The 227,515-nt window shown below is 59.7% G+C and carries 210 protein-coding genes, 1 tRNA gene and 1 pseudogene (1 of these 212 only partly in view); 122 read left to right on the forward strand and 90 right to left on the reverse strand.

Translation table 11 applies throughout. The features are described 5' to 3' along the window. Positions 1–89: 89 nt before the first annotated feature. Positions 90–2,381, forward strand: a complete 2,292-nt coding sequence (locus AC4PS7_RS03895) for an autotransporter outer membrane beta-barrel domain-containing protein (protein WP_031290462.1) — start codon at positions 90–92, stop codon at positions 2,379–2,381. A gap of 525 nt (positions 2,382–2,906) precedes the next feature. Here AC4PS7_RS03895 and AC4PS7_RS03900 read toward each other — a convergent pair. The 6 genes from AC4PS7_RS03900 to AC4PS7_RS03925 form a co-directional block, all read right to left on the reverse strand. Then, positions 2,907–6,068, reverse strand: a complete 3,162-nt coding sequence (locus AC4PS7_RS03900) for a hypothetical protein (protein ID WP_045791213.1) — start codon at positions 6,066–6,068, stop codon at positions 2,907–2,909. A 169-nt stretch (positions 6,069–6,237) separates the two neighbouring features. Further along, positions 6,238–7,266, reverse strand: a complete 1,029-nt coding sequence (locus AC4PS7_RS03905; RefSeq protein ID WP_010212230.1) for an AbrB family transcriptional regulator — start codon at positions 7,264–7,266, stop codon at positions 6,238–6,240. After that, entirely contained in the window at positions 7,259–8,773 is a 1,515-nt protein-coding gene (locus tag AC4PS7_RS03910) for a tripartite tricarboxylate transporter permease (RefSeq protein WP_010212228.1), read from the reverse strand. The genes AC4PS7_RS03905 and AC4PS7_RS03910 overlap by 8 nt, the downstream gene beginning before the upstream one ends. Position 8,774: 1 nt before the next feature. After that, positions 8,775–9,233: a tripartite tricarboxylate transporter TctB family protein gene (locus tag AC4PS7_RS03915; protein WP_010212226.1), complete on the reverse strand. Its 459-nt coding sequence runs from the start codon at positions 9,231–9,233 to the stop codon at positions 8,775–8,777. 164 nt (positions 9,234–9,397) lie between these two features. Next, positions 9,398–10,381 (reverse strand): Bug family tripartite tricarboxylate transporter substrate binding protein, encoded by a 984-nt coding sequence (locus AC4PS7_RS03920; RefSeq protein ID WP_010212225.1) that lies wholly within the window; start codon positions 10,379–10,381, stop codon positions 9,398–9,400. 33 nt (positions 10,382–10,414) lie between these two features. After that, the gene (locus AC4PS7_RS03925) at positions 10,415–11,707 is read right to left on the reverse strand and encodes an OprD family porin (protein WP_010212222.1); all 1,293 of its coding nucleotides are present in this window, start codon (positions 11,705–11,707) and stop codon (positions 10,415–10,417) included. 234 nt (positions 11,708–11,941) lie between these two features. Between AC4PS7_RS03925 and AC4PS7_RS03930 the strand changes: the two genes are divergently transcribed. Beyond that, on the forward strand, positions 11,942–12,613 hold the full coding sequence (locus AC4PS7_RS03930) for a response regulator (RefSeq protein WP_010212220.1): 672 nt from the start codon (positions 11,942–11,944) through the stop codon (positions 12,611–12,613). Beyond that, on the forward strand, positions 12,606–13,991 hold the full coding sequence (locus AC4PS7_RS03935; protein WP_010212218.1) for a sensor histidine kinase: 1,386 nt from the start codon (positions 12,606–12,608) through the stop codon (positions 13,989–13,991). The genes AC4PS7_RS03930 and AC4PS7_RS03935 overlap by 8 nt, the downstream gene beginning before the upstream one ends. Here the strand turns inward: AC4PS7_RS03935 and AC4PS7_RS03940 are convergent, their stop codons facing one another. Together AC4PS7_RS03940 and ygfZ are read right to left on the reverse strand one after the other, a co-directional pair. Continuing rightward, positions 13,992–14,813, reverse strand: a complete 822-nt coding sequence (locus AC4PS7_RS03940) for an HDOD domain-containing protein (protein WP_021491036.1) — start codon at positions 14,811–14,813, stop codon at positions 13,992–13,994. A 36-nt stretch (positions 14,814–14,849) separates the two neighbouring features. Continuing rightward, on the reverse strand, positions 14,850–15,791 hold the full coding sequence (ygfZ, locus tag AC4PS7_RS03945; protein WP_042570709.1) for a CAF17-like 4Fe-4S cluster assembly/insertion protein YgfZ: 942 nt from the start codon (positions 15,789–15,791) through the stop codon (positions 14,850–14,852). Positions 15,792–15,931: 140 nt separating this feature from the next. Between ygfZ and AC4PS7_RS03950 the strand changes: the two genes are divergently transcribed. Together AC4PS7_RS03950 and AC4PS7_RS03955 are read left to right on the forward strand one after the other, a co-directional pair. After that, entirely contained in the window at positions 15,932–16,186 is a 255-nt protein-coding gene (locus AC4PS7_RS03950) for an FAD assembly factor SdhE (RefSeq protein WP_010212215.1), read from the forward strand. Next, a complete protein-coding gene (locus AC4PS7_RS03955) occupies positions 16,170–16,616 on the forward strand; it encodes a protein YgfX (protein WP_042570710.1) in 447 nt (148 codons plus the stop codon). The genes AC4PS7_RS03950 and AC4PS7_RS03955 overlap by 17 nt, the downstream gene beginning before the upstream one ends. On the opposite strand, the gene nadB is transcribed toward AC4PS7_RS03955, so the two are convergent. After that, on the reverse strand, positions 16,585–18,201 hold the full coding sequence (gene nadB / locus AC4PS7_RS03960) for an L-aspartate oxidase (protein WP_010212213.1): 1,617 nt from the start codon (positions 18,199–18,201) through the stop codon (positions 16,585–16,587). The two genes, AC4PS7_RS03955 and nadB, sit on opposite strands and share 32 nt — an antisense overlap. A 462-nt stretch (positions 18,202–18,663) precedes the next feature. Between nadB and rpoE the strand changes: the two genes are divergently transcribed. From rpoE to AC4PS7_RS03980, 4 genes are all read left to right on the forward strand, one after another. After that, complete coding sequence (gene rpoE, locus AC4PS7_RS03965; protein ID WP_003172477.1) at positions 18,664–19,245, forward strand: RNA polymerase sigma factor RpoE/AlgU; 582 nt, start codon at positions 18,664–18,666, stop codon at positions 19,243–19,245. 32 nt (positions 19,246–19,277) lie between these two features. Beyond that, positions 19,278–19,865, forward strand: coding sequence for a sigma-E factor negative regulatory protein (locus AC4PS7_RS03970; protein ID WP_003172479.1), 588 nt, complete (start codon positions 19,278–19,280; stop codon positions 19,863–19,865). A gap of 15 nt (positions 19,866–19,880) precedes the next feature. Beyond that, positions 19,881–20,843: a MucB/RseB C-terminal domain-containing protein gene (locus AC4PS7_RS03975; protein WP_010212204.1), complete on the forward strand. Its 963-nt coding sequence runs from the start codon at positions 19,881–19,883 to the stop codon at positions 20,841–20,843. Between the two features lie 234 nt (positions 20,844–21,077). After that, positions 21,078–22,517, forward strand: coding sequence for a DegQ family serine endoprotease (locus tag AC4PS7_RS03980; RefSeq protein WP_010212202.1), 1,440 nt, complete (start codon positions 21,078–21,080; stop codon positions 22,515–22,517). 65 nt (positions 22,518–22,582) lie between these two features. Here AC4PS7_RS03980 and AC4PS7_RS03985 read toward each other — a convergent pair whose 3' ends face one another. Next, positions 22,583–24,016: a M48 family metalloprotease gene (locus AC4PS7_RS03985; RefSeq protein WP_010212199.1), complete on the reverse strand. Its 1,434-nt coding sequence runs from the start codon at positions 24,014–24,016 to the stop codon at positions 22,583–22,585. Positions 24,017–24,110: 94 nt separating this feature from the next. Between AC4PS7_RS03985 and AC4PS7_RS03990 the strand changes: the two genes are divergently transcribed. Together AC4PS7_RS03990 and AC4PS7_RS03995 are read left to right on the forward strand one after the other, a co-directional pair. Continuing rightward, entirely contained in the window at positions 24,111–24,350 is a 240-nt protein-coding gene (locus AC4PS7_RS03990) for a sulfurtransferase TusA family protein (RefSeq protein WP_010212198.1), read from the forward strand. Positions 24,351–24,380: 30 nt separating this feature from the next. Next, positions 24,381–25,451, forward strand: a complete 1,071-nt coding sequence (locus tag AC4PS7_RS03995; RefSeq protein ID WP_010212197.1) for an AI-2E family transporter — start codon at positions 24,381–24,383, stop codon at positions 25,449–25,451. A 52-nt stretch (positions 25,452–25,503) separates the two neighbouring features. Here the strand turns inward: AC4PS7_RS03995 and AC4PS7_RS04000 are convergent, their stop codons facing one another. Then, positions 25,504–25,977 carry a peroxiredoxin gene (locus AC4PS7_RS04000; RefSeq protein ID WP_010212196.1) on the reverse strand — a complete coding sequence of 158 codons (474 nt, stop codon included), beginning with the start codon at positions 25,975–25,977 and terminating at the stop codon, positions 25,504–25,506. 10 nt (positions 25,978–25,987) lie between these two features. Beyond that, entirely contained in the window at positions 25,988–26,548 is a 561-nt protein-coding gene (locus AC4PS7_RS04005; RefSeq protein WP_003172487.1) for a glycine cleavage system transcriptional repressor, read from the reverse strand. A gap of 273 nt (positions 26,549–26,821) precedes the next feature. On the opposite strand from AC4PS7_RS04005, the gene dapA reads away from it, so the two are divergent. The 5 genes from dapA (at position 26,822) to AC4PS7_RS04030 (ending at position 30,510) form a co-directional block, all read left to right on the forward strand. Beyond that, a complete protein-coding gene (dapA, locus tag AC4PS7_RS04010) occupies positions 26,822–27,700 on the forward strand; it encodes a 4-hydroxy-tetrahydrodipicolinate synthase (protein WP_010212195.1) in 879 nt (292 codons plus the stop codon). Positions 27,701–27,717: 17 nt separating this feature from the next. Then, on the forward strand, positions 27,718–28,833 hold the full coding sequence (bamC, locus tag AC4PS7_RS04015; RefSeq protein ID WP_010212194.1) for an NlpB/DapX family lipoprotein: 1,116 nt from the start codon (positions 27,718–27,720) through the stop codon (positions 28,831–28,833). A gap of 4 nt (positions 28,834–28,837) precedes the next feature. Then, entirely contained in the window at positions 28,838–29,596 is a 759-nt protein-coding gene (locus AC4PS7_RS04020; protein ID WP_021491032.1) for an MBL fold metallo-hydrolase, read from the forward strand. A 27-nt stretch (positions 29,597–29,623) separates the two neighbouring features. Then, complete coding sequence (gene purC / locus AC4PS7_RS04025) at positions 29,624–30,337, forward strand: phosphoribosylaminoimidazolesuccinocarboxamide synthase (protein WP_010212191.1); 714 nt, start codon at positions 29,624–29,626, stop codon at positions 30,335–30,337. Between the two features lie 83 nt (positions 30,338–30,420). Further along, positions 30,421–30,510 (forward strand) — tRNA-Ser (locus tag AC4PS7_RS04030). 352 nt (positions 30,511–30,862) lie between these two features. On the opposite strand, the gene AC4PS7_RS04035 is transcribed toward AC4PS7_RS04030, so the two are convergent. Continuing rightward, a complete protein-coding gene (locus AC4PS7_RS04035; RefSeq protein ID WP_106118971.1) occupies positions 30,863–32,089 on the reverse strand; it encodes an MFS transporter in 1,227 nt (408 codons plus the stop codon). Positions 32,090–32,371: 282 nt separating this feature from the next. On the opposite strand from AC4PS7_RS04035, the gene AC4PS7_RS04040 reads away from it, so the two are divergent. Continuing rightward, the gene (locus AC4PS7_RS04040; protein WP_042570713.1) at positions 32,372–32,626 is read left to right on the forward strand and encodes a hypothetical protein; all 255 of its coding nucleotides are present in this window, start codon (positions 32,372–32,374) and stop codon (positions 32,624–32,626) included. Between the two features lie 50 nt (positions 32,627–32,676). Here AC4PS7_RS04040 and AC4PS7_RS04045 read toward each other — a convergent pair whose 3' ends face one another. After that, entirely contained in the window at positions 32,677–33,642 is a 966-nt protein-coding gene (locus AC4PS7_RS04045; RefSeq protein WP_010212188.1) for a LysR family transcriptional regulator, read from the reverse strand. 158 nt (positions 33,643–33,800) lie between these two features. On the opposite strand from AC4PS7_RS04045, the gene AC4PS7_RS04050 reads away from it, so the two are divergent. From AC4PS7_RS04050 to AC4PS7_RS04065, 4 genes are all read left to right on the forward strand, one after another. Beyond that, positions 33,801–35,120, forward strand: a complete 1,320-nt coding sequence (locus tag AC4PS7_RS04050) for an MFS transporter (protein WP_010212187.1) — start codon at positions 33,801–33,803, stop codon at positions 35,118–35,120. Between the two features lie 13 nt (positions 35,121–35,133). Then, on the forward strand, positions 35,134–36,363 hold the full coding sequence (locus tag AC4PS7_RS04055) for a Zn-dependent hydrolase (protein ID WP_492179098.1): 1,230 nt from the start codon (positions 35,134–35,136) through the stop codon (positions 36,361–36,363). Positions 36,364–36,374: 11 nt separating this feature from the next. Then, positions 36,375–37,403 (forward strand): histone deacetylase family protein, encoded by a 1,029-nt coding sequence (locus AC4PS7_RS04060; protein ID WP_492179099.1) that lies wholly within the window; start codon positions 36,375–36,377, stop codon positions 37,401–37,403. A gap of 155 nt (positions 37,404–37,558) precedes the next feature. After that, positions 37,559–38,461, forward strand: coding sequence for a LysR family transcriptional regulator (locus tag AC4PS7_RS04065; RefSeq protein ID WP_010212183.1), 903 nt, complete (start codon positions 37,559–37,561; stop codon positions 38,459–38,461). Here AC4PS7_RS04065 and AC4PS7_RS04070 read toward each other — a convergent pair. Together AC4PS7_RS04070 and AC4PS7_RS04075 are read right to left on the reverse strand one after the other, a co-directional pair. Further along, entirely contained in the window at positions 38,453–39,211 is a 759-nt protein-coding gene (locus tag AC4PS7_RS04070; protein ID WP_492179100.1) for a substrate-binding domain-containing protein, read from the reverse strand. The two genes, AC4PS7_RS04065 and AC4PS7_RS04070, sit on opposite strands and share 9 nt — an antisense overlap. Beyond that, complete coding sequence (locus AC4PS7_RS04075) at positions 39,211–40,515, reverse strand: MFS transporter (protein WP_021491026.1); 1,305 nt, start codon at positions 40,513–40,515, stop codon at positions 39,211–39,213. Before AC4PS7_RS04075 ends, AC4PS7_RS04070 begins: the two co-directional genes overlap by 1 nt. A 196-nt stretch (positions 40,516–40,711) precedes the next feature. Between AC4PS7_RS04075 and AC4PS7_RS04080 the strand changes: the two genes are divergently transcribed. The 9 genes from AC4PS7_RS04080 to AC4PS7_RS04120 all read left to right on the forward strand — a co-directional run bounded on the left by AC4PS7_RS04080 (position 40,712) and on the right by AC4PS7_RS04120 (position 48,676). Then, positions 40,712–40,855, forward strand: coding sequence for a hypothetical protein (locus AC4PS7_RS04080; protein WP_010212178.1), 144 nt, complete (start codon positions 40,712–40,714; stop codon positions 40,853–40,855). Positions 40,856–41,064: 209 nt separating this feature from the next. Beyond that, the gene (locus AC4PS7_RS04085; RefSeq protein ID WP_010212177.1) at positions 41,065–41,787 is read left to right on the forward strand and encodes a GntR family transcriptional regulator; all 723 of its coding nucleotides are present in this window, start codon (positions 41,065–41,067) and stop codon (positions 41,785–41,787) included. Further along, positions 41,784–42,572, forward strand: a complete 789-nt coding sequence (locus tag AC4PS7_RS04090) for an SDR family oxidoreductase (RefSeq protein WP_010212176.1) — start codon at positions 41,784–41,786, stop codon at positions 42,570–42,572. The genes AC4PS7_RS04085 and AC4PS7_RS04090 overlap by 4 nt, the downstream gene beginning before the upstream one ends. 67 nt (positions 42,573–42,639) lie before the next feature. Further along, positions 42,640–43,572, forward strand: a complete 933-nt coding sequence (gene kce, locus AC4PS7_RS04095) for a 3,5-dioxohexanoate:acetyl-CoA acetone transferase (RefSeq protein WP_010212174.1) — start codon at positions 42,640–42,642, stop codon at positions 43,570–43,572. A gap of 65 nt (positions 43,573–43,637) precedes the next feature. Continuing rightward, on the forward strand, positions 43,638–44,516 hold the full coding sequence (locus AC4PS7_RS04100; protein ID WP_042570717.1) for an SMP-30/gluconolactonase/LRE family protein: 879 nt from the start codon (positions 43,638–43,640) through the stop codon (positions 44,514–44,516). A 73-nt stretch (positions 44,517–44,589) separates the two neighbouring features. Then, entirely contained in the window at positions 44,590–45,912 is a 1,323-nt protein-coding gene (locus AC4PS7_RS04105; protein WP_021491022.1) for an MFS transporter, read from the forward strand. Between the two features lie 55 nt (positions 45,913–45,967). Beyond that, complete coding sequence (locus tag AC4PS7_RS04110) at positions 45,968–47,284, forward strand: MFS transporter (protein ID WP_010212170.1); 1,317 nt, start codon at positions 45,968–45,970, stop codon at positions 47,282–47,284. A 57-nt stretch (positions 47,285–47,341) separates the two neighbouring features. Continuing rightward, complete coding sequence (locus AC4PS7_RS04115) at positions 47,342–48,265, forward strand: LysR substrate-binding domain-containing protein (protein WP_010212169.1); 924 nt, start codon at positions 47,342–47,344, stop codon at positions 48,263–48,265. A gap of 48 nt (positions 48,266–48,313) precedes the next feature. Continuing rightward, positions 48,314–48,676: a 5-carboxymethyl-2-hydroxymuconate Delta-isomerase gene (locus tag AC4PS7_RS04120; RefSeq protein WP_010212167.1), complete on the forward strand. Its 363-nt coding sequence runs from the start codon at positions 48,314–48,316 to the stop codon at positions 48,674–48,676. A gap of 13 nt (positions 48,677–48,689) precedes the next feature. Here the strand turns inward: AC4PS7_RS04120 and AC4PS7_RS04125 are convergent, their stop codons facing one another. The 4 genes from AC4PS7_RS04125 to AC4PS7_RS04140 all read right to left on the reverse strand — a co-directional run bounded on the left by AC4PS7_RS04125 (position 48,690) and on the right by AC4PS7_RS04140 (position 54,228). After that, positions 48,690–49,625 carry a LysR family transcriptional regulator gene (locus tag AC4PS7_RS04125; RefSeq protein WP_021491021.1) on the reverse strand — a complete coding sequence of 312 codons (936 nt, stop codon included), beginning with the start codon at positions 49,623–49,625 and terminating at the stop codon, positions 48,690–48,692. A 137-nt stretch (positions 49,626–49,762) separates the two neighbouring features. Beyond that, positions 49,763–50,950 (reverse strand): cyanate transporter, encoded by a 1,188-nt coding sequence (locus AC4PS7_RS04130; RefSeq protein WP_042570718.1) that lies wholly within the window; start codon positions 50,948–50,950, stop codon positions 49,763–49,765. A gap of 213 nt (positions 50,951–51,163) precedes the next feature. Further along, positions 51,164–52,606 (reverse strand): aldehyde dehydrogenase family protein, encoded by a 1,443-nt coding sequence (locus tag AC4PS7_RS04135; RefSeq protein WP_492179103.1) that lies wholly within the window; start codon positions 52,604–52,606, stop codon positions 51,164–51,166. After that, entirely contained in the window at positions 52,603–54,228 is a 1,626-nt protein-coding gene (locus AC4PS7_RS04140; protein WP_021491018.1) for a 5-guanidino-2-oxopentanoate decarboxylase, read from the reverse strand. Before AC4PS7_RS04140 ends, AC4PS7_RS04135 begins: the two co-directional genes overlap by 4 nt. Positions 54,229–54,339: 111 nt before the next feature. On the opposite strand from AC4PS7_RS04140, the gene AC4PS7_RS04145 reads away from it, so the two are divergent. Then, positions 54,340–55,218 carry a LysR substrate-binding domain-containing protein gene (locus AC4PS7_RS04145; protein WP_042570720.1) on the forward strand — a complete coding sequence of 293 codons (879 nt, stop codon included), beginning with the start codon at positions 54,340–54,342 and terminating at the stop codon, positions 55,216–55,218. Between the two features lie 55 nt (positions 55,219–55,273). Here AC4PS7_RS04145 and AC4PS7_RS04150 read toward each other — a convergent pair whose 3' ends face one another. Further along, positions 55,274–55,888 (reverse strand): NAD(P)-dependent oxidoreductase, encoded by a 615-nt coding sequence (locus AC4PS7_RS04150; protein WP_106118974.1) that lies wholly within the window; start codon positions 55,886–55,888, stop codon positions 55,274–55,276. A gap of 34 nt (positions 55,889–55,922) precedes the next feature. Next, on the reverse strand, positions 55,923–56,789 hold the full coding sequence (locus AC4PS7_RS04155) for an MBL fold metallo-hydrolase (RefSeq protein ID WP_305375545.1): 867 nt from the start codon (positions 56,787–56,789) through the stop codon (positions 55,923–55,925). Between the two features lie 104 nt (positions 56,790–56,893). Here AC4PS7_RS04155 and AC4PS7_RS04160 point away from each other — a divergent pair, with 104 nt between their 5' ends. Next, positions 56,894–57,799 (forward strand): LysR family transcriptional regulator, encoded by a 906-nt coding sequence (locus AC4PS7_RS04160; RefSeq protein WP_305375546.1) that lies wholly within the window; start codon positions 56,894–56,896, stop codon positions 57,797–57,799. Between the two features lie 98 nt (positions 57,800–57,897). After that, positions 57,898–58,074, forward strand: coding sequence for a hypothetical protein (locus AC4PS7_RS04165; RefSeq protein WP_021491014.1), 177 nt, complete (start codon positions 57,898–57,900; stop codon positions 58,072–58,074). A 43-nt stretch (positions 58,075–58,117) separates the two neighbouring features. On the opposite strand, the gene AC4PS7_RS04170 is transcribed toward AC4PS7_RS04165, so the two are convergent. Then, positions 58,118–58,996 carry a helix-turn-helix domain-containing protein gene (locus tag AC4PS7_RS04170; protein WP_010212151.1) on the reverse strand — a complete coding sequence of 293 codons (879 nt, stop codon included), beginning with the start codon at positions 58,994–58,996 and terminating at the stop codon, positions 58,118–58,120. Positions 58,997–59,185: 189 nt separating this feature from the next. On the opposite strand from AC4PS7_RS04170, the gene pobA reads away from it, so the two are divergent. Both pobA and AC4PS7_RS04180 read left to right on the forward strand, forming a co-directional pair. After that, the gene (gene pobA, locus AC4PS7_RS04175) at positions 59,186–60,370 is read left to right on the forward strand and encodes a 4-hydroxybenzoate 3-monooxygenase (protein WP_175439680.1); all 1,185 of its coding nucleotides are present in this window, start codon (positions 59,186–59,188) and stop codon (positions 60,368–60,370) included. Positions 60,371–60,436: 66 nt separating this feature from the next. Next, entirely contained in the window at positions 60,437–61,954 is a 1,518-nt protein-coding gene (locus AC4PS7_RS04180; protein ID WP_044288111.1) for an MDR family MFS transporter, read from the forward strand. Positions 61,955–62,086: 132 nt separating this feature from the next. On the opposite strand, the gene AC4PS7_RS04185 is transcribed toward AC4PS7_RS04180, so the two are convergent. From AC4PS7_RS04185 to AC4PS7_RS04195, 3 genes are read right to left on the reverse strand one after another with little or no spacing between them, the layout of a single operon-like run. Then, positions 62,087–62,926 carry a cache domain-containing protein gene (locus AC4PS7_RS04185; protein WP_010212147.1) on the reverse strand — a complete coding sequence of 280 codons (840 nt, stop codon included), beginning with the start codon at positions 62,924–62,926 and terminating at the stop codon, positions 62,087–62,089. Between the two features lie 54 nt (positions 62,927–62,980). Beyond that, positions 62,981–63,451, reverse strand: a complete 471-nt coding sequence (gene cynS / locus AC4PS7_RS04190) for a cyanase (protein ID WP_010212145.1) — start codon at positions 63,449–63,451, stop codon at positions 62,981–62,983. A 30-nt stretch (positions 63,452–63,481) separates the two neighbouring features. After that, on the reverse strand, positions 63,482–64,114 hold the full coding sequence (locus AC4PS7_RS04195; protein ID WP_010212144.1) for a carbonic anhydrase: 633 nt from the start codon (positions 64,112–64,114) through the stop codon (positions 63,482–63,484). A 112-nt stretch (positions 64,115–64,226) separates the two neighbouring features. Here AC4PS7_RS04195 and cynR point away from each other — a divergent pair, with 112 nt between their 5' ends. Beyond that, the gene (cynR, locus tag AC4PS7_RS04200) at positions 64,227–65,093 is read left to right on the forward strand and encodes a transcriptional regulator CynR (RefSeq protein WP_010212142.1); all 867 of its coding nucleotides are present in this window, start codon (positions 64,227–64,229) and stop codon (positions 65,091–65,093) included. On the opposite strand, the gene AC4PS7_RS04205 is transcribed toward cynR, so the two are convergent. Beyond that, positions 65,068–65,841 (reverse strand): transporter substrate-binding domain-containing protein, encoded by a 774-nt coding sequence (locus tag AC4PS7_RS04205; protein ID WP_010212140.1) that lies wholly within the window; start codon positions 65,839–65,841, stop codon positions 65,068–65,070. The two genes, cynR and AC4PS7_RS04205, sit on opposite strands and share 26 nt — an antisense overlap. A gap of 343 nt (positions 65,842–66,184) precedes the next feature. Between AC4PS7_RS04205 and AC4PS7_RS04210 the strand changes: the two genes are divergently transcribed. The 6 genes from AC4PS7_RS04210 to AC4PS7_RS04235 all read left to right on the forward strand — a co-directional run bounded on the left by AC4PS7_RS04210 (position 66,185) and on the right by AC4PS7_RS04235 (position 74,515). Then, positions 66,185–67,555, forward strand: coding sequence for a glutamine synthetase family protein (locus AC4PS7_RS04210; protein ID WP_010212138.1), 1,371 nt, complete (start codon positions 66,185–66,187; stop codon positions 67,553–67,555). A gap of 100 nt (positions 67,556–67,655) precedes the next feature. Continuing rightward, positions 67,656–68,255 (forward strand): class I SAM-dependent methyltransferase, encoded by a 600-nt coding sequence (locus AC4PS7_RS04215; RefSeq protein WP_010212136.1) that lies wholly within the window; start codon positions 67,656–67,658, stop codon positions 68,253–68,255. 122 nt (positions 68,256–68,377) lie between these two features. After that, positions 68,378–69,511 carry a ribonuclease D gene (gene rnd, locus AC4PS7_RS04220; RefSeq protein ID WP_154973179.1) on the forward strand — a complete coding sequence of 378 codons (1,134 nt, stop codon included), beginning with the start codon at positions 68,378–68,380 and terminating at the stop codon, positions 69,509–69,511. Further along, positions 69,508–69,801 (forward strand): YcgL domain-containing protein, encoded by a 294-nt coding sequence (locus AC4PS7_RS04225; RefSeq protein WP_010212133.1) that lies wholly within the window; start codon positions 69,508–69,510, stop codon positions 69,799–69,801. The genes rnd and AC4PS7_RS04225 overlap by 4 nt, the downstream gene beginning before the upstream one ends. A 107-nt stretch (positions 69,802–69,908) precedes the next feature. Beyond that, positions 69,909–70,841 carry a D-2-hydroxyacid dehydrogenase gene (locus tag AC4PS7_RS04230; RefSeq protein ID WP_010212132.1) on the forward strand — a complete coding sequence of 311 codons (933 nt, stop codon included), beginning with the start codon at positions 69,909–69,911 and terminating at the stop codon, positions 70,839–70,841. A 164-nt stretch (positions 70,842–71,005) separates the two neighbouring features. Then, entirely contained in the window at positions 71,006–74,515 is a 3,510-nt protein-coding gene (locus tag AC4PS7_RS04235) for an OspG family effector kinase (RefSeq protein WP_492179108.1), read from the forward strand. A 68-nt stretch (positions 74,516–74,583) separates the two neighbouring features. Here AC4PS7_RS04235 and AC4PS7_RS04240 read toward each other — a convergent pair whose 3' ends face one another. After that, on the reverse strand, positions 74,584–75,168 hold the full coding sequence (locus AC4PS7_RS04240) for a nitroreductase family protein (protein ID WP_010212129.1): 585 nt from the start codon (positions 75,166–75,168) through the stop codon (positions 74,584–74,586). A 154-nt stretch (positions 75,169–75,322) separates the two neighbouring features. Here AC4PS7_RS04240 and AC4PS7_RS04245 point away from each other — a divergent pair, with 154 nt between their 5' ends. Then, entirely contained in the window at positions 75,323–75,772 is a 450-nt protein-coding gene (locus AC4PS7_RS04245; protein WP_003172524.1) for a YcgN family cysteine cluster protein, read from the forward strand. A gap of 12 nt (positions 75,773–75,784) precedes the next feature. Then, positions 75,785–77,005, forward strand: a complete 1,221-nt coding sequence (locus AC4PS7_RS04250) for a hypothetical protein (RefSeq protein WP_492179111.1) — start codon at positions 75,785–75,787, stop codon at positions 77,003–77,005. 43 nt (positions 77,006–77,048) lie between these two features. Here the strand turns inward: AC4PS7_RS04250 and AC4PS7_RS04255 are convergent, their stop codons facing one another. From AC4PS7_RS04255 to AC4PS7_RS04265, 3 genes are all read right to left on the reverse strand, one after another. Beyond that, positions 77,049–77,399 carry a YgaP family membrane protein gene (locus AC4PS7_RS04255; protein ID WP_021491006.1) on the reverse strand — a complete coding sequence of 117 codons (351 nt, stop codon included), beginning with the start codon at positions 77,397–77,399 and terminating at the stop codon, positions 77,049–77,051. A 68-nt stretch (positions 77,400–77,467) separates the two neighbouring features. Continuing rightward, entirely contained in the window at positions 77,468–77,935 is a 468-nt protein-coding gene (locus AC4PS7_RS04260) for an RNA methyltransferase (RefSeq protein ID WP_010212123.1), read from the reverse strand. A 169-nt stretch (positions 77,936–78,104) separates the two neighbouring features. Beyond that, positions 78,105–78,479: a YajD family HNH nuclease gene (locus tag AC4PS7_RS04265; protein ID WP_010212122.1), complete on the reverse strand. Its 375-nt coding sequence runs from the start codon at positions 78,477–78,479 to the stop codon at positions 78,105–78,107. A 98-nt stretch (positions 78,480–78,577) separates the two neighbouring features. On the opposite strand from AC4PS7_RS04265, the gene AC4PS7_RS04270 reads away from it, so the two are divergent. Next, the gene (locus tag AC4PS7_RS04270; RefSeq protein ID WP_010212121.1) at positions 78,578–79,498 is read left to right on the forward strand and encodes a ParB/Srx family N-terminal domain-containing protein; all 921 of its coding nucleotides are present in this window, start codon (positions 78,578–78,580) and stop codon (positions 79,496–79,498) included. Between the two features lie 119 nt (positions 79,499–79,617). On the opposite strand, the gene AC4PS7_RS04275 is transcribed toward AC4PS7_RS04270, so the two are convergent. After that, entirely contained in the window at positions 79,618–80,304 is a 687-nt protein-coding gene (locus AC4PS7_RS04275) for a spermine/spermidine synthase domain-containing protein (RefSeq protein WP_010212120.1), read from the reverse strand. A 78-nt stretch (positions 80,305–80,382) separates the two neighbouring features. Between AC4PS7_RS04275 and AC4PS7_RS04280 the strand changes: the two genes are divergently transcribed. Further along, entirely contained in the window at positions 80,383–80,658 is a 276-nt protein-coding gene (locus tag AC4PS7_RS04280; protein ID WP_010212119.1) for a hypothetical protein, read from the forward strand. On the opposite strand, the gene AC4PS7_RS04285 is transcribed toward AC4PS7_RS04280, so the two are convergent. Continuing rightward, on the reverse strand, positions 80,655–81,140 hold the full coding sequence (locus AC4PS7_RS04285) for a cyclic nucleotide-binding domain-containing protein (RefSeq protein ID WP_021491003.1): 486 nt from the start codon (positions 81,138–81,140) through the stop codon (positions 80,655–80,657). The genes AC4PS7_RS04280 and AC4PS7_RS04285 overlap by 4 nt on opposite strands. A 68-nt stretch (positions 81,141–81,208) precedes the next feature. Next, complete coding sequence (locus AC4PS7_RS04290; protein WP_021491002.1) at positions 81,209–83,251, reverse strand: S9 family peptidase; 2,043 nt, start codon at positions 83,249–83,251, stop codon at positions 81,209–81,211. 25 nt (positions 83,252–83,276) lie between these two features. Between AC4PS7_RS04290 and AC4PS7_RS04295 the strand changes: the two genes are divergently transcribed. Genes AC4PS7_RS04295 through AC4PS7_RS04305 form a run of 3 tightly spaced genes read left to right on the forward strand, consistent with a single transcriptional unit; the run spans position 83,277 to position 85,174 of the window. After that, positions 83,277–83,813, forward strand: coding sequence for a hypothetical protein (locus AC4PS7_RS04295; RefSeq protein ID WP_010212114.1), 537 nt, complete (start codon positions 83,277–83,279; stop codon positions 83,811–83,813). 30 nt (positions 83,814–83,843) lie between these two features. Then, positions 83,844–84,620, forward strand: coding sequence for a class II glutamine amidotransferase (locus tag AC4PS7_RS04300; RefSeq protein ID WP_010212112.1), 777 nt, complete (start codon positions 83,844–83,846; stop codon positions 84,618–84,620). Between the two features lie 11 nt (positions 84,621–84,631). Continuing rightward, complete coding sequence (locus AC4PS7_RS04305; protein WP_492179113.1) at positions 84,632–85,174, forward strand: DUF2937 family protein; 543 nt, start codon at positions 84,632–84,634, stop codon at positions 85,172–85,174. Between the two features lie 110 nt (positions 85,175–85,284). On the opposite strand, the gene AC4PS7_RS04310 is transcribed toward AC4PS7_RS04305, so the two are convergent. Beyond that, the gene (locus AC4PS7_RS04310) at positions 85,285–86,223 is read right to left on the reverse strand and encodes a LysR family transcriptional regulator (RefSeq protein WP_010212109.1); all 939 of its coding nucleotides are present in this window, start codon (positions 86,221–86,223) and stop codon (positions 85,285–85,287) included. 176 nt (positions 86,224–86,399) lie between these two features. On the opposite strand from AC4PS7_RS04310, the gene AC4PS7_RS04315 reads away from it, so the two are divergent. The 4 genes from AC4PS7_RS04315 to AC4PS7_RS04330 all read left to right on the forward strand — a co-directional run bounded on the left by AC4PS7_RS04315 (position 86,400) and on the right by AC4PS7_RS04330 (position 89,403). After that, positions 86,400–87,140 carry a 5-oxoprolinase subunit PxpA gene (locus AC4PS7_RS04315; protein ID WP_010212107.1) on the forward strand — a complete coding sequence of 247 codons (741 nt, stop codon included), beginning with the start codon at positions 86,400–86,402 and terminating at the stop codon, positions 87,138–87,140. After that, positions 87,137–87,841 carry a 5-oxoprolinase subunit PxpB gene (pxpB, locus tag AC4PS7_RS04320; protein ID WP_183701387.1) on the forward strand — a complete coding sequence of 235 codons (705 nt, stop codon included), beginning with the start codon at positions 87,137–87,139 and terminating at the stop codon, positions 87,839–87,841. The genes AC4PS7_RS04315 and pxpB overlap by 4 nt, the downstream gene beginning before the upstream one ends. Next, on the forward strand, positions 87,838–88,746 hold the full coding sequence (locus AC4PS7_RS04325) for a 5-oxoprolinase subunit C family protein (protein WP_492179114.1): 909 nt from the start codon (positions 87,838–87,840) through the stop codon (positions 88,744–88,746). The genes pxpB and AC4PS7_RS04325 overlap by 4 nt, the downstream gene beginning before the upstream one ends. Positions 88,747–88,863: 117 nt before the next feature. Next, positions 88,864–89,403 carry a hypothetical protein gene (locus AC4PS7_RS04330; protein ID WP_010212102.1) on the forward strand — a complete coding sequence of 180 codons (540 nt, stop codon included), beginning with the start codon at positions 88,864–88,866 and terminating at the stop codon, positions 89,401–89,403. Positions 89,404–89,444: 41 nt separating this feature from the next. On the opposite strand, the gene AC4PS7_RS04335 is transcribed toward AC4PS7_RS04330, so the two are convergent. The 3 genes from AC4PS7_RS04335 to AC4PS7_RS04345 form a co-directional block, all read right to left on the reverse strand. Next, positions 89,445–90,623 (reverse strand): vWA domain-containing protein, encoded by a 1,179-nt coding sequence (locus AC4PS7_RS04335; protein ID WP_010212101.1) that lies wholly within the window; start codon positions 90,621–90,623, stop codon positions 89,445–89,447. Beyond that, positions 90,623–91,468 (reverse strand): AAA family ATPase, encoded by an 846-nt coding sequence (locus AC4PS7_RS04340; RefSeq protein ID WP_003210690.1) that lies wholly within the window; start codon positions 91,466–91,468, stop codon positions 90,623–90,625. Before AC4PS7_RS04340 ends, AC4PS7_RS04335 begins: the two co-directional genes overlap by 1 nt. A gap of 99 nt (positions 91,469–91,567) precedes the next feature. Beyond that, on the reverse strand, positions 91,568–92,644 hold the full coding sequence (locus AC4PS7_RS04345) for a DUF748 domain-containing protein (protein ID WP_010212099.1): 1,077 nt from the start codon (positions 92,642–92,644) through the stop codon (positions 91,568–91,570). Between the two features lie 126 nt (positions 92,645–92,770). Here AC4PS7_RS04345 and cysK point away from each other — a divergent pair, with 126 nt between their 5' ends. Both cysK and AC4PS7_RS04355 read left to right on the forward strand, forming a co-directional pair. Then, positions 92,771–93,745: a cysteine synthase A gene (gene cysK / locus AC4PS7_RS04350; protein WP_010212098.1), complete on the forward strand. Its 975-nt coding sequence runs from the start codon at positions 92,771–92,773 to the stop codon at positions 93,743–93,745. A 109-nt stretch (positions 93,746–93,854) separates the two neighbouring features. Further along, positions 93,855–94,793 carry an aspartyl/asparaginyl beta-hydroxylase domain-containing protein gene (locus AC4PS7_RS04355; RefSeq protein ID WP_045791195.1) on the forward strand — a complete coding sequence of 313 codons (939 nt, stop codon included), beginning with the start codon at positions 93,855–93,857 and terminating at the stop codon, positions 94,791–94,793. Between the two features lie 188 nt (positions 94,794–94,981). On the opposite strand, the gene acnA is transcribed toward AC4PS7_RS04355, so the two are convergent. Then, complete coding sequence (acnA, locus tag AC4PS7_RS04360) at positions 94,982–97,723, reverse strand: aconitate hydratase AcnA (protein ID WP_492179117.1); 2,742 nt, start codon at positions 97,721–97,723, stop codon at positions 94,982–94,984. Positions 97,724–97,914: 191 nt separating this feature from the next. On the opposite strand from acnA, the gene rlmM reads away from it, so the two are divergent. Together rlmM and tusA are read left to right on the forward strand one after the other, a co-directional pair. Further along, the gene (rlmM, locus tag AC4PS7_RS04365) at positions 97,915–98,991 is read left to right on the forward strand and encodes a 23S rRNA (cytidine(2498)-2'-O)-methyltransferase RlmM (RefSeq protein WP_021490997.1); all 1,077 of its coding nucleotides are present in this window, start codon (positions 97,915–97,917) and stop codon (positions 98,989–98,991) included. A gap of 134 nt (positions 98,992–99,125) precedes the next feature. Continuing rightward, entirely contained in the window at positions 99,126–99,377 is a 252-nt protein-coding gene (gene tusA, locus AC4PS7_RS04370) for a sulfurtransferase TusA (RefSeq protein ID WP_010212093.1), read from the forward strand. Between the two features lie 13 nt (positions 99,378–99,390). Here tusA and AC4PS7_RS04375 read toward each other — a convergent pair whose 3' ends face one another. After that, positions 99,391–100,785: an MATE family efflux transporter gene (locus AC4PS7_RS04375; protein ID WP_492179119.1), complete on the reverse strand. Its 1,395-nt coding sequence runs from the start codon at positions 100,783–100,785 to the stop codon at positions 99,391–99,393. A 140-nt stretch (positions 100,786–100,925) separates the two neighbouring features. On the opposite strand from AC4PS7_RS04375, the gene pdxB reads away from it, so the two are divergent. Beyond that, entirely contained in the window at positions 100,926–102,068 is a 1,143-nt protein-coding gene (pdxB, locus tag AC4PS7_RS04380) for a 4-phosphoerythronate dehydrogenase PdxB (protein WP_021490995.1), read from the forward strand. Positions 102,069–102,121: 53 nt separating this feature from the next. Here the strand turns inward: pdxB and AC4PS7_RS04385 are convergent, their stop codons facing one another. Then, positions 102,122–102,295 carry a PA1571 family protein gene (locus tag AC4PS7_RS04385; RefSeq protein ID WP_010212086.1) on the reverse strand — a complete coding sequence of 58 codons (174 nt, stop codon included), beginning with the start codon at positions 102,293–102,295 and terminating at the stop codon, positions 102,122–102,124. Positions 102,296–102,552: 257 nt separating this feature from the next. Between AC4PS7_RS04385 and AC4PS7_RS04390 the strand changes: the two genes are divergently transcribed. Next, complete coding sequence (locus AC4PS7_RS04390) at positions 102,553–104,337, forward strand: ABC transporter transmembrane domain-containing protein (protein ID WP_183701395.1); 1,785 nt, start codon at positions 102,553–102,555, stop codon at positions 104,335–104,337. Positions 104,338–104,428: 91 nt separating this feature from the next. Here the strand turns inward: AC4PS7_RS04390 and AC4PS7_RS04395 are convergent, their stop codons facing one another. Continuing rightward, positions 104,429–106,357, reverse strand: a complete 1,929-nt coding sequence (locus tag AC4PS7_RS04395) for a transglycosylase SLT domain-containing protein (RefSeq protein WP_021490993.1) — start codon at positions 106,355–106,357, stop codon at positions 104,429–104,431. Positions 106,358–106,570: 213 nt separating this feature from the next. On the opposite strand from AC4PS7_RS04395, the gene AC4PS7_RS04400 reads away from it, so the two are divergent. Further along, positions 106,571–108,490, forward strand: a complete 1,920-nt coding sequence (locus tag AC4PS7_RS04400) for an ATP-binding cassette domain-containing protein (protein ID WP_010212078.1) — start codon at positions 106,571–106,573, stop codon at positions 108,488–108,490. 81 nt (positions 108,491–108,571) lie between these two features. Here AC4PS7_RS04400 and AC4PS7_RS04405 read toward each other — a convergent pair whose 3' ends face one another. Further along, complete coding sequence (locus AC4PS7_RS04405; protein WP_010212077.1) at positions 108,572–109,012, reverse strand: universal stress protein; 441 nt, start codon at positions 109,010–109,012, stop codon at positions 108,572–108,574. A 105-nt stretch (positions 109,013–109,117) separates the two neighbouring features. Here AC4PS7_RS04405 and AC4PS7_RS04410 point away from each other — a divergent pair, with 105 nt between their 5' ends. From AC4PS7_RS04410 to AC4PS7_RS04440, 7 genes are all read left to right on the forward strand, one after another. After that, positions 109,118–109,555 carry a hypothetical protein gene (locus tag AC4PS7_RS04410; RefSeq protein WP_010212076.1) on the forward strand — a complete coding sequence of 146 codons (438 nt, stop codon included), beginning with the start codon at positions 109,118–109,120 and terminating at the stop codon, positions 109,553–109,555. Between the two features lie 481 nt (positions 109,556–110,036). Further along, on the forward strand, positions 110,037–112,184 hold the full coding sequence (gene fadB, locus AC4PS7_RS04415; protein ID WP_005786151.1) for a fatty acid oxidation complex subunit alpha FadB: 2,148 nt from the start codon (positions 110,037–110,039) through the stop codon (positions 112,182–112,184). Positions 112,185–112,213: 29 nt separating this feature from the next. Next, positions 112,214–113,389, forward strand: a complete 1,176-nt coding sequence (gene fadA, locus AC4PS7_RS04420; protein WP_021490991.1) for an acetyl-CoA C-acyltransferase FadA — start codon at positions 112,214–112,216, stop codon at positions 113,387–113,389. A gap of 97 nt (positions 113,390–113,486) precedes the next feature. Next, on the forward strand, positions 113,487–113,723 hold the full coding sequence (locus AC4PS7_RS04425) for a DUF1653 domain-containing protein (protein WP_021490990.1): 237 nt from the start codon (positions 113,487–113,489) through the stop codon (positions 113,721–113,723). 114 nt (positions 113,724–113,837) lie between these two features. After that, positions 113,838–116,459, forward strand: coding sequence for a type I DNA topoisomerase (gene topA, locus AC4PS7_RS04430; RefSeq protein WP_010212072.1), 2,622 nt, complete (start codon positions 113,838–113,840; stop codon positions 116,457–116,459). Between the two features lie 249 nt (positions 116,460–116,708). Continuing rightward, positions 116,709–117,230 carry a DUF6586 family protein gene (locus tag AC4PS7_RS04435; RefSeq protein ID WP_010212070.1) on the forward strand — a complete coding sequence of 174 codons (522 nt, stop codon included), beginning with the start codon at positions 116,709–116,711 and terminating at the stop codon, positions 117,228–117,230. Positions 117,231–117,397: 167 nt separating this feature from the next. After that, a complete protein-coding gene (locus tag AC4PS7_RS04440) occupies positions 117,398–117,631 on the forward strand; it encodes a hypothetical protein (protein WP_010212068.1) in 234 nt (77 codons plus the stop codon). 119 nt (positions 117,632–117,750) lie between these two features. On the opposite strand, the gene sulA is transcribed toward AC4PS7_RS04440, so the two are convergent. Together sulA and lexA are read right to left on the reverse strand one after the other, a co-directional pair. Next, complete coding sequence (gene sulA / locus AC4PS7_RS04445; RefSeq protein ID WP_042570739.1) at positions 117,751–118,224, reverse strand: SOS-induced cell division inhibitor SulA; 474 nt, start codon at positions 118,222–118,224, stop codon at positions 117,751–117,753. Positions 118,225–118,234: 10 nt separating this feature from the next. Continuing rightward, the gene (lexA, locus tag AC4PS7_RS04450; RefSeq protein WP_003172575.1) at positions 118,235–118,843 is read right to left on the reverse strand and encodes a transcriptional repressor LexA; all 609 of its coding nucleotides are present in this window, start codon (positions 118,841–118,843) and stop codon (positions 118,235–118,237) included. Positions 118,844–119,106: 263 nt separating this feature from the next. On the opposite strand from lexA, the gene AC4PS7_RS04455 reads away from it, so the two are divergent. Further along, positions 119,107–119,814, forward strand: a complete 708-nt coding sequence (locus tag AC4PS7_RS04455) for a TetR/AcrR family transcriptional regulator (RefSeq protein ID WP_010212061.1) — start codon at positions 119,107–119,109, stop codon at positions 119,812–119,814. A gap of 136 nt (positions 119,815–119,950) precedes the next feature. Then, entirely contained in the window at positions 119,951–120,961 is a 1,011-nt protein-coding gene (nagZ, locus tag AC4PS7_RS04460; RefSeq protein ID WP_021490988.1) for a beta-N-acetylhexosaminidase, read from the forward strand. 49 nt (positions 120,962–121,010) lie between these two features. Here the strand turns inward: nagZ and AC4PS7_RS04465 are convergent, their stop codons facing one another. Genes AC4PS7_RS04465 through mfd form a run of 3 tightly spaced genes read right to left on the reverse strand, consistent with a single transcriptional unit; the run spans position 121,011 to position 127,741 of the window. Continuing rightward, a complete protein-coding gene (locus tag AC4PS7_RS04465) occupies positions 121,011–123,704 on the reverse strand; it encodes a DEAD/DEAH box helicase (protein WP_137206446.1) in 2,694 nt (897 codons plus the stop codon). A gap of 9 nt (positions 123,705–123,713) precedes the next feature. Continuing rightward, on the reverse strand, positions 123,714–124,280 hold the full coding sequence (locus AC4PS7_RS04470) for a CsiV family protein (protein WP_492179124.1): 567 nt from the start codon (positions 124,278–124,280) through the stop codon (positions 123,714–123,716). 11 nt (positions 124,281–124,291) lie between these two features. After that, positions 124,292–127,741, reverse strand: coding sequence for a transcription-repair coupling factor (gene mfd, locus AC4PS7_RS04475; RefSeq protein ID WP_021490986.1), 3,450 nt, complete (start codon positions 127,739–127,741; stop codon positions 124,292–124,294). A gap of 340 nt (positions 127,742–128,081) precedes the next feature. Between mfd and AC4PS7_RS04480 the strand changes: the two genes are divergently transcribed. After that, positions 128,082–129,545, forward strand: coding sequence for a glyceraldehyde-3-phosphate dehydrogenase (locus tag AC4PS7_RS04480; protein WP_021490985.1), 1,464 nt, complete (start codon positions 128,082–128,084; stop codon positions 129,543–129,545). A gap of 161 nt (positions 129,546–129,706) precedes the next feature. Here AC4PS7_RS04480 and AC4PS7_RS04485 read toward each other — a convergent pair whose 3' ends face one another. Next, positions 129,707–130,240 (reverse strand): chalcone isomerase family protein, encoded by a 534-nt coding sequence (locus AC4PS7_RS04485; RefSeq protein WP_492179126.1) that lies wholly within the window; start codon positions 130,238–130,240, stop codon positions 129,707–129,709. A 234-nt stretch (positions 130,241–130,474) separates the two neighbouring features. Between AC4PS7_RS04485 and sthA the strand changes: the two genes are divergently transcribed. Next, entirely contained in the window at positions 130,475–131,869 is a 1,395-nt protein-coding gene (sthA, locus tag AC4PS7_RS04490; RefSeq protein WP_010212052.1) for a Si-specific NAD(P)(+) transhydrogenase, read from the forward strand. Between the two features lie 42 nt (positions 131,870–131,911). Here the strand turns inward: sthA and AC4PS7_RS04495 are convergent, their stop codons facing one another. Together AC4PS7_RS04495 and AC4PS7_RS04500 are read right to left on the reverse strand one after the other, a co-directional pair. Beyond that, positions 131,912–132,634, reverse strand: a complete 723-nt coding sequence (locus tag AC4PS7_RS04495) for a glycerophosphodiester phosphodiesterase (RefSeq protein WP_010212050.1) — start codon at positions 132,632–132,634, stop codon at positions 131,912–131,914. A gap of 46 nt (positions 132,635–132,680) precedes the next feature. Next, the gene (locus tag AC4PS7_RS04500; RefSeq protein WP_010212049.1) at positions 132,681–133,265 is read right to left on the reverse strand and encodes a PilZ domain-containing protein; all 585 of its coding nucleotides are present in this window, start codon (positions 133,263–133,265) and stop codon (positions 132,681–132,683) included. A 94-nt stretch (positions 133,266–133,359) separates the two neighbouring features. Here AC4PS7_RS04500 and AC4PS7_RS04505 point away from each other — a divergent pair, with 94 nt between their 5' ends. From AC4PS7_RS04505 to AC4PS7_RS04515, 3 genes are all read left to right on the forward strand, one after another. Further along, positions 133,360–134,610 (forward strand): lipoprotein-releasing ABC transporter permease subunit, encoded by a 1,251-nt coding sequence (locus AC4PS7_RS04505; protein WP_010212047.1) that lies wholly within the window; start codon positions 133,360–133,362, stop codon positions 134,608–134,610. Between the two features lie 7 nt (positions 134,611–134,617). Further along, a complete protein-coding gene (gene lolD / locus AC4PS7_RS04510) occupies positions 134,618–135,301 on the forward strand; it encodes a lipoprotein-releasing ABC transporter ATP-binding protein LolD (protein WP_017477213.1) in 684 nt (227 codons plus the stop codon). A gap of 61 nt (positions 135,302–135,362) precedes the next feature. Next, positions 135,363–136,607, forward strand: coding sequence for a lipoprotein-releasing ABC transporter permease subunit (locus AC4PS7_RS04515; RefSeq protein WP_010212046.1), 1,245 nt, complete (start codon positions 135,363–135,365; stop codon positions 136,605–136,607). Positions 136,608–136,713: 106 nt separating this feature from the next. Here AC4PS7_RS04515 and AC4PS7_RS04520 read toward each other — a convergent pair whose 3' ends face one another. Both AC4PS7_RS04520 and AC4PS7_RS04525 read right to left on the reverse strand, forming a co-directional pair. Further along, a complete protein-coding gene (locus AC4PS7_RS04520) occupies positions 136,714–138,060 on the reverse strand; it encodes a heavy metal sensor histidine kinase (RefSeq protein WP_492179128.1) in 1,347 nt (448 codons plus the stop codon). After that, on the reverse strand, positions 138,057–138,737 hold the full coding sequence (locus AC4PS7_RS04525) for a heavy metal response regulator transcription factor (protein WP_010212042.1): 681 nt from the start codon (positions 138,735–138,737) through the stop codon (positions 138,057–138,059). Before AC4PS7_RS04525 ends, AC4PS7_RS04520 begins: the two co-directional genes overlap by 4 nt. Positions 138,738–138,892: 155 nt before the next feature. On the opposite strand from AC4PS7_RS04525, the gene copI reads away from it, so the two are divergent. Then, the gene (copI, locus tag AC4PS7_RS04530) at positions 138,893–139,405 is read left to right on the forward strand and encodes a copper-resistant cuproprotein CopI (RefSeq protein WP_010212040.1); all 513 of its coding nucleotides are present in this window, start codon (positions 138,893–138,895) and stop codon (positions 139,403–139,405) included. A 69-nt stretch (positions 139,406–139,474) separates the two neighbouring features. Then, positions 139,475–140,305, forward strand: coding sequence for an NADPH-dependent 7-cyano-7-deazaguanine reductase QueF (queF, locus tag AC4PS7_RS04535; protein WP_492179131.1), 831 nt, complete (start codon positions 139,475–139,477; stop codon positions 140,303–140,305). 136 nt (positions 140,306–140,441) lie between these two features. Here the strand turns inward: queF and AC4PS7_RS04540 are convergent, their stop codons facing one another. Both AC4PS7_RS04540 and pcrP read right to left on the reverse strand, forming a co-directional pair. Beyond that, complete coding sequence (locus AC4PS7_RS04540) at positions 140,442–140,708, reverse strand: DUF4404 family protein (RefSeq protein WP_010212034.1); 267 nt, start codon at positions 140,706–140,708, stop codon at positions 140,442–140,444. Between the two features lie 110 nt (positions 140,709–140,818). After that, positions 140,819–141,427: an HAD superfamily inactivated hydrolase PcrP gene (gene pcrP, locus AC4PS7_RS04545; RefSeq protein WP_010212032.1), complete on the reverse strand. Its 609-nt coding sequence runs from the start codon at positions 141,425–141,427 to the stop codon at positions 140,819–140,821. Positions 141,428–141,622: 195 nt separating this feature from the next. On the opposite strand from pcrP, the gene AC4PS7_RS04550 reads away from it, so the two are divergent. Then, positions 141,623–142,312: an MlaA family lipoprotein gene (locus tag AC4PS7_RS04550; RefSeq protein WP_010212030.1), complete on the forward strand. Its 690-nt coding sequence runs from the start codon at positions 141,623–141,625 to the stop codon at positions 142,310–142,312. A 60-nt stretch (positions 142,313–142,372) separates the two neighbouring features. Here AC4PS7_RS04550 and AC4PS7_RS04555 read toward each other — a convergent pair whose 3' ends face one another. Then, positions 142,373–142,669: a PilZ domain-containing protein gene (locus AC4PS7_RS04555; protein ID WP_137206452.1), complete on the reverse strand. Its 297-nt coding sequence runs from the start codon at positions 142,667–142,669 to the stop codon at positions 142,373–142,375. Positions 142,670–142,945: 276 nt separating this feature from the next. On the opposite strand from AC4PS7_RS04555, the gene rssB reads away from it, so the two are divergent. Continuing rightward, positions 142,946–144,127: a two-component system response regulator RssB gene (rssB, locus tag AC4PS7_RS04560; protein ID WP_010212027.1), complete on the forward strand. Its 1,182-nt coding sequence runs from the start codon at positions 142,946–142,948 to the stop codon at positions 144,125–144,127. Beyond that, positions 144,127–144,609, forward strand: coding sequence for an anti-sigma factor antagonist RssC (gene rssC / locus AC4PS7_RS04565; RefSeq protein ID WP_010212025.1), 483 nt, complete (start codon positions 144,127–144,129; stop codon positions 144,607–144,609). The genes rssB and rssC overlap by 1 nt, the downstream gene beginning before the upstream one ends. A 212-nt stretch (positions 144,610–144,821) precedes the next feature. On the opposite strand, the gene tal is transcribed toward rssC, so the two are convergent. Next, the gene (gene tal / locus AC4PS7_RS04570) at positions 144,822–145,748 is read right to left on the reverse strand and encodes a transaldolase (protein WP_183701411.1); all 927 of its coding nucleotides are present in this window, start codon (positions 145,746–145,748) and stop codon (positions 144,822–144,824) included. Between the two features lie 332 nt (positions 145,749–146,080). After that, positions 146,081–147,091, reverse strand: a complete 1,011-nt coding sequence (gene dusA / locus AC4PS7_RS04575) for a tRNA dihydrouridine(20/20a) synthase DusA (protein ID WP_183701414.1) — start codon at positions 147,089–147,091, stop codon at positions 146,081–146,083. Between the two features lie 101 nt (positions 147,092–147,192). Here dusA and AC4PS7_RS04580 point away from each other — a divergent pair. From AC4PS7_RS04580 to AC4PS7_RS04590, 3 genes and pseudogenes are all read left to right on the forward strand, one after another. Continuing rightward, positions 147,193–147,738: pseudogene (locus AC4PS7_RS04580) on the forward strand (site-specific integrase); the annotation flags it as partial. Positions 147,739–148,428: 690 nt separating this feature from the next. Next, the gene (locus tag AC4PS7_RS04585) at positions 148,429–149,973 is read left to right on the forward strand and encodes an S-type pyocin domain-containing protein (protein ID WP_492179221.1); all 1,545 of its coding nucleotides are present in this window, start codon (positions 148,429–148,431) and stop codon (positions 149,971–149,973) included. Position 149,974: 1 nt separating this feature from the next. Further along, positions 149,975–150,250, forward strand: coding sequence for a hypothetical protein (locus tag AC4PS7_RS04590; protein WP_010212016.1), 276 nt, complete (start codon positions 149,975–149,977; stop codon positions 150,248–150,250). Positions 150,251–150,814: 564 nt separating this feature from the next. Here AC4PS7_RS04590 and AC4PS7_RS04595 read toward each other — a convergent pair. Then, positions 150,815–151,027: a hypothetical protein gene (locus AC4PS7_RS04595; protein ID WP_021490976.1), complete on the reverse strand. Its 213-nt coding sequence runs from the start codon at positions 151,025–151,027 to the stop codon at positions 150,815–150,817. Between the two features lie 112 nt (positions 151,028–151,139). Here AC4PS7_RS04595 and AC4PS7_RS04600 point away from each other — a divergent pair, with 112 nt between their 5' ends. Then, positions 151,140–151,361, forward strand: a complete 222-nt coding sequence (locus AC4PS7_RS04600) for a hypothetical protein (RefSeq protein WP_021490975.1) — start codon at positions 151,140–151,142, stop codon at positions 151,359–151,361. 104 nt (positions 151,362–151,465) lie between these two features. On the opposite strand, the gene AC4PS7_RS04605 is transcribed toward AC4PS7_RS04600, so the two are convergent. Continuing rightward, a complete protein-coding gene (locus AC4PS7_RS04605) occupies positions 151,466–152,653 on the reverse strand; it encodes an MFS transporter (RefSeq protein ID WP_021490974.1) in 1,188 nt (395 codons plus the stop codon). Between the two features lie 483 nt (positions 152,654–153,136). On the opposite strand from AC4PS7_RS04605, the gene mqo reads away from it, so the two are divergent. Beyond that, the gene (mqo, locus tag AC4PS7_RS04610; RefSeq protein WP_010212011.1) at positions 153,137–154,783 is read left to right on the forward strand and encodes a malate dehydrogenase (quinone); all 1,647 of its coding nucleotides are present in this window, start codon (positions 153,137–153,139) and stop codon (positions 154,781–154,783) included. A 65-nt stretch (positions 154,784–154,848) separates the two neighbouring features. Here mqo and AC4PS7_RS04615 read toward each other — a convergent pair whose 3' ends face one another. Next, complete coding sequence (locus AC4PS7_RS04615; RefSeq protein WP_465822922.1) at positions 154,849–155,685, reverse strand: LysR substrate-binding domain-containing protein; 837 nt, start codon at positions 155,683–155,685, stop codon at positions 154,849–154,851. A 99-nt stretch (positions 155,686–155,784) separates the two neighbouring features. On the opposite strand from AC4PS7_RS04615, the gene AC4PS7_RS04620 reads away from it, so the two are divergent. Further along, complete coding sequence (locus AC4PS7_RS04620) at positions 155,785–156,684, forward strand: DMT family transporter (RefSeq protein WP_010212007.1); 900 nt, start codon at positions 155,785–155,787, stop codon at positions 156,682–156,684. A 130-nt stretch (positions 156,685–156,814) separates the two neighbouring features. After that, a complete protein-coding gene (locus AC4PS7_RS04625; protein ID WP_010212005.1) occupies positions 156,815–157,144 on the forward strand; it encodes a YXWGXW repeat-containing protein in 330 nt (109 codons plus the stop codon). 6 nt (positions 157,145–157,150) lie between these two features. Here the strand turns inward: AC4PS7_RS04625 and AC4PS7_RS04630 are convergent, their stop codons facing one another. From AC4PS7_RS04630 to AC4PS7_RS04640, 3 genes are all read right to left on the reverse strand, one after another. Further along, a complete protein-coding gene (locus AC4PS7_RS04630) occupies positions 157,151–157,525 on the reverse strand; it encodes a hypothetical protein (protein WP_010212004.1) in 375 nt (124 codons plus the stop codon). A gap of 71 nt (positions 157,526–157,596) precedes the next feature. Further along, positions 157,597–157,992, reverse strand: a complete 396-nt coding sequence (locus tag AC4PS7_RS04635) for a type II toxin-antitoxin system VapC family toxin (RefSeq protein WP_010212003.1) — start codon at positions 157,990–157,992, stop codon at positions 157,597–157,599. After that, a complete protein-coding gene (locus tag AC4PS7_RS04640) occupies positions 157,989–158,246 on the reverse strand; it encodes an AbrB/MazE/SpoVT family DNA-binding domain-containing protein (protein WP_021490968.1) in 258 nt (85 codons plus the stop codon). Before AC4PS7_RS04640 ends, AC4PS7_RS04635 begins: the two co-directional genes overlap by 4 nt. 154 nt (positions 158,247–158,400) lie before the next feature. Here AC4PS7_RS04640 and AC4PS7_RS04645 point away from each other — a divergent pair, with 154 nt between their 5' ends. After that, positions 158,401–158,793 (forward strand): RidA family protein, encoded by a 393-nt coding sequence (locus tag AC4PS7_RS04645; protein ID WP_187517177.1) that lies wholly within the window; start codon positions 158,401–158,403, stop codon positions 158,791–158,793. Between the two features lies 1 nt (position 158,794). Here the strand turns inward: AC4PS7_RS04645 and ppnN are convergent, their stop codons facing one another. Then, positions 158,795–160,168 carry a nucleotide 5'-monophosphate nucleosidase PpnN gene (ppnN, locus tag AC4PS7_RS04650; protein ID WP_010212000.1) on the reverse strand — a complete coding sequence of 458 codons (1,374 nt, stop codon included), beginning with the start codon at positions 160,166–160,168 and terminating at the stop codon, positions 158,795–158,797. Between the two features lie 150 nt (positions 160,169–160,318). Further along, positions 160,319–161,143: an aspartyl/asparaginyl beta-hydroxylase domain-containing protein gene (locus tag AC4PS7_RS04655; RefSeq protein WP_492179136.1), complete on the reverse strand. Its 825-nt coding sequence runs from the start codon at positions 161,141–161,143 to the stop codon at positions 160,319–160,321. A 309-nt stretch (positions 161,144–161,452) separates the two neighbouring features. On the opposite strand from AC4PS7_RS04655, the gene fabV reads away from it, so the two are divergent. Further along, a complete protein-coding gene (gene fabV / locus AC4PS7_RS04660) occupies positions 161,453–162,646 on the forward strand; it encodes an enoyl-ACP reductase FabV (RefSeq protein ID WP_492179138.1) in 1,194 nt (397 codons plus the stop codon). A 68-nt stretch (positions 162,647–162,714) separates the two neighbouring features. Here fabV and AC4PS7_RS04665 read toward each other — a convergent pair whose 3' ends face one another. Then, positions 162,715–163,950, reverse strand: coding sequence for an anthrax toxin-like adenylyl cyclase domain-containing protein (locus tag AC4PS7_RS04665; RefSeq protein WP_492179139.1), 1,236 nt, complete (start codon positions 163,948–163,950; stop codon positions 162,715–162,717). A 301-nt stretch (positions 163,951–164,251) separates the two neighbouring features. Between AC4PS7_RS04665 and AC4PS7_RS04670 the strand changes: the two genes are divergently transcribed. Continuing rightward, positions 164,252–164,875: an HAD family hydrolase gene (locus AC4PS7_RS04670; RefSeq protein ID WP_198730013.1), complete on the forward strand. Its 624-nt coding sequence runs from the start codon at positions 164,252–164,254 to the stop codon at positions 164,873–164,875. On the opposite strand, the gene AC4PS7_RS04675 is transcribed toward AC4PS7_RS04670, so the two are convergent. Beyond that, on the reverse strand, positions 164,872–165,777 hold the full coding sequence (locus AC4PS7_RS04675; RefSeq protein WP_021490962.1) for a LysR family transcriptional regulator: 906 nt from the start codon (positions 165,775–165,777) through the stop codon (positions 164,872–164,874). The two genes, AC4PS7_RS04670 and AC4PS7_RS04675, sit on opposite strands and share 4 nt — an antisense overlap. A 102-nt stretch (positions 165,778–165,879) precedes the next feature. Between AC4PS7_RS04675 and AC4PS7_RS04680 the strand changes: the two genes are divergently transcribed. Beyond that, complete coding sequence (locus AC4PS7_RS04680) at positions 165,880–167,049, forward strand: aspartate aminotransferase family protein (RefSeq protein ID WP_010211993.1); 1,170 nt, start codon at positions 165,880–165,882, stop codon at positions 167,047–167,049. Here AC4PS7_RS04680 and punR read toward each other — a convergent pair. Next, a complete protein-coding gene (punR, locus tag AC4PS7_RS04685) occupies positions 167,030–167,953 on the reverse strand; it encodes a DNA-binding transcriptional activator PunR (protein WP_010211992.1) in 924 nt (307 codons plus the stop codon). The genes AC4PS7_RS04680 and punR overlap by 20 nt on opposite strands. Before the next feature lie 122 nt (positions 167,954–168,075). Between punR and punC the strand changes: the two genes are divergently transcribed. Next, positions 168,076–169,266, forward strand: a complete 1,191-nt coding sequence (punC, locus tag AC4PS7_RS04690; protein ID WP_047541550.1) for a purine nucleoside transporter PunC — start codon at positions 168,076–168,078, stop codon at positions 169,264–169,266. A gap of 122 nt (positions 169,267–169,388) precedes the next feature. On the opposite strand, the gene AC4PS7_RS04695 is transcribed toward punC, so the two are convergent. Next, positions 169,389–170,222, reverse strand: coding sequence for a hypothetical protein (locus tag AC4PS7_RS04695; RefSeq protein WP_010211988.1), 834 nt, complete (start codon positions 170,220–170,222; stop codon positions 169,389–169,391). A gap of 158 nt (positions 170,223–170,380) precedes the next feature. On the opposite strand from AC4PS7_RS04695, the gene AC4PS7_RS04700 reads away from it, so the two are divergent. Beyond that, positions 170,381–171,883, forward strand: coding sequence for a nucleobase:cation symporter-2 family protein (locus AC4PS7_RS04700; RefSeq protein ID WP_492179140.1), 1,503 nt, complete (start codon positions 170,381–170,383; stop codon positions 171,881–171,883). Positions 171,884–171,980: 97 nt separating this feature from the next. On the opposite strand, the gene AC4PS7_RS04705 is transcribed toward AC4PS7_RS04700, so the two are convergent. Both AC4PS7_RS04705 and AC4PS7_RS04710 read right to left on the reverse strand, forming a co-directional pair. Next, positions 171,981–172,913, reverse strand: coding sequence for a proline iminopeptidase-family hydrolase (locus AC4PS7_RS04705; RefSeq protein WP_010211986.1), 933 nt, complete (start codon positions 172,911–172,913; stop codon positions 171,981–171,983). 91 nt (positions 172,914–173,004) lie between these two features. Next, a complete protein-coding gene (locus AC4PS7_RS04710) occupies positions 173,005–173,769 on the reverse strand; it encodes a LuxR family transcriptional regulator (protein ID WP_010211985.1) in 765 nt (254 codons plus the stop codon). A 183-nt stretch (positions 173,770–173,952) separates the two neighbouring features. On the opposite strand from AC4PS7_RS04710, the gene AC4PS7_RS04715 reads away from it, so the two are divergent. The 6 genes from AC4PS7_RS04715 to AC4PS7_RS04740 are packed head-to-tail and all read left to right on the forward strand — an operon-like array spanning position 173,953 to position 180,113. Beyond that, positions 173,953–174,840: a proline iminopeptidase-family hydrolase gene (locus AC4PS7_RS04715; protein WP_010211983.1), complete on the forward strand. Its 888-nt coding sequence runs from the start codon at positions 173,953–173,955 to the stop codon at positions 174,838–174,840. A 3-nt stretch (positions 174,841–174,843) separates the two neighbouring features. Continuing rightward, positions 174,844–175,791: an ABC transporter permease gene (locus AC4PS7_RS04720; RefSeq protein WP_010211982.1), complete on the forward strand. Its 948-nt coding sequence runs from the start codon at positions 174,844–174,846 to the stop codon at positions 175,789–175,791. Next, positions 175,788–176,645, forward strand: a complete 858-nt coding sequence (locus AC4PS7_RS04725; RefSeq protein ID WP_021490954.1) for an ABC transporter permease — start codon at positions 175,788–175,790, stop codon at positions 176,643–176,645. The genes AC4PS7_RS04720 and AC4PS7_RS04725 overlap by 4 nt, the downstream gene beginning before the upstream one ends. Continuing rightward, on the forward strand, positions 176,642–177,598 hold the full coding sequence (locus AC4PS7_RS04730) for an ABC transporter ATP-binding protein (protein WP_010211978.1): 957 nt from the start codon (positions 176,642–176,644) through the stop codon (positions 177,596–177,598). Before AC4PS7_RS04725 ends, AC4PS7_RS04730 begins: the two co-directional genes overlap by 4 nt. Next, positions 177,595–178,566 (forward strand): ABC transporter ATP-binding protein, encoded by a 972-nt coding sequence (locus AC4PS7_RS04735; RefSeq protein WP_492179143.1) that lies wholly within the window; start codon positions 177,595–177,597, stop codon positions 178,564–178,566. Before AC4PS7_RS04730 ends, AC4PS7_RS04735 begins: the two co-directional genes overlap by 4 nt. A gap of 32 nt (positions 178,567–178,598) precedes the next feature. Then, positions 178,599–180,113, forward strand: a complete 1,515-nt coding sequence (locus AC4PS7_RS04740) for an ABC transporter substrate-binding protein (protein WP_042570759.1) — start codon at positions 178,599–178,601, stop codon at positions 180,111–180,113. Between the two features lie 137 nt (positions 180,114–180,250). On the opposite strand, the gene AC4PS7_RS04745 is transcribed toward AC4PS7_RS04740, so the two are convergent. The 4 genes from AC4PS7_RS04745 to AC4PS7_RS04760 all read right to left on the reverse strand — a co-directional run bounded on the left by AC4PS7_RS04745 (position 180,251) and on the right by AC4PS7_RS04760 (position 183,939). Further along, positions 180,251–180,991 (reverse strand): YciK family oxidoreductase, encoded by a 741-nt coding sequence (locus tag AC4PS7_RS04745; protein ID WP_252958860.1) that lies wholly within the window; start codon positions 180,989–180,991, stop codon positions 180,251–180,253. Between the two features lie 177 nt (positions 180,992–181,168). Beyond that, positions 181,169–181,840, reverse strand: a complete 672-nt coding sequence (mupP, locus tag AC4PS7_RS04750) for an N-acetylmuramic acid 6-phosphate phosphatase MupP (protein ID WP_021490951.1) — start codon at positions 181,838–181,840, stop codon at positions 181,169–181,171. A 4-nt stretch (positions 181,841–181,844) separates the two neighbouring features. Beyond that, positions 181,845–182,543, reverse strand: a complete 699-nt coding sequence (ubiG, locus tag AC4PS7_RS04755) for a bifunctional 2-polyprenyl-6-hydroxyphenol methylase/3-demethylubiquinol 3-O-methyltransferase UbiG (RefSeq protein ID WP_010211967.1) — start codon at positions 182,541–182,543, stop codon at positions 181,845–181,847. Between the two features lie 64 nt (positions 182,544–182,607). Continuing rightward, positions 182,608–183,939, reverse strand: a complete 1,332-nt coding sequence (locus AC4PS7_RS04760) for a TRZ/ATZ family hydrolase (RefSeq protein WP_045791177.1) — start codon at positions 183,937–183,939, stop codon at positions 182,608–182,610. Between the two features lie 108 nt (positions 183,940–184,047). Here AC4PS7_RS04760 and mtnA point away from each other — a divergent pair, with 108 nt between their 5' ends. The 17 genes from mtnA to AC4PS7_RS04845 all read left to right on the forward strand — a co-directional run bounded on the left by mtnA (position 184,048) and on the right by AC4PS7_RS04845 (position 205,971). Continuing rightward, entirely contained in the window at positions 184,048–185,124 is a 1,077-nt protein-coding gene (gene mtnA, locus AC4PS7_RS04765; protein ID WP_021490949.1) for an S-methyl-5-thioribose-1-phosphate isomerase, read from the forward strand. Between the two features lie 424 nt (positions 185,125–185,548). Beyond that, on the forward strand, positions 185,549–188,203 hold the full coding sequence (gene gyrA / locus AC4PS7_RS04770; protein ID WP_010211963.1) for a DNA gyrase subunit A: 2,655 nt from the start codon (positions 185,549–185,551) through the stop codon (positions 188,201–188,203). A 243-nt stretch (positions 188,204–188,446) separates the two neighbouring features. Next, positions 188,447–189,532, forward strand: coding sequence for a 3-phosphoserine/phosphohydroxythreonine transaminase (serC, locus tag AC4PS7_RS04775; protein WP_021490948.1), 1,086 nt, complete (start codon positions 188,447–188,449; stop codon positions 189,530–189,532). After that, positions 189,532–190,626, forward strand: a complete 1,095-nt coding sequence (gene pheA / locus AC4PS7_RS04780; protein ID WP_003172650.1) for a prephenate dehydratase — start codon at positions 189,532–189,534, stop codon at positions 190,624–190,626. Before serC ends, pheA begins: the two co-directional genes overlap by 1 nt. A 9-nt stretch (positions 190,627–190,635) precedes the next feature. Then, entirely contained in the window at positions 190,636–191,748 is a 1,113-nt protein-coding gene (hisC, locus tag AC4PS7_RS04785) for a histidinol-phosphate transaminase (protein WP_021490947.1), read from the forward strand. Positions 191,749–191,776: 28 nt separating this feature from the next. Then, complete coding sequence (locus AC4PS7_RS04790) at positions 191,777–193,987, forward strand: bifunctional prephenate dehydrogenase/3-phosphoshikimate 1-carboxyvinyltransferase (protein ID WP_031290441.1); 2,211 nt, start codon at positions 191,777–191,779, stop codon at positions 193,985–193,987. Continuing rightward, complete coding sequence (gene cmk / locus AC4PS7_RS04795; protein WP_457244315.1) at positions 193,984–194,673, forward strand: (d)CMP kinase; 690 nt, start codon at positions 193,984–193,986, stop codon at positions 194,671–194,673. The genes AC4PS7_RS04790 and cmk overlap by 4 nt, the downstream gene beginning before the upstream one ends. A gap of 120 nt (positions 194,674–194,793) precedes the next feature. Then, positions 194,794–196,479, forward strand: a complete 1,686-nt coding sequence (gene rpsA, locus AC4PS7_RS04800) for a 30S ribosomal protein S1 (protein ID WP_010211953.1) — start codon at positions 194,794–194,796, stop codon at positions 196,477–196,479. A gap of 162 nt (positions 196,480–196,641) precedes the next feature. Continuing rightward, a complete protein-coding gene (locus AC4PS7_RS04805; RefSeq protein ID WP_042570764.1) occupies positions 196,642–196,926 on the forward strand; it encodes a lipoprotein in 285 nt (94 codons plus the stop codon). Positions 196,927–197,058: 132 nt separating this feature from the next. Continuing rightward, positions 197,059–197,355 (forward strand): integration host factor subunit beta, encoded by a 297-nt coding sequence (ihfB, locus tag AC4PS7_RS04810; RefSeq protein WP_003218804.1) that lies wholly within the window; start codon positions 197,059–197,061, stop codon positions 197,353–197,355. A 20-nt stretch (positions 197,356–197,375) separates the two neighbouring features. Next, positions 197,376–197,606 (forward strand): lipopolysaccharide assembly protein LapA domain-containing protein, encoded by a 231-nt coding sequence (locus AC4PS7_RS04815; protein ID WP_010211950.1) that lies wholly within the window; start codon positions 197,376–197,378, stop codon positions 197,604–197,606. 510 nt (positions 197,607–198,116) lie between these two features. Next, positions 198,117–199,151, forward strand: a complete 1,035-nt coding sequence (locus AC4PS7_RS04820) for a polysaccharide biosynthesis protein (protein WP_010211948.1) — start codon at positions 198,117–198,119, stop codon at positions 199,149–199,151. Positions 199,152–199,154: 3 nt separating this feature from the next. Next, complete coding sequence (gene wbjC / locus AC4PS7_RS04825) at positions 199,155–200,273, forward strand: UDP-2-acetamido-2,6-beta-L-arabino-hexul-4-ose reductase (protein ID WP_492179149.1); 1,119 nt, start codon at positions 199,155–199,157, stop codon at positions 200,271–200,273. A gap of 68 nt (positions 200,274–200,341) precedes the next feature. Further along, positions 200,342–201,472: a non-hydrolyzing UDP-N-acetylglucosamine 2-epimerase gene (wecB, locus tag AC4PS7_RS04830; RefSeq protein ID WP_042570765.1), complete on the forward strand. Its 1,131-nt coding sequence runs from the start codon at positions 200,342–200,344 to the stop codon at positions 201,470–201,472. Positions 201,473–201,478: 6 nt separating this feature from the next. Further along, positions 201,479–202,738, forward strand: coding sequence for a glycosyltransferase family 4 protein (locus tag AC4PS7_RS04835; RefSeq protein WP_031290440.1), 1,260 nt, complete (start codon positions 201,479–201,481; stop codon positions 202,736–202,738). Positions 202,739–202,866: 128 nt separating this feature from the next. Beyond that, positions 202,867–203,880 (forward strand): MraY family glycosyltransferase, encoded by a 1,014-nt coding sequence (locus AC4PS7_RS04840; RefSeq protein ID WP_042570766.1) that lies wholly within the window; start codon positions 202,867–202,869, stop codon positions 203,878–203,880. Between the two features lie 96 nt (positions 203,881–203,976). Continuing rightward, positions 203,977–205,971 carry a polysaccharide biosynthesis protein gene (locus tag AC4PS7_RS04845; protein WP_010211942.1) on the forward strand — a complete coding sequence of 665 codons (1,995 nt, stop codon included), beginning with the start codon at positions 203,977–203,979 and terminating at the stop codon, positions 205,969–205,971. 73 nt (positions 205,972–206,044) lie between these two features. Here the strand turns inward: AC4PS7_RS04845 and AC4PS7_RS04850 are convergent, their stop codons facing one another. From AC4PS7_RS04850 to AC4PS7_RS04900, 11 genes are read right to left on the reverse strand one after another with little or no spacing between them, the layout of a single operon-like run. Further along, positions 206,045–207,262: a glycosyltransferase family protein gene (locus tag AC4PS7_RS04850; protein ID WP_050513961.1), complete on the reverse strand. Its 1,218-nt coding sequence runs from the start codon at positions 207,260–207,262 to the stop codon at positions 206,045–206,047. Further along, complete coding sequence (locus AC4PS7_RS04855) at positions 207,255–208,052, reverse strand: glycosyltransferase (protein WP_010211940.1); 798 nt, start codon at positions 208,050–208,052, stop codon at positions 207,255–207,257. Before AC4PS7_RS04855 ends, AC4PS7_RS04850 begins: the two co-directional genes overlap by 8 nt. A gap of 42 nt (positions 208,053–208,094) precedes the next feature. Then, on the reverse strand, positions 208,095–208,739 hold the full coding sequence (locus AC4PS7_RS04860) for a DapH/DapD/GlmU-related protein (RefSeq protein WP_010211938.1): 645 nt from the start codon (positions 208,737–208,739) through the stop codon (positions 208,095–208,097). 43 nt (positions 208,740–208,782) lie between these two features. Continuing rightward, positions 208,783–209,763, reverse strand: coding sequence for a glycosyltransferase family 2 protein (locus AC4PS7_RS04865; RefSeq protein WP_465822452.1), 981 nt, complete (start codon positions 209,761–209,763; stop codon positions 208,783–208,785). Then, positions 209,760–211,085: a hypothetical protein gene (locus AC4PS7_RS04870; RefSeq protein ID WP_226994543.1), complete on the reverse strand. Its 1,326-nt coding sequence runs from the start codon at positions 211,083–211,085 to the stop codon at positions 209,760–209,762. Before AC4PS7_RS04870 ends, AC4PS7_RS04865 begins: the two co-directional genes overlap by 4 nt. After that, positions 211,067–211,999 carry an NAD-dependent epimerase/dehydratase family protein gene (locus AC4PS7_RS04875; RefSeq protein WP_492179153.1) on the reverse strand — a complete coding sequence of 311 codons (933 nt, stop codon included), beginning with the start codon at positions 211,997–211,999 and terminating at the stop codon, positions 211,067–211,069. The genes AC4PS7_RS04870 and AC4PS7_RS04875 overlap by 19 nt, the downstream gene beginning before the upstream one ends. Continuing rightward, entirely contained in the window at positions 211,999–213,714 is a 1,716-nt protein-coding gene (locus tag AC4PS7_RS04880) for a thiamine pyrophosphate-binding protein (protein WP_021490940.1), read from the reverse strand. The genes AC4PS7_RS04875 and AC4PS7_RS04880 overlap by 1 nt, the downstream gene beginning before the upstream one ends. 3 nt (positions 213,715–213,717) lie before the next feature. Next, positions 213,718–215,031, reverse strand: a complete 1,314-nt coding sequence (gene rfbH / locus AC4PS7_RS04885) for a lipopolysaccharide biosynthesis protein RfbH (RefSeq protein ID WP_021490939.1) — start codon at positions 215,029–215,031, stop codon at positions 213,718–213,720. 24 nt (positions 215,032–215,055) lie between these two features. After that, a complete protein-coding gene (gene rfbG, locus AC4PS7_RS04890) occupies positions 215,056–216,141 on the reverse strand; it encodes a CDP-glucose 4,6-dehydratase (protein WP_042570770.1) in 1,086 nt (361 codons plus the stop codon). Positions 216,142–216,143: 2 nt separating this feature from the next. Beyond that, positions 216,144–216,917: a glucose-1-phosphate cytidylyltransferase gene (gene rfbF / locus AC4PS7_RS04895; RefSeq protein WP_010211927.1), complete on the reverse strand. Its 774-nt coding sequence runs from the start codon at positions 216,915–216,917 to the stop codon at positions 216,144–216,146. Between the two features lie 12 nt (positions 216,918–216,929). After that, positions 216,930–217,919, reverse strand: a complete 990-nt coding sequence (locus AC4PS7_RS04900) for an FAD-binding oxidoreductase (RefSeq protein ID WP_010211926.1) — start codon at positions 217,917–217,919, stop codon at positions 216,930–216,932. A 559-nt stretch (positions 217,920–218,478) separates the two neighbouring features. On the opposite strand from AC4PS7_RS04900, the gene AC4PS7_RS04905 reads away from it, so the two are divergent. Then, positions 218,479–218,811: a ComEA family DNA-binding protein gene (locus AC4PS7_RS04905; RefSeq protein WP_010211925.1), complete on the forward strand. Its 333-nt coding sequence runs from the start codon at positions 218,479–218,481 to the stop codon at positions 218,809–218,811. 18 nt (positions 218,812–218,829) lie between these two features. On the opposite strand, the gene AC4PS7_RS04910 is transcribed toward AC4PS7_RS04905, so the two are convergent. Next, a complete protein-coding gene (locus AC4PS7_RS04910) occupies positions 218,830–219,408 on the reverse strand; it encodes a TetR/AcrR family transcriptional regulator (RefSeq protein ID WP_183701450.1) in 579 nt (192 codons plus the stop codon). 120 nt (positions 219,409–219,528) lie between these two features. On the opposite strand from AC4PS7_RS04910, the gene AC4PS7_RS04915 reads away from it, so the two are divergent. Continuing rightward, positions 219,529–220,173, forward strand: coding sequence for a GntR family transcriptional regulator (locus tag AC4PS7_RS04915; RefSeq protein WP_031290438.1), 645 nt, complete (start codon positions 219,529–219,531; stop codon positions 220,171–220,173). A gap of 15 nt (positions 220,174–220,188) precedes the next feature. Further along, positions 220,189–221,037: an urea carboxylase-associated family protein gene (locus AC4PS7_RS04920; RefSeq protein ID WP_010211920.1), complete on the forward strand. Its 849-nt coding sequence runs from the start codon at positions 220,189–220,191 to the stop codon at positions 221,035–221,037. Positions 221,038–221,045: 8 nt separating this feature from the next. On the opposite strand, the gene AC4PS7_RS04925 is transcribed toward AC4PS7_RS04920, so the two are convergent. Together AC4PS7_RS04925 and eat are read right to left on the reverse strand one after the other, a co-directional pair. After that, positions 221,046–221,213, reverse strand: a complete 168-nt coding sequence (locus tag AC4PS7_RS04925) for a DUF2897 family protein (protein WP_003172675.1) — start codon at positions 221,211–221,213, stop codon at positions 221,046–221,048. A gap of 112 nt (positions 221,214–221,325) precedes the next feature. Next, positions 221,326–222,690 carry an ethanolamine permease gene (gene eat, locus AC4PS7_RS04930; protein WP_492179155.1) on the reverse strand — a complete coding sequence of 455 codons (1,365 nt, stop codon included), beginning with the start codon at positions 222,688–222,690 and terminating at the stop codon, positions 221,326–221,328. A gap of 394 nt (positions 222,691–223,084) precedes the next feature. Between eat and kdpF the strand changes: the two genes are divergently transcribed. The 4 genes from kdpF to kdpC all read left to right on the forward strand — a co-directional run. Beyond that, on the forward strand, positions 223,085–223,174 hold the full coding sequence (gene kdpF, locus AC4PS7_RS04935; protein ID WP_010211917.1) for a K(+)-transporting ATPase subunit F: 90 nt from the start codon (positions 223,085–223,087) through the stop codon (positions 223,172–223,174). Positions 223,175–223,183: 9 nt separating this feature from the next. Then, a complete protein-coding gene (kdpA, locus tag AC4PS7_RS04940; RefSeq protein ID WP_044286849.1) occupies positions 223,184–224,878 on the forward strand; it encodes a potassium-transporting ATPase subunit KdpA in 1,695 nt (564 codons plus the stop codon). A 12-nt stretch (positions 224,879–224,890) separates the two neighbouring features. Continuing rightward, positions 224,891–226,948, forward strand: a complete 2,058-nt coding sequence (kdpB, locus tag AC4PS7_RS04945; RefSeq protein ID WP_010211913.1) for a potassium-transporting ATPase subunit KdpB — start codon at positions 224,891–224,893, stop codon at positions 226,946–226,948. A 64-nt stretch (positions 226,949–227,012) separates the two neighbouring features. After that, on the forward strand, positions 227,013–227,515 hold the 5' portion of the coding sequence (gene kdpC, locus AC4PS7_RS04950; RefSeq protein WP_010211912.1) for a potassium-transporting ATPase subunit KdpC. 43 nt of this gene lie beyond the right edge of the window; the window shows 503 of its 546 coding nt (coding positions 1–503); its start codon is at positions 227,013–227,015; its stop codon lies off the right edge, out of view.

Genomic DNA, 227,515 nt, shown 5'->3' on the forward strand with positions numbered 1-227,515 from the left:
GCTCTTTAGTCTCAGCGCCGTGGAAAACGGAGACCTATTCGATACGGGTTCCGGGTTCGAACTGGTATTTACTTCTGAGGCTACAAAGCATGAAATCTATTAATCCCCATCATTTTCGTTATTCGCGTTTATTCACAACTATAAAACTCATGGCTGTCGGGCCACTGTATCTTTTGAGTGAACATGCGCTATCGGCTGTCACCGTGGACGGCAATGTTGGCACCGGCCAACTTGACGTCTATCCCGGGTCAGGTGCGCTGGCCTATATCGCGCAGAATAATGCGGCCCTCAACATCCACGACAATGCCATCGTTCAAGAAATACAGGCGACCAACGGCTCTACACTGACCATTAAGTCGGCTACGGTGACCTCGACGCACAGATTCCAGGCAGCTGTCGCACTGAGTGAATCGAACGCCACGATCACCGACGCGAGTGTGACCAGCTACACCAGTGGCGGCTTGAACGTTGCTCACCAACCAGGCACCACCATCGGCTCTCACGCTCAAGTCAGCAGGAGTGAAATTACCGGTGCGACTTACGGCGCCAACGTTACTTCCCATAGTCTGTTGGAGTTGAATGACTCCAAGGTGACCGGCAGCAGCCAGCAGGGTCTGAGGCTGTTGGGGGGCGCAGCCATTGCCAGGAACAGTGAAATCACGGGGGCGACAACCGGTGTCGTCATGGCACGTGAGAGTTCGACGGCCATTGAGTCTCCTCACTTGACCCTGGACGGTTCACGCGTCGAGGGGCTTGGCGGCCCGGCAATCTCAGTGTTGAGCCCGATCATGGCCGAAATTGATGTAACCAATGGTTCATCCTTGAGCGGCAAGAACGGCAATATGCTGGAACTGAGCGGTGGTGGCTCGGCCAACATGCGCGTGAATAACAGTGCGCTCGACGGCAATATCCAGGTGGGCAAAGACAGCGCTCTGGACCTGAACCTGGATGTCGCCTTCATGAACGGCGACATCGTCAACAGCGGCGGCAGCGCCAACGTGGGTCTGAACAATGGCTCGGTACTGACCGGGCGCCTGGACAATGTCGACAAACTGTCGGTCAACAGCGACGCCACCTGGGTGATGGTGGATGGCCAACAGGCCCTCAACGCATTGTCGATGAATGGCGGTAACGTCAAGTTCGGCGAGTCCGGAGCCTTCTATAAGCTGGACGTGGCCAACCTGTCCGGCACCGGCGGTACGTTCATCATGAAGGCGGATTTCGGCTCGCTGACCGGCGACTTCCTGAATGTAACGGGCACGTCTGCCGGTCACCATCAGTTGCTGCTCGCGGCCACGGGGGCCGACCCGTTGAACGAGCGCCTGCACATGGTGCACACCGCCGACGGTGTGGCGAATTTCAGCCTGGTGGGTGGTCGGGTCGACCGCGGTACCTATTCTTACGACCTGACGGCGGATAACCAGAATCACGATTGGTACCTGGACCCGGATAGCAAGGTCATCAGCCCGAGCACCAACTCAGTGTTGGCGTTGTTCAATGCGGCGCCGAGTGTGCTGTTGGGGGAAATGACCAACCTGCGGACGCGCATGGGCGAACTGCGTTTCAACGGCGGCCAGACCGCGGGTTTGTGGACTCGTGCCTATGGCAACAAGTATGAAGTGTCCAACGACAAGACTGGTCTGGGTTACAACCAGAGTCAGCGCGGTTTCACCCTGGGAGCGGATGCACCGCTGGAGGCCGGCGATGGGCAGTGGCTGATCGGTGCAATGGCCGGCCACAGCCAATCGGACCTGGACCTGAACCTGGGCAGCAAGGCCACCATCAACAGTTACTATGTGGGCGGCTATGCAACGTGGCTGGACAGCGAAAGCGGCTTTTACTTCGACGGCGTGCTCAAGTTCAACCGCCTCCACAATGAGTCCAACGTGGCCATGAGCGACGGCAAGAAGAGCAAGGGCAACTACACGCAAAATGCCATGGGCGCTTCGGCCGAATTCGGTCGTCACATCACGCTGGATGATGGCTATTTCGTCGAGCCCTACGGCCAATTGGCGGCGGTGATCACCCAGGCCCAGAGTTACACACTGGATAACGGCCTGGAAGCCAAGGGGGACCGTTCGAGTTCGGTGATCGGTGAGTTGGGCGTCACTGCCGGCAATAACATCCAACTCGACAGCGGCGGCGTGCTGCAGCCCTACTTGAAAGCTGCGGTCGCCCATGAGTTCGACCAGAGCAACAAAGTGTTCGTCAACGATAACTCGTTCAACAACGACCTGTCGGGCTCACGCTTGAAGCTGGGAGCGGGTGTAGCGATGTCGGTGTCGCAGAACCTGAGCATGCATGCGGACCTGGAGCGGAGCGTGGGCAAGAACATCAAGCAACCCCTGGGGGTGAATGTGGGGCTGCGCTACGCGTTCTAAACGTTGCCGGTGCAGGACTCTCCGTTCGTCGGGCAAACCGCCAACCTGTCAAATCTGACAGTAGGCGGTTTGTTTTTTTGGGGGCTAACTGGATGGGCATTCCTTATCAGGAGATTCCCATGCAGCGTCTTACAAGTAAAAAAGTTATGCGTACCGTCCCCAAGGTATTACTGGCGGCAGGTGTTGCTGTACTGCTCGCCGCTTGTTCCAGCGGCCCTACCGAGACGATTTCGAGTGAGTACCCGGGGGGTGATCCAGCTTGCACTAGCGCCGGCTATTTCAAAAGCGTATCGCCCGGTTGGTATTATCGGTGTATATACCACGTCAATATCAATCGATGGATAAAATACCCGATGCAGTGCCCGGCTGGACAAGATTTTGATGACACTCTGAAAAAGTGTGTACCCAGAAAATAACAAATCAGCGAGCCTCTCTTCCTGACGGTAGAGAGGCTTTTTTATTGCATCAAAAGTGGTGGTGTCGGGTAGCAATGTCACCACCCGGCACCGGTCTTGAACAATGAGTCTATGGCCGCTCCACAACCAAAATATCATCCAGTGAAAACTCGGCCCCTGAGAAACCACTCTTGAAATAGATGCGTATAGGCAAGAACTGAGACGGAACCCCGGCAGGCAATGCAAAGGTCCGGGAGTGTGAGGTCCATACTCCGGGATTGTTATGCAGGAAATGTTCTGACTGAGTGCCGAACTCCATGTAAACAAAGGGTTGATAGGGGTTCAAATCCACCTTCATTTTGAAACTCAAGTCGTAGGTTTTACCGCTTTTGATAAAAAAGGATTTAATGACGCCGGGAGTGATAGGGCTGCCATTGTTGAGTTTTACAAACCAGAAATTGTTGTTGTTGACGTTTCTGATCAGGCCCAGACTGCTGACGATGTTGACCCACTGATTCCAGCTTAATAACTCAAAGTCCGTCAAATCATAGAACCGAAGCGCTTGGATGAAGTAGTTGCTCGACGGAAAGGGTTTGGCGTTCAGTTCATTAGTATCGCCATTGAAAGTGACGGCTGCACTTACCGTCACCTTGCTTTCATCCGTCAGTGCGGTAAACCAGCTGCGCATTGCCTTTTCATTCACTATCCCGTTGTCGGCTTGGGTCTGGTCGATCAGATGGCCGTTCAACAGTGTCAAGGGGGTTGCGCCAACACTATGGAGCTTGAGCCAGATCCGTTGGTCCTTGCGGCTTAACGTCCAGGGCGCCAGGCTCACCCAGCAATCGGTGTTGAACGCATTCAAGTCTATTTTTGAGCCGGGTGGCAGGCCATTGAGCCTTGGCTGCGGCAGTGGATTGCCGCCGGGTACTTCATCGAAGTCCAGTACGCGCAGGTTCAGTACCCTTGAGTCATCGGTGATGCCATTGGTTGTGACGTGATACTGAAGACGCAGGACGCTCCCAATGTGGTCGCCGATCACGCTGTTAGAGAATTTGAAATCGACAAAACCCGCAGTTGGGTTGCCGTATTGAGGTGCTATGGACGGTAGCGTCGCACCGGGGTTGCCCTGCAGTTCGAGTTTGATGAGATCGTTCGAAGACATCGGTGCAAATTGCACGCGAACCGTCACCTGCGCAGTGTTATCAGCAATGACCGGGTTGATAGTCGCGTTTTCGTCGTCCACGGGTGTGCTGTTATAAACGAAAGGCGCGGGCAAATGGCGCGCAGCGAGGACTCTCATGTGCACGGTGTTCGAGATGCGTGGTGCAACGCCTGGACGCGAGCGCTCGTAGAAAATATTCATATTTTGATTGAGCAGGATGTACTGGCGCTTAAGCGTGAAAGGCAGTGGCCGGTCTTTCCAAGTGTCTGAGACAAAGAAGGGTTGGGGCGGCGCGCTGCCACCTGGCACATAGCCTTCAGCATGCAGGATGACCGTATCCCCCTCGATGATGTCGCTGTGGGGGTCGACCTCAATGGTGGCATCACCGGTGGACTGGTTCGAATCAAACACGTAATCAGGCGGTGGCGCCTCATGCACTCGCGGTTCTGGCAGTACAGCCGTAGAGGCACTGATACTAACTGTTGTGTCCGGGGATGGTAGTGGTCCCTCGCTATTCTGACGGGTATAAGAGGCAGTCAGGCTGCCACCTGCCAATTTGGCAATGTCACCCTCGGGGCCATTGATAATCGAGAACACCACATTGCCTACGCCTGCATTTTTGGATTCTTCGTGGTAGTAAAACTTGCCGTTAGGGTAGCGACCCAACAGCTTCAGCGTGATGCGGTCAAAGTAGTCCTGGTCGTCATATTTAAGGATGTCGATGTTGATGATGGTGGTATCGGCAGGCAGTATTCCATCGACAGCCTCGCGAAAAATCGGGGCGCGAAGTCCGCCGGGAATGGCGGTGCCGATAATAGTGACCGGCGTGAGGTGTGAGCCTCTATTCTGCGCGCCAAAGCGAATTCGCTCATAGCTAAGTCGAGCCTCACCTTTGATCAACGGTATCAGGTCGCTTACCGGGCATGGAATTTTGAGCTGGCGCGTCGTGGTGGATGTCAGTGGATCAGAGCTGTAGGTTTTCCTCACCGTTTGCCCACGCAACGTCTTGCCGATGAGGGTCACCTTGATCACGTCGCCCAATTGGTAGCCGTTATTCGCGATTAGAACGACGATGTTCACGAAATCGCCAACGACGTGGTCGAGATCGAGGATGTCTTCCGGAGCCTCACTGAAGAAACAATGGGGCAACAATGGCTCTGAACCATCGTTCAGGTAGACCAGGAGGAATTCGGCGACCGACCAGCCGTCGGAATAGTTTCCGCATTCATCAATCACGTTCCACTCAGCGACGTGATGGCCGCTGCCGATCTGGCGCCAATGTTCAATGCACAGCTTGAAAACAATGTCGTCATGGTTACCCTGTTCCTCCTGCGACACTGAGTGTTCGAATAATGCATCGCCGATTTTCAGGCGAACAACATCCCGCACCGCCCGGTAGGTGCGGGGTGACAGTGAGGTATCGGCAGGGTAGTAGGGGACGCGAATCTCTATGCAGTTTTGGGCGTCGTCTTCTGTAACGCCAAAGTCGAGAAATTCTTGGGGAATGATCGGCTTGAGCAGATTCGTGTTTACAAATCTGTCCCCGTCCGGATTGTCCCCGCCGGGTTTCACCTTATCGACCTTCAGTGCGAATTTTCTTGTTTCTCCTACCGCCTGGCCGAGGCGTGTCACCCTGAAGAACACTGGATAGGTATTACCGTCGGTGATCGAACTTGACGGTACGAACAGGGGAATCACCTCAGCGTTATCCACTTCATGCTGTTGGATGGTGGTGGAGGCGACGGGGTCGGTCAGAGAGCCCCAGAACAGCTCCACGAAATCCAGGGCTGCCGCCTCCAGAAATGGCAGCAAGCCGATCAGTAGTCCCTCCTCATGCGTGGTGATTGCGACGAGGTTGATACCTGCATCGTAGCCTTGCACCGGCCGGGTACTTGCAGGGATGTACAGTACCAAATCTTCGAGGTGAACCTTTTTGAAGGCTTGCGTCGAGTTGAGCGACAGGTCGGACGGGGGCGGCACCAAGTAACGACGGTCGATGAACGTACGCTGTACCGATGGCGTCTTTTTGAGGGGGGGCGTGCTTGAGTAAGGCGTAAGCAGTGAGCGCCCCTCTGAGAGCTTGATCAAACGCTGGTCTGGATTTTTGGAAAGCTCTTCGTCGTTACCCATGGTGGAAGCCTCTGCAGTTATTGAGGAACTCAATGTCTACGGCCCATTTACTGAGTGGGAGTAGTTGCGAAGAGGTGTAACGCGGAAGCTGGGGAGCAACCAGCTGTGAGAATTGACAGTGCCGACAAACGGCAGCGGCCCGCACGCGAGCCGCTCACGTTACCGAGGGTCAGGGTTGACGGTTCCAGTGCCGGAACAGAGGTTCGGCGAGGAACAGGACGAACAACAAACGCATCACCTGCATGGCCGTCACCAGGGGAACGGACAACTGCAGCGTCTCGGCGGTCAGGCTCATCTCGGCAATCCCCCCCGGCATCATGCCCAACGTCAGCGAGCGCAGGTCCAGGTGGGTCAAGGCACTCAAGCCCACCGCTGCCAATGTCGCCAGCGCCATGGTCAGGGCTGTGCCGATCAGGGTGCGACCCATGAATGACGGTGCCCGACGGAAGAACTGCCGGTTGAAGTGGCAACCCAGACCGCTGCCGATCAACCATTGGCCGATTTGGCTGCCGCCGTCGGGCAGGCCGATATGCAGGTCCCAGATCACACTGGCAGTGGCGCTCACCAGCAAGGGGCCGAACAACCACGGGTTCGGCTGACGCAAACGCTGCCAACCCCAGGCGACCAGTGCGCCCATCGGAAACAGCGCTAACAGCCACGGCCAGCTCACGGGCGCCGGATGAAACTGCGGTGTACCGCCTTCCAGCAGATACTTGAAGATCGCCGGTACACACAGCACCACCACCAATACGCGCAGACTCTGCCCCGCCGCGACACGGCTGAGCACGGCGCCATTGCGTGCGCCGAGGTTGACCATCTCACCGGAACCGCCCGGCATGCTGGAGAAAAACGCCGTGGCGCGGTCTTCACCGCTGCGGCGCATCAACCACACGCCAACCACGCTCGACATACTGGTGACCAGTGCGCCGAAAAAGATCAGCCCGAAGTGGCTCATCACCTGTTCGATCACCACCGGCGTGAAGTGCAGGCCGATGCCGATGCCCACTACCCATTGGCCGCATTTGCGCCCGCCGGGAATCTCCGCCAACTGCCACGGCGTGAGGCAGCGCACCAGGATGATCGCCAGCAATGAGCCGACCATGTACGGCAAAGGCCAGCCGACGAGGCTGGCCAGGTAACCGCCGGCCAGGCCGACCAGCGGTGTTCCCCACCAATGTTTAAAGGTGACCTCAGACATCGGCCACGGCACGACGCTGCAAGGCACGTTTGCGGTAGATGCGGATCAGCGGGAAGGCCAGCATCAGCGCGGTCAGTACCCACACACCAAAGGTGATCGGGCTCGACCAGAGGATCTGCAGGTCACCGTTGGAAATCGACAGCGCACGACGCAGGTTCTGCTCCATCAAGCCACCGAGGATAAAGCCCAGCAGCACCGGCGACAGCGGGAAATCGAGCTTGCGCAGGATGTAGCCGAAGATGCCGATACCGACCATCAGGAACAGGTCGAAGGTGGTGGCGTGAACCGCGTACACGCCAATCGCCGTGATGATGGCGATCACCGGTACCAGCGCCCAGTTCGGCACGGCAAGGATGCGGGTGAAGATGCGGATCATCGGGATGTTGAGGATCACCAGCATGATGTTGGCGACGAACAACGAGGCGATCAGGCCCCAGACGATGTCCGGTTGCTGTTGGAACAGCAGCGGGCCAGGGGTGATGTTGTACAGCGACAGTGCGCCGATCATCACGGCCGTGGTGCCCGAACCTGGTACGCCGAGGGTCAGCATTGGCACCAGGGCACCGCAGGCGGACGCGCCGATGGCGGTTTCCGGAGCGGCGAGGCCGCGCATGTCGCCCTGACCGAATTTACCGCTGGCACCGGCCAGGCGTTTTTCGGTCATGTAGGCAACGGCTGACGCCAGCGTCGCACCGGCACCTGGCAATACGCCCATGATGAAACCAAGCAACCCACAGCGGATGTTGACGACGAACACCGCGCCAGCTTCCTTCAAGTTAAACATCATGCGCCCGGTGGCTTTGACCGCTTCCTGGCCACGGTGGGTTTTTTCCAGCAGCAACAGGATCTCGCTGATGGAGAACAGGCCCAGCACCAGCACCACAAATTGGATGCCGTCAGTCAGGTGGATGTTATCCCCGGTAAAGCGATACACGCCGCTGTTGGCGTCGATGCCGACCGCCGACAGGAACAGGCCGATCAGCGCCGCCACGAACGTCTTCAAGGGTTTGTCACCGGCCATGCCGCCGAGACAGACAATCGCAAACACCATCAGTACGAAATATTCCGCCGGACCGAAGGCAATCGCCCATTGGGCCAGCAACGGCGCAAACAGCACCATGCCGCAGGTGGCGATAAACGCGCCGATGAACGAACTCCACGCCGACAACGACAGCGCCACGCCAGCCAAGCCTTTGCGGGCCATTGGGTAGCCGTCAAGGGTGGTCATCACGGTGGACGCTTCGCCCGGGATGTTCAGCAGGATCGAGCTGATACGGCCGCCGTATTCACAGCCCAAGTACACGGCTGCCAGTAGGATCAGCGCCGATTCGGGTGGCAGGCCCAGGGCGAAGGCGATGGGGATCAACAGCGCCACGCCGTTGATCGGGCCCAGGCCTGGCAATAGGCCGACCACGGTGCCGATCAGGGTGCCGCACAGCGCGGTCACCAGGTTGTAAGGGGACAGTGCAACGCCGAAGCCCTGGCCCAAGTAGCCGAAAGTATCCATATCAATTCTCCAGAACGTCGAGCAGGCCGAGGGGCAGCGGCACATCCATGGCTTTATCGAACAGCAGGTAAAGACCAATCGCCATCAGGCCGACGATCACTGCACTGGGCAACCAGCGGCCGCCATACAGGCGCGCCATCGGGATGCCGATCAGCATGCTGCTGAGGATGAAACCCAGGGGTTCGAAGGTGCCGGCAAACACGATCAACAGCGCGACGCACACGCCGATCTTGATCAGGGTTTCGCGGTCCAGCGCGGGTTCTTCTTCCGTGTGCTTGGTCGGCTGGGGGCGGAACAGCATGTAGATCAGTGCCAGGCTCATCAGCCCGAGCATCAGCAGCGGGTAGGCGCGAGGTCCTACCGGCTCGTAGGAAAACGACGCTTGATACGGCCAGGCCATCAGCGCGAGGCCGGCACAAGCCAGCAGCAACACGGCGGCGAAAATGCGTTGTAAGAGCATAGGGAACTCCTGGATCGCGCCCCGAACGGGGCGCGGCTACGGAATATGGCGACGCTATAGGAGCGAGCTTGCTTACGAAGAACGTCAACGAGGCTGCGTGCTGCCTGGATAAGCGCGGTGTCGTTGCGTTTTTCGCGAGCAAGCTCGCTCCTACAGAGGGGCAATTACTGGATCAGGCCGAACTCTTTGGCCAGCACTTTGTAGTCAGCCACCTGTTTCTTCACGTAGGTGTCCAGCTCCGGGCCGGTCATGGCGAACGGGAACAGCTCGCGCTGGTCACGCAGCTTGGCGAACTCGTCGGAGGCCAGCAGCTTGTCGAACGCGTCTTTCCACCAGGCGTAGTCGGCATCGCTGACTTTTGGCCCGAGGTAGAAACCGCGCACCACTGGCCAGACGATGTCGTAGCCTTGTTCCTTGGCAGTCGGAATGTCTTTCATTTCCGGCTCGTCCAGGCGCTGTTCGGAGAACACCGCCAGCAGGCGCATGTCGCCGCTCAGGATGTGCGGCATGGAGTCGGAGATGTCGGTACTGCCCACCTGGATATGGCCACCGAGCAGGGCCGTGGCAATTTCGCCGCCGCCTTCGAGTGCCACGTAACGCAGTTCACGCGGGTTGATCCCGGCCGCCTTGGCGATCAGCGCGGTTTGCATCCAGTCCTGGCTGCCGACGGTGCCGCCGGAACCGATTACGACGCTGCCCGGATCTTTCTTCAAGGCTTTGACCAGATCGTCGAGGGTCTTGTAGGGCGAGTCGGCTTTCACGGCGATAGCCCCGTAGCTGGTGCCCACCGCCGCCAACCAGCGCACGGCACTTTCATCGAAGCGACCGAACTTGCCCTGGGCCAGGTTCAACAGCGAACCGCTGGACCAGGCCACCAGCGTACCGGCATCGGCAGGGCGCTGGGCGACTACGGCGTTGTAGGCCACTGCGCCCACGCCACCTGGCATGTAGGTCACGCGCATTGGCTTGCTCAGCAGTTTCTCGTTGACCAGCGCGCTTTGCGCCAGTTTGCAGGTCAGGTCAAAACCACCGCCAGGCGAGGCGGGGGCGATGCATTCCGGGCGCTTGGGTTCATCGGCGGCCAACAGTTGGCCGGCGAACAGCATGCAGCCGGCGGCGAGGGCTAATTTACGCAGTGAAGGGGTCATGGTTATCTCCGTCTTTGTTGTTATGAGGGGTTACTACCAGAGCGCAACGCTATAGCTGACCAGCAAGCGCATTTCATCCGCATCACGGGCGGAGTAGTTGGAACGGTAGGTGGCGTTGCGCAGGCGCACCGCCACATCCTTGAACGTGCCGGTTTGCACCACGTACTTGATCTCGCTGTTGCGTTCCCACTCCTTGCCAGTCTCGCCGTTCTTGAGCTTGATGTTGTCACCCGAGAGGTAACGGCTCATGAAGCTCAGGCCGGGGATGCCCAGCTTGGCGAAGTCGAAGTCGTAGCGCGCCTGCCAGGAACGCTCTTCGGCGCCGGCAAAGTCGTTGATCTGTACGAAGTTGACCAGGTACGGGTCGCTGCCATCCACATACGGGAAGGCGCTGTCGCCGGACATGTGCTGGTAACCGGCACTGAGCTTATGGCCATTGAGGGCATAGCTGAACAGACCGTTGAGGGAGGTGTTGTCGATCTTGCCGCCGCGTGCTGCGCCGGTATCATCGCTGATGGCCAGGCGCAGGTCGGTGCCGAAGGTGCCAGGCCCCATCGGGCGCGAGGCCACCAGGCCGAGGAAGTGCTGGCGGTACACGTCATCCAGCTGGGCGAAGTGGTAGCTGCCGGTGATCTTGTCAGCGAACTGGTAGTCCGCGCCGCCGAAGTTGAAGTGCTTGCCGGTGGCGCCGCTGACGAAGCGGCTGTTCTTGTTGTTGAGGGCGATGTCTTCGTAATTGGTGTCGTCACGGTCCTTGGCTTTGTCCAGGCGCCCACCGGTGAATACCAGGTTCTTGAATTCTTTCGAGGTGATCAGGCCGCCATTGAAGGTCTGCGGCAGGATGCGCCCGTCGTTGGGCTTGAGGATCGGCAATTCGGGAATCAGCGAGCCGATTTTCAGCTCGGTGGCCGAGATCTTCACTTTGCCGGTCAGGCCCAGCTTGGAGTACTCGTCGGCGGCACGGCCGTCGTCATGGGTGGGCAATAGGCCGGTGCCGGTGCGGTCGGGGCTGGAGTCGAGCTTGACCCCGAGCATGCCCAGCGCGTCCACACCAAAGCCGACGGTGCCGTCGGTGTAGCCCGATTGCAGATTGAGCATGAAGCCCTGGGCCCATTCGTCGCGCTTGGATTGCTGCGCACTGGTGCCGTCGCGGAAATCGCGGTTGAAGTACATGTTGCGGGTTTCCAGGGTCGCGCTACTGTCTTCGAAGAAGGCAGCCTGGCTAAGCGGCGAAAAGCCGGCAAGCGTAGCAGCACTGGCGAGGGCGGTCTGGGTCAGACGAGAAAAACGAACAGGCGAGGAGGCCTGGGGCTGTGTCGACAGCATCGTTGTGTACTCCGTTATTGTTCTTATTTTGGCGAAAACGCTTCGAGGCGTTTTTCGGGCGCGACGTTGAGGTCGCTCGGCGGGCATAGACCAACGTAGCTGGATGCTAAAGGGCGAAGCTTTCACTAACCTTTCAACGGCCTTTCAATGTTTTCGGGCTTCACAGGGCAGGCGGCGCCTGTAAACTGCCCGCCAAAGCGTGGCGCCGACCACCCCTGAACGAGGTAGAAATCCATGCGTGTCTTGCTGGTTGAAGACCATCTGCAACTTGCCGAAAGCGTCGCGCAAGCGCTCAAGAGCACGGGTTTGACCGTTGACGTGCTGCACGATGGAGTGGCGGCGGACCTGGCCCTGAGCAGCGAGGAGTACGCGGCGGCGATCCTCGATGTGGGGTTGCCACGCATGGACGGTTTCGAGGTGCTCGCACGTTTGCGCGCCCGTGGAAAAAATCTTCCGGTGTTGATGCTGACCGCGCGCAGTGATGTGAAGGACCGTGTGCACGGCCTCAATCTTGGCGCCGACGATTACCTCGCCAAACCTTTCGAACTCACGGAGTTGGAGGCGCGGGTCAAGGCACTGTTGCGGCGCAGTGTGTTGGGCGGCGAGCGCCAGCAGGCCTGCGGCGTGTTGGTCTATGACCTCGACACCCGGCGTTTCACCGTGGGCGGCGAGCTGATGACGCTGACCTCCCGTGAGCAAGCAGTGCTTGAGGCGCTGATTGCACGGCCGGGGCGGGTGATGAGCAAGGAGCAGCTGGCTTCCCAAGTGTTCGGCCTGGACGAAGAAGCCAGCCCCGATGCCATCGAAATCTACGTGCACCGCCTGCGCAAGAAACTCGATGGCCAGCCCATCGCCATCGTGACCTTCCGCGGCCTCGGCTACTTGCTGGAAGCCCGCGATGCATAAGCCCAGCAGCCTGCGTTGGCGCCTGCTGTGGAACCTGGCGCTGTTGCTGGTGCTGTTGATGCTCGCCAGCGGCATGAGCGCCTACTGGAACGGCCGCGAGGCCGCCGACACCGCGTACGACCGCACGCTGCTGGCCTCGGCGCGCACCATTGCCGCCGGCTTGACCCAGGTGGATGGCACCTTGAGTGCGAACGTTCCGTATGTGGCCCTGGATACGTTCGCCTACGACAGCGCCGGGCGCATTTATTACCAGGTCAATGACATCCACCAGAAGCTGATCTCTGGCTACGAAAACCTCCCCGGCCCGCCGCCTGGCACGCCGCGTACCGATGACTATCCGGCGCTGGCACGCTTCTATGACGCCATGTACCAGGGCCAGCAGGTGCGGGTGGTGAGCCTGCTCAAGGCGGTCTCCGAACCGAATATGAACGGCATGGCGGAGATCCGTGTCGCTGAAACCGATGAAGCGCGGGTGAGCATGGCCCGCAGTCTGATGGCGGACACGTTGCTGCGCCTGGGGATGCTTGCGGTCGGCGCATTGTTGTTGGTGTGGTTTGCCGTCAGTGCCGCGTTGCGCCCGCTGGAGCGCCTGCGCACGGCGGTAGAAGAACGTCAGCCAGACGACTTGCGGCCATTGCCCTTGGTGGAAGTGCAGCATGAGTTTGGGCCGCTGGTGCGCTCCCTCAACCATTTCACCGAGCGCCTGCGCGGCCAATTCGAACGTCAAGCGCAGTTCATCGCCGATGCAGCCCATGAACTGCGTACCCCGCTGGCGGCCCTCAAGGCCCGGCTGGAGCTGGGGTTGCGCGCCGAGGATCCCGCTACTTGGCGCAGCACCCTGGAAACCGCAGCCCAGGGCACTGACCGCCTGACGCATCTGGCCAATCAGTTGTTGTCGCTGGCACGCATTGAAAACGGTGCCCGCGCGATTGCCGAAGGCGGCGCGCAATTGCTGGACCTCAGCCAGTTGGCGCGGGAGCTGGGTATGGCCATGGCCCCGTTGGCCCACGCGCGCGGCGTGGCGCTGGCGTTGGAGGCCGACGAGCCCGTGTGGCTGCGCGGTGAGCCAACCTTATTGAATGAGTTGCTGAGCAACCTGGTGGATAACGCACTGGCTCACACGTCTCCGGGGGGCAATGTGATCCTGCGGGTGACGGCGCCCGCCGTGTTGGAAGTGGAGGACGATGGCCCTGGGATCCCGCTGGATGAGCGGGACCGCGTTTTCGAGCGCTTCTACCGTCGCAGCCAGCAGGGGATGGGGTCTGGCCTGGGGTTGGCGATTGTCGGTGAGATTTGTCGGGCGCACTTGGCCCAGATCAGCCTGCACGATGGCGAGCAGGCCGGCTTGAAGGTGCGGGTGAGTTTTATCGCGGGTTGATCAGTAGAACATCGAGCGGGCTTCATCCAGCTCGGCGCGCAACGCATCGCTGTAGGGGTCGACCCGCAGTTTCTTGAGCGCCGGCAAGGTCGAGACCGGTACGCTGGCCAAGGGATGATCGGTGCCGCGATGGCAATACAACACGGCGATCTGCACCAGGTCGATGTAGTCGAGCTTGGGCGAGTCGCGTTCCAGGTCCAGGTATTGGCCGGGCAGTTTCGCCAGCATTTCCGGGAAGTCCCAGACTCCCAACAGTTTGTCGCCCAGTAACGGGTGGATGCTCTCGATGACATGGTTGAGGCTGACCGGGTCTGCGAGCAACTCGTAGTGGTCCTCGGCGTACGTCAGGATCGGCAATACGCCGATCTGATGCACCAGGCCGCCGAGTGCCGCCTGGTCTGGCTTGAGCTGGCTGTGGCTGCGGCACAGGGCGTAACTGACGCCCGCCACTTCCAGGCTGCGGCGCCATACATCACGCATCTTTTGTTCGACCACGTCGGAGCGGGCGTGGAAAATTTGCTCCATCACCAGGCCGATTGCCAGGTTGCTGCTGTAGTTGGTGCCCAGCCGGGTGATGGCGGTGTGCAGGTCGGTGACTTCCTGGGTGGCGCGCAACAACGGGCTGTTGACCACTTTGATCAGGCGCGCCGACAGCGCGGTGTCGCGACCGATCACTTTGCTCAAGTGGCTGATGCTGATCTCCGGGTCCTCGGCGGCCTGGCGAATATTCAGGGCCACTTCCGGCAATGTCGGCAGAACCAGCTCATCGTTGTCGATGGCCCTCACTAAAGCCTGTTGGACTTTTTCCGCCAGCGTGTTCATTCATGCTCTCTAGGGTGTTGCAAAAAGGTACGGCGATCAGCGCTGGATCTCTCGATCACGGTCGAGCGTGTAAGGCAGGTCGAGCAGGTGCAAACGGGGGCCTTCCGGCGTACCTACATGCACATCGCCACTATCGGCAGCTTCGGCTTGCAACACGGCCAGAAGTTCAACGGTTTGGTCAGTTTTTGCCGCAATGACCACTTCGCCGATCGCGCTGGTGTGGCTGGGCGAAAACAGCGGAGTGCCTGGCTCGGGCATTTCAGGAGCATTGAAGCTCAAGCGGTACAGGCGACGTTTGAGTTTGCCCAGGTACTGCATGCGCGCGACGATTTCCTGGCCGGTGTAGCAGCCTTTCTTGAAGCTCACGCCGCCCACGGCCTGCAGGTTGAGCATCTGCGGGATGAACAGTTCGCGGGTTTGCGGCATGACCTGGCCGATGCCGGCGCGGATCTGCCCCAGCAGCCATTCATTCAGATCGGTTTGTTCAAGGGTTGCAGCCAATTGATTGCGTACGGCGTCGCCTTGCTCGGCAGGCACCCAAAGTTCAGCGCGGTCAGGGGAGACGCGGATGGCGATCAAGGTATCGTTGCGAACGACGCTGTTGGTCTCGGCGGGCAGTTCAAGGCCAAGGCTGGCCAGGGCCGGCTCCGCATTCATCAGGCCGAAGCGCACCCAGGCGGCGCTTTCGTCGGTCAGTTTGGATTTGGAGAACACGGCGTACTTCTTCAGGTCGGCCAGCTGGGGTTCCAGCAGCTCGGTGGCCATGGCCAGCACCACGCCGTCACCTTGCAGCAGGATGCGGAAGCTCGACTGCATACGCCCTTTTTGCGTGCAGCGCGCGCCGAGGCTGGCCTGGGTATCGCTCAAGTAATTGAGGTTGCAGGTCAGTTGGCCCTGAAGGAATTTGGCGGCGTCGGCACCGCGGACGGCGAGAACGCCTTCGTGGGACAGGGGGCAGAAGAAAGCAGAGTCGGCCATGGGTCATCGCAGGTCAAAAAGTCATGGGTGCATCATAGAGGGGCGCCCGGCAAATGGATAGTTTCCGTATGGGGCGACCAAAGCCGACTGTTCCGGTGCCGTCGGCCCTGTATACTTGCCGCCTATTTGAGGAGCGCTCCATGGTCGAAGATGTAGAAATCAATCGTCTCTACTGGCACAGCCGTCGTGGCATGCTTGAGCTTGATGTGTTGCTGGTGCCTTTCACCAAAGAGGTCTACGCAACGCTCAATAAGGTGGATCGCGACCTCTACGTCAGGCTGCTGACTTGTGAAGACCAGGACATGTTCGGCTGGTTCATGGAGCGCGCCGAATCCGAAGACCCAGAGTTGCAGCGCATGGTCAGGATGATCCTGGACCGTGTCCAGCCCAAGTAATACCTTTGAATGCCGCTGGCAGGCCTCACGGCTGTTGCTGGCGGCGTATCTCCTCGCCCAGCTGTTCGCGCTGGGTGCGTTTTTGTTTCTTGATCTGTCCTATTCAAGCCTTGGCCTGCTGGTGTGTCTGTTGCACGCCGCTTGGGTTTTGCCGCGCTTTATTCTGCTGACCCACCGTTCGTCGATTCGTGGTCTGCGCCGTGACACTGATGGTTGGCAGTTGCTCAGTGCGGAGCGGGGCTGGCACAGCGTGCAGTTGCGTCCGGACAGCCTCGCCTTGCCATTGATCGTCGTTCTGCGTTACCGGGTGCAGGGCGAATGGCGGGTCCGTTCGGTGTGTGTACCCAGGGATTCGCAGGACGCCGATGTGCATCGGCGCCTGCGGGTACGCCTGAAGTTCAGCCGCCGTAGGTGGTTGGCACCAGGATAGTGTCGCGAGCCTCGGGCAGCATCTGCGGGTAGTCGAGGGTGTAATGCAGGCCGCGGCTTTCCTTGCGTTCCATGGCCGAGCGGATCATCAGCTCCGCCACCTGGGCCAGGTTGCGCAGTTCGATCAAGTCGCGGCTGACCTTGTAGTTACTGTAGAACTCGTCGATTTCATCCAACAGCAATCGCACTCGGTGCTGCGCGCGCTGCAGGCGCTTGTTGGTGCGTACGATCCCCACGTAGTCCCACATGAAGCGGCGCAGCTCGTCCCAGTTATGGGCGATGATCACGTCTTCGTCCGAATCGGTAACCTGGCTGGCGTCCCAGCGGGGCAGGGCTGCCGGCACCGGAACGCGTGGCAGTTGTTTGAGAATGTCCGCCGCCGCTGAGCGCGCATAGACGAAACATTCGAGCAGCGAGTTGCTGGCCATGCGGTTGGCGCCATGCAGGCCGGTGAAGCTGGTTTCGCCAATGGCATACAAGCCCGGTACGTCGGTGCGCCCGTGCTGGTCGACCATCACGCCGCCGCAGGTGTAGTGCGCGGCGGGCACCACGGGGATCGGGCCTTTGGTGATGTCGATGTTGAACGTCAGGCAGCGCTCGTACACGGTAGGGAAGTGCGCCTTGATAAAAGCTTCGGGTTTGTGGCTGATGTCCAGGTAGACGCAGTCGATGCCCAGGCGCTTCATTTCATGGTCGATGGCGCGGGCGACGATGTCGCGCGGGGCCAGTTCGGCGCGTGGGTCGAAGCGCTGCATGAAGCGTTCGCCGTTGGGCAGTTTCAAGTGGGCACCTTCGCCGCGCAGGGCTTCGGTGATCAGGAAACTCTTCGCCTGAGGGTGATACAGGCAAGTAGGGTGGAACTGGTTGAATTCCAGGTTGGCCACCCGGCAGCCCGAGCGCCAGGCCATGGCAATGCCATCGCCACAGGCTCCGTCGGGGTTGCTGGTATAGAGGTAGACCTTGGCTGCACCCCCCGAAGCGAGGAGGGTGAAGCGCGCGCCGTAGGTGTCGACTTCGCCGCTGGCGCGGTTTAGCACATAGGCGCCGAGGCAGCGCTCGCCGTCCAGGCCTAGGCGTTTTTCGGTGATCAGGTCGACGGCGACGCGTTGTTCCAGCAATTCGATGTTGGGGCGTTGGCGGGCTTGTTCGAGAAGCGTCTTGAAGATGGCGGCGCCGGTGGCGTCGGCAGCATGGATGATGCGGCGGTGGCTGTGGCCGCCCTCGCGGGTCAGGTGGAACTCGAAGCCGCCGTCGTCGCTCCCCGCGTGTTCATCACGGGTAAAGGGGACGCCTTGATCGATCAGCCATTGGATGGCCTCGCGGCTGTGCTCGACGGTGAAACGCACGGCCTCTTCATTGCATAGGCCACCCCCGGCATTGAGGGTGTCTTCGACGTGGGATTGCACGGTGTCGGTGTCGTCCAGCACCGCGGCGACACCGCCCTGGGCCCAGAATGTCGAGCCGTTGGCCAGGTCGCCCTTGCTCAGTACCGCAATGCGCAGGTGGCTGGGAAGGGTCAGCGCAAGGCTCAGGCCGGCCGCGCCGCTGCCGATCACCAGGACATCGTGTTGAAACTGTTGGCTCATTTGAGGGATTCCGCAAAAGCGATCCGAAGAGGTGGCGCAAACAGGACGCCTGGGTCGGCGAATCAAAGGGTCACACGGGCTACTAGTATATAGAGGGGTGGAGCGGCACAATAGCCGGGCATTCGTGGCAATGTGAGATTACGGTGCGCGGCTTGGGTAAAATCGGCAGGTTATTGAAACGGGAACTTTTTGCATGAGCCCCGACTCAATAGCAGGTTGCCCGAAAGCTGGGAAAACGTTGAGTTTATTGGCCCGTCGGGAGCATTGGACGCGTCAGAAAACCGGCGACAAGATTATTCGCGCAGTCGGCTATGCCCGTACTGCGTTTTTCGTGTGTGCCAAATCAGTGCGTGCCGGAAACTTGCTTGAAGGGGGAGAACTTTTGCGAAAAGACCGAGTCTATGTTTGCAAGCCTGATCGTTTAGTTATGCAAGCCTCCTTAAAGTACAACGAGGAGTGTTCATGCTAACCCAGGAAGAGGATCAGCAGCTGGTCGAGCGCGTCCAACGCGGCGACAAGCGAGCTTTTGATCTGCTAGTGCTGAAATACCAGCACAAAATTCTCGGGTTGATCGTGCGGTTTGTGCACGACACCCATGAAGCGCAGGACGTTGCACAGGAAGCCTTTATCAAGGCTTACCGTGCACTTGGTAACTTTCGCGGTGATAGCGCGTTTTACACGTGGCTATACCGGATCGCCATCAACACGGCGAAGAACTATCTGGTGTCTCGCGGACGCCGCCCACCGGATAGCGATGTAAGTTCAGAAGATGCAGAATTTTACGATGGTGATCACGGCCTCAAGGATCTCGAGTCGCCGGAGCGTGCATTGCTGCGCGACGAGATCGAAGGCACCGTTCATCGCACAATTCAGCAACTGCCAGAAGATTTGCGTACGGCGTTAACTTTACGTGAATTCGATGGTCTGAGTTACGAAGACATTGCGAGCGTCATGCAGTGTCCGGTGGGGACTGTAAGGTCACGGATTTTCCGGGCCCGGGAAGCCATCGATAAAGCCTTGCAACCGTTGTTGCAAGAGAACTAAAGACAGCGGCGACAGCCAAGAGAGGAACCGCCATGAGTCGTGATGCCCTGCAGGAATCGCTGTCCGCAGTGATGGATAACGAAGCGGATGAACTGGAACTTCGTCGAGTGCTCAACGCATTTGATGACGCCGAAACCCGTGATACCTGGTCTCGTTACCAAGTCGCTCGGGCGGTGATGCACAAGGATCTTCTAATCCCTCGTCTGGATATTGCTGCGGCCGTTTCTGCCGCGCTGGCTGATGAAGCCGTTCCGGCAAAAGCTGCTCGTGGACCATGGCGTAGCCTGGGTCGCCTGGCAGTTGCTGCTTCGGTGACTGTTGCGGTGTTGGCCGGTGTTCGCCTGTACAACCAGGACGAGATCGCCGGTGCCGAACTGGCCCAGCAGACTCAACAGCCGGTGATGGCAGGCCCTCAGGTCAAAGGCCCAGCGGTACTGGCCGGCTACAAGGAAAGCTCTGACACCACAGGCCCGATGGCCAACGGTGTATTGCAAGGGCAATCCGGCTGGCAGGACCAGCGTCTTCCAGGCTACCTGCGCCAACATGCACAGGAATCGGCTCTGAAGGGCACTGAAAGCGCTCTGCCTTATGCGCGTGCAGCCAGTTTGGAAAACCGCTAATCCGTAAGGAGCTCTATGCGAGCCATACCGCTCCTTACGCTTTTGCTCAGTGGTTGTTTTGCACTCCCCGCCCACGCCGACGAAGCCCAAGACTGGCTGACTCGACTTGGGCGTGCAGAGCAGCAGCAAAGCTTTCAAGGTACGTTCGTCTATGAACGTAACGGCAGTTTTTCTACCCATGACATCTGGCATCGTGTCCAGGAAGGTCAGGTCCGTGAGCGGCTCTTGCAGCTCGATGGTTCTGCCCAGGAAGTCGTGCGGCTGGATGGCCGTACCCAATGTGTCAGCGGCACTCTCGTCGCAGGCCTGGGCAACTCGCGCGATGCGCCATCCCGTGCGCTGGATCCGCAAAAACTCAAGCAATTCTACGAACTGGCCGTCATTGGCAAATCCCGCGTGGCCGGGCGTAATGCGGTGATCGTGTCGATCACGCCGCGTGACCAGTATCGCTACGGTTTTGAACTGCACCTGGATCGCGAAACCGCGCTGCCGCTCAAATCCCTTTTGCTGAATGATCAGGGGCAGTTGCTTGAGCGCTTCCAGTTCACGCGATTGAACACTTCGGTCGTGCCGGATGATCGCGATCTGCAGCCCAGCAGCGAGTGCGCACCTCTCTCCGTCGCCAATGAAAAAGCCCCCGTCGTGCAGCCTACTGAGGCGTGGCATCTGGAATGGTTGCCGCCGGGCTTTCAGCTGACCAGCACCAGCTCGCGTAAAGACACCCAGACCAAGGCGACAGTCGACAGCCTGATGTATGAGGACGGGTTGGCGCGTTTCTCAGTGTTCCTTGAGCCAATCAGCGATGCGAGTGTCACCGAAACGCGCACGCAACTGGGCCCTACGGTCGCTGTATCCCGTCGCCTCAATACAGTGGATGGCGAGATGATGGTGACGGTGGTGGGCGAAATCCCGATCGGCACTGCAGAACGTATCGCGTTGTCGGTGCGTGGTGAAAAAAAGCCAGCCGTCCAGCCGTGAGTCGTTAATCCTATGTTCATCCTGACGTTTCACTGTATTTGCATGCCAGGTTGGCTGCCGAGAGCATGAAATGTCTGGATCAGCATTTTCACTTGCAAAAATCTCTTATGTTTTTTATAGGTCAGGGCTTGTCGGCTCTGGCCTTGTTTTGTTCGCGGAACAAAGATGTCGGTCGCAGTTTTCGGCGTTTCTTGAACCCTGTCGCTCAACCCTGCTCGTCGTAACGGGAGCTGTATGTCGATACCACGTTTGAAGTCTTACCTATCCATAGTCGCCACGGTATTGGTGCTAGGTCAGGCCTTGCCCGCGCAAGCGGTCGAGTTGCCTGACTTCACCCAATTGGTTGAGCAAGCCTCGCCGGCCGTGGTGAACATCAGTACCACGCAAAAACTGCCGGAGCGCAAAGTCTCCAACCAGCAGATGCCGGACCTGGAAGGCCTGCCGCCGATGCTGCGCGAGTTCTTCGAGCGCGGCATGCCGCAACCGCGCGCCCCCCGTGGCGGTGGCGGTGGCCAGCGTGAGGCTCAGTCCCTGGGCTCGGGCTTCATCATCTCGTCGGATGGCTACATCCTTACCAACAACCACGTGATTGCAGACGCCGACGAAATTCTCGTGCGCCTGGCTGACCGTAGTGAGTTGAAAGCCAAGCTGGTGGGCACCGATCCACGTTCCGACGTGGCGCTGCTGAAAATCGAAGGCAAAGACCTGCCGGTGCTGAAGCTGGGTAAATCCCAGGACCTGAAGGCTGGGCAGTGGGTCGTTGCCATCGGTTCGCCGTTTGGTTTTGACCACACTGTGACCCAAGGTATCGTCAGCGCCATCGGCCGCAGTCTGCCGAACGAGAACTACGTGCCGTTCATCCAGACCGACGTGCCGATCAACCCGGGTAACTCGGGTGGTCCGCTGTTCAACCTGGCGGGTGAAGTGGTGGGGATCAACTCGCAGATCTACACCCGTTCCGGCGGATTCATGGGCGTGTCGTTCGCTATCCCGATCGACGTGGCGATGGACGTTTCCAACCAGCTGAAAAGCGGCGGCAAGGTTAGCCGTGGCTGGTTGGGTGTGGTGATCCAGGAAGTGAACAAAGACCTGGCGGAATCCTTCGGTCTCGACAAGCCGGCCGGTGCCCTGGTCGCGCAGATCCAGGACGACGGCCCTGCTGCCAAGGGCGGCCTGCATGTCGGCGACGTGATCCTGAGCATGAACGGCCAGCCGATCGTCATGTCGGCCGACCTGCCACACCTGGTGGGCGCACTCAAGGCCGGCAGCAAGGCCAAGCTGGAAGTGATCCGTGAAGGCAAGCGCCAGACCGTTGAACTGACGGTCGGTGCCATCCCTGAGGAGGGCGCAACCCTGGATGCCCTGGGCAACACCAAGCCAGGTGCCGAGCGTAGCAGCAACCGCCTGGGCATTGCCGTGGCTGAGTTGACCGCTGAGCAGAAGAAGACCTTCGACCTCAAGAGTGGCGTGGTGATCAAGGAAGTGCAGGACGGCCCTGCCTCTCTGATCGGCCTGCAGCCGGGTGACGTGATTACCCACCTGAATAACCAGGCCATCGACAGCACCAAGCAATTCACCGACATCGCCAAGGCGTTGCCGAAGAATCGTTCGGTGTCGATGCGAGTGCTGCGTCAGGGGCGTGCAAGCTTCATTACGTTCAAGCTCGCCGAGTAAGTCGGTAGAAACAAAAAGCCCCGCCTTCGTTGAATGAAGGCGGGGCTTTTTTGTGGGCGATGGAGTTAGCTCATCATCCCTTTGACCAGGCGTTCCTGTTCGATCAGCTCGCGTTGACGGGCGTCGATACGCGAAGACAATGGGAAGTTGTTGCCGGCGCGACGCTTGGCGAAATCCAACTGCTGGATGGCCTGCTGGAAATCCCCCACCAGCGCAAAGTACTCGGCGCGGGCTTGGTGCAGGCCGATAATGTTGCCGGACAAGCCGCGTGTCTCTGCGACCTGGTACCACACGTCAGGGTCGTCCGGACGAGATTTGAGCAAGCTGTCCAACGCCTTTTCCGCATCGGCGGTACGGTTCTGCTTGAGCAGAAGATCCACGCGTATCTGATTCAGCGGGTAGTTGCCCGGATACTGAGTCAGCATCTTGTCCGTACGTTGCTGGGCGTCAGGCAAGCGGCCGTTGTCAATGTCCAGCTGGATCTGCGCCAGGTTGTAAGTGATGTCGTTGGGTGTCTTCGCAAGCAGGGGCGCCAGGTTTTCCCGTGCCTGTTTGAACTGGGAGCCCTTGATCTGGGCAATGGCCAGGCCATAGCGCGCCACATCGTTCTTCGGGTTTTCGTCCAACTGCGCCTGGAAGCGTTTGGCGGCGAGGCCGGAGGTGTCTTCGTACTGCAGCTGCACCCGTGCGCGGATCAGTTGATAGCGCAGGCTGTCTTCCTTGCCGCCGGTTTTGGCTTGCTCGGCGCGGTTGCGGGTGTCGGCGATTCGCGATTCGGTCACCGGGTGCGTCAGCAGGAATTCCGGCGGCTTGGCGTCGAAGCGGTATTGACGCATCAGGCGTTCGAACATGGTCGGCATGGAGCGCGGATCGTAACCGGCTTTTTCGAGGTTGAGGATGCCGATGCGGTCAGCCTCTTGCTCGTTCTGACGCGAGAACCGGCGCTGTTCCTGGATCGCAGCCGCCTGAGTGCCAGCAATAGCGGCAATACCAGCGTCACCCGCGCCAGCTGCTGCGGCAATGATGCCGCCCAGCAGCGCGGCCATCATCGGGAGTTGCATGCGCTGTTGGGCTTCCACGCCACGGGCGAAGTGGCGTTGGGACAAGTGCGCCAATTCGTGCGCCAGTACCGAGGCATATTCCCCTTCGGTCTGGGCATTGAGGAACAGGCCGCCGTTGACCCCGACAATCCCGCCGGGCGCGGCGAAAGCGTTCAGTTGCGGGCTGTTGATCAGGATGAACTCCAGGCGCCGGTCGTTGACCTGGCTGGTCTCCACCAACTTGTAGACGCTGGTTTCGACGTAATCCTTGAGCTGCGGGTCGTTGAGTTGCGAGACCTGGCCCCGCAGGTACGCCAGCCAGGCGCGACCCAACTGGTATTCCTGTTGTGGCGAGACAATGGCAGAACTGGCGTCGCCGAGTGACGGCAGGTCGTCAGCGAAGCCTGGGGAGGCCAGCAGGCAAGCCAGCGTCAGCAGGGTGGGGCGCAAAAAAGTCATGCACAGAGCCTTTCGACAAAGAGCTTACTGTAGCCGGACACTGAGCTTCGGACCAGATATTCTAAGCATCCCCAATGCTTGCCCGGAGTAAACCATGACCGACGCTGTCGCCTTTGATGCCGAACTCGATGCCAGCGGCCTCAATTGCCCGTTACCCTTGCTCAAGGCCAAGCTGGAACTCAATCGTCTGGCCAGTGGCGCAGTGCTCAAGGTGATCGCCACGGACGCGGGCTCCCAGCGTGACTTCCGCACCTTTGCCAAGCTGGCCGGCCACACGCTGTTGCATGAAGAAGACGCCGCCGGTGTGTACCGTTACTGGTTGCGCAAGGCCTGAACCGTTCGCTCCACCACCCGAGGTTGATTGATGTTCAAAGTGTTACGAGACTGGATCCAGCGCTACTTCTCCGACGAGGAGGCCGTGGTACTGGCGGTCCTGCTGTTTCTGGCCTTCACGGCCGTGCTCACCTTGGGCGGCATGCTGGCGCCGGTGTTGGCTGGGATGGTACTGGCGTATCTGATGCAAGGTTTGGTCACCACGCTGGAGCGTTTGCGCTTGCCGGGTGGAGCCGCCGTGGGGCTGGTATTCGCCTTGTTCATGGGGCTGCTGGTGCTGTTTATCGTGGTGGTATTACCGCTGTTGTGGCATCAATTGATCACGCTGTTCAACGAGCTGCCGGGCATGCTCGCCAAGTGGCAATCGCTGTTGCTGCTGTTGCCGGAGCGCTACCCGCACCTGGTGTCGGACGAACAGGTGTTGCAGGCCATCGAAGCGGCGCGCGGCGAGATCGGAAAGTTCGGGCAATGGGCGCTGACCTTTTCCCTGTCCAGCCTGCCGCTGCTGGTCAATATCATGATCTACCTGGTGCTGGTGCCGATCCTGGTGTTCTTCTTCCTCAAGGACCGCGTCATGATCGGCCGCTGGGTACGTGGCTATCTGCCACGCGAGCGTGCACTGATTACCCGGGTGGCCGAGGAAATGAATCGGCAGATCGCCAACTACATTCGCGGCAAGGTCATCGAGATCATTATCTGCGGCGGCGTGACCTACATCGCCTTTATTGCCCTGGACCTGAACTACGCGGCCTTGCTGGCGTTGCTGGTAGGTATTTCGGTGGTGGTGCCGTATGTCGGCGCGGTGGTGGTGACTGTGCCGGTGGCGCTGATTGCGCTGTTCCAGTGGGGCTGGAGTGACCAGTTCATCTATTTGATGGCGGTGTACGGGATCATCCAGACGCTGGATGGCAACGTGCTGGTGCCGCTGCTGTTCTCGGAGGCCGTCAACCTGCACCCGGTGGCGATCATCTGCGCGGTGTTGTTGTTCGGTGGGCTGTGGGGGTTCTGGGGGGTGTTCTTTGCGATCCCGCTGGCGACGCTGTTCAAGGCGGTGCTGGATGCGTGGCCACGGCAGGAGCCAGTGGTGGCGCCGTTGCTGTGATTTTTTGTGGTTGAGCGGGGCAAACCCGCTCACCACAAGAGCTCGCTGCGTTTCAGCCTTTGCTTAGCGCCTGCGCTGCCGCCAGGACGGCATCCACATGCCCCGGCACCTTTACGCCACGCCATTCCTGACGCAACACGCCCTCCTTGTCGATCAGGAAGGTGCTGCGATCCACGCCCAGGTATTCCTTGCCGTACAGCTTCTTCAACTTGATCACGTCGAACAGTTGGCAGACCGCCTCGTCCTTGTCGCTGATCAGCTCGAAGGGGAATGCCTGCTTGCCCTTGAAGTTCTCGTGAGACTTCACGCTGTCCCGCGACACGCCAAACACTTCGGTGTTAGCCGCTTTGAATGCTGCGTATTGGTCGCGAAAGCCCTGGCCTTCGGTGGTGCAGCCTGGCGTGCTGTCCTTCGGGTAGAAGTAGATCACCACTTGCTTGCCCTTGAGGGCCGCGAGGCTGAAGGTCTGGCCGCTGGTGGCCTGGGCTTCGAAATCGGCTACGGGTTTGTCGATGACTACCGCCATGAAAACTTCCTTACATTGGGTTCTGTGGGCGCCATGGCTCGATCAAGGCGTCGAGGTTCAGGGCATCGGCGAAATCCAGGAACTGGTCGCGCAGCCAGCTGATCTGCACGCCAGCCGGCAACGTCACGGTGAACGTTGCGTTCAGCATGGTGCCGCCGGTTTGCGGGGCCTGGTAGGTGTCGCAGGTCAGGTTCTCCAGCTCGACGTTGTGGTCGATGAAGAACTGGCACAGTTCGTTGACGATGTCCGAACGGTAGGCGGAACTGACATACGCTACATAAGGCAGGGCTTGGGGACGATTCTCCAGGGCGGCGCTGCGCACCACATTGACGGTGAAGTCGTGCTTTTTAGCCAGGCCCGGCAGGCCGGTCTCCAGGCGCGCCAGGGCATCCCAGGTGCCGGAGATCTGCAGGACCAACGCGCTGCACTCGCCATGGCGGGTGAGGCGGGAGGTCACGACGGCGCAGCGGTTTTCATGGCTGGCGCGGCACAGGACGTTGGTCAGCTCCATGGGGTTGGCGCCGAGGGCACTGATAACAAGGAATTGTTCGCGAACTGTGGGGGTGGACATGCAGCCTTCCTAAAACGATGAGCGGTCGATACTGTGCGGGCTGTATCGATCAAAGGATGAAGGGTAGCGAAAACCGTCGCCAAGGGATAGGAGGTGGCGTTTTCATTGCGTGATCGGCTTGATTTCATCGTGCTTCTGGGCAGGCTTTGGCCCAATGATGGCATTGCCCGTCGTTTAGTTGCGCCAGAACGCATCCTCAGGCGGTACTTCGCTTGTGCAAGCATCTTGGCGCCAGTACCATTACGGCTCTCTTTTTCCGGCAGGAGCGGTTGCATGATTGCGGGCAGTATGGTGGCACTGGTCACACCCATGGATGCACAAGGTCATCTCGACTGGGACAGCCTGGGCAAACTGGTGGACTTCCACCTGCAAGAAGGCACCAACGCCATTGTGGCGGTCGGCACCACCGGTGAATCGGCCACCCTCGATGTGGAAGAACACATCCAGGTGATCGAATTCGTGGTCAAGCGTGTCGCGGGCCGTATCGCCGTGATCGCCGGTACGGGCGCCAACTCGACGCGTGAAGCGATCGAGCTGACCAAAAACGCCAAGAAAGCCGGCGCCGATGCCTGCCTGCTGGTGACCCCGTACTACAACAAGCCGACCCAGGAAGGCTTGTACCAGCACTTCCGCGCGATTGCCGAAGCGGTCGATATTCCGCAGATCCTCTATAACGTGCCGGGTCGCACCGCGTGCGACATGCAGGCCGCGACCGTGATCCGCCTGTCCACCGTGCCGAACATCATCGGTATCAAGGAAGCCACTGGCGACCTGCAACGCGCCAAGGACATCCTGGCCGGCGTGAGCAGCGATTTTCTGGTGTATTCCGGTGACGACGCCACCGCTGTCGAGCTGATCCTGCTGGGCGGCAAGGGCAACATCTCCGTGACCGCCAACGTGGCCCCGCGGGCCATGAGCGAAATGTGCGCCGCCGCCATTGCCGGCGACGCCGTGACCGCCCGTGCGATCCACGAGAAGCTGATGCCGCTCAACAAGACACTGTTTATCGAATCCAACCCTATTCCCGTGAAATGGGCGCTGACTGAAATGGGCATGATGCCGGACGGTATCCGTCTGCCGCTCACCCGTCTCAGCGAAGCCTGTCACGAACCGCTGCGACAGGCCCTGCGCCAGTCCGGCGTCCTGGTTTAATTGAGGAAGCACTACGCATGAAGCGATTGGCCGGACTTTCCGCACTTGCCTTGATTATCTCCAGCACCAGTGGCTGCGGTTGGATCTGGGGCCCGGAAGGCTACTTCCGTGACCGCGGCAGCGATTACCTGGAAGCACAACCTACCAAACCTATGGAGCTGCCGCCGGGCGTCAACGTCGCCAAGCGACTTGACCCGTTGCTGCCGATTCCGCGCAATGTCGCCGACGACACCGCCAAGGGTGAGTACGTGGTGCCGCGTCCACAGCCGATCTCGGCCGTGGCGGATGCCAGCGACTACAGCCTGCAGAAGAGCGGTGACTCCCGCTGGATCGTGGCTCAGCGCCCACCTGCCGAAGTCTGGCCAGTGGCCGTGCAGTTCTTCCAGGACAACGGCTTCCGCATCGACGAGCAGCGCCCGCAGACCGGTGAATTCACCACCGCATGGCAGCAGGGCAGCGAACTGTCCGCCACCATGGCCAAGCGCCTGCAGGCCGGTGGTGTAGCCGCCGACAGCGAGGCCCGTGTGCGCGTGCGCATCGAGCCAGGCGTGCAGCGTAATACCAGTGAAGTCTATGTGGTCAGCGCCGAGCGTCCGGCCGGCAGCACCGCCAACGTTGATTTCACCAACCGTTCGGTCAACACCGGTGTCGACTCGGCACTGGTCGACGAGATGCTGGCCAGCATGAGCCGTATCTCCGAGAAGGGCGGTTCGGTTTCTCTGCTCGCCGCACGTGATTACGACACCCCAAGCCGCGTCAGCCTCACCGAAGATGGCAGCGGCAACGTGGTGTTGAACCTGGGGGAAGACCTCGACCGTGCCTGGGCCAGCGTTGGCCGTGCATTGGAACAGGGCCCTTGGCGTGTAGAAGACATCAACCGCAGTCTGGGCCTGTACTACATCAACGTGGCTGAAAAAGCCGAGCGTAAAGACGACGAGCCAGGTTTCTTCGGCAAGTTGTTCGGCAGCAAACCGACCAAGGAAGAGATCGAGACCCGCGCCGAGCGTTATCAGGTTCGTTTGAGCAAGGTAGGCGAAAGCGTGCAGGTCACCGTCGAGAAGAACATCAACACCGTTGCACCCGCTGAAACAGCGCGCAAAGTGTTGGGCGTGATTCAAGACAACCTGGGCTGATCCGGTGCGTTTTGCCGTTCTCGGCAGCGGTAGCCAAGGGAACGGTACGCTGGTCGCCCACGACGACACGTACGTGCTGGTGGATTGTGGTTTCTCGTTACGGGAAACCGAGCGGCGCCTGCTGCGACTGGGGGTTCACCCCGCGCAGCTGAGCGCGATTCTGGTGACCCACGAACATGCCGACCACGTGCATGGCGTGGGTTTGCTGTCTCGGCGCTACAATCTCCCGGTGTACCTCAGTCGCGGTACCTTGCGCGGGATGCGCAAACCCATCGAACCTGCAGGTTTCCTGGCTGGTGGCGAGACACTGCAGATTGGTGCGTTGAGCATCAATGTGATTGCCGTAGCGCACGACGCCCAGGAGCCGACGCAGTACGTATTCAGTGACGGTGAGCGGCGTTTCGGCGTGCTCACCGACCTGGGTTCCTACTGCTCAAAGGTGCTGGATGGTTACCGTGACCTGGATGCATTGATGATCGAGTCCAACCACTGCCGAGACCTGCTGGCGCGTGGTCATTACCCGTACTTTCTCAAGCAACGGGTGGGCGGCGAGCTGGGGCATTTGAACAACCACCAGGCGGCGTACCTGGTGTATGAGTTGGGCTGGCAAGACTTGCAACACCTGGTCCTGGCCCACCTGAGCAGCAAGAACAACCTGCCGCAGCTGGCCCGGCAATGTTTTGTCGACACCCTCGGGTGCGACCCGGACTGGCTGCAACTGGCCGATCAAGATTCAGGGCTCGATTGGCGACACATCGCCTAGCCCACCATTTAGCAAGCGGAGCCCATCATGGAAAAACGTGAAGAACTCTACCGCGGCAAAGCCAAGTCGGTGTACAAGACCGACGACGCCAACCGCCTGATCCTGCTGTTTCGCAACGACACCTCGGCGTTCGACGGCAAGCGCATCGAACAACTTGATCGCAAAGGCATGGTGAACAACAAGTTCAACGCCTTCATCATGCAGAAACTCGAAGCGGCCGGCATTCCGACCCAATTCGACAAACTGCTGGGCGACAACGAGTGCCTGGTCAAGAAGCTCGACATGATCCCGGTTGAATGCGTCGTGCGTAACTACGCGGCCGGCAGCCTGGTCAAGCGTTTGGGCGTGGAAGAGGGCCTCAAGCTCAACCCTTACACCTTTGAACTGTTCCTGAAGGACGACGCCAAGGGCGACCCGTTCATCAACGAATCCCACGTCGTGGCATTCGGCTGGGGCACCGCTGAGCAACTGGCGCGCATGAAGGAGTTGTCCCTCAAGGTCAACGACGTGCTGAGCAAGCTGTTCGACGACGCTGGCCTGCTGCTGGTGGACTTCAAGCTCGAATTCGGGGTCTTCCACGACGGCTCCATCGTCCTGGGCGACGAATTCAGTCCTGATGGCTGCCGCCTGTGGGACAAAGACACCAAGAAGAAGATGGACAAGGACCGCTTCCGCCAGGGCCTCGGTGACGTCATCGAAGCCTACGAAGAAGTCGCCAACCGTCTGGGCGTACCGCTTTAATCGACGCAAGCATCTGATAGCACGGAAAAAAATCGCTTCGGCGCTTTGCTTTCCTGATCCACGCTGTTATGATGCGCGCCGTTGGAGAGATGCCAGAGTGGCCGAATGGGACGGATTCGAAATCCGTTGTACCTTCACCGGTACCTAGGGTTCGAATCCCTATCTCTCCGCCATATTTAAAAAGCCCCGAGCGCTTAACCGCCTCGGGGCTTTTTTGTGTTTGGGGGAATGCCTTCTCTTTCGCGCCCCCCAAGCACCCGCCAATATCCGTAAATCGCCAATTACGAGAAACGCGGTGACGCCTGGAGAGCCCAAATCCGTCGCAAAGGATAGAGCCGAGAAGGTTTCCGGCTGTCAGGGATTGAGTTATCGACGCTTCCCTTGCCGTCGGTTAATGGCTCCGAACGCCTTGATGCAGATTCCCGGTGCTGATCTCCGGGAATAGCGGTCATCGCTGACCCCCCTTAAACGAAAAAGCCCGCTGAGCTCAACACCCAGCAGGCTTTTCAGTCACTACGTTCCCGGTCAGGCAGGCTGCGCTGCCAAGCTATTGCTCACATTCCGCCCCAGCACCAGCACCGTCACAAAACCCACGCCTACCAATGCGGTCGCGAGGCTCAACAGCACGGCGCTGCCCATCTGGTCGACGATCCGTCCGCCGAAGAACGAGCCCAGCGCAATAATCACCTGGAACAACGCGACGAACAGCGGCATGCCACGCTCCACATCCTTGGGCGCTACGACAAACATCCAGATACTGGCGCAGGCCGGGAAGGCGCCGAAGGCGAAGCCCCAGAGTGCGATCAGCATGGAGGCGCCGGTCAGGCCGGTGGCGAAGTAGGGGAACAGGGCGGTGCTGGTGCCGATCATCAGCGCGACCAGCAGCAGGGTGTAGCGCACGCTGCGGTTGGCGGCGAAACCGGCAAAGATGTTACCTGCTACACCGGCCACGCCAAACATCAGCAGCAGCGAGCCGATGGTCGGACCATCGAAGCCGGAGCTGTTCTTGAAGAAAGGCGCGACGTAGGTGTACGCGGCAAAGTGCGCCAGACCGATCAGCAATACCGCGATCAAACCGACCCGAGCCCGTGGGTTGATGAACAACGCCGGCAGGTCGCTGACAAGAATGGGTTTTTCCGGCTTGAGGATGGGGAGCAGGAGGACCTGTGCCAACAGCACCGGTAAGCCCAGCAACGCGGTGACCAGGAAAGTCATGCGCCAGCCCATCAAGCCACTTAGCCATGTGCCCACGGGCACGCCGAGTACGGTGGCCAGTGTCACGCCCATCATGATGATCGAGGTGGCCTTCGCGACATCCACGCCTTTGGGCGCCAGGCGGCCGCTGAGGGCGATGGCTGTGGCCCAGAAACCGCCGATGCTGATACCCAGCAATACGCGACCGAATAGCAGAAGGCTGAAATCACTGGCGAAGGCCACCACCATGTTGGCGATGATCATGATCAGCGTCAGGCCGATCAGCAGATAACGGCGGTCCATGGCGCCAATGATCACCGACAGCAGGGGCGCGGCGAGCGCGGCCATGATGCCGGGCAGGGTAACCATCAGGCCGGCGTGACCGGCACTGATGCCCAGGTCCGCAGCGACATCGTTGAGTACGCCCACTGGCAGAAACTCGCTGGTCACCAAGGCAAAGGCGCCCACGGCGACTGAGAGAATCGCCAGCCACTGCTGTTTGACGCTCTGTTGATTATGTTCGGGAAGGCCGCGAGGGGCCTGGCTGGCACTTGGCATAGTGTTGGGTTCCAGGGTGAACGTCGCCCGAAGCCAGGCGAGGGGGAGGGAATTAGGAAGCGATTATAGGAATCAGTGCTGAAAATCGAGCAGGCGCTCGTTTCGATAGTAATCATCAGTGCTATCGATGCGACGCTCTAGCACGCACTGCATGACCGATGCACCTTTCGCACGGACTTGCAAAACGTTGCCTACAGGCAGCGCATTGCAGTGGCTCCTGCAGTTTATTACGTTGTGATAGCGCACTCGATCAGGCGCTAACCACTGCAAAGGAATTGCATCATGAGCAAGAACACGAAAAAAACCTCCGGCAAGATAGCTACCCTGGCGGCCGATACCCTCAATAATCCAGACGCTTCGGTCATTGCCAAAAGCCTTGCCGCTTCAGCGTTGGCTCAGCGCAGTACCGAGAAGCAGACAAGCGCTGTGCTGGAGGAGAAGGCGGCGAAAGTGCTTCAAAGCGACCAGTACAGTGAGGCTGCAAAATCCCTTGCGGCCTCGGTTCTCTCCCAAGCCAATAAAGAACGGGGACGCTGAGTAAAAGGTTCCCTGTTGTTCTGGCTTGACCACTCCCTTCAGAGAGGCGTTCATCCACTTTTAGAAGCGTGCGCGCCGTGGTCAGCCAGGCGCGCTGTCAGGCTCTGAATAAACACGGTTTCCGCGCGGCTCATCTTCTGCTCTCGATTCCACAGTAGGTGAATGTCCACGTCCGTTATTCCCTCATCCGGCGGTAACCGCCAGAGCAGCCCGTTTTTCACATCATCCGCGACCACATGGATCGGCAGGCAGCCCAGGCCGAAGCCGGCGATCACCAAACGCCGCACTTCTTCCAGGCTTGAAGACGACGCCACAATCCGCCCACTGAACCCTTGCTGGTCGCGGAAAATCGTCAACGGTGAGAGCATCCCGCCAATCTGGTCGCTGGTAAAACTGACGAAGTTCTCCGATTGCAGGTCCCCCTCCGCCAAACCGATGCGCCCGAACAGCGGATGGTGTCGCCCACAAAAAAACGCATAACGCTGGCGCAGGAACAGGTGTTGTTCCAGACGTGGCTGTGGCCGACGGTTAAGGCTCAGGCCCAGCGTCGCGGTTTTTTCCAGGAGCGCGGCGACGATGTCCGAACTGCGCATCACCTCGACTTCCAGGTCTACCCGAGGGTGTTCACGATGAAAGTCCGCCAGGTATTCATCGAAGGTGTCCGAGTTGATCCGGCTGATCATCAGCAATCGCACTTTGCCGATCACTTCATCACCGGGTTTTTGCAGGGCGTTACTCATCTGCGACACCTGGCCATACATCTCGCCGGCGATGGCGAAGATCTGCTCACCGGCCTCCGTCAGCACAAAGCGTGGACCCCGGCGAACGATGAGTTGGCAATCGAGTTGTTCTTCCAGCCGCTTGAGTGCCTGGCTGATCGCCGGTTGGGTCAAGTGCAGACGGGCGGCGGCGCGGCTGATGCTCAGCTCCTGGCCGATCACGCGGAACGTGCGCAGCAGGTTCCAGTCCAGGCGGTCGTTGAGCAAAGGGTGAATGTCGCGGCGGGCGTCGGGCATGCTGCAGCTCGATAATAAGCAGGATTTATAATTGGAATAATAAATAGAAAATTGACTAATCATAGCCCCAAGACGATAAATCACCCTCAACAAGCGCCATCAGAGCGCATGCGTTCGACCTTTCTCCTGCCAAAAAAATAACCAAAGGAGCCAGCCCCATGAAGCCTTCCGCTTCGCCCCAGCCTCGCCGTGCTGCGGCCGCCGCTTTTATCGGCACCATGATCGAGTGGTACGACTTTTACATCTACGCCACCGCCGCGGCGCTGGTGTTTGGCCAACTGTTTTTCCCTTCTGACGACAAGCTCTTTAGCACCATGGCTGCGTTCGGCACCTTTGCCGTGGGTTTCTTTGCGCGGCCGTTGGGCGGCATTGTGTTCGGGCACATCGGTGACCGGATTGGCCGCAAAAAATCCCTGGTGATTACCCTGGTGATGATGGGCGTGGTTACCGTGTGTATCGGTCTGCTACCGACCTACGCGCAGATCGGTGCCGCTGCGCCAGTACTGCTGGTCCTGCTCCGCGTGGTGCAGGGTATTGCCGTCGGCGGTGAGTGGGGCGGCGCGGTGCTGATGGCGGGCGAGCATGCGCCCAAAGGCCGGCGCAACTTCTTTGCTTCCTTCGCGCAATTGGGCAGCCCGGCTGGGTTGATCCTGTCACTGTTGGCGTTCAGTGCGGTAACCCGCCTGCCGGAAGACGAGTTATTAAGCTGGGGCTGGCGCGTACCGTTCCTGGCCAGTGCGTTGCTGTTGGTGGTCGGCTTGGCGATTCGCCTGGGCGTGAACGAGTCGCCGGAGTTTCTTGAAGACAAAGCGCTGGCGGAAAAAGCGCGGGCGATCAAGAAAGACCAGGCGCCCGTCATTGAAGTGCTGCGAACCGCCTGGCGTCCGCTGCTGCTGTGCATCGGTGCCAACACCCTGGGCATCGCTGGCGTGTATTTCACCAACACCTTCATGATTGCCTACAGCACTCAGCAACTGGGCCTGCCGCGCTCGTTGATTCTGGAGTGCCTGTTCTTTGTCGCCATCATCCAGTTCTGCGTCCAGCCGCTGGCTGCCTGGGTGGCGGAGAAGGTCGGTGCCACGCGTTTCCTGTGCGCGATGACCGTATTGGCCATGGCTTCGCCTTACCCCATGTTCGTCCTGGTCAGCAGCGGCCAGGCGCCTTTGATCATCCTCGGCATCGCCCTGGCAGTGGTGTGCATGGCGTCGTTTTATGCCGTGATCGCCGGCTTCGTCAGCGGCCTGTTTGAAACCCGCGTGCGTTACACCGCGATTTCCCTGGCGTACCAGGTGTGCGGCGCGCTGGCGGGTGGCCTTACGCCATTGATCGGAACCTGGCTGGCCCACGAATACCAAGGCCAATGGTGGCCAATGGCAGTGTTTTACAGCTTGATCGCGGCGGTCTCGCTGGTGTGTGTGCTGGCGTTGTCGCGCCGCCATGCCTCCGCGCACCGTCTTGAAATGGCCCATAGCGTTTGAGGGAGTGATTGTAATGTTGAAGATCAACGGCGAGCGCCTGTGGGCCAGCCTGATGGCCATGGCCGAGATTGGCGCCACGGCGCGCGGTGGCAGTTGCCGCCTGGCCTTGAGCGGCGAAGACCAAGCCGGTCGCGAACTGTTCAGCCACTGGTGCACGGCCGCCGGGTTGAGCCTGAGCGTGGATGCCATCGGCAATCTGTTCGCCCGCCGTGCCGGTACGGACAAGGACGCGGCACCGGTGATGATGGGCAGTCACCTCGACACACAACCCGAGGGCGGCCGCTTCGACGGTGTCTACGGTGTATTGGCGGGTCTGGAGGTGATTCGCAGCCTGGACGATCACGGGATCCAGACACGCAAACCACTGGAAATTGCGGTATGGACCAACGAGGAGGGCGCCCGTTTTACACCCGCCATGCTCGGTTCGGCGGTATTCACCGGCACCCTGGCGCTGGACAAGGCCCTGGCCACTGCCGACGTCGATGGCATCAGCGTGGCCGAGGCCTTGTGTGCAACTGGCTACAACGGTTCACGCCCACTGGGTGGCGCGGTGGATGCGTATTTCGAAGCGCATATCGAACAAGGCCCGATCCTTGAAGACAATGCCAAGAGCATCGGTGTGGTCACCGGTGGACAGGCAATTCGCTGGCTGGATGTGCGCGTCGAGGGTATGGCTGCCCACGCCGGCACTACGCCGATGCCGCTGCGTAAAGACGCGTTGTATGGCGCCGCACAAATGATCCAGGCGCTGGAGAAACTGGCGGCGGATTTTGCCCCGGAAGGCCTGACCACTGTAGGTGAATTAAGCATCGCCAAATCGTCGCGCAACACCATCCCTGGTCTGCTGAATTTCACCGTCGATTTGCGTCATCACCGCGACGACGATATCGACGCCATGGAACAACAGGTGCGCCGACAGTTACAGGCCATCGCCGAGCAACGCGGACTGTCCGTGACCGTCAGCCCACACTGGATCAGCCCGGCCACGCCCTTCGACGCCGACTGCGTCACCTGCGTACAAGCCGCCGTGGATGGCCTGGGTTACAGCCAGCAACGCATCGTCAGCGGTGCCGGTCACGACGCCATCCACCTGGCGCGCTATTGCCCGACGGCGATGATCTTCATCCCTTGCGTCGGCGGCCTCAGTCACAACGAAGCCGAAGACGTGTTGCCCGAAGACGTGCGCCAGGGCACCGACGTATTGCTCAATGCCGTGTTGAAGCGCGCCGGCCAGGTTCAGTAAGGAGATTTTTCATGCGTACGTTTTTTCATCCCGAACAACTTCTGCATCATCCGCGCAGCTACTACTCCCGTGGCCAGATGCGTACGCCGCAGGAGGTCCCCGAGCGTGCCCGTCATCTGCTGTTGGCGGCACGCACCTTGGGTTTTGACATCCAGCAGCCGCAGGACTACGGCCTCGATCCACTGCTGGCGGTACACGGTGCGCCTTACCTGGCATTTCTGCAGGAGGCCCACCAACGTTGGCAGGAAATCCCCGAAGACTGGGGCGACGAAGTCATGTCCAATATCTTCGTGCGCGAGCCCAACGCCCTGCGCGGCATCCTTGCCCAGGCTGCGCGCTACCTGGCGGATGGCAGTTGCCCGATCAGTGAGCTGACGTGGCGCTCGGCCTACTGGTCGGCCCAGAGCGCCGTTGCTGCCGCCAAGGACATTCTTGAGGGCGCCCCGGCGGCCTACGCGCTCTGTCGTCCACCGGGACATCATGCTCGTTACGATGCAGCGGGGGGATTCTGTTACATCAACAACGCAGCGGTAGCAGCGCAGGCATTGCGCCAAGGTTTCCAGCGCGTCGCCGTGCTCGACACCGACATGCACCACGGCCAAGGCATCCAAGAGATTTTCTACGACCGTGACGACGTGCTTTACGTCTCGATTCACGGTGACCCCACCAATTTCTACCCTGGCGTTGCCGGCTTCGTCGAAGAGCGCGGTAACGCAGCAGGCCAAGGCTTCAACCTCAACCTGCCGATGCCCCACGGTGCCAGTGAGGCCGTGTTCTTCGAAAAACTGGAACTGGCTTTGGCGGCGGTGAAGAACTTCTCGGCAGAGGTGCTGGTGCTGTCACTGGGTTTCGATATCTACGAGCTGGACCCGCAGAGCAAAGTCGCAGTAACGCGCGAGGGGTTCGCGCGGTTGGGTGAGTGCATTCGCGGGTTGGGATTGCCCTGTGTGATCGTGCAGGAGGGTGGGTATCACCTGGAGACGCTGGATAGCAATGCGCAGGCGTTTTTTAATGGGCCGCAGGTTTGGCAGCGGCTTTAACCTGTTTGCACCGACTCGACGCCGGGGTGATTTACGGTAAGGGTTCACGGGGAGGCGGGTAGCAGGGTTATTACGACAAGCTGATCCCGGCATGCATGGCGCCCCATCGGCTCCCGTACGATAATGCCCACTACCTCGACCACATTGGCCCTCACGTGATCATCAACTTCGACCTCAACGACCTCCAAGCCTTTCGCGCCGTGGTAGACAAGGGCAGTTTTCGCGGTGCCGCCGAAGCCATCCGGATTTCGCAGCCGGCCCTCAGCCGGCGTATCGAAAAGCTTGAGACCGCCCTGGATGTGAAGCTGTTCGAACGCACCACGCGGCGCGTCAGCCTGACCATGGTCGGCCGTGCGTTCCTGCCTAAGGTCGAGCGCATGCTCGACGATCTCGATCTCGCGCTCATGGGCATCAGCAATGTCGCGTCCACACGCATGGGCAATGTCACCATCGCCTGCGTGCCGTCGACGGCGTACTACTTCATGCCCCACGTGATCTCCGAATTCCACAAGCTGTATCCAAAGATTCGCCTGCGGGTGCTGGATGCCAGTGCCGGTGAAGTGTGCAATGCCGTAGAAAGTGGCGAGGCGGATTTCGGTGTGAGTTTCAGCGGCAGCCTGGCCGATGACGTGGAGTTCGAACTGCTGCTGCAGGAGCGCTACGTGCTGGCCTGTCGCCGCGATCACCCACTGGCACAGCGCGACAGCGTGCCCTGGTCCGAGGCCTATGAACACGACTACATCACCGTGGACAAGACCTCCGGCAACCGCTTCCTGCTCGATCAGGCCTTGCGCGGCGTACGGGTGAAAAAGCCGAGTATCTGCGAGACGCACCACGTGACCACCATGATTGGGCTGGTGGAGGCGGGGCTGGGGGTGGCGATGGTGCCGTCGATTGCGATGCCGGCGGTCGAGCACCCGATTCTGGTGAGTGTGCCGCTGGTGGAGCCTCAGGTGATGCGCAATGTGGGGTTGATCAAACGCCGCGGGCGGACCTTGCCGCCAGCGGCGCTGGAGTTGGAGCGGTTGGTGCGGGAGATGCCGTTTCGGTCAGGGTGACACCGAGTCCAGGCCGGTGGCTTGTACCACCGGTTGCGCCTGGGGCGACGCCAGATACTGCAACAACGCCTTGGCCTGCTCCGGGTGTTCGGCGTTGAGCGGAATGCCCGCCGCGAAGCGCGTCACCGATTGCACGTCTTCCGGAATCTTGCCGACGTAGGTCACACCCGGCACCGGCAACAGTTCCGCGACCTGCTGCAAGCCCACCTCGTAGTCGCCCTTGGCCACCTGCTCGGCCACCGGCAGGCGTTCGATCATGGTGCCTTTGGTCGGCATGCCGAGCTTCTTGAACAGCTCCTTCTCGACATACACACCGCTGGCGCTGTCCGAGTAAGCCACGGATTTGGCCTTGCTCAGCACGGCTTTCAGCTCGGCGTCAGTACCGATCGCAGGTTTGACCGCGCCGGCCTTCACCACCAGGCCGATACGCGAGTCCGCCAGTTCCACACGGGAGGCCGGGTCGACCTTGCCTTGTTTGATCAGCTCATCCAGGGCGTAACCGACCATGATCACCACGTCGGCGTGTTCGCCACGGGCCAGGCGGTTGGGAATTGCTTCCGGCGCCTTGCCCATGGACGGACCCAAAATGGTTTCGAGGCTGTCGCCGCTTTGCTTGGCGTACTGCGGGCCGAGCACTTTATACGCGGCGGTGAAGCCACCGGAGGTCATCACTTTGAGCTGTTCGGCCTGGACCGACAGCGACAGGACGCCAAGGGCCAGCGCCGATAGGGTTTTATATAACGCCTTCATTACGCCGCCCCCTGCATGACTTGTCCGCGAGCATTGGCGCGACGATACAACGCCAGGGTCGAGCACAGTGCACACGCTGCGGCGAACATCATCCAGTAGGCCGGCGAGGCTTTGTCTTCGGTGATGTGGATGAACCAGGTAGAGATCGCCGGGGTAAAACCACCGAAAATCGCGGTGGCCAGGCTGTAGGCCAGGGAGAAACCCGCCACGCGCACTTCCACCGGCATGATTTCGGTAAGCGCCGGGATCATTGCGCCGTTGTACAGGCCGTAGAGGAAGGAGAACCACAGCAGGGTTTCCAGCATATGGGCAAAGCTCGGTGCATTTACCACGTAGGACAGCGCTGGATAAGCGGTCAGAACCGTCAGCACGGTCATGGCGATCAGCACCGGCTTGCGGCCGAAACGGTCGCTGAGGGTGCCACCGATCGGCAGCCAGATAAAGTTCGACACTGCCACCAGCAGGGTCACTAACAGAGCGTCGGACGTGCTCAATTGCAGCACGGTCTTGCCGAAGGTCGGCGCATACACCGTGATCAGGTAGAACGCGGTAGTGGTCATGGCCACCATCAGCATGCCGCCAATCACCACGGTCCAGTTCTTCACCAGGGTCGCCAGCACTTCGCGCATGGTCGGGCGATGCTTGCGGTTGGCGAACTCTTCGGTTTCCTGCAGGCTGCGACGCAGGATGAAGATGAACGGAATGATCACGCAGCCGATGGCGAACGGAATGCGCCAGCCCCAATCCGCTACCACGGCGGGTTCCATCCACACGTTCAGGCCATAACCCAGCGCGGCGGCGACCACGATGGAGATCTGTTGGCTGCCCGATTGCCAGCTGGTGTAGAAGCCTTTGCGGCCGGGCGTGGCCATTTCGGACAGGTACACCGACACACCGCCCAGTTCAGCGCCGGCCGAGAAGCCTTGCAACAGGCGACCGAGCAGCACCAGCAAAGGCGCCCACAGGCCGATGGTGTGATAGCTGGGGACCAGCACGATCAGCAGCGTGCCGCTGGCCATGATCGACAGCGTCACGATCAACCCTTTGCGGCGACCGACGTCATCGATGTAGGCCCCTAGGATGATCGCGCCCAACGGACGCATCAGGAAGCCTGCACCGAACACGGCGAAGGTCATCATTAATGACGCAAACTCATTAGCGGCAGGGAAGAATGCGGCAGCGATGTAGGTGGCGTAAAAACCGAACAGGAAGAAGTCGAATTGTTCGAGGAAGTTGCCCGAAGTAACGCGGAATACCGCACCCACTTTCGAGCGGGCAGAGTCGGGTCGGGTAGGGCTAGTCATGGTTTTGTGTCTCCAGCGTTCTTTTTAAAGTGCTTGTTTCGCCTAAGACCGAGAATAGTGGCTGACACATTTAGAAATGATAAGTGACAAATTTGGATGCATTGATGTGTCTTCGCTATCAATCGGTAATAGATCAACAACGCATTCGCTGTTCTATGCTGAAGGTTTGACCAAGTCTTACGGACGGGAGGTGGCGATGACTGACCAACAGAAGCAACGGGATGAGCGGGAGCGTGAGCAGACCCGGCAGCGGGAGGAAGAAAAACCGCAGACCTGGAAACATCCCGATGATGGGACAGAGCTTTCCGAGCGGGATCAGGAGCGTCCACTCAAGCCGTAGTCCCAGGTTAGATAGGGTCAAACTGTGGGAGCGGGCTTGCTGGCGAACGCTGTGCGTCAGTCAACCAATGTGTTGGCGGGCCCACCGCTTTCGCGAGCAAGCCCGCTCCCACAGTTGTGATGTGCGCTATCGGAGTGGGAAAATATTTGACATATTTGATTTGTGATCACATATTGAGGCCATAAGAACGACAACACAGGTTTTGCCTCATGACAGATGGTCCGCTTCTCCTGCCCACCCTGCGCCAGGTGTCCCGCGATACCTTGCAAGACCAGGTCTACCGCCAGATCCGCGAAGCCTTGATGAGTGGCCGTTTCCAACCCGGCCAGAAGCTCACCATCCGCGGCCTTGCCGAAGCCCTCGGTTCCAGTCCCATGCCGGTGCGTGAAGCCCTGCAGCGCCTCAGCGCCGAAAACGCTTTTGAAGTCACCGAGACCTCCCGTCTGCGCGTCCGCTTGATGACGGTCGAACGCCTGCGGGAAATTCGCGATGCCCGGGTCGCCCTCGAAGGGCTGCTGGCGGAAAAAGCCGTGCTGCTCCTGCAAAAGGCCGACCTCGATGAAATCACTGACCTGTGCCAGCAAATGCAGCACGCCGCCGACGAAGTCGACGTGTCCCGCTACCTGTGGACCAACTTTGCCTTTCACCGGCGCATCTACGCGGTGGCCCAGGCCGAGTTGACCATGGCCGCCGTGGAAAACTTCTGGCTGCACATGGGCCCGTGCTTTGCGCTGGTCGCCCCGGATAAAGCTCACCTGCAACGCTCGATGGAGGCGCACACGCGCATCGTCGAAGCCCTGGCTGCCCGCGATGGCGGGGGCGCGCGCGCAGCGGTGACCGATGACATCATGCAGGCCGCCGACTCCCTCGCGCGCCTGCTCGTCAAGAACGACCGTTCGCGGTCGTCTGTTTCAGGAGGTAAACGTGCATGAGTGTCCTACAACGGCTGCAGCCCTATCCTGGGTTACGTGTGTTGATTTCCGGCGGGGCTGCCGGCATTGGTGAAGTGCTGGCGGCGGCGTATCTGGAAGCCGGTGCCCAGGTGCATGTGTGTGATGTGAGCGAGTCGGCCCTGGCGGTGTTTCGCGACAAATACCCAGGCACCGTCGCCACCCGCGCCGATGTCAGCGACGCCGCGCAGATCGAGGCGGTGTTCAAGGTGCAGCGCGAGCATTTCGGTGGCCTCGATGTGTTGGTCAACAACGCCGGGATCGCCGGGCCCACCGGCGGGATCGATGCGATCAGCGACGCCGAGTGGCAAGCCACTATCAACATCAATCTCACCGCGCAATACCGGTTTGCCCACCACGCAGTGCCGATGCTCAAGGAATCGTCCCACGGCCATCTGCTGCATATCGCCTCGGTGGCGGGGCGCTTGGGTTACGCGTGGCGCACGCCCTATGCGGCAACCAAATGGGCGATCGTCGGCTTGATGAAATCCCTGGCTTCGGAGCTGGGCGAGAGCGATATCCGCGTCAACGCCTTGCTGCCCGGCATCGTCGAAGGCCCGCGTATGGACGGCGTGATCCGTGCGCGTGCCGAACAGGTCGGCGTGCCCGAAGCCGAGATGCGCCAGGAATACCTCAACAAGATTTCCCTCAAGCGCATGGTCACCGCCGAAGACGTGGCAGCCATGGCCTTGTTCCTCTGTTCGCCCGCCGCACGCAACGTGACCGGCCAGGCGATCAGCGTCGACGGTAACGTCGAGTACCTGTAAGCCACGCAAGACCACATCGCGCAATACCCAGGATTTTTTTCATAAGAATAAAAGTCGGAGATTCGTCATGTCCAAAAATCGTCCTGTCATCATTACTTGCGCCGTTACCGGTGCGATTCATACGCCGTCGATGTCGCCGCATCTGCCGATCACCGCCCAGGAAATTGCCGACGCCGCCATCGGTGCCGCTGAAGCCGGCGCCGCGATTGTGCACCTGCATGCCCGTGATCCCAACGACGGTCGCCCCAGCCAGGACCCGGCACTGTTCGCCGAATTCCTGCCGCAGATCAAGGCCGCCAGCGACGTGGTAATCAACATCACCACCGGCGGTGCGCCGACCATGGGGGTGGAAGAGCGCCTGCAGCCGGTGATGCAGTTCAAGCCGGAATTGGCCTCGCTGAACATGGGCTCGATGAACTTCGGCCTGTACGAAATGCTCAACCGCTTCACCGACTTCAAGCACGATTGGGAGCGGCCGTACCTGGAAGAGAGTGACGACCGAATCTTCCGCAACACCTTCCGCGACATCACCCACATCCTCAATGCCTGCGCCGAAAACCGCACCCGTTTTGAGATTGAGTGCTACGACATCGGCCACCTCTACACCGCCGCGCATTTTCTGGAGCGCGGCCTGCTCAAGCCACCGCTGTTCATCCAGTCGGTGTTCGGCCTGCGCGGCGGTATCGGCGGGCACCCGGAAGACTTGGCGCACATGCGCCGTACCGCCGACCGTCTGTTTGGCAGCGACTACGTGTGGTCGATCCTCGGCGCCGGGCGTGGGCAGATTCCGCTGGCGACCATGGGCCTGTCCATGGGCAGCAACGCGCGAGTGGGGCTTGAGGATTCGCTGTGGGATGGCCCGGGCAAACTGGCGGCGTCGAATGCCGATCAGGTCCGGCGCATTCGTACGGTGATCGAAGCGCTGGGGCACCGCGTCGCCACGCCGGATGAAGCGCGGGAAATCCTCGGGCTCAAAGGGCGCGACCAGGTCAATTTCTAACCCGACTAACCGCCGCGTCAAGGCGCGGCCTGCATCCCGCACAACAACAATAAGGGGATCACACCATGCGTATCGAAGTGCTTGTCGACGTCAAGACCACCCTGGGCGAAGGCCCGGTGTGGGACGTCGAGCAACAACGCTTGTATTGGATCGACAGCGCCGACGGCCGCATCCTGCGCTGCACCGACGACGGCCGCGAACTGCGCGCCTGGGAGGTGGGCCAGAAAATCGGCTCCATGGCCCTGCGCCAGGACGGTGAGTCGGCCATTGTCGCCCTGCAAAACGGCGTGCACACACTCGACCTCAAGAGCGGTGAACTCAACCTGATCGCTGATCCGGAACCGCATCTGCCAGACAACCGCCTCAACGACGGCAAGGTCGACCGCCAGGGCCGCTTTATCTTCGGCTCCATGGACACCCAGGAAGACAACGCCAGCGCCAAGCTTTACCGCCTGGACGCCGACCTGAGCCTGCACACCCTGGACGAAGGCATCATCGTGTCCAACGGCCCGTGCTGGAGCCCGTCGGGTGACACCTTCTACTTCTGCGACACCTGGTCCGGCGAGATCTGGGCCTACGACTACGACCTCGCCACCGGCAACGTGAGCAACCGCCGCACCTTCGCCAAGGTCGATACCCGCGGCGGGGGCGCCGCCGATGGTTGCACCGTGGATGCCGAAGGCTGCCTATGGCAGGCGTTGGTCTATGCCGGGAAGCTGGTGCGCTATACCCCAGAAGGTTTTGTCGACCGCATCATCCAGATGCCGGTGAAAAAGGTCACCAGCCTGACTTTTGGCGGGCCGAACCTGGACACCCTGTTTGTGACCTCCATGGCCAAGCCGCCGTTGCCGCGTTTTCCGGCAGACGGCCAGCAGCGCGGAGCGCTGTTCGCCATTACCGGGCTGGGCGTGCAAGGAATAGCCGAGCGACGGTTCGCCAGCTAGCGCGTGTGTGTGACAAGGCATATTCCTTCGCAACCTTGTGTCAGTGCGCGCCCTCGCGCGCCTGGAGAGGCCCATGGCAACTATAAAAAAAGCGTCGCTGCGCAGCATTCACCGGCATTCCTGGGTATCGCTGCTGGTCTGCTGGATGATCTGGATCCTTAACGCCTACGACCGTGAGATCGTGTTGCGCCTGGGGCCGACCATCTCCAAGCATTTCGATTTATCCGCCGATCAGTGGGGTACCGTGGCCACGGTGGTCATGCTGGCCCTGGCGCTGCTGGATATCCCCGGTTCGATGTGGAGCGACCGATACGGTGGCGGCTGGAAACGTGCGCGCTTTCAGGTGCCGTTGGTGCTGGGCTACACCGCCATTTCGTTTTTGTCCGGCTTCAAGGCCTTGAGCGGCAACCTCGCCACCTTCATTGCCCTGCGCGTCGGCGTCAACCTCGGCGCCGGCTGGGGCGAACCGGTAGGGGTGAGCAATACCGCCGAATGGTGGCCGGTGGAGCGTCGCGGGTTTGCCTTGGGTGCGCACCACACCGGTTATCCGATCGGCGCGATGCTCAGCGGGATTGTTGCGAGTTTCGTCATCACCGTGTTCGGTGAGGAGAACTGGCGCTATGTGTTCTTCTTCGCCTTCGTGGTGGCGTTGCCGCTGATGATCTTCTGGGCGCGTTATTCCACCGCTGAACGCATCACCGCGTTGTACGTCGACATCGCCGCCAAAGGCATGACCCCACCGGACAACGCCCCGGCCAGTTCGGTAAAGGGTGAAGCCTGGCGGACCTTCGTCGCCACCTTGCGCAACCGCAATATCGCCCTTACGGCCGGTAATACGATGCTTACCCAAGTCGTGTACATGGGCGTCAACATCGTGCTGCCGGCCTACCTGTACAACATCGCCGGGCTGTCCCTGGCCGAGTCGGCGGGGATGAGTGTGGTGTTCACCCTCACCGGCATTCTCGGGCAACTGGTGTGGCCGTCGCTGTCGGACATCATCGGCCGACGCACCACCCTGATCATCTGCGGGCTATGGATGGCGGCGAGTGTGGGCGCGTTCTATTTCGCCAACACCCTGACATTGATCGTGGTCGTGCAACTGCTGTTCGGCCTGGTGGCCAATGCGGTGTGGCCGATCTACTACGCAGTGGCCTGTGACTCCGCCGAACCGTCGGCAACGTCGACCGCCAACGGCATCATCACCACCGCAATGTTCATCGGGGGCGGCCTGGCGCCCGTGCTGATGGGCAGCCTGATCGCCATGGGCGGCGGCTGGACCACGCTGCACGGCTACACCGTGTGTTTCTTTGTGATGGCCGGCTGCGCCCTGGGCGGCGCGCTGCTGCAACTGTTTTCCCATCGCCCCCAGGCCTTGGTTGTGCAACTCGACTCCTAGAACAACATCGATGCGTCCCCCAGCCCGGCTGGCGGGGCGCCAAGAGGAATTGCCGATGACTACCACCCCCTCCGCCCGTACACCGCAGGCGTTGAACAAACTGATGTTCGTCAAGCTGATGCCCTTGCTGATCATTGCCTACATCCTCAGTTTTTTGGACCGCACCAACATCGCCCTGGCCAAGCATCACCTGGACGTCGACCTGGGCATTTCCGCCGCAGCGTATGGCTTGGGCGCGGGGCTGTTTTTCCTGACCTATGCGCTGTCGGAAATCCCCAGCAACCTGATCATGCACAAGGTGGGCGCACGGTTCTGGATCGCGCGGATCATGGTGACCTGGGGCCTGATTTCAGCGGCCATGGCCTTTGTACAAGGCGAGACCTCGTTCTACGTGCTGCGCCTGTTGCTGGGCATTGCAGAGGCCGGCTTGTTTCCGGGTGTCATGCTCTACCTGACCTACTGGTTCAACCGTGAACAACGGGCGCGCGCCACCGGTTATTTCCTGCTCGGCGTGTGCTTCGCCAACATCATCGGCGGCCCGGTGGGCGCGGCCTTGATGCGCATGGACGGGATGCTTGGCTGGCACGGCTGGCAGTGGATGTTCATGCTGGAAGGCTTGCCGGCGGTGGCGTTTGCCTGGGTGGTCTGGCGCAAACTGCCGGACCGCCCGAGCAAGGCGCCGTGGCTGTCGGCCGAGGAAGCACGCGGGATCGAACAGCGCATCGCCCAGGAAACCGAGGAGGGCGCGGGCGAGGGCGGTCACTCGTTGAAAAACTGGCTGACCCCGCAAATCCTGCTGGCGATCTTTGTGTACTTCTGTCACCAGATCACTATCTATACCGTGATCTTTTTCCTGCCGAGCATTATCAGCAAATACGGCGAACTGAGCACCATGAGCGTCGGCCTGCTGACCTCGTTGCCGTGGATCGCGGCGGCACTCGGTGCCTTGCTGATTCCGCGTTTTGCCACCACGCCCGGACGTTGCCGGCGGTTGTTGGTCACGGGGTTATTGACCATGGCGTTGGGCCTGGGCATTGCGTCGGTGTCGGGGCCGGTGTTCAGCCTGCTCGGGTTTTGCCTGTCGGCGGTGATGTTCTTCGTGGTGCAGTCGATCATTTTTCTGTACCCGGCTTCACGCCTCAAAGGCGTTGCGCTGGCGGGCGGACTGGGTTTCGTCAACGCGTGCGGACTGCTCGGTGGGTTTGTCGGGCCCTCGGTGATGGGGGTGATCGAGCAAAGCACCGGCAATGCGATGAATGGCTTGAAAGTGATTGCGCTGGTGTTGGTGGTCGCAGCGCTGGCGGCATTGCGTTTGCGCATGGGACATGAGCCTGAGCGTGGCGCACAGGCCAGCGAAGCGTCCTACACGTAGACGCCGGCTACGGGGCTTTCTACACTGCGGCTTGTCTTGGGAAATGGGCAGGCGCCGATGAATCGCAATGAATTACGCAAGGCCGACATCAACCTGATGGTGGTGTTCGAAGCGCTGATGCTGGAGCGCAACGTGACGCGTGTGGCGGAGAAGCTGTTTCTCGGCCAGCCGACCATCAGTTCGGCCCTCAATCGTTTGCGCACGTTGTTCAACGACCCGCTGTTCATTCGCGTCGGCCACCGCATGGAGCCCACGGCGCGGGCCGAGGAAATCATCCAGCATCTGTCGCCGGCGCTGGATTCGTTGTCCTCGGCCCTGAGCCTGACCCACGACTTCGACCCGTCCATCAGCACCATGACCTTTCGCATCGGCCTGTCCGATGACGTCGAGTTCGGCCTGTTACCGCCGCTGCTGCGCTCGCTGCGCCAGGAAGCGCCGCAAGTCGTGTTCGTGGTGCAACATGTGGACTACTGGCGCATTCCCGACCTGCTGGCCTCCGGTGATATCACCGTGGGCATCACCCAGACCCGTGGCCTTCCGGCGAACGCCAAGCGCAAGCTGCTGCGCCATATCCGCCCGCGCATCTTGCGTGCCGATGCCTCGGAAACACCGCTGACCCTCGATGAATATTGCTCACGCCCCCATGTGCTGGTGTCCCACACCGCCAACGTGGCGGGGTTCGCCGATGAGTGGCTGGCGGAAATCGGCCGCAAGCGTCAGGTGGTGTTGTCGGTGCCGCAATACAGCGCATTGCCGGCTTTGCTCGCCGGCACCGACCTGATCGCCAGCTTGCCGGACTACACCGCCGAGGCCATGGCCGTGTCGGGCCACTTGTTCTGTGAGCCGTTCCCGTTCGAGACGCCGACCCTGGATTTGTCCATGGTCTGGCTCAGCCATGTGGACACCGACCCTGCCGAGCGTTGGGTACGCTCGCGACTGGAAGCGTTCATGAGTGATCGAGGTTTGGCGACCAAGGCCTGACTCCGTGGTATATCTAGGTATCTTCCTACAAAAAACTCGGAGCCCTCCATGCCACACCTGCACCTGGAATACACCGCCAACCTGACCGGCCTTGCCGTCGAGAAAACCCTGTTGCGGCTCAACAATGTGCTGATGGGGTCCGGCCAGTTCGGTTCCGAGTTCGATATCAAAAGCCGTGCAGTCAAGGTCGAGACGTTCCAGGTGGGCACGTCCCTCGACCCACGCGGTTTTATCGCGGTGAAGCTATCGCTGCTCAGCGGGCGGTCGCCGCAGGTCAAGCAGCAGCTGTCGCAAAGCCTGCTGGCGGCATTGCAGGATCTGGGCGATTGGCCGGAAGGTGTGCAGGTTCAACTGAGTGTCCAGTTGGTAGACATGGATCGCGATTCCTACAGCAAAGTCGCCATCGGCTGACCCACCGCACGCTTCAAAGTAAACCCTGATCCGCGCAGACTTTGACCACCTGTTCCCTGAACCAGGTATTGGCACTGTCCTGTTCACTGGTTTCGTTCCACTGCATTTCCAGCGTGAACCCCGGCAAGCCGTTCGGCGCTTCGCAATGGCCGAACACTGTGGCCGGTGCCAACAGTTTTTGCACGCGACGGGGCAGTGTGACGATGAAGTCGGTGCCCGTGATCATTTTCAGCGCCGCGCTGTAGCTGTTGGCGCGGGCGATCACTTGGCGCTTGTGGGCCTGACGCGCGAGCCAGCCGTCGATCATGTTGGTATCGGAGGTCCACGGCGTGGGAAACACGTGGCGTCGTTCAACGAAGGAATGCAGGCTGAAGGCCGGCTCCCGCGGTGCCGAGCGTTTGTCGAATACGCACACCAGGTCGTCTTCCAGCAGCATCTGGGTGCGGAAGTCTTTGTGGGCACGGTGGAAGTTGGGGCCGAAGCAGATCACCAGGTCGAGGCGACCTTCACGCAAGGCGTCGGCGGGGATGTCGGTTTCCAGCTTCTGCACATTGACGATCACCGGCAGGTCGGCGTGATCGAAGTTCTTCAGCAGGCGCGGCAGGATCAATTGCTCGAAATATTCCGGTGCGCACACGTTAAAGGTCACGGCCTTCTGCGTCGGATCGAAGGCCTGGCCACCGGCGTGGCACAGGTTGATGCTTTCGAGGATTTTCTGCACATGGCCGTACATGGTGGTGGCCTTGTACGTCGGCCGCATGCCGGCCCGCGTGTTGATAAACAGCTCGTCTTCAAAACTGGTGCGCAGCTTCTTCAGGCTGTAGCTCACGGTGGACTGGCTGACAAACAGCGTTTCAGACACCTCGGTAACGCTGCTCTGGTCATAGACGGCGATAAACACCATCAAGTCTTGCATATCGAGCTTTCTGAGCAAGTTACTGTTTAGCATCGGTTTCGTCCGTAAACCCGTTGTACCGAACTCAGTACAAGACAGCATAAAAGCTTAACGGAACGAGCGTGCCAATAGAATGCTCTGTAGGACGTTTCTATGTTTGGGGTGAGACAAATATTGTTTGCAACACGACCTCAACGGATATGTCGCGCGTAATGCCTTGGGTTGAAACGCGTGACGATCAACAGCATCAGCACGATCACCGCCGTCAGCGACCACCAGGCCCATTCGAAGCTGCCCAGTTGGTCACGGATGATCCCGGCGATCAGTGGCGACACCCCGGCAATCAGGTAGCCGATGCCCTGCACAAACGCGGTGAGGCCACCGGCGCGGCGCGGGTTGTCCAGATGGTCGAGGGACAGGATCAGGCTCATCGGGAACAAGCCGCCGATGCCCAGGCCGAGCAGGCAAGGCCACAGCAGGCTCAGGTGTTGCGGGCTCAGAATCAGGCCGCAGAAACCGAGGATGATCAGCACCAGCAGCACCGCCACCACGCCGCGTTTATCCTGGCGACGGTTGGCGATGGCGGGGGTGACCAGACCGGACACGACTTCCATGGCCGTCAGGAAACCCAGCAGCAAGCCGGCGTTCTGCTCGCTCCACCCTTGCTCCACGTAGTAGGGCGCCAGCCAGGCGAGTACGCAGGTGTAGGACGCGGTGCCGAGGCCGAAAAACACCGCCAGCAACCACGCGCGCCCGTTACCGAAAAATGATGCTTGAGGCCCGGCGCCGGTTTGGGGCAGTGGCGGCAACGCTGAGCGCTGGGCGTACCAAAACACCAAGGCCAACAGTGCCAGCACGGCCCAAATCGCCAGGCCGATGCGCCAGCTGCCGGTCTGCACCTGCACGAACGGTGCAAACGATGCCGCCAGCGCCGCGCCCCCCATGATTGCGGTGACGTAAAGGCCCATGAACAGCGAGACGTTGTCACTGAACCGCGACTTGATCAGCGCCGGCATCAGCGCCTGGATCATCGCGATCCCCACGCCGGCGGCGACGGCGCTGACAATCAACTCCAGCGCCGAATCCAGGAACAGCCGCGACAACGTCGCCACGCCAATTACCACCAGCGACACCCCGATGCTGCGGTGCTCGCCAAAGCGCTTGGCCAGGCCCATGCCAAAGAACATTGCCAAGCCCATGGCCATCACCGGCAACATGGTGAGTAGGGCTGCGCTGCTGAAACTTAATGGCACGTCGCCGCGAATCGAGGACAACAGGGGGCCGACAGCGGCCATCGACGGGCGTAGGTTAAGGGCGACCAGTACGACGCTGATCATCAGCCAGGCGGCGGTAATGGGTTTTGTTTGAACGGTTTCCATGGGACGGCCTTGAAAGAACAAGGGGGAATCAGGCCATGGGTGGGAGGAGGGGGCAAATGAGAAAGTCGCAGAGGCTATTGAAAAATTGCAGGTGACGGATTCACCGCTGATCAAAAAGCGGGCTTGCTCGCGAAAGCGGTGATTCAGCCAATGCATTCATCGACTGACGCACCGCTTCGCGAACAAGCCCGCTCCCAGAGGGGATCTTCGGTGTTAGTTGGACCTGATCACGTGCTTGATCTCCTGAAACGCTGCCAGGCCCCAGGGCCCCAACTCGCGACCAATGCTGCTCTGCTTGTAGCCGCCCCACGCGGTGTGCGGGAAGATGACTTGCGGCGCATTGATCCACACCAGCCCGGCCTGCAAGGCATTCGCCACACGCTCGGCGGTTTCCATGCTGGCGCTGACCACACTCGCCACCAGGCCGAAATCGCTGTCGTTGGCCAAGGCGATGGCCTCGGCTTCGCAGGTAAAACGTCGTACGCAGAGCACCGGGCCAAAGATCTCTTCGTTCCACAACGCGCTGTCCAGCGGTACGTCGGTGAACACGGTCGGGCGAATGAAAAAACCTTTCGGCAGATCCACCGGGCGGTCGCCGCCGCACAGCAGGCGTGCGCCATCTTCAACGCCGCGCTGGATATGCCCCCGCACACGTTGATAGTGCACGCGGTTGATCAGCGCGCCCATTTCCACGTCATCGGCAAAGGGGTCAGCCACGCGAATGCCTTCGGCCCGCGCCTGCAGACGTCGAAGGAACTCATCCGCCAGGCTGTCGGCTACCAACACACGACTGGTGGCCGAACACATCTGCCCTGCGTTGAAGAAGCCACCGCCGCAGGCCAGCTCCACCGCCAGGTCGAGGTCGGCATCGGCCAACACCAGCAGGGAGGATTTGCCGCCCAGTTCCAGGCTCACACCCTTGATGGTTTCGGCGGCGCGCTGCATCACCTGCACGCCGACGGCGTTGCTGCCCGTGAAGGAAATCTTCGCCACGCGGCGATCCGCCGCCAGCGGCGCGCCGACGTCCAGGCCCGTGCCGCACACCAGGTTGAATACCCCGGTCGGCAAGCCGGCCTCGGCAATGATCCGCGCCAGTTGCAACTCCGCCAACGGCGTGACTTCCGAAGGCTTGAGCACCACGCAGCAGCCGGCCGCCAGCGCCGGGGCGAGTTTCCAGGCAGTGGTCACCATCGGGAAATTCCACGGCACGATCAGCCCCACCACGCCGCATGGCTCACGGCGCAGGCGGGCGCTGAAGTCAGTGCTGGGCAGCTCCACCGGGCGATCCTGGCTGGCATCCATCGCCTCGGCCACGCTGGCGTAGTAGTCGAAGGTGGCGATCACATCGTCCACATCAATCGCGGCTTCAAACAGCGGTTTGCCGTTATTGCTCGACTGCAGGTGCATCAGGTGTTCGCGCTGCTCGCCCACGCCTTGGGCGATCGTGCGTAACAGCGCGGCGCGATCGCGGCCGGTGCTTTTCGACCAGGCGCTGAAGGCGGCGCTGGCGGCCTCGACCGCCTCAGACACCGCGTTCGCGTCGCCAATACTGACATGGGCCAGGACGGCCTCAGTCGCGGGGTTGATCACCTCAAGCGAGGCATGCCCGGCACGCCATGCCCCATTGATATACACACCGTTCAATACCGCGTTCATACCGTCACCGCCTTCATCCACAGCCCCTGGTTGATTTCAATCAACGTCGGCCCTTGGCGATCAGCTGCGGCGCGTAATGCCACGCGTAGCGACTCAACACCTTGAATGCTTTCGGCGGCGCAACCCAGTGCCTTGGCCGCACCGATAAAGTCCGGCGTGTAGATGTCCACGCCGACCGGCTCGATGGCGCGGTTGACCATGTATTTCTTGATCTCTTCATAGCCGTGGTTATTCCACAGCAACACGATCACCGGCGTGCGCGCCTCCACGGCACTGGCCAGTTCCGGCAGGGTGAATTGCAGGCCGCCGTCGCCGATCAGGCACACCACTGGCTGCCCATCGCCACGCCCCAGCCAGGCGCCGATGGCGGCGGGCAGGGCGTAGCCCAAGGTGCCGTAGCCGGTGGACGCGTTGAACCACCGGCGCGGGTGATCGAGGTTCAGGGTCAGGTTGCCGCTGTACACCGGCTGGGTGGAGTCGCCGACCAGTACGGCATTGGGCAGCGTTTCCAGGACGGTGTTGAGGAACAGGGTTTGCGCGCGGGTGGCGGTGTCCCAGGTGGGTGTCAGTTCAGCCCACAAGTGGGCGACACGTTGAGCGCCCCACGCGCTGTTACGCGCAGGCAAGGGTTCGCTGCCCAACTCGGTCAACAGCGCTTGCGCGGCGATTTGCGCATCGGCCACCAGTGCTACTTGCGGCGGGTAGTTGCGCACGGTCTGGTCGGGGTCGATGTCGACGCGCAACAGGGCGCCGGGGATCTCGAAACCACCGGCGAAGGTCACGTCGTAGTCGGTTTCCGCCAGCTCGGTACCGATGGCCAATACCACGTCCGCTTCGGCCACCAACGCGCGGGTGGCCACTAGGGTCTGGGTCGAGCCGATCAGCAGCGGATGGCTGGAGGGCAGCAGGCCTTTGGCGTTGATGGTCAGGGCCACCGGCGCGCCGAGTACCTCGGCCAGTCGGGTCAGTTCCGGGGCGGCGTCGATGGCGCCACCACCGGCCAGGATCAAGGGCTTCTTGGCCGCCGCGAGCAGCTGGCTCATGTGCTTGACCGCTGAAGGCGCCGCACCGGCTCGGGCCACGCTGACCGGTTCACTGCCCAGCAGTGCGTCGGCATTTTCTACCAGCACATCCAGCGGGATTTCGATGTGCACCGGGCGCGGCCGTCCGGCCTGGAACAACGCAAACGCCCGCGCCAACACGCCCGGCAATTGCGCCGCTGACATCAGGGTATGGGAGAACGCCGCCACGCCGGCCATCATCGCGCTCTGGTTCGGCAACTCATGCAACTTGCCGCGTCCGCCACCCAATTGGCTGCGCGACTGCACGCTGGAAATCACCAGCATTGGGATCGAGTCGGCGTAGGCCTGGCCCATGGCGGTGGTGATATTGGTCATGCCGGGGCCGGTGATGATGAAGCACACGCCGGGTTTGCCGCGGGTGCGTGCATAACCGTCGGCCATGAAGCCGGCGCCCTGTTCGTGGCGCGGGGTGACGTGACGGATGCTGGAGCGGGCCAGGCCGCGGTACAGCTCCACGGTGTGCACGCCGGGGATGCCAAACACCTGGTCCACGCCGTAGCCTTCCAGGAGCTTGACCAATACTTCGCCGCAGGTCGCCATACATGTCGCTCTTATTGTTGAGGTAAGGCGTTATTGGACCGGCTGGGCCGTAGCGGCAACAATCGATAAAAAGTCATACTAGCCATGTCCTCACGTCATGGCTCCGTTCCTATGAAACGCCTCCCGCCACTGCCCGCGCTGCACACCTTCTGGGTCACGGCCCAGTGCTGCAACTTCACCCGCGCCGCCGAGCAGTTGCACATCACCCAAGGCGCGGTGAGCCGGCAGATCGCGGGGCTGGAAGGCCATCTGGGCTACGCACTGTTCCAACGCCAGGCGCGGGGCTTGAGGCTGACCGAAGAGGGGCGCGAGTGGTCACTGCGCGCACAGCAGGTGTTTGACCTGCTCGGCGAGGCGGTGGAGCAGATCGGTAGTCGCCGCCAGACCCTGCAACTCAAGGCTTCCACGTGTGTGATGCGCTGGCTACTGCCACGCCTTATGCATTGGCAGAAGGAACGCCCGGACGTGCCGGTGGAACTCACCACGACCGTGGCCTACACGGTGGACTTTCGCCGCGAACAATTCGATGCGGCGGTGATCTATGCGCCCATCGCCGAGCAATCGGCCGAGGCGCGGCATCTGTTCGATGAACAACTCACACCGGTGTGCGCACCGGCACTGCTCAATGGCGTGTGCACACCGGCAGATTTGCAGCAACAGGTCTTGCTGCACCCCACGCGGGATGAACGCGACTGGGCGTTGTGGCTGAAGGCGGCGAATACACGGCTGGGCAATCTGAGCCAGGGGCATCATTTTGAAACGCTGGACCTGGCGATGACGGTGGCGTCCCAGGGTTCCGGTGTGGCGATTGGCGACAGTGCGTTGATTGGCGAGGATGTGAAGGCGGGGCGGTTGGTGATGCCGTTTGAACTGCGGGTGCCGACGGGGATGGGGTATTACCTGGTGTATCCGCCGGGGACGAAGCCTTCCGCCGGGCTTGAAGCCCTGATGGATTGGTTGGTCAGCCAAGCGCAACTCTCGCAACACTGAAGATCAAACGGTGGGAGCCGGCAAACCAGCTCCCACCGTTTTAAACCGCGTTGGGTCAGTAGCCCACGGTGAAACGCTGGCGGGAGTGCTTTGGCGATTCCACTTCGTCGATCAAGGCGATGGCATAGTCGGCAAAGCTGATCCAGCTGCGGCCTTCACTGCTCACCAACAGTTCATCCCGGCCCAGGCGGAAGGTGCCGGTGCGTTCGGTCTCAACGAACTCCGCCGACGGCGACAGGAAGGTCCAATCCAGTTCCTTCTCCTGACGCAGCGCATCGAGAAACGCAGCCCCCGCACTGGCTTCGGCTTTGTACTCAGCCGGGAAACCTTCGCTGTCGATCACCCGACCGCCACCCGGCAGCAACAGTGAACCGGCACCGCCCACCACCAGCAGGCGTTTCACCCCGGCTTTCTTCACCGGCCCGATCACGGCGCTGGCGGGCAGGGTGGCGAAGTGCGCTGCACTGATCACCACATCGCTGCCGCTCACGGCCTGCTGCAGGGCGTGTGCATCCAGCGCATCCACTTGCTTGGCGATCACGCCAGGGCGCTCCGCCAGCGTGTCGGTGTGACGTGCGATCGCCACAACGCTATGCCCGCGGCGCAGGGCTTCTTCCAGCAGTTGGCTACCGGCACGGCCGGTGGCACCAATGATTGCAATCTTGCTCATGACGTTCTCCAGTACGTTAGGGTTTAAACACCCTTCACCACTTCATTTCGCCCTTGGCGACTTTGGCGCTCAGTTCCAGCGAGCTTTCGTCGGCGAGGGTGGGGTAACGCTTTTTCATGGCCGCGATCAGGGCGGCAGAATCCTTGGCCTTGGCGGTCTCGGTGTCGAAGGCTTTGATGTAGTCGGCGGTAAAGGCCACGGAAGCGAGTGTCGGCGTGCCCAGGTAATGGCCTGGCACCACCGTGCGCGGCTTCAGCTGTTCGATGCGTTGCAGGGTGGCGAGCCAATCTTTGTGGGACTGCGCGCTCTGGGTGTCGGCCATCCACAGGTGAATGTTTTCGGCGACAACCACACCACCGACCACGGCCTTGATCGACGGGATCCAGACAAAGCTGCGGTCTGGCTGCGGGCCATCCAGGCCGATCACCTCAAGCTGTTGGCCTTCCAGGCTCAGGCTGGAGCCTTCGAGTGCCTGCGGCACGATGGTTTTGGCGGGCTTGTCGGCGCCCATTTTCGGGCCCCAGAACTCAAGCTTGCCGGCCACGGTGGCTTTGATGTGGTCGACCACCGGTTGCGGGGCCAGCACCTTGGCGTCAGGGAAGGCAGCGGTGAGTGTGTCGAGGCCGAAGTAGTAGTCCGGGTCGCCATGGCTGATGTAGATAGTGGTCAGGTGTTTGCCGCTGGCGCGGATCTTCTGCACCAATTGCTCGGCCTGACCTTTGCCGAATTGGGCGTCCACCAGGATCGCGTCTTTGGCACCGCTGACCAGCACCGAGCTGACCGGGAAGATCGCGGCTTCGCCTGGGTTGTACACGTCCAGGCTCAGCTCGGCCGCTGCCGCATGGGCGGCGAAGGCCAGGGCGGCGGTGGCCAGGGTCAAGCGCTTGAAGGTTGAGAACATCGGGCAGCTCCAGCATCGTTAAAGGATGCACAGAGCTTAGTTGCACAAAACCAGACTAAAAATGCGATGCTGGGACATAGTTTGTTTCTGAAATCGGGCAGATCATGGATCGTCTTCAAGCAATGCGTGTGTTTGTCACTGTGGTGGACCTGGGCAGCCAGTCCGCTGCAGCCGATCATCTGGACCTGTCGCGGCCGGTAGTGTCGCGTTACCTGGCCGAGTTGGAAGACTGGGTCGGTGCACGTTTGCTGCACCGCACCACGCGCAAGCTGAGCCTCACGGCGGCCGGCAGTGAAACCCTGCCACGCTGTCGGCAATTGCTGGAACTGTGCGGCGATATGCAGGCCGCCGTCAGCGAGCCCGACGACGCCCCCCGTGGCCTGCTGCGTCTGAGTGTGAGTACGTCTTTCGGCCAGGCGCAATTGGCTGAGGCCATTGCCGAGTACGTCAAGCGCTACCCGCTGGTGACAGTCGACCTGCAGATGCTCGATCGTACGGTGAACCTGGTGGATGAGCGCATCGACCTGGCCATCCGTACCAGCAATGACCTGGATCCCAACTTGATTGCCCGGCGCCTGACGGCGTGCCGCTCAGTGGTGTGTGCTTCGCCGGCCTACCTGCTTTCGCATCCGGCCCCGCAGAAAGTCGAAGACCTGGCCGCGCACAATTGCCTCACCCATTCCTATTTCGGCAAAAGCCTGTGGCATTTCGAAGAGCGGGGCGAGCATGTCTCGGTGCCGATCAACGGCAATATCACCTCCAACGAGGCCAGCACGCTGTTGCGTGTGACGTTGGCCGGGGCTGGGGTATCGATGTTGCCCACTTACCAGGCGGGCGATTACATCCGTCGTGGCGAACTGGTGCGCTTGTTGCCCGAGGCCGAGCCGCGGCAGATGAACATCTACGCGGTGTACGCCTCGCGCAAGCACATGCCCTCGGCGTTGCGCAGCCTGTTGGATTTCCTGGTGCTGCGGTTCCCGGAGGAACCGGCGTGGGATGTCGGCCTTTAGCTCGACATAACCCTGTTGAATGTCGCCCGATAATGGCAACTCGGCGGGGTTGACCTATGCTTTAGACAGCACCCTGTAGATCCGCAGAGGTCTGTGCCATGAGCATTAAAACCAGGAAGTACCTGATGATTTTCAGCCTGTGCGCCCTTGCCAGCGCACTCTACGGAGCCGCCGCCTACCGCGTGGAGCAGACCCGTATGCAGCCGACCTTTGCGATCAGCTGCCATCAGGATCAATGCGTTCCGCGTACCGGCAGTTTCAGTGCCTTGCGCTAGCAGTGAGGCTATGTAGAGTTTCCACAGATATCGGTTTCCAACCTTAGCTGTGTGGCGCTTCGGCCTTCAGCTGTTCGCGAAACGCCTTGGGCGAGAACCCGACCCGTCGGCGAAACAGCCGAGAGAAGTTGGTCGGATCGGAAAAGCCCAGCACCTCTGACATTTCATTGATGGTCATGCTGGTGTAAGTCAGCAGGCGCTTGGCTTCCAGCAATTGGCGGTCATGCATGATCTGCAGCGCAGGTTGCCCACCCAACTCTCGGCACGTCCCGTTCAAGTGTGAGACCGAGATCCCCAGTTTGTGGGCCAGGTCTTCGATCTTCGGGTGTTCGCGGTAATGCTGCTCGACCAACTGGGTAAAACGCCGGAAGTATTCACGCCCCCTCGGCGCCCGCGGGTGACGACGCTGGATGGCCTGGCGGCTGATCCACACCAGCAACACGCTGACCAACGCGTGCATCATCATGTCCCGTGCCGGTTGTTCATCGGCGTATTCGTCCTGCAAGCGGGCGAACAGGCTATTGAGGTAATCACTGTCTTTGCCTGCCGGGTAGCTGCCGAGTGTCTGCAAACCATCCACCGTTGTGCCCAGCTGTGCTTGCAGGTGGCTGACCAACGGCGCCGACAGTGTCACTACGTAGCCTTCGACGTCTTCGGGAAAGCGGAAGCCGTGTACACACAGTGGCGGCAATACCTGCAAGGTCGCCTCATTCAGCGTGGTGCGCTGACCTTCGATTTCCAACTGTGCCTGGCCTTTGTGCACGTACAGCAATTGGCAAAGATCCGCGTGCCGGTGGGGTTGGATTTCCCACTGGTATTCCCGACTGCGCCGGGAAATGGTTTCGCAGTGCAACAAATCGGGGGTGGGCCATTGCTGGTGTTCCCCGTAAAGCTTGAAGACCGGAATTGCGGTTTTGGTCATGGTTTCAACCCGATACTCGGCAGAGTGGTGCGGTAATCGCCCCGATTGGCAAAAAGCGCAGGCTTTGGCTCAGTTTTCACCTTCTTATGCCGCTCACTCAAGTGAAAAATGTCAGCAACAAGACCAATGACAACTCTTTCACCCGATCCGTTCGGGTGGAAATTGCGGGCCATAAAAATAATGAAAACGCTGAAAACCCAAGTCGCCATTATCGGCGCCGGTCCTTCCGGATTGCTGCTCGGTCAACTGCTCCATGAAGCGGGGATCGAAACCCTTATCCTAGAGCGCCAGAGCGCCGATTACGTGCAAGGCCGCATCCGTGCCGGGGTGCTGGAACAAGGCATGGTCGACCTGCTGCGGCAGGCGGGCGTCAGCCGGCGCATGGACAGCGAAGGCCTGGTGCATGACGGTTTTGAGTTGGCACTGAACGACCAACTGACGCACATCGACCTCAAGGGCTTGACCGGCGGCCAGTCGGTGATGATCTACGGCCAGACCGAAGTCACCCGCGACCTGATGGCCGCCCGTACCGCCGCAGGCGCCACCACCCTGTATGAAGCGCGCAACGTGCAGCCCCACGGCCTCAAAAGTGATCGACCCTGGCTGACCTTCGAACATCAGGGCGAAGCCTTTCGCCTGGAGTGTGACTACATCGCCGGTTGCGACGGTTACCACGGCGTTGCGCGCCAGTCGATCCCGGCTGAATCGCTCAAGGTCTTCGAACGGGTCTATCCCTTCGGTTGGCTGGGCATCCTCGCCGACACCCCACCGGTACACGCTGAATTGGTGTACGCCAAGCACTCGCGCGGTTTTGCGCTGTGCAGCATGCGTTCGCCGACGCGCAGTCGCTATTACCTGCAAGTGCCGGTGGAGGAACCGATTGACGAATGGTCCGACGCACGCTTCTGGGACGAACTGAAAACCCGCCTGCCCAGCCATCTCGCCGAACAGTTGGTGACGGGCCCGTCGATCGAAAAAAGCATCGCGCCGTTGCGCAGTTTTGTTGTGGAGCCGATGCAGTACGGACGCCTGTTCCTGCTCGGCGACGCGGCGCATATCGTGCCGCCCACCGGGGCCAAGGGTTTGAACCTGGCGGCCAGTGATGTGAGTACGCTGTACCGGATTCTGCTCAAGGTCTACGGCGAAGGGCGCGTGGATCTGCTGGAGCGTTATTCCGCCATCTGCCTGCGGCGGGTGTGGAAGGCCGAACGGTTTTCCTGGTGGATGACCTCGATGTTGCATCAGTTTCCCGAGGCCGACGGTTTCACCCAGCGCATCGCCGAGAGTGAGCTTGAGTACTTCATCCACTCCGAGGCAGGTCGCAAAACCATCGCAGAAAATTACGTCGGACTTCCTTACGAAGCTATCGAATAGCCTGCTATCGTATCGAGCATTCCCGTGGGCCGCCTTTTCCCGCGGGCCCTGCTCGAAGGTCTTGCCGTGACGCACCTCAATCAGCCTGCTCCGCCACTGCCCGCTGTGCGCAGCATCCTCGCCTCACTGATGATGGCGATCTTCCTGGGGGCTTTGGACCAGACCATTGTCGCCGTGTCCATGCCTGCTATTTCCGCGCAGTTCCACGACGTCAACCTGCTGGCCTGGGTCATCTCGGGCTACATGGTGGCGATGACCGTGGCGGTGCCGATCTACGGCAAGCTCGGCGACCTGTACGGGCGGCGGCCGATGATGCTGATCGGCATGGGCCTGTTCACCCTGGCCTCGCTGTTCTGCGGCATGGCGCAAAGCATGGAGCAACTGGTGCTGGCGCGGATCCTCCAGGGCATCGGCGCCGGCGGCATGATCTCGGTGAGCCAGGCGATCATCGGCGACATCATCGCGCCCCGTGAGCGTGGCCGCTACCAGGGCTATTTCAGCAGCATGTACGCGGTCGCCAGCGTAGCCGGGCCGGTGCTCGGCGGCTACATGACCGAGTACCTGTCGTGGCGCTGGGTGTTCCTGATCAACCTGCCCTTGGGCGCCGGCGCCTGGTACGTGGCCCATCGCACGCTGGTGGGGCTGCCGGTGCCGCAGCGCAAGCCGATCATCGATTACCTCGGCACTGTTCTGATGATCATCGGCTTGACCGCCTTGCTGTTGGGTATCACCGAAATCGGTCAGGGTCATCATTGGCGTGACGACGAAGTGCTGGGGCTGTTGATGATTGCTCTGGTGGCGTTGACGGTGTTTGTCTGGCACGAGCGCCGGGCGCGGGAGCCGTTGTTGCCGATGCATTTGTTCGCCAACCGCAGTGCGGTGTTGTGCTGGTGTACGATCTTTTTCACCAGCTTCCAGGCGATTTCCCTGACGGTGTTGATGCCGCTGCGTTATCAGACGGTGACCGGCTCCGGCGCGGACAGCGCGGCCCTGCACTTGCTGCCATTGGCCATGGGCCTGCCAATGGGTGCCTATTTTGCCGGGCGCATGACCTCGGTGACCGGGCGCTATAAACCGATGATCCTCAGCGGTGCATTGCTGAGCCCGTTTGCGATCCTCGGCATGGCCCTGAGCGCGCCCCAGGCAGTGGGGCTGACGGCCGTGTTCATGCTGCTGTGTGGGATCGCGGCCGGCATGCAGTTTCCGACTTCGCTGGTCGGCACGCAAAACTCGGTGGAACAGCGCGACATCGGCGTCGCCACCAGCACCACCAACTTGTTCCGTTCCCTGGGCGGGGCAGTCGGGGTGGCGTGCATGTCGGCACTGTTGCTGGCGCTGTTGCAGGATTCCAGTTTTGCTCACCTGGCCAGCGGCGCGCGGGTGGCCGAGGGCAGTTCCGGTAACGTGCTGCTCGACGGCCTCAATGCCGCCCCTGGCCCGGCGCAGGATGCCTTGCGCGGGGAGTTGGCGGTGACGTTCCGGCATTTGTTGATGGTGAGTGCGGCGGTATCCCTGTTGGGGTTGGCGGCGGCGATTGCGATGCCGAATCGGGTGCTGCGCGGCCGTGACGACAAGGCAAAATAACGGACACCCTGAAGATTCAAAGGCGGGCGCTGGTTTGCCTGCGATGGTGGTGGGGCAGTTAGTACCTCTGTAACTGATGAACCGCCATCGCAGGCAAGCCAGCTCTTGCAATGAATAGCATTGCACTCCTTATTACGGACTGTAATACCCGACCGCCACCATGAAATGCCCGGCCTTGCGCATATACGCATGCTTGTTCTCGACCTTGTCGGTGACCGGATTTTTCCAGCGGTATGTGTATTCGCCCTGGTGCTGCTCGGCCATCAACTTGAGGATCGGCTCGCCCACCGGCTTGCCGTCCGGGTCCTTGATCTTGCTGAAGTCGGTGTTGACCAGGCGCAGGTTGGTGCCATGGGCCACATAGCGCTGGGTATCGAGATCCACCACGAACACATAGAGGTCATCCTGCAGGAAACCGCCCTGCAGTGAGTTGATCGCCTTGAGCGTGCCGGTTTCATCCTTGAGCAAGGCCGTCGCGGCCTTGTCGCGCAGGGCCCGGGCCTGTTCCGGCGTGGCCCTTGGCAGGTAATAACCTACCGCGAGGATGCGTTCGCCCACGCGCTGATAGAACACATGCTTGTGTTCAACCTTGCCATCGTTCCAATTCTGCCAGCGATAGTCGGCCTGCTGGATGCCCTGATCTTCCGACACCTTGAGCGCATCCTTGAAGGATTGGCGCAAATCCGGCCCCAGCACTTCGGACACATCACGGCCGATCAAGGCGGAGGAGGGGCCACCGCTGGCCAGCAGCACGCCTTGGGTGTCGACCACGAACACATAGCGGTCGTGGTCGATGAATTCGCCCTGTCGGCTGAAGGCGGCAAACGCTTTGTCGCCATTGCTGTGGTAGTAGGCCAAGGCTTTTTCCAGCAGCGCCTTGGCCGCCTTGGCGTCTTCATCCTGAGTCGTTGTGGCGTGCACCTGGCTGAAACACAACAGCAGCAGCCAGGTGAGTCGGAACAATACCTTCATTACCCGTCCCTCGTTCTTGTTGATGTGACAAGAGCGTAGACGGTCGCGGGCGACTCAGAAGGGTTTGGTCGGCAGGTACTTGCCGTCCAGGGTGATTACCGCGCGGGAGCCGCCGTCCGGGTCCTCGACCTTCTTGATGTCCAGCTTGAAGTTGATTGCACTGATGATGCCGTCGCCAAATTGCTCATGCACCAGTGCCTTGAGGGTGGAGCCGTAGACCTGGAGCATTTCGTAGAAGCGGTACATCGTCGGGTCCGTTGGCACGCCGCCGGGAAAGCTGCCGCGCAGGGGCACGCTTTGCAGCAGTCGGCTGGCATCCTGGTCCAGGCCGAGCTTGTCGCAGACCACGTCTGCAGCCTCCTTGGGCAGCGGGTGCTGGCCGAGCAGGGCGGCGGTGACGAACGCCAGGCTCAGCCCGGTGCCGTCGGTGAGGTCCTGCCAGGACAGGTTCTTGCGTGCCTTGAGGTCGATAACGGTATCGGCCAGGGCCAGGCGTGGGGTTTGTGAGAAGTTGGATTGCAACATGGTGAGGTCCTCTGGGTTGGAAAAGGGGGATCAGGCAGCGTGAGTGGGCTGGCCGAGCAGCGAAACGAAGTGCCCGCTGCGGCTGTCCAGGGCGTCGATGGCGCCGGTTTCGATGTCGTACACCCAGCCGTGCAACCTCAGCCGGCCTTGTTCCAGGCCCAGGGCGACGCAAGGGTGGGTTTTGAGATTGGCCAATTGGGCGATCACGTTTTCACGCACCAGTGAATCCAGGCGGGCGGCGTCCGATGCGTGCTGGCGGGCGGCGTTGATCACCTTGGCCGACTCGGCGTGGCGCAGCCAATTGGCCACGGCGGGCAGATGGTCCAGGCATTTGCAGGTGGAGATGGCAGTCATCGCGCCGCAGTCGGAATGGCCGCAGATCACAATGTCACTGACCCCCAGTACCGCCACCGCGTATTCGACGGTGGCCGATACGCCGCCTGGCTCCGGGCCGTAGGACGGCACGATATTGCCCGCATTGCGGATCACGAACAGGTCGCCCGGTTCCTGCTGGGTCAGCAGCTCGGGGACGACGCGGCTGTCAGAGCAGGACACAAACAGCGTGCCGGGGGTTTGGGTGGTGGCCAGGTGCTTGAACAAGTCGCTGCGTTGGCCAAAGGCTTCGGCCTGGAATTTACGGAAGCCGTCGATGAGATGTTGCATGGGAGGTTCTCCTTGCGTCGCTGATGGGGGCAAGGATGGAAGTTTTAAGTTATAGCGTCCAAGACCGGTTTATGATGGTTGCTATTGGTCATGCCTATAGTTGGGGGCTTCGATGCTGCTGCGCCATATCCGTTACCTGCTGGCGGTGGCCGAACACCGCAACTTCACCCGCGCCGCCGAGGCGCTGCATGTGTCACAGCCGACCTTGTCGCAGCAGATCAAGCAGTTGGAAGACACCCTGGGTGCACCGCTGCTGGACCGCTCCGGGCGCAGTGTCCGCCTGACCGATGCCGGCGAGACCTATGTCCGTTTTGCGCGACTGGCCTTGCAGGACCTGCAGGCCGGCACCCGTGCCATGCATGACGTGCAGGACTTGAGCCGGGGCAACCTGCGCCTGGCAATGACGCCGACGTTTACCGCCTACCTGGTCGGGCCGTTGCTGGCCCAGTTCAACCAGCGGCATCCGGGGATTACGGTCAGCATCGAGGAGTTGACCCAGGACCGCATGGAAACCGCCCTGGCGGAAGACGCGCTGGATATCGGCATTGGTTTTACCGGCGAGCATCTGCCGGACATCGAGTGCGAAGGGCTGTTTGTGGAAACGCTGAGTGGGGTGGTCGGCGCAAACCATCCGGGGTTGGACAGCCGGCAGTGGCTGACGCAACCACTGGTGTTGTTGAACCAGGGCTTTGCGACCCGGCGCTACATCGATGACTACTGTCGTACCCAAGGGATAAACCCTGTGATTGCAATGGAGGCCAACTCCATCAGCGCGATCATCGAAATCGTGCGCAGCACGGCGCTGGCGACCCTCCTGCCCAGCGCAATCGCCCAGGCCCAGCCAGGGTTAAACGCGGTGGCAATCAGCCCGGCGTTGCCCCAACGCACCGTGGCACTGCTGAGCCGCAAGGGCGCCTATCGCAGTGCCGCGTGCCGTGCGTTTGTGGCATTGATCAAGGCGTGGCCAGCCACTGGCTGACGATAGCGTCATAGGCTCCCGTGGCCTGGCTCAGGTGCAGCCATTGGTCGACGTAGTTTTTCCAGGCCACATCATCACGCGGCAACAAGAAGGCTTTTTCGCTGTACTGCATCTGCCGCTCGGGGTTGACCGCACACAGCCCTGGCTTGAGCTTTTGCTGGTAACGCGCCTCGCTGGCGTCGGTGATCATCACATCGGCCTTGCCCGCCAGCAGTTCGTCGAAGATGGTCACGTTGTCATGCAGGCGGATCTGCGCCTGGCCCAAGTGGGCGCGGGCGAACACTTCATTGGTGCCGCCGGCCGGTTCGATCACGCGTACCTGGGGCTGGTTGATCTGGTCGACGGTCTGGTAACGCTGCACGTCGGCACAGCGGACCAACGGGATCTTGCCGTCGACGCCCAGGGATTGGCTGAAGAAGGCTTTTTTCTGGCGCTCCAGCGACACCGAAATCCCGCCCACGGCAATGTCACAGCGCTGGGCCAGAAAGTCCGGCATCAGGGTTTTCCAGGTGGTGGGCACCCATTGGATTTTTGCGTTGAGGCTCTTGGCCAGGGACTCGGCCATGGTGATGTCGATGCCTTCATAGCTGCCATCGGCGCGCAGCGAGGTGTAGGGCTTGTAGTCGCCGGTGGTACACACGGTCAGCGTGCCGCGCTGCAACACCTGGTCAAGGTGCGAAGGCGTGGTGTCCGCCAGGGCGCTGGTTGCCAAACTTGCCAGTACACAGAGGGCGAAAGGCGCTTTCATGCGGTCGAGTCCTTGGGGCTTGGGCGGGGGGCTCATTATTTCCAGCGTTGGGCGACGTGGCAAGGTGTGGCGAATGTTTAGCCAAGTTGCAACCAAACTCCGTCAACCCTGAATTTAATCACCTGTGCAGGCGTGTGACGCTGGCGGTTATCTCTAGCACTGTGATTCCCGCATGGACGGCTCCTCCGACACACACACCGCGACACTGCCGTCCGATCTCGCGTTCTGGGCCTTGTTCCACTGCCGACACGCACGCCCACCAGATACCGTATTCCTACGTTGATCCATCCCCTCGATGGCGCGCACCTGCGCGCCTGCCGGCCCCCTACGTATGAGAATGCCCATGAGTGTTTTTGCCTGCCTGCACGAAGCCCAATCCTTCCTTGAGCAAAACCCGGACATCGAGATGTTCGAGCTGTTTATCCTCGACAACAATGGCGTGCCACGCGGCAAGTTGCTGCACCGCGATGAGTTGCTGGCGGTATACGAAAGTGGCCGGCCTTTGCCCAGCACCATCCTTGGCCTGACCATCAATGGCGATGACGTGGAAAACTCCGGTCTGGTGTGGGAGGTGGGCGATATCGACTGCCGCGCCTACCCGATCAGCGGCAGTTTGCAGCGCATGCCGTGGCGCCTGATTCCGACGGCGGCCGTGCAAGTCAGCATGCACCTGACTGAAGGCCTGCCCGCCACCGTCGCCGATCCCCGGCATTTGCTGGCCAAGGTGATCGACGCGCTCAAGGCCGACGGTTATTACCCGGTGATGGCGGCGGAGCTGGAGTTCTATCTGCTCGACCAGAAGCCCGACAGCAACGGCCGCCCGCAACCGGCGCGGGATGTGGACGGCGGCCGCCCACGTTCGACCCAGGTTTACGGCCTGCGCGAATTGGAGCAGATCGAACCCTTCCTCGCCGACCTCTACAGCGCCTGCAAACTGCAGGGCATCCCGGCGCGCACGGCGATTTCCGAGTACGCGCCGGGCCAGGTGGAAATTACCCTTGAGCACCGCTCCGACGCGCTGCAAGCCATGGACGAAGCTGTGCGCTACAAGCGCCTGGTCAAAGGCGTGGCGCATCAACACGGGATGACCGCCTGCTTCATGGCCAAGCCGTTCGACGACCTGGCCGGCACCGGCATGCACATGCACGTGAGCCTGGCGGATGCCCAGGGCAATAACCTGTTCGCCAGCGAAGCCACCGATGGCACGCCGCTGTTGCGCCAGGCGGTGGGCGGCATGCTCAGCACCTTGCTCGATTCACTGCTGATGTTTTGCCCCAACGCCAACTCCTACCGCCGCTTCCAGACCAACAGCTATGCGCCGCTGGCCGCCACCTGGGGCGTCGACAACCGCACCGTCAGCCTGCGCGTGCCGGGCGGGCCGGCGAACTCCCGGCATATCGAACACCGTATCTGCGGCGCCGACGCCAACCCCTATCTGGCTGCTGCTGCGATTCTGGCCGGTATCCATCGCGGCATCCGCGAACAGCGCGACCCCGGCGCTCCAGTAGAAGGCAACGGCTACGCCCAGGCCACAGCGTTGCTGCCTACCGACTGGCTCACCACGTTACGCGCCCTGGAAGGTTCGAGCTGGGCGCGAGAAGCATTTGGCACTGAATTCCTGGACGTGTACCTGGCGGTCAAGCGCGCTGAATACCGCCAGTTCATGGGCGAGGTGGGAGCGCAGGACTGGCGTTGGTATCTGCATCAGGCGTGATCGGGCTGCGGTGGTGAATGCTTCGACCTTTTTTTGACATCGCAGTGGTTAAGCTGCGAATCAAGGTCGTTCACTACCGTTTCAGCCACATGAGCCTGCGATGTCGCCACAACCACCATCCTCCATCGAGATTGAATACGCCGAACGCTGTGACCGCGAGCACGCCAGGGTCTGCGGCGATACACGCCCGCCAAGGCTGCGGCAGCGACTGGCATCGTGGCGCGACGAGTGGCTGGTGCGCCACGCGCTGAAAGTCGCCGGTGAGCCTGGGTTGGTGCTGGACCTGGCCTGTGGCTCGGGACGCTTCTGGCCGGTGCTGGCCGAACACATCAACCGGGTGATCCTGGCGTCCGACAACTCCCAGAGCATGCTCGACCACGCCCGCACCCACCACCCGGCGTCCCTACTCAAGCGGGTCAAGACCTTCCACGGCTCGGCGTTTACCATCGGGTTGTCGGCAAATGCGGTGGATTGCATTTTCTGCCTGGAATTGTTTCGCCATGTGCCCAGCAGCGAAGGGCGATTGGCCCTGCTGCGCGAGTTCCACCGGGTCAGCCGTGACACGGTGATTGTCTCGGTCAATTCCCGTACCGCCGTAGAGGACGAGTTCCGCCAGGCGGGTTTCAAGGTCCTGCATCACCAGGAATTCATGCCGGGCTCAAGCCTGTGGCGGGTTTACGTGTTACGTAAGAGAGGATAACTCCCGCCTGTCGGACTATTCTTCATCTCTTGTCTGAGTTTTCATGGTCGCCTGTGCACTGCGGATGCTCGCTAGCCCCTTTCGCGATATATACTGCGCGCCATTCTTCAAGGGAGAGCCGTGTGGCCATCGATATTCACTGGATCTGCGACAACGATAGCCTCGGCCAGCATTGCGCCGAATGGCAGCAGTTGCCATTCGTCGCCCTCGACACCGAATTCATGCGGGTCGATACCTTTTATCCCATTGCCGGGCTGATCCAGATTGGTGATGGCGTAAGCGCTTACCTGATCGATCCCCTGACCATCGACAACTGGCAACCCTTGGCCGCCTTGCTGGAGAACCCGGCGGTGATCAAGGTGGTGCATGCCTGCAGTGAAGACCTGGAAGTGTTGCTGCGCTTGACCGGCAGCCTGCCAGTGCCGTTGTTCGACACTCAATTGGCCGCCGCCTATCTGAACCTCGGTTTCTCCATGGGCTACTCGCGCCTGGTGCAAGCCGTGCTGGATATCGAGCTGCCCAAGGGCGAGACCCGTTCGGACTGGCTGCAGCGGCCATTGTCGGAGACGCAAGTCAGCTATGCCGCCGAAGACGCGGTGCACTTGGCCGAGGTCTACACGCGTTTGCGCCCGCAGCTGTCGGACGACAAGTACGCCTGGGTGTTGGAAGACGGTGCGGAGTTGGTCGCCAACCTGCGCCGCGAAGTCGACCCCTACGAGGTGTACCGCGACGCCAAGCTGGCGTGGAAACTGTCGCGCGCCCAGCTCGCCGTGCTGCGTGAACTGTGCGCCTGGCGCGAGCAGCAGGCCCGCGCCCGTGACCTGCCGCGCAACCGCATCATTCGTGAGCACTCGTTATGGCCGCTGGCCAAATCCCAGCCGGATAACCTCGCCGCCCTGGGCAAGATCGAAGACATGCACCCGCGTACCGTGCGTCAGGACGGCCAGTTCCTGCTCGACCTGATCAAGCGTGCCGGCAGCGTACCGATGGACCAATGGCCGCCCGCCGTTGCCGAACCGTTGCCGGTGGATGCCGCTGTACTGATCAAGCAACTGCGCGCCATTGGCCAGGCTGAAGCCGAACGCCTGGAGATGGCGCCGGAACTGATGCTACGCAAGAAAACCCTCGAAGCCCTGGTCAAAAGTGGCTACCCCGATGGTCCTTATCAATTGCCAGACTCGTTGCGTGGCTGGCGCCGCGAGTTGATGGGCCAGGCGCTGCTCGACAGCCTGGCCTCCGCCGGAGAACAGCCTTGAAACGTATCTGCTCCATCTACCGCAGCCCTAAACGCGCCGGCATGTACCTTTATGTCCTGAAAAGCGACGCCCTTGAGCGTGTGCCTGAAGGCCTGCTCAGCGTATTCGGCAAGCCGGTACACGCGTTCAACCTGGTGCTTACGCCTGAGCGCAAGCTGCAACAGGAAGACATCGTGCAGGTGCTGGAAAACCTCGACAAGCAGGGTTACCACCTGCAAATGCCGCCCCCCGAGGACGAGTACATCGAACACTTGCCCGAAGAGCTGCTGCGCCGCAACGACCCGATGTGATCGACCGGTGCTCCGTCCGGGGCACTTGCTTCAATGGAATCGTATAAGTGGGCGGTGGCCGTAAGGATGCGGGCGGCCGTCCGTACTGTTTTTGAAAGGTTTTATGCATGCGTGTTCTGATTGCTGAACAGGATCACCCGCTCTACGCCCAATTGCTCGGCGAAGCGGCACCGGACCTTGAAGTGCTGACCAGCGGCGACTCGGCCGAACTGTCGCGCCTGGCCGCCGATTGCCCGGTCTGGCTGGGCCAGCCGGACCTGTTGGCGACGCTGCTGCGCCAAGGCCATCGCCCGCAATGGCTGCAATCGACCTGGGCCGGCATCACGCCGTTGCTGGCTGAAGGCTTGCCCCGTGACTATCGCCTGACCCGTGCAGTCGGCATCTTTGGCCAGGTCATGGCCGAGTTTGTCCTCACCTACATGCTCGGCCATGAGCGCGAGGTCTTGGCGCGGCTGGTCAGCCAGGTCGAGCGCAAATGGGACAACCGCATGGGCCAGAGCCTGGCGGGGCGCAAGGCGCTGATCGTCGGCACCGGCGATATCGGCCAACGTGTGGCCGAGTTCCTGGTGCCGTTCGGCGTGAAGCTGTACGGCATCGCCAGCACCGCACGCGAGCAGGCGCCGTTTATCGAAGTGGCCGGGCTCGACCAGTTGGGCCGGATGGTGGGGGAGGTGGACTACGTGATCAACCTGCTGCCCAACACGCCAAGTACCCATGATCTGTACGACGCGGCGCTGTTCAAGCAATTCAAGCCGACCGGCTTGTTCATCAACGTCGGGCGCGGGGTGGCGGTGGTGGATGCCGACCTGGTCGAGGCGTTGAAAGAGGGCCATTTGGCGGGCGCGGTGATCGACGTCTGCCGTCAGGAGCCGTTGCCGCAGCGCCATCCGTTCTGGACCGCTTGGGGGCTGTTGCTGACTGGCCACAGCTCGGCGCCGACGTCGCCGGAGTTGATGGTCGAGCTGTTTGTGCAAAACCTGCGGGCGTATCAGGCCAAGCAAGCACTGCGCGGGGAAGTGGATTTCGAGCGCGGTTACTGACGGCAGCGCCCGCCCGCCGGGCGCACTCGTTTACCTTGGGTCATGTACATACCGTCTGACAGTCAAGATGGAACCTTTTTTCAAGGGGCTCCACGCAGAGATGGCAAAGAACGCTGACGCGCGCACTTTGTAGGACATCTTCTTGACTAAGGACAGCTAACAACATGACCACTCTGAATTCGCCCGTTGTTTATACCCAGCCATTGGCGCTTCCCAATAGCGCCGCCCCGCCCGTTGCCTTGCAGCGCCAAGGGGGGACAGCGGCAACCGACGCCCCTGTACCCAAGCCTTCATCGGCATTGCAGAAAGCGTTGGGAGACCGCTGTAACCAGCTTGCCCTGGCGCAATCACTCCAGCGTCTTATTCAAGACCTCACTCAGCAGCTCGTTCCCGATGAGTCGGCATCCAAGGCCCGGACGCGGATGGAAACGGCGCTGGCGTCGCATCTTAAAAGTACAACACTGTTTGTGTGCGAAGACTCCACGTGGCCAGGCCCGACTCTGCCTGAGAACCGCATGGTCAGCCTTGAGGACTACCTGCTTGGCTGCGGCCTGCAGGTACCGAAAACCCTCGAAGCGCTGGTAACGCTGAAAGATTCGAGCGTCCTGCAGGCGCAGGTCCATCCCCTGGGCAACCTCAGTGGCGCGCTGTCCTGGCCGCAGCCCATGGCCAGCAACGACCAGGAGGCTGTGCTTGCCCTGCTTCAAAGCAACGCCAGCGGTTTGCCCGGCCTGCCGTTGGCGGAGCGTGAGAAGGGCGCCCTGGGGTATTTGATGAGCGGCAGCGCGGTGTCCGAGGCAAACTTGAAAACGCCTATCGTCGCGATGGAAAAACTGCTCGGTTCACCCAAGGCCCAGGCCCTGGGGCAGGCGATCCAGTCGAGGCTGGAGGGTATCCCGACGGGTGTGGCCAACAACGACTATGTGTTGACCGCCATCCATCTGGGTCTTGACCCCGAAAGTCAGGCTGATCCGGCTCGCAACAGCGTCGCCGGGTATGATCTGGCGCGCAGCCAGCATTGGGGGCAACCGGCTGCGGTGGTCATTGAGGGGTTGGGTAAACACCTGGTTGAAAAAGGCCGGGCCAACGCACAAACCGCCCCTCTGGCGGCCTATCTGTTGTTGGCCAGGACGGCACCTGAGTATCTGGTCAAAGACATTCCGGCGAGTGTGACCTATGGCAGCGTGCTCTGGGCTCAACTGGCGATGGCAGTGGCCAGGATCGAAGCGCAAACCCCGGGCCGAACACTGGGCATGGGGTACGCCGAGATTTTGCTGGGCGCCGAGACGCTCCCTGTCGACGAAGAGCTCTGCCAACAGATCGACTATCAGGCACTCAAGGACTGGGGCACCGTCAATGGACTGCTCATCGATACCGAAGAGGCACCCTCGGCGAGTGCCATGGAGCGTGTGAGGACTGCATTCAACAGTCACCTGAGTTCACTGAAGAACACCAGCGACGCGCTGCAAACCGCAATCCCCAGTCGTTCAGCGATGGGCATTGCGCAACTTCAAGCGGCATTCCCCGAGCTGGACCCCCGCTTGTTCGAAGTGAAGAACATTCAGAAGGCGAGGTTAAAGGAAGGGCGGCCCGGTGTTTATCCCGGCATGCGTTCGATGCTGGATATCGTCATGGAAGGGGGAACGCTGGGGCCTGAAGATCATTGGGTATCCAATGACAAACGCCTCCCCGTCGATAAGTTCTGTAATCTGTATTGGGCCGGCAAACTAGGGGTCGCCATCCCGTTCAAGACAGCCTACGACAGCGCTATACAAGCGCAAGGCGAGGGCCAGCAAGGCCTGGTCAGGCACCTGATTTCGACATTGCCCTTGGAAGACCGCAAGAACCTGGAGTTCGGCAAGCTGGAGTTCTTCCACACCCACCAATACAAAATTGCCGGTGATTTATTTACCCCGCCTGCTCTGCACGTCCGAGGGCATACGCTGGAGGTGAAAGCGACGCAAACTAATGGTCAGGTGGATATCTACCTGATCGATACGCGCCAAGGCTCTATTGAAAAACAGAACTTCCTGAAACGTCGCCGCACTGAACCCTATACCGCCGACAAAATGGAAGAGCGCGACGCTAACATCCTCTCTCGTACCGTGCTGTTTGAACCTGGCAACGATAAGCCCGCCCGGCGGTTCCTGGCCCAGCCTGAAGGTACGCAGCCGCCTGACAGCTTCAACTCCGAGCGCAGTCATGCTATCGCCGACGTATTCGTGAAGTCCCTCGACCTGAAGAACGATGACCTGTTGAACGAGGCCAGGGGCATGACCTCGTTTGACCAGGACAGTGCCCGGAATGAGGCGATTGCTGAGTTTTTTCGCAGCCTGATCCCATTGCGTTCGGCCATCGTCAACTTTAAACATGGCAATGTCGGCCAGGGCCTCTTCGACCTGGCCCTAGACGTCGTGGGCTTGGTCACCTTAGGCGCGGGCAAGGCTGCGCAGGCAGGCAAGGTGCTGGGCAAAGGGCTTTCAACGGCGAGTCAGGCGGCCAAGGCTGCGAGGTTTATCGGCGCAAAGGTCGTTGAGGCATTTAACCCCTTGAGTGGCATCGGCGAGCTGCTGGTGGGGGGCGGCAGGATGGCGGTTGGCGGTGGCCGTTATCTGGTCCGCCAGTTCAATGTGCTCAGGGGCACGGCCGGCGGTTATGACCTGCTCAAGGCCGTTAGCAAGCAGCATGGGGACGCGGCCATCGGGGTCTTCAAGGTGGCGGGCGAGAATGTTGAGGGCGTTGCCGTGCAGCACAGGCGCAAATGGTACGCCCTGGATACGCAAACCATGCGCCCCTACGACCGACCTATTCACGACTTCGCTCCCGGGGTCCGCGCGGTGGATGGCAAGATTACCCACTTGCCGACCGTACCCGAGGGCGAACTGAGCAATGGGATGTTTCGTCAATTCAGCGTGCCTCGGTCAAGAATTACCGGGCTCTCACGCAACAGTCAGGGCGTATATGTCGCTGCTGACGGCCACCTGTCGCATATCCGCCATACCGACGGCAGTGGCCAAACCGCCCTTTACGAAGTACGGCAAGTGGCGCGTACAGCCGACGGAAAAGTACAGGCCCGGGTCTATCACAACAACCGACAAACCGGGTTGCTGGTCGAGCATGTCCAGGGTGATCAATGGCGACGCTTGGGACTCCAGGGCGGTGCTCCAACGTCGATCAAGGCAGACTGCGGGCCGGTGATTGGCAGAGGGGGCGAGGGCGTCGTCTACGCCAGTCTTGATGGGAAGCGCGCCTATAAGGATTTAGGACCGACGCGATACACGCCCTCGGATAACATCGAATTATCCGACGTTCAATACTTGAATAAATACTACGGCGATGGGTTTGCACGCACAGTCGTCGAGGACGGTCGCAGGTATCTGGTCATGGGCAGGATCGAAGGGTTGGACCTTGCGCACATCAACAAGAACAGTTTACCGCCTGAAGCCCGCTCACTGCTGGCAGATACGTTCGCAGAGATGGAGGCGAAGGATATTTACCACAACGATTTACAGTTGAAAAACTTCATGTACAGCGCGAACGACAATAAAATTTACCCGGTGGATATGGACGCGTTGTCCTCTGAGTTCATGGTCTCGTTCTTGATGCAGGACTATGAAAGGAAGAAGCAGAGGTTACTCAGGCAATATGCGGCACTTGTCGCTAAAGCGCCGTGAGCCATTGGATGCAATAACCCCTCAGTGAGTTGCCATCGCCTGGCAACTCACTGTCAGTTCCATCGGCCTCAGAGGCTGAAATCGCCCTCGCAAACCAGCTCGCTCAACGGCTTGCGCGGGCTGGGTGTTTCGCGACCTTGCAGGTATTCAGGCAGGGTCGACTTATCGCCCAGCTTGCCCACGGCCACGGCGGCATGCAGCGCATAACCTTGCGGGATTTTCAGCTCTTTGCGGGTCAGTTCCTGATCGAAACCGGCCATGCCGTGGGTGTGCCAGCCGCTCAGACTGGCCTGCAGCGCCAGATGGCCCCAGGCCGAGCCCGTGTCGAAGGTGTGCCACAGGGCCGGGGTTTCTTCGCTGGCGCCGGGGGCAGTGAAGTCGGTTTTCGAGGCGATGATCACCAGGGCCGACGCGTGTTGCGCCCAGCCACGGTTGAATTCATTCAGCAAACCCAGGAAACGCTCCCAATCCGGCGTGTCGCGGCGGGCGTAGAGAAAGCGCCATGGCTGCGAGTTGTAGGCGGACGGCGCCCAGCGCGCGGCTTCGAAGAAACTCAGCAGGGTTTCCTGGGAGATGCTCTCGCCGGTGAAGGCACGGGGCGACCAGCGGTCGGTGAATTGGGTGTGGATCGGATAGTCGGCAACACGTGTCATGGAGCAGTTCCTGATCGTCAATTCGGCGCTCAAAGCTACTGCGCGGCCACTAGACTGACAAGTGTTGTGACACCGCCAGTCGTAAGCGCTTGGCCCCAGAGGCCTTGGGCACTAGACTGGCGGCCTTTTCACCAACCGATACCGATGCAGAGCCATGGCCGCCAAAGTCGAACCTTTCTGGATACGCAAAACCCTTGAGCACCTCGACCAGGAGGAGTGGGAGTCGTTGTGCGACGGCTGTGGCCTGTGCTGCCTGCAAAAGCTCGAGGACGAAGACGACAACAGCGTCTATTACACGCGGATCGCCTGCAAACTGCTCGACCTGAAAACCTGCCAATGCACCGACTACCCCAACCGTCGTGCATCGGTGCCTGACTGCATCCAGCTCACGCCGGGTCAGGCCGACCAGTTCAAATGGTTGCCGCCCACCTGTGGTTATCGCCTGGTCAGCGAACGCAAGGACCTGCCACTGTGGCACCACCTGGTCTGCGGCGACCGCGATGCCGTGCACCACGAACGCATTTCCCAGTCCGGGCGCATGCTCAGCGAAGGCAGCGTGCCGGAGGATGACTGGGAGGACTACCTGATTTTCCGCGCGGGCTGAGAAGGAGTGTGTATGAGGGGGGCAATCAAGTTGGCAGCATCTATGGTGTTGCTGACGCTGAGCACGTCTGCATGGTGCGCAAAGAAAGTCGACCTGGATTATCACGTCAAACTCTTACCCCTGAGTGATCAGGCCGAAGTGCGGGTGAGCCTGTCCAAGGGTTCGGCGGTGCGCAGTTTGAACTTCGACCTTGGCTCCGACGGTGACTACAGCGATTTCAAGGCTGACGGCCAGTGGAGCATCACCGAACATCGCGGCCTATGGCAACCCAGCGCCGACAAAGCCAGCCTGACCTACCGCGTACGCCTCACCCATGCGCGCAAGGCCGGTATCTATGAAGCGCGGATGACGCCGAGCTGGGCGCTGTTTCGCGGTGAAGACCTGGTGCCGACCGCGCGCCTCGATCAGCAGGACGGCGTTGAATTGGTCTCACGCCTGGTCTTCGAACTGCCGGCCGGCTGGAAAAGCATCGAAACCGCCTGGCCGCGCATCGGCAAGAACACATTCCGTATCGACAACGTCTCCCGCCTGTTCGACCGGCCCACCGGCTGGATGCTCGCCGGCAACCTCGGTAGCCGCCGTGTGCGTTTGGGCGAGACGGAAGTGACCGTGGCTTCGCCCAAGGGCCAGGCCATGCGCCGGATGGATGTGTTGACGTTGCTGACATTCGTTTGGCCCCAAGTGGGGGCGGCTTTCCCACGGCATCCGACCAAGCTGCTGGTGGTGGGCGCCAGCGACCCGATGCGCCGTGGCGCGTTCTCGGCGCGGGACTCGATCTACCTCAACAGCCGCACGCCGCTGGTCAGCGAAAACGGCAGCAGCCCGTTGTTACGCGAAGTGGTACAGGCGATCGGGCGCTTCAATGACCACGACACCAGTGACTGGATCAGCGAAGGACTGGCCGAGTATTACGCCATTGAACTGGTGCGTCGGGCCGGTGGCATCACCGACGAGCGCTATCAGGCAATACAGGCGCGATTGGCAAAGGAAGGTAAGGGCGTGACCAGCCTGCGCGGTGAGCACGTCAGTGGCGCGACGGTGTCACGGGCGGTGGTGGTGTTGCAGGAACTGGACCGCGAGATCCGAGTGAAGACTCACAACAAACGGTCGCTGGATGACCTCGCGCAAGCGGTGATGCGGGCCAACCGCATCACCACCGCGGAGTTCGTGCAGCTGGCCGAGAGCATTATCGGCGAGCCCTCAGTGGTGCTGGATTCCAAACTGCTGCGCTGATCCTAAGCCCGCTCCCACAGTTTGATCTCCATCACATGGAAGATCAGACTGAGGTTTTAACCGCCTTCTCAGCCGCCACTTCCGCCTTGGTCTTCAAGTTCTGTAGCTCTGCCCCGGCACGTTCGATCTTCGTCCGCACGGTGTTCATCTCCTGACGACCTTGCGCCAGCTTGTCCTTGAGCGAACTGTGCCCGGTGACACCCCGCACCAGCGCCACACCGCCGATCGCCACCTGGATCAAGCCGAAAATCCCGCCACGGCGCAGGCCTTTGCCCACCATCATCACGCCACCGGCCACCGAGCCGATGCGCTCCCAGCCGTGCACGTTTTGCTGCGGCTGCGTTTCAAACGGGGTGTGCTCGATGATAGGTCGCAAGGTTTTGCTGTCGCTCATGATCTGTCTCCAACGAGGGCTAGTGATAAATAGCTGACTGCCCGCAGGTGCCGGATGTTCCGAAAATATCAGTATTTGGGGCCCGAACGGGTGTTGTTGCCCTTGGCCAAGCGGTCATAGAGCACCACGTTGACGGTGGCGGCGAGGTTCATGCAGCCGGTGGTCGGGATGTAGATCACGTCTTCGCACCAGTCGCGGATCTCTTTGTCGAGGGAGCCGTCTTCCGGGCCGAAGATGTACAGCGCGCGGTCAGGGTGGGTGTATTCGGGCAGGGGGCGAGCGCCTTCCACCAGCTCCACGGCGACGGGGATGCAGCCCAGGGGCAGGATCTTTTTCAGGTCATCGATGCCGATCAGCGGAATGTCGTGGTGGACCTTCTTGGTGTCGGTGATGAAGTCCCGCGCGCGCTCGTAACGCACGCCGGTGTAAAACACCGAGGCCACGCCGTAGCAGCCGGCGGCACGCATGACCGAACCGACGTTTTCGGGGGATTTGGGGTTATACAGACCGATGCAGCTGTAGCGTTTATTGCCCACGGGGAAGGGTGCCTTGGAGGAAAACGGCGATTATACGGCCTTGGAGTGATGCCGTGGTTGGCCGATCGCCTTCGCGAGCAAGCCCGCTCTCACATTTGAATGTGTTCACAGACCAAAAGTGTGGGAGCTGGCTTGCCTGCGATGAGGCCGTTACAGCCGACGAAGGCCTTCAGTCGTCCTTCTTCATCAGACCGGCCAACGCCGCAAACGGATTATGCGTGGCCTTGGCAATCGTCGGGCTGCTGGTGGAGCCGTCGCCGAAGTATTGCTGGTCGGTATAGCGCGAGTGTTCGTTGTCGTGGCAATACAGGCACAGCAACTCCCAGTTGGAACCGTCCTGGGGATTGTCATCATGATTGTGGTTGCGGTGGTGTACGGTCAGCTCACTCAGGCGTTTGCCGGAGAACTCACGGGCGCAGCGGCCGCACACGTGGGGGTACATCTTCAAGGCTTTGTCGCGGTAGCCCATTTCCCGGTCGCGCTGGGCATCGGCAAGGATGCGATCCAGCTTGGCGGTGTGGGAGGGCGGGTTGGTCGAGCTCATCATGGCTCCTGGCTATTTGATGGTTCACGGATAGGGTTGATTCTAGCCGCTCGCGTTGCAAATAACCGCTTCACTTTATCGATAAGGATCTGAAACTCATGCGTCTGCATTCATGGACTGTTGCACTGTTGCTGTGTGGGCTCACGGCCCAAGCCCAAGCGTTCTCTACCCCTCAGCCCGGTCAGGTGATCGAGGTGGCCCTGGAGCAATTGCACCCGACCCAGGCCGTGGTGGGTTTCGATCAGATCTACTACAGCCTTGGCCTGTTCGCCGATAAACCCAACAAGGTCTTCGATGAATACTGCGAAACCAACGGCCAGGGCGAGGCCGACAACGTGCCCAAGGGCGCGGACCTGCAAAAGCCGGCGAGCTTCACCTGCAAGGATCCGGTGGGCACTCATCCTGACGACATGAAAACCGTGGTAGTCGGCCCCGGCGGCCAGTTGTACCTGACCGACGGTCACCACAGCTTCACCACCTTGTGGGAAGCGCCCGGCGGCGGACCTCGCCTGAACATGTGGGTTAGGGTCACCGACGACTTCAGCAACAGCCCGACCATGGCCAACTTCTGGCAGCGCATGGAGGCCGCGCGCAAGGTCTGGCTCAAGGACAATCAGGGCCAGACCCTGCCGCCCGAGCAGTTGCCGGCGCACCTGGGCTTCAAGAACCTGCAGGACGACACCTTCCGCAGCCTGGTGTATTTCACCCGCAAGGCCGCGTATGGCAAACCTGATGCTGGCGAGATCGCGCCGGAGTTCCTGGAGTTCTATTGGGGCAACTGGCTGCGCACGCAAATTGATCTGGGCAAGTACAACCTGAACAAGAAGGCTGGCTACAAGGACGCGATAGAAGCCGTCGCCAAGCGCATGGTCAGCCTGGCCCCGGGCTCACCGGTCGGCGACAGCGGTTTCACCGCCCATCAACTGGGCGGCATGACGACGCTGGACCGCGATGAATTGGAGAAAACGTTCGACAAAAAAGTGCCGTACGTGATCGATTACCGTAATTCCCAACAATAGCGCAGATCAACAATGTGGGAGCGGGCTTGCTGGCGAATGCGGTGTTTCAGTCACTGATGTGCTGAATGACACACCGCATTCGCGAGCAAGCCCGCTCCCACATTAGACCTGCAGTGTGATCAGCCCTTGAGCTTCTCCGCAATCCAGATGGTGTGCCGTGTGCCCTTGTTGCCGTGGGCAAACACCTGCACTTCCTCGGCCTTGAAACCGGCCTTGCGCAGTTTGTCGCTGAACAGCTTGTCGGCGCTGGCTGACCACACGGCCAGCACGCCTTTGGGGCGCAGGGCCTTGGCGCAGGCGGCCAGGCCAGCGGCCGAGTAGAGCCAACTGTTGGCCTTTTGCGTGAGGCCTTCGGGGCCGTTGTCCACGTCCAGCATGATTGCGTCAAAGCCCTGGGGCTCGGCTTGCAGCACCTTGGCCACGTCTTCCATGCGGATCACCGTGCGCGGGTCCAGCAACGGTCGGCCGGATTTTTCGCCCAGCGGCCCCCGGTTCCATTCCACGACGCCCGGCACCAGTTCTGCGACGACCACTTCAGCGCTCTTGCCCAAGTGCTTGAGGGCTGACGCCAGGGTAAAGCCCATGCCCAAGCCACCAATCAATACCCGTGAGCCGGGGCGCCCAGCGACTTTGCGGCAGGGGATTTCCGCCAGCGCATCTTCAGAGCCGTGCATGCGCGTGTTCATCAACTGGCCACCGTCGCCGCCCTGGATCTTGATGACGAAATCTTCACCGTATTCGAACAGGCACAAGGCACCGCCGTTATCGGGGATCGGGGTGGTGTCCAGCAGAACGAAACGTTTCATGGGAATCTCATTGGGAAGGGCATTCTTGCGCGGTTGGGAGTAGCCTTACGATATTCCGGTCAGGCCATGGAGCCATCGATGAAGTGCAGCATTCTAACGGTCATTGTGTTGAGCGCGCTCGCCTCAGGTGCGGCGCAGGCTCAGGAGTTGCAAACCGTACCGGTCGCGCCCGCCCCAACCCCAGGCGCGCCGGGCACTCCGACGCCGACGTTATACCCGCAAGTCACCCCGCCCGCCGTGCCCAAGACCAATGGCTCGCCACCCTTGGTGCCTATCGTGCTGCCAACGCCACCCAAGGACCAGACGGTGCCGGGCCTGCAAAATGACAGCAAGCCGAAGACGCCTGGCGGTTAGATCTGTTGCGAGAGTAATTGCCCGTCGGCCATGCGCAGGCGCTTGGACAGGGCGATAGCTATCGCGCGGATGATCTTGGCGGCGACCCTGGGCGCCTCGTTGAGCATCTTTTCCAGGGAGTCCTTGCCCAGGTTCAGCAGCACGCAGTCACTGGCCGCTACGCAACTGGCGGAACGCCGCTCGCCGTCGAGTACGGCCATCTCGCCAAAGGCCCGGCCGCTGCGCAGGGTCGCGATGGTCAGGCGCTGACCTTCGTGGTTGGTTTTCTGCACCGCCACCTGGCCGCTGTGGAGGATGCACATGAAGGTGCCGGCATCGCCCTCAAGGAAAATCACCTCATCGCGGGCAATGCTGCTGATATTGAAATAGCCGGCGGCGACATGAAAGTCTTCCGGCAACAGCGGGTCGAACAGGCCGCAATCCATAAGCATGTCGCGGATTTCGGTTTGTAAAGAAGAACTCATGAGTGTCGGTAATGCCATGGCAGCAATCTTGATCCATCAATCAGTAGGCAGTCCTGTGTTCAGACAGAACCGCCCCGCTAAGTTCCTTAAACCAGCCCCAGCGCCTTGAACACAAAGCCATATTCGAGTGCTACGTCACGTAATCCCTGGTAACGACCGCTCATGCCACCGTGGCCGGCGCCCAGTTCGGTCTTGAGCAACAGAAGGTTGTCGTCGGTCTTGGTGTCGCGCAACTTGGCCACCCACTTGGCGGCTTCCCAATATTGCACGCGGCTGTCGTTGTAGCCGGCGATCACCAGCAGGTGCGGGTAGCCCTGGGCGCGAACGTTTTCGTAGGGCGCATAGGCCTTGATGCGTGCGTAGACGTCCGGCTCTTCAGGGTTGCCCCACTCGTCGTACTCGGTGATGGTCAACGGCAGTTCCGGGTCGAGCATGGTGTTGAGCACGTCGACGAAGGGCACTTCGGCAATCGCCGCCTGGAACAGCTCAGGGCGCTGATTGAGCACCGCGCCGATCAACAGGCCACCGGCACTGCCGCCGCTGATGGCCAGTTGCTTGGAGGTGGTCAGACCCTCGGCGATCAGGTGTTCGGCACAGGCGATAAAGTCACTGAACGTGTTCTGTTTGTGCGCCTGCTTGCCATTGCGGTACCAGGCTTCACCCAACTCCCCGCCGCCACGCACGTGGGCAATGGCAAACGCCACGCCACGCTCCAGCAGGCTCAGGCGTGCGTGGGAGAACCACGGGTCCAGGCTCGAACCGTAGGCGCCATAGCCGTACAGATACAGTGGCGTGGCTTTACCCAACTGGTCGCGCTTGACCACCAGGCTGATCGGCACCTGGGTGCCATCCGCCGAGGTGGCCCACAGCCGTTGGCTCACGTAATCGTCGGCGTTGAACACGCCGAGTACCGGGGTTTCCTTGAGCACCTGTTGCGCGCCGCTGGCCAGTTCCAACTGACGAACCTGGGCCGGGCGGTTCAGGGCTTCATAGCGCAGGCGGATCTTGTCGCTGACAAACTCCAGGCTGTTCTGTACGTAGAGGCTGTAGGCGGCGTCAGGTAATTCCACGCGATAGGCCGGCAAGCCCTGTGGATGCACTTCGATCACCGGCAGCCCACCGATGCGCAGGCTCAGGGTCATGGCGTGGGTGTTGAGGCTCACGCCGTCGAGCATCACCTCGTCGCTGTGGGGGATCAGGTTCTGCCACTCAGCTTCGGTCGGCACATCGCCAATGTCGGTCGCCACGAACAGAGCGTAGTTGATGCCATCGCGGTTGCTGCGGATAAACCAGGTCCACGCGCCATTCAGCTGGCCGTGATCGACATCGTATTCGTGGTCCTCGACCCGTGGCGCCAGGCACGTAAAGTCCAGCTGCGGCTGATCGGCGTCCAGGGCCCAGACTTCGCTGGTGGTCTTGCTGCCCAGTGACAGCAGCAGCTGGCGCTCGGAGCTGGAACGGTAGCAATGCAGGAAGAAGCGTCCGTCCGGCTCATGGAACACTTCCTGCGCTGCCGTGCCGTCCAGGCGATAGCGATACAGTTTGTGCGGGCGGTGGGTGTCGTCCAGCTCGCCGAAGAACAGGGTCAGGCTGTCGTTGGCCCAGGTCATGCTGCCGTCGCAGTGTTCAAACTCCAGTTCGCTGACTTTACCGGTGGCCAATTCCTTCACGTAGAGGGTGTAGATCTCTTCACCGCTGGTATCGAGGCTGTAGGCCAGGCGCTGGTGGTCGGGGCTGATGCTGAACGCGCCAAGGGAGAAGAAGCCACCATTGGCTAGCTCGTTCGGGTCCAGCAGCAATTCTTCGCTGCTGTCATCCACCTGGTTGCTGTCGTCGGCCGGGCGACGGCAGCGGTAGTGGCGGGCGTATTCGTCACCGGCGGTGGTGCGGGTGTAATACAAATACGGGCCCCACGGCGAAGGCAACGACAGATCGGTTTCGAGAATGCGGCCCTTGATCTCCTCGAACAGGGTTTCGCGCAGCGCTGCCTGGTCGGCGAGCTGGGCTTCCTGCCAGGCGTTTTCAGCCTTGAGGTAATCGAGCACCTCAGCACTGTCGCGCACTTGCAGCCAGGCGTACGGGTCTGGGCCTTGGGCCTTGCGGGCAATCGGAGCGGTCGATACGGGCATGGGATTATTCTCTATCGGGCGGACGGTGGCAGGCATTGCAGCCGCGACACGCAAAAGCCGTTATCATAGCCGCCTGTTTGCCAACCTTGCCATGGACACCATGACCGAGAACGACTATCTGATCGCTTGGGGCCTTTACGCCTTCGCCGCTTTGGGCTGCCTGTTGGTGTGGTGGCGCATGACCCGCTGGATCTGGCGCTGGCTGCGCGAGCCGCTGCTATTGCTGATGGCGGTGCTGCTCTTCAGCCCGACCATTGTCGACCCGGTCAAGACCCAGTTCGCGCCGGCCGTGGCGATCACGGCCCTGGACCTGGTGCTCAAGGTCGGCAACAACGCCTGGCGGGCCATTTCCGATCTGTTCATGTACACCATGATCGCCTTTGGCGTGTACCTGGTGTTTGCCCTGATCCGCTGGCCCATCGAACGGGCCGCCAACGCCCGCCGTGAGCGCAAGGCCGCTGCTGATGCCGCCCTGGCCGCCGAGCCGGATCAAGATGACGATGACGTGCCTATGCGGCGTCCTGCGCCGGTGAGCGGTATGCGCGTCGAACCGCGCCTTTAACGTTGTCCGCCCTGCTGCGAGAGCCCTGGCATGTGTGAATTATTGGGCATGAGTGCCAACGTCCCCACCGATATCGTGTTCAGCTTCACCGGGCTGATGCAGCGCGGTGGGCGCACCGGTCCGCACCGTGACGGTTGGGGCATCGCCTTCTACGAAGGCCGTGGCCTGCGCCTGTTCCAGGACCCGGCCGCCAGCAGTGAATCGGAAGTCGCGCTGCTGGTGCAGCGTTACCCGATCAAAAGTGAAGTGGTGATTGGTCATATCCGCCAGGCCAACGTCGGCAAGGTCAGTTTGGCCAACACTCACCCGTTCGTTCGCGAACTGTGGGGCCGTAACTGGTGCTTTGCCCACAACGGCCAACTGGCCGACTTCACCCCACGCGCCACTTTCTACCGCCCGGTGGGCGATACCGACAGCGAAGCGGCCTTCTGCGATTTGCTCAACCGTGTGCGCGAAGCCTTCCCTGAGCCGGTGGACATTGAAGACGTCCTGCCGGACCTGATCGCCGCCTGTGCCGAATACCGCAGCAAAGGTGTGTTCAACTGCCTGCTCAGCGACGGCGACTGGCTGTTTTGCTATTGCTCGACCAAATTGGCCCAGATCACCCGTCGCGCCCCGTTTGGTCCGGCACGCTTGAAAGATGTCGACGTGATCGTCGATTTTCAGGCCGAAACCACGCCTAATGACGTGGTGACCGTGATTGCCACCGAACCTTTGACCGATAACGAAAACTGGACCCGCTACGAACCGGGCCAATGGAGCCTGTGGCGACGCGGTGAATGCGTCAGCCAGGGCATCACCGAGTAAGGATATCGACCATGTTGCTCAGTTATCTGCGGTTGGTGCTGTTTGCGATTGGCCTGTTGGTCGGCGTGCAAGTGCCGGGCTTCATCAACGACTACGCCAAGCGCGTCGAAGCTCATTTGATCGAGGCCCAGACCGGTCTCAGTGGGTTTGAGACCACTGCCCGGCAGTTCTTCAACGGTGACTTGAAGGCGTTGGTCGCGCACTACCGCGCCAGCGATGACCCGGTGTTCCAGAGTGACGCCAACAGCCTGGGCGCCATGCTGGATCGCCAGGTGGCGTTGGACAAGCAATTCCAGGCCATGCAAGGCCCGTGGTACGTCCGCGCCCTGCAAGTGGCGGTGGCGGCGGACCCGGATATCCGCCAGGAAACCTGGAACGGCTACAGCTACCAGATCCTGCTCACGCCTGAGGCCATGGGCTGGGGGTTGGGCGGGGCGATGCTGTTGTCGTTTGGCATCGAATGCCTGTTCCGCCTGATCGACTGGGTCGTGCTGGGCGGCAAGCGCCTGCGCCAGAGCCGGCCGATCGAAGAGCGCGACCTGAAAGGTTTGTAAACCATACGCAGATCCAACTGTGGGAGCGGGCTTGCTCGCGAATGCGGTAGATCAGTCACAATATCTTTGACTGACACGCCGCATTCGCGAGCAAGCCCGCTCCCACATGTTTAATCCGGTTTCCTCAGTAAGGTTGGTGTGCTCAGTACCATCCGCTCTTCACCGACTTCTTCGGCATACCGCGCCACCACCTTCTGGCACAACCCCACAATCTCCTCCACCAACTCCACCCCCACGCGCCACGACACCACCACCTGCAAGTTCGGCAGTTTCTGCGCCATCGGCAACATCACCAATTCCCCACGCGCCAGTTCTTCGCTGACCAGCACCGGCGGCAGCGCGCCTATACCGAAACCATCGCGCAGCAAGCGGGTGATGGCCGATACTGAATTCACGCAGTTCATCCGTGGCGCGGCCACGCCGTTGGCTTGCATCAGGCTGATGACGTCCTGGTGCGGGTGGGAGTTTTTCGAGTAGGTGATGATGCGTTCCTGGGCCAGTTCTGCGAGGGAGGCGTAGTCACGGTTGTAGATCGACTGGCTGGCGACGATCCAGGCCATGGGGTGGCTGGCCAATTCCAGGCTGCGTACGGTTTCGAGGCGCACCAGGTCGGTTTGCAGGATCAGGTCGAGGAAGCCTTTTTGCAGCTGATCGCTGAGGTTCAGCGCGGTATCGGCGACCAATTCGATTTCTACCAGGGGGAAGTGGTCCATCAGTTCCGCCACCAGCGGGCTGAGCCAGGTGTGGATAACCGTGTCCATCGCGCCTATCCGAATGCGCCCGACCTTGCTGCTGGTGGTCTCCAGGGACTGTTTCAGGCCCTGCATGGTCACCATCATCTGCTCGGCATAATCGAGCACTTTCAAACCCTCAGGGGTCAGGCTCACGCCGCGTGAGTCGCGTAGAAACAACTTCACCCCCAGTTCGCTTTCCAGCACCGCGATACGGCTGGAGATCGACGCCTGGGTGGTGAACAACTTCTCGGCGGTCAGGCGGAAACTCTTGAGCTTGGCTACCCAGACGAAGGTTTCGAGGAACTTCAAATTCATGGGATCAACTTTTTCTTATGCATGGATCGGTTTTTATTAGTTGGACGCCGTACCGGGCCAGCGCCAAAAATCGAGCCATTCCACGATAAGCGCCGTTGGGGTGTCAGGACAAGTTGCGAGTTCTGCGTAAATAATCCCACACTACAAAAAAATAAAGCCTACAGGAGCGACAGTCCGTGAGCCGTCTTTTACTCAATTGCGATATTGGCGAAAGCTTTGGCAACTGGACCATGGGTCTGGACGCCGAGGTCATGCCGTTCATTGATTGCGCCAACGTGGCGTGCGGTTTCCATGCCGGCGACCCGAGCATCATGCGCAAGACGGTCAGCCTGGCGTTCAAACAGGGTGTGCAAGTCGGTGCGCACCCGGCCTATCAGGACCTGCAAGGCTTTGGCCGTCGCTCGATGGCCTACACCCCTCAGGAAATCCAGGATCTGTTGCACTATCAGATCGGTGCCCTCGACGGCATCTGCCGGGCACAAGGCGGGCGTGTCAGCTACGTGAAGCCTCACGGAGCGATGTACAACGACATGATGGCCAACCCCGCACAGTTGCGTGCGGTGATGCAGGCGGTGGCCGCCTACGGCGACCTGCCACTGATGCTGCTCGCCACGCGCGACAACAGCGCGGCCCAGGCCTTGGGCGATGAATACGGTGTAACCCTGTGGTTCGAAGCCTTCGCCGACCGGGCCTACGATAACAAGGGCCACCTGGTCTCGCGCCAGTTGCCCGGCGCCGTGCACCACGATTCCGACACCATCCTGCAGCAAGCCCTGACCATTTCCCGGGGTGAACCGCTCACCGCCAGCGACGGCAGCCCGTTGGTCCTGCAGGCCAATACCTTGTGCGTACACGGCGACAACGCCAGCTCGGTCGCCGCCGTGCAACGCATCTGCGAGGCATTGAAGCCAGCATGAAGCCTCGGATTGAAGTGGTGGCCATCGACTGCCTGATGGTGCGCCTATTTGATGCAATCGCCGAAGCCAATATGCCGTGGATGCTTGCCGCCACCCAGCGCTTGCGCAGCGATTTTGGTGCGGCCTTGGTGGACCTGGTGCCGTCCTACACCACGTTGATGGTGCATTACGACCTGACGGCATTGAGCCCGGCCCAGGCGCGGGAGTTGATCGACCTGGCCCTCACCGACCTGCAGCCACAGGCCCAGGGCAGTGGCCAGTGCCATGTGCTGCCGGTGTGGTACGACCTGAGCGTCGGCCCCGAACTGACCCTGCTTAGCCAGCGCAGTGGCCTGTCGGTGGATGAAGTGATCCGCCGCCACAGTGCCCACGAATACCAGGTGTTTGCCCTCGGCTTCGCCCCTGGCTTTGCCTTTATGGGCCTGGTGGATGAAAGACTCGCCGCGCCACGTCTGAACACCCCACGCAAACGCGTGGCGGCCGGCAGTGTCGGCATCGCCGAACGGCAAACCGCCGCTTACCCGGTGGTCTCGCCGGGCGGCTGGAACCTGATAGGCCGCACCCCGGCCCGACTCTTTGACCGCGAGCGCGAGGGCTACAGCCTGATGCAGCCTGGTGACACGGTGCGCTTCGAGCCCGTCGATCACACTCGATTCATCACATTAGGTGGCGATGACACGCCGTTGGAGGCGCAGGCATGAGCCGCTTGATCATTGAGGCCAGCACGCCGCTGTGCCTGTTGCAGGACGGCGGCCGTTTTGGCGTGCGTCACCTTGGCGTGACCCAGGGCGGAGCGCTGGACTGGGTGTCGATGTCCTGGGCCAACTGGCTGCTGGGCAATGCGCTGGACGCGCCGGTGGTGGAAATCACCCTGGGCGGTTTTACCGTGCAAGCCGACGATTATTGCCTGCTGGCCCTGGCCGGAGCGGACTTGGGCGCGTACATCGACGAACGCCCCATCAGCTCCGGCCGCAGTTTCATCCTGCAAAAGGGCCAGCGCCTGCGTTTCACCCAGCCATTCAAGGGGGCGCGGGCCTATCTGGCCGCGCCGGGCGGCTTTGATGCGCCGGATGTGCTGGGCAGTTGCGCCACCGTTGTGCGTGAGGAACTGGGCGGGGTGGACGGCTTTGGCAAGGCATTGGCCGAAGGCGGGTGCTTGGCGTATTCCGGCACAGGCGGCGCAATGAAGGTTCTCAGCGATTTAACCCTGCCAACCAAAGCACCGTTGGACGTGATTGTCGGCGCACAAATCGGCCAGTTCAGTGGGCAAAGCCTGTTCGACGCATTCAACACAGAGTGGGCCCTCGACAGCCGCGCCGATCGCATGGGCATGCGTTTGTTGGGCACGCCGTTGCAGTATCAGGGGCCGTCGTTGATCTCCGAAGGCATTCCGTTGGGGGCGATCCAAGTGCCGCCGGATGGGCAGCCGATTGTGTTGCTCAATGATCGGCAGACCATCGGTGGCTACCCGCGTCTGGGGGCACTGACGCCTCTGTCGCTGGCGCGGCTGGCGCAATGCCTGCCAGGAGAGAAAGTACGCTTGACGCCAGTGGTGCAGGAGACGGCGCATCGTCAGCAACTTGAATGTCTACGCCAGTTCATTTGACCGCTGAGGCAGTGGGGCACTCGCAGAGATATCCCACACTACCTGAGTCCTTTGCCGTATTGGTTTGCAAGGTGGCGCATGGAAGTCTTGAGGGTGCATTCACTATCAGGATTCAACATGCGCTACATGAAGATCTACGCACACGACGTGCTCGATAACGATGTACCCGATGTGGTCACACTTGAGTTTCACGACGACACCTGCACGCCGACGCTTGTTCATCAAGCCACGACGTTCGATATCACTGATGACGGGCAGCTGGACTGGGTGATCGCCGATGATGTGAATCAGGACGGCGTCGTCGATGCTGTCGACCGTGCACAAGCGATTGAGCTGGCCCAACTGTTTCTTGAGTTCAATTGGTTCAGTCTCGACGAACCTTTCGATAAATATTTGAAAGTATTTGCCCGAGATTTTGATGGTAATGGCGTGCCTGACACCGTTCGGCTGCATTTTCATCAAGGCGAGGGCGCCCCGACCGATGAGAGTATTGCCTACACCGCGGCGATTTATGCTGATGGAAATGGCCTTGCCGGGGTTTCGATCAACCAGGACGTCAACAATGACCGTAAGGTCGACAGAAAGGACGCCGAGCTGGTCAAACAGTTTTCCGCGCTGTTCCTGAAGTGCGGCTGGATCGACGCCGGGACCGCTTGATGGCAGACCTGTAGCCGCAGCGTGCGGCTACAGGGAGCAGGCTACTTCGACAAGAAACGCATCCCTTCTTCCAACCCGCGCAGGGTCAGCGGATACATCTGATCCTCCACCAACTCCCGCACAATCCCGGTCGACGCTGTATACCCCCAAGTGTCCTTTGGATACGGGTTAATCCAGATCAGCTTCTTGTACTTGGCCATGAAGCGCTGCATCCACACATACCCCGGCTCTTCATTCCAGTGCTCGACGCTGCCGCCGGCCTGGGTGATTTCATACGGCGCCATCGACGCATCGCCGATAAAAATCACTTTGTAGTCCGCACCGTACTTGTGCAGCACGTCCTGGGTGGAAGTGCGTTCCGAGGTGCGGCGCTGGTTGTTCTTCCACACTGATTCGTACACGAAATTGTGAAAGTAGAAGTACTCCAGGTGCTTGAACTCGGTCTTGCACGCCGAGAACAGCTCTTCGCAGATCTTCACGTGGGCATCCATCGAGCCGCCGATGTCAAACAGCAACAGCAGCTTGATGGTGTTGCGCCGCTCGGGGCGCATCTGAATATTCAGCAACCCGGCGTCGCGGGCGGTGTGGTCGATGGTGCCGTCGATGTCCAGCTCTTCGGCCGCACCCTGGCGTGCGAATTTGCGCAGGCGACGCAGGGCGACCTTGATGTTGCGCGTGCCCAGTTCCACCTGATCGTCGAGGTTCTTGTACTCGCGCTGGTCCCACACCTTCACGGCCTTGCCCTGACGCTTGCCGGCATCACCGACACGGATGCCTTCCGGGTTGTAGCCGCCGGAACCGAACGGGCTGGTGCCGCCGGTGCCGATCCACTTGTTGCCGCCGGCATGGCGTTCTTTCTGTTCTTCCAGGCGTTTCTTGAAGGCTTCGATCAGCTTGTCGAGGCCGCCAAGGGACTGGATCTGCGCGCGTTCTTCATCGCTCAGCGAGCGTTCGAACTCCTTGCGCAGCCAGTCTTCGGGGATCAGTGCCTGCAGGTGGTCGTCGAGTTTTTCCAGGCCGTTGAAATACGCACCGAACGCCCGGTCGAACTTGTCGAAATGCCGCTCGTCCTTGACCAATATCGCCCGGGCCAAGTAGTAAAACTCGTCCATGTCAGCGAAGGTCACGCGCTGTTTCAGCGCGTTGATCAGGTCGAGCAGCTCGCGCACCGACACCGGCACCTTGGCGGCGCGCATCTCGTTGAACAGGTTGAGCAACATCAGCGATTACCGCGACGGCTCATGAACGCCAGACGCTCCAGCAACTGTACGTCCTGCTCGTTCTTGACCAGCGCACCGGCCAGCGGTGGGATGGCTTTGGTCGGGTCGCGTTCGCGCAGCACGGCTTCGCCGATGTTGTCGGCCATCAGCAGCTTGAGCCAGTCGACCAACTCCGAGGTGGAGGGCTTTTTCTTCAGGCCCGGCACTTTGCGTACGTCGAAGAACACGTCCAGCGCTTCGCTGACGAGGTCTTTCTTGATGTCGGGGTAATGCACATCGACGATTTTTTGCAGGGTGGTGCGGTCGGGGAAGGCGATGTAGTGAAAGAAACAGCGGCGCAGGAACGCGTCCGGCAGCTCTTTTTCGTTATTGGAGGTAATGATGATGATCGGGCGTTTCTTGGCCTTGATGGTCTCGTCGATTTCGTAGACGTAGAACTCCATCTTGTCGAGTTCCTGCAGCAGGTCGTTGGGGAACTCGATGTCGGCCTTGTCGATTTCATCGATCAACAGGATCACCCGCTCTTCGGATTCGAACGCTTCCCAGAGCTTGCCCTTCTTCAAGTAATTGCGCACGTCATGCACCTTGTCCACGCCCAGTTGCGAGTCGCGCAGGCGGCTGACCGCGTCGTACTCGTACAGGCCTTGGTGGGCCTTGGTGGTGGACTTGATGTGCCAGGTGATCAGCTTGGCGCCGAAGGACTCGGCCAATTGCTCGGCGAGCATCGTCTTGCCGGTGCCAGGCTCGCCCTTGACCAGCAACGGCCGCTCCAGGGTAATGGCGGCGTTGACGGCCAGTTTCAGGTCATCGGTAGCCACATAGGCCTGGGTGCCTTCGAACTTCATCGGTGTCTCCTCGCATTCATCAATGCCCGGACTATACCGCGCAGCCCCGGCGACTGTGAACGCAGGCGGCTTATTCAGTCTCTGAATGACCAGTCACCTTCAGTCCGCCGAGGGCTTGGGTTGTTCATAGCGGGCATTGAACGCCTGGATGAACCCGTTGCGCAAAATCGCCAAAAATGCGGAAAACGCGCTGACATTTTGCTGGTGCACGCTGCCACTGAGTTCAACGCGGGTGGCAAACTGATTTTTCGCCTGGTTTTTCAGCACGGTTTCGCTGGCGCCGACCACGGCCTCCCAGATCGAGCGGAAGATGTTTTTGTCTTTGTTTTCCACATCCTGCTGCCAATCGAACACTTCTACATCGCGCATCAGCGGTTTGATGTAGCCGGTCAACTGACCTTTTTCCGCCTGGGCTTCGATCACCACGTCGCCGGTGCCGGCCTTGAAGTCGAATTTGCCGTAGGCCGACGCGAAATCATTCATGCGCTTGAGCTGCAAGTCTTTGGCGCGGAAACGGAACTCGAAATTCTCGAAATCACTCAGCGGGTCGAACGTGGCGGTCGCTTCCAGCGGTGCCTGGCCCTGAAGCAGCGCCTTGCCCTCAAAGCGGGCGTCTCGCTTGCCTTTGACGTCGACCACGTTGGTCAGGTTGTAGAAGCTCGCGTTGACGTCCGTGGCGTTGATGTTGACCGGTGGTTTGGAGTTGAAGTTGTGAAAGGCGATCTTGCCGTCTTCGATGCGCACTTCGTCGAGTGTGATGGGCGCCAGCTTGCTCAACTGCTCGCGCCAGTCGGTGCCTTTACCGGTCTGGGACGCCTGCTGGTTGGCGCCGCCGTCGACGAAGTTCACTTCAGGCTGGATAAACAGCACCTTGGCCACCACCGCATGGTCGTACCACAGTGAATGCCAGCTCACCGCCAGGTCGACCAACGGCGCCTTGACGAACGGTACGGGCACTTTACCGTCGACCTTGATGATCTCCAGGCCGTTGATCCGGTAGGCACCGCGCCACAGGGCCAGGTCCACGTCGGTCACCTGGCCACGGTAGTCGCCCATGTTGGCGAGCTTGTCATTCAAATAGTTACGCACCAGATAGGGCAGGGCGATGCTCAAGGCGACCAGTAGCACCAGTATTCCGGCAACGGTCCATAGTGGCCAGCTGTAGCGACGTTTCATGGGGAGGTTCTCTGTCCGTATAGGAGGTGGACTGTTGCGAGGGGCGCAACGTTCCTCCGACTGGACGCTTCGCGGCACGAGGCATACCCTTGTTGCCTTCCTGAAGACTGCCCAATAGGACCCGTCATGAGCCGCATCTTTGCAGACAACGCGCACTCCATCGGTAACACGCCCCTGGTTCAGATCAACCGGATCGCACCGCGTGGCGTGACCATCCTGGCCAAGATCGAAGGGCGTAACCCAGGCTACTCGGTGAAATGCCGCATTGGCGCAAACATGATCTGGGACGCTGAAAGCACCGGCAAACTCAAACCGGGCATGACCATTGTCGAACCCACCTCCGGCAACACCGGTATTGGCCTGGCGTTTGTCGCTGCGGCCCGTGGCTATAAGTTGCTGCTGACCATGCCGGCCTCCATGAGCATCGAGCGACGCAAGGTGCTCAAGGCCCTCGGCGCCGAATTGGTGCTGACCGAGCCGGCCAAGGGCATGAAGGGCGCGATCGAAAAAGCCGGCGAAATCGTCGCCAGCGACCCGGCCACTTACTTCATGCCGGCTCAGTTCGAAAACCCGGCCAACCCGGCCATCCATGAGAAAACCACTGGTCCGGAAATCTGGAACGACACCGACGGCGCCGTGGATGTGCTGGTAGCGGGCGTGGGCACTGGCGGCACCATCACCGGTGTTTCACGCTATATCAAGAACATCGCGGGCAAGCCGATCCTGTCGGTGGCCGTCGAGCCGATTGTATCGCCAGTGATCACCCAGGCGCTGGCCGGTGAAGAGATCAAGCCCAGCCCGCACAAGATCCAGGGTATTGGCGCCGGTTTCGTACCGAAGAACCTCGATCTATCGATGGTCGACCGCGTGGAGCTGGTGACCGACGACGAATCCAAGGCCATGGCTCTGCGCCTGATGCAGGAAGAAGGGATTCTGTGCGGTATCTCCTGTGGCGCCGCGATGGCTGTAGCAGTGCGCCTGGCCGAGAAACCGGAGATGCAGGGCAAGACCATCGTGGTGATTCTGCCCGACTCCGGTGAGCGCTACCTGTCGAGCATGCTGTTCAGCGATTTGTTTACCGAGCAAGAAAACCAGGCTTGATTTGAGTCAGCGCCGAACACCCGGGCCTTCTGCATAATGGCCCAACTGTTTATCATGGCCGGCTGCTACGTCTGCTGTTGGCCAGGCGCTTATTTCCAGGAGTTGCTGCATGACCTTTTCTTTGGCCGCCAAGCTGTCGGTGCTGGCGTTGTTTATCGGCAGCACGTTGTATGTGCACCTGCGCGGCAAGGCGCGTCTGCCGATGTTGCGCCAGTTCGTTAACCATTCGGCGCTGTTCGCCCCCTATAACGCCCTGATGTACCTGTTTTCGGCGGTGCCGTCCAAGCCGTACCTGGACCGCAGCAAATTCCCGGAACTGGATGTGCTCAAGGACAACTGGGAAGTGATCCGCGAAGAGGCCATGCACCTGTTCGACGAGGGTTACATCCGTGCGGCCGAAAAGAACAACGACGCCGGTTTCGGCTCGTTCTTCAAGAAGGGCTGGAAGCGTTTCTACCTCAAGTGGTACGACAAACCCCTGCCATCGGCGCAGGCGCTGTGTCCGAAAACCGTGGCGTTGGTGAGCAGCATTCCTAACGTGAAAGGCGCGATGTTCGCGCTGTTGCCGGGCGGCAGCCACCTCAACCCGCACCGCGACCCGTTTGCCGGTTCCCTGCGTTATCACTTGGGCCTGTCCACGCCGAACTCCGACGCCTGTCGTATCTTTGTCGATGGCGAGGAGTACGCCTGGCGCGACGGTGACGACGTGATGTTCGACGAAACCTACGTGCACTGGGTCAAGAACGAGACCGAGCAGACCCGTGTGATTCTGTTCTGTGACATCGAGCGTCCGCTGAGCAACCGCGTGATGACCCGTATCAACCGTTGGGTCAGCAAGCAGTTGGGGCGCGCGACTGCGCCGCAGAACCTGGATGACGAGCGTGTGGGCGGGATCAACCAGGCGTATGCCTGGAGCAAGACGTTCAGCGACAAGTTCAGCGGTGTGGTCAAGCAGTGGAAGCGCAAGCATCCGAAGGCTTACCGCATTGCGCGGCCAGTGCTGGCCGTAGTGGTGCTGGTGCTGCTGTGGAAGTGGCTGTTCGGCTGACAGGCACTGCGTAAAAAAGCGCTGTATCTCGCGATGCAGCGCTTTTTTTATGCCTGAAATGCGACCAAAACTGTGGGAGCTGGCTTGCCTGCGATAGCGGTGTGTCAGTTGCAGATAGGCTGGCTGACCCGCCGCCATCGCAGGCAAGCCAGCTCCCACATTAGATCTCCATTGTTTTAGAGAGCCTCTTAGGACGCGATCAGTTGGCGCAGCACGTAGTGCAGGATGCCCCCCGACTTGAAGTACTCCACTTCATTGAGCGTATCGACCCGGCACAGCACTTCGACCTTCTCGCTACTGCCATCCTCCCGCGTAATCACCAGTGTCAGGTTCATCCGTGGCACGATCTCCACGTCGGTCAGCCCAAGAATGTCGATCTTCTCCTTACCCGTCAGCTTGAGCGACTTGCGGTTCTGATCCAGCTTGAACTGCAACGGCAGCACACCCATGCCCACTAGGTTGGAGCGGTGAATCCGCTCGAAACTCTCGGCGATCACCGCCTTGACGCCCAGCAGGTTGGTACCCTTGGCCGCCCAGTCACGGCTTGAGCCGGTGCCATATTCCTGGCCGGCCACCACCACCAGCGGCGTGCCTGAGGCCTGGTATTTCATCGAGGCGTCGTAGATTGGCATTTTCTCGCCGGTGGGGATGTACAGCGTATTGCCGCCTTCCTCACCGCCGAGCATCTCATTGCGGATACGGATGTTGGCAAAAGTGCCGCGCATCATCACTTCATGGTTGCCCCGGCGTGAACCGTAGGAGTTGAAGTCGCGCGGTTCCACGCCTTGTTCGCGCAGGTAGCGGCCGGCGGGGCTGTCGGTCTTGATGTTGCCGGCCGGGGAGATGTGGTCGGTGGTGACCGAGTCTCCCAGCAACGCCAGCACATTCGCGCCTTTAACGTCCTTGATCACCGGCAGAGGCCCGGCAATGTCGTCGAAGAACGGCGGGTGCTGGATGTAGGTGGAGTCTTTCTGCCACACGTAGGTCGCAGCTTGTGGCACTTCAATCGCTTGCCACTGCTCGTCACCGGCAAACACTTCAGCGTATTCCTTGTGGAACATGCCTGTCGTGACTTGAGCAACGGCGTCGGCGATTTCCTGGCTGGTGGGCCAGATGTCCTTGAGGTACACCGGATGACCGTGCTGATCGTTGCCCAACGGTTCGCTGCTGATATCGATGCGCACGGTGCCCGCCAAGGCGTAGGCCACTACCAGCGGCGGCGACGCCAGCCAGTTGGTTTTCACCAGCGGGTGCACGCGGCCTTCAAAGTTGCGGTTACCCGACAGCACCGAAGCCACGGCAAGATCGGCCTTCTGGATGGCTTTCTCGATCGGCTCGGGCAGCGGACCCGAGTTACCGATGCAGGTGGTGCAGCCGTAACCCACCAGGTCGAAGCCCAGCTTGTCCAGGTACTGGGTAAGGCCCGCTGCCTTGTAGTAGTCGGTGACCACTTTGGAGCCTGGGGCCAGGGAGGTTTTAACCCAAGGTTTGCGCGTCAGGCCCTTCTCCACGGCCTTTTTCGCCAGCAGCCCGGCCGCCATCATCACGCTGGGGTTGGAGGTGTTGGTGCAGGAGGTGATTGCAGCGATCACCACCGCGCCGTTTTTCAGGCGATAGGTCTGGCCGTCGTATTCATAGTCGGTTTCGCCCACCAGGTCGGCATTGCCCACGGCAACCCCGCCGCCGCCTTCGCTTTCCAGGCGGCCCTCTTCCTTGTTGGTGGGTTTGAATTGCAGGTCGAGGAAGTCGCTGAAGGCCTGCCCGACATTCGGCAGGGCGACACGGTCCTGTGGGCGTTTTGGTCCGGCCAGGCTGGCTTCGACGCTGCCCATGTCCAAGGCCAGGCTGTCGGTGAACACCGGCTCCTGGCCGGCGTTACGCCACAGGCCTTGGGCCTTGGTGTAAGCCTCGACCAGCTTGACGGTTTCGGTTGGACGGCCGGAAAGGCGCAAGTAGTCCAGCGTCACCTCGTCCACCGGGAAAAAGCCGCAGGTGGCGCCATATTCCGGGGCCATGTTGGCGATGGTGGCGCGGTCGGCCAAGGGCAGGTCGGCCAGGCCGTCGCCATAGAATTCGACGAATTTACCCACGACGCCTTTTTTGCGCAGCATCTGGGTCACGGTCAGCACCAAGTCAGTGGCGGTGATGCCTTCCTTCAATTTGCCCGTGAGCTTGAAGCCGATCACTTCCGGGATCAGCATCGACACCGGTTGGCCAAGCATCGCCGCTTCTGCCTCGATCCCGCCCACGCCCCAGCCAAGTACGCCGAGGCCGTTGATCATGGTGGTGTGGGAATCGGTGCCGACCAGGGTGTCCGGGAAGGCGTAGGTGCGGCCGTCCTCGTCTTTGGTCCAGACCGTGCGGCCGAGGTATTCGAGGTTGACCTGGTGGCAAATGCCCGTGCCCGGTGGCACCACGCTGAAGTTGTCAAAGGCGCTCTGGCCCCAGCGCAGGAAGGCGTAGCGTTCGCCGTTGCGCTGCATTTCGATGTCGACGTTCTGCTCGAAAGCGCTGGTGGTGCCAAACTTGTCGACCATCACCGAGTGGTCAATCACCAGGTCTACGGGGGACAGCGGGTTGATGCGCTGCGGGTCGCCCCCGGCCTTGGCCACGGCGGCGCGCATGGCGGCCAGGTCGACCACGGCGGGTACGCCGGTAAAGTCTTGCATCAATACGCGGGCCGGGCGGTACTGGATCTCACGGTCGGACTGGCGTTCCTTGAGCCAGGCGGCAATGGCCTTGAGGTCGGCGCCGGTGACAGTCTTGTTGTCTTCCCAGCGCAGCAGGTTTTCCAGCAGCACCTTGAGTGACATCGGCAGCTTGTCCAGGTCACCCAGGCTCTTGGCGGCTTCGGGCAGGCTGAAGTAGTGGTAGGTTTTACTGTCTATTTCAAGGGTCTTAAGGGTTCTCAGGCTATCAAGCGATGACATGACACGACTCCTTATGGTCCGCACGGCTACGGACCTGACGGGACGAACAGAGCTATCAACTTAGCCCTGTTTTCATTAGCAGGCTAATAACTGGACTCTATCGTTAAGTCCAAGGTTCCGAACTCGGCTATCATGCGCGCGTTTTCATGACAGGACTTGCGCTACAGCAAGCCCAGTTGCCAGGAGATTCAATGAACACCCTTTTTATGCACTGCCGCCCGGGTTTTGAAGGCGAAGTCTGTTCCGAGATCGCGGAGCACGCCGCGCGCCTGAACGTTTCCGGCTACGCCAAGGCCAAGACCGGCAGCGCCTGCGCCGAATTTGTCTGCACCGAAGAAGACGGCGCCCAGCGCCTGATGCACGGCCAGCGTTTTGCCGAGCTGATCTTTCCACGGCAGTGGGCGCGCGGAGTGTTCATCGACCTGCCGGAAACCGACCGTATCAGCGTGATCCTCGCCCACCTGCGCGAATTCCCGGTGTGTGGCAGCCTGTGGCTGGAGATGGTCGACACCAACGACGGCAAGGAACTGTCGAACTTCTGCAAAAAATTCGAAGTGCACCTGCGCAAAGCCCTGTTGAACGCCGGCAAACTGGTGGACGACCCGAGCAAACCGCGCCTGCTGCTGACCTTCAAGAGCGGCCGCGAAGTGTTCATGGGCCTGGCCGAATCGAACAACTCGGCGATGTGGCCGATGGGCATCCCACGCCTCAAGTTCCCCCGTGAAGCGCCGAGCCGTTCCACCCTCAAGCTGGAAGAGGCCTGGCACCACTTCATCCCCCGCGACCAGTGGGACGAGCGTCTGCACGGCGACATGACCGGTGTCGACCTCGGCGCAGCACCCGGCGGTTGGACCTGGCAACTGGTCAACCGCGGCATGCTGGTGACGGCCATCGACAACGGGCCGATGGCTGAAAGCCTGATGGACACTGGTCTGGTGCAGCATTTGATGGCCGACGGTTTTACCTTCGTCCCCAAGCAGCCGGTGGACTGGATGGTCTGCGATATCGTCGAAAAGCCGGCGCGTAACGCGGCCTTGCTCGAAACCTGGATCGGCGAGGGGTATTGCCGCGAGGCGGTGGTGAACCTGAAGCTGCCGATGAAACAGCGCTACGCCGAGGTGAAGCGCCTGCTGGAGCGTATCGAAGACGGCTTCAAGGCACGCGGCATCCGCGTGGAGATCGGCTGCAAGCAGCTGTACCACGACCGTGAGGAAGTGACCTGCCATTTGCGTCGGTTGGTGGATGTGAAGAAAACCAAGGCCCGCTGAGCCCTTGAGGTGATCACAGGGCCCATGGGGGAGCGAGCTTGCTCGCGAAAGCGGTATAACTGTCGAAATTTATGGTGAATGTGCCCGCGTCTTCGCGCTCCCACAGGAGATCGGGTTAGTTTCAGGAGTGAAGTATGAGTCATGCAGAAGAACTGCCCGTCGACGGCACCTTGGACGCCACCGGCCTCAACTGCCCGGAGCCGGTGATGATGCTGCACCAGCACATCCGCGACCTGCCACCAGGCGGTTTGCTCAAGGTGATCGCGACCGACCCGTCCACGCGCCGCGATATCCCCAAGTTCTGCGTGTTCCTTGACCACGAGCTGGTGGATCAGCAGGAGCAGGCCGGTACATACCTGTACTGGATCCGCAAAAAAGCCGACTGATCACACGATCGATTCAGCCCCGTGCTTTATCGGCGCGAATGCGCCGGCGTGCGCTGCGCGCCAGGCGCACCAGCAACATTCCTGCGGCACAGCTCAGGCCCACGATCAGCCCTTGCCATAAGCCGCTTGGGCCGCTTGGCTCGCCCAGCCAGTTTGTCAGCCCCAGGGCATAACCCACCGGCAGGCCTACGCCCCAATAGGCGAACAAGGTCAGTACCATGGTCACGCGTGTGTCCTGGTAGCCGCGCAGTGCACCGGCGGCCGTGACTTGGATCGAGTCGCTGAACTGGAACAGTGCCGAGAACACGATCAGCATCGAAGCCAAGTGAATGACGACCGGGTCTGGTGTGTAGATCGCCGCGATCTGCTCGCGAAACAGCAGCATCAGGCTGCAGGACAGGCAGGCGTAGACCAGCGCCGTGCCCATGCCGACGCCAGCCGCGAAGCGCGCTTCACGCGGTTCGCCACGCCCGAGGGCCTGGCCGACCCGCACGGTGACGGCCATGCTCAGGGAGTAGGGGATCATGAACACCAGCGAGCTGACGTTCAGCGCGATCTGATGGCCTGAGACCACGGTGGCGCCCAGGCTGCCAATCAGCAGGGCAATCACCGCGAAGATGCTCGATTCGGCAAAGATCGCGATGCCGATGGGCAGGCCGATGCTCAATACACGCTTGATCACCGCCCATTGCGGCCAGTCGAAACGCTTGTACAGTTCGCTGCTCTGGTAAGCCGGGCCCCAGCGGGTCCAGACGGCCAGGCCGAGCATCATCACCCACATCGCAATGGCTGTGGCCCAGCCGCAACCGACGCCGCCCATGGCCGGCACACCCAGGTGGCCGTAGATGAAGATGTAGTTCAGCGGGATATTCAATGCCAGGCCACACAGGCCCATCACCATGCTCGGCCGCGTGCGGCCCAGGCCGTCACTGAAACAGCGCAGCACGTAATACAGCGCAATGGCCGGCATGCCAGCGGCGATGCCGTGCAAGTAGCCCATTGAGGGCTCGATCAGGTCCGGCTCCACGTTCATCACATGCAGGATCGGTTCGGCGCACAGCAGCAACAGCGATGCAGTGATGCCGACCACCACTGCCAGCCACAAGGATTGACGCACCAGCGGCCCGATCTCACTGAACTGGCCGGCCCCGTAGCGCTGCGCGACTTTGGGCGTGGTGGCCAGTAGCGTGCCGGTCATCAGCAGGTACACCGGGATCCAGATCGAGTTGCCCAGGCCCACGGCCGCCAGGTCCTGAGGGCTGACGCGCCCGGCCATCACCGCATCGACAAAGCTCATCGCGGTCGTCGCCAGTTGGCCGATCATGATCGGCAAGGCGAGCGTCAACAGGCCGCGCACTTCCCGGCTGATGCGGGCGGGACGGGTGAGGGTGGCGGTAGCAGTGTTCACGTACAGGTGTCCAATAGAAGGAAGCGCAAGGACGGCGGATTCTACGCGTTGACGCATCGGTCAGGAAAAAACCTGTGTTAGCGATTTGTAAGCGAGGGCTGCGATCCCTGTACACTGCGGGTCCGCCAAAGGAGCCTGCCATGCTGATTGTTGCCGACGAAAATATTCCGCTGCTCGATGCATTCTTCCAGGGATTTGGCGAGATTCGCCGCGTCCCCGGCCGTTCCATCGACCGCGCCACGGTCGAGCAGGCCGACGTGCTGCTGGTGCGCTCGGTGACCAACGTCAACCGCGCCCTGCTGGAGGGGACGAAGGTGCGCTTCGTCGGCACCTGCACCATCGGCACCGACCACTTGGACCTCGATTACTTCAAGCAGGCTGGCATCCAGTGGTCCAGTGCCCCCGGCTGCAACGCCCGTGGCGTGGTGGACTATGTGCTGGGCAGCCTGATGACCCTGGCTGAAATCGAAGGCGCCGACCTCAATCACCGCACCTATGGCGTGGTTGGCGCCGGTGAAGTCGGCGGACGGCTGGTCAAGGTGCTCAAAGGGCTGGGTTGGAACGTGCTGGTCTGCGACCCGCCACGGCAGATCGCCGAGGACGGCGATTACGTCAGCCTGGACCAGATCATCGAGCAATGCGATGTGATCAGCCTGCACACCCCGCTGACCAAATCCGGCAACGGTTCCACTTGGCATTTGTTCGATCGTCAGCGGCTCAACCAGCTCAAGCCCGGCACTTGGCTGATCAATGCCAGCCGTGGCCCGGTGGTGGACAACGCCGCCCTGCGCGAGGTGTTGCTGGCGCGCGAAGACCTGCAAGCGGTGCTGGATGTGTGGGAGGGCGAGCCTGAAGTGGACGTGGACCTGGCGGACCTCTGCGTGCTGGCCACGCCGCACATCGCTGGCTACAGCCTGGACGGCAAGCAACGCGGCACTGCGCAGATTTATCAAGCGTTCTGCACGCACCTGGGTCAGGAGCCCGGCATCCAGTTGAGTGATTTGCTGCCGCAGCCTTGGTTGGCCGAGGTGCAGTTGAATGCGTCCACTGACCCGGCCTGGGCGCTGGCGACCCTGTGCCGCAGCGTGTACGACCCGCGTCGCGATGATGCGGATTTCCGGCGTAGCCTGGTAGGAACGGTGGAAGAACAGCGCAAGGCGTTTGACCTGCTGCGCAAAAACTACCCTGAGCGCCGTGAGATTGATGGCTTGAGGGTGAGCATCAACGGTGAGTCGGCCGCGTTGTCGAATATCGTCAGCGCATTGGGCGCCGCGGGCGTTTAGACCCCGATAAAAAACCCGGCCACCTGGGCCGGGTTTGAAAGAGCGTCGGCGCTTCAGCCTTGCCGGGCAGGCTTAACCAGTCGCTGTTCCAGTTCGCTGCACGCTTGCTGGATCATCTCTTCGGTAATCTGCACTTCGCGGCCTTGGGCGTCGATATACGAGCAAGGCAATTGCTGCGGCTGGCGGATCACTTCAATCTTGGCATCGCTGCTATTTTGCAAGGTCATGGCCTGTCTCCTCATCAGGTGTGTACCTACTCTGCTTATTACTCTAAGCCGCCCGCGTGACCAGGCTGTTACAACTCCCTGTCGGGTCAGCGGTTCGAACACCCAGTCCACCAGAAACCGCTACAAATTTCCAGCTGGGGGTTAGACCGATAGCCTCTAGGGATCAGCATCGGCGGGCATAATTAACCTGACTCATTGTTATTTACCCAAGTTCCCCCAATGTTGTGAGGTAGACACTTATCTCCCCTGCGCAGGTGATGCCCTCCATGTTCTCAGTCCGTCAACGCCGTGCGATTCGCCTGGCCAGCCGCTTCATTGCGCCCTACCGCTGGCACGCGCTCGGCGCGCTGTTGGCGCTTATCGTCACCGCCGGTATTACCTTGTCGATGGGGCAGGGCATCCGATTGCTCGTGGACCAGGGTTTCATGACCCAGTCGCCGCACCTGCTCAACCAGTCCATCGGCCTGTTCATGATGCTGGTGCTGGGGTTGGCAGTGGGTACGTTTGCGCGGTTTTACCTGGTCTCGTGGATCGGCGAGCGGGTGGTGGCGGACATCCGTCGGCAAGTGTTCAACCACCTGATTTATCTGCATCCGGGCTTTTACGAGAACAATCGCAGTTCGGAGATCCAGTCGCGGCTGACCACTGACACCACGTTGCTGCAATCGGTAATCGGCTCGTCTTTATCGTTGTTCCTGCGTAATGCCTTGATGGTCATCGGTGGCATCGTGTTGCTGTTTGTCACCAACCCCAAGCTCACCAGCATCGTGGTGGTGGCACTGCCACTGGTGCTGGCGCCGATCCTGATCTTCGGCCGACGTGTACGCAGCCTGTCGCGCCAAAGCCAGGACCGCATCGCCGACGTGGGCAGCTATGTGTCCGAGACCCTCGGCCAGATCAAAACCGTGCAGGCCTACAACCACCAGGTGCAGGACGAACAGCGTTTCGCCGTGACCGTGGAAGAGGCCTTCACCACCGCGCGCAAACGCATCGCCCAGCGCGCCTGGTTGATTACCCTGGTGATCATGCTGGTGCTCGGCGCCGTCGGGGTGATGCTGTGGGTCGGTGGCATGGATGTGATCAACGGGCGCATTTCCGGCGGTGAGCTGGCGGCGTTTGTGTTCTATAGCCTGATCGTCGGCAGCGCGGTCGGCACCCTGAGCGAAGTGCTCGGCGAGTTGCAGCGCGCCGCTGGTGCCGCCGAGCGCATTGGCGAGTTGTTGCAGTCGAGCAACGAAATCCAGGCGCCCGCCACCGGCACCGTCCAATTGCCGGAGCGGGTCAGCGGGCGCATGGCGTTGCAAGACCTGCGGTTTTCCTATCCCTCACGTCCCGACAGCTATGCCATCGATGGCCTGAACCTGACCATCAACCCCGGTGAAACCCTGGCCTTGGTCGGCCCGTCCGGCGCGGGCAAATCGACGATTTTTGATCTGTTGCTGCGCTTCTACGACCCCCAGCAAGGCCGCATCCTGCTGGAGGGCCACCCGCTGACCGAACTCGACCCCATGGACCTGCGCCGTCATTTCGCCCTGGTGTCCCAGAGCCCGGCGTTGTTTTTCGGCAGCGTCGAAGAGAACATCCGCTACGGCAACCCGACGGCCACCGCCGAGCAGGTCGAGGCCGCCGCGCGCATTGCCCACGCCCATGACTTCATCCTGCAAATGCCCGACGGCTACCAGACCCACCTGGGCGATGGCGGCATGGGCCTCTCCGGCGGCCAACGCCAACGCTTGGCCATCGCTCGGGCGCTGCTGGTGGACGCGCCGATTCTGCTGCTGGACGAGGCCACCAGCGCCCTCGATGCCCAGAGCGAACACCTGATCCAGCAGGCCTTGCCGCAATTGATGCAAGGGCGTACCACGCTGGTGATCGCCCATCGACTGGCCACGGTGAAGAACGCCGACCGCATTGCGGTGATGGACCAGGGCAAGCTGGTGGCGGTAGGCACGCATCAGCAGTTGATTGCGAGCAATCCGCTGTATGCGCGGTTGGCAGCGTTGCAGTTCAGTGATGGGGTGGAGGAAAGCGCCTCGCACTAAATCTCACCCCCAAAAAAAATGCCCGCATTGAGAAATGCGGGCATTTTTATATGGCGTGCAGCTTCAAACTTGCTGTTTAAAGCTGCCTTTATTACTGATCGTCAAAATACCGCTCATGCCAATCCACCAGCGGCTGTGGTGAGTTGAGCTTCTGGCCGTAGATCACCGAATAAGACAGCACGTTCTGCACATACTGGCGGGTTTCGTCGAACGGGATGCTTTCCACCCACACGTCAAAACTCAGGTGATCCGCGCCGCGCAGCCATTGGCGCACGCGGCCGGGGCCGGCGTTGTAGGCGGCGGAGGCGAGCACACGGTTACCGTTGAACTGGCTGTGCACCTGGCTCAGGTAGGCGGCGCCGAGCTGGATGTTTTTGTCCGGGTCCAGCACTTGGGCGGGGGAGGCCAGGGGGATGCTGAACTTGCGTGCGGTTTCCTTGGCGGTACCGGGCATCAGTTGCATCAGGCCGCTGGCGCCGACGCCAGAGCGGGCGTCATCCATGAAGGCGCTTTCCTGACGGGTAATCGCGAACACCCAGCTGGAGTGCAGGCCGCGCACCTTGGCTTCGCGCACCAGAGTGTCGCGGTGCGCCATCGGGAAGCGGATGTCCAGGTCATCCCAGTACTGCGCCTGGCTGATGGTGCGGATCGCCGGGAAGTACCATTTCATGTCGTAGGCCAGCTTGGCCTGGGCAACCATCTCGTCGCGGTTGAAGTGACGGCTCACGTGGTACCACTCACGGCGGCCATCCACCACCTGGCCACGTGCGTAGAACTCCAGGGCACGACGTACGCCCGGGGTGTTACGCACCTTGCTGACCAGTGCCTGGCTCATTAGCAGCGGTTTGTTCTTCAGCTGGTACGGAGCCTTGGAGCGATCCGCCGCCAGGAACCCGTAGAAATCGCGTTCTTGCGCCAAGTGTTTGTACAGGACCAGCGCTTGCGGGTTCTTCGGCTCGGCCAATTCCAGACTGCGGGCCTGCCAGTAGCGCCAGCGGTTGGTGGTGGCCAGGTCCTGGGGAAGCTTGCGGGTCAACTGGTAGGCGTCTTCCCAGCGCGCCAGGCGCAGCAGCAGGCGCAGGCGCCACTCGGAGACGGTGTTGTCGCGCAGTTCGGGATCGTACTTGGTCATCACCTCAAGGGCGCGCGGGTCATAGCGCTTGGCCAGGGTGAGACCGATTTCGCGGGCGATCGACACTTTTTCGTCACGGGAGAAGTGCATGCTGCTGGCGTAGCCGTCGAGCAGGGCCATGGCCTTGTCGGGATCCTGGCGTGCCAGGCGGCGCAGGCCCAGGCCCACGGCGTCAGACATGGCCTCAGTGGCCGGCAGGAAGCGTGAAGGGTCGCTGAGCATGTCGGGCTTCTGCGCCACGTCCACCATCAAGCGGCCTTGGGCGCCGAGGGTGGGCAGGGTTTTCACCAGGCTGTTGGCCAGCGCGTAGTTGCGCGCTTCGGCGGCGAGTTTGGCGCGATCCCAGATCTTCTGTTCAGTGAGTTGGCCGTCAGCCGCCCACTGCCCGAAGGTGACATCGCAGGCCGCCGGTTGGGACTTGCCGGTCATCCACAGTTTTTCGGCGGTCTTGTAGCCTTCCGCTTTCAGGTTGTGGGTGAGCTGGAACTGGCCATGCAGGCAGTCGAGTTCGACGAAATTGAGCTTGGCGTCGTAGTACTTTTCAAAGGTCTGCCAGTCGCCACGCTCGGCCAACCAGCGCAACCAGCGCAGCTTCATCCAATTGGCCTGGGGCAGGTCGCCGTTTTTGGCGAGGAACTGCTCGATTTCCTGGTTGCTCGCGGTTTTCAGGCGTGCCGTCAGTTCGTCATAGGCCAGGTACGGTGTCAGCGGGTAGTCGGCCAGGGCTTGGCTGTATTGCATGTAAGGCCCGGTATCGCCCTTGGCCAAGGCGCGTTTGGCTTCATCGTAATATTGACGTTGGGTGGTGAGGTCCACGGCCTGTGCGGATTGAACGGCGGTGGCGGAAAGAAGCAGACAAGATAAAAAGTTGAAAAGGCGGCTGCGCATGAGACGTCCGTGCAGAGAAATCACGACTAGCATCGGCACCGCCGACACTGATTGCCCCTAGCTTAGCCTTTTGCCCAACGCAGACGAAAGCTTTGCCGGGCGGTTCGTTCAAGTTCGTTGGAAATGTCCTACAGAACGTGTCGGTAGCGAAAATGCCAGCCGCATCCCACCCCTAACTCAGGTAGAATGCGCGCCCAGTTTTTGGAGAAGCGTATGACCCTGCTCAAATTCAGCGATGTGTCCCTTGCTTTCGGCGCTATGCCGTTGTTGGACAAGGTGTCCTGGCAGATCGCCCGTGGTGAGCGGGTGTGCATCATCGGCCGCAACGGCACCGGCAAATCCAGCATGATGAAGCTGGTCAAAGGCGACCAGAAGCCCGATGACGGCTCCGTATGGCGCGCGCCGGGCCTCAAGATCGGCGAATTGCCGCAAGAATTGCCGGTGGCCGACGGACGGACAGTGTTCGACGTGGTTGCCGAAGGCCTCGACGGCGTCGGCGCGCTGCTCGCCGAATACCATCACCTGGCACAGAACTGTGTCACCGAAGACGACCTGAACAAGCTGATGCACGTCCAGCAAGACCTCGAAGCCCGTGATGGCTGGCGCTTGCAGCAACTGGTCGACAGCACCTTGAGCCGCCTGCAACTGCCGGCCGACAAGACGCTCGCCGAGTTGTCCGGTGGCTGGCGTCGTCGTGTGCTGCTGGCCCAGGCCCTGGTTTCCGAGCCGGACCTGTTGTTGCTCGATGAACCGACCAACCACCTGGACATCGGCGCGATTGCCTGGCTGGAGGAAGCCCTCAAGGAGTTCCAGGGCGCTGTGCTGTTCATCACGCACGATCGTTCCTTCCTGCAGAATCTGGCGACCCGCATCCTTGAGTTGGACCGTGGTGGTCTGATCGACTGGAACGGCGACTACGCCAGCTTCCTGGTACACAAGGAAGCCGCGCTGGCCGCCGAAGAAACCGCCAACGCGCTGTTCGACAAGAAGCTGGCCCAGGAAGAAGTCTGGATCCGTCAAGGCATCAAGGCCCGCCGCACCCGTAACGAAGGTCGCGTACGTGCCCTGAAAGCCCTGCGGGTCGAGCGCAGCGAGCGTCGCGAGCGCACCGGCAAGGCCAATATCCAGCTGGACACCGCCGACAAGTCGGGTAAGCAGGTGATGGTGCTGGAGAACGTCAGCTTCCATCACCCGGACGGCCCGTTCCTGATCAAGGACTTCTCCATGGTCCTGCAGCGCGGCGACCGTATCGGCCTGCTGGGCGCCAACGGCACCGGCAAGACCACGTTGCTCAAGCTGATGCTCAGCGGTCTGCAGCCGACCAGCGGCACCGTGGAAGAGGGTACGCGCATCGACGTGGCTTACTTCGACCAGTTGCGCCACCAGTTGGACCTGGAAAAAACCGTGATCGATAACGTCGCCGAAGGTCGCGACTTTATCGATATCGACGGCCAGAGCCGCCACGTCCTAAGCTACTTGGGTGACTTCCTGTTCAGCCCGCAGCGTGCCCGTACACCGGTGAAAGCCTTGTCCGGGGGAGAGCGTGCGCGCCTGCTGCTGGCCAAGCTGTTCAGTAAGCCGGCCAACCTGCTGGTCCTCGACGAACCGACCAACGACCTCGACGTGGAAACCCTCGAGCTGTTGGAAGAAGTGCTGCTGACCTTCAACGGCACTGTGCTGATGGTCAGCCACGACCGGGCATTCCTCGACAACGTGGTCACCAGCACCCTGGTCTTCGAAGGCGAAGGCAAGGTGCGTGAATACGTCGGTGGTTACCAGGACTGGCTGCGTCAGGGCGGCTCGCCGCGTCTGCTGGGCGTGACCGAGAGCAAGTCCGGCAAAGCTGACCTGAATTCGGCGGTGGTGGCGCCGGTGGCGGCTGCTACGCCGGTTGTGGAGTCGGCGCCGGTTGGCAAGAAGAAGCTCAGCTACAAGCTGCAGCGTGAGCTGGAAGCCTTGCCGGGTGATATCGACGCCAAGGAACAGCAGATTGCCGCGGTAGAAGCGGAGATGGCTGACGCGGGTTTCTACCTGCGTCCGGCGGCGGAAACTGCCAAGGTGATTGCTTCCCTGGAGAAACTGAATCAGGAGTTGGAAGTGCTGGTTGAGCGTTGGGCCGAGCTGGATGCCTGAGTGATCTGCACGTAATAAAAAACCCGGTGTTCATTTTCATGAGCACCGGGTTTTTTATATGAAATACAGTTGAAAATGTGCTTAAGAGGATTTCACCAGCTTCACGGCCAGCACATCACACGGCGCGCCATGCAATACATCATTGGCAGTGGAGCCCAGCAACAACGCCAGACCATGCCGGCCATGGCTGCCCACCACGATCAGGTCGCAGTTTTGTTCCTTGGCCAGATGGTGGATTTCCTGGCGCGGTTGGCCGTAAGTGAGGTGGGAGTTTTCCTTGGTCACTTCGGGGTATTTGAGAATCAACCGGTCCAGGCGCTCTTTGGCCTGATCGAACTGTTGTTGCTGCAACTGGGAAAGGTCCATGGGCACGTCACCCCCAAAGGCCATGGCCATTGGTTCGACGATATGCACCAGCGACAGTTTGGCACCGCTGGCGATCGCGAAGGCGCGGGCGCGCTTGATGACTGGATCGCACTCTTCGGTCAGGTCGACAGCGACCAGAATATGTTCGTAGGACATGGGGCGTTCCTCCAGGGGACTGCAATAAGTTCAGTATGGCTGCTTTCAAGCGGATGGGGTTGCGTCAGATCAAATCCGCTCATCTAGAAATTCGGGAGTACACATATGACGGTCTGGATAGTGGTGTCAATCCTTGTGGTGGTTCTGAGCCCTCTGGCATGGCTGCGCCCGTCGCGCCATCAGAGCGGGCGCATGGCCCTGCGCATGGAAGCACGCCGTATCGGCCTGGCCATGCAGTTGGCGCCCCAGGAGTGGCCCCATTGGCTCAAGCAGGAGCCGCCGAGCCCCTGTGCGCAGTACTGCCGGCCACGGCGCGGGAGCACGCCGGCCATCTGGAGTTACTGGCAGTTGGAGCCGGGTGTGTGGGTCAATCAGTGGCGTGAAGTGTGTGTCGATGAGAAGTTGTTGCCGCATTTTGCAAAGCTGCCGACCAACGTCTACAAGGTCGAGGCCGACAAGCAGATGATTGCGTTGTATTGGGGCGAGAAGGGCGAGGCGAGTGTGTTGAAAGATATCGATGTATTGCTCAAGGCGCTTGCCTAAAAGCCAGGCAATAAAAAGCCCGACATCATCATCGGGCTGGAGTTGGCCAGGCAGGCCGGTAAATCTGTGTTTCCCGCGTCGGATGTTCATCCAGGCGCGTCAGGGGTGTCGCTAGCCTAGCGGTATATCCCGTTCTGTACAGCCTTTTCCCCGATCTTTTCTATTATTGATTTCGTGAATAGTTGAATATTGACGAATCAAGGGCTTATGGTCGGGGTTCTGAAATGACTGGAAAGTCGCGTTTTTCCTAGCCTTTCGAGCGATTGACAATTGCCCGGAATTGGATGAAGGTGGCGTACCCAAATCAAACGGGCGTATGAATTGAGCGTTTGTCTGTCAGACGACTCATACAGAATCCCGACTATCGCATTGGCGGGTGTGCCTGGCGGATTGGCGTGAACATTGGCGAATTCATCAATGTCCAGCCAGAGGCCAGCGTCCAATGTGTACTGTTCAGCTTCCATATCGTGGAGATCAGTTGATGATTTACGAAGGTAAAGCCATCACGGTTAAGGCTCTTGAAAGTGGCATCGTCGAACTGAAATTCGACCTCAAGGGTGAGTCCGTCAACAAGTTCAACCGTCTAACCCTGAATGAATTGCGTCAGGCCGTAGACACCATCAAAGCTGATGCTTCGGTCAAGGGCGTGATCGTCTCCAGCGGCAAGGACGTGTTCATCGTCGGCGCTGACATCACCGAATTCGTCGACAACTTCAAGCTGCCCGATGCCGAGCTGGTGGCTGGCAACCTCGAAGCCAACAAGATCTTCAGCGATTTTGAAGACCTCAACGTACCGACCGTCGCCGCGATCAACGGCATCGCGTTGGGCGGTGGCCTGGAAATGTGCCTGGCGGCGGACTTCCGCGTCATGTCGGCCACTGCCAAGATCGGCCTGCCTGAAGTCAAACTGGGCATCTACCCAGGTTTCGGCGGCACCGTACGCCTGCCGCGTCTGATCGGTGCCGACAACGCTATCGAATGGATCGCCGCCGGTAAGGAAAACAAGGCTGAAGACGCCCTGAAAGTCGGTGCTGTCGACGCTGTAGTTGCCCCGGATAAACTGGCCGAAGCCGCACTGAACCTGATCAAGGGCGCCATCAGCGGCGAATTTGACTACAAGGCCAAGCGTCAGCCGAAGCTGGAAAAACTCAAGCTCAACGCCATCGAACAAATGATGTCGTTCGAAACCGCCAAAGGTTTCGTGGCTGGACAGGCCGGCCCGAACTACCCGGCGCCGGTTGAAGCGATCAAGACCATCCAGAAAGCCGCGAACTTCGGTCGCGACAAAGCCCTGGAAGTGGAAGCGGCTGGCTTCGTCAAACTGGCGAAAACCTCTGCAGCCCAGAGCCTGATCGGCCTGTTCCTGAACGATCAGGAACTGAAGAAAAAGGCCAAGGCCTACGACGAAATCGCCAAGGACGTGAAACAGGCTGCCGTACTCGGCGCCGGTATCATGGGCGGCGGTATCGCTTACCAGTCGGCGTCCAAAGGCACGCCGATCCTGATGAAAGACATCAACGAACACGGGATCGAGCAAGGCCTGGCGGAAGCCGCCAAGCTGCTGGTCGGTCGCGTGGACAAAGGTCGCATGACCGCCGCGAAAATGGCTGAAGTGCTCAACGGCATTCGTCCTACGCTGTCCTACGGCGATTTCGGTCATGTCGACCTGGTGGTCGAAGCGGTTGTCGAGAACCCTAAGGTCAAGCAAGCCGTACTGGCTGAAGTGGAAGCCCAGGTCAAAGACGACACCATCCTGGCCTCCAACACCTCGACCATTTCCATCTCGCTGCTGGCCAAGGCCCTCAAGCGTCCGGAAAACTTCGTCGGCATGCACTTCTTCAACCCGGTGCACATGATGCCGCTGGTGGAAGTGATCCGTGGCGAGAAGTCCAGCGAGCTGGCCGTTGCCACCACCGTTGCCTACGCCAAGAAAATGGGCAAGAACCCGATCGTGGTCAATGACTGCCCGGGCTTCCTGGTCAATCGCGTGCTGTTCCCGTACTTCGGCGGTTTCGCCAAGCTGGTCAGCGCTGGTGTGGACTTCGTGCGCATCGACAAAGTCATGGAAAAATTCGGCTGGCCAATGGGCCCGGCGTACCTGATGGACGTGGTCGGCATCGACACCGGCCACCACGGTCGCGACGTCATGGCTGAAGGCTTCCCGGATCGTATGAAAGACGACCGCCGCTCGGCGATCGACGCGCTGTACGAGGCCAAGCGCCTGGGCCAGAAGAACGGCAAGGGCTTCTACGCCTACGAGGCTGACAAGAAGGGCAAGCAGAAGAAAGTGGCCGATCCGTCGGTGCACGAAGTGCTCGCTCCGGTCATCTACGAACAGCGTGAGGTGTCCGACGAGGACATCATCAACTGGATGATGATCGCCCTGTGCCTGGAAACCGTGCGTTGCCTGGAAGACGGCATCGTCGAGACCGCCGCCGAAGCCGATATGGGCCTGGTGTACGGTATTGGTTTCCCTCCATTCCGTGGTGGTGCACTGCGTTACATCGACTCGATCGGTGTGGCTGAGTTCGTTGCCCTGGCTGACAAATACGCTGATTTGGGCCCGCTGTACCACCCGACCGCGAAGCTGCGTGAAATGGCCAAGAACGGCCAGAGCTTCTTCGGTTAAGCGCCCAGACGACTAGAGCGAGAATATTTATGAGCTTGAATCCAAGAGACGTGGTGATTGTCGACTTCGGTCGCACACCGATGGGCCGCTCCAAGGGCGGCATGCACCGCAACACCCGTGCCGAAGACATGTCGGCACACTTGATCAGCAAAGTGCTGGAGCGCAACACCAAGGTCGACCCGAACGAAGTCGAGGACGTGATCTGGGGCTGCGTCAACCAGACCCTGGAGCAGGGTTGGAACATCGCGCGCATGGCGTCGCTGATGACCCAGATCCCGCACACTGCCGCGGGCCAGACCGTGAGCCGTCTGTGCGGTTCGTCGATGAGCGCGCTGCACACCGCCGCCCAGGCGATCATGACCGGCAACGGTGATGTGTTCGTGGTCGGTGGTGTGGAGCACATGGGCCACGTCAGCATGATGCACGGCGTCGATCCTAACCCGCACATGTCGCTGTACGCGGCGAAAGCCTCGGGCATGATGGGCCTTACCGCGGAAATGCTTGGCAAAATGCATGGCATTACCCGCGAAGCCCAGGACGCGTTCGGCTTGCGTTCCCACCAGCTCGCCCACAAGGCGACCCTGGAAGGCAAGTTCAAGGATGAAATCATCCCGATGAACGGTTATGACGAGAACGGTTTCCTGAAACTGTTCGACTACGACGAAACCATTCGTCCGGATACCACCCTGGAAAGCCTGGCGGCTCTCAAGCCAGCGTTCAATCCAAAGGGCGGCACCGTGACAGCCGGTACTTCGTCGCAAATCACCGACGGTGCTTCGTGCATGATCGTGATGTCGGCGCAGCGTGCCCAGGACTTGGGTATCCAACCGCTGGCCGTGATCCGTTCGATGGCCGTGGCGGGTGTGGACCCGGCAATCATGGGCTATGGTCCAGTACCGGCCACACAAAAAGCCTTGAAGCGCGCGGGCCTGACCATCAACGACATCGACTTCTTCGAGCTCAACGAAGCTTTCGCCGCACAGGCCCTGCCGGTGCTGAAAGATTTGAAAGTACTCGACAAGATGAATGAGAAGGTTAACCTGCACGGCGGCGCGATTGCCCTGGGCCACCCATTTGGTTGCTCCGGTGCACGTATCTCCGGCACTTTGCTTAACGTGATGAAGCAAAATGGCGGCAACCTCGGGGTAGCCACCATGTGCATTGGTCTCGGCCAAGGCATTTCCACCGTCTTCGAACGCGTCTAAGCGTTGGGTTGACGGAAGCCGGGGCCCAGTGCCCCGGTTTTTGTTTTTGGGTGGTTTTGTATTTTTTTTTTAACAAATTTTGTAAGAGGGCCAGAGCATGAAAGTCGAACCAGGGCTCTACCAGCATTATAAAGGTCCGCAGTACCGTGTTTTCAATGTGGCGCGCCACTCCGAGACCGAAGAAGAAGTGGTGTTCTACCAAGCACTGTATGGCGATTACGGCTTTTGGGTGCGTCCTTTGAGCATGTTCCTGGAGACCGTCGAAGTTGACGGCGAGCAGGTCCCGCGCTTTGCTTTGGTCCAGGCCGAACCCAGTCTTTTTTCAGGGCAATAACGGCGGGTCGCGCAGAATGCTGCGCTTGACCTCACCTTGTTGCCACTATATATAGCGTTGCCGCGACAGGCGCCAACTGCCTTTCACTTCTCGAATTCAGGAATTTTCCGATCCATGGGCAAATCGCTGGTCATTGTGGAATCCCCGGCTAAGGCCAAGACCATCAACAAGTACTTGGGCAACGAGTACGTGGTGAAGTCGAGTATCGGCCATATCCGAGACCTGCCCACCAGCGGTTCGGCTAGCGCCAGTAAGGAGCCAGCCGCCAAGCGCGGCAAGGCGGCTGCGGGCGAAGGTCCGGTGCTCACCCCTAAAGAGAAAGCGCGCAAGCAGCTGGTCTCGCGCATGGGTGTGGACCCGGATCATGGCTGGAAGGCCAAGTACGAAATCCTTCCAGGCAAGGAAAAGGTCATCGAAGAGCTGCGCCGGCTCGCCAAGGATGCCGACACCATCTATCTCGCAACGGACTTGGACCGCGAAGGGGAAGCCATTGCCTGGCACCTGCGGGAAGCCATCGGCGGCGACGACAGCCGCTACAAGCGTGTGGTGTTCAACGAAATCACCAAGAAGGCCATCCAAGAGGCCTTCTCCAAGCCCGGCGAACTGGACATCGACCGCGTCAACGCCCAACAGGCCCGTCGTTTCCTCGACCGCGTCGTGGGTTACATGGTCTCGCCACTGCTGTGGGCCAAGATCGCCCGTGGGCTGTCCGCCGGCCGTGTGCAATCGGTTGCGGTGAAGCTGGTGGTGGAGCGTGAGCGCGAAATCCGTGCGTTCATCCCCGAAGAGTACTGGGAAGTCCACGCCGATCTGGGCACTGCCAAGGGCGCCAACGTGCGCTTTGAAGTGGCCCGCGAGAAAGGCGAGGCCTTCAAGCCGCTGAACGAAGCCCAGGCCATGGCGGCGCTGGAAAAGCTCAAGTCTTCCAGTTACAGCATCGTCAAGCGTGAGGACAAGCCGACCAGCAGCAAGCCATCGGCACCGTTCATCACCTCCACCCTGCAACAGGCCGCGAGCAACCGCCTGGGCTTTGGGGTGAAGAAAACCATGATGATGGCCCAGCGCTTGTACGAAGCTGGCTACATCACTTACATGCGTACCGACTCCACCAACCTGTCGGTGGACGCGGTCGCGATGGCGCGTACCTATATTGAAGAAGAGTTCGGCAAGAAGTACCTGCCCGAGAAACCGAACGTCTACAGCAGCAAGGAAGGCGCACAAGAGGCTCACGAAGCGATCCGTCCTTCCGACGCCAATACCACGCCTGCCAAGCTGAGCGGCATGGAGCGCGACGCTGAGCGCCTCTACGAGCTGATCTGGCGCCAGTTCCTGGCCTGCCAGATGCTGCCGGCGCAATACCTGTCCACCACCGTCACTGTGGCGGCTTCTGACTTCGAGCTACGTGCCAAGGGCCGTATCCTCAAGTTCGACGGCTATACCCGTGTGATGCCGCAAATCGCCAAGCCTGGCGATGACGATGTGCTGCCGGACATGGCCCAGGGCGATACGCTGAAGCTGATCACGCTCGACCCGTCCCAGCACTTCACCAAGCCGCCGGCGCGTTATTCGGAAGCCAGCCTGGTGAAAGAGATGGAAAAACGCGGTATCGGTCGTCCTTCGACCTACGCGGCGATCATCTCCACCATTCAAGACCGTGGCTACGTTGCGCTGCACAACCGTCGTTTCTATTCGGAAAAGATGGGCGACATCGTCACCGAACGCCTGTCGGAAAGCTTCTCCAACCTGATGGACTACGGCTTCACCGCCGGCATGGAAGAGAACCTCGATGACGTGGCCCAGGGCGAACGCGACTGGAAAAACGTGCTGGACGAGTTCTACGGCGACTTCAAGAAAAAACTCGAAGTAGCTGAAAGCCCTGAAAGCGGTATGCGCGCCAATCAGCCGGTGATGACTGACATCCCGTGCCAGACCTGCGGCCGCCCGATGCAGATTCGTACGGCGTCCACCGGCGTGTTCCTCGGTTGCTCGGGCTACAGCCTGCCGCCGAAAGAGCGCTGCAAGGCCACCGTCAACCTGGTGCCGGGTGACGAAATCGCTGCCGATGACGAGGGGGAATCCGAGTCGCTGGTACTGCGTGGCAAGCACCGTTGCCCAATCTGCAGCACGGCGATGGACGCCTACCTGCTGGATGAAAAGCACAAGCTGCATATCTGCGGTAACAACCCGGATTGCAACGGCTACGAGATTGAAGAGGGCACCTATCGCATCAAAGGCTACGAAGGTCCGAGCCTGGAATGCGACAAGTGTGGCAGCGAGATGCAGCTCAAGACTGGCCGTTTCGGCAAGTTCTTCGGCTGCACCAACCCGACGTGCAAGAACACCCGCAAACTGCTGAAAAGCGGTGACGCGGCGCCGCCGAAGATGGACCCGGTGAAGATGCCTGAACTCAAGTGTGAGAAGGTCAACGACACCTACATCCTGCGTGACGGCGCTTCGGGGCTGTTCCTGGCTGCCAGCCAGTTCCCGAAAAACCGCGAGACCCGTGCACCGCTGGTGCTGGAGATCGTGCCGCACAAGGACGAGATCGATCCGAAGTACCACTTCCTGTGTGAAGCGCCGAAGAAGGATCCGGATGGTCGCCCAGCCGTGATCCGTTACAGCCGCAAGACCAAGGAGCAGTACGTGCAGACCGAAGTGGACGGCAAGCCTACTGGCTGGAAAGCGTTCTACGACGGCGGCAAGTGGAAGGTCGAGGACAAGCGCCAGGGCGCTTGACCCGTCGGATGCGCTGAAGATCCAATGTGGGAGGGGGCTTGCCCCCGATAGCGGTATATCAGTCGACATGTGTATGACTGATGCGCCGCAATCGGGGGGCAAGCCCCCTCCCACATTTGGATCAGTCTGGATCTGAACGTCGAGTTTTGCCCCCCCATAAGCAGCGGTTTATTGCACTTGCAGTAGGCTCGGCTGATCCGTGACACTGTTCAGCCAGCATCACGCTTATTCGTTGTGGAGATTGCCGTTATGGCCAACGAACTCTATACCCGTACCAACCAGAAAATTTACTTCGCGGGTTTGTCCCTGGAAGCCCTTGGCCGCGCCGAGGAGGGGAAAGAGATGAATGCCATCGCGCTGGTCCAGGCGGGGCGTGAAGCGGCATTGTTCCACCTGTACGGTGCCTTGCTGGGCCTGTGCCATGAAATCGCCGGGTTCTACCGTTTGCCCCAGGCGGGTTCGCCTCGTGCAGAGATGATCATGAACCGCGAAGTGCTGGACTCGATGGCGATTCCTGAGCTGGCTGAGCTGGTTGAAATGGCCCAAAGCCCCGACAGCTGGGTCGCACGCCTGCTCAAGGCGCATGCCGATATGTTCCAACCGCCGCGTATTCCCCATGTGCCCAAGGGCGATGTGACTCAACCGTTGATCGTGGCGGTTGCGGTTGAAGAGGATGAGCCCAAGCCGTTGAGCCGGGAAGAGCTGGAAAGCTGGCGCCAGGCACTGAAAAAGATGGCGCTGCGCTTTCGCGAAGGCCTCAACGAGTGCTGAGGCGGCGTCACTGACTTACACCGATCAATCTGTGGGAGCTCGCTCCCACATGTGAACCGGGTCATCCTGGCACCATTCATCAAGCCGCAACGAAACCTGGCCAGATCCTCAGCGAAACGCAGCGGATGACTGATATAATCCCGGCCTTTCGTGGAGAACAGACTTTTATGCCGACGTCCTTTCTGGAAATTGTTGAGTTGCCTGACGGCCGAATCGAGCTGCGTCGGGCTGAGGACGAGGGTTCTCTGGTCATTCTGGATTTTTCCGAGGACGCCAAAGTGTTCTTGCAGGGCCAGCACGTGGAAGTGGCTAAAGCCATGTTGAGCGTGGGCGTGCAGATGGCAGGTCGCCTGGCAGAAGGCGAGCCGGAGAAAGAAGACGGGCCGCGCGTTCTTCACTGAGTTCCAGTGAGAAGAGGACGTGCTGTGGTGAGCGGGCAAGCTGGCTCACTGCAGAATCCCGCTCACCACGGACGTTCGTGGAGTGCGGGACTGCCCACGGGGCTTTGGCCGCTCAGTACTTATCCCAATCGAATATTCAAGCTCTGAGCATCGCCCGTGCGCGCGGCACTGATCAGTTGTTGCTTGGCACTGACACTCAGTGGATTCAACCAGCTCACCACCGTATGGCTACGGCCCAGGCGCAGGGCTTCGCAGGTCAATTGCTGCGCACTTTGCGCGCCGCGCGGTTGCAGCAGCAGGATGCGCTCGCGGTTGAGGCCGGCGTCCCGTAGCCAGGCTTGGGTCAGGCTGGCGGGTGGGGCGATCAGCGTCAGCCAGCGCGCGTCCTGCTCTTCGCTCAATTCGCGTAGGATCGGCGCCAGCAGGCTCAGGCAGCTCCCCGCTGCACCGCGCAACGACAATTCACTGAACGCCTCAGGCTCGGCGCTCCAGGGCGCTTCGACCGTTTCCTTGAGAATGGGCGCAAGGGGTTGGGCCATGAAGGCCTCGAACAGCGACAGTTGTGTGTGTTGTGGGGTGTGGATGAGCTGCATGATGCCTCCTTTAGCGGCGAATGACGCCGACGCTCAAGCCTTCGATCACCAGGTCCTGATCTTTCAGGTTCACTTCAATCGGGGCGAACTCAGGGTTCTCGGCCAGGAGCCAGACCTTGCTGCCTTCGCGCTTGAAGCGTTTGACGGTGACTTCATCGCCGATACGGGCGACGACGATCTGGCCATTACGGGCTTCGCGGGTGGTGTGGACGGCCAGCAGGTCGCCATCGAAGATGCCCACGTCCTTCATGCTCATGCCATGGACCCGCAAGAGGTAGTCGGCGCGCGGATGGAAGAAGGTCGGGTTGATGTTGCAGGATTCCTCGACGTGCTGCTGCGCCAGGATCGGCGCACCGGCAGCGACGCGACCGATGATCGGCAGGGTCGATTCGTCGGCCTTGGCTTCGAAGCCAGGGATGCGGATACCGCGCGAGGCACCGGGGGTCATTTCGATCGCGCCTTTGCGAGCGAGGGCCTTGAGGTGTTCTTCGGCGGCATTGGGGGACTTGAACCCCAGTTCCAGCGCAATTTCCGCTCGCGTCGGCGGGTAGCCGTTGTCATCGAGGCAGCGCTTGATAAAAGCCAGAATCTCAGCTTGGCGTGGCGTCAGTTTTAGCATGTTGATCGCTCTGTCTTTTTATACAGTGACTGGGATTATATACAGTGGACTGCGCTTGGCAATCCTCCTTTTCGAGTGCGCCGCTGGACGGTCATCGTGCAGGCTTCCCACACGCCAGAGATAGCGCTGCCTACAGAGGCGTAAGGATGTGATTAAATAGCGATGAAATACATGACTGCCCGGCCGGAAAGCGAACCCGCAGGCTTGACAAGACACAACCTGAAACGTATGTTTCAAACAAGTGTTTGTCAGGCGGAGTAGCCATGGCCCAGTCGGAAACCGTTGAACGCATTCTCGATGCTGCCGAGCAATTGTTTGCGGAAAAAGGATTTGCTGAAACGTCGTTGCGGCTGATCACCAGCAAGGCTGGGGTCAACCTCGCTGCTGTGAACTACCATTTCGGTTCGAAAAAGGCCCTGATCCAGGCGGTGTTTTCGCGCTTCCTGGGGCCGTTCTGCACCAGCCTTGACCGTGAGCTTGAGCGTCGCCAGGCCAAGGCTGACCACAAGCCGACCCTGGAAGAACTGCTGGAAATCCTCGTTGAGCAGGCCCTGGTGGTTCAGCCCAGGAGCGGCAACGATTTGTCGATCTTCATGCGCCTGCTGGGCCTGGCGTTCAGTCAGAGCCAGGGGCACCTGCGGCGTTATCTGGAAGACATGTACGGCAAGGTATTTCGTCGCTATATGTTGCTGGTCAACGAAGCCGCTCCGCGTATTCCGCCGATTGAACTGTTCTGGCGCGTGCACTTCATGCTCGGTGCCGCCGCGTTCAGCATGTCCGGGATCAAGGCGTTGCGGGCGATTGCCGAGACTGATTTCGGCGTCAACACCTCCATTGAACAGGTCATGCGCCTGATGGTGCCGTTCCTGGCCGCCGGCATGCGCGCCGAAACCGGTGTGACCGACGCCGCCATGGCCGCCGCCCAATTGCGTCCACGCAGCAAGTCCGTGCCAACGCCCGCCAAGGTTTGACCGCGCCGGGTGGGCGCGGCCGCTTGCATCCGCTAAGCTAGCGGCCCATGCCGAATTCAGCTATTTACTCGCAACCCGTTGTGCTCACCGTGCCTGGTGAGGGCAACGGGTTGTGTGCGTTATTTAAGGAAGGTTTATGACTGCTGCCCTGCAAGGTTCTTTGATGGTCGACGTTGCCGGCACCTGGCTCACGGCCGAGGACCGCCACCTGCTGCGCCAGCCTGAAGTGGGTGGCCTGATTATCTTTGCGCGCAACATCGAGCATCCGCGTCAGGTGCGGGCGTTGAGTGCGGCGATTCGTGCCGTGCGTCCGGACCTGCTGTTGGCCGTCGATCAGGAAGGTGGCCGCGTACAGCGTCTGCGTCAGGGGTTTGTGCGCTTGCCGGCCATGCGTGCCTTGGCGGATAACCCCAACGCCGAATACCTGGCCGAACAATGCGGCTGGATTATGGCGACTGAAGTGTTGGCCGTTGGCTTGGACCTGAGCTTCGCCCCGGTGCTGGACCTGGACTACCAACGCAGCGCGGTGGTTGGCACCCGCTCGTTCGAAGGCGATCCCGTGCGCGCCGCCGTGCTGGCCGGTGCCTTTATCCGTGGCATGAACAGCGCCGGCATGGCGGCCACCGGCAAGCATTTTCCTGGTCACGGTTGGGCCGAGGCCGATTCCCACGTTGCCATTCCCAATGATGAACGCAGTCTTGAGCAGATTCGTGCGCATGATCTGGTGCCTTTCGCGCGCTTGAGCAAGCAATTGGCGGCGGTGATGCCGGCCCACGTCATCTACCCGCAAGTCGATGCCCAGCCAGCCGGGTTCTCACGCCGCTGGTTGCAGGACATCCTGCGCGGCGAGTTGCAGTTCGATGGGGTGATTTTCAGCGATGACCTGTCCATGGCCGGTGCCCATGTGGTGGGCGATGCCGCCAGTCGCATCGAAGCGGCGCTGACGGCAGGTTGCGACATGGGGTTGGTATGCAATGATCGCGCGGCTGCTGAGCTGGCGCTGACCGCCGCCCAGCGCATGAAGGTCAAGCCATCAGCTCGAATCGCACGCATGCGCGGCCAGGCGATTGCGTCGACGGACTACAAGCAGGACCCGCGCTGGTTGGCGGCGCTTACCGCGTTGCGGGATGCTCAGTTGATCGGCTGAACACCGCGTCGCGGCTATCGCAGGCTTGCCTGCGATAGCGGTCTAACCGTCAACGCTTCTCTTGCTTGTGCGGCAACGGCGCAAACAACGCTTCAATGTCCTCATTGCCCAGTTGCCAGTCCCCGGTGGTGCGCCCGTCCAGCACGCCCGCTGCCAGGTCGGATTTTTCCTTCTGCAGGTGCTGGATTTTCTCCTCCACCGTGCCTCGGGCAATCATCTTGTAGACGAACACCGGCTTCTCCTGACCGATGCGATAGGCGCGGTCGGTGGCCTGGTTTTCCGTGGCCGGGTTCCACCAAGGATCGTAGTGGATCACCGTATCGGCTTCGGTCAAGTTCAGGCCGACGCCCCCGGCCTTCAAGCTGATCAGAAAAATCTGTAGCTTGCCGCTCTGGAAATCCTTCACCGGTGTGCGTCGATCCCTTGTCTGGCCGGTGAGCAGTGCGTAGGCCACGCCACGTTTTTTCAGCTCGACTTCGATCAGGCTCAACATCGAGGTGAACTGGGAAAACAGCAGGATCCGCCGGCCTTCCTCAAACAGCTCCGCAAGCATTTCCATCAAGCTATCAAGCTTGCCCGAGCTGCTGCCACGGGCGGGCAGGGTTGCATCGTTGACCAGGCGCAGGTCGCAGCACACCTGGCGCAGCTTCAGCAGTGCCTCAAGAATGATGATCTGGCTGCGTGCCACGCCCTTGCGAGTGATCTCGTCGCGCACCTTTTTGTCCATGGCCAGGCGCATGGTTTCGTACACGTCGCGCTGGGCCTCATTGAGGTCGACCCAGTGGATGATCTCGGTCTTGGGTGGCAGCTCTGTTGCCACCTGCTCCTTGGTGCGGCGCAGCAGGAAGGGTTTTATCCGACCGTTCAGGTGTTGCAATCGCACATCGCTGGCGCGCTTTTCGATGGGCGTGCGGTAGTCGCGGTTGAAGCTTTTTACGTCGCCCAGCCAGCCTGGGAGCAGGAAGTGGAACAACGACCAGAGCTCGCCCAAATGGTTTTCCAGCGGCGTGCCGCTCAGGCACAGGCGCTGTCGTGCATTCAACTCACGTGCGGCCTGGGCCGCCTTGCTGGACGGGTTCTTGATGTACTGGGCCTCATCGAGGATCAGCACATGCAGGGGCAGGGCTGCGAGCTGTTCGATGTCCTTGGGCAGTAGGGCGTAGGTGGTCAGCAGCAGGTCATAGTCCTGCAGGGTCGCGAAATGTTTCTTACGTGCGGCGCCATACAGTGCCAACACGTTGAGTTGCGGTGTGAAGTGCGCTGCCTCATCCAGCCAGTTGGGAATCAGGCTGGTGGGCATTACCACCATGCACGGTCGATCCAGGCGCCCGGCGATTTTCTCCGTGAGAATATGCGCCAGGGTCTGCAGGGTTTTGCCCAGTCCCATGTCATCCGCCAGTATCCCGCCAACCTCCAGCTGGCGCAGTGACTGCATCCAGCTCAAGCCTTCCAGCTGGTACGGACGCAAGGTCGCGTTCAGCCCTTCTGGGGCCACGCAGGTGAAGTCCTTGATGTCTCGGAGGCGCTGGGCAAAGTTGCGGATCTTCTCGCCACCTTCCCATTGCAGCGGTAGATCTTCCAGCGGGTTCAACCGAATCGCGTCGGCCTTCGCCAGGCGCAGTGTGGTGGTACCGGTGTCCTGCAGGTAGAACTCGCCGAGGGTAGCGAGCACCGGTTTCAGACGGCCGTAGGGCAGGGCGACTTGCAGCGGACCATGCCCGCCATTGGGCAGGCCGGGGATGTTCACCAGGATCAGTTCATCATCGCGGCGGCGTGCGAGTTTTTCCGGGTTGAGGATCTCGGTGTGGGAGCGCATCAGGTTCAGCAGGATCGGCAGCAGGCTCAGCCGCTCACCGTTGACGATAATTCCCAGCTCCAGGTCGAACCAATCGCGCTCCGGGCCTTCATCGACGGTGGCGTACCAGTCATCGACGGCGCTCAGGTCGAAGCCGAAATCCTCATCGATCTGCAACTCCCAACCCTCGGCGCGCAAGGTCGGTGATGCATTGAGGGTGAAGTTCAGCCAGGCGCTGTCATTGACCATCTCGAACAACTCGCCGGCGCTTTCCGGCAGCGCCTTGCTCTGGCGCGTGGCGATCTTGAACCCCAGTAGGCGCAGTTGTTCACGGTACGGCTGCTCAAGCTCCGGATGCCGCTTGATGCGCAGGCTTTGGGTTTCCTGGCGCACGATGATGTCGGCGTTTTTCTGCCCGCTGACATAGTTGCCCAAGTAGTTGAACGACAGCGCCGCGCGATGCTGGATATAGCGCTGCATCTTGCCGTTGCGCGGTTCAAAGGCACTGAACTCGACACTGGCGAGCCACAAGCGCGGCACGGGCACGACATCCTCCATCACCACCTGCGGCAACGCCACCCGGTTTTCCAGCACGGCCTGGAGTTTTTCCAGCAGCTCGGCATCTTGTGCAGCGGCCGGGTAGGCCAGGGTTTCCTGGACCTTGAGCAGCACCGCCGCGATATGTTTGCAGTTGGTGTGCACCGGGCAAGTGCAGCGGCTGTCCACCAGGATCAGCGTGCCTTTGGCCGATTCGCGCAGCGAAATGGTCTGCCGGTAGACGTTGCCGCCCGAGCCTTCGCAACTGGCGACAATGGTGCTGTCACCGCACTCGACAATGCGCACCCGGTTCTCCAGGGCATAACGTCGCCCGCGCTCCAGGCTTTGCTCTTTAAAGCGATTGGCCCACGAAGGGGCCAGGGGTTTGGTCAGCGACGCTGTCAGGGGCATGGCGCTGGATCAGTCCTGGATGTCGGGCGGTGGCGCGCTGGGGGGCTTGGCGGTCAGCGAGGTGATCTTGATCAGCAACGCCAGGTGGCCGCCGTCCAGGTAGTTGAGCTGGTTGTTCTTGGTGCGCACATCGGTCTGGCTCAAGTGTTCGCTGGCGATCACGCTGCCGTTGGCGTCGAACTGGTTGATCCAGAAGTTCGCATCGATATCGGTAAAACGCCCCAATTGCAGGCTCAACACGCCCTCGATGGGAAACTGGCCGAACTGCTCCTGGCCGTCGGTGATGGCGACTTTGACCGGCTGATCGCCGAGGTTCTGCTCCCAGGCCTTGTGCGCCAGCACCGTGTAGCTTGAGTCGGCACGCAGCTTGTCGACGATATTACTCAGGCGCGGCGGGCTCAACTTATCACCCAGGCGCACGGCGCCGGCATCCCAGTTTTCCGACGCGGCGCGGCTGTTGATCACCGGCTCCGCGTTCTGGCGCACCAGGATCATTTCCACCTGGTAGGGGCTGTCGGCGAACGCCGCAGGTGCCGCTACCACCAACAACAGGCTCAAAATGCGGAACAGGCGCATCGGGGCGTCCTTCAAGCAGATTTCGGGATGAGGCGCTCGAACAACGCCTCCAATGTATTAAAGCGTTCTTCGGCACGTTCCATCGGCACCATGAACTTGAACAGCGTAGCCCCTTCGAACTTGTAGCGGTTGGGCTGGCCCTGGATCAGCTTGATCAGCACCAGTGGATCCACCGGTGTCTGCGCCTCAAACTCGATGCGCCCACCCTGCGGCCCGGCGTCGACTTTCTTGATGCCAAGCTGCTCGGCCTGCAATTTCAGCAGGGTCAGGCGCACCAGGTTCTTGGTCGGTTCCGGCAACAGGCCGAAGCGGTCGATCATCTCCACTTGCAGGTCCTTGAGACCTTCTTCGTCGGTGGCCGAGGCGATGCGTTTGTACAGGATCAGCCGCGCATGCACATCCGGCAGGTAGTCTTCGGGAATCAACGCTGGCAAGCGCAGGTTGATCTCCGGACCGCCGCCCAGCGGTTGATCGAGGTTCGGTTGCTCGCCTTTGCGGATGGCTTTCACCGCGCGCTCAAGCATCTCCATATACAGGGTGAAACCGACCGCCTGGATCTGCCCGCTCTGGCCGTCGCCCAGCAGTTCACCGGCACCACGGATTTCCAGGTCGTTGGTGGCCAGTACAAAACCGGCGCCCAGGTCCTGGGTGTTGGCGATGGCTTCCAGGCGCTTTTCGGCGTCGGAGGTGATCTGTTGGCGCGGCGGCGTCAGCAGGTAGGCATACGCCTGGTGGTGACTACGCCCCACCCGGCCGCGCAGTTGGTGCAGTTGGGCCAGGCCGAACTTGTCCGCCCGTTCGATGATGATGGTGTTCGCGCTTGGCACGTCGATACCGGTCTCGATGATGGTCGAGGCGATCAGCACGTTGAAGCGCTTGTGGTAGAAGTCGCTCATCACCTGTTCGAGTTCGCGCTCGCGCATTTGGCCGTGGCCGATGGCGATACGCGCCTCCGGCACCAGCTCGGCGAGGTCGGCGGCGCATTTCTCGATGGTTTTTACGTCGTTGTGCAGGTAGTAAACCTGCCCGCCGCGCAGCAGTTCGCGCAACAGCGCTTCCTTGACCGTGCTCTTGTTCTGCTCCATCACGAAGGTGCGCACCGACAGGCGACGTGCCGGCGGCGTGGCGATGATCGACAGATCGCGCATGCCCGACACCGCCATGTTCAGCGTGCGCGGAATCGGTGTGGCGGTGAGGGTGAGGATGTCGACTTCGCTGCGCAGGGCCTTGAGCTGTTCTTTCTGACGCACACCAAAGCGGTGTTCTTCGTCGATGATCACCAGGCCCAGGTTCTTGATCTTCACATCGTCCGACAGCAGCTTGTGCGTGCCGATCACGATGTCGATCTTGCCTTCGGCCAAATCGGCGATGGCCGCATTCACTTCCTTGGCCGATTTGAAGCGGCTCATGACTTCCACGGTCACTGGCCAATCGGCAAAGCGGTCGCGGAAGCTGTTGTAGTGCTGCTGGGCGAGCAAGGTGGTGGGGACCAGAATCGCCACTTGCTTGCCGCCATGCACGGCAATAAAAGCGGCGCGCATGGCCACTTCGGTCTTGCCGAAGCCCACGTCGCCGCAGACCAGGCGGTCCATGGGCTTGGGCGCGAGCATGTCGGCGCGCACGGCTTCGATGGTGGTTTGCTGGTCCGGGGTTTCCTCGAAAGCGAAGCCGGCGCTGAAGGTGGCGTAGTCGGCTTTCGGGTCGGCAAACGCGTAACCTTCGCGCGCCGCGCGGCGTGCATAGATGTCGAGCAGTTCGGCGGCGACGTCGCGCACTTGTTCGGCGGCCTTGCGCTTGGCTTTCTGCCAGGTCTCCGAGCCCAAGCGGTGCAACGGCGCCAGGGCGTCGTCGCTGCCGGTGTAGCGGGCGATCAAATGCAGGTTGGCCACCGGTACATAGAGCTTGGCGCCCTCGGCGTATTCCATGGTGAGGAATTCGGCGGCCTGGTTGTCGATCTCCAGGGTCTGCAAGCCCAGGTAGCGGCCGACGCCGTGGTCGATATGCACCACCGGCGCGCCTTCGCGCAGCTCGGTGAGGTTCTTGATCACGGCATCGTTGTTGGCATCGGCGCGTTTTTCACGACGGCGGCGCTGCATCACACGCTGGCCGAACAGCGGGCTTTCGGCAATCAGCGCTAGAGCCGGATCATCCAGCAACAGGCCTTCGTCCAGTGGCGCGATGGTGATCGCCAGGCGCTCTTTGCTTTTGACAAAATCGGGCCAGCTGTCGACGGTTTTCGGTCGCAGCTTCAGGCGTTCGAGCAGTTCCAGCAGCACTTCGCGACGGCCTGCGGATTCGGCGGTAAACAGCACGCGGCCAGGGAAGTCGCCGAGGAAGTTGGACAGCGCTTCCAGCGGTTGCGTGGCTTTGGCCTGGATCGCCAGGTCCGGCAGTGTTGCCGCCGGGAAGCGTTCACGGCCAGCGCCGGTTTCCACATCCTGCTGGCTGGCGACCACACGCGGCCAGCTTTTCAGGCGCGCGAAGCAGTCTTCCACTGGCAGGAACAGTTCTGCAGGCGGCAATAAAGGACGGGACGGATCGACGCGGCGCTCTTCATAGCGGTTACGCACGTCGTTCCAGAAGTTTTCTGCGGCCTGTTCGATACCCGGCAGCGAGAACACCTGGGTGTCCTGGGGCAGGTAATCGAAAAGGGTGGAGGTTTCGTCAAAGAACAACGGCAGGTAGTACTCGATACCGGCCGGGGTAATCCCGCTGCTGAGGTCCTGGAAGATCGGGCAGCGGCGGAAGTCCACGTCGAAGCGTTCACGGAAGCGCGCCTTGAAGCGGGTGACCGCGTCTTTTTGCAGCGGGAATTCCCGCGCGGGGAGCAGCTTGACCGAGTCGACTTTATCAATGGAGCGCTGGTTTTCCGGATCGAAGGTACGCAGGGTCTCGATTTCGTCATCGAACAGGTCGATGCGGTACGGCAACTTGCTGCCCATCGGGAACAGGTCGATCAGCGCCCCGCGCACGGCGAATTCGCCGTGCTCGTACACCGTGTCCACGCAGCGGTAGCCGCTGGCTTCCAGGCGCGTGCGCATCTGTTCCACGTCGAGCTTCTGACCGATATCCAGCACCAGGCTGCTGCCCAGCAGGAACTTGGTCGGCGCCAGACGATGCAGCGCCGTGGTAATAGGCACCACCAGCACGCCATGGGCCAGTTCCGGCAGGCGGTACAGGCTGGCGATGCGCTGGGAGATGATGTCCTGGTGCGGCGAGAACAGGTCGTAGGGCAGGGTTTCCCAGTCGGGGAAGTGCAGCACCGGCAAATCGGGGGCGAAGAAGCTCAGCTCCTGCTCCAACCGTTCGGCGCTTTGGCTGTCGGCGGTGAGCAGCAGGGTAAAGCGCTTGGCTGCGCTGGCAGCCTCGGCGATGGCCAGGCTCAGGGCGGCACCGGGCAGGTTGCCCCAGTGCTGTTTACCTGCCGCGGCAGGGAGAAGCGGTAGACGCAGAACGGGCACGGAAGGTTGAGCTCCAAGCGTTGCGACAAAGTCGGTAATTGTAACGGCCCAAGGTGCCGCCTGTCAGTTTCTGACTGAGCCTATTACGGTTTATGGGAAATGTAGTGGCTAAGACAAACAATGGCGGGTTTTGACTCAATATGTAGTGCCAAAATGTACGCGTTTTTCGGAGGGTTACGGACAAGTTGTCTTGCGCGTGCCATTAGTGGGCTTCTGGAACCCGCGTATTTACTGGGCTGTAGCGGGGTGTCAATTTTCCGCAAGGGCTTTTTGTTGCTGAAGGCGCATTGCTCCGGGGGCGGTCGGGCGGCATAATGTAGCCCCTTTTTTCAGCCCCTACATGTGGAAGGTTCCCGTGACTCAGAAGCCCGACCAGTGTCTTGGTGAATGGATCGACCGTGAAGCACTCGCAGAAGCGATGATCCCGCTTATCGGTCAGCTGTACCGCAATAACAATGTGGTGAGCTCGATCTATGGCCGCAGCCTGATCAACCAGTCCGTCATCGCGATTCTCAAAGCCCACCGCTTTGCGCGTCACCGTTCCGCCGACGACAGCGAACTCTCCGTCCACGAAACATTCCCACTGCTTAAGGCCATGAGCGAGCTCAAGCTCGGCGCGGCATCGGTAGACCTGGGCAAGCTGGCCTACAAATTCCGCAAGGAAGGCGCCGGCCGTACCGCCGAGCAGTTCGTGCGTGAAGAAATGGCCGATGTGGTTGGCCAGCAAAACGCCGCTGCCCGCAAAGGCACCGACGTTGTGCTGTACGGCTTCGGTCGTATCGGCCGCCTGCTGGCACGCATCCTGATCGAAAAAACCGGTGGCGGCGACGGCCTGCGCCTGCGTGCCATCGTGGTGCGTAAAGGCGCCGAGAACGACCTGACCAAGCGTGCCAGCCTGCTGCGCCGCGATTCGGTACACGGCCCGTTCAACGGCACCATCGTCATCGACGAAGAAAACAACACCATCACCGCCAACGGTAACCTGATCCAGGTGATCTACGCGAAGAACCCGTCCGAGGTGGATTACACCCAGTACGGCATCAAGGACGCCCTGCTGGTGGACAACACCGGTGTATGGCGTGACGCCGAAGGTCTGGGCCAGCACTTGGCCTGCCCGGGTGTTGACCGCGTTGTCCTGACCGCGCCTGGCAAAGGCAAGCTGAAGAACATCGTTCACGGCATCAACCACGCTGAAATCACCGCTGACGACAAGATCGTTTCCGCCGCTTCCTGCACCACCAACGCCATCGTGCCGGTGCTGAAGGCTGTGAATGACAAGTTCGGCATCGTCAACGGCCACGTTGAAACCGTTCACTCGTACACCAACGACCAGAACCTGATCGACAACTTCCACAAAGGCGATCGCCGTGGCCGCAGCGCTGCGTTGAACATGGTGATCACCGAGACCGGTGCTGCCACCGCTGCTGCCAAGGCCTTGCCTGAGCTGGCCGGCAAGCTGACCGGTAATGCGATCCGCGTTCCGACGCCAAACGTGTCGATGGCCATTCTCAACCTGAACCTTGAGAAAGCCGCTACCCGTGAAGAGATGAACGAGTACCTGCGCTACATGGCGCTGCACTCCGATCTGCATAAGCAAATCGACTTCGTCAACTCGCAGGAAGTGGTCTCCACCGACTTCGTGGGCTCGCGCCACGCCGGTGTGGTGGACGCCGAAGCGACCATTACCCAGGACAACCGCGTTGTACTGTACGTGTGGTACGACAACGAGTTCGGCTACAGCTGCCAGGTGGTTCGCGTGATGGAAGACATGGCCGGGGTCAACCCGCCTGCGTTCCCGCGCTAAGCATTAGCGTTGAATGAAAAAGCCCCGACTGGTTCGGGGCTTTTTTTATGGCTGGGGGGGTTGTGTTGTTTGGTGGGGCCTCTTCGCAGGCAAGCCAGCTCCCACATTCTGATAGGTGCATACATTCAAATGTGGGAGCTGGCTTGCCTGCGATGGGGCCTTCAGTCCAAAAGCGTGTTGCGCAGGCTGGCGGACAACCCCTCGGGCGCCAACCAGATCCCCAGGTAGGCCCGCGCCAGCGCGTCATCGCGGCTGCTGAACACCACTTGCCCATTGATCTCCAGGTGCAAGCCACGCCCTGGTCGATAATCCAGGGCATATCGATCACCGGCTTGAATATTACGAAAGCTAGCATGCAGTTTTTCCAGTTCCGGCTTCAAGCTCGCGTTGGCTTGCTGGCGTTCCAGCGTTGTATTAGCCGCCTTGATCACGTCATTGCGGTCGATGTCGCGAAAGTAATACAGCGTCAGGCGCAGCGCTTTTTGTTGTGCCCAAGCCTGCTTGGCGCTCAGGTCGGACGGGGCATACAGCGCAGCCGCGTAAACATCCGCCCAGAGGTAGGTGAGCACCGCCTGGTTTTTCAACGTCAGTTGCTGGGACTGCGCCGGAAAATCGGCCTGCTTCAGACGATCCGCCTCATTGGCCTGCACCGTGATGGACAGCATCAGTAATGAACAGAAAACGACGTGTCGCATAATTGCCCGTCCTGTAAGGGTGCTTGTCGGCAGTGTAATTGCAAATTCCTGATGTTGTAGTAAAGGCAAGACTGGCCTACGACGCGACCAAGGGTTAATGTTCGCGGCGTTGAGCCTTATATAGACTGTGCCCCGGTTCACACACTTGAGCCAAATTGTCCTTCATGACCGCTGGCCGCGGCATGATTTAGCCCGGCGTCCAACCGTACGCCTGGCCTGTTCTGAGGAGTACGCATGGCTGTCTACAACTACGACGTGGTGGTACTGGGTTCCGGCCCGGCTGGAGAAGGTGCGGCGATGAACGCCGCCAAAGCGGGGCGCAAGGTGGCGATGGTCGATAGCCGTCGCCAGGTCGGCGGTAACTGCACCCACCTGGGCACCATCCCGTCCAAGGCCTTGCGTCACTCCGTGCGCCAGATCATGCAATTCAATACCAACCCGATGTTCCGGGCCATTGGTGAGCCGCGCTGGTTCTCGTTCCCGGACGTGCTCAAAAGCGCCGAGAAAGTCATCTCCAAGCAAGTCGCCTCGCGTACCGGCTACTACGCCCGTAACCGCGTCGACTTGTTCTTTGGCACTGGCAGCTTCGCCGACGAGCAAACCATCGAAGTGGTCTGCCCCAACGGCGTGGTCGAGAAGCTGGTGGCCAAACACATCATCATCGCCACGGGTTCGCGTCCGTATCGTCCGGCAGACATCGATTTCCACCACCCGCGTATCTACGATAGCGACACCATCCTGAGCCTGGGCCACACCCCGCGCAAACTGATCATCTACGGCGCCGGGGTGATCGGCTGTGAATACGCCTCGATCTTCAGCGGCCTGGGTGTACTGGTCGAACTGGTGGACAACCGCGACCAGTTGCTGAGCTTCCTCGACTCGGAAATTTCCCAGGCGTTGAGCTACCACTTCAGCAACAACAACATCACTGTGCGCCACAACGAAGAGTACGAGCGGGTCGAAGGCCTGGATAACGGCGTGATCCTGCACCTCAAGTCCGGCAAGAAGATCAAGGCCGACGCCTTGCTGTGGTGCAACGGCCGCACTGGTAACACCGACAAGCTGGGCATGGAAAACATCGGGGTCAAGGTCAACAGCCGTGGCCAGATCGAAGTCGATGAGAACTACCGCACCTGCGTGACCAACATTTACGGCGCCGGTGATGTGATTGGCTGGCCGAGCCTGGCCAGTGCCGCCCATGACCAGGGCCGTTCAGCCGCTGGCAGCATTGTCGACAATGGCAGCTGGCGCTATGTGAACGACGTACCGACCGGGATCTACACCATTCCGGAGATCAGCTCGATCGGTAAGAACGAGCACGAACTGACCAAGGCCAAGGTGCCTTACGAAGTGGGCAAGGCGTTCTTCAAGAGCATGGCGCGTGCGCAGATCGCCGGTGAGCCGCAAGGCATGCTGAAGATCCTGTTCCACCGTGAAACCCTGGAAGTCCTCGGCGTGCATTGCTTCGGCTACCAGGCCTCGGAGATCGTGCATATCGGCCAGGCGATCATGAACCAGCCGGGCGAACTCAATACCCTCAAGTACTTCGTCAACACCACGTTCAATTACCCGACCATGGCGGAAGCCTATCGGGTAGCGGCCTACGACGGCCTCAACCGGCTTTTTTGAGCGGCTCCGGCCGGTGGCCTGAGCCGGCCGGGGAGACCGATTTCAGTAATTCCCGAGGGTGGCAGTGGCCAAACCGGGAAAGTCTGTAATCAGGCTATCTACGCCGAAGTCGGCGAGCCTGCGCATCAGCGCAGGTTCGTTGACTGTCCACACGGACACGTGCAAGCCCTGGCGCTGGGCTTTTTCCAGACGTTCAGGGGTGCACAACGTCCAGTTCAGCGCCAGAATCTCACAGCCGTAGTTCTGCGCGACCTTTAGCGGGTCGAGCCAGGCGTATTCTGCGACCAGGCCGCGTGACAGGTCGGGGGTGAGTTCAACGGCTGCTTTCAACACTTCCCGCGAACTTGAGGTGACGGTGACTTTGTCCATCAAGCCAAAGCGCACGGCCATTTCGCGAATCGCCAGCACGGTGGTGGCGGCGCGGGTGCGTGAAGCGCTTTTGACCTCCAGTTGCCAGTGATCGAAATCGCACTTTTCGAACAGCTCTTCCAGGCGCGGGATCGGGCAAGGGTTGACCCAGCCCGGTCCACCCTTGCGCGCGTCCATTTTCACCAGGTCCGCCGCCGAGTACTCGACGACTTTGCCGCGCCGGTCGGCGGTGCGCTTGAGGGTCGGGTCGTGGATGACCATCAGCTCGCCGTCCATGGACAGGTGCAAATCCAGTTCGCAGCGGCGTACACCGTGCTTGAGGCACTCCTGGAAGCTGGTCAGGGTGTTTTCCGGTGCTTCGCCTTTGGCACCGCGGTGGCCGTAGATCAGGGTCACAGTTGCTCCTTTACGCCAGATCGTCTGGCGGGGTGAGTGCGAGAATTCAAATGTCTTGGGCGTCGCTCTGTTCCCGCGCCAGGCGCCGTTCCTGGGCCTGTTTCTGCAGGATGTAGCGCGCCAGCAGTTGGCGTTGGGCGTCGGTCATGGCTTCGAATTCCGTGCCGACGTCGAAGCCTGCGCCTTTGGGTTCGCAATGCGTGACTCGCGCGCGCAGCAACAGGCCGAGCGCCTGGGGCATTAGCACCAGCTTGACCGCCAGATGTGCGCCGGCCGGCAGGGGAGTGGGGTGCTGGAAATCGATGCCGCCTTCGGAAATGATCACCGGTTGCGGTGCGCCGACCTCATCCAGCAGGCCGCGTGCCATGATCTGGCTGAGCAGATCCAGGCGTTTGTTCTGCACGCGGAGGAAGGCCGCGAGGGTGCGATCCTTCTCGCTGAGCTGGCGCAGCAGGTGCTGGGCTTCGAATTCACTCAGGTGCAATTCACTGAGTAAATTGAACAGTGGAGAATCATCCAGCAACACTTCCTTGCTCGCCGCCTCGGGGGCAGACAGGCTTTTGATTTGAAGTGCGATCATGTCGTCGATACGGTAGTATTCGCGGCGTTCTTCTTCATCTAATGTCGACATGGCGAACCCCAGCTAGCGGTAATGGTCAGAGTGTAAAGCTGCTTACCAGACCCCGCCACCGGGACGTCTTCTTTTCCTCCGAACAAGCCCCGACATGTTCAGACCTCTCTTCGTATTTATCGGCACGCGTTATACCCGTGCAAAGCGTCGCAATCATTTTGTGTCGTTCATTTCCCTGACGTCGATGATCGGGCTCGCCTTGGGCGTGGTCGTGATGATCGTGGTGCTGTCGGTGATGAATGGCTTCGATCATGAGATGCGTACCCGCGTGCTGGGCATGGTGCCCCACGCGACCATCGAGGGCGATGCGCCCATCAGCGACTGGCAGAGCCTGGCCGACAAGGTCAAGCAGAACCCCAAGGTGCTGGCCGTAGCGCCGTTCACCCAGATGCAGGGGTTGCTGACCAATGATGGCAAGGTGCAGAAGATCCTGCTCAATGGCATCGACCCGGCCCAGGAACGCAACGTCTCGATCATCGACAAGTTCATGTTGTCGGGCAAACTCGATGACCTGGCGCCCGGCAGCTTCGGCATCGTCATCGGCGACAAGGCCGCGGCCAAGCTCGGCGTGGGCCTTGGCGACAAGCTGACCTTCGTCGCGCCGGAAGTCACCGTGACCCCGGCCGGCATGTTCCCGCGCATGAAGCGCTTCACCGTGGTCGGCACCTTCCACGTCGGCGCCGGCGAAATCGACGGCTACCTCGGCCTGACCAACCTCACGGACCTGGCGCGCCTGCATCGCTGGCAGCCGGACCAGGTGCAGGGCCTGCGCCTGAAGTTTGCCGACCTGTTCGATGCGCCGCGCGGCGCCTGGGAAATTGCCCAGCACCTGGGCGAGTCCCAGTACTACGCCCGCGACTGGACCCGTACCCACGGCAACCTGTACCAGGCCATTCGCATGGAAAAAGCCATGATCGGCCTGTTGTTGCTGCTGATTGTCGCCGTGGCGGCCTTCAACATCATCTCCACGCTGGTGATGGTGGTGAACGACAAGAAGGGCGATATCGCCATCCTGCGTACCCTCGGCGCCACGCCGGGGCAGATCATGGCGATCTTCATGGTGCAGGGCACCGTGATCGGCGTGGTCGGCACCTTGATCGGCACGGCCGTCGGCATTCTGGCCGCGCTGAACGTCAGTGCGGCCATCGCTGGCCTCGAAACCCTGATCGGCCACAAGTTTCTCAACGCCGACGTTTACTTCATCGACTACTTGCCGTCCCAGGTTCAGGCCCAGGACGTGTTGATGGTGGGCGGCGCCGCGTTGGTCCTGAGTTTCCTTGCCACCCTGTATCCAGCCTGGCGCGCGGCACGTACCCAGCCAGCACAGGCCTTACGTTATGAGTGAATCGGGCATGAGTGAAAAAGCAATCCTGAGCTGCCGCAACCTGGGCAAATCCTACGAGGAAGGCCCGGAATCGGTGGTGGTGCTGTCCAACCTGCAACTCGAACTGCATCCGGGCGAACGCGTGGCGATCGTCGGCAGTTCCGGTTCCGGCAAAAGTACCTTGCTGAACCTGCTGGGCGGCCTTGATACGCCGTCCCAGGGCAGTGTATGGCTGGCCGGCGAAGAGCTGTCGGCCCTGGGTGAAAAGGCCCGCGGCCAGTTGCGCAACCGTTCGCTGGGCTTTGTGTACCAGTTCCACCACCTGTTGCCGGAATTCACCGCGCTGGAAAACGTGTGTATGCCGTTGTTGATCGGCAAGACCGCAATCCCGGAAGCCCGCCAGCGCGCCAAGGCCCTGCTGGAGCGCGTCGGCCTCGGTCATCGCCTTGAGCACAAACCGGCTGAATTGTCCGGCGGCGAGCGCCAGCGTGTGGCCATCGCCCGCGCCTTGGTGAACAACCCAGGGCTGGTGATGCTCGATGAGCCGACCGGCAACCTCGACTCCCATACCGCCCAGGGCATTAAGGACTTGATGCTGGAACTGAGCACCCAGATGCGCACCGCGTTCCTGGTGGTGACCCATGACATGAGCATGGCCCGCCAGATGGACCGCGTGTTGCACCTGCAGGAAGGTCATCTGGTCGCCATCTGACCCGTTTCAAGCCCGGCGCTTCAAGCGTCGGGCTTTTTCATTTTTTCAACGGTGCCCGCGAATGTTCAGACCGTTATCGATTTTTATCGGCACGCGCTATACCCGCGCCAAGCGCCGCAACCGTTTTGTCTCGTTTATCTCGATGACCTCGATGATCGGCCTCGCCCTGGGCGTCTTGGCGATGATCGTGGTGTTGTCGGTGATGAACGGCTTCCAGCGCGAAATGAGCTCGCGCATCCTCGGCATGGTGCCCCATGCGACCATCGTCGGCGTGAACCCGATCGACGATTGGCAGCCCGTGGCCGCCGCCGCGATGAAGAATCCGCAAGTGACTGCCGCAGTCCCCTTCACGCAGATGGACGGCATGTTCTCCTACAAGGGCGCGATGCAACCGATCGAGATCAGCGGCATTGACCCGGCGCAGGAGGGCAAGGTGTCGATCGTGGCCCAGCACATCGTGCGGGGCAAACTGGATGACCTGAAACCTGGCGAGTTTGGCGTGGTGGTCGGCGAAATCACTGCCCGGCGTTTCCGCCTGAATGTGGGCGACAAGCTCACCTTGATCGTGCCGGAAATCAGCACCGCACCGGGTGGCATCACGCCACGTATGCAGCGTTTGAATGTCGTGGGCATTTTCAAGGTGGGCGCCGAGCTGGATGGGTCCATGGCCATGATCCACATGGCCGACGCCGCAGAGATCCAGCATTGGCAACCGAACCAGGTACAAAGCGTGCGCCTGGCGGTGAAAGACCTTTACGCAGCCCCCAAGGTCTCGTCGGACATCGCCGCCAGCCTGGGCGCCGCCTACAAACCTGACGACTGGACCCACACCCAGGGCAGCCTGTTCAGCGCGATGAAGATGGAAAAGACCATGATCGGCCTGCTGTTGCTGATGATCGTCGCCGTGGCGGCGTTCAACATCATTGCTACCTTGATCATGGTGGTGAACGACAAGGGCGCGGACATTGCGATTTTGCGCACCATCGGCGCCACGCCACGGCAGATCATGGCGATCTTCATGGTGCAGGGCACAGTGATCGGTATCGTCGGTACCTTGATTGGCGGCGTACTGGGCGTGATTGCGGCGCTGAACGTGAGCGAGCTGGTGGGCTGGGTCGAGCGGGTCACCGGGCAGCATATTTTCAGTTCGGATGTGTATTTTGTCAGCAACCTGCCTTCTGAACTGCAAGGTGGGGATGTGGTGCTGATTTGCACGGCGGGGTTTGTGTTGAGCTTCCTGGCGACGCTGTATCCGGCGTATCGGGCGGCGAAGATAGAGCCGGCGCATGCGCTGAGGTATTCCTGAAGCTTTAGATCGCTATCGCAGGCAAGCCAGCTCCCACACTTTGATTTGTGAATACATTCAAAATGTGGGAGCTGGCTTGCCTGCGAAAGGGCCGGCCCAGCTTGCATCAATCCCCCTTGGGCAACTCGATCACAAACCGCGTCAACCCCACCTCAGACTCACAAAAAATCCTCCCCCCGTGCGCCCGCACAATCGACTGGGTAATCGCCAACCCCAGTCCCGCATGCTCGCTGCTACCTTCACGCCGTGCCGGATCCGCCCGATAAAAGCGGTCAAACAACTTCGGTAACAGCTCCGGTGGAATGCCTTCCCCCGTGTTCTCAACCGTCAACGTCACACCTTCCGTCATCCGCACCCGCACTTCGCCGCCCGCTGGCGTGAACCGCAGCGCGTTATCCAGCAAGTTCGACAGGGCCCGGCGCAGCATGCCGCGATCACCCAGGGTATGGGCAGTACCTTCGCGAATCAGGCTGACTTGAGCGTCTTCCGCCAGTAACGCGAAAAACTCAAGCAAAGCATCCACCTCATCTGCCAGCGCCAAAGGCACGCGTTTAGGCATGAGCAAGCCATGGTCTGCCTTGGCCAGGTACAGCATGTCATTGACCAATTGCGCCATCCATTGCAGCTCTTCCAGGTTGCTGTGCAGCGCCTCGCGGTAATCCTCCAGCGGGCGCGGCTGGGTCAGGATGACTTGGGTCTGGGTCAGCAGGTTCGACAGTGGCGTGCGCAGTTCATGGGCGATGTCGGCGGAGAACGCCGAGAGGCGCTGGAACCCATCGTCCAGTCGACCCAGCATGGCGTTGAAGGCTTGGGCCAGTTCGGCCAGTTCTACGGGCATGTGTTGCTGGGGCAAACGCTGGGTCAGGGAGTGAGCCGACACACTGGCGGCCACTTCACCCATGCGTCGCAACGGCTGCAACCCACTGCGCGCGGCCCAGGCGCCAAGCAGGGCGGTCGCCAGGGCTGACAGGCCGACGGTGAGCCAGATCAGGTGCTGCATGCGCTGCAGGAAATGCTGGTGGTGGGTGATGTCGAGCATCAGCGTCAGCAGGGGGGAGTCGGGTTGGCCTGGCGTGAGTGGCGCGTTGTACACCCGATAGTCGGTGCCGGCATTTTGCAGGCTGTGCAGGCCGGGCGCGTCGGGCAAGTTCACGCCTGGCGCATCGTCCAGCCAACGCTGGCCGGCGGCGGTGATACGCACCCGCAGCTCGGGCTGGTGATTGAGTTCGGCGCGCAGTTGCGCTTCACGTCTGGCGAAGGTGCCCAGCGAGTCGACACCCTGCAACGTACCGCGCAGCGCCACCAGTTGGCTGTCGAGTTGTTGCTGGTCCAACTCAATGAAGTGCGCCTCGCTGGCGTGGTTGAACAGCACCCCGGCGATCAGCGACACCACCGCGGTGCAGGCAGCAAACAGCAGCGCCAGGCGGCTGGCAAGGGACAGACGCTTGATCAATTGAACCGCTCCTCCAGCACATAACCCATGCCACGTACGGTGTGGATCAGTTTATTGGGGAAGTTATCGTCGACTTTCAGGCGCAAGCGGCGGATCGCCACTTCGATGATATTGGTGTCGCTGTCGAAGTTCATGTCCCACACCTGGGAGGCGATCAGCGATTTGGGTAGCACCTCGCCCTGGCGCCGAAGCAGCAGTTCCAGCAGGGAAAATTCCTTGGCTGTCAGGTCGATGCGCTGGCCGTCCCGTTCAACGCGGCGGCGGATCAGGTCCAGGCGCAGGTCGGCCAGTTGCAGCGCGGTTTCCTGGGGCGTGCTGCTGCCTCGGCGCAACAGGCTGCGCACCCGCGCCAGCAGTTCGGAAAAGGCGAAGGGCTTGACCAGGTAATCGTCGGCGCCCAGCTCCAGGCCATGCACGCGGTCTTCCACGGCGTCGCGGGCGGTGAGGAATAGCACTGGGATATCCAGCCCGGCGCTGCGCACAGCCTGGAGAATCTGCCAGCCGTCACGGCCCGGCAGCATCACGTCGAGGATCAACAGATCGTAGTCACCGGTCAGCGCCAGGTGCTGGCCGCTGGTGCCGTCGGCCACCAGTTCGGTGGTAAAACCCGCCTCGGCCAGGCCCTGGCGCAGGTAGTGGCCGGTTTTGGGTTGGTCTTCGACGATCAGCAGTTTCATGGGCGGCTCTTGGCAACGGTGGACGACGGCTTTATACCTTGAGTGCCAGGGCAGGGGATCAACCTGACAAAGTTGTAATCTAGCAGTCAGCTGGCTGGCAGCGGCGCAATCTTAGAGTGCTGCCCAGGCTGTTCATATATTTCTGGAGAAGACAGATGGCGTTGCGCACACCCCTGTTATTGGCAAGTTGCCTGCTGGCGTTGAGTGTTGAAGCAATGGCCGATGCCGCCCACACCTATGCATTCGGTGAAGCGGCGCCGGCGAGCAAAGCCACGCGTACGGTGGAAGTGACGTTGCAGGACATTTCCTTTTCGCCCAAGTCCCTGGACGTGAAAGCCGGTGAGACGGTGCGCTTCGTGCTGGTCAACAAGGGCCAGTTGCTTCACGAATTCAACCTGGGCGACGCGGCCATGCATGCCGAACACCAGAAGGAAATGCTGCAGATGCAGGCCAGCGGCATGCTGACCGCCACGGGCATGGGCAAGATGGACCATGCAGCAATGGGGCATGGTGCGATGAAACACGATGATCCCAATAGCGTATTGGTCGAGCCCGGTAAAACTGCCGAGCTGACCTGGACGTTCACCCAGGCCACGGGCCTGGAGTTTGCCTGCAACCTTCCGGGGCACTACCAGGCGGGCATGGTCGGCAAGCTCAACGTCGATTGATCCGCTGGCGCTTAGGCGCGGGGGCAAAGGCTGGTAGACTGGCGCGGTTAATTTAGCCAGGTTTCCGCCATGCATCCCGCAGCCGAACATTCGCCGCTGGGCAAGTCCAGTGAATACATCTCCACCTACACCCCTTCGTTGCTGTTCCCGATCCCGCGTGCCGCCAAATGGGCCGAGCTTGGCCTGAGCGCCGAGACCCTGCCTTACAAGGGTGTGGATTTCTGGAACTGCTTCGAACTGTCCTGGCTGCTCCCGTCGGGCAAGCCGGTGGTGGCCATCGGTGAGTTCAGCATCCCGGCCGACTCGCCGAACATCATCGAGTCCAAGTCGTTCAAGTTGTACCTCAACTCGTTGAACCAGACTGCGTTTGCCGATACGACCAGCCTGGAAGCCGCTTTGCGCACTGACCTCAGTGCTGCCGCCGGCAAGCCGGTGAGCGTGCGTATCCGCAGCCTGGCCGAGATCGAGGCCGAAGGTGTGATGGCCTTGCCAGGTGTGTGCATCGATGAGTTGGATATCAGTGTCAGCAACTATGAGCATCCGCGCCCGGAACTGCTGCGTTGCGATGACTCACGTGTTGTCGAGGAGAGCGTGCACAGCCACCTGCTTAAATCCAACTGCCCCGTGACCAGCCAACCGGACTGGGGCAGTGTCGTGGTGGAATATCTCGGTTCGGCGCTGGATCACGCCAGCCTGCTGGAATACATCGTGAGCTTTCGCCAGCACTCGGACTTCCACGAACAGTGTGTGGAACGCATCTTTTTGGACTTGCAGCGTTTGCTGAAGCCGGAGAAGTTGACGGTGTATGCGCGCTATGTGCGGCGCGGCGGGCTGGATATCAACCCGTATCGCAGCACTGAGGATGTGGCGTTCCAGAACGTGCGCCTGGCTCGTCAGTAGCTATCACGCAAATCAAATGTGGGAGCGGGCTTGCCTGCGAGGGCGGTGTATCAGTCACCTGATGGATGACTGAATGATCGCTATCGCGGGCGTGCCAGCTCCCACATTGGTCTCTGTACTTGCCTTGGGGATTGGTTTAGATCCCGATATTGCCCAAGGTGATCATGATATTGCGCAAGGTCCCGGAAATCACCGGGTGCTCAGCATCGAACTCGATGGCCGCTTGATTCACATCGTCGGAAATACTGGGGGTTTGCGTGGCCGGTTCCAATTCGAGTTGTAATTCGAACTTGGCAATCAAGGCTTCCAATGCATCACGTTTCTCTTCCGACAGCGGCGGTTCCTGTTCCAACTGCCCGCGCAGGATCTCGACCTGTTCTTCCAGTTTTTTGCGATCAGGCATGACGTGTTTCCTTTTATCGATAGGCACTGACATAGACCGCGGCACGCCGAGAAAGGTCTACGGGCTGACCTTTAGATTAATCCACTGGCGTCGACTGTGCATGATCCGTGTCAGGGCTTTTCGCCTTTGAGCTGGCGCAGGCTGATATCGGCGAGGCATGTGCCGAGTTCGCCCAAGTGATCGATTACCGAGTGCACGCCCAGCCCGTAAAGGGCAACGGTGGCCTTGCCGCGCTTATGTTCGCGTTCCTGTTCGCTCAGCGCCTGCCATTGTTCGGGCGCCATGCCGCACAACGAGCCGCAGGAGGCCAGGCCGATGGTCCACAGCCCGGCATTGAGCCCTGATTGCAACAGGCGCGGTTCGCCACTGACCAATACGCAGCCTTCCAGGCGTTCGATGTTCAGTTCCATCAAGGCTTGCCAGCAGGCGTGGGGCGCGGGCCAGCGAATGGAGGAGGGCGACGTCGCCTTGAGCCAGTCGGGCAGTCCGGCGGCGAGTGGGGTAGTGATGGAGGGGGGGAGTTCATCCAGCCAGGCGCAGGGTACGCCTTGCTCCTTGAGGGCTCGCAGGATTTTCAGCGCGCCCGGTGTGGCTTGGGAGTCCGGGGAGGGCGAGTCGGTGCGCGCCCGGGAACCGAAGTCCACCAGGCAGCCACTCAGGCCAAACAGGACGGCAGTCAAAGTGGGAGCGCTGGCGATGGCTATCTCGGCGTGAGGCATGTCGACATCCCTGAAATAGCGCCAACGCTATCGAGCCGGGATGACAAGTCGATGACAGGATTGTTAATTGTAGGAATTTTGTCCATTTTAGGTCTGACGATTCCTAGTTGCTGCCTAATTGGCGACTTCCGTCATATACTGACGGCCTTATTCAGGGCATAGCGCCCATGACAGACCATTCAAGGAGCAAAAGCTATGCGCTGGAGCCACTATTTCGCTCAGTTGTCGGTGTGTGCCACTGTCTTACTGGCGCCTTTCGCCGCACAGGCTGCATCGGAAGACGATCCATGGGAAAGCGTCAACCGCCCGATCTTTACCTTTAACGACACCGTTGATACCTATGCGCTCAAGCCATTGGCCCAGGGCTATCAGTTCGTGACTCCGCAGTTCGTGCAGGATGGCATTCACAACTTCTTCCGCAACATTGGCGATGTGGGCAACCTGGCCAACAACGTGCTGCAACTCAAGCCGCATAATGCCGGTGTCGACACCGCCCGTTTGCTGGTCAACACCACCTTCGGCGTGCTGGGCTTCATCGATGTCGGCACCAAAATGGGGCTGCAACGCAGCGACGAAGACTTCGGCCAGACCCTCGGCTACTGGGGTGTCGGCAGCGGTCCGTACGTGATGCTGCCACTGTTGGGCCCAAGCACCTTGCGTGACGCGCCGTCCAAGTACGTGGACAGCTACACCCAACCGTACCGCTACATGAACGATATCGGCTGGCGCAACAGCACCTTTGGCCTGAACATCGTCGACACCCGTGCCAGCCTGCTCGACAGCGAGAAGCTGATCACCGGTGACAAGTACACCTTCATTCGTAACGCTTACCTGCAGAACCGTGAGTTCAAGGTCAAGGACGGCAAGGTCGTTGACGACTTTTAAGCTGTGACGTTTTGAAATGAAAAAGGCGACCCACTTGGGTCGCCTTTTTTGTGCGCGGTTTCAGCGCATTTTCAGGATCTTGAGGCCCAGGTGCTGGTCTTCGCCTGTGGCCCTGGTCCACACCACCTGGGTATCGGCCTCCAGGCCTTTCAGTGCCGCGTGCTCCGAATCGATGCGCACGGTCAACAGGTCGCCTACATCGAACTGGCGTGGCGCCTGCACCTGCATGCCGGAGCTGGACAGGTCCACGCACACCCCGGCGATCTCTTGTCCTGCGTGGATCAGCGACACATCGGCATCCACGCGCATGCGGATGAAATCGCGTTTTTCGGCGTAGTCGCGCTCGTGTTCGCTCATGGGCTTCATCCTTACTTTGTGTTGTGGTCGTGCCTGTTCTTATAACTCCCGGTGATTTGCGGTGTAAAGACGCTCGGCGACCATCGGCATGAGCTTGAAACCCCTGACGGATGGGAGTACCGTCTGCGCCTTAGAAGGGCACCTCTGCTTTACCGTTGTGCATGGGGAAAATCCCAATGCTTTGTAGGACAGAGAGGCTAGAAAGCGAATCCAGTACGTGCGCCCGACCCTTGTCGCGCCACCTACGCCAACCTAATTCTGGCGCCGTTTGCCCACATGCAAAAAACCAGTGCCACGCTGCTGATAATCGATGACGACGAAGTAGTGCGCGCGAGCCTCGCGGCCTATTTGGAAGACAGTGGCTTCAGCGTCCTGCAGGCCGGTAATGGCCAACAGGGTCTCCAGGTATTCGAGCGCGACCAGCCCGACCTTGTGATCTGCGACCTGCGCATGCCCCAGATGGGCGGCCTGGAGCTGATTCGCCAGGTGACTGAGCTCGCCCCGCAGACGCCGGTGATTGTCGTGTCGGGCGCCGGGGTGATGAACGATGCTGTCGAAGCCTTGCGCCTGGGTGCCGCCGATTATCTGATCAAACCCCTGGAAGACCTGGCGGTGCTGGAGCACTCGGTGCGCCGTGCCCTGGATCGTGCGCGCCTGTTGGTGGAAAACCAGCGCTACCGCGAAAAGCTCGAAACCGCCAACCGCGAACTCGAAGCCAGCCTCAACCTGCTCCAGGAAGACCAGAATGCCGGTCGCCAGGTGCAAATGAACATGCTGCCGGTCAGCCCCTGGACCATCGACGACTTCCAGTTTGCCCACCAGATCATCCCGTCACTGTACTTGTCGGGTGATTTTGTCGATTACTTCCGTGTGGATGAGCGACGTGTGGCGTTCTACCTGGCCGACGTCTCCGGCCATGGCGCTTCCTCTGCTTTTGTCACCGTGTTGTTGAAGTTCATGACCACGCGGTTGTTGTTCGAATCCAAGCGCAATGGCACCTTGCCGGAGTTCACGCCCTCCGAGGTACTGGGCCACATCAACCGGGGCCTGATCAGCTGCAAGCTGGGCAAGCACGTGACGATGGTCGGCGGCGTGATTGATGAAGAAACCGGTCTTTTGACCTACAGCATTGGCGGTCACCTGCCGATGCCGGTTTTATACACTCCAGACAGTGTGCGTTACCTGGAAGGGCGTGGTCTGCCGGTAGGCTTGTTCAACGAAGCCACCTACGAAGACCACATCCTGGAACTGCCGCCGACGTTCAGCCTCACGCTGATGTCAGACGGCATCCTGGACCTTCTTCCAGAGCCTACACTCAAAGAGAAAGAAGCCGCCTTGCCCCAAAAGGTCAAGTCGGCGGGCGGCAGCCTGGATGGCCTGCGGCAGGTTTTTGGATTGGCCACGCTAGGGGAGATGCCGGATGATATCGCCCTATTGGTGTTGAGCAGGAATCTTTGATGAGTACCGGAAGAATCCAATTCGCCGAGCAAGACGGGACGTTTGTCCTGAAGTTTGTCGGTGAAGTGCGCCTGACCTTGTGTTCGGCGCTGGATGCGACGATTGAGCGGATCTTCACAGCGCTGAACTTCTCGGCGATCGTGATCGATCTGACCGAAACCCGCAGCATCGATAGCACCACCCTTGGCCTGCTGGCCAAGTTGTCCATTCTGTCTCGGCAGAAGGTCGGCCTGTTGCCGACTGTGGTCACCACCCACGAAGACATCACCCGTCTATTGCAGTCGATGGGCTTTGACCAGGTGTTCAACATCGTTGACCGCCCAATTCCCTGCCCGGAATGCCTCACCGACCTGCCGTCGCAAGACCAGTCCGAAGAGATCGTACGGGTCAAGGTGCTGGAAGCGCACAAGATCCTCATGGGCCTCAACGAGTCCAACCGCGAAGCCTTCCACGACCTCGTCAACGCCCTCGAGCGCCACTGATCCTCAATTGAAATGTGATCAAAATGGGGGAGGGGGCTTGCCCCCGATTGCGGTATGTCAGTCATAAATATGCTGACTGACCCACCGCCATCGGGAGCAAGTCGAATCGTCGCACCGCCCCTCCCACATTGGATTTGTGACTGGCTTGAAATTGGCAGCACAAAAAAGGGCGACACCCGCCAAGGTGCCGCCCTTTTTGCTGCTATCTGCCCTTACAGCTTGGCCGACAGCAGCGCCTCCAGCTTCTCCTGGTCCCGAGCAAACTGACGAATACCTTCCGCCAGCTTCTCGGTCGCCATCGCGTCCTCGTTGGACTCCCAACGGAACTGCGCTTCAGTCAGATGCACGCGGGCTTCACCGGCATGGCCTGGCGACAATTTGCGCTCCAGCTTGCCTTCATCCGCCGCCAGCTTCTCCAGCAAGTCCGGGCTGATGGTCAGGCGATCACACCCAGCCAGCTCTTCGATCTGGCTCAGGTTGCGGAAGCTCGCGCCCATCACCACGGTCTTGTAGCCGTTGGCCTTGTAGTAGTTGTAGATGCGCGTCACCGACTGCACGCCCGGGTCTTCAGCACCGGTGTAGTCGTTGCCGTTGGCCTTTTTGTACCAATCGTAGATTCGACCCACGAACGGCGAGATCAGGAACACGCCAGCCTCTGCACAGGCCACGGCCTGGGCGAAGGAGAACAACAGCGTCAGGTTGGTCTGGATGCCTTCTTTTTCCAGCTGCTCGGCGGCGCGGATGCCTTCCCAGGTGGAGGCGATCTTGATCAGTACACGGTCGCGGCCAACGCCGGCTTTGTCGTACAGGTCGATCAGACGGAGCGCGCGCTTGAGTACGGCGTCAGTGTCGAACGACAGGCGGGCATCCACTTCAGTGGAAATACGGCCCGGCACCACTTTGAGGATCTCTTGACCTACCGCCACCGCAAAGCGGTCGCTGGCCAGGCCCACATCACCGTTGCAGTCCTTTACGCACTCATCCAGCAGCTTGGCATAGCCTGGGATCGAAGCGGCCTTGAGCAGCAGGGAAGGGTTAGTGGTGGCATCTTGCGGCTTGAGCTTGGCGAGGGTAGAAAAATCGCCGGTATCGGCTACGACGGTGGTGAATTGCTTGAGTTGTTCCAGCTTGGAAGTCATGGGCGTGCTCTGTCCTGTGGGTCTGATGACATTACCCGAGCGCCGGCAGGCGCTCAAGGGCGCAAATGCGTTCGATCGTTTGCGAGGGCAACAACCTGAAAACAGCCGTTTGAATCACCGGCCGTGGTGCTAGATAGGAGGCCAAAATCACCATCGGGTTCAACCTAACTTCCACCCGATCCACTCGGTCGACCTGTGGAAGCTGGCTTGCCTGCGATAACGGCCCACAGCCACCCCAGTCTTCCTGATGGACACCCGTCCACATGTGGGAGCGGGCTTGCTCGCGAATGCGGCCTGTCAGCCCCCCAATAAACCAACTGACACCCAGGCCATCACCGCCCCTCCAACAACTCTCCGGCCTGATCCAGCAACGCCAACGGATCACTTGCCTTATGAATATCCACCGACAATAACTGCCTGAACTTGCGCGCCCCCGGGAAACCGGTGCCCAGCCCCAGGATATGCCGAGTGATATGGTGCATCGACCCACCCGAAGCCAAATGCTCCGCAATATAAGGCCGCAACTGCACCAACGCCTCTGCGCGACTGATCACCGGCGCCTCACTGCCAAACAACTGCTGATCCACTTCTGCCAGCAAATAGGGATTGTGATAAGCCTCCCGGCCCAGCATCACCCCATCAAACACCTGCAAATGCTCGTGACACTGCTCCAATGTCTTGATCCCACCGTTGAGCACAATCTCCAGCTCTGGAAAGTCCCGCTTCAACTGAGCCGCCACGTCATACCGCAACGGCGGAATGTCGCGGTTCTCCTTCGGCGACAACCCCTCCAGAATCGCAATCCGCGCATGCACGGTGAAACTGGTGCAGCCTGCGTCCTTCACCGTCCCGACGAAATCACACAACTGCGCATAACTGTCCCGCCCATTGATCCCGATGCGATGTTTCACCGTCACCGGAATCGACACCGCATCGCGCATCGCCTTCACACACTCCGCCACCAACGCCGGATGCGCCATCAGGATCGCGCCGATCATGTTGTTCTGCACCCGATCGCTGGGGCAGCCGACGTTCAGGTTCACTTCATCGTAGCCAGCGGCCTCGGCCATGCGCGCGCAGGCGGCCAAATCGGCGGGGACACTGCCGCCCAGTTGCAGTGCAAGCGGGTGCTCGGCTTCGTTGTGGCGCAGGAAACGGTCATGGTCGCCATGGAGGATCGCGCCGGTGGTGACCATCTCGGTGTAGAGCAGGGCGTGCTTGGAGAGCAGGCGCAGGAAGAACCGGCAGTGGCGGTCGGTCCAGTCCATCATAGGTGCAACGCTAAAGCGCCGAGACAGTGCGGGGCTTGATTCTGCTGGGCTAAAGCTCTGTTTATCTAGCATTTTACTCAACGTGTTCTTGGCGAGTTTTAGGGCGTTTTCAGGCGTTTTTAGGCTCGGTGGTACGATGTACCACCTCAAAACTGACGCGTACCACTTTCAAAATGGCAACTATCAGGGCAAGAAAACTGGCGGATGGGACTGTGAGCTACACGGCTCAAATCCGCATCAAACGCGACGGAGTGCAAGTCTACCAAGAGAGCCAGACCTTCGCCCGTAAACAGGCTGCCCAGGCGTGGACGCGCAAGCGCGAATCGGAGCTGGACCAGCCAGGTGCGATCGAGCGGGCCAGCCGGTAGGGCGTCACCGTCAAAGACATGATCGACCAGTACCTGTTGGAAGTGGGAAAGGCCAGGCCGTTGGGCAAAACCAAGAAGGCCACGCTTGAAGCCATCGGCAAGATGGACATCGGCCAACTGAACGATATCGACGTCACCACCCAATGCCTGGTCGACTTTGCACTCTTCCGAATGAGCCGCGAGGGCGGCGGCGTTCAGCCACAAACTGCCGGCAACGACCTGACGCACCTCGGCGCCGTTCTGGCGATCGCCAAAGATGCTTGGGGTTACCAGGTCGATCCGCTCGCCATGGGCGGCGCCCGCCGAGTACTGCGCAAGCTGGGCTACAACCTAAAAAGCCGCGAGCGTGAAGCGGCGGGAGAGGGGAGCGGTTTGTAGGGGTATTGGGGTGTCTGAGCCAGCGAGGCGAATGGGGCGCAGTTTATCAGGGATGGGTCTAGGGTGTGGGAGAGGCTTGTGCGCTTCTCACCACCTCGCGTTGCACATTGCTACGTGTGGAATGTGCCGGATCGGAGGGAGGCCAGTACGTTAGATATCGTGGTCTGACCCCGATATCCCCCGTTTGCCAGTCTGGATATGCATAAATGCATATTTTTTGTTGCGGTCTTTGCTGTGTATGCATACAGTGTGTGTGCGGCATGATGAAGAGTGCAGCAGACGGGGATTTTTGTTCGTTGAGCTTCTCAGAAACAGAGAGCTTCAGAGCCGAAGCCGTTCATCAGAGGGTAGTAAGGTGATGGGGTAATCAGCCGTTCACTTTACTGAAATATGAGAGCTATCGTACTGAATATAGCGAAAAGGAAATTCACTATGCCTATGATTGGCGACACGCTTTATCTTCCAGAAATTAAAATCAACGATATTAATAAATATGAACCACAGACATTCGGAGGCGGAGGTGGTGACAGTGATTTCTCACATAGTCACACTGGACAGCTAATTAACGTTGCAACGCGTACTTATATACTTAGCACATACCCCCCCATTATTTCCCAAAATGTTAAGGATCAAGAGGCGAGCTTTGCAACGAATCTTCAGTTGATGCCCGAATCTATTGCAAAAAGCATTACTGCAATAGAACAAAATGACGGCGGTCCCGCGGGCGAAGTCGAGAAAATCGAACAGCATATTCGTTCGGTAGATACGCTAATCACTCAAAAATCACAGGCTGCTGCTGCTCAAAAAGCGATTGCTGATAAGTACTACTATGGAGATTTCTTTCGTTTCCCGACTATGCAATTTATTAAAGATGCAATCAGCGGGAGCAAGACAAACTACCCTCCAGATAAAAATTATAAAGAATGGTACACCTCACTTGAGGCTGCGTATGCTGCAAAATATATCAATCGGGAGATCGATTATTTAAATGTCCTGAAGCAGAATCTTCAAGCACAGGCTAACCAAGCACGTGCAGACGCTGAGGCCAAACGTTTTGCCGATGAGGCGGCAGCAGCTGAGGCTGCTAGGGTAGCTGCTGAAGCCGCAGCACTTAAAGCAGCTCACACGTTCAGGCTTCCCGCAGCCGGTGCTATGCAACTGAGTACGGCTGCAGGCTCTATTGCCGTCACGGCAGGTTCAGGCGTTACGTTGGAGGCGGCGATTCAAGCGGCTAAGGTAGCGCTGAGTACAGTTGTGAGTGCGGCCACGGCAGTCGGTATTGGAGCTTTGACGTATTCAGAGTCCCTTGGCAACGGGGAGCTGCCCGCGACAATGCTGGATCTGCCCGCTAAGGAACTGGCGCCTAGCCTGCCTGATAATCTTCTCGAGGTAGCGGCGGCTGGTGGGACGGTTGATGTGCTATATCGGCTTTATGGTGATCAATCGAAGTATTCGGTAGTGGCCACCCAGGTCACTGGTGGACTAGCCCCAACTGTTCCGGTAAGGGCATTGGTGCTTGATCCTGTGGCCAACGCCTATACGTTTACTACAACCGATACACCGCCGATCACCCTGACATTTCCAATTGCGGCACCAGGTGATAGTTCAACAGCGACCCCAGCGCAACCAGTGGAAAATCCGGTATACACCGGCATCACGCTGACGCCAATTGAGGTCAAAGCTGAGCCGTTTCCGATTGCCAAGCAGTTGTCCATCCGAGATGGTATCTACGTGTACCCCGCAGATTCGGGTTTGCCACCGATTTATGCGGTATTTAATAGTCCGTACGACGGTGCTACCACTAAAGGTGTACACAGCGGACGGATGTACAATCCTGATAAAGCCGGAGGTCCAATCCAAGATCTTGATTGGGCAACGGCAACGGTGACTCAGGAAGGTATTGATCTGGTTAAATTGCATACGTCACGATTCGTACCTTCTGATGCTAATAAGATTATGATTGAACGGCTAGAAAAGATACTAAGTGGTCAGATCCCTGTTACGGATGTTGATAAACGATTTTACACCCATGAAATTCGAGAGTTAGAACGTTACAGGGCGCTCGGGGTAGCTGATGGGGTAGAAGGAAATGTTTGGAATAATGCTCATGCTGCAACCTTAGAAGACTATAAGCTGAGGGATGCTGACGATTTATTCTATACGCCTGAAGCCATTGCTGCAGAAATTAAACAAGTATATGGAGAGTAAAATGAGTAACATTAATGACGTGGTAGTCGCTGAAGCACCAAGGGATGTAGTTCTTTTTATTGTAAGAAACAAACCAATTTCGTATCCAATGCTGGATCGACTCTACAGCAGGAATGGGTGGGCCAATATTTCAAATAACTTGGAGCTTTTGAAGCTTATTGAAAATATGGAGCTCGAAGGGGTGGTTGAACATGTTGATGGAGGAATAAGAAAAGGTCCAAACTGGAGTGCGCCAGCATTCATGATTGAGAATAAGTATACGTTGAGTGATATTTAGGTCTGCAAAAAAACCCAGCTCAAGCTGGGTTTTTTTTGCTTGGATTTTGAAAAGTTATTCCTCTCCGTATTCTGGATACTCTTGATGCTTGTGCTTTTTAGGTATACCCAAATGGGTCATGGATACCCACACAGCGTCAGATGTTGACGTTTGAAGGGGAGGTTGGGATTGGAGCGACAGGCATTGGCGATAAGCACCGTGCCTTACGGATGTGGTTTTGTCGGCCAGGCGAGCGCTATTTCAGGAGGGGAGTGGTACGAAAGTGGTACGGGGTTTTTATCGTGCGCTACAGGGCACGTATTACAATGTCTGTAGAATTAGCAGTTCAAATCCATCATGGGAGCTACGGAGAAACGGCGGGAGAGAGTGGCGGTTTGTAGGGGCATTTGGGGTCTGAGTCAACGAGGCGAATATCGCGCAGTTTATCAGGGATGCATCTTGGCTGTCCGAGAGCACTGTTTCGCGCATTCAACACTTCGAACGGGAACGGTAGCCGCCTGTGGATTTTCGAGTCCGATATAGTTTGCTTCGTCTTCCAGATGCTTGAGTGCGCTTTCAAGCCACTCAACTCGCATGCCGACGCCAGCTCTGAACGCGCCTAGTTGCCATATGGTCATCGGTGGCGAATTTGCCTAGCTCGGCTTCTTTCACTGCCAACTCGATCTGAGCTGTCGGCGTTTTTTCGTGCTCGATGTCGTCGTGCAGAACCTCCATCGCCAGGTCACTCAGAGTCTGGCCGTTGGTTTTGACCAGGTCGGCAAGACCCCAAGGCGGCAACCTGAACCCACGCTGTCCCCCTGCAAAGTTTCATAATTCCCTGCGCCGTTGAGGACTACGCTCCTGCTTAAGAGAGGACCTCCGCGCCTCCCGTCCACAGGGAACTGAAGATATGATCTCCAACTTCGTCAAAGTCGCGATGATTGCTGGCACGTTGCTGTTAGCCGCTTGTTCGTCGGGCTCATCAGGCTTGAACAGCGATCCGTGCTTTTCAGGCGGATGCCAGGCGTTTGGGGACCGCAGCCCCAGCAAGGCCGCCAAGATGAATTTTGGCGGCAGCGGGCTGGGGAGTAGTTATGGGGAGTATGGGGCGGGGTTGTTGCATGATGATTGATGGGGGCGGGCAGTCATTATTTATTGACTGGCCCACCGCTATCGCGGGCAAGCCCGCTTCCACATCAGAGTGCCCACATTAGGGCTGTGGTGGTCTGGGAAGTGTCACTGCCCGCCTTTCATGCGACGGGCTATCAGGTAGATGCCCAGGCCAACCAGCGCTGTCGCGGCGCCGATGTAGCCGGTGCTGGTCCAGCCGTATCCGGCCGTAATCGCCATGCCGCCGAACCATGGCCCCAGCGCGTTCGCCAGGTTGAACGCCGCGTGGTTGGACGCTGCCGCCAGGCTCGGGGCTTCGTGGGCAATATCCATCAGGCGGATTTGCAGCGGTGCGGCCAGGGCCACCATGGTGCCGACCAGACCCATGCTCAGCAGCACGCCCCACAGCGACGATGCCGCGAAGGGGAAGAACAGCAGCACGGCCATCGACCACACCAGGATCAAGCCCACTGCACGGAACTGCATGCGATCGAACAGTTTGCCACCGGCAATGTTGCCGATGATGCCGCCCACGCCAAACGCCGCCAGGCCGAAGGGAATCCACTGCGGCGACACTTTGGTCACTTCCAGCATCGTCGGCGCCAGGTAGCTGAACACGCAGAACATCCCGGCAAACCCAATCGCACCAATCGACAAGGCCATCCACACTTGAGGCTTGGTGAAAGCGCGCATCTCCTTGCGCGGGTCGCTGCGTTGTTCGTCGTGGCGATGGGGCACGTACTGCCAGACGAGCGCGATGGTGCACAGGGCAATCACGCTGACCAGCGCAAATGCCGAGCGCCAGCCAAGGTGCTGGCCAAGGAAGGTGGCGATGGGGTTGCCGAGCAGCATGGCCAGGGTCAAGCCCATCATTACGCGGGCCACGGCGCCGGCGCGTTTGTCGTTGGGTACCATGCTGGACGCGACGACGGCAGCGATGCCGAAGTAGGCGCCGTGGGGCAGGCCGCTGATGAAGCGAAAGGCCACCAGCGAACCGAAGGTCGGGGTGAACGCAGTGGCCAGGTTGCCGAGGGCGTACAGGCCCATCAGCAACAGCAGCATGTGTTTACGCAGCAGCTTGGCGCCGAGGATCGCTAGCAGCGGGGCACCAACCATGACGCCCAGGGCGTAGGCGCTGATGGCGTGGCCGACCTGGGGTTCGCTCAAACCCAGGTTTTGGGCGATGTCGGGCATCAACCCCATGATGGCAAATTCGCCAGTACCGATCGCGAAGGCGCCCACGGCCATGGCCGCTTCCATTTTGGCGGCGCTGCGCGCGGGCAGCACGTGCCCGGGTGTTTGCTGGATAGTCATGGGTAACTCTATTGGGATGGATTGCACGAAGGAGAGCCGCCGATGCTACGCAAGCAGCGGCAAAGGTGTCTAGAACAGCCTTTTGCGTGAGAGTTCCGGGCCTGTGACCTCAGGTCGCGCCTGGCACGCTTGACATCGACGGGTTAAAACCCGCGATTTAGAGCTGTCAATTGGCCAAACAGCGCATAACGGCCTTTTGCCGTGATATTCTGCGCGCCGTCTTGGTCTAGTCTTTCTCTGGTACGTACATCCGTATACGTCCCAGCGATTGGCTCTCGCCCAGGTAGCTGAAGCCAATAATGATAAGAAGTCAGCGCAGAAGGGACATAAACAGTGAGGTCGATACGTCGGCCTTGTGTGCCCACCCTGCGGCTCTCTCGTGAATGTGCAAACCCCGCGGTGCGTTGCCTGGCGCAGCGTGATAGAGGGTTGCCCATGATCAGGGGCGGTAGGGCGGATGGCGTTTTATCATAGGTGCTACTGATGTTTAAAAAAGTAAACACTGCCCTGCTGGGGCTGGCTTTGTCGCTGGGGATCAGCTCCGTTCACGCGGAAGAGGCAAAGAAAGTCGATGTGCTGCTGATCGGCGGCGGCATTATGAGTGCGACCCTGGGTGTATGGCTCAATGAGCTGGAGCCGGGTTGGTCGATGGAAATGGTCGAGCGCCTCGACGGCGTCGCCGAAGAAAGCTCCAACGGCTGGAACAACGCCGGTACCGGTCACTCGGCCCTGGCTGAGCTGAACTACACCCCTGAAGACAAGAACGGCAACGTTGAGATCCCGAAAGCGGTCGAGATCAACGAAGCGTTCCAGATCTCCCGTCAGTTCTGGGCCTGGCAGGTCCGTCAGGGCGTGCTGAAGGACCCGCGTTCGTTCATCAACACCACACCGCACATGAGTTTTGTGTGGGGCGATGACAACATCAAGTTCCTGAAAAAACGCTACGAAGCCCTGAAAGCCAGCCCGCTGTTCGCCGGCATGCAGTACTCCGAAGACCCGGCGCAGATCGCCAAGTGGGTTCCGCTGATGATGGAAGGGCGTGACCCGAACCAGAAAATCGCGGCCACCTGGAGCCCGCTGGGTACCGACATGAACTTCGGCGAGATCACCCGCCAGTTCGTCGCTCACCTGCAAACCACCCCTAAGTTCGACCTGAAACTGTCGAGCGAAGTGCAGGACATCACCAAGAACGCCGACGGTTCGTGGCGTGTGAGCTACAAAAACCTGAAAGATGGCACCAAGACCGAGACCGACGCCAAGTTTGTGTTCATCGGCGCGGGCGGCGGTGCACTGCACTTGCTGCAAAAGTCGGGCATTCCTGAAGCCAAGGAATACGCTGGCTTCCCGGTAGGCGGCTCGTTCCTGGTGACCGATAACCCAACCGTGGCCGAGCAACACCTGGCCAAGGCCTACGGTAAAGCTTCGGTTGGCGCACCGCCGATGTCGGTTCCGCACCTGGACACCCGTGTCCTGGATGGCAAGCGCGTGATCCTGTTTGGCCCATTCGCCACCTTCTCGACCAAGTTCTTGAAAGAAGGCTCGTACCTGGACCTGCTGACCAGCACCACCACCCACAACATCTGGCCAATGACCAAAGTCGGTATTCGCGAATACCCACTGGTCGAGTACCTCGCCGGCCAACTGATGCTGTCGGACGACGACCGCTTCAAGGCGCTGCAAGAGTACTTCCCGAACGCCAAGCAATCCGACTGGCGCCTGTGGCAAGCCGGTCAGCGCGTGCAGATCATCAAGCGTGACGAAGAGCAGGGCGGCGTGCTGAAACTCGGCACCGAAGTCGTCAGCTCCGCCGACAACACCATTGCCGGCCTGTTGGGCGCATCGCCAGGCGCGTCCACCGCGGCTCCGATCATGCTGACCGTGCTGCAGAAAGTGTTCAAGGACAAGGTGGCGACCCCTGAGTGGCAGACCAAGCTGCACCAGATCGTACCGAGCTACGGCACCAAGCTGAACGACAGCCCTGAAGCGGTCGCCAAGGAATGGGCCTACACCGCCGAGATCCTGCAACTGCCTACACCGCCTGTGATTCCGCAAGTGGCTGCACCAAAGGCCACCGAGGCTGCCAAGCCTGCGGCTGAGCCGAGCAAGCCGGCGTCTGACCTGGCGCTGTAAGCCAAGCCTGATGTTAAAAAGCCCGCTGACCGGTAACGGTCAGCGGGCTTTTTTAGGCGTGCCGTTCAGACCTTGAAATGCCTGACTTGCTCGTGCAAGTGCAACGCCAGCGCATTACCGGTATCGCACAGCAGGTACAGATGCTGCGCCGGCAGAGGCGGCAGCTCTGTCATGTGCATCAGCCCTTCGCCCATACGGCTTTCTTCCATCAGGCCCACCGCCACGCCACTGCGCACGCAGGCTTCGACCGCTGATGAGTTGGGGCTTTCCAGCAGCACACGGTGGAAAATCCCATGGTCTTTCAACGCCTGCAAGGCCGCCGCACGATACGGGCAGCCGACGACAGGCACGGTGATCGGCAGCGCCGCGTTCGGCGGATAACTGAAATGCTCGGCCGCCACCCACAGCGGCTGAACCGGCCCCAGGCGCTCGCCCTGTGCCAGTGGTTGGGCACTGACGGTGATAGCTAGGTCGAGCTGGTTGGCCATAAACAAATTCAACAGTTCACCGCTGGTACGCGCTTCGACTTCCAGCTCCAGCAACGGGTTGTCGGCGATCAACTGCGGCAGCAAATCCTGCATAAACGCCGGTGCGTAGGTGTCGGGAATGCCCAAGCGAATTTTTCCCTGCATGCGCTGTGGCATCAGCGAGATCAGCAGGCGGTCATGACTCTTGAGGAACTCGATGGTTTCGACCAGCAGTTTCCTGCCGTACAGGGTCAGCTCAACGCCTTGATTGCTACGGCTGAACAGGCGTTGGCCGACCTGATCCTCCAACTTTTGTATCTGTGTCGTCACGGTGGAGGCACTGCGGTGCACATGCTCGGCTGCTTCGTTGAACCGCCCAAAGCGCGCCACGGCATGGAACGTGCGCAACAGGTCGATATTCAGTTGTTTGGCCATGATTCCACTATTGCGAATTGATAGTGCAGCTTATTCAAATATACAGAAGCATGTGCTGCCCTTAGCCTTTCAGTCAACTTGGACTGACGGGCAGGCTTCATGACGCGACCAACCTTAAAGCGGCTGTTGTTGCAGGTGGCATTTGTACTTTCATGGAGCTCTGGCTATATCGGCGCCAAACTGGGTACGCAAGGCGGCGGTGCCTTCAATCTGCTGTTCTGGCGCTTCCTGCTGGTCTCGCTGTGCCTGGGGCTGTTATTGAACGTCAGGTTACTGAAGGTTTCTTGGGTGCAGGTTCGCCATTACGCCGTCATCGGATTTCTCTCGCAGTTCCTGTACCTGAGTTGCCTCTACGTCGCGATCCAGAATGGTTTGTCTCCCGGCATCGCTGCAATCATCGCGGCGACGCAACCGTTAATGACGGCGGCGCTGTCGAGTGGCAGCGCGGCTGAACGCAGTGGCGGCTGGCAGTGGACGGGGCTGATGATCAGCTTCGTAGGCGTATCCATCGTGATCGCTGGGCAGTACGGCGGTGGTGGGGAGGGCGTCGGCCTGGTCATGTACCTGTTGCCCCTGGCCGCCGCGTTGGGGCTGACGCTGGCTACCCTGTATGAGCGCCGCACCGTTCAACGCCAGGACGCAGGCTTGGTGCTGCCGCTGTTCATCCAGTCGTTGCTGACCTTGATCGGTTTTACCGGCGCCGTGCTCTACACCGATACGCTAAGTATTCCCCACGACCCTGACGTGTTGATCTCAATTGTCTGGCTCACCCTGTTCTCCACCTTCGTCGCCTATTTGAGCCTGTGGATGCTGCTGCGCGTGATGACCGCGACCCAGGTGGCGGCGCTGGTCTACCTGGAACCGCCGGTCACCCTGGTATGGGCGGCGCTGATGTTTGGCGACGTGATCCAGGTCTCGACCTACGCCGGCATTGCCGTGGTCGTCGGCGGGCTGTTGTTGATACGCCGCAAGCGACCGACCGTCGCCTGCGCCTCTTGAGGACTGCGGGTTCAGCAAGCTGACAGACATCACCTGTTAAAAATACTCAGGGCCGAGCAGGAGCGAGGTTGAAACAAGGGGGCATTTTTTAACGGTGCAGGTAGTGGGCGTCAACGCCCGAGGGTTTTTTATGTTGCTACGTTATGCAGCATTGGTAGCCATGGTCGTCGCGGCATCCGGGTGTGTGCAAGAGCGCGTCGTGCACGAGCGCAGGCCGGTGCAACGTGAGTATGTCGAAGTCGTCGCGCCGCAACCGCCGCCAGTGCAAGTGATCGAAGTCGAGCCGCCGGTGCGCTACGGCTATATATGGTCGCGCGGTTACTGGCGTTGGGAAGGCGGACGCTATGTCGCGGTGCATGGCCACTGGGAGCCGGTGCGCGAGGGGTACCGCTACGTGCATCCGCATTGGGTGCAGCGTAATGATGGGTATCACTGGCAGGGTGGTGGCTGGGTTCGCTGAGTCAGGCTAAATCGGCTTTTGGGTGCCCAGGAGCCGAACCTCCCGCAGCAGTGCAGCACCGAGTTGATCGCTGCCCAGTTCCTGGTAGCCCACTATCCTGGTCGCGCCGTTCTCTTCAGCCTGGATGATGATCACCGGCGTTTCCTTGCCGGTGGCCTCGTCTACGTGCAGGGCGTACTGCGGGACATCCACGTTGATCGGTGTTCCCGCCGGTTTGCCTTGCACATTGATCAGGAACGCCGCGCAGCCGCTGTCGATATCTGCACTTGTGGCGGCGCGCCCGCTGACGAAGCAGGTTTTGGGCAAGTCGGGCCAGGCGATGGTGTCGGCCAGGGCGAGGGTTGGCGCCAGGGCCATGGCGGCGAGAAGCAGCGTGCGCACGTTGGTCGTTCTCTTGATCGGAGTAGAGGCGTTTTTTACCAAAGCCCGGAACTCCCCGCAACGCGGAGGCTTCAGGCGAGGCGTTTCATGCCCGTTCCCTTGGCCGCGTCGAGGTCAAAGGTGGCGGTGTACTCACAGCCTGCCGCATGGGCGCAGCGTTCGATCAGGTAGTCGGCGAAATCGGCTTTACCGGCCGTGAATCGGCGCAGTGCCTGCCAGATGATTTCGGCATGCTCAACGGTCAGCTCACGGGTACGCAGCAGCGTTTCCAGCACCGTCACCACGTCGCTTTTGGTCGATTGATAGCAGCTTTGCAGCACCCAGACCAACTCCACCACGGACACCAGACTGACGAAGCCCGGTGAAACGGTGGTCAGCGATTCGATCAAGGCAGAGGCCTTGGGTGATTGCACGGGGTCATCCTGGGTGACGTAACGCACCAGCACATTGGTATCGAGCCCAATCATCCGGCCTTGGCTCCCTGCGCGGCGATGGCGCGGTTCATGTCTGCGATCGATACGGCCTGTGCGGGCTTGCGGATAAGCCCCTTGAGATCCTGGACGGTTCTGCTCGCGGCAATAATGGAAAACGTGCCGTCTTCCGTTTCGACAAATTCAACCCGGTCGCCCGTTTCCAGGCCAAGTGCGGTGCGCACTTTTACAGGGATGGTGATTTGCCCTTTTGAGGTCAGTGTGGCAGTCGACATCGTGAAGATCTCCATCGTGATATTCCTTACCCTAAGGTAAGGATTTATGAAGGGCAAGATCCGTTGGTCCATAGGTCGCTCGCTGGTGTGAGTAGGTGGGAACAGGTAAAACCCTAGCTCGAACGTTGCACGCTCACACGCCCGCCTCAGGCCCAAAGAGATACAAGCTATGACCGCCCGCCATCTGATCATTCCTGCCACCATGCAACCCATTGTGGAGCGCGCCGGTTACGTGCTAGCGGTAAAGGTTGGCAACACTCTTTACTGCGCGGGCCAGGTCGGCCGCACTCCGCAACTGGCCGTGATCGAAGATCCCGAGGCGCAATTCATCGTCGCCTGGGGAAACCTGCGGGAAGTATTGGAGGAGGGTGGTTGCCGCTTCGAAGACGTGGTGGACATGACGACCTACCACGTCAATATGAGCCAGCACATGGCAGTTTTCCGTGACGTGAAAAACCGCCTGTTCCCACGCGGGCATTGCGCCTGGACCACCATCGGGGTGTCCGAACTGGCACACCCCGGTCTGCTGGTGGAAATCAAATGCGTGGCGGTGCAGCGCTAGCTTATTGAACCACTCGATAACACGGCACATACGCCGCGCCGCCTGGCAGCTTCATGCGGTGCTGTGCGACAAACGCCTGTAGCAGCTCGTCCAGCGGTTTCATGATGGCCGGGTCACCGTGGATTTCGTAAGGACCGTTCTGCTCGATCAGGCGGATGCCTTTGTCCTTTACGTTACCGGCCACGATCCCGGAGAACGCACGGCGCAAGTTGGCGGCGAGTTCGTGGGGCGGCAATGCGTGGCTCAGTTGCAGGCTCGCCATGTTCTCGTGGGTCGGGTCGAACGGGCGCTGGAAGCCTTCGTCGATCTTCAGTAGCCAGTTGAAGTGGAACGCGTCGTTGCGCTCGCGGCGGAACTGCTTCACGGCCTTGAGGCCGACGGTCATCTGGCGCGCCACTTCGGCCGGGTCATCGATGATGATCTGGTAGTGCGCTTGCGCCGCTTCGCCCAGGGTGGCACCGACGAATGCGTGCAACTGTTGCAGGTACGGCGCGGCATGTTTCGGCCCGGTGAGGATGACCGGGAAGGGCAGGTCGCGGTTGTCCGGGTGCATCAGGATACCCAGCAGGTACAGGAACTCTTCGGCCGTGCCCGCACCGCCCGGGAAGATGATGATGCCGTGGCCGACGCGAACGAAGGCTTCCAGGCGTTTTTCGATGTCCGGCAGGATCACCAGCTCATTGACGATCGGGTTCGGCGCTTCGGCGGCGATGATGCCCGGCTCGGTCAGGCCAAGGTAGCGCCCGCCGGTAATGCGTTGCTTGGCGTGGGAAATGGTCGCGCCTTTCATAGGACCTTTCATCACGCCGGGGCCGCAGCCCGTGCACACGTCGAGGCTGCGCAGGCCCAGTTCGTGGCCGACTTTCTTGGTGTATTTGTATTCTTCGGTATTGATCGAGTGCCCGCCCCAGCACACCACGATTTTCGGCTCGACACCGGGGCGTAGCGTACGGGCGTTGCGCAGCAGGTGGAACACATAGTCTGTGATGCCCTGGGAGTTGCTCAGGTCGATGCGCTGGCTGTCCAACTCGTTTTCGGTGTAGACGATGTCACGCAGGGCGCTGAACAGCATTTCGCGGGTGCTGGCGATCATTTCGCCATCGACGAAGGCATCGGCGGGGGCGTTCAGCAATTCCAGGCGCACGCCACGGTCCTGTTGATGAATGCGCACTTCGAAGTCTTTGTAGGCGTCGAGAATGGTCTTGGCGTTGTCGATGTGCGCGCCGGTGTTGAGGATCGCCAGGGCGCACTGGCGGAATAGGGTGTAGATGCTGCCGGTACCGGCTTCGCTCAGTTGCTGGACTTCACGTTGGGACAGGGTTTCGAGGCTGCCTTTGGGGCTGACGGACGCATTGATGACTTGACGTTGGGGCATTCTGATTCCTTGAAAGCGCAGCCACCGCACCCACGAGGGGCCGCGATGGCTTGAGAATGATGGGCGCCGAATTCGGTCGCTCGAGACGGATATTTACCTCAGGCGCAAGGCAGAGCGCAAACACCGTCCAACACCATCATGCCGCAGAACTTACTGAATCAGCTTCCAGTTTTTGTAGAAAACCCGACGCAGGGTAAAGGCCATGCCGGCAAACCCCGCGATCACGGCGTTGAGAACCTGGGGCACCGGTGTCGGTCGCAAGATATCGATAAACAGGCAGTAACGCTTGGCATCATTTTTGTTGAAAGAGGCGTGCATCAGGGTGTCATCGAAAATAAACAGCGGGTCGTCGTGCCAGTAATGCTTGTGCCTGCCCACCTGGATGTAGACGCCCTCGTGATGGGGCGCCGGTGCCATGTTGTAGAGCACGCGGAACATCATGCGCAGGGGGCCGAAATGAAATGAGGTGGAGCGGTTTTCATTGAATACCGACACGCCAATGGTTTTCACGAACGGTAGTTTTCTGCGCAGTCTCGGAATGTCGAGGGTGGTCTCGATGGGTTGGCCATACCACTGGAAAAACAACATGCCGCGCTTCTTCTCGGCCATGCGTTCGTCCAGGTAACCGATGATTTCGTCCTTGTGGGCCATGGCGTCTTCGATCACCTGTTGCAGCTCTTCACGCCAGGCTGGCGGTAGGTCGGCCATGGTGTAAACGTGTCGGTTACGCGAGCTCAACAGGTCGAACAGGGTATTGAACGGCGCCAGCAGCCAGGTGTTGCGGCCGCTGCCGATAAAATATTTCTTGATGGTGGGCGCGTCGTACAGGCCATTGCGCAGGAAGTCGTAAATACCGCAGATCACCACCAGCCCGAGAAATACCAATGTGGTTTCTGGGAACATATCAATAATCAGCAGGACGCCGAGTACCCAGGCGACCGATGCCGCTTTTTTACGCAAAGCAGGCTTGTTCATGACACTCAGCTCCAGCAGGACGCCATTCGACAGGTCCGGATCCGTGGCCGCGAGTGGTGGGGTTTTGAAATATATTGAAACAACTGCGTCATGATAAGGCGTTCGGCGCTGGAGAGGCGTTTTAAATATTGCAAAATTGTGAAGGCTCTACACAGTTTTTAACGCTGGCTGCGTTGAGCGGATTGGATTTTGTAAACAGAAGATTTGCGACTATCGTGACGCTTCGGTTTTTTGGACGTCATAGACCGGTACGATTGAAGTTGAATGGCCACCACTGGCCTTCGGCACCTTGGAAGAGGCAGAAATTTTATGATCATCAAACCGCGGGTTCGTGGCTTCATCTGTGTGACCGCTCATCCTGTTGGCTGTGAAGCGAACGTCAAAGAGCAGATCGACTACGTCACTCAGCACGGCGTCATCGAAGGCGGCCCGAAAAAGGTCCTGGTCCTCGGTGCATCCACCGGTTACGGCCTGGCCGCGCGCATCAGCGCTGCGTTTGGCTGCGGCGCCGATACCCTGGGCGTGTTTTTTGAGAAAGAAGGCGAAGAAGGCAAGCTGAGTTCCGCCGGCTGGTACAACAGCGCCGCATTCGAGAAATTTGCAGTCGAGAAAGGCCTTTACGCCAAGAGCATCAACGGCGACGCGTTCTCTGACGAGATCAAGCGCCTGACCATCGAAACCATCAAGAAAGACCTGGGCAAGATCGACCTGGTCGTCTACAGCCTGGCCGCGCCACGCCGTACCGACCCGCAAGGCGTGGTGCACAATTCCACCCTTAAGCCGATCGGCAAGGCTGTGACCCTGCGCGGTATCAACACCGACAAGGGCGTTGTGGTCGACACCACCCTGGAGCCTGCAACCCAGGAAGAAATCGACGGCACCGTCAAAGTGATGGGCGGCGAAGATTGGCAGCTGTGGATCGACGCCCTGCGTGACGCCGACGTGCTGGCCGAATGCGCCAAGACCACCGCGTTCACCTACCTGGGCGAGAAGCTGACCCAGGACATCTACTGGAACGGCTCCATCGGCGAAGCCAAGAAAGACCTCGACAAGAAAGTCCTGACCCTGCGCGACAACCTCGCTGCACTCAAGGGCGATGCCCGTGTATCGGTGCTCAAGGCCGTGGTCACCCAGGCCAGCTCGGCCATCCCGATCATGCCGCTGTACCTGTCTCTGCTGTTCAAAGTGATGAAAGAGCAGGGCACCCACGAAGGTTGCATCGAGCAGGTCTACGGCCTGTTCAAGGACAGCCTGTACGGCAGCCAGCCGAAACTCGACGCCGACGGCCGCCTGCGTGCCGACCTGGCCGAGCTGGAACCGAAGGTCCAGGACGCCGTGGCAGCCCTGTGGAACCAGGTCACCGACGACAACGTCAACGAGATCAGCGATTTTGCCGGCTACAAGGCTGAATTCCTGCGCTTGTTCGGTTTTGAAATCGATGGCGTGGACTACGATGCTGACGTGAACCCGACCGTGAAGATCAACGGTCTCATCTCGGCATAATTGCTGGGGTCGACAGCAGCCTCGATAAGCCTGTTATCAGGCTGCTGTCTGGTTTGCGCCCAAGGTGCTCAATCTTGGCGAAAGGTCGACGCCAGCCGCTCCTGCGCATGGGTGAAACCAGAGCGTTTGATGCCAGTTACTTCTTTCTCCCAAAGCGGATTAACAGCAACGTGATAGCCGCTGTCTTTGGCTGTTGTTATCAGTTCCGCCATTTCCTTGCTGTTGTTGATGATGCTGACCTCGTCAAAGCGCCCAAGCTTTGTGGGTAGAAAGAAGGTTGCCGGGTAGTTGGCGGCGACTTCCGTCGCGGGGCTACCGGAGTCCGCATTGTGGTGTACCACCCGCTCTCCATTGCCGACCAAACGGTGATTGATCAGCTCAATCATTTGCTTTATCCGTGGCGTGGCATTGCCCAGATCGGGGTCTTCCTTTTGATAGAAGTGTGCGGCGCTTTCATAGTCTGCGCGTAACGCTTGCGGCACTTGAAAGGTGCTGGGGTCAGGTCGTTGCTGCCTGTAGCGATCGATTCGGTGAGTGAAAACACTGTGCGCTATGTCGGGCACCGGGATTTTGTCCTGTGGGCCAAAATCGCTGAGGTGGGGCGCGACCATGTGCAGGTCATAATCGGCCGTCAATGCCTTGCCTCCTTCGCGTTTTGCCAGCACTTCAATGGGTTTGCCTTCGTGGAAGATCAGATAGCTATCTTCTGAGGGCGATGTGCGTTTGCCTTCGAATGCATACATCTGCTGGCTGGGGCCTTGAGCACTGAAACGCAGCGTGTCGCTGTGTGTTTTTGTTGTCAGGTCGGTGATCTGGCCGAGTTTCATCAGTTCGCCGAGGCGGTGGCTCGAAATATTCAGAGGCACTGCGACGGCATGTCCATCGCGGATGCATTCCTGGATTTGTTCGTTGGCGCGGGTCACTTTTGCGGGCGCGTCCTCCTTGAGTTTTTCAAGCTTGCTGAACGCTTGGTTCGTACAGATCAGGCCAGCCTGCGGTCCCCAGTTGGCACTTTTTCCCTTGATGTGAAAATCCTTGGTGGGGTGACCGGCCTCTATCAACCCGGTAGCCACAGTTTCTACGGGACGTACACCGATGATGGAGTTGGTATCCACCGCGATATTTTGCAAGGGCGCAAGATGGCTCGGCACTATTCCGGTCTGCCCCCTGACGCGTTCAAGTGCGAGATTTACCGCGTTGTTCGTCTCTTGGGCGATGCCAGTCGACCGACTGGCTTGAGCGCTCAGTACTACGTGCAGGCTGAGTGCGGAAGGTGAAATAGCAGGGGAGATGATGTCTCTCATTGAATGTCTCCAAGTCATGTTTCATCGGCATGTTGGATGATCCCTTCCAGACCAGAGCATTCCCTCGATTGCAGGGCCGACACTAGAGCCATTTTTTAGGGGCGGGGCGAAAAAAGTATGTCTGGCTGTACGGCGCCGAATCGACGAAAGACGGTGCAAGTCTCGAATGCCGGGGGTTACAGCGCTGCTGGTAGTGCGCGTTCCATGACATTATCGGAAGGGGCCTACAGTTGATTGCTTGCCGCCGCGTGTCATTGCTGTAGGAGACTGTCGCAGCACATTAGTTAATTGGGAGGCGCATATGACCGTGCGTGCAGTGGTTTTTGATTTCGGCGGGGTCCTGTTCGATTGGAGCCCGCAGCACCTTTACCGCAAGCTGATTGCCGATGATGGCGAACGGCAGTGGTTTCTCGAGAATATCTGTACCCAGGCGTGGAACACCGAGCAGGATGCCGGTCGCTCCCTGGCCGAAGGCACCCGCAGCCTGATCGAGCAATACCCGCATCATGAACGGCTGATCCAAGCCTATTACGATCGCTGGCACGAAATGCTGCGTGGCCCGTTGACGGAAGGCGTGGCGATCCTCGAGGCGCTGCACCAGGCCGATATGCCGCTGTTCGGGCTCACCAACTGGTCGGCTGAGACCTTCCCGTATGCGCGGGCCAACTACCCCTTCCTCCAATTTTTTCGCGATATCGTGGTGTCCGGCGAGTTGAAACTGATCAAGCCTGACGCAGCGATCTACGACGCCAGCCTCAGCCAGGTACGGGCCCACCTGCCAGATATCCAGGCGGCGGAAGTGGTGTTTATCGATGATGTTGCCGGCAACATCGAAGCAGCCATCGCTCTCGGCTGGCGGGGGATTCATCATGTGTCCGCCGAGCGCACTGCCGCTCAATTGCGAGAATGGGGTGTGGGCTTTTAGCGCGCCCATTTTTCCATGGCGAAATCCACAAAGGCGCGCAGCTTGGGCAGCCGATAACGGTCCTGGCCGTAGAGCAGATGCATGGGGCGGCTGGGGAGTCGATAGGCGGTGAGCAAGGCCACCAGCTTGCCGCTCTCCAGATCCGGCTGCACCAGGGCATCGGCCAGCATGATGATGCCCATGCCGTTGACGGCCGCCTGGCGTAGGCCTTGCGAGCTGTTGATGGTCAAAGAGCCGGATACTGGAACCTCCACCTCGCCGCTCTCGCCGGTCATGCGCCACAGTTTGTCGGCGTCGCGCCAGTTGTCACTCGCCGGGTAGGCGAACGCCAGGCAGTCGTGGTGCTGCAGGTCATCGGGGGTCTGAGGTGTACCACGTCGCGCCAGGTAATCAGGTGATGCGCAGAGGGTGAGGGTGTAGGCCTGCATTGGCCTGGCGATCAGACTGGATGTTTCCAGTTCGCCAAGGCGAATCGCCGCGTCGAAGCCGCTGTCGACCAAGTCCATCCGCTCATTGCTCAGTACCACGTACAGATTGATCAATGGGTAGCGTCGGGAAAATTCGCTCAAGGCCGGTGTAAGGCGTTCGGTGCCGAACACGGGGGGCGCGGTGATGCGCAGGGTGCCTTTGGGGACATCACTGTGGGCTTGCTCGGCAAGCTGTTCGGAGTCGGCTACCAGCCCCAGTACTTCCAGGCAACGCTGGTAATACTGGCCACCAAATTCAGTGAGACTTTGTTTGCGTGTGGTGCGTTTGAGCAGGCTGACGCCCAGCCGCTGCTCCAGCGCACGTAGATGGTTGCCGACCATGGTGGTAGACATCCCGCAGGCTTGGGCTGCCGCCGTCATGCTGCCGGTCTCGACCACTTTCACGTACACCGACATTGCCTGGAACAGATCCATTATCAAGCCCTGGTTTAAAGTCATTGCAGGAATGCGCAGTTTATCCAGCTCAGGTGGCTAACGATACTGCAGCCATCACTACGATGCACTGGAGCCCGCACCATGACCGCCGCCTGCCTGATGACCACTTATCAACCCTTGGCCCTGAGCTTTACCCGCGGCTTGGGTACGCGCCTATGGGACCAGCAAGGTCGCGAATACCTGGATGCGGTGGCCGGTGTGGCGGTGACCAATGTCGGCCATTCGCACCCCAGGCTGGTGGCGGCTATCAGCGAGCAGGCGGGCTTGCTGTTGCACACGTCCAATCTTTACAGCATCGACTGGCAACAACGGCTGGCCCAGCGTCTCACTCAGTTGTCAGGCCTGGATCGCGCGTTCTTCAATAATTCCGGCGCCGAGGCCAACGAAACCGCGCTTAAGCTGGCGCGCCTACATGGCTGGAAAAAGGGCATTGAAGCGCCGTTGGTGGTGGTGATGGAGAACGCCTTTCATGGCCGTACCCTCGGCACCCTGGCCGCGAGCGATGGCCCCTCGGTCCGCCTGGGCTTCCAACAGTTGCCGGGGGATTTTCTCAAGGTGCGCTTTGGTGATCTGGCGGCACTGGAAGCGATCACCAAGGCATTTGGCCCGCGCATCACCGCGGTGCTGCTGGAGCCGATCCAGGGTGAAAGTGGTGTGCTGCCGGCACCGTCGGGTTACCTGCAAGCTTTGCGCGATCACTGCACACGTCAGGGCTGGCTGATGATGCTTGACGAGATCCAGACCGGCATCGGCCGTACCGGCACCTGGTTTGCCTTCCAGCATGAAGGCATCGTCCCGGACGTGATGACCCTGGCCAAAGGCCTGGGCAATGGCGTGCCGATCGGCGCGTGCCTGGCTCGGGCCGCGGTGGCCCAATTGTTTACACCGGGCAGTCATGGCAGCACGTTCGGCGGCAATCCGCTGGCGTGTCGGGTCGGATGCACCGTGCTGGACATCATCGAAGAACAAGGCTTGCTGCAGAACGCAGCACAACAGGGCGAACGCCTGTTGGCCCGGTTACGCGTGGAATTGAATGAGCATGCGCAGGTCGTGGCGATTCGTGGCCAGGGGCTGATGATCGGTATCGAGTTGGCCAGCCCCTGCCGGGACCTGGCTCAGCGCGCCGCCCAGGAGCACGGGTTGCTGATCAACGTCACGCGGGGCAAGATCATTCGCCTGTTGCCGCCGCTGACCCTGGATACTCAGGAGGTCGAGATGATCGTGCGGGCCATTACCCGGTTACTGGCGTAGGGCCGTTAAGCCACTCCTGGTTCAGGGTCTCGGTATCGCCCAGGTACTCCAGCAGCCAAGTCATGGCCGGGGACAGCTTGTTCTGTGCCCACGCCACGCAAGACGGGCTGGCCGGAAACGGCCGGCTCAATTGCAGCGCCACCAGCTCACCGCGTTCGATCCACGGCAACACCTGATGCGCCGGCGCCATGCCTACACACAGACCGTCGCGCAAGCAATCGATCGCGGATGCCCAATTCGGCACCACCAGCCGACGCTGGTTATCCAGTGTCCAGGTGTCACGCTTGGGTAGGTTGCGCGAGGTGTCGGTCATGCACAGGGAGGCAAAGGGACGCAGCTGATCGTCGCTCAATAATCCTTCGACGCTGGCCAGCGGGTGTCGCGCGCTGACCACGCACAGCCAATTCAACAAACCCATATCGCGGAAGGTGAAGTGGCTGGCCACCGGCACCGCGCTGGTCGCGCCGATCACAATGTCGGTGCGTTCATCTGCCAGGGCATCCCACACGCCGTTGTACACTTCGTACTCCAGCAGCAACTCGACCTCGGGAAACTGTCGATAGAAGTCCAGCACCAGCTGCCGACAGCGTTGGGGTTTGACGATGGAGTCCACCGCGACCTTCAACTGGCCACTCCAGCCATTGGCGACCTGCTGACACAGGCGCCGGGTGCCGAGCATTTTCTTCATCACGCCACGGGCTTCGTCGATAAACAAGCGGCCGGCGGGCGTCAGTTCCACGTCTCGGTGGCGTCGCACGAACAAGGGCACCGCTAGCCACTCTTCCAGCTGGCGCACGGTATAGCTGACGGCCGACGGCACTCGATGCAGTTCCTGGGCTGCGGCGCTGAAGCTGCCATGGCGTGCCACGGCGTCAACCACATCCAGGGAATATTCGGACCACATGCTGACTGCCTTCAAATTTATTGATAAGAGTGTCCAATTATTATCGCTTCACAGAGAATCTGTCAGCTTCATAATGGGCGCCAGTCAGCAAATAGTTTGATGGCAGAATGAACAAGGCTTCAATGAAAAACTCTTTTGGCTTCACTTGGTATCTGGCGGGACTGAGCATGCTCGGTTACCTCGCCATGGACATGTACTTGCCGGCATTTGGTGCCATGGGCGAGCAGTTGCAGATTGGCGCTGGCGCAGTAGGTGCCAGCTTGAGTATTTTCCTCGCCGGCTTTGCGGTGGGGCAGCTGTTGTGGGGGCCGTTGTCCGACCGCTTGGGGCGAAAGCCCATCCTGCTCGCCGGCCTGAGCCTGTTTGTGTTGGGCTGCGCGGGGATGTTCTGGGTCGAGACCGCGCCGCAATTGCTGGCGCTGCGCTTTATCCAGGCGATTGGTGTGTGTTCCGCCGCCGTGAGTTGGCAGGCACTGGTGATTGATCGCTACCCGGCCGACAAGGCCCATCGCGTGTTCGCCAGCATCATGCCGCTGATGTCGTTGTCGCCAGCGCTGGCGCCGCTGTTGGGCGCGATGGTGCTGAATCACTTCGGTTGGCAGGCGATCTTCGGCGTGTTGCTGGGGGTGTCGGTGCTGTTGCTGCTGCCGACCGTATTCCTGCGTGGCATGCCGAAACGCCCGATGGAGGGGCGCGAGCCGGTGCGCCTCGGTTATGGACAGTTGCTCACGTCCCGCGTATTTACGGGGAATGTGATGATTTTTGCCGCCTGCTCGGCCAGCTTCTTCGCCTGGCTGACGGCGTCGCCCTTCATCCTCGGCGGCATGGGCTACAGCCCGAATGATATTGGCCTGAGCTACGTACTGCCTACGTTGGCGTTCCTGGTCGGTGGCTACAGTTGCCGCAGCGCCTTGCAGCGCTTTCAGGGCAAGACGCTGTTGCCCTGGTTGCTGCTGGCGTACTGCATCAGCATGGTGGCGCTGTACCTGGTCGCCACCTTGACGGTGCCAACCCTCACCACCTTGTTGATTCCGTTCTGCCTGATGGCGCTGTGCAACGGTGCCAGTTACCCCATCGTGGTGGCGAATGCGCTGATGCCGTTTTCGGAAAATTCCGGCAAGGCGGCGGCATTGCAAAACACCCTGCAACTGGGCTTGTGTTTTCTCAGCAGCCTGGTGGTGTCGTCGATGCTTGACCAGCCGCTGCTGATTACCGCGATCGTGATGCTGGCGACCGCGCCGCTGGCCGTGCTGGGCTACTGGCTGGCGCGGCCGAAAGCCGACAATTCAGCCCTGGCACCGAATCTGAAGTAACAACGCGGTCAACACTGTGGGGGCTGGCTTGCCTGCAATAGCATCGGCTCGGTGTACCTGACACACCCAATCGCCCGCATCGCAGGCAAGCCAGCTCCCACGGTTTGATCGGGCTTCTTCAGTTAGAACGTCACTTCCAGGTTCACCGTCGGCGTCGATGTGCGGCTACCCCGGCCGCCATCCACGCCAAACTTGTTATGCCAATACTCGTAACCCACCCCAAGGTACAGGTTCGGCTTGACGCTTTTGCCCGGTCGCACCGCCACCATTAGCGCGGTGCGCATCAGGGCCTCCGGCGCGGTGTCGCGGCCGTGGTAGTCCTCGCCTTTTTCCCCGACGTAATTGATAAACCCCTGGAATTTCGCCGCATGGTTGGCGATTTCGAATGGGCGCATCCACGTCAAGTTGAGCAGGTAAGTGTCGTCGAAGGTGTGGTTCGACTCCTGCGCGCCGGGGATGCCGGTGTGGTTCCTTTCCTTGTAGTACATCAGGCTCAGGTCGAGTACGCCGACAGTGTTGAACTTCAACGTCGGGCCGATCACCAGCGCGCGTTTTTTGGCTGAGGCGAAGTTGTTGTTGCGGTTGGCGTCAAAACCCAGCGTCAGCGCGTAGTCCTTGACCAGGCCGGTGCCGAGCGGCACATCGAATACCCGCGACGCATACAGCTGGTGGCGGTACACCGCATACACCTCACTCCCGCCATGATCGGTGCCCTTGCGCGGGTCGCGGCTGTCGGACAGAAACACATCGAGGTTGAGGAAATTGCTGCCGTACTGGTAGCCGCTTGCGTGAGTGAAGCTGTAGATGCGCTTGCTGAATTCGTCGGGGTTATTCGGATTGGTGAACTGCTGGCCGTAGCGAAATCCTACGCTGTTGTTCATCCACTCTACTGCGACGGCCTCCCCGCCGCCGAGAAGGGTAAGCGCGACGGTGGCGCCCTGTAGTGCCTTTTTCATTGTTATGGGTCCTTTGGCGTTCTGGCTCATCACGGTCGGATTGTTTTTGTAACGCCGTTGGAGGGTAACTTGTCTGATTGATTGTATACAACTCTATGGACATCCACTCCAAACATTGCATACAGTGGCCGCACAACAAAAACAGAGAACCCCTCACCATGACTATCCCGAAGGCGTCACCGCAGCGGCCAGAAGATGAGAATCTCGGCGTCGCCGCCAACATGGCTTACGGTCTGCAACATGTACTCACGATGTACGGCGGAATCGTTGCGGTCCCCCTGATTGTCGGCCAGGCGGCCGGGTTGTCCCCGGCGGATATCGGCCTGCTGATCGCTGCGTCGCTGTTTGCCGGCGGCCTGGCCACGCTGCTGCAGACCTTGGGTCTACCGTTTTTTGGCTGTCAATTGCCGCTGGTGCAGGGCGTGTCGTTTGCCGGCGTGGCAACCATGGTGGCGATTGTCGGCAGTGATGGCGCCGGCGGTGTGCCGGCGATTCTTGGGGCGGTGATGGCCGCGTCGTTTATCGGGTTATTGATAACCCCCGTTTTTTCACGGATCACCAAGTTTTTCCCGCCGTTGGTCACTGGCATTGTGATCACGACCATCGGCCTGACCCTGATGCCCGTTGCGGCGCGCTGGGCCATGGGCGGCAACAGTCGCGCGGCGGATTTCGGCAGCATGTCCAACATCGGCCTTGCGGCGTTGACCCTGGTGCTGGTGTTGCTGCTGAGCAAGATCGGCAGCGCAACCATCTCGCGCTTGTCGATCCTGCTGGCGATGGTTATCGGCACGGTGATTGCGGTGTTCCTTGGCATGGCCGACTTCTCCGGCGTGACTCAGGGGCCGATGTTCGGTTTCCCAACGCCATTCCATTTCGGCATGCCAACCTTCCACGTTGCTGCGATCATCTCCATGTGCATCGTGGTGATGGTGACCCTGGTCGAGACCTCGGCGGACATCCTGGCGGTGGGCGAGATCATCGACACCAAGGTCGATTCCAAACGCCTGGGTAACGGCCTGCGCGCCGATATGCTGTCGAGCATGTTTGCACCGATCTTCGGTTCGTTTACCCAGAGTGCGTTCGCCCAGAACGTCGGGCTGGTGGCGGTTACCGGGGTCAAGAGCCGCTTTGTGGTGGCCACCGGTGGGCTGTTTCTGGTGATTCTTGGGCTGCTGCCCTTCATGGGCAGGGTGATCGCGGCGGTGCCGACCTCCGTGTTGGGCGGTGCCGGGATAGTGCTGTTCGGCACCGTGGCGGCCAGTGGTATCCGCACGCTGTCGAAGGTGGATTACCGCAACAACATGAACTTGATTATCGTGGCCACTTCCATCGGTTTTGGCATGATCCCAATTGCGGCACCGAGCTTCTATGATCACTTCCCGAGCTGGTTCGCGACCATTTTCCATTCGGGTATCAGCTCGTCGGCGATCATGGCGATCCTGTTGAACCTGGCGTTCAACCACTTCACCGCCGGTAATTCGGACCAGCAGTCAGTGTTTGTGGCGGGAACCGAGCGCAGTCTGTGCTTCCGAGATGTGTCGGAACTGCGTGATGGGGATTACTTCAAGGGCGGCAAGTTGTTTGATGCCGAAGGGAGAGAGATTCCGTTGGTGGCGGATGTGTCGAGGAAAGCGCACAAGGCAGAGACCACCGAGGTCTGACGCCGAACAGGGGCGCAGTGTGGGAGCTGACTTGCCTGCGATAGCAAGGGCGAATTCACCGCCGTCATCGCAGACAAGCCAGCTCCCATATTGGAAACTATCCGGCCTTGTGTTCTTTGTAATGCACAGAACACACCTCATCCAGAAACTTCACCACGGTGCCCATGCACGCCTGGCGCTCCTCCACATGGGGCATGTGGCTGGAGTCTTCAAACAGTGCCCAGCGCACATCGGCGATTTCATCCAGGAACGGTTTGACCACCCGTGGCGTGGCTTCGTCGTGTCGGCCGGAGATCACCAGCGTGGGCACGTTAATCGCCGACAGACGGCCAATGGAAGTCCAGTCTTTCAAGCTGCCTATCACGTGGAATTCGGTCGGGCCGCTCATGGCGTGGTACACCGTCGGGTCTGAATCGACCGCGGCGAACGTGCGCGCCACTTCCTCCGGCCACGGGATGACTCGGCACACGTGCTGGTCATAAAACACCCTTGAGGCGGCGAGGTATTCCGGGTCCAGGTAAGTGCCGGTGGCCTCGTGCTTGAGCAGGGTTTCATGCACACCTTCCGGCAACAATTTGCGCAGTCGGTTGGCTTCGCTGACCCAAGTGCGCATGCAGGTCGGCGAGTTGGCCGGGATGAACGCGCGCAAGCCCTTGGGCTGCAGGATCGCGTGTTCACTGCCGAGCATGCCGCCCCAGGATTGGCCGAGAATCGCGTAGTTATCGCTGATCTGCAGGTGGTCCAGCAGGTTGTTGAGTTCTTCGAGGAACAGGCCCACGGTCCAGAAGGACGGATCTTTTTCGGGTAGATGAGTAGAGCGGCCGTTGCCCAACTGGTCGTAGTGGATCACGGCGTGGCCGCTGGCGGCGACGTCCTTGAACGCGTCAACGTAATCATGGGTGCAACCGGGGCCGCCGTGGATAACCACCAGGGGAGTGCGACCGCTCGACAAGTCACCGGTGACGCGGTACCAGGTCTGGTAGGCGCCAAACGCCGCATACCCTTCGCGGATTTTTTCGATGAATTCCATTTCGTACCCTGCTCTGAAAAAAGGCTCAGGGACACGATAATGCGTGGGCGAAATTTAAGTAACTAGCAAAACAGCTAGGTTTTGCCGGTGGTCAGTCGTCTAGCAGGCGGTAATGGGTGGCGCGCACCACCGCCTGCACGCGGTTCTTGGCCCCCAGCTTGTGCATCGCCGAGGCCAGGTGCAAGGTGACCACCGCCAGAGAGCGGCTCAATTGCGTGGCGATTTCGGCAGCGGTCAGGCCATCGGCGGCCCATTTGAGGCACTCGCGTTCGCGTTTGGTCAGGTGGATATGCGGATAAGTGCGCAGTTCCTTGCTAAACAGCGGGTAGGCTGCTTCCTGCAAGGCATGGGAAATCAGGCTGAAATCCGACAAGGTCTGCTGCACATCCTGCAGCACGCTGCGGGCCTTGCCCGTTCGTAGTCCGGTCAGCGACGCGAAGCCGCCCCGAGGCAGGTGGATCGGTACGCTGACGCCGCAGGTCAATTCCTGGTCGTGCAAGTAGGACGACACCGGCGCATGGCAGGGATCGATGATCTTTTGCAGCGGGGTATCGACCTTGACGTCGTAGGACCATACGAACGGTGACACCGTACTCAGGGCCAGATGTTGCACCGGGTCGATCTGGTAGAACCCTTCGCTGCACCACAAGGCGTGCCAGTCGGGCGGCGTATTGCGCAGTGCGAGCACCGAGGGTGTGATCAATGCGCCATCCTGATCGATCGGCACGGGGGTGTAGTCATACACCAATGCATCGAAGCCCAGTTGCTGGGCGAGGATAAACGTATTGTCCATCTGCTCATCCAGGCTCCTGCCCGGCATCAGACGGTGATTTAACGCAGTCAGCTTGGCCAGCATCCGTTCTGCTCCCGAATTCATTTGAATCTCGACTTGCTGCAAGTAGAATGCCACGCCCCGGCGAAGGACTGCCAGGCTAAACCTATAAGAAATACTAGGTTATGGCCGCACGACATCCTAGGTAGTGTTGGTCTGATCAACGGCCGCTGCCTGCCAGCCCGACACTAGACAAGGAATGTATGCATGTGGCGTGAAATTGCCCCCGACCAGCAGTACAACGTGCAAGTCGACGGCCATAACCTCGTGGTTTACAGCTTTGGCGAAGGCGATGAGGTGCTGTTGTGCCTCAACGGCGGGCCAGGCTTGCCGTGTGACTACTTGCGAGACGCCCATGGCTGGCTCAAAGACCATAACCTGCGAGTGGTTGCATTCGACCAGCTTGGCACGGGCGCATCAGCCAGGCCCACCGACGTTTCTCTGTGGGAAATCCGCCGTTATGTCGAAGAAGTCGAAACCGTGCGCCAGGCCCTGGATCTCGGTCGCGTGCACCTGCTCGGGCATTCCTGGGGCGGCTGGCTCGGTATCGAATATGCCATCCATTATCCCGACGCGCTGAAAAGCCTGATCCTGGAAAATACCGTTGGCGACATTCCGCACCTGTCCCAAGAGCTGGAACGCCTGCGCGGCGCCCTTGGCAGCGAGACGGTAGCCATGATGCAACGCCACGAAGCCATGGGCACCCTGGACCACCCGCAGTACCAGGCCGCGATCACCTTGCTCAACTATCGTCACGTGTGCCGCCTGGACGAGTGGCCCGCACCGGTCAAACGCTCCCTTGACGACTGGAACATGGGCCCCTACGAAACCATGCAAGGCCCCAACGAATTCCTCTACATCGGCAACCTCAAGGACTGGAACCGCATCCCTGAGATGGCCGATTTCAAGATGCCGATCCTGATCACCACCGGCCAGCATGACGAACTCACCCCAGCCTGCGCCATGCGCATGAAACTGGCGGCCCGACACGCCGAACTGCACGTGTTCCCCAACAGCAGCCATATGCCTTTCTATGAGGAGCCCCATGCGTATTTTCCGGTGTTGCTGGACTTCCTTGCGCGTCATCGGGGCTGACGGATGAACCTGGCGCGCTACCGTTTTGTCTTGTACCGGCCGCTGCAATTGCTGCCGGTGCTGTTTGGCATCAGCCTGATCACCTTTGTGCTGGTGCGCTCGATTCCCGGCGACCCGGCGCGTGCTTTGCTGGGTTCGCGCAGCACGCCGGACGCTTTGCTGAAAATCCGCGCCCAGTACGGCCTCGACCAGCCGTTGTGGCTGCAATATTTCTACTTTCTGAAGAACCTGCTCAAGGGCGACCTTGGCCAATCGCTGCTGTACAAGGTCGATGCGCTCAAGCTGATCGTCACGCGTATTGAACCCACCCTGGTACTGGTGCTCGGCAGTGTGGTGCTGGCGCTGCTGATCGCCGTGCCGTTGGCGACCTTCGCCGCACGCAACAAGGGTGGCTGGGCGGATAACCTGATTCGCGTGTTCACCACGGTTGGCCTTGGCATGCCGGCGTTCTGGCTGGGCTTGATGCTGATCCTGTTGCTGAGTGTGCAGTGGGGCCTGTTTCCGGTATCCGGTTACGGCCGGACCTGGTTGGATAAAGCGCATCACATGGTGCTGCCATGCCTGACGATTGCCCTGGCGTTGTCGGCGGTGCTGGTGCGCAACTTGCGGGCGAGCATGTTGATGGAACTACAGGCCGACCACGTGACCGCCGCCCGGGCGCGTGGGTTGTTGGAAGCCGCAGTGTTTCGCCGTCATGTGCTACCCAATTCCCTGGTGCCGGCGGTCAATCTGCTGGCGGTGAACATCGGTTGGCTGATCAGCGGCACGGTGGTGATCGAAAGCCTGTTCGCCATCCCCGGCATCGGCCAATTGTTGGTACGCGGGATCTTCACCCGCGATTACATGGTGGTGCAGGGCGTGGCCATGGTGCTGGCTTGCGCGACGGTGATCGTCAACTTCATCGCTGACGTCGTGACCGTGGCCCTCGACCCGCGAGTGAAGATGCAATGAGCAGTCGTCCGTTGATTGCCCCTTGGCGCTTGCGCCTGCGCTTTGGTTTGCGCAATGGCCGGCTGACGGCTGCGTGGGGTTTGTTGATTCTGCTGGCATGGCTGGTGCTTGCGCTGTTTGCACCGTGGATCGCGCCATATGACCCGATTGCGCAGAACACCGATTTCAGTTTGCTCGGCCCCAGCCTTGCTCATCCATTTGGCACCGATAACTACGGAAGGGACATTCTTTCGAGGGTTATCTGGGGTGCGCGTATAGACCTCCAGTTAGCCATCGTCGGGGTGATCTTCCCGTTCATGATCGGCACCTTCATCGGCGCGGTCTCCGGTTACATCGGCGGGCGTTTCGACAGTGTCTGCATGCGTGTGATCGATGTGATCCTGGCCTTCCCGTTCCTGGTGCTGATGCTGGCGATCATGGCCATTCTCGGCCCAGGCTTGAAGAGCTTCTATATCGCCATGGCCTTGGTGGGCTGGGTGTCCTACGCGCGGCTCATCCGCTCGCAGATCCTGGTGCTCAAGGAAAGCGACTTTGCCCTGGCCGCCAAAAGCCTGGGCTTTGGCCATGGGCGGATTCTGTTTCGGCACCTGCTGCCCAATGCGATGTTCGGCTCCATCGTGTTTTCCATGTCGGACGCGGTGTTGGTGCTGCTCAATGGCGCCGCCGTGAGTTACCTGGGCCTGGGCGTGCAACCGCCGACCGCCGAATGGGGCACGATGGTGGCCGAAGGACAGGCCTTCATCACCACTGCCTGGTGGATCTGCACCTTTCCGGGGCTGGCCATCGTGACCTTGGCCATGGGGTTCAGCCTGCTCGCCGATGGCGTGGCGCAAGTGTTGGGGGATCGCTCATGAGCCTGTTGCAAGTGCGCGACCTCAGTGTGATTGCCAACAACGCAGGGCGTGATGTGACCTTGGTCGATCGCGTGTCTTTCGATTTGGCCGAGGGTGAGATCCTCGGGCTGGTGGGGGAAAGCGGCTCGGGCAAGACCATGGCCTGTCGCGGTTTGATGCGCCTGCTGCCATCGCCCAACCTGCGCGTGCAAGGCGGTGCGGTCCGGCTGGGCGGCCAGGACCTGCTGTCATTGGATGACGCTGGCATGCGGGCGGTGCGTGGCGGTCAGTTGGGCATGATTTTCCAGAACCCCAGCAGCCACCTCGACCCGCTGATGCGCATCGGCGAGCAGATTGCCGAGGGCATCCGCCTGCATCAAGGTGCGTCGAAAAAAGACGCGCGCCTGCAGGCCATCGAGGTACTGCGCCAAGTGGGCATCCCCGATCCCCAGGCGCGGGTCGACAACTACCCCCAAGAGTTTTCCGGCGGCATGCGCCAGCGCGCGATGATCGCAGTCGCCTTGGGCTGCAACCCGAAAGTGCTGATCGCTGACGAGCCGACCACGGCGCTGGATGTGACGGTGCAGGCGCAAATCCTGCGGCTGTTGCTGGAACTGCGCGACCAGCGTGGCCTGTCGATCATCATGATTACCCACGACCTTGGCGTGGTTGCGCAAACCTGTGACGCCATCGCCGTGATGTACGCGGGGTGCCTGTGCGAGCACGGCAGCAAATACGATGTGCTGGCGCAACCGCAGCACCCTTACACCGCCGGCTTGATCGACTGCCAACCTGCTCACAGCAGCGGCCACGCTTTGCTGCGCACGATTCCCGGGCAGCCGCCGCTGCTGGACGCCTTGCCTGCCGGCTGCCGGTTCAACCCGCGCTGCCCGCAAGTCGGGGCCTTGTGCACCGAAGTGCTGCCGGAAGGCCAGCGAGTCGCCTGTCATTACCCGTTGGGAGCGCAGCCATGAGCCTGTTGCAGATCAAGGACCTTGAGGTGAAGTTCGCCGCGTCCGGCACCGGCTTGTTCGGCTTGAACAAACAGTGGGTGAGGGCGGTGAACGGTGTATCGCTGAGCTTGGCGGCGGGTGAAACCCTCGGGTTGGTCGGTGAGTCCGGCAGCGGTAAAAGCACCTTGGGCCGCGCCATTTTGCACCTCAACCCGATCAGCGCCGGACAGGTGCTGTTTGATGGCATCGACATGGCCCACGGCAGCGCCATCGACATCACCCGGCTGCGCCATGAAACCGCAATGATCTTCCAGGACCCGTACGCCGCACTGAACCCGCGGCATACCATCGGCGAAACGATTGCCGAAGTACTACGCGTGCAACGCAAGGTTGCGCCGGAGCGGATATCAGATCGCGTCAATGAACTACTCGATCTGGTCGGCCTGCGGCCCGAATTGGCCAGTCGTAAACCCGGCTCACTCAGCGGCGGTCAGTGCCAGCGCGTCGGCATCGCCCGGGCGTTGGTGGTGGAGCCGCGCCTGATCATCGCCGACGAGTGCGTGGCGGCGCTGGACGTGTCGATCCAGGGCCAGATCATCAACCTGTTGCTGGAACTGCAGCAGCGCATGCACCTGGCGATCCTGTTCATCGCCCATGACCTGGCTATCGTGCGTCGCCTGTGCGATCGCGTGGCGGTGATGTACCTGGGCAAGATCGTTGAGGAGGGGCCGGTGGAGTCGGTCTTCACGGCGCCACGCCATCCGTACACGGCGGCGTTGATCCAGGCGATTCCCGAGATCGATCCGCATCGGCCGTTGCCGACAGAGCCCTTGCCGGGTGAGCCCCCGAGCCCGCTGAACTTGCCTGCAGGCTGCGCCTTTCACCCACGTTGTCGGCATGCCCGGACCATGTGTTCCGTGGTGTTGCCGCCGACGCATTTCCTGCACGAGCATCGGTACAGTTGCGTGCTTGAAGAACCTTTGCTTTAACCCTCTGCCATTCATTAACAAGGAGTTGTGATATGCAATCGCGCCACTTGAAGTTGCTCGCCGCCGCTACATTGACCGCATGGTCCCTGACTGCCGGCCTGGCGCAAGCCGCCGGTGTACTGACCATCGGCTGCCGTGAGGACAGCACCACGTTCGACCCGATCAAAAGCGCGCAAAACCGCGACACCTGGGTCTTCGCCAACGTCTACGACACCCTGGTGCGCGTCGATAACCTGGGCACCAAGATGGAGCCGGGCCTGGCAGAAAGCTGGGACATTTCCAAGGATGGCCTGACCTACACCTTCAAGCTGCGTGATGCGAAGTTCTCCGACGGTTCGACGATCACCGCCGACGATGCAGCGTTCAGCCTGCTGCGCATCCGCGACAACAAAGCCTCGCTGTGGGCAGACCCTTTCAACCTGATCAACACGGCCAAGGCGTCAGACCCGAAAACCCTGGTGGTCACCCTGAAGACCCCGGCTGTGGCCTTTCTCTCGCAACTGGCGTCGCCGACGGTGTCGATCCTGTCGGAAAAAGCCATGACCAAGATGGGCGAAGACGCCTACTCGGAAAACCCCGTGACCTCCGGCGCGTTTACCGTGGACGAGTGGCGCAAGGGTGATCGCGTCATCCTGAAAAAGAACCCGAACTTCTGGCAGGCCAAGAACGTGAGCCTGGATGGCGTGGAGTGGGTCTCCGTCACCGACGACAATACGCGCATGCGCATGGTGCAGAACAACGAGCTGGACACGGCGATCTTCGTACCGTTCTCGCGGGTTGAAGAGCTGAAGAAAGACAAGAACGTGGTGATCCATGCCGACCCGTCCACCCGTGAAGATCACCTGCTGATCAACCACGAGCATGGCCTGCTGGCCAAGCCAGAAGTACGTCAGGCACTTGACATGGCCATCGACAAACAATCGCTGGTGAAGACCGCCACTTACGGTCAAGGCACCGTGGCTTATTCCTACATTCCAAAGGGCTCGCTGTACCACTACGCCAACAACCTGCAACGCCCGTACGACCCGACCGCCGCCAAGAAGCTGCTGGAGCAGGCCGGTGCCAAGGACTTGAAGCTCAACTACGTGGTCAATGCCGGCAACGAAGCCGACGAGCAGATTGCGGTGATCATCAAGGATCAATTGGCGAAGGTCGGCGTGACTGCCAACCTGCAAAAGGTCGACCCGACCCAGAGCTGGCAGATGCTGGTGGACGGTGAGTACGATATTTCGGTGATGTACTGGACCAACGACATCCTCGACCCGGACCAGAAGACCACCTTCGTGCTGGGCCACGACACCAACCAGAACTACATGACCCGTTACAAGAACGACAAGGTCAAGGCACTGGTGGCGCAAGCACGCATCGAGGCTGACCCGGTCAAGCGTGAGCAGATGTATGTGGAACTGCAGAAACTGGCGAAACAGGATGTGAACTGGATCGACCTGTACTACAGCCCCTACATCAACATCTCACGCAAGAACGTGAGCAATTTCCTGCAGAACCCGTTGGGGCGCTTCACCCTTGAGGAAGTAGTGAAGAACTAAGAGCCAGAGAACACCGCAATACAAATGTGGGAGGGGGCTTGCCCCCGATAGCGGTGGGTCAATCACAGATACAGTGACTGACACCCTGCAATCGGGGGCAAGCCCCCTCCCACATTTAGTTCCGGTTGTGTCAGTTGTTACTGCGCGTCAAACGCCTGCCCATTGATGCCGGTACTGTCCGGCCCCATCAGGTACAGGTACACCGGCATGATCTCTTCCGGCGCCGGCCTTTCCATCGGGTTTTCCCCCGGATACGCCTGGGCCCGCATGCTGGTGCGAGTGCCGCCGGGGTTGATGCTGTTGGCGCGTACCGCGGCCACATCCTCCAGTTCATCGGCCAGGGTCTGCATCAAGCCTTCGGTGGCAAACTTCGACACACCATAGGCGCCCCAATAAGCCCGACCCTTGCGCCCGACGCTGCTGGAAGTGAACACCACCGACGCATCCTGGGACAACTTGAGCAGCGGCAGCAGCGTGCTGGTCAACATGAACATCGCGTTGACGTTCACGTGCATCACGCGCATGAAATTCTCGCCGGACAATTGCTCGATCGGCGTGCGTGGGCCGATGATCGAGGCGTTGTGCAGCAGGCCGTCGAGGTGGCCGAATTCCTTTTCGATCATCGCGGCCAGTTCATCGTACTGATGGGGCAGGGCGGTCTCCAGGTTGAACGGGATCACCACCGGTTGCGGCTGGCCCGCCGCTTCGATTTCGTCATACACCTGGGCCAGGTTGGCTTCGGTCTTGCCCAGCAACAGCACCGTGGCACCATGGGCGGCATAGGTTTTCGCCGCCGCCGCGCCGATCCCGCGACCGGCACCGGTCACCAGGATCACCCGGCCTTTGAGCAGTTCTGGATGTGCGGAGTAATCAAACATAAATAGCCTCGACAAAATTCAAGGTGATACAGCTCTCAATGTGGAATCCAATTCCTGTGGGAGCTGGCTTGCCTGCGATAGCGGTCTGTAAGCTGGCATATGTGCTGGCTGACACTGCGCTATCGCAGGCAAGCCAGCTCCCACATTGACCTCAGTGTTTGCAGGGGCGGCAAACAATTAGCAGCTGCACAGCGCGTTATCCAATACCTTGCGCAGTTCCAACGGGTGATCCACCACCACATCGGCGCCCCAATGGCGTGGGTTGTCGTCCGGGTGGATGTAGCCGTAGGTGACCGCTGCAGTGCGCGTGCCGGCGTCGCGGCCGGATTCGATATCGCGCAGGTCATCACCCACGAACAGCACGCTGGCCGGGTCCAGGTCGAGCATCTTGCACGCCAGGATCATCGGCTCCGGGTCCGGCTTGCTGTTCTTCACGTGATCCGGGCAGATCAGCAGCGCCGAGCGCTCGGCCAGGCCCAGTTGCTGCATGATCGGCTCGGCAAAGCGCAGTGGCTTGTTGGTCACCACGCCCCAGATCAGCTTGGACTTCTCGATGTCCTCCAGCAGCTCGGCCATGCCGTCGAACAGTTTGCTGTGGACCGCGCAGCCCACAAGGTAGCGTTCGAGGAATTCCTGGCGCAGTTCTTCAAAGCCTGGAGATTCCGGGTCCATCGAGAAGGTCACGGCCACCATCGCCCGCGCACCGCCGGAGATTTCATCGCGGATGTGCTGGGGGTTGATCGGCGCCAGGTCGCGGTCGGCGCGCATGGCCTGGCAGATGGCGATAAAGTCCGGCGCGGTATCCAGCAGGGTACCGTCCATGTCGAAGAGAACCGCTCGCAACTTCACAGGCTCACTCCTCGCGCAGGGTCTGGATCATGTAGTTGACGTCAACGTCGTTGGCCAGCTTGTAGTGCTTGGTCAGCGGGTTGTAGGTGAGGCCGATGATGTCCTTGACGGTCAGCCCGGCCTGGCGGCTCCAGGCACCCAGCTCGGACGGGCGGATGAATTTCTTGAAGTCATGGGTGCCGCGCGGCAGCAGCTTCATGATGTATTCGGCGCCGATGATCGCGAACAGGTAGGCCTTGGGGTTGCGGTTGATGGTGGAGAAGAACACCTGGCCCCCCGGCTTGACCATGCGGAAGCAGGCGCGGATCACCGAGGACGGGTCCGGTACGTGTTCCAGCATTTCCAGGCAGGTAACCACGTCGAACTGCTCGGGCATCTCTTCGGCCAGGGCCTCGGCGGTGATCTGGCGGTATTCCACGTTCACGCCGGATTCCAGCTGGTGCAGCTGGGCCACGGCCAGGGGCGCTTCGCCCATGTCGATGCCCATTACGGTGGCGCCGCGCTGCGCCATGGCCTCGCTGAGAATGCCGCCGCCGCAGCCTACATCCAGCACCTTCTTGCCGGCCAGGTTGACGCGTTCATCAATCCAGTTGACCCGCAGCGGGTTGATGTCGTGCAGGGGCTTGAACTCACTCTCACGGTCCCACCAGCGGTGAGCCAGGGCTTCGAATTTGGCGATTTCGGCGTGGTCGACGTTGCTCATGGTGAATCCTCTAAATCTGATAAATCGGTTTGTCAGTCCTGAACCTCAGGGTTCAAAACCTTCGTTATTCGTGGTGCCCGCTGATGCGCTGGCCCCAGGCGATGGCCGTGGCGGTCAACTGTTGTTCATCCATGCGGGTCAATTGCCGGTCGTCGAGCAGTTGCTTGCCGGCGACCCAAAGGTGTTTCACGCAATCGCGTCCGGTGGCATATATAAGCTGTGAGACCGGATCGTAGATCGGTTGTTGCGCCAGCCCGGAAAGATCGAAGGCCACGATATCCGCCGCCTTGCCGACCTCCAGCGAGCCAATTTCGCTTTCCAGGCCCATGGCCCGCGCACCGTTGAGCGTCGCCATGCGCAAGGCGCGATGGGCATCCAGCGCGGTGGCCGAGCCGGCGACGGCCTTGGCCAACAGTGCGGCGGTGCGGGTTTCGCCCAGCAGGTCGAGGTCATTGTTACTGGCAGCGCCATCGGTGCCGATGGCCACGTTCACGCCAGCCTGCCACAGACGCTCCACCGGGCAAAAGCCGCTGGCCAGTTTCAGGTTGGATTCCGGACAGTGAACGATGCTGGTGTTGCTTTCTACCAGCAAAGCCAAGTCATCCTCGCTGATTTGGGTCATATGAACGGCCTGGAAGCGCGGCCCCAACAGCCCGAGGCGACCCAGACGCGCCAATGGCCGTTCGCCAGTCTGCTCGACCGCTTGCTGCACTTCAGAGGCGGTTTCGTGAACATGCATGTGGATCGCGGCGTCCAGCTCTTCGGCGATCACCCGGATTTTCTCCAGGTTGTCATCACACACGGTGTAAGGCGCGTGCGGGCCGAAGGTGATCTTGATGCGTGGGTGGTGCTTGAGATCGCCGAACAGCTCGACGCCTTGGCGAATCGCCTCGTCGGGCGTACTGGCGCCGGGGATCGGGAAGTCGAGGATCGGAATTGCGATCTGCGCGCGGATGCCGCTGTTGTGCACGCAGTCACTGGCGACTTTGGGGTAGAAGTACATGTCGGAGAAGCAGGTGATGCCGCCCTTGAGCTGTTCGGCGATGGCCAGGTCGGTGCCATCGCGCACAAAGGCTTCATCGACCCACTTGGCCTCGGCAGGCCAGATGTGTTTTTCCAGCCAGGTCATCAGCGGCAGGTCGTCGGCCATGCCGCGAAACAGGCTCATCGCCGCATGTCCGTGGGCGTTGATCAGGCCGGGGCTGAGCAGCATGCCCGGCAGTTCGCGCACTTCGTTGGCCACCAGCTTGAGCGCTGCCGCCCGTGGCCCGATAAAGGCAATGCGCCCATCGCGAATGCCCAGGCCATGTTCCTTGAGCACCACGCCAGCGGGTTCGACAGGCACCAGCCATGTAGGCAGCAACAATAAGTCGAGCGGGGCGGCAGTGGCGGTCATCGCAGGCTTCTTCCCAGGCAGCTATAAAAGAAGGGCGAAGTATACCCGAGCGTCCTGGCTGGCGGACCGCTATAATCGGCGGCTTTGTTTATGAGTGCGGAGTAAGGGATGCGCGATCGACTGTTGGCAGCGGAGAAAGTGAAGGCCATCGATTGGCGTGATGGCGCGCTGTACCTGCTCGATCAGCGTGCCTTGCCGTCCCGGGAAAGCTGGGTGGCTTGCTCTACGGTCGATGATGTGGCGGCGGCCATTCGTTCGATGGTGGTGCGCGGTGCACCGGCCATTGGTATCAGCGCGGCGTATGGCCTGGTGCTGGCGGCGCGTGAGCGGATCGCCGAGGGCGGTGACTGGCAGGCAGCGTGGGAAGAAGACTATGCACTGTTAGCCGATACCCGACCGACCGCGTCGAACCTGTTCTGGGCGTTGAAACGCATGCGTGACCGCCTGGATCGCGTCAAAAAGCACGCCGACCCGCTGGCGGTGCTTGAAGCAGAAGCCATTGCCATCCATGAAAGTGATCGCGAAGCCAATCTCACCATGGCTCAACTGGGGGTCGATTTGATCCGCAAGCACCAGGGCAATGCCCAGGCGATCCTCACCCACGGCAACGCTGGCGCCCTGGCGACCGGCGGTGTGGGTACGGCGCTCGGGGTGATTCGTGCGGCCTATCTGGAAGGCATGGTCGAGCAGGTCTACGTCAATGAAACCCGGCCCTGGCTGCAAGGTTCGCGGCTGACCGCCTGGGAGCTGGCGGGCGAGGGCATCCCGGTGACGGTGAATGCCGATTCCGCTGGCGCGCATATCCTCAAGACCAAAGGCGTGACCTGGGTGATCGTCGGTGCTGATTGCATTGCCGCCAATGGCGACGTGATCAGCAAGATCGGGACGTACCAGTTGGCAGTGTGTGCCATGCACCACGGCGTGCGGTTCATGGTGGTGGCGCCGAGTTCGACCCTGGACATGATGATGGCAACTGGCGATGACGTAGCGCTGGAAGAGCGCGACGCCGGTGAGTTGCTGGAAGTCGCCGGCCAGCGCTTCGCCGCGGATGTCGTCGCCTTCAATCCAGTGTTTGACGTGACCCCGGCCGACCTGATTGACGTGATCGTGACCGAAAAAGGCATCGTCGAACGGCCGGACACCGCCAAGCTGGCCAAGTTGATGTGCCGTAAACGCCTGCATTGAGGGCGTTGGCGCCTGTCCGATTGCATTCGCGAGCAAGCCCGCTCCCACATTTTGAATGTGTTCACCACTCAAATGTGGGCGCGGGCTTGCTCGCGAAGGGGTCTATAAGTCAAGAAAACCTTCGGATCTGCCTTCAAAAAATAGCACGACCCTGCCTCTGAGCCCCTCTCGTCGCCCTCAAGCCTGTCATCCGTCAACTTACTATGCTCCATGCGCATCAGGGGGATAGGTGCGTGGCGGCGATTGTGATAACATCCGGCGGTTTCCAGGGTCGCCCCGAGGGGTGGCCTATAACGTGCAGATCCGTGTCATAACTCGTTGATTTGTCGTAAGTCGTTGTCAGGCACTCTGCCGGCAGCGGCGAGCTTCGTTCGTCCCATATGGATGTGACGAGGTTTCACCCGAAAAAGGAATCAGGCTTCTCATGGGCGAACTGGCCAAAGAAATCCTCCCGGTCAATATCGAAGACGAGCTGAAACAGTCCTACCTCGACTACGCGATGAGCGTAATTGTCGGTCGGGCACTGCCTGATGCGCGCGATGGCTTGAAGCCCGTGCACCGGCGTGTGCTGTTCGCGATGAGCGAGCTGGGTAACGACTGGAACAAGCCGTACAAGAAATCTGCCCGTGTTGTCGGTGACGTGATCGGTAAGTATCACCCTCACGGCGACACTGCGGTGTACGACACCATCGTTCGGATGGCCCAGCCGTTTTCCCTGCGCTACCTGCTGGTAGACGGCCAGGGCAACTTCGGTTCGGTCGACGGCGACAACGCCGCGGCCATGCGATACACCGAAGTGCGCATGACCAAGCTGGCGCATGAGCTGCTGGCCGACCTGCATAAAGAAACCGTGGACTGGGTGCCGAACTACGACGGCACCGAAATGATCCCGGCGGTCATGCCGACCAAGATCCCCAACCTGCTGGTCAACGGTTCCAGCGGTATCGCCGTGGGCATGGCCACCAACATCCCGCCGCACAACCTCGGTGAAGTCATCGACGGTTGCCTGGCCCTCATCGACAACCCGGAGCTGACCGTCGATGAGCTGATGCAATACATCCCCGGCCCGGACTTCCCGACTGCCGCGATCATCAACGGTCGCGCCGGCATCATCGAAGCCTACCGCACCGGTCGCGGCCGCATTTACATGCGCGCCCGCTCGATCATCGAAGACATCGACAAGGTCGGTGGCCGCCAGCAGATCGTTATCACCGAACTGCCGTACCAGCTGAACAAAGCGCGCCTGATCGAGAAGATCGCCGAGCTGGTCAAAGAGAAGAAGCTCGAAGGCATCACCGAACTGCGCGACGAGTCCGACAAAGACGGTATGCGCGTGGTGATCGAACTGCGTCGTGGCGAAGTGCCTGAGGTGATCCTCAACAACCTCTATGCCCAGACCCAGCTGCAAAGCGTGTTTGGTATCAACGTGGTTGCGTTGATCGACGGCCGCCCGCGCATCCTGAACCTCAAGGACCTGCTGGAAGCCTTCGTGCGTCACCGTCGCGAAGTGGTCACACGCCGCACCGTGTTCGAACTGCGCAAGGCCCGCGAGCGCGGCCACATCCTGGAAGGCCAGGCAGTTGCGCTGTCGAACATCGACCCGGTAATCGCCCTGATCAAGGCCTCGCCAACCCCGTCGGAAGCCAAGGAAGCGTTGATCAGCACGCCTTGGGAATCCAGCGCCGTGGTGGCCATGGTTGAACGTGCCGGCGCCGACTCGTGCCGTCCGGAGACCCTGGACCCGCAATACGGTCTGCGCGAAGGCAAGTACTTCCTGTCGCCGGAACAGGCCCAGGCCATCCTGGAGTTGCGCCTGCACCGCCTGACCGGTCTGGAGCACGAGAAGCTGCTGGCCGAGTACCAGGAGATCCTCAACCAGATCGGCGAGTTGATCCGCATCCTCAGCAGCGCCGTGCGCCTGATGGAAGTGATTCGCGAAGAACTGGAAGTGATCCGCGCCGAATACGGTGACGTGCGCCGTACCGAAATCCTCGATGCGCGCCTCGACCTGACCCTGGGTGACATGATCCCGGAAGAAGAGCGTGTGGTGACCATCTCCCACGGTGGCTACGCCAAGACCCAGCCATTGGCTGCGTACCAGGCCCAGCGTCGTGGTGGTAAAGGTAAATCGGCGACCGGCGTGAAGGATGAGGACTACATTGCTCACCTGTTGGTCGCCAACAGCCACACCACGCTGCTGCTGTTCTCCAGCAAAGGCAAGGTGTACTGGCTGAAAACCTACGAAATCCCGGAAGCGTCCCGTGCTGCCCGTGGTCGCCCACTGGTCAACCTGCTGCCACTGGACAGTGATGAATACATCACCACCATGCTGCCGGTCGAGGAATACACCGAAGGTCACTTCATCTTCATGGCCACCGCCAAAGGCACCGTGAAGAAGACCCCGCTGGAATCCTTCAGCCGTCAGCGCAGCGTGGGCCTGATCGCCCTGGAGCTGGACGAAGGCGACGTGCTGATCTCTGCGGCCATCACCGATGGCGAGCGTGAAGTCATGCTGTTCTCCGACGGCGGCAAGGTCACGCGCTTCAAGGAATCCGACGTTCGCGCCATGGGCCGTACCGCCCGCGGTGTGCGCGGCATGCGCCTGCCAGAAGGGCAGAAGCTGATTTCGATGCTGATCCCGGAAGAAGGCAGCCAGATCCTCACCGCTTCCGAGCGCGGTTATGGCAAACGCACCGCCATCAGCGAGTTCCCGGAGTATAAGCGTGGCGGCCAAGGCGTGATCGCCATGGTCAGCAACGACCGCAATGGCCGTCTGGTCGGCGCGGTCCAGGTGCTCGATGGCGAGGAGATCATGCTGATTTCCGACCAGGGCACCCTGGTACGTACCCGTGTGGCTGAAGTGTCGAGCCTGGGCCGTAATACCCAGGGCGTCACCCTGATCAAGCTGGCCAAGGACGAGAAACTGGTCGGCCTGGAGCGTGTCCAGGAGCCATCGGAAGTCGAAGGCGAAGAGCTGGAAGGCGAGGAATTCGAAGGCGAGGTGATCGCAGCAGGCGATGACAACGTCGACGAGCCAACCCTCGACGCTGCCGCAGACGAAGAAGAACCGCAGGAATAAGCGGACACACAGGGGGCGGATGAAGATTCGCCCCCTTGTTGTTTGTCCCTTGTGAAATAGCACGTCCTTTGGCTGGACGCGGTCAATGTGGGAGCTGGCTTGCCTGCGATGGCAGCGCCGCGGTATCACTGCGCTACCGAGGTGCCCTTATCGCAGGCAAGCCAGCTCCCACAAGGGTTCGCTCCAGAGAAAGGTTGTTGCCGAACATGATTGCAGCCCCACCAAATCAGAGTGAGATTGGATGTGAGCAAGAGAGCCTATAACTTCTGTGCCGGTCCCGCGGCGCTTCCTGAAGCAGTCCTGCAGCGTGCGCAGGGTGAACTCCTCGACTGGCATGGAAAAGGCCTCTCCGTGATGGAAATGAGCCATCGCAGCGATGAGTTCGTGTCCATCGCCACCAAGGCCGAGCAGGATCTGCGTGACTTGCTGGACATCCCATCCAACTACAAAGTGTTGTTCCTGCAGGGCGGCGCCAGCCAGCAGTTCGCCCAGATCCCGCTGAACCTGCTGCCGGAAGACGGCACGGCTGACTATATCGACACGGGTATCTGGGGTCAGAAGGCTATTGAAGAGGCCTCGCGTTACGGTCACGTCAATGTCGCGGGTACCGCCAAGCCGTACGACTACTTCGCCATTCCCGGTCAGAACGAGTGGAATCTGTCGAAGGACGCGGCCTACGTGCACTACGTCGCGAACGAAACCATCGGCGGCCTGGAGTTTGATTGGGTGCCGGAAGTCGGTGACGTTCCGCTGGTGTGCGACATGTCCTCGGACATTCTCTCGCGCCCTATCGATGTGTCCAAGTACGGCATGATCTACGCTGGCGCCCAGAAGAACATCGGCCCGAGCGGCATCCTGGTCAACATCATCCGTGAGGACCTGTTGGGTCGCGCCCGTTCGCTGTGCCCGACCATGCTCAACTACAAGGTCGCGGCCGATAACGGCTCGATGTACAACACTCCGCCAGCGTTTGCCTGGTACCTCTCCGGCCTGGTGTTCGAGTGGCTGAAAGAGCAGGGCGGTGTCGCCGCCATGGGTAAGCTCAACGAAGAGAAGAAGCGCGTCCTGTACGACTTCATCGACGCCAGCGGCCTGTACAGCAACCCGATCAACCTGACTGATCGCTCCTGGATGAACGTGCCGTTCCGCCTGGCTGATGATCGCCTGGACAAGCCGTTCCTGGTCGGTGCCGAAGAGCGTGGCCTGCTGAACCTCAAGGGGCACCGTTCGGTCGGTGGCATGCGCGCCTCCATCTACAATGCCGTCGACATCCACGCGATCAACGCGCTGGTTGACTACATGGCAGCGTTCGAAAAGGAACACGGCTAATGTCTGAGCAAGAACTCAAGGCCCTGCGCGTGCGCATTGACAGCCTGGACGAGAAAGTCCTGGAGCTGATCAGTGAGCGCGCGCGGTGCGCCCAGGAAGTGGCACGGGTGAAGATGGCCTCCCTGGCCGAAGGCGAAGTGCCGGTGTTCTACCGTCCCGAGCGTGAAGCCCAGGTGCTCAAGCGTGTCATGGAGCGTAATAAGGGCCCACTGGGCAACGAAGAGATGGCGCGGTTGTTCCGCGAAATCATGTCTTCGTGCCTGGCGCTGGAACAACCGCTGAAAGTGGCTTATCTGGGTCCCGAGGGCACTTTCACCCAAGCGGCTGCCATGAAGCACTTCGGTCACGCGGTGATCAGCAAGCCAATGGCGGCGATCGATGAAGTGTTCCGTGAAGTGGCGGCCGGCGCGGTGAATTTTGGCGTGGTGCCGGTGGAAAACTCCACCGAAGGCGCGGTCAACCACACGCTGGACAGCTTCCTCGAACACGACATGGTCATCTGCGGCGAAGTCGAGCTGCGCATCCACCATCACCTGCTGGTGGGCGAGAATACCAAGACCGACAGTATCAGCCGCATCTACTCCCACGCCCAGTCCCTGGCCCAGTGCCGCAAGTGGCTGGACGCGCATTATCCGAATGTCGAGCGGGTAGCTGTCTCCAGCAACGCCGAGGCCGCCAAGCGGGTCAAGGGTGAGTGGAATTCGGCGGCCATCGCCGGTGATATGGCCGCTGGGCTGTACGGCCTGACGCGCCTGGCCGAGAAAATCGAGGACCGCCCGGACAACTCCACGCGCTTCCTGATGATCGGCAGCCAGGAAGTGCCGCCCACTGGCGACGACAAGACCTCGATCATTGTCTCCATGAGCAACAAGCCTGGCGCGCTGCATGAGCTGCTGGTGCCGTTCCATGATAACGGGATTGACCTGACGCGCATCGAGACTCGTCCTTCGCGCAGCGGTAAATGGACTTACGTGTTCTTTATCGACTTCATCGGCCATCACCGCGACCCGCTGGTCAAGGGTGTGCTGGAGAAAATCAGTCAGGAAGCCGTGGCACTCAAGGTGCTGGGCTCTTACCCGAAAGCGGTTTTGTGAGGCTTTAACATGAGTGGCAACTTCCTCACCCTGGCTCAGCCGGGCGTGCAACAACTGTCGCCTTACGTTCCGGGCAAGCCTGTGGATGAGCTGGCGCGTGAGTTGAACCTGGATCCGGCGAACATCGTCAAGCTGGCCAGTAACGAAAACCCGCTGGGCCCGAGCCCGAAGGTGTTGGCGGCGATTCGTGAAGAGTTGGCTGAGCTGACCCGCTATCCCGATGGTAACGGCTTTGCCTTGAAGTCTCTGCTGGCACAAAAGTGCGGTGTCGAGCTGAACCAGGTCACCCTGGGCAATGGCTCCAACGACATTCTTGAGCTGGTTGGTCGTGCGTATCTGGCGCCAGGTTTGAATGCGGTGTTCAGCGAGCATGCGTTTGCGGTCTATCCGATCGTGACCCAGGCGGTGGGCGCTGATGCGAAAGTGGTCCCCGCGAAAGAGTGGGGTCATGACCTGCCGGCCATGCTGGCGGCCATTGATGCCCAGACCCGCGTCGTGTTTATCGCGAACCCTAACAACCCGACCGGCACCTGGTTCGACGCACAAGCGCTGAGCGACTTCCTGCAAGACGTGCCGGAGCATGTGTTGGTCGTGCTGGACGAGGCATACATCGAGTACGCCGAAGGCAGTGATCTGCCGAACGGCCTGGATTTCCTGGCGGCGTACCCGAACCTGCTGGTTTCGCGCACGTTCTCCAAGGCTTATGGCCTGGCATCGCTGCGAGTCGGCTACGGTTTGTCCACGGCAGTGGTTGCCGACGTGCTGAACCGTGTGCGTCAGCCGTTCAACGTCAACAGCCTCGCGCTGGCTGCAGCCTGTGCGGCGGTGAAGGATGCCGAGTACCTGGAAGAAGGCCGTCGCCTCAACGAAAGCGGCATGCTGCAGTTGCAGGAAGGCTTCCGTGAGTTGGGCCTGGGCTGGATTCCGTCCAAGGGCAACTTCATTTGTGTCGACCTCGGCCAGGTCGCTGCGCCGGTATTCCAGGGCCTGTTGCGCGAAGGCGTCATTGTGCGTCCGACCGCCAACTACGGCATGCCGAACCACCTGCGCATTACCATCGGTCTGCCGGCAGAAAACGCCCGCTTCCTGGAGGCGCTGGCCAAGGTTCTGGCCCGTGGTTGATGTCACTGCATTGAAACCTGCTGTGCCTATGATCGGTCGCCTGGTGGTGGTCGGTCTGGGGTTGATCGGCGGCTCCTTCGCCAAAGGCCTGCGTGAAAGTGGGCTGTGTAGCGAAGTGGTTGGTGTGGACCTGGACCCGCAATCGCGCAAGTTGGCGGTTGAGTTGGGGGTGGTGGATCGCTGTGAAGCGGACCTGGCGCTCGCCTGCCAGGGCGCTGATGTGATCCAGTTGGCCGTGCCGATCCTGGCCATGGAGAAATTGCTCGGCGTACTGGCCGGCATGGACTTGGGGCAGGCGATACTGACGGATGTCGGCAGTGCCAAAGGCAATGTGGTGCGCGCGGCGCAACGGGCCTTTGGTGGTATGCCGGCGCGCTTTGTGCCGGGTCATCCGATTGCGGGCTCCGAACAGAGCGGAGTAGAGGCGTCCAATGCGCAGCTGTTCCGTCGCCATAAAGTCATCCTGACGCCGCTGGAGCAAACCGATCCGGCTGCACTGGCGGTGGTGGACCGTCTGTGGCGTGAGCTGGGTGCGGATGTCGAGCATATGCAGGTCGAGCGTCACGACGAAGTGTTGGCTGCAACCAGCCATCTGCCGCATTTGCTCGCATTTGGCCTGGTGGACTCGTTGGCCAAGCGTAATGAGAACCTCGATATTTTCCGTTACGCCGCCGGTGGTTTCCGCGACTTCACGCGGATTGCCGGCAGCGACCCGGTGATGTGGCACGACATCTTCCTCGCCAATCGCGAAGCGGTGTTGCGCACCCTGGACACCTTCCGCGGCGACCTCGATGCCTTGCGCGACGCGGTTGATGCCGGAGATGGCCATCAATTATTGGGCGTATTTACCCGTGCGCGGGTGGCGCGTGAGCATTTCAGCAAGATCCTGGCGCGCCGGGCCTACATGGAAACCGCTGTGACCGCTGATGAGCTGACCTTCCTCGCCGAACCGGGTGGCCGCTTGAGCGGGCGCATTCGGGTGCCGGGCGACAAGTCGATCTCCCATCGGTCGATCATGCTGGGTTCGTTGGCTGAGGGTGTGACTGAGGTCGAAGGTTTCCTTGAGGGCGAAGATGCCCTGGCGACCTTGCAGGCGTTTCGCGACATGGGCGTGGTGATCGAAGGTCCGCACCATGGGCGTGTGACCATTCATGGCGTGGGGCTGCATGGCTTGAAACCGGCGCCGGGGCCGATTTATCTCGGTAACTCCGGTACTTCCATGCGGTTGCTGTCTGGTTTGTTGGCAGCGCAGAGCTTTGACAGTGTGCTGACCGGCGACGCGTCCCTGTCCAAGCGCCCGATGAGTCGCGTGGCCAAGCCTCTGCGGGAAATGGGCGCGGTGATCGAGACGGGGCCGGAAGGGCGTCCGCCGCTGACCATTCGTGGTGGGCAGTCGTTGAAAGGCCTGGCTTACGCGATGCCGATGGCCAGTGCCCAGGTCAAATCCTGCCTGCTGCTGGCCGGGTTGTACGCTGAAGGTAAAACTGTGGTGACCGAGCCTGCTCCGACCCGTGACCATACTGAACGCATGTTGCGCGGTTTTGGTTATCCGGTGGCGGTGGAGGGGGCGACGGCATCCGTGGAGTCCGGTCATGCGCTGGCGGCTACCCATATTGAAGTGCCGGGGGATATATCTTCTTCGGCGTTCTTTCTGGTGGCGGCTTCGATTGCCGAGGGTTCTGAGCTGTTGCTGGAGCACGTCGGTGTCAATCCGACGCGTACCGGCGTGATCGATATTCTGCGGCTGATGGGCGCGGATATCACGCTGGAAAACCAGCGTGAGGTAGGTGGCGAGCCCGTCGCAGATCTGCGGGTGCGCGCGGCAGCGTTGAAGGGGATCGAGATTCCCGAAGCGCTGGTGCCGTTGGCGATCGATGAATTTCCGGTGCTCTTCGTCGCGGCGGCCTGTGCCGAGGGGCGAACCGTGTTGCGTGGGGCTCAAGAGCTGCGCGTGAAGGAGTCCGACCGTATCCAGGTCATGGCCGATGGTCTGTTGGCGCTGGGGGTGAAGTGTGAACCCACCGCCGATGGGATTATCATTGACGGTGGCCTGATAGGCGGTGGTGAAGTCCATGCCCATGGTGATCACCGGATTGCCATGGCGTTCAGTGTGGCCTCCCTGCGGGCGGCGACGCCGATTCGTATCCGTGACTGCGCCAATGTTGCTACGTCTTTTCCGAACTTTCTTACACTGTGTGCCCAAGTCGGCATCCGTGTTGCCCAAGAGGCTCAATTGTGAATATCAAAGCACCGGTGATTACCATCGACGGGCCAAGCGGCTCGGGCAAAGGCACGATCGCCGGCATCCTGGCCGAGCGCCTGGGCTGGTGCCTGCTGGATTCCGGCGCGCTGTACCGCCTGCTGGCATTCGCCGCACGCAACCATGGCGTCGACCTGACCAACGAAGAATCCCTGAAGCTGCTGGCAGCGCACCTCGATGTGCAGTTCGTCGGTGCGACGGAAGGTCATCCCCAGCGCATCATCCTCGAAGGAGACGATGTGACGGATGACCTGCGTAACGAACAAGTCGGTTCGTGGGCTTCCCAGGTTGCCGCGCTGCCGGCCGTGCGTGATGCGCTGCTGCAGCGCCAGAGGGCGTTCCAGGAGCCGCCGGGCCTGGTCGCCGATGGCCGTGACATGGGAACCGTGGTGTTTCCCGACGCACCCTTGAAGATTTTCTTGACCGCCAGCGCCGAGGAGCGGGCTCGCCGCCGCTACTTGCAGTTGAAGGGCAAAGTCGATGGTGTTAGTCTGTCGAGTCTGCTAGATGAGATCCGTGCACGCGATGAGCGTGATACCCAGCGCGCAGTAGCCCCGCTCAAGCCGGCGGCTGATGCCATACAGCTGGATTCCACGGAGCTGTCCATCGAGCAGGTGCTGGAACGCATCTTGAGTGAAATCGCCATTCGCGATATCGCCGGGTGATCAAGAAGGCCGCAGGGGACCAGTCATAGTCCTGTGGTGGCTTCTTTTAACTGAAACTGACCCACACCGTCTGGGGTGTGGAGATGGGCGTATTCTTCGCCCTTATCAACAGGAATTAAAATGAGCGAAAGCTTTGCGGAACTCTTTGAAGAAAGCCTAAAAACCCTGAACCTTCAGGCAGGCTCCATCATCACCGGTGTTATCGTTGATATCGATTACCAAGCTCGCTGGGTAACCGTTCACGCTGGTCTGAAGTCTGAAGCTCTGATCCCGCTGGAACAGTTCTACAACGATGCTGGTGATCTGACAATCAATGTCGGTGACGAAGTTCACGTTGCTCTGGACTCGGTTGAAGACGGTTTCGGTGAAACCAAGCTGTCCCGTGAAAAAGCCAAGCGCGCTGAATGCTGGATTGTTCTCGAAGCAGCCTTCGCAGCTGAAGAAGTGGTCAAGGGCGTTATCAACGGTAAGGTTAAAGGCGGCTTCACTGTCGACGTTAACGGCATCCGTGCGTTCCTGCCAGGTTCTTTGGTCGACGTTCGTCCTGTGCGCGACACCACGCACCTGGAAGGCAAAGAACTCGAATTCAAGGTCATCAAACTCGACCAGAAGCGCAACAACGTTGTCGTTTCCCGTCGCAGCGTCCTGGAAGCAGAGAACTCCGCCGAGCGTGAAGCTCTGCTGGAATCCCTGCAGGAAGGCCAACAAGTCAAAGGTATCGTCAAGAACCTCACCGATTACGGCGCATTCGTCGATCTGGGTGGCGTCGATGGCCTGCTGCACATTACCGACATGGCTTGGAAGCGTATCAAGCATCCTTCCGAAATCGTCAATGTTGGCGACGAGATCGATGTCAAGGTTCTGAAATACGATCGCGAGCGCAACCGTGTTTCCCTGGGCCTGAAGCAACTGGGTGAAGATCCATGGGTTGCTATCAAAGCCCGTTACCCAGAAAGCACTCGCGTTACCGCGCGTGTGACCAACCTGACCGACTACGGCTGCTTCGCTGAGCTGGAAGAAGGCGTGGAAGGCCTGGTACACGTTTCCGAAATGGACTGGACCAACAAAAACATCCACCCTTCGAAAGTCGTACAGGTCGGCGACGAAGTGGAAGTTATGGTTCTGGACATCGACGAAGAGCGTCGTCGTATCTCCCTGGGCATCAAGCAGTGCAAATCTAACCCATGGGAAGATTTCTCTGGCCAGTTCAACAAGGGCGATAAAATCTCCGGCACCATCAAGTCGATCACCGATTTCGGTATCTTCATTGGTCTGGACGGCGGCATCGACGGCCTGGTTCACCTGTCCGACATCTCCTGGAACGAAGTGGGCGAAGAAGCTGTTCGTCGTTTCAAGAAGGGCGACGAGCTGGACACCGTTATCCTGTCGGTTGACCCAGAGCGCGAGCGCATCTCCCTGGGCATCAAGCAACTGGAAAGCGATCCGTTCTCCGAGTACGTTCAAGAGAACGACAAAGGCGCCATCGTTAAAGGCACTGTGAAAGAAGTTGACGCCAAAGGCGCCATCATCGTTCTGGCCGACGATATCGAAGCGACTCTGAAAGCCTCCGAAATCAGCCGTGACCGCGTTGAAGACGCGCGCAACGTTCTGAAGGAAGGCCAGGAAGTAGAAGCCAAGATCATCAGCGTTGACCGCAAGAGCCGCGTAATCCAACTCTCCATCAAGTCGAAAGACGAAGTGGAAGAGAAAGAAGCAATCCAGAGCCTGAAATCGGCTCCGGAAGCTGCACCAGGCGAGACCACCATGGCCTCCCTGCTGCGCGAAGCAATGGCTAAGCAGAACTAAGTTCTGTCAGGCCATAGAAAAAGGGCGACTTCGGTCGCCCTTTTTTGTGCCTGAAATTCGTTGAATCAACACCGAGAACCAAGGCGTATAGCTCAGTGTCAGAACTGATTGTAGTCTTAAGAAAAAAGCGGTTCTCTTGTTGTCGCTTCAATAAGGATTTGAATGAACAGGCTTATCGTAATGCTCGCAGTGGTCGTGCTTGCGGGCTGCTCCACCACCAGCGCGAAGACCCACGCCAAGCGCGGCGTCGGCGGCATCGAGATCGATTGCTCGGGCCTGGGTAACAAGTGGGAGAAGTGTGAAAAGCGCGCTGCACGAGAGTGCAAGATGCAGGGGTACAGGGTCATCACCAAGTCCAGCGACGCCGCGGACGAAGAGGGCGACTACCTGTTCGGCTGGAACCCCGCCGGCGCAGTAACTCGCACCATGCTGGTTATCTGTAATTGATGATGGAATGCGCCTATAGGAGGTTGCCATCGGTCCTGCAGATAAGTTGTCTAACGGGCTGTTCAAATTCATCAAGTCATGCTAAAACCTTCGAAGCGCTTTTCCTAGCTGCTTGAAAAAGAAGGGAAAAATATGACGAAGTCGGAGTTGATCGAACGAATTGTCACCCATCAAGGGCTGCTCTCATCCAAGGATGTCGAGCTGGCTATCAAGACTATGCTTGAGCAAATGTCCCAATGCCTGGCGACCGGTGATCGCATTGAGATCCGTGGGTTTGGGAGTTTTTCACTTCACTATCGCGCACCGCGTGTGGGCCGTAATCCAAAAACCGGCCAGTCCGTCAGTCTTGACGGCAAATTCGTACCTCATTTCAAGCCGGGGAAGGAATTGCGTGATCGGGTGAACGAAGACGAGGAAGAAGGCGTCTGATTGACTTTCAGGAGAACGTTATGGCTAGACTCAGGCGCTTTGCATCGATTGTATCTGTTTTGTTCTTCGCGCTCGTCGTCGTTTTTTTTGTGCTCGAGAATCAGCAAGGTGCAACACTGTCGTTTTTCGGTTGGTCCACGGTTGAGCTGCCAGTTTCAGTTTTCACCTTATTGGCGTTGCTGGTGGGAATGATCGTTGGTCCGGCGATAGCGGTCGTGTTCGGTCGTAAGAAAACCCGTCAGAAGGCTTGATCGGTATGTGCTTGGGGGCTGCCGTAGTCTAATGCTTGAACCCTGCGGCGTTCTATTCTCTTGGTAGACGTAACCTGACATAAGTCTGAGTTATTCCTCCTGTTTTAAGGTGAGAGTCTTTACTGTACTGATCAGGCTGTTGAGCGTTTATCTGTATGAAAACTTTCGTCATGTCACATCAATAACCAGTAGGCGTTAATCCCCCAAGGTGTCGGGTCTGGTTCCCGTCCTCTCATTACCGTTGAGGCATGCCCTCACGCATCTGTGTTCGCTTTTGACTTTAAGGACGCAGGCCTTAAAATAGCCACCAATTTCCATGCCCTTCATCTTTAACTGCACCACACAAAGCTTATTTTTCGGGCTGTTTGCTAACGAGCTTCGACGTTTTCCTTGAACCTCTTCACCGTTGAGTATTCCGGGGCGGCATGTTGGCTTTGTTGGTCTGCAGGCATTGAGGTGAGTGGCCGACTAGAAGCTTGTCGTGCTGTGCGCGTTGCTTTAGGACTTACTATGTTCAGCGGAAAAACGCTTCTAATCACCGGTGGCACCGGTTCATTCGGCAACGCCGTCCTCAAGCGTTTCCTCGACAGTGGTATCGCAGAAATCCGCATCTTCAGTCGCGATGAGAAGAAGCAGGACGACATGCGCAAGCGCTATGCCGACACCAAGCTGAAGTTTTACATAGGTGATGTGCGCGACTACCAGAGCGTTCTCAATGCCACTCGCGGCGTGGATTACATTTTTCACGCTGCCGCGCTGAAGCAGGTGCCTTCCTGTGAGTTTCATCCCATGGAGGCGGTCAAGACCAACGTTATTGGCACTGAAAATGTCCTGGAAGCCGCTATCCAGAATTCGGTCAAACGAGTGGTTTGCCTGAGTACCGACAAGGCTGTCTACCCCATCAATGCCATGGGTATCTCCAAGGCCATGATGGAAAAAGTCATGATTGCCAAATCTCGTAACGTGGATGATGCAAAGACAGTTATCTGCGGTACTCGCTACGGTAACGTCATGGCGTCACGGGGTTCTGTAATTCCTTTGTTCATCGAGCAGATTCGTGCAGGTAACGCGTTGACGTTGACCGACCCGAGCATGACTCGCTTCATGATGACGCTGGCTGATGCCGTAGACCTTGTGTTGTATGCTTTTGAACATGGTCGCAATGGTGATCTTTTTGTTCAGAAGGCACCGGCGGCGACAGTTGAAACCCTGGCCAAGGCCTTGACCGCAATGGTCGGCAAGCCTGAGCATCCTATTCAGGTTATCGGCACTCGTCATGGCGAAAAGTTGTTTGAAGCGTTGCTGAGCCGTGAAGAAATGGCTTGCGCTGAAGACAAGGGGGATTACTACCGCATCCCCCCTGATCTGCGTGACTTGAACTATTCGAAATTCGTGGAGCAGGGGGAAGAAAAAATCTCTCGCACGGAAGACTACAACTCTCATAACACTGAAAGGTTGGATGTGGCCGGCATGCAACGGCTGCTGCTCAAGCTTGAGTTCATGAAGGCGATCCAGCGTGGCGAACTCGCTACGCCGGAGGAGTGAGTGATGAAGGTACTGATCACCGGCGCCAACGGTTTTGTCGGTAGGAACCTGATTGCGCATTTAAGTGAGCGCAATGATATCGACGTGGTCGCCTTCACCCGTGATAACAGCATCTCTCAATTGCCCGCGCTGGTTGCCGAGGTCGATTTTGTCTTCCACCTTGCAGGGGTCAATCGTCCGCAATTGTCCGATGAGTTCAAGGTGGGCAACACTGACTTGACCTTGGCCCTGTGCGACGCGATCAAAATGAGTGGCAAGCCCACTCCCGTGCTTTACACCTCCTCGACGCAGGCGGATCGAGATAATGCTTACGGTATCAGCAAGCTGGCTGCTGAGCATGCGTTGCACGATCTACAGGCGAGCCACGGTTCCAAGGTTCATGTCCTGCGCCTGCCCAACGTGTTTGGAAAATGGGCTCGGCCTGATTACAACTCGGCCGTGGCGACTTTCTGCCACAACATCACCCGAGGTCTGCCGATCCAGGTCAATGATCGACACGCGATGGTCAGCCTGGTTTACATCGACGATGTGGTCGACTGTTTCACTCAGCTAATGGACGCCGGCTCGCCTCAGGACTCAGTAGCTCAGGTGTCCCCGGTGTACAGCATTTCTGTGGGCGAGTTGGCGGATCAGTTGCATGCGTTTCGCGACAGTCGCGACACGCTGATCAGCGAGGCTGTGGGCACAGGCCTCGTGCGAGCACTTTACTCGACCTACGTCAGTTACCTGCCGGTCGAGCAATTTACCTACGACGTTCCGAAGTACGGTGACCCGCGCGGTGTTTTTGTTGAAATGCTGAAGACGCGGGACAGTGGGCAATTTTCCTATTTCACTGCCCACCCTGGCGTGACGCGTGGCGGTCATTACCACCACTCCAAGACCGAGAAATTCCTGGTAATCAAAGGCAAGGCCTGCTTTCGCTTTCGCCATATAGTATCAGGGGAGTTTTATGAGCTGTTTACCGAGGGTGAGCAGCCGCGGATAGTGGAAACGGTGCCAGGCTGGACTCACGACATTACCAATGTCGGGGAGGAAGAGATGATTGTCATGCTCTGGGCCAACGAGATCTTTGATCGTGAGCGCCCGGACACCTTTGCAATGCCGGTGGGTACTCAAGCCTGAGCATGGGTGCCTCAGGCAATGCATGGGGCGGACGGCGCCGATGCCAATGATTCTGGAAGAGTGTTGAAATGAAAAAAATGAAAGTTGTCACGGTTGTGGGGACACGCCCTGAAATCATTCGATTGTCACGAGTGATTGCCAAGCTTGACGAACACTGTGAACACATTCTGGTGCATACCGGGCAGAACTACGATTACGAATTGAACGAGATTTTTTTCCAGGACCTCGGTATTCGCAAGCCTGACCATTTTCTCAACGCTGCTGGCGCAAGTGGTGCGCAAACGATCGGCAACGTGATCATTGCGGTGGATCAGGTGCTGGAGGAGGTGAAACCCGAAGCCCTCTTGATCCTCGGTGATACCAACAGCTGCATGGCTGTGATCCCGGCCAAGCGTCGTAAGATCCCGACATTTCACATGGAAGCCGGCAATCGCTGTTTTGACATGCGCGTGCCTGAAGAAATCAATCGCCGCATTGTTGATCACACCGCTGACATCAACCTGACCTACAGCAGCATTGCGCGTGATTACCTGTTGAGCGAAGGGCTGCCGCCGGACAGGGTGATAAAGACGGGCAGTCCTATGTTTGAAGTGCTCAATTACTACCGCGATGGCATCGAGGCTTCGGATGTACTGGGGCGGCTTGGCTTGGAGGCCGGCAAGTTTTTCGTCGTGAGTGCGCATCGCGAAGAGAATATTGATTCCGACAAGAACTTCCTCAAGTTGGTCGAAGTATTGAACACCGTTGCTGCGCATTACGACTTGCCGGTGATCGTGACCACTCACCCTCGTACGCAAAAGCGCGTCGATGCCATGGGCGTTAGCTTCCACAAGAATGTGCAATTGCTCAAGCCGTTGGGGTTCAAGGACTACAACAAGTTGCAACTGACAGCCAAAGTGGTGTTGTCGGACAGCGGCACCATCAACGAAGAATCATCGATCCTCAATTTCCCCGCGCTGAATCTGCGTGAGGCCCATGAGCGGCCGGAAGGGATGGAAGAGGCGGCGGTCATGATGGTCGGTCTGGAAGTCGAGCGCGCCATGCAAGGCTTGCAGCTTCTGGAAAGCCAGGCCGCGGGGCAAGAACGGACGTTACGGCTTGTCGCGGATTACAGCATGCCCAATGTCGCTGAAAAAGTCGTTCGGATCATCCATAGTTACCGTGACTACGTCATGCGCACTGTATGGAAGCAATATTGAGTGGACATGCTCTCCCAGCAAAAGCCACTCAAGATTCTGGTGGTGACCCAGTACTTCTGGCCCGAAAATATGCGCATCAACAACATGGTCGAAGGCTTTGTCGCCAAAGGCCATGCGGTGACAGTGCTCACAGGCGTGCCCAATTATCCGGAAGGGCAGGTCTTTACCGATTTTCGGCGTGAGCCCGCGCAGTTTTCGAACTTTCGAGGGGCTCGTGTAATCAGGGTGCCGATGCTGGCGCGCGGCAAGGGCAACTTCACGCTGGCCTTGAATTACCTTTCGTATTTCAGCAGTGCCTCTATCGTGGGCAGTTACAAACTGCGTGGTGAGTCATTCGATTCGATTTTTGTGTATGGGGTATCGCCAATCATGGGGGCGATCCCGGCCCTGTTGCTTGGCCGCTTGAAAAAGGCCCCGGTACTCATTTGGGTGTTGGATCTGTGGCCGGAAAGCCTGAGGGCGGTTGGGGTTGTCAAGAGTCCCAGACTGCTTGGGCTTGTCGGCAAAGTGGTGTCCTGGATCTACAACCGTACCGATTACTTGTTGTTACAGTCGCGGTCGTTCGAGGAGAACGTCAAACAATACTGTACACGTGCAATGGGCGCAGATCGGCTCGTGTATTTTCCCAGTTGGGCTGAGGATGATTTTTCCGGCGAGGTACAGGCGTCTTCCGATCTGCTACAGAGCGACGATGCCGTGTTTACGATCCTCTTTGCCGGCAATATCGGTGATGCTCAGGATTTTCCGGCCATCATGGCTGCAGTCAAGGCTGTGAAGACAGACCTACCCGTGCGTTGGGTAATTGTGGGGGATGGCCGAGCCAGTCAATGGTTGGCCAAGCATGTGGCGGAAAACCGCATGGACAACGTCTTGCTGCTCGGCCGGCACCCTTTGGAAAAAATGCCGGCGCTGTTCGCCGTGGCTGACGCACTGCTGGTTTCGTTAAGGACAAACGACGTTTTCGAGAAAACCATCCCGGGTAAGGTCCAGGCTTACCTGGCATCGGGAAAACCCGTGATCGCCATGATTGACGGCGAAGCGGCCAACGTCGTTACCAGGTCGGGGGCAGGCATGGTCTGTGGTTCAGGCGATGCCCAGGGACTGGCAAGTATCGTGCGTACTATGGGCGCCTTGCCCAAGTCCGAGCTCGAGAGCATGGGCCTTTTGGGAAGGCGTTACTACCTTGAGCATTTTTCCAAAGAGAACTTGTTCGACCGCCTTGAAGCACTTTTCAGGAAGGCGACGTTGAGGCGGAACGAAAAATGACCGGAAATCTATGCTCACCGGCACCGCTCTTGGCAGTACAGCCTGGGCGATGCCTGCGCCAGTCAGTGTCGATCAGCAATGAATGCTAAGCCCTTTTGCCCGCATCTGTTTCAGGAACTGTTTCCTACATGACCATTTGGTTAGTGTTTACCGCCGTGCTCTCAGCATCGCTTCTATTGACTTGGGTCCTACGCCGTTATGCCCTATCGCGTAGTTTGATGGACATTCCCAATGGTCGCAGTTCGCATTCTGTACCGACGCCGCGAGGGGGGGGAGTCGCAATCGTACTGACCTACCTGGTGGCGTTGGTAGTCGTAGCTATTGCTGGCTGGATCAGTTGGGGTGTCGCGTGGCCATTGTTGGGGGCTGGGGCGTTGATCGCGGTCGTTGGTTTTCTCGACGATCATGGTCATATCGCAGCGCGCTGGCGTCTATTGGCCCACTTTGGCGCAGCGATCTGGGCGTTGGCCTGGATGGGAGGACTGCCCACGATCAGTCTTTTCGGCAATGAATTGGACCTTGGCTGGTTCGGGCACTTACTGGCAGCCTTGTATCTGGTCTGGATGCTGAACTTGTATAACTTCATGGACGGTATTGACGGTATTGCCAGCATCGAGGCCGTCTGCGCTTGTGCAGGCGCGTGCCTGGTGTACTGGCTGACTGGTCATGAAAACCTCATGCTTGCACCGATGCTGTTGGCGGTTTCGGTGCTTGGGTTTTTATACTGGAACTTCCCTCCCGCCCGCATTTTCATGGGCGATGCTGGGAGTGGCTTCCTGGGAGTGGTGATTGGCATCTTGTCGCTTCAGGCGGCGTGGGCTGCACCTGAGATGCTTTGGGTCTGGTTGATTTTGCTGGGCGTATTCGTTGTTGATGCGACCTTCACTTTAGGTCGACGCCTGTTGCGTGGGGACAAGGTCTATGAAGCGCATCGCAGTCACGCCTATCAGTTTGCATCCCGCCTAGCGGGGCGCCATTTGCCGGTTACGCTGACGGTGATGGCGATTAATTTGTTGTGGCTATTGCCTATCGCCCTCTTTGTCGGCCTGGGGTTTGACGGCGTTTTGGGGCTGCTGGTGGCGTATATTCCGTTGGTGTTGCTGGCTATCAAGTTTCACGCGGGGGAGCTTGAGAAAGCGTGATAATTGACTGGCGCTGTAGTTTCATGGGGCTGCTGCACACTCACATGACTGTCGTTTTTTGCTGGCAGTACTAGGGACTGAGGTATAAAAGGGTTTATGGATAGTTTACGTGCCCGATTGGTGGGCTTGCCGCGCAGGCAGAAACGTTTCTTGCAAGTGGCGACCGACATCGTTCTGGTATGGGCGGCGTTATGGTTGGCATTTGTCGTGCGCCTCGGGTTTGATGACCTCAACAACCCCTTCGTAGTCCATTTGTGGCTCTTTCTCAGTGCGCCGGTGATTGCCATCCCGCTTTTTATCCACTTTGGCATGTACCGGGCAGTCATGCGTTATTTCGGCAATGATGCGCTTATTGCGATCATCAAGGCCGTTAGTCTCTCCGCGTTGTTGCTGGCCCTTGTGGTGTACTTGTACAGCAATCACCAGACGGTGGTGCCACGTTCAATCGTATTCAACTATTGGTGGCTAAGCATGGTCATCATTGGCGGCTTGCGTTTGGCAATGCGTCAGTACTTTCAGGGGGACTGGTTTACCGCTGCGCAGCACGTGCCTTTCACCAGTCGTGATGATGGCCTTATCAAGGTGGCTATCTACGGGGCCGGTGCGGCGGGTAATCAATTGGTAGCGGCCTTACGCATGGGGCGGGTAATGCGTCCGGTCGCTTTTATCGATGATGACAGTGGCATCTCGGATCGCATCATTTCGGGGTTGCAGGTGTACAAACCCAAACGTATCCAGCAGATGATCGACGAGACTGGCGCTGAGGAACTGCTGCTGGCGATACCGTCATCCACGCGGGCTCGTCGCAGAGAGATACTGGGTTATCTGGAGGGTTACCCGCTGCATGTACGCAGTGTTCCCGGTTTTATGGACTTGGCCAGCGGTCGAGTCAAAGTCGACGATATCCAGGAAGTGGACATTGCCGACCTGCTGGGCAGAGATCCCGTCCCGGCGCAGCCTGAGTTGCTGGAGCGCTGCATCAAGCACCGTGTCGTGATGGTGTCCGGCGCGGGTGGCTCGATCGGATCGGAACTCTGCCGCCAGATTCTGACGCTGGAGCCTACCAGCCTGTTGTTGTTCGATCACAGTGAGTACAACCTTTACTGCATCCTCTCCGAACTTGAACAGCGCGTTCAATCAGAATCATTGAATGTAACGCTGCTGCCGATACTGGGTTCGGTGCGGCATCAGGACAAACTGCTGGAGGTCATGAATACCTGGTCGGTCGATACGGTCTACCATGCAGCAGCCTATAAACATGTGCCTATGGTGGAGCACAATATTGCCGAAGGTATTCTCAATAATGTAATTGGCACCCTTAATACCGCTCAGGCCGCCCTGCAGGCGGGTGTCGAGAACTTTGTACTTATTTCGACCGACAAGGCCGTGCGGCCAACCAACGTCATGGGTAGCACCAAACGGTTGGCGGAGCTTGTTCTGCAAGCCTTGAGCAAAGAAGTGGCACCGACGTTGTTTGGTGACGCCTCGAACATCTCGCGGGTCAACAAGACCCGTTTCACCATGGTTCGCTTTGGCAACGTGCTGGGCTCGTCAGGTTCGGTCATTCCGCTGTTCCATAAGCAGATCCAGGCCGGCGGGCCCTTGACAGTGACCCATCCGAAAATAACCCGCTATTTCATGACGATACCCGAGGCGGCACAGCTGGTTATTCAAGCGGGTTCGATGGGGCAGGGAGGGGATGTCTTCGTGCTCGACATGGGCGAGCCTGTGAAAATCGTAGAGCTTGCCGAGAAGATGATTCATCTATCTGGCCTGAGTATCCGCTCCGACACCAATCCGCATGGGGATATCCTGATCAATTTCAGTGGGCTGCGGCCCGGTGAAAAACTGTATGAAGAATTGTTAATCGGCGACAACGTGGCTGCTACTCGTCATCCGATGATCATGCGGGCCAATGAAGAACTGTTGGGGTGGGAAGTGCTCAAGGCCCGGTTGCACGGGTTGTTGACGGCGGTTGAGGCGGGTGATTTTGCGCTCGTCAGGCAGCTCTTAAAAAACACCGTCAGTGGCTACAGTCCGGAAGGTGAAATTGTCGACTGGATGCACATTCAGCGACACCGCGAAGTCTGACATCGCCATGCCGCTCTGATGGGCCTGTCTTCCGGTCCATCAGAGCTCACAATAGAGCGCGATAGCCTTTACGTTAGAGCTTCCACAACTTTTTGTTCAGTCGGAAGCTCGACAGGTAGACGAACAGCCTCGATAGGTTCATGAACCGATTGGGGCCTACCACGTACAGAATTCCCTTCAGTAAAGAATTGATGATCTGGAGCTTTCCGGAGTGAGTTTGCGCATCGCCAAACCCGGCGGGTTTGTATTGCCCACCTGCCTCGAACAAGTAGTTCTTCTTGGCAAATGTGTAAACAGGGCCGTTGGCATCAAAGGGGTCATGGCCGGTGGTTAGCTCATCCAGTACGCTGGCGTAGGCCCTTCTCAGCGTGGGGGATATGTATTTTCCATCGCTCATGTAATCAAATGCATAGGCTGCGCTGGAGGGGAAGGATGAGAAGTTGGAGAGTCGTTCTTTGTAATAGAAACTAACTTCCTGAAGGTCTTCACGTTTTTTCTCTCTTCCCGCAAATGCACGCTTGCTCAACAGTGCCGGGTTCTTCTCGTCAAACGAACTGAAGTGGAAGAAAACCAGTGGGCATTCTCCGTTTACTGTATAGCCACCCCGGCCGTCAGGCGAGAGGGTTCGTTCATGGCTATTCCAAAAAGCCACGTTGTAACCAAGATTGAATGACACGTGCAGGGTCGGGAAGAAACAGGGAGCGATACTGACCCATTTCTGATCTGTCGAAAGTCCGAATTGCGTTTCGAAATAGCAGTGCTCCAGGCAGCGCTCATTCCACCACTGGAGAAACCGTATGCCTTCTGAGGTATTGGAAACCGCGTAGAAGCCCAGGTTGAAGGAGCCAAAGCGCAGCATCCCGATATCACCTTCAACATGAGGTGTGACGTAGTGGGGCGTTAGAATGATATCCCGCGTGTCGAGCTCTCTCCATAAGCCATCGAGGCGGCTAAATACGCAGGTATCCGGGTCCAGGAAGACTACCTTGTCGTGCTGCTCAAGGAGCTTTAAGGTGATCCAGGGCTTGAGGCTGGTACTGAACTCGACGATGTCGTATTTGAAGGCGTAGTGCCGTACGTCGGCCAATCCGATCTCTTCAACCCAATAAAACTCCGCCAGGTCGGTCGGGAGGTCTATCTCGACCTTGCGATCAAAAATATAGATCTTCAGTTTCGGCTGATCGAATTTATCCAATGACTCGGCCAGCACCAGCGCCTTGGATAAATAAGCCAGATTACATACGGTAAAAATGGCTGAGCGCTCGCCGGTCATGCCTTTTTCATCAGTCACGTTTAAAAATTCCTAATGTATTGATTACCCTGACGAGGATCTGGGAGGCGCAATAGAGGGTCAGTAATCTAGTTATTCTCAGCGCGAAACCAACCTGGCGGCTCTTGAGCGCAGAAAAGATAAGTTTGAGATTCGAAGCAACAGTGTCTTTTATTCTGGACCCTGAATAGGCCCGCATTGAATACGTGCGGCCCGCGATGCGATAGCGACTATCAGCCTGCTCCGTGACATGATCGAAACCCGGTGTGGCACCGCAGACGCCAATGCGATAGCCCTTGTTTAACGAATCCAGGCAGAGCTTATAATCCACACTGTCGACGAAGTAGCTGCAGTCCATCCAATCAAGGGCATTGAGTTTATCCAGAAAGTAAAGGCTGCCGCTGTTGATAAGTAAAGGTACATCCCGTACCCGGGCGCTTCCATCGGCTTTAAAGGCAATTGCGCTGAACTCGCTGTAGGCGTCGATGTTGTCGGCATAGTTGTTTTCTATATAAGACAGTGTTTCGCTGCTGAACCCGGTGTCCTGATCAAAAAACAGCAGCGCTGAATGACCTTGTTGGTAGGCATTGGCACACACTGTTGAAATGCCGATGCCCAGCCCCAGATTTTTGCCACAGGTGAAATAATGGATGCGCGGGTCAGGCTCAGCGAGTTCTCGCACGTTGGTAACGTCAGGTGAGTTGTCGAACACGTAGACTTCAAATCCATTCGACGACGTCAATTCGAGCCTGCGCAATAATTCAGCGCCTGCGTGATAGACAACAATACCTACTGCAATCTTACGCGTCATGCCATACCTTTGATGTGTGGAGCCGCCTGTGCTGGGTCACGCTTAAACATTCAACCATTTGCTCTCTTTATCGCTCCAGACTTTCACGACCCTGGCAGGGCAGCCCACAGCAATGACATGACTGGGGATATCTTTGGTGACAATGCTGTTGGCGCCGATGATCGACCCATTGCCAATAGAGGTGTTCGGCAGTACGACGACATTGTCCCCGATCCATACGTTATCGCCAATGGTCACGGGGCCGCTGCTGGCCAGCTTTCTTTCAAAAGGTGTTTCGTAGGGGCTGGATTGGTTCTCCCCCGAGTAGGCGCCGTGGGAATGGTCGGTGATGTGAATCTTGCTGCCCATCAAGACATTGCGACCAATCGTTATTTTGTTGCAACACGCTATATGCAAATGGTCGCTGGCGGAGAAGTTCTCACCAATGTCGACCTGCGGCTGGTACTTGAACGTAAGGTATTGAGAGATCGCGTGTAGCCAGAGCCCTTCACCTACCCTGAAGTTATTACCCAGCGTAATGTGTTCCAGGCCAAAGACCTTGGGCGCACGGCCAAGGTAGGCACGTCGCCCGGGGGCTGGGAAGGCTCTGAGATGAATAAACGCTCGCCATACTAAAAGACATTGCCCGAACACCATAGGAACGATAAAGACGTGATGTTGCTTGAGTTTTTTTAAAAAATAGGACACCGCGGTCTACTCATGTTGGCTGGCGTAAACAGGTGGAAGCAAACTATTGGTTTGTCACCGGTAGAGTGCGTGTGCGTTTGAGATAGAGGTTGACCACCTTGCTGAGCATCGATCTTGGTACGACTGATATCACCATGACGATCCAGCTAGGGTAGGCTACGGAAAGCCTGAGGTCCGGTCGGTACGCTTTATAGATGCCGTAGTTTAACAACCCCCTGGCCCTCAGAGACAGCATACCCTTGATCGTGAACGCGCCGGATACTTGGCCAAAGCGGGTGCAGGCTTCAAGTTTTCCTTGCAATGAATAGCTGACCGGTAACGAAAATATAAAGTTAACCCAGCAGGTCAGGCCGATCTTGAATATTTTTTCTGTGTGGGCCCAGCTGGTTTTTGTGAGGTGCGGGCTTTCAAGTGACGTAATGGACACCTGGGGTAACCAATGAATTTGAAAGGGGCGGTTCGCAATAGACTCGAAGATGATACCTGTTTGTATGAAGTTTGAATCGTGATAGCGAGAAAAGTTGGCATCATTTATCAGTGCTTTGCTATAGATCAAGCAACTCATGCAGCTCATGAGCCCTGCGAGATCTTGTAACAATGCATTGGCGTCTTGATAGGTGGATTCTGGCGTTTCAATCTTGCCCACCAGATTTACCAGTACGGCGTCGTAAGGGGTGTTTGTATTTAAGCGAGTCAATACCTTGTCGAGGTCGTCGGCACAGAATTGAGAGGTATCGCCCAACAGCCATGTGTACGCGGTGTCCGATAAAGACAGTGCTTTTTCAAAGTTTAAATCAGCACCCAGGTTTTCGTGGTTACGTGAGTAGTGCAACAGGGGGTATTCGGCTTTCCATTTCTCGACAACCTGAAAGGTTTCATCTGTCGAGGCATTATCGGAAATGAAAATTTGAATGTTGTGGTGCTTTAGTATCGGCAGGTGTGCGGCCAGCGAACTGTCAAGGAAGTCCGCTCGGTTGTAGGTAGGCAGTGCAATGGACAATACAGGGTTAGGCTGAAGACTCATGATGAACGCCTTTTGAAAGATCTAAAAATCCAATAAACCCACGGCAAGACCAAGACGTACGCACTTGTGAAGCCAGAAAACAGGTATTCGAATGGAAGGTACTTGGCAGCTAGTAAGGTAGTGATCGCGACATATAGCCCGTTGACGACCGATACCACGACCAATGGTTCTTTTTTATAGGCCCTCATGTAGATTGCCATTGCATTGACGATTAACTGCATCAGCCATCCTGTACTGACCATCAACAGAGGGAGGGTGGGCAGCAGGCGGTTCTCTATCAACGGCTGGCCCTCCATCAGCCATAGGCCAGTGAAGAGCGTTACCATACCCATTGCATAAGTCGCTATTGCCAGTGCTAAGCCTTTTTTGAAGGCTTGATCGAGCGCCGTTGTATTACGATGGGCCGCATACATATTTATTTTTGGGGTGATAATGGTTACCCATATGTTCGCGATGCTGAACATGGCCATGCAAATCGCCATTGAAAAGCCAACTTGGCCCGCTTGTACGGCCCCGTGATAGCTGAAGGACAGGGGGGTAAATATAGACAGTACAAAATAGCCGCTGATCCAGCTCAATGCGAAGCGCCACAGGAGCGGCATTATTTCCTTGAACCAAGGGTGGCTGTTGACTTTTGTCAGTTTATAAAGCTGTCCCAACATGGCTTTGTAGCGATGAAGGATTATTGAGGTGCCTGCCAGTGCACCGGCTAATAACGAAAAGGCCAGAGCATACAAGTCTGCGCCGCTGATCAGCAGGATGACGGTCACGCACACACTGATCACGCTGATGTGGAAACGAATTTTCTGAATGTCACCAACACTGTCGCATCCTTCGATGAATGACAGTGCAATGCTATTAATGAATACAATGACGGATGCCACACCGTACACCAACCACGGTAGTTGCCAGTTGACCAGGGAGGTCTTTCCATTGAGTATGAAATACCCGATCAACAGCACGGCCGGGAAAACAACGAGCGCCATGGCGCCGGCCCAGCGCATGGCGAACGATAATAATGTCGCCAATCGGCTGATGTGCTCAGGTGTGCCACAAAGTTCTTTCTGATTGTTGAACTTGAGGTGTGCAAACTCATGCGAGGCGAACAATAGCAGTACGGCAGAAAATCCCATGTCTGCGAACACGGCGAGTGCGGCCATACTGATGAAGGTGTACCAGTATCCTTGGGCTTCGGACGACAGGTAAAGGGGGACTAGGATGAGCAACGCAGGTCCCGAGAGTAATCGCCATAACTGATTTATTGCAGTGTTGCGAAAGTCATGATCGAATATTTTTTTATAGTTCATTTGATGAATTGACATCTTTCGATTTCATGAGTCAATCCTTCAATGGAATTGAAATGTGGGGTGTAGCCCAATGTCGATGCCATTCTGTTTTCGGAGTAATAGTGCTGCTTTGCGCCGGTAGCATTAATGTGTTGGGTGGCTTTTTCGGTGGTGTATTGCAGGCCGAAATTACTCTGAAGATGGTCGAGTATTGAGAACTTTTCGGCTGGGGCTTTGGTATAGCAATCGACAGCTATATTGAGGTCGCCATTGAAGGCCAATGCCTTGGATATCAGCGTGTAAAAGTCCAAAGGGGTTATGTAGTCACGAAACATGTTGGCGGGAGACGTCGTCAGTACGGTGTTGTCCTTGATTGCGCGGACAGCGTCGGTCATGAAGTAACGTGCACTCAAGTCTTGTGTGTGACTGAAGTAGTTGAATACCCGGATATCCACAATGCTAAGACCCTGAAGCGCTCGGTGCCTCGTCTCGGCATAAAACTTTGCGACAGCGTACCAATCCGTTGTTTTCAAATTGTTTATGTCAAACGTGGCGAGTGTCTGGGCTTGCGCGGGGGTTTCGAAATCACCGCCATAAGCTGCACCACTGCTCAGAAATATATAGCGGCACTTGTTGTTGGCTTTGAGATAGTCGAGTGCGAGTTTGTCATACTCATAGGTGATATCGAAAATGGCAGACCCCATTTTCGATGCCACTGCAGGGTCACCGACCCCTACAAAGTTAATGATTGCATCGAACGCAGTGTTGCGATCGAAATCGGCGTATTCAAAGATTTTGATACTTCGTTGTCCTGTGGGTATCAATGCCGATGTGTCGAGTTTGTTTTTGTCCCGCACGAACAGGCTCAGGTCGAACGTTCGAGCTGCGGCGAGTGAACGGGTCAGGTCCTGGGCAATTTGGCTGTTCGCGCCGAATATTGCGATGTGCATCAGCGTGCTGTCCGCGTTTTTTCAGGCAACTGCTGATCAATCGAGCGGCCAAATTCCAGCCGAGGACGGCATTCTCGGGCGTCGGGCATCATCAGTTCGATCAGTGCGGGACGGGGTGATTCAATAAACATCCCGACCTGCGCCGCAAATTCCTCATGGGTGCTCACGACCGTGGAGCTGATGCCGTAAGCCTCACCAATGGCTTTGAACTGTGAGGTGTAGCCGTTCCAGTAGGTCGACGAGTTACGGCCTTCGAAATACATTTCCTGGAACCCGCGGACCATTCCCAGAGAGTGATTGTTAAGCACAATGATCAAGACGGGCAGTTGATCGCGGGCGATGATATCCAGTTCCTGGATATTGAGCTGGGCGCCCCCGTCACCTGTTATGACAATGACAGGTTTGTTGCCTGCATTGCAGGCGCCAATGGCCGCGGGGATCGCGAACCCCATGGTGCCCAGGCCACCTGAGTGGTGCATGGATTGGCCAGGGCTCAATCGCAACGTGTGTGCTGCCCACATCTGATTGTTGCCGACGTCGGCAACGAAATCGACACCATGCCCTTTGGTCAAAGCGCCAAGGGTTGAGCAGATGACGAAGGGGCTCACTGACCAATCAGTGTATTCATCGACAAAGCTCTGATCGAAATCAGCTCGCAAATCAGCAGCCCAGGCATTCCATGCCGCGTTTTCTTGCACTTCGCAAAGGGGGAAGTCTGCGAAGAAGGTGTTCAGTTCCATCACGTAGGAGGCGTGCGCCTTAACGCGGTTGTTCAGTTGCCCTTCCATCAGGTCGATCTGGAAAACCTTGGCTTTGCGGGCGAAGTCCTCGGGTTTGGCACCGGTTTGCCGAACATCCAGGCGGCTGCCCAGTACCAACAGAAAGTCGCAATTCTGCACGGCATGATTGGCTGCACGCGTTCCATAAGCGCCGAGCATGCCCAGGTAATTGGCGCTCGCCGGGATCTTTTCAGCCCCTTTCAAGCTAGCTACGTAAGGGATACCAGACGTCTCCAACTGATTGAGCCAATGTGCGAAGTTAGGCGTGTTGACGGCCCCCCCGCCCAGCAGGATCAACGGGTTCCGAGCGCAAGCCAGTGCATTGCTGATCGTCTCGAGGTCGGCTGCTTGCAGTGGCGCTGCAATCTGTTGCTCGCAAGGCATCAAAAACGCGCTGACCGCGGCATCATCGATGTCGGTTCGCTGAATATCCATCGGGATATCCAGCAGTACCGGGCCTGGTCGTCCTTCCCTGGCGAGGTCGATAGCCTTTTGCAAACACGGAAGCAACTCGTCTACATGCCTGACCTGATAGGCGTACTTGGTAATACTGCTGACCAGCGCCACGCTATCCAGCTCCTGGAAACCCTGTTGGCGGATATTTCTCTCGCCCTTGAGTTCGTAGGTGTTGACCTGGCCCGTCAAGAAAAGACACGGATGGCTATCAAGCCAGCAATCGGCGATGCCGGTGATCAGGTTGGTGGCGCCGGGACCACTTGTGCCCAAGGCGACGCCGAGCACTTCGTGATGTGTGGCGCGGGAAACTGCGGATGCAGCAAACGCGGCCCCTTGCTCATGGTGAACCGAGACCAGTTTGGTCTTGCCCAACTGATTGATGCTGTCAACCAGGTGCGTGATCATTCCGCCGATCAACTCATAACCATACAGAACCTTGTTCTGCGCAAGAACCAACGCTACCGCATCTGATGCTTTCATTGTTTAGAAACCGATCCCGAAAAACTCTTCCAGCTTTTCACCCACAAAATCGAAATGTTCCTGGCCCAACGAAGGCTGTACACCGAGCCAGAAGGTCTGATTCATGGTGCGGTCGGTATTCGTCAGTTCGCCAACCACACGGTACTCCAGGTTCTGGAAGTAAGGCTGGCGTGTCAGGTTGCCGGCGAATAGCAGGCGCGTGCCGATTTTGTGCTGGTCAAGGTACTTGAGCAGGTCGACTCGTTTGACCCCGCTGCTTTCCTTGAGCGTCACCGGGAAACCGAACCACGATGGGTCGCTGTTAGGGGTTGCCTCGGCAATTTCGAGGAATTCGGACAGGCTGGACAAGCGCTCCTTGAGCAGCGCGAAGTTGCGCTTGCGCGTATCGATGAAGTCCTGGGCGCGTTCGAGCTGGGCCAGGCCGCAGGCGGCTTGCATGTCGGTGATTTTCAGGTTGTAGCCCAAATGCGCGTACACGTACTTGTGGTCATAACCTTGGGGCAAGCTGCCATATTGCTGGCCGAAACGGTCGCCGCAGGTGTTGTCACAACCCGGTGCGCAGTAGCAATCGCGGCCCCAGTCGCGGAACGACTCGGCAATCACCTTGAGCATCGGGTTGTTGGTGAACACTGCACCACCTTCGCCCATGGTGATGTGGTGCGCGGGGTAGAAGCTGAGGGTGGCGATGTCACCGAAAGTGCCTACCAGCTTACCGTCATAGGTTGCACCCAAGGCATCACAGCAGTCCTCCACCAGCCACAGGTTGTACTTTTCGCACAGGGCTTTGACCTTGCCCAGGTTGAATGGGTTGCCCAGGGTGTGGGCAAGCATGATTGCCTTGGTTTTTGGCGTGATGGCCGCTTCGATCAGGTCGGCGTTGATGTTGTGGGTGGCCATGTCAACGTCAACGAACACCGGGATCGCGCCGAATTGAACGATGGGGTTGACCGTGGTCGGGAAGCCCGCAGCCACGCCAATCACTTCATCGCCTTTCTTGATCGCGCGCTCACCGAGTTTGGGTGAGGTCAGGGTGCTGAAGGCAACCAGGTTGGCGGAAGAGCCGGAGTTGACCGACAGTAGGAATTTGACACCGATGAACTCAGCGAGCTTTTTCTCGAATTCGGCATTGAAACGGCCAGTGGTCAGCCATCCATCCAGGGAGGCCTCGACCATCAACTGCAACTCCCGCGCACCGATCACTTTGCCGGACGGTGGAATGACAGTTTCGCCGGCCACGAACGGCTTGCTCGCCAATGCAATGTTGGCGTACTGCTCGACGAGCTTGCTGATTTCCTGACGGAGCATATCGGGTGTCATGAAAAATCCTGCTAAAAAATAGAGTTAGTTGCTGCTGGCATGCATGGCGAGCATGTAGGCATTGATTTCTTCCAGGCAAAGGGCCTGCATGTCGTTGCCGCTCAACCAGGCACGATGCCAGGTAACAATCCGGGCGAGCGTGGTTTCGAGGTTCCAGCTGGGGGCCCAGTGCAAGTGGGCGCGCGCCTTGGAAATATCTAGCTTGAGGTAGTTGGCCTCATGCGGTTGCGGGTCCTGGTCCAGTTGCCAACGGGCACCTGTACCCCAAGCCTGTACCATGTGATCGATGATCCACTCCACAGGGCGTGCATCTTCATCCTTGGGACCGAAATTCCAGCCCTGGGCAAAACGATGCCCATGGGTCCAGAGATGTTGTGCCAACACAAGGTAACCGCTCAGCGGCTCCAGCACGTGTTGCCACGGCCGGGTGGACTTCGGATTGCGTATCGTGACGGGCTGACCCTTCTCGAAGGCACCGAGAATATCAGGTATCAGCCGGTCTTCCGCCCAATCGCCGCCGCCAATCACATTGCCGGCCCTGCCGGACGCCAACGCAGCACCTTGCGGGTCATTGAAAAATGACTTGCGGTAGGCGCTGGTGATCAGCTCCACGCAGCCTTTGCTGTTGCTGTACGGGTCGTGACCACCCATGGGTTCGTCTTCACGATAGCCCCATTCCCACTCACGGTTTTCATAGCATTTGTCGGTGGTGACGTTGACGATAGCCCGCAGGTTGGGGCATTGGCGTGCGGCTTCCAGCACATGCAGGGTGCCCATTACGTTAGTGGCGTAGGTCTCGACGGGTTCGCGATAGGACAAACGGACCAACGGCTGCGCCGCCATGTGGATCAACACGTCGGGGTTGAAGCTCACCATGCTTTGGGCGATTACTGCGCGATCACGAATATCGCCTTGCTCCGACTCCATGCCTTGGGCCACCTTGGCCTCGACGAACAGGGCAGGGTGTGTCGGTGGCGCCAGGGCAAACCCCTTAACCTGCGCGCCCATGCTCGTTAGCCATAGCGCCAGCCAGCTACCTTTGAACCCGGTATGGCCGGTCAGGAAGACTCTTTTGCCTTGCCAGAAGGTAGGAGAAACGGTCGACTTCATATTCAGTCCCAGGATTTCCAGGGAGCTTTGCCAGACTGCCAAAGATCTTCCAGGTAGTGTTTGTCACGCAGCGTATCCATAGGTTGCCAGAACCCCGGGTGTTCGTAGGCCATGAGTTGGCCCTCGGCTGCAAGCTTCATCAGCGGCTCTTGTTCCCAGGTTGTGCTGTCGTCCTCCAGGTACTGGAGAACCGTGGGGCTCAAGACGAAGAAGCCGCCGTTGATCAGCGCGCCATCTCCTTTGGGTTTTTCCTTGAAGTTCAGCACTTGGCCTTTCTGGATATCCAGTGCGCCAAAACGGCCGGGGGGGAACGTTGCGGTGAGCGTTGCCGCCTTGCCATGTGCCTTGTGAAAGGCCAGGGTCGCGCTGATATCAAGATCGCTGACACCATCGCCATAAGTGAAGCAAAAGGCTTCTTCGTCCTTGACGTAGTCGGCGACACGACGCAGGCGACCGCCAGTCATGGACTCGTCGCCAGTATCGACCAGGGTGATGTTCCAGTCTTCAGCACGTTGGTCGTGCACTTTCATGGTGTTGTCGCGCATGTTGAACGTGACGTCGGACATGTGCAGGAAGTAGTTGGCAAAATACTCCTTGATCACATAGCCCTTGTAGCCGCAGCAGATAATGAAGTCATTGATGCCATGCGCGGAGTACATCTTCAGGATGTGCCAGAGGATGGGTTTGCCGCCGATCTCGACCATGGGTTTGGGGCGCACGCTGGTTTCTTCGCTTAGCCGTGTTCCCAGGCCACCGGCCAAAATAACTGCTTTCATGCTGTCTCCGGGTCAATTCGAGCTTACAAAGGCATCAGAATGGAAATGTTTGAGGGGCAGGCCAGCCTGTGTCAGCATCTCGCGCGCCGTATGGATCATGGCTTCAGAGCCACAGGCATAGACCGAGGTATCGGCCAGGTCAAGGTTTTCTGCAAGGACGGCCTGTTGAACGTATCCGGTGGCGCCTGGCCAGTGTTTACCCGCGCGTGAAAGCACGGGGCGGTAAGTCATGCCCAGCGTCGGGAAGTCAGGGAGCCAGTACAAGTCGTTTTCCGTACGCCCCCCCCAATAAACGTAAACGCGCTTGCCGATGAGGGGTTCGGATGTACTCGCCAAGGCTTCGAGCATGGCCTTTACGGGGGCGATCCCGGTACCTGTCGCCATGAACACCAAGTTTGTAGTGCTGGCGTTACGCAGGCAGAAGGTGCCAAGTGGGCCTTCCAGCCTCAGCAGGTCATTGACTTGGGCTTCACCAAACCAATACTGGCTCATCACTCCATCAGGTACTTGGCGGATATGCAGTTCGAGCTTGGCATCCTCGCGTACGGCGTTGGCAATCGAATAACTGCGGCGCACACCGTCTTTGCCTATGACGTCGATGTACTGCCCAGGAAGGTAGAACAGCGCGCTTTTGGGCGGTGTCCTGAGGACGACCCGTACCACGTCGTCCGCTAGGCGCTCCAGTGTATCGAGGCGGCAAGGCATGGTTTTGATCTGGATGTCGGCCAGCAAGCCCAAGTCTTCGATATCCAGTTCAACATCAGTCAACGCTGCTCGGCAGCACGTCAGGATGGCGCCGTTGGCACGCTCTTCGTCCGTAAGGGCGAGTTCTGGTTGCATCACCTCTGTATCACCCTGGAGCACGTTGGCCTTGCAGACGCCGCAACGACCGGTACGGCAGCTGTATTCCAGTACGGTACCTTGTGACTTTGCACACTCCAGAAGGCTTTTGCCGGATTCACCCGTGAATGACTTGTGGTTCGACAGCGTGACAATAGACATGCGTCAGGCACCACGCTCAACGTTGACGTCACAAGGATTCAATTCATCCCCTGACATGTGGGGAGCGGTGCACCTCTGCCCGAAGCTTTTGATACCCATGTACGTTTACATCTCCTGTCGTCATTACGCCGAACGTCATACCGCATTCAACGCGCAGACTACACCCCTGATGAGGGGCATTTTTAGTAGAGTTCAAAGCGGATAGAAGCAACCAGCGCTAACGCCCCACCGTTGAATCGCATACATAACAAACGGCAACATCGCAGTGAGTTGCCGTGTATTTAATAGTGAACGACCCGATGAGGCTTGCACTGTGTCGACCGGCGTTTAAGTTCGCATTGCGGCCGGGCTGCCCATAAGTGGCGGCAATTCTACCTGTTTGGGACCTTAACTGGAAATGCAGGATGGACGAGGCCTGAGCAGGCCGTCTCACTGGCCTTGCGGGTTGCGGTCATACTCTGTAACCCACCCGTTTTTGACTCCTACCCAACATCACCTAAGTTTGGGAGGCAGCTTAGGAAAGCTGCTTTTCCCTCATCGATGTCATGGAGCGTCACCAATGCAAAACACCTACATCTGCGCCCTTATCTTCGCGTTTCTCACCAGCATCTCCGCTACGACCACCGCAGCCCCTTCCATCAAGCCCGAAGCCCCAACCCCTATCGCCACTCAGATGTCCAAGGCCGAGCAATCCGCCAAGGTCAACCTGAACGCCGCCGATGCCGAAACCCTGCGCCGTGATCTCTTCGGCATCGGGGCTGCCAAGGCCAGGGCGATCGTTGCGTATCGCGAAAGCAATGGGCCGTTCACGGCGGTAGATGAGTTGTTGGAAGTGAAGGGGATTGGTAAGGCTTTGCTGGAGAAGAACCGCGAAAGGCTGGTGATCAATTAAGTCAGGCGAGAAAGCCGGTCACTGACCGGCTTTTTCACGCGTTGAAACCTGGGTTTTCAAATGCTCTCGCACAACCTCCAAGATTCGCATAGCCAATGCCGGATCTTCGACACTCCTGGCGAGCACCAATGCTCCGACCAGCGTCGACATCATCACCAGGCTTTGTGCATCACTCCGTCCATCCGCTAAAGCCGTATCAATCTGCTTTAGCCGCGCGTCGAGTACTGCGTCCGTCGTTGTACTGTGCTGGCCCCTTAGGCCGAGTTCGGAGGACATGGTAGGCAGTGGGCAGCCTTGGTCCGGAGACGTCATGTGCCATTTCGAGAGGTAACTGTCGATAAAGGCTTCCAGCGGCCGCTCCTGGCTGAACAGCATTTCGCAATGAGCATCCAGCTCTGCCGCAGCCGCCTGCAGCGCCTTCTCCACCAACTCATCCTTGGATTTGAAGTGTGCATAAAACCCACCATGCGTCAGGTTCAGCGCCTTCATCAATGGCTGTAAACCAGTCGCGCCGATGCCGTCGCGTCGAAAGCGTACGGAGGCTTCCTTGATGATGCGTTGATGGGTCTGGGCTTTGTGGTCGGGTGAGTAACGCATGGGGCGGCCTCAGTGACAGGTTGGCATTCTAACCAACTTGAATCTTTTTACACATCTGCACGTTGGCATGAAACGTGGTTACCTAAACGTAAAAGATTGTTCAACAATCGTGAGGTGACCATGACGCTCAGCTTGTCGTTAGCCGATCAGATTGCCTTGGAGCTTCGCGCTGACATCATCGGTGGGCGGCTGCTTCCAGGCATGCCGTTGATCGAAGTGGAGCTGGTGAAAGCCTATAACGCATCGCGCAATACCATCCGTGAAGCGTTGCACCGTTTAGGGCAAGAAGGCTTGACCCGTTATGTGCGCAACAAGGGGGTTATGGTGCGGCGGCTGGAGTGTGAGGAAGTGCGTGACTTATTTGTCGTTCGTCGCACCCTGGAACTGCAGGCCATCGCCCAGAGTGGTCCTCTGACAGAAGCCCAATCCGAACGCATGCAAAACGCCATCGACGCCACCACCCTGGCCCGTGAGCGCGAAGACTGGCGGGCGGTCGCCACCCACAGCCTGATGTTTCATCAGCAGGTCGTAGGGTTGATGCGCAGCCCTTTGTTCGATGAGTTTTTTGCCCAAGTCATCGCCCAGTTGCGTCTGGTGTTCTGCGCTGCGCCTGATGAGCAACGCTTCCAATCGCCGTGGTTGGAGCGTGATCGTGAGATTTACACGTTATTGGTCCAGCAGGATAAACCGGCGGCAGGGGAGGCGATGAGCCTGTACCTGGATGACTCGGAACGCGTGTCCCTGGCCCTGTTCAACCATCCCTGATCGAGGATCTGCACCATGTACAAAGACTATCCGGCCGCTTATCAGGTCAGTAAAGGTTCGGCGCTGCAGGTCGATGCGGCGTTTTACGAGCGCATTCGTGATCGAAAAGATCAACGGCGCTTGATTGAGGCGTTTGAGGTGCCGATTCGCACGGGCAGGGCGTGGAAGGTGCCGGCCGGGCATGTATTCCGTGTGACCACGCCAGTCGGTCCGCAGGTGGGGGATTTCAACGTGTGGAACGCCAATGACCCCCGCGAGCGTTTGTGGGCGGCGCGTACGCGTCAGTTGCAGGGCGCGCATGTCAGCACTCATGACCGGCTGTGGTCGAACCTGCCATTTCTGCGGCCTTTGGTGACGATCACCGATGACAGCCTGGCCGGTTACGGCATCGATGAGCACGGCGGGCGTCTGCATGACTTGCTCGGTACGCGTTGCGATCCCTATGTGAACCGCATGCTCACCGGCGAAGACTTTCACCACCATTGCCATTCGAACCTGACCCGTGCAGTTTTGCCCCACGGTCTGACGGAGTTCGACGTGCATGACGTGCTGAATATTTTCCAGTGCACGGGCCTCAATCACGACGATATGTACTTCATGAAAGCCTGCCCGGCGCAGAAGGGCGATTACCTGGAGTTTTTTGCCGAGATTGATTTGTTGTGCGCGCTGTCGACGTGCCCGGGTGGGGATCTGTCGTTGCCGATGTGGGGGCCGGATGCACAGGACCCGCTGACGGTATGCCGCCCGCTGGGGGTTGAGGTCTATACGTTGGAGGATGAGCTTCTGAGCGGTTGGAGTCAGCCCGAACGTGCTGCCTATAAGGGGCAGCACGGGTTGCATATTGCCAAGGCGTCCTGGGAATAGCCCAAGGTTCAGCGATCCTGCGCGTCCTTGGCATCCGCCTGGGCATTGCGCTCGGCCACGCGCTTGCGTTGTTCGTCGGTGAGTTCGACTTTGTTTGCGCTGTCACGCAGCATCATCAGCCCACCGACGATCGACCCGATCGCAACTACCATAATCAACCACGCATACCACGGCATAAGGCTCTCCTTGAGGCAGATTGCCGTGGGAGAACTTTCCCACGGGAATAACTGCTTTGAGTGACGGGCTTTCTCACTAGTTCAGTGTAGGCCCGTTCTGCCTCTCAGTAGATCAGAGCCCGGTCAACATCGCATCTGCCGGTGCATCGGCGCGGTCTTGCGCAGTCATCTGGAAGTAGGCGAATCCCACCACCATGAAGCCCAGGAAGATCAGCCCGATCAGCGCGTTGAACCACGCCATGGCTACCAGGCACACCACCGCCAGTACCAGCGCAATCCCCGGCACGATCGGGTAGCCCGGTGCGCGAAAGGTGCGTTCCAGCAGCGGTTCGGTCTTACGCAGTTTGAACAGACTGAGCATGCTCATGATGTACATCACAATGGCACCGAACACCGCCATGGTGATCATCGCTGCGGTCAGTGTCATGCCGCCCAGGTTGATCAGGCCATCGCTATAGATAGCCGCGATGCCGACCACGCCACCGGCGATAATTGCGCGGTGTGGTGTCTGAAAACGCGACAGTTTGGCGAGGAAAGACGGCAGGTAACCGGCGCGGGCCAGGGCGAAGAACTGACGCGAGTAGCCGAGGATGATGCCGTGGAAGCTTGCCACCAGGCCGAACAGGCCGATCCACACCAACATGTGCAGCCAGCCTGAGCTGTCGCCGACCACGGTTTTCATGGCTTGCGGCAAGGGGTCGTTGATGTTGGACAGGGTGCGCCAATCACCCACGCCGCCAGCAAAGAACATCACGCCCATGGCCAGGGTCACCAGGGTCAGGATGCCGCTGATGTAGGCCTTTGGAATGGTGCGCTTCGGATCTTTCGCTTCTTCAGCAGCCATGGCCGCGCCTTCGATGGCGAGGAAGAACCAGATGGCGAAAGGGATCGCGGCAAACATGCCGGCAATCGCGGGTGCGCCAAAGGTGTCTGAGCCGGCCCAGCCGTTCAGGGCGAAGTTGCTGAAGCTGAATGCAGGTGCGACGACGCCCATGAACACCAGCAACTCGGCGACGGCGAGCACACACACCACCAGTTCAAAGGTGGCGGCGAGTTTGACGCCGAGGATGTTCAGGCCCATGAACACAATATAAGCACCGACGGCCGCGTGTTTCGGATCGAGTGCGGGAAATTGCACATTAAGATAAGCGCCAATGGCCAAGGCGATCGCAGGCGGTGCGAAGACGAATTCGATCAAGGTCGCGAGCCCGGCGATCAAGCCGCCTTTCTCACCAAAGGCACGGCGGCTGTAGGCAAAAGGGCCGCCAGCATGAGGAATGGCGGTGGTCAGTTCAGTGAAACTGAAGATGAAACAGGTGTACATCGCGGCGACCATCAATGAGGTCACCAGAAAGCCCAGGGTCCCTGCGACGCCCCAGCCATAGCTCCAGCCGAAGTATTCACCGGAGATCACCAGCCCGACGGCGATGCCCCACAAGTGCAGGGTGCCTAAAGTGGGTTTGAGTTGTGTGTTCATCGTGTTGCTCTCCCTGAACCGTTTGGAATGATTCAAGGTGTTGCAGCGGACATGCCAGGCTGAGCATCATTGTCGTAAAGCGGAGCAAGTGTCGTGCGTGGGATGGTTTAGTGTTTGAATTTTTCCAGCCTCGCACCAGTTGAGTGCGGTGGGGTTGCAACTGCCGTCATCGCGGGCAAGCCCGGCTCCCACAGGTTGACCGCATACCGATGTGGTAGCCGGGTTTGCCCGCGCTGAGGCCTTCCTAACGGCTAATCCCCCCTGTAAACCCCGCATAAACCCACTCTTTACGCCGTCTTTACGCCCCACCCACCCCCTCGCTCTCGTTCCTTTACACCACTCCTGCGGACAATTGCTCCACACGCGGCACTCGCCGCTAAACGGAGAGACTTCCATGAGCGTTCTGGACGGGGTGTCACTGCTATTGGCCGTGGCGCTGTTCATTTATTTGCTGGTTGCGCTGTTACGCGCGGATCGGACCTAGGAGCAGGCCATGCACAGTTATGACTATTGGCTGATCATTGCCTTCTTTGCGGTGGTGCTGGTGCCGGCTCCGTTCCTGGGGCGGTTCTATTACAAGGTGATGGAAGGGCAGCGCACCTGGCTCACGCCGGTATTCGGCCCGGTGGAGCGCGCCTGTTATCGCCTGTCGGGCGTGGACGAGCATCAGGAACAAAGCTGGCAGAAATACATGCTGGCCTTGCTCGCCTTCAACCTCGCGGGCTTTTTGCTGTTGTTCTCGATCCTGGTGTTCCAGGACTATCTCCCACTGAACCCGCAGAAATTGCCGGGTCAGGAATGGACTTTGGCCTTCAACACCGCGGTCAGTTTCATGACCAACACCAACTGGCAGTCCTACAGCGGTGAAGCGTCCCTGAGCTACCTCAGCCAGATGGCCGGCCTGACCGTGCAGAACTTCGTCAGTGCCGCCACCGGCCTGGCAGTCTTGGTCGCTCTTTGCCGTGGGATTGGTCGCAAATCGGCCCAGACCTTGGGCAACTTCTGGGTTGATATGACCCGTGCCACCCTCTACGGCCTGCTGCCGTTGTGCCTGGTGCTGGCGTTGTTACTGGTGTGGCAGGGCGTTCCGCAAACCTTCGCCCACTATGTCGATGCCGTCACCCTGCAAGGCGTGGATCAAGTGATCCCTCTGGGCCCCGCAGCCAGCCAGATTGCGATCAAGCAATTGGGCACCAATGGCGGTGGCTTCTTTGGTGTCAACTCGGCGCACCCGTTTGAAGACCCGACTGCCTGGGCCAACCTGTTCGAAGTGGCATCGATCATCCTGATCCCGGTGGCGCTGGTGTTCACCTTCGGCCACTACGTCAAAGACCTGCGCCAAAGCCGCGCAATCCTCGGCTGCATGCTGGCGCTGTTCCTGATCGGCGGCGCGACCTCGTTGTGGTCTGAATACCAGCCCAATCCGACCCTGAACAACCCAGCCGTGGAGCAGACCGCTCCATTGGAAGGTAAGGAAGCACGCTTCGGCACCACCGGTACGGTGTTGTGGTCGGTGACAACCACCGCGGCGTCCAACGGTTCGGTCAACGGCATGCAGGACAGCCTCAGCCCCCTCAGCGGCATGGTTGCGCTGGTCAACATGATGGTGGGCGAGGTGATCTTCGGCGGCGTCGGCGCCGGTATGTACGGCATGTTGCTCAACGTGTTGATCGCCGTGTTTCTCGCCGGTCTGATGATCGGTCGCACCCCGGAATACCTGGGCAAGAAGTTGCAGGCCAAGGAAGTGCAATTGCTGGTGGTGACCTTGCTGGTGATGCCGGTAGGTGTGCTGGTACTCGGTGCCATCGCCGCTAGCCTGCCAGGCCCGGCCGGTGCCATCAGTAACCCCGGCCCCCACGGTTTCAGCCAATTGCTCTATGCCTACACCTCGGCCAGTGCCAACAACGGTTCGGCGTTCGGCGGCTTCAGCGCCAACACCCCGTTCCACAACCTGATGCTGGGCTTGGGTATGTTGATCGGCCGCTTCGGCTACATCCTCCCGGTACTGGCCCTGGCCGGCAGCCTGGCGATGAAGAAGACCGCACCGATCGGCCAGAACAGCTTCCCGACGCATGGCCCGCTGTTCGTGACCCTGTTGACCGTGACCATTTTGCTGGTGGGCGGCCTGAGCTTCCTGCCGACGCTGGCACTGGGCCCTATTGCTGAACACATGAGCATGGGCTTCTAAGGGGATATGAAAATGAATATGCCTGCAAAAAACGCGGCTCCGGTGCAAACCCAGGAACCCGCCAAAACCGCCATCTCCGCCCTGTGGCGCCCGGCGCTGGTCCAGGCTTTCGTCAAGCTGGATCCCCGCCAACTGCAACGCTCGCCGGTGATGCTGGTGGTCGAACTGACCGCGATCCTCACCACCGTGTTGTGCTTCGTGCCCGATACCACCGTGCCAACCTATGTCGCCGTGCAGATCGCGGTGTGGCTGTGGTTCACCGTGCTGTTCGCCAACTTCGCCGAAGCCTTGGCCGAAGGGCGTGGCAAGGCGCGTGCCGACAGCCTCAAGGCCGGCAGCGAAGGCCTGAGCGCTCGCCGCAAGGAGGCCGATGGCAGCTTCAAGGTCGTGCCGGCCACCAGCCTGCGCAAAGGCGATGTAGTGCGCGTCGCCGCCGGGGAAATGATCCCCGGTGACGGCGAAGTCATCGAAGGGATTGCGGCGGTCAATGAAGCCGCGATCACCGGTGAGTCCGCACCGGTGATCCGCGAGTCCGGCGGCGACCGTTCGGCCGTCACCGGTAACACCCGGCTGGTGTCGGACTGGCTGTTGATCCGCATCACCGCCAACCCTGGTGAGTCGACCCTCGACCGCATGATCGCCCTGGTGGAAGGTGCCAAACGCCAGAAAACCCCTAACGAAGTCGCGCTGGATATCCTGCTGATCGGCCTGACCCTGATTTTCCTGCTGGTGGTGGTGACCCTGCAGCCGTTCGCCCATTTCGCCAGCGGCAGCTTGCCCCTGGTGTTCCTGGTCGCACTGCTGGTGACGCTGATTCCTACGACCATCGGCGGCTTGTTGTCGGCCATCGGTATTGCCGGCATGGACCGCCTGGTGCGCCTCAATGTGATCGCCAAGTCCGGCCGTGCCGTGGAAGCGGCAGGTGACGTGCACGTGTTGCTGCTGGACAAGACCGGCACCATCACCTTCGGTAACCGTCGGTGTGCGGCGGTAGTCGCGGCGCCTGGCGTCAGCGGCAAGGAAGTGGCCGAGGGCGCGTTGTTTGCCTCCCTGGCGGATGACACTGCGGAAGGCAAATCCATCGTCGAATACCTGCGCGCCTTGCACCCTCAGGCCGAACCTTCTGCGGATGAGCTGACCGCCGTGCCGTTCAGCGCGGAAACCCGGTTGTCCGGTGTCGACTACCAGGGTCGTGTGTTCCGCAAAGGCGCGGTGGATTCGCTGTTGGCGTTTATCGGTCAGCCACGCCGCGACTTGCAACCGGCACTGTCGCGGGAAATCGACAAGATTGCCCAAAGCGGCGGCACCCCGTTGCTGGTGTGTGCTGATGGCAAGTTGCTCGGTGCGATCCACCTCAAAGACGTGGTCAAGCCCGGCATCCGTGAGCGTTTCGCCGAGCTGCGCAAACTGGGCATTCGCACCGTGATGGTCACCGGCGACAACCCGCTGACCGCCGCTGCGATTGCTGCTGAAGCGGGTGTGGACGACGTGCTGGCCGAAGCCACGCCGGAGAAAAAACTCGCGCGCATTCGCCATGAACAAAACGACGGTCGCCTGGTGGCAATGTGCGGCGACGGTGCCAACGATGCCCCGGCGCTGGCCCAGGCCGACGTCGGCATGGCAATGAATGACGGCACCCAGGCCGCTCGCGAAGCCGCCAACATGGTCGACCTCGACAGTGACCCGACCAAGTTGTTGGATGTGGTGCAGATCGGCAAGGAATTGCTGGTGACCCGTGGCGCGCTGACCACCTTTTCCATCGCCAACGACGTGGCCAAGTACTTCGCGATCCTGCCGGCACTGTTCGCCTCGATCTATCCGCAACTGGGCGCGCTCAACGTGATGCACCTGCAAAGCCCACAGAGCGCGATTCTCTCAGCCATCGTGTTCAACGCGTTGATCATTGTGGTGCTGATTCCATTGGCGCTGCGCGGTGTGCGTGTGCAAGCGGCGAGTGCGGCGGCGCTGCTGCGTCGCAACCTGCTGATCTACGGGGTGGGCGGGATCCTTGTGCCGTTCGTGGGGATCAAGGCGATCGACATGCTACTGACTGCGTTGCACCTGGTTTGACCCGAATCCTGCGGGTACCCGATGGGTGCCCACAGGTTGCAATGACCGAATTGAGGAATCCAAAATGTCCAACATGATCCGTCCGGCCCTGAGCCTGCTGGTGCTCATGACCCTGATCACTGGCGTCGCCTACCCACTGGTGGTGACCGGCGTCGCCCAGGTCGCTTTCCCGGACCAGGCCAATGGCAGCCTGGTGCGCGACGACAGTGGCAAGGTGCGCGGCTCCAGCCTGATCGCCCAGGATTTTACCGGCGACAGCTGGTTCCACCCACGTCCATCGGCCGGCGCTTTCGCGACGGTTTCCAGCAGTGCCAGTAACCTTGGCCCCAGCAACCCGGCGCTTGCGACGCGCATTTTTGATGACGCGAACAAGCAGTGGGTGCGCAGCCAAGGGCCGGTGCCTTTGGCGTCGCTGACTACCTCTGGCAGCGGTCTTGATCCACACTTGCCACCACAGGCGATTGCCTATCAACTGGCGCGGGTGGCGGCGGCGCGGAATGTGCCGGTGTCGACCCTGCAGCGGTTGCTCGATGAGCATATCGAAAGCCCGCTGGTGGGCCCGCCGGT

The organism is Pseudomonas sp. DW-iso3 (assembly GCF_058725305.1).

Bases quoted from the DNA above. Each gene is read 5' to 3' on its own strand.
- AC4PS7_RS04815 (WP_010211950.1), top strand. From the start codon at position 197,376: ATGGCTAGACTCAGGCGCTTTGCATCGATTGTATCTGTTTTGTTCTTC.
- AC4PS7_RS04505 (WP_010212047.1), top strand. From the start codon at position 133,360: ATGTTCAGACCTCTCTTCGTATTTATCGGCACGCGTTATACCCGTGCA.
- rfbF (WP_010211927.1), bottom strand. From the start codon at position 216,917: ATGAAAGCAGTTATTTTGGCCGGTGGCCTGGGAACACGGCTAAGCGAA.
- AC4PS7_RS04585 (WP_492179221.1), top strand. From the start codon at position 148,429: ATGCCCGAATCTATTGCAAAAAGCATTACTGCAATAGAACAAAATGAC.
- AC4PS7_RS04340 (WP_003210690.1), bottom strand. From the start codon at position 91,468: ATGAAGTTCGAAGGCACCCAGGCCTATGTGGCTACCGATGACCTGAAA.
- AC4PS7_RS04870 (WP_226994543.1), bottom strand. From the start codon at position 211,085: ATGTCAATTCATCAAATGAACTATAAAAAAATATTCGATCATGACTTT.
- AC4PS7_RS03895 (WP_031290462.1), top strand. From the start codon at position 90: ATGAAATCTATTAATCCCCATCATTTTCGTTATTCGCGTTTATTCACA.
- AC4PS7_RS04635 (WP_010212003.1), bottom strand. From the start codon at position 157,992: ATGATTGGGCTCGATACCAATGTGCTGGTGCGTTACGTCACCCAGGAT.
- mtnA (WP_021490949.1), top strand. From the start codon at position 184,048: ATGCGCGATCGACTGTTGGCAGCGGAGAAAGTGAAGGCCATCGATTGG.
- cysK (WP_010212098.1), top strand. From the start codon at position 92,771: ATGAGCCGCATCTTTGCAGACAACGCGCACTCCATCGGTAACACGCCC.
- AC4PS7_RS03990 (WP_010212198.1), top strand. From the start codon at position 24,111: ATGACCGACGCTGTCGCCTTTGATGCCGAACTCGATGCCAGCGGCCTC.
- kdpF (WP_010211917.1), top strand. From the start codon at position 223,085: ATGAGCGTTCTGGACGGGGTGTCACTGCTATTGGCCGTGGCGCTGTTC.
- purC (WP_010212191.1), top strand. From the start codon at position 29,624: ATGGAAAAACGTGAAGAACTCTACCGCGGCAAAGCCAAGTCGGTGTAC.
- AC4PS7_RS04290 (WP_021491002.1), bottom strand. From the start codon at position 83,251: ATGCCCGTATCGACCGCTCCGATTGCCCGCAAGGCCCAAGGCCCAGAC.
- AC4PS7_RS04155 (WP_305375545.1), bottom strand. From the start codon at position 56,789: ATGTTCTCAACCTTCAAGCGCTTGACCCTGGCCACCGCCGCCCTGGCC.
- AC4PS7_RS04285 (WP_021491003.1), bottom strand. From the start codon at position 81,140: ATGGCATTACCGACACTCATGAGTTCTTCTTTACAAACCGAAATCCGC.
- rlmM (WP_021490997.1), top strand. From the start codon at position 97,915: ATGAACACCCTTTTTATGCACTGCCGCCCGGGTTTTGAAGGCGAAGTC.
- AC4PS7_RS04140 (WP_021491018.1), bottom strand. From the start codon at position 54,228: ATGGCGACCTGCGGCGAAGTATTGGTCAAGCTCCTGGAAGGCTACGGC.
- AC4PS7_RS03940 (WP_021491036.1), bottom strand. From the start codon at position 14,813: ATGAACACGCTGGCGGAAAAAGTCCAACAGGCTTTAGTGAGGGCCATC.
- AC4PS7_RS04700 (WP_492179140.1), top strand. From the start codon at position 170,381: ATGACTATCCCGAAGGCGTCACCGCAGCGGCCAGAAGATGAGAATCTC.
- AC4PS7_RS04710 (WP_010211985.1), bottom strand. From the start codon at position 173,769: ATGCTGGCCAAGCTGACTGCGTTAAATCACCGTCTGATGCCGGGCAGG.
- AC4PS7_RS04465 (WP_137206446.1), bottom strand. From the start codon at position 123,704: ATGCCCCTGACAGCGTCGCTGACCAAACCCCTGGCCCCTTCGTGGGCC.
- queF (WP_492179131.1), top strand. From the start codon at position 139,475: ATGCATCCCGCAGCCGAACATTCGCCGCTGGGCAAGTCCAGTGAATAC.
- AC4PS7_RS04390 (WP_183701395.1), top strand. From the start codon at position 102,553: ATGCCCTCCATGTTCTCAGTCCGTCAACGCCGTGCGATTCGCCTGGCC.
- hisC (WP_021490947.1), top strand. From the start codon at position 190,636: ATGAGTGGCAACTTCCTCACCCTGGCTCAGCCGGGCGTGCAACAACTG.
- copI (WP_010212040.1), top strand. From the start codon at position 138,893: ATGGCGTTGCGCACACCCCTGTTATTGGCAAGTTGCCTGCTGGCGTTG.
- AC4PS7_RS03930 (WP_010212220.1), top strand. From the start codon at position 11,942: ATGCGTGTCTTGCTGGTTGAAGACCATCTGCAACTTGCCGAAAGCGTC.
- pheA (WP_003172650.1), top strand. From the start codon at position 189,532: ATGTCTGAGCAAGAACTCAAGGCCCTGCGCGTGCGCATTGACAGCCTG.
- AC4PS7_RS04090 (WP_010212176.1), top strand. From the start codon at position 41,784: ATGAGTGTCCTACAACGGCTGCAGCCCTATCCTGGGTTACGTGTGTTG.
- AC4PS7_RS04040 (WP_042570713.1), top strand. From the start codon at position 32,372: ATGAGCAAGAACACGAAAAAAACCTCCGGCAAGATAGCTACCCTGGCG.
- pxpB (WP_183701387.1), top strand. From the start codon at position 87,137: ATGAAGCCTCGGATTGAAGTGGTGGCCATCGACTGCCTGATGGTGCGC.
- AC4PS7_RS04035 (WP_106118971.1), bottom strand. From the start codon at position 32,089: ATGCCAAGTGCCAGCCAGGCCCCTCGCGGCCTTCCCGAACATAATCAA.
- AC4PS7_RS03915 (WP_010212226.1), bottom strand. From the start codon at position 9,233: ATGCTCTTACAACGCATTTTCGCCGCCGTGTTGCTGCTGGCTTGTGCC.
- nadB (WP_010212213.1), bottom strand. From the start codon at position 18,201: ATGAGCCAACAGTTTCAACACGATGTCCTGGTGATCGGCAGCGGCGCG.
- AC4PS7_RS04865 (WP_465822452.1), bottom strand. From the start codon at position 209,763: ATGAGTCTTCAGCCTAACCCTGTATTGTCCATTGCACTGCCTACCTAC.
- AC4PS7_RS04250 (WP_492179111.1), top strand. From the start codon at position 75,785: ATGAGGGGGGCAATCAAGTTGGCAGCATCTATGGTGTTGCTGACGCTG.
- AC4PS7_RS04760 (WP_045791177.1), bottom strand. From the start codon at position 183,939: ATGACCGCCACTGCCGCCCCGCTCGACTTATTGTTGCTGCCTACATGG.
- AC4PS7_RS04540 (WP_010212034.1), bottom strand. From the start codon at position 140,708: ATGCCTGATCGCAAAAAACTGGAAGAACAGGTCGAGATCCTGCGCGGG.
- AC4PS7_RS04345 (WP_010212099.1), bottom strand. From the start codon at position 92,644: ATGAAACGTCGCTACAGCTGGCCACTATGGACCGTTGCCGGAATACTG.
- AC4PS7_RS03950 (WP_010212215.1), top strand. From the start codon at position 15,932: ATGGTCGAAGATGTAGAAATCAATCGTCTCTACTGGCACAGCCGTCGT.
- AC4PS7_RS04100 (WP_042570717.1), top strand. From the start codon at position 43,638: ATGCGTATCGAAGTGCTTGTCGACGTCAAGACCACCCTGGGCGAAGGC.
- AC4PS7_RS04790 (WP_031290441.1), top strand. From the start codon at position 191,777: ATGATCGGTCGCCTGGTGGTGGTCGGTCTGGGGTTGATCGGCGGCTCC.
- ihfB (WP_003218804.1), top strand. From the start codon at position 197,059: ATGACGAAGTCGGAGTTGATCGAACGAATTGTCACCCATCAAGGGCTG.
- AC4PS7_RS04120 (WP_010212167.1), top strand. From the start codon at position 48,314: ATGCCACACCTGCACCTGGAATACACCGCCAACCTGACCGGCCTTGCC.
- AC4PS7_RS04655 (WP_492179136.1), bottom strand. From the start codon at position 161,143: ATGAACAAGCCTGCTTTGCGTAAAAAAGCGGCATCGGTCGCCTGGGTA.
- AC4PS7_RS04205 (WP_010212140.1), bottom strand. From the start codon at position 65,841: ATGAAAGCGCCTTTCGCCCTCTGTGTACTGGCAAGTTTGGCAACCAGC.
- AC4PS7_RS04515 (WP_010212046.1), top strand. From the start codon at position 135,363: ATGTTCAGACCGTTATCGATTTTTATCGGCACGCGCTATACCCGCGCC.
- AC4PS7_RS04720 (WP_010211982.1), top strand. From the start codon at position 174,844: ATGAACCTGGCGCGCTACCGTTTTGTCTTGTACCGGCCGCTGCAATTG.
- AC4PS7_RS03935 (WP_010212218.1), top strand. From the start codon at position 12,606: ATGCATAAGCCCAGCAGCCTGCGTTGGCGCCTGCTGTGGAACCTGGCG.
- AC4PS7_RS04910 (WP_183701450.1), bottom strand. From the start codon at position 219,408: ATGCGTTACTCACCCGACCACAAAGCCCAGACCCATCAACGCATCATC.
- ppnN (WP_010212000.1), bottom strand. From the start codon at position 160,168: ATGCCCCAACGTCAAGTCATCAATGCGTCCGTCAGCCCCAAAGGCAGC.
- AC4PS7_RS04835 (WP_031290440.1), top strand. From the start codon at position 201,479: ATGCTCTCCCAGCAAAAGCCACTCAAGATTCTGGTGGTGACCCAGTAC.
- AC4PS7_RS04735 (WP_492179143.1), top strand. From the start codon at position 177,595: ATGAGCCTGTTGCAGATCAAGGACCTTGAGGTGAAGTTCGCCGCGTCC.
- AC4PS7_RS04440 (WP_010212068.1), top strand. From the start codon at position 117,398: ATGCCGACGTCCTTTCTGGAAATTGTTGAGTTGCCTGACGGCCGAATC.
- AC4PS7_RS04745 (WP_252958860.1), bottom strand. From the start codon at position 180,991: ATGTTTGATTACTCCGCACATCCAGAACTGCTCAAAGGCCGGGTGATC.
- fabV (WP_492179138.1), top strand. From the start codon at position 161,453: ATGATCATCAAACCGCGGGTTCGTGGCTTCATCTGTGTGACCGCTCAT.
- AC4PS7_RS04145 (WP_042570720.1), top strand. From the start codon at position 54,340: ATGAAACGCCTCCCGCCACTGCCCGCGCTGCACACCTTCTGGGTCACG.
- AC4PS7_RS04210 (WP_010212138.1), top strand. From the start codon at position 66,185: ATGAGTGTTTTTGCCTGCCTGCACGAAGCCCAATCCTTCCTTGAGCAA.
- lolD (WP_017477213.1), top strand. From the start codon at position 134,618: ATGAGTGAAAAAGCAATCCTGAGCTGCCGCAACCTGGGCAAATCCTAC.
- AC4PS7_RS04070 (WP_492179100.1), bottom strand. From the start codon at position 39,211: ATGAAGGCGTTATATAAAACCCTATCGGCGCTGGCCCTTGGCGTCCTG.
- AC4PS7_RS04300 (WP_010212112.1), top strand. From the start codon at position 83,844: ATGTGTGAATTATTGGGCATGAGTGCCAACGTCCCCACCGATATCGTG.
- sulA (WP_042570739.1), bottom strand. From the start codon at position 118,224: ATGCAGCTCATCCACACCCCACAACACACACAACTGTCGCTGTTCGAG.
- AC4PS7_RS03900 (WP_045791213.1), bottom strand. From the start codon at position 6,068: ATGGGTAACGACGAAGAGCTTTCCAAAAATCCAGACCAGCGTTTGATC.
- ubiG (WP_010211967.1), bottom strand. From the start codon at position 182,543: ATGAGCAACGTCGACCACGCCGAAATCGCCAAATTCGAAGCCCTGGCT.
- kdpA (WP_044286849.1), top strand. From the start codon at position 223,184: ATGCACAGTTATGACTATTGGCTGATCATTGCCTTCTTTGCGGTGGTG.
- rfbH (WP_021490939.1), bottom strand. From the start codon at position 215,031: ATGACACCCGATATGCTCCGTCAGGAAATCAGCAAGCTCGTCGAGCAG.
- AC4PS7_RS04900 (WP_010211926.1), bottom strand. From the start codon at position 217,919: ATGTCTATTGTCACGCTGTCGAACCACAAGTCATTCACGGGTGAATCC.
- AC4PS7_RS04730 (WP_010211978.1), top strand. From the start codon at position 176,642: ATGAGCCTGTTGCAAGTGCGCGACCTCAGTGTGATTGCCAACAACGCA.
- AC4PS7_RS04915 (WP_031290438.1), top strand. From the start codon at position 219,529: ATGACGCTCAGCTTGTCGTTAGCCGATCAGATTGCCTTGGAGCTTCGC.
- AC4PS7_RS04055 (WP_492179098.1), top strand. From the start codon at position 35,134: ATGTTGAAGATCAACGGCGAGCGCCTGTGGGCCAGCCTGATGGCCATG.
- AC4PS7_RS04245 (WP_003172524.1), top strand. From the start codon at position 75,323: ATGGCCGCCAAAGTCGAACCTTTCTGGATACGCAAAACCCTTGAGCAC.
- cynS (WP_010212145.1), bottom strand. From the start codon at position 63,451: ATGTTGCAATCCAACTTCTCACAAACCCCACGCCTGGCCCTGGCCGAT.
- dusA (WP_183701414.1), bottom strand. From the start codon at position 147,091: ATGCTAGATAAACAGAGCTTTAGCCCAGCAGAATCAAGCCCCGCACTG.
- AC4PS7_RS04470 (WP_492179124.1), bottom strand. From the start codon at position 124,280: ATGCGCCTGTTCCGCATTTTGAGCCTGTTGTTGGTGGTAGCGGCACCT.
- AC4PS7_RS04820 (WP_010211948.1), top strand. From the start codon at position 198,117: ATGTTCAGCGGAAAAACGCTTCTAATCACCGGTGGCACCGGTTCATTC.
- AC4PS7_RS04125 (WP_021491021.1), bottom strand. From the start codon at position 49,625: ATGCTAAACAGTAACTTGCTCAGAAAGCTCGATATGCAAGACTTGATG.
- bamC (WP_010212194.1), top strand. From the start codon at position 27,718: ATGAAGCGATTGGCCGGACTTTCCGCACTTGCCTTGATTATCTCCAGC.
- AC4PS7_RS04525 (WP_010212042.1), bottom strand. From the start codon at position 138,737: ATGAAACTGCTGATCGTCGAAGACCAACCCAAAACCGGCCACTACCTG.
- AC4PS7_RS04855 (WP_010211940.1), bottom strand. From the start codon at position 208,052: ATGACGCGTAAGATTGCAGTAGGTATTGTTGTCTATCACGCAGGCGCT.
- AC4PS7_RS04195 (WP_010212144.1), bottom strand. From the start codon at position 64,114: ATGCAACATCTCATCGACGGCTTCCGTAAATTCCAGGCCGAAGCCTTT.
- wecB (WP_042570765.1), top strand. From the start codon at position 200,342: ATGAAAAAAATGAAAGTTGTCACGGTTGTGGGGACACGCCCTGAAATC.
- AC4PS7_RS04640 (WP_021490968.1), bottom strand. From the start codon at position 158,246: ATGGAGATCTTCACGATGTCGACTGCCACACTGACCTCAAAAGGGCAA.
- AC4PS7_RS04185 (WP_010212147.1), bottom strand. From the start codon at position 62,926: ATGAAGGTATTGTTCCGACTCACCTGGCTGCTGCTGTTGTGTTTCAGC.
- AC4PS7_RS04080 (WP_010212178.1), top strand. From the start codon at position 40,712: ATGACTGACCAACAGAAGCAACGGGATGAGCGGGAGCGTGAGCAGACC.
- tusA (WP_010212093.1), top strand. From the start codon at position 99,126: ATGAGTCATGCAGAAGAACTGCCCGTCGACGGCACCTTGGACGCCACC.
- AC4PS7_RS04135 (WP_492179103.1), bottom strand. From the start codon at position 52,606: ATGAACGCGGTATTGAACGGTGTGTATATCAATGGGGCATGGCGTGCC.
- AC4PS7_RS04170 (WP_010212151.1), bottom strand. From the start codon at position 58,996: ATGACCAAAACCGCAATTCCGGTCTTCAAGCTTTACGGGGAACACCAG.
- AC4PS7_RS04615 (WP_465822922.1), bottom strand. From the start codon at position 155,685: ATGGCCAAACAACTGAATATCGACCTGTTGCGCACGTTCCATGCCGTG.
- AC4PS7_RS04110 (WP_010212170.1), top strand. From the start codon at position 45,968: ATGACTACCACCCCCTCCGCCCGTACACCGCAGGCGTTGAACAAACTG.
- AC4PS7_RS04705 (WP_010211986.1), bottom strand. From the start codon at position 172,913: ATGGAATTCATCGAAAAAATCCGCGAAGGGTATGCGGCGTTTGGCGCC.
- AC4PS7_RS04400 (WP_010212078.1), top strand. From the start codon at position 106,571: ATGACCCTGCTCAAATTCAGCGATGTGTCCCTTGCTTTCGGCGCTATG.
- pdxB (WP_021490995.1), top strand. From the start codon at position 100,926: ATGCTGATTGTTGCCGACGAAAATATTCCGCTGCTCGATGCATTCTTC.
- AC4PS7_RS03920 (WP_010212225.1), bottom strand. From the start codon at position 10,381: ATGACCCCTTCACTGCGTAAATTAGCCCTCGCCGCCGGCTGCATGCTG.
- AC4PS7_RS04235 (WP_492179108.1), top strand. From the start codon at position 71,006: ATGACCACTCTGAATTCGCCCGTTGTTTATACCCAGCCATTGGCGCTT.
- AC4PS7_RS04160 (WP_305375546.1), top strand. From the start codon at position 56,894: ATGGATCGTCTTCAAGCAATGCGTGTGTTTGTCACTGTGGTGGACCTG.
- AC4PS7_RS04075 (WP_021491026.1), bottom strand. From the start codon at position 40,515: ATGACTAGCCCTACCCGACCCGACTCTGCCCGCTCGAAAGTGGGTGCG.
- rfbG (WP_042570770.1), bottom strand. From the start codon at position 216,141: ATGAAGTCGACCGTTTCTCCTACCTTCTGGCAAGGCAAAAGAGTCTTC.
- AC4PS7_RS04405 (WP_010212077.1), bottom strand. From the start codon at position 109,012: ATGTCCTACGAACATATTCTGGTCGCTGTCGACCTGACCGAAGAGTGC.
- AC4PS7_RS04920 (WP_010211920.1), top strand. From the start codon at position 220,189: ATGTACAAAGACTATCCGGCCGCTTATCAGGTCAGTAAAGGTTCGGCG.
- AC4PS7_RS04115 (WP_010212169.1), top strand. From the start codon at position 47,342: ATGAATCGCAATGAATTACGCAAGGCCGACATCAACCTGATGGTGGTG.
- AC4PS7_RS04150 (WP_106118974.1), bottom strand. From the start codon at position 55,888: ATGAGCAAGATTGCAATCATTGGTGCCACCGGCCGTGCCGGTAGCCAA.
- gyrA (WP_010211963.1), top strand. From the start codon at position 185,549: ATGGGCGAACTGGCCAAAGAAATCCTCCCGGTCAATATCGAAGACGAG.
- AC4PS7_RS04000 (WP_010212196.1), bottom strand. From the start codon at position 25,977: ATGGCGGTAGTCATCGACAAACCCGTAGCCGATTTCGAAGCCCAGGCC.
- AC4PS7_RS04060 (WP_492179099.1), top strand. From the start codon at position 36,375: ATGCGTACGTTTTTTCATCCCGAACAACTTCTGCATCATCCGCGCAGC.
- rpoE (WP_003172477.1), top strand. From the start codon at position 18,664: ATGCTAACCCAGGAAGAGGATCAGCAGCTGGTCGAGCGCGTCCAACGC.
- lexA (WP_003172575.1), bottom strand. From the start codon at position 118,843: ATGCTAAAACTGACGCCACGCCAAGCTGAGATTCTGGCTTTTATCAAG.
- AC4PS7_RS04625 (WP_010212005.1), top strand. From the start codon at position 156,815: ATGTTGCTACGTTATGCAGCATTGGTAGCCATGGTCGTCGCGGCATCC.
- AC4PS7_RS04680 (WP_010211993.1), top strand. From the start codon at position 165,880: ATGACCGCCGCCTGCCTGATGACCACTTATCAACCCTTGGCCCTGAGC.
- AC4PS7_RS04480 (WP_021490985.1), top strand. From the start codon at position 128,082: ATGTGGAAGGTTCCCGTGACTCAGAAGCCCGACCAGTGTCTTGGTGAA.
- AC4PS7_RS04695 (WP_010211988.1), bottom strand. From the start codon at position 170,222: ATGAAAAAGGCACTACAGGGCGCCACCGTCGCGCTTACCCTTCTCGGC.
- AC4PS7_RS04740 (WP_042570759.1), top strand. From the start codon at position 178,599: ATGCAATCGCGCCACTTGAAGTTGCTCGCCGCCGCTACATTGACCGCA.
- AC4PS7_RS03975 (WP_010212204.1), top strand. From the start codon at position 19,881: ATGCGAGCCATACCGCTCCTTACGCTTTTGCTCAGTGGTTGTTTTGCA.
- AC4PS7_RS04605 (WP_021490974.1), bottom strand. From the start codon at position 152,653: ATGACTATCCAGCAAACACCCGGGCACGTGCTGCCCGCGCGCAGCGCC.
- rssB (WP_010212027.1), top strand. From the start codon at position 142,946: ATGCAAAAAACCAGTGCCACGCTGCTGATAATCGATGACGACGAAGTA.
- AC4PS7_RS04455 (WP_010212061.1), top strand. From the start codon at position 119,107: ATGGCCCAGTCGGAAACCGTTGAACGCATTCTCGATGCTGCCGAGCAA.
- AC4PS7_RS04265 (WP_010212122.1), bottom strand. From the start codon at position 78,479: ATGAGCTCGACCAACCCGCCCTCCCACACCGCCAAGCTGGATCGCATC.
- AC4PS7_RS04880 (WP_021490940.1), bottom strand. From the start codon at position 213,714: ATGAAAGCATCAGATGCGGTAGCGTTGGTTCTTGCGCAGAACAAGGTT.
- AC4PS7_RS04840 (WP_042570766.1), top strand. From the start codon at position 202,867: ATGACCATTTGGTTAGTGTTTACCGCCGTGCTCTCAGCATCGCTTCTA.
- rssC (WP_010212025.1), top strand. From the start codon at position 144,127: ATGAGTACCGGAAGAATCCAATTCGCCGAGCAAGACGGGACGTTTGTC.
- AC4PS7_RS04255 (WP_021491006.1), bottom strand. From the start codon at position 77,399: ATGAGCGACAGCAAAACCTTGCGACCTATCATCGAGCACACCCCGTTT.
- AC4PS7_RS04305 (WP_492179113.1), top strand. From the start codon at position 84,632: ATGTTGCTCAGTTATCTGCGGTTGGTGCTGTTTGCGATTGGCCTGTTG.
- AC4PS7_RS04925 (WP_003172675.1), bottom strand. From the start codon at position 221,213: ATGCCGTGGTATGCGTGGTTGATTATGGTAGTTGCGATCGGGTCGATC.
- punC (WP_047541550.1), top strand. From the start codon at position 168,076: ATGAAAAACTCTTTTGGCTTCACTTGGTATCTGGCGGGACTGAGCATG.
- AC4PS7_RS04725 (WP_021490954.1), top strand. From the start codon at position 175,788: ATGAGCAGTCGTCCGTTGATTGCCCCTTGGCGCTTGCGCCTGCGCTTT.
- AC4PS7_RS04845 (WP_010211942.1), top strand. From the start codon at position 203,977: ATGGATAGTTTACGTGCCCGATTGGTGGGCTTGCCGCGCAGGCAGAAA.
- AC4PS7_RS04485 (WP_492179126.1), bottom strand. From the start codon at position 130,240: ATGCGACACGTCGTTTTCTGTTCATTACTGATGCTGTCCATCACGGTG.
- pcrP (WP_010212032.1), bottom strand. From the start codon at position 141,427: ATGCCTCACGCCGAGATAGCCATCGCCAGCGCTCCCACTTTGACTGCC.
- dapA (WP_010212195.1), top strand. From the start codon at position 26,822: ATGATTGCGGGCAGTATGGTGGCACTGGTCACACCCATGGATGCACAA.
- ygfZ (WP_042570709.1), bottom strand. From the start codon at position 15,791: ATGGCCGACTCTGCTTTCTTCTGCCCCCTGTCCCACGAAGGCGTTCTC.
- AC4PS7_RS04425 (WP_021490990.1), top strand. From the start codon at position 113,487: ATGAAAGTCGAACCAGGGCTCTACCAGCATTATAAAGGTCCGCAGTAC.
- mqo (WP_010212011.1), top strand. From the start codon at position 153,137: ATGTTTAAAAAAGTAAACACTGCCCTGCTGGGGCTGGCTTTGTCGCTG.
- kce (WP_010212174.1), top strand. From the start codon at position 42,640: ATGTCCAAAAATCGTCCTGTCATCATTACTTGCGCCGTTACCGGTGCG.
- nagZ (WP_021490988.1), top strand. From the start codon at position 119,951: ATGACTGCTGCCCTGCAAGGTTCTTTGATGGTCGACGTTGCCGGCACC.
- AC4PS7_RS04310 (WP_010212109.1), bottom strand. From the start codon at position 86,223: ATGAATTTGAAGTTCCTCGAAACCTTCGTCTGGGTAGCCAAGCTCAAG.
- AC4PS7_RS04215 (WP_010212136.1), top strand. From the start codon at position 67,656: ATGTCGCCACAACCACCATCCTCCATCGAGATTGAATACGCCGAACGC.
- AC4PS7_RS03910 (WP_010212228.1), bottom strand. From the start codon at position 8,773: ATGGATACTTTCGGCTACTTGGGCCAGGGCTTCGGCGTTGCACTGTCC.
- cynR (WP_010212142.1), top strand. From the start codon at position 64,227: ATGCTGCTGCGCCATATCCGTTACCTGCTGGCGGTGGCCGAACACCGC.
- AC4PS7_RS04555 (WP_137206452.1), bottom strand. From the start codon at position 142,669: ATGAGCGAACACGAGCGCGACTACGCCGAAAAACGCGATTTCATCCGC.
- AC4PS7_RS04550 (WP_010212030.1), top strand. From the start codon at position 141,623: ATGCGCTGGAGCCACTATTTCGCTCAGTTGTCGGTGTGTGCCACTGTC.
- AC4PS7_RS04670 (WP_198730013.1), top strand. From the start codon at position 164,252: ATGACCGTGCGTGCAGTGGTTTTTGATTTCGGCGGGGTCCTGTTCGAT.
- AC4PS7_RS04005 (WP_003172487.1), bottom strand. From the start codon at position 26,548: ATGTCCACCCCCACAGTTCGCGAACAATTCCTTGTTATCAGTGCCCTC.
- AC4PS7_RS04165 (WP_021491014.1), top strand. From the start codon at position 57,898: ATGAGCATTAAAACCAGGAAGTACCTGATGATTTTCAGCCTGTGCGCC.
- AC4PS7_RS04395 (WP_021490993.1), bottom strand. From the start codon at position 106,357: ATGCGCAGCCGCCTTTTCAACTTTTTATCTTGTCTGCTTCTTTCCGCC.
- rpsA (WP_010211953.1), top strand. From the start codon at position 194,794: ATGAGCGAAAGCTTTGCGGAACTCTTTGAAGAAAGCCTAAAAACCCTG.
- sthA (WP_010212052.1), top strand. From the start codon at position 130,475: ATGGCTGTCTACAACTACGACGTGGTGGTACTGGGTTCCGGCCCGGCT.
- AC4PS7_RS04715 (WP_010211983.1), top strand. From the start codon at position 173,953: ATGTGGCGTGAAATTGCCCCCGACCAGCAGTACAACGTGCAAGTCGAC.
- AC4PS7_RS04355 (WP_045791195.1), top strand. From the start codon at position 93,855: ATGACCTTTTCTTTGGCCGCCAAGCTGTCGGTGCTGGCGTTGTTTATC.
- AC4PS7_RS04665 (WP_492179139.1), bottom strand. From the start codon at position 163,950: ATGAGAGACATCATCTCCCCTGCTATTTCACCTTCCGCACTCAGCCTG.
- AC4PS7_RS03905 (WP_010212230.1), bottom strand. From the start codon at position 7,266: ATGTCTGAGGTCACCTTTAAACATTGGTGGGGAACACCGCTGGTCGGC.
- tal (WP_183701411.1), bottom strand. From the start codon at position 145,748: ATGACTTCCAAGCTGGAACAACTCAAGCAATTCACCACCGTCGTAGCC.
- acnA (WP_492179117.1), bottom strand. From the start codon at position 97,723: ATGTCATCGCTTGATAGCCTGAGAACCCTTAAGACCCTTGAAATAGAC.
- AC4PS7_RS04105 (WP_021491022.1), top strand. From the start codon at position 44,590: ATGGCAACTATAAAAAAAGCGTCGCTGCGCAGCATTCACCGGCATTCC.
- AC4PS7_RS04130 (WP_042570718.1), bottom strand. From the start codon at position 50,950: ATGGAAACCGTTCAAACAAAACCCATTACCGCCGCCTGGCTGATGATC.
- wbjC (WP_492179149.1), top strand. From the start codon at position 199,155: ATGAAGGTACTGATCACCGGCGCCAACGGTTTTGTCGGTAGGAACCTG.
- AC4PS7_RS04675 (WP_021490962.1), bottom strand. From the start codon at position 165,777: ATGGATCTGTTCCAGGCAATGTCGGTGTACGTGAAAGTGGTCGAGACC.
- AC4PS7_RS04050 (WP_010212187.1), top strand. From the start codon at position 33,801: ATGAAGCCTTCCGCTTCGCCCCAGCCTCGCCGTGCTGCGGCCGCCGCT.
- AC4PS7_RS03980 (WP_010212202.1), top strand. From the start codon at position 21,078: ATGTCGATACCACGTTTGAAGTCTTACCTATCCATAGTCGCCACGGTA.
- AC4PS7_RS04335 (WP_010212101.1), bottom strand. From the start codon at position 90,623: ATGTTGCTCAACCTGTTCAACGAGATGCGCGCCGCCAAGGTGCCGGTG.
- AC4PS7_RS04590 (WP_010212016.1), top strand. From the start codon at position 149,975: ATGAGTAACATTAATGACGTGGTAGTCGCTGAAGCACCAAGGGATGTA.
- AC4PS7_RS04805 (WP_042570764.1), top strand. From the start codon at position 196,642: ATGAACAGGCTTATCGTAATGCTCGCAGTGGTCGTGCTTGCGGGCTGC.
- AC4PS7_RS03995 (WP_010212197.1), top strand. From the start codon at position 24,381: ATGTTCAAAGTGTTACGAGACTGGATCCAGCGCTACTTCTCCGACGAG.
- AC4PS7_RS04620 (WP_010212007.1), top strand. From the start codon at position 155,785: ATGACGCGACCAACCTTAAAGCGGCTGTTGTTGCAGGTGGCATTTGTA.
- AC4PS7_RS04045 (WP_010212188.1), bottom strand. From the start codon at position 33,642: ATGCCCGACGCCCGCCGCGACATTCACCCTTTGCTCAACGACCGCCTG.
- AC4PS7_RS04230 (WP_010212132.1), top strand. From the start codon at position 69,909: ATGCGTGTTCTGATTGCTGAACAGGATCACCCGCTCTACGCCCAATTG.
- AC4PS7_RS04875 (WP_492179153.1), bottom strand. From the start codon at position 211,999: ATGCACATCGCAATATTCGGCGCGAACAGCCAAATTGCCCAGGACCTG.
- AC4PS7_RS04905 (WP_010211925.1), top strand. From the start codon at position 218,479: ATGCAAAACACCTACATCTGCGCCCTTATCTTCGCGTTTCTCACCAGC.
- eat (WP_492179155.1), bottom strand. From the start codon at position 222,690: ATGAACACACAACTCAAACCCACTTTAGGCACCCTGCACTTGTGGGGC.
- AC4PS7_RS04280 (WP_010212119.1), top strand. From the start codon at position 80,383: ATGAAGTGCAGCATTCTAACGGTCATTGTGTTGAGCGCGCTCGCCTCA.
- AC4PS7_RS04330 (WP_010212102.1), top strand. From the start codon at position 88,864: ATGCGCTACATGAAGATCTACGCACACGACGTGCTCGATAACGATGTA.
- fadB (WP_005786151.1), top strand. From the start codon at position 110,037: ATGATTTACGAAGGTAAAGCCATCACGGTTAAGGCTCTTGAAAGTGGC.
- AC4PS7_RS04435 (WP_010212070.1), top strand. From the start codon at position 116,709: ATGGCCAACGAACTCTATACCCGTACCAACCAGAAAATTTACTTCGCG.
- AC4PS7_RS04240 (WP_010212129.1), bottom strand. From the start codon at position 75,168: ATGACACGTGTTGCCGACTATCCGATCCACACCCAATTCACCGACCGC.
- AC4PS7_RS03925 (WP_010212222.1), bottom strand. From the start codon at position 11,707: ATGCTGTCGACACAGCCCCAGGCCTCCTCGCCTGTTCGTTTTTCTCGT.
- AC4PS7_RS04500 (WP_010212049.1), bottom strand. From the start codon at position 133,265: ATGTCGACATTAGATGAAGAAGAACGCCGCGAATACTACCGTATCGAC.
- AC4PS7_RS04385 (WP_010212086.1), bottom strand. From the start codon at position 102,295: ATGACCTTGCAAAATAGCAGCGATGCCAAGATTGAAGTGATCCGCCAG.
- AC4PS7_RS04645 (WP_187517177.1), top strand. From the start codon at position 158,401: ATGACCGCCCGCCATCTGATCATTCCTGCCACCATGCAACCCATTGTG.
- kdpB (WP_010211913.1), top strand. From the start codon at position 224,891: ATGAATATGCCTGCAAAAAACGCGGCTCCGGTGCAAACCCAGGAACCC.
- AC4PS7_RS04270 (WP_010212121.1), top strand. From the start codon at position 78,578: ATGCGTCTGCATTCATGGACTGTTGCACTGTTGCTGTGTGGGCTCACG.
- AC4PS7_RS03985 (WP_010212199.1), bottom strand. From the start codon at position 24,016: ATGACTTTTTTGCGCCCCACCCTGCTGACGCTGGCTTGCCTGCTGGCC.
- AC4PS7_RS04325 (WP_492179114.1), top strand. From the start codon at position 87,838: ATGAGCCGCTTGATCATTGAGGCCAGCACGCCGCTGTGCCTGTTGCAG.
- AC4PS7_RS04275 (WP_010212120.1), bottom strand. From the start codon at position 80,304: ATGAAACGTTTCGTTCTGCTGGACACCACCCCGATCCCCGATAACGGC.
- AC4PS7_RS04085 (WP_010212177.1), top strand. From the start codon at position 41,065: ATGACAGATGGTCCGCTTCTCCTGCCCACCCTGCGCCAGGTGTCCCGC.
- AC4PS7_RS03970 (WP_003172479.1), top strand. From the start codon at position 19,278: ATGAGTCGTGATGCCCTGCAGGAATCGCTGTCCGCAGTGATGGATAAC.
- AC4PS7_RS04410 (WP_010212076.1), top strand. From the start codon at position 109,118: ATGACGGTCTGGATAGTGGTGTCAATCCTTGTGGTGGTTCTGAGCCCT.
- topA (WP_010212072.1), top strand. From the start codon at position 113,838: ATGGGCAAATCGCTGGTCATTGTGGAATCCCCGGCTAAGGCCAAGACC.
- fadA (WP_021490991.1), top strand. From the start codon at position 112,214: ATGAGCTTGAATCCAAGAGACGTGGTGATTGTCGACTTCGGTCGCACA.
- AC4PS7_RS04600 (WP_021490975.1), top strand. From the start codon at position 151,140: ATGATCTCCAACTTCGTCAAAGTCGCGATGATTGCTGGCACGTTGCTG.
- punR (WP_010211992.1), bottom strand. From the start codon at position 167,953: ATGTGGTCCGAATATTCCCTGGATGTGGTTGACGCCGTGGCACGCCAT.